Source organism: Candidatus Regiella insecticola LSR1 (genome assembly GCF_000143625.1).
GTDB lineage: Bacteria > Pseudomonadota > Gammaproteobacteria > Enterobacterales > Enterobacteriaceae > Regiella > Regiella insecticola.
On the sequence record NZ_GL379589.1, the window covers coordinates 10743 to 241428 of the forward strand.

General features: G+C 42.4%; 218 protein-coding genes, 12 tRNA genes, 6 rRNA genes and 34 pseudogenes (1 of these 270 running past the window's edge). 176 read left to right on the forward strand and 94 right to left on the reverse strand.

Annotation, left to right across the window (positions count from 1 at the left end):
• From REG_RS13920 to REG_RS00295, 10 genes are all read left to right on the forward strand, one after another.
• Positions 1-228: RsmG family class I SAM-dependent methyltransferase (locus REG_RS13920; RefSeq protein ID WP_039906828.1), on the forward strand; the 228-nt coding region annotated here is incomplete at its 5' end.
• A 705-nt stretch (positions 229-933) separates the two neighbouring features.
• A complete protein-coding gene (gene atpB, locus REG_RS00255; RefSeq protein ID WP_006704016.1) occupies positions 934-1752 on the forward strand; it encodes a F0F1 ATP synthase subunit A in 819 nt (272 codons plus the stop codon).
• A 165-nt stretch (positions 1753-1917) separates the two neighbouring features.
• The gene (gene atpE, locus REG_RS00260; protein ID WP_006704017.1) at positions 1918-2157 is read left to right on the forward strand and encodes a F0F1 ATP synthase subunit C; all 240 of its coding nucleotides are present in this window, start codon (positions 1918-1920) and stop codon (positions 2155-2157) included.
• Between the two features lie 60 nt (positions 2158-2217).
• Positions 2218-2694 carry a F0F1 ATP synthase subunit B gene (gene atpF, locus REG_RS00265; protein WP_006704018.1) on the forward strand — a complete coding sequence of 159 codons (477 nt, stop codon included), beginning with the start codon at positions 2218-2220 and terminating at the stop codon, positions 2692-2694.
• 8 nt (positions 2695-2702) lie between these two features.
• Positions 2703-3236: a F0F1 ATP synthase subunit delta gene (gene atpH / locus REG_RS00270; protein WP_006704019.1), complete on the forward strand. Its 534-nt coding sequence runs from the start codon at positions 2703-2705 to the stop codon at positions 3234-3236.
• A gap of 14 nt (positions 3237-3250) precedes the next feature.
• Positions 3251-4792, forward strand: coding sequence for a F0F1 ATP synthase subunit alpha (gene atpA, locus REG_RS00275; RefSeq protein WP_006704020.1), 1542 nt, complete (start codon positions 3251-3253; stop codon positions 4790-4792).
• A gap of 220 nt (positions 4793-5012) precedes the next feature.
• Entirely contained in the window at positions 5013-5891 is an 879-nt protein-coding gene (gene atpG, locus REG_RS00280) for a F0F1 ATP synthase subunit gamma (RefSeq protein WP_006704021.1), read from the forward strand.
• Between the two features lie 274 nt (positions 5892-6165).
• Entirely contained in the window at positions 6166-7554 is a 1389-nt protein-coding gene (gene atpD / locus REG_RS00285; protein ID WP_006704022.1) for a F0F1 ATP synthase subunit beta, read from the forward strand.
• Positions 7555-7569: 15 nt separating this feature from the next.
• Positions 7570-7998 carry a F0F1 ATP synthase subunit epsilon gene (locus REG_RS00290; RefSeq protein ID WP_006704023.1) on the forward strand — a complete coding sequence of 143 codons (429 nt, stop codon included), beginning with the start codon at positions 7570-7572 and terminating at the stop codon, positions 7996-7998.
• A 145-nt stretch (positions 7999-8143) separates the two neighbouring features.
• Positions 8144-8674, forward strand: a complete 531-nt coding sequence (locus REG_RS00295) for a septation protein A (RefSeq protein ID WP_006704024.1) — start codon at positions 8144-8146, stop codon at positions 8672-8674.
• 81 nt (positions 8675-8755) lie between these two features.
• On the opposite strand, the pseudogene priC reads toward REG_RS00295, so the two are convergent.
• A pseudogene (gene priC / locus REG_RS00300) lies at positions 8756-9046 on the reverse strand (primosomal replication protein PriC); the annotation flags it as partial.
• A 189-nt stretch (positions 9047-9235) separates the two neighbouring features.
• Between priC and apt the strand changes: the two are divergent.
• The 3 genes from apt to REG_RS00315 all read left to right on the forward strand — a co-directional run bounded on the left by apt (position 9236) and on the right by REG_RS00315 (position 10544).
• Entirely contained in the window at positions 9236-9790 is a 555-nt protein-coding gene (apt, locus tag REG_RS00305) for an adenine phosphoribosyltransferase (RefSeq protein WP_176603408.1), read from the forward strand.
• A gap of 134 nt (positions 9791-9924) precedes the next feature.
• Positions 9925-10164, forward strand: coding sequence for an antitoxin (locus tag REG_RS00310; RefSeq protein ID WP_006704027.1), 240 nt, complete (start codon positions 9925-9927; stop codon positions 10162-10164).
• Positions 10161-10544: a type II toxin-antitoxin system VapC family toxin gene (locus REG_RS00315; protein WP_039906829.1), complete on the forward strand. Its 384-nt coding sequence runs from the start codon at positions 10161-10163 to the stop codon at positions 10542-10544. Before REG_RS00310 ends, REG_RS00315 begins: the two co-directional genes overlap by 4 nt.
• A gap of 283 nt (positions 10545-10827) precedes the next feature.
• Here the strand turns inward: REG_RS00315 and phoU are convergent, their stop codons facing one another.
• From phoU to REG_RS00335, 4 genes and pseudogenes are all read right to left on the reverse strand, one after another.
• Complete coding sequence (gene phoU / locus REG_RS00320; protein WP_006704029.1) at positions 10828-11538, reverse strand: phosphate signaling complex protein PhoU; 711 nt, start codon at positions 11536-11538, stop codon at positions 10828-10830.
• A gap of 14 nt (positions 11539-11552) precedes the next feature.
• Positions 11553-12325: pseudogene (gene pstB / locus REG_RS00325) on the reverse strand (phosphate ABC transporter ATP-binding protein PstB).
• A gap of 28 nt (positions 12326-12353) precedes the next feature.
• A pseudogene (gene pstA / locus REG_RS00330) lies at positions 12354-13236 on the reverse strand (phosphate ABC transporter permease PstA).
• Between the two features lie 151 nt (positions 13237-13387).
• Positions 13388-13711, reverse strand: a pseudogene (locus tag REG_RS00335) (ABC transporter permease subunit); the annotation flags it as partial.
• 145 nt (positions 13712-13856) lie between these two features.
• Between REG_RS00335 and REG_RS12905 the strand changes: the two are divergent.
• From REG_RS12905 to REG_RS12910, 3 genes are read left to right on the forward strand one after another with little or no spacing between them, the layout of a single operon-like run.
• The gene (locus REG_RS12905; RefSeq protein ID WP_176603373.1) at positions 13857-14075 is read left to right on the forward strand and encodes a hypothetical protein; all 219 of its coding nucleotides are present in this window, start codon (positions 13857-13859) and stop codon (positions 14073-14075) included.
• Positions 14029-14460: a helix-turn-helix domain-containing protein gene (locus tag REG_RS12430; RefSeq protein ID WP_141553573.1), complete on the forward strand. Its 432-nt coding sequence runs from the start codon at positions 14029-14031 to the stop codon at positions 14458-14460. The genes REG_RS12905 and REG_RS12430 overlap by 47 nt, the downstream gene beginning before the upstream one ends.
• A gap of 14 nt (positions 14461-14474) precedes the next feature.
• Entirely contained in the window at positions 14475-14615 is a 141-nt protein-coding gene (locus REG_RS12910; protein WP_176603359.1) for a hypothetical protein, read from the forward strand.
• A gap of 41 nt (positions 14616-14656) precedes the next feature.
• Here the strand turns inward: REG_RS12910 and pstC are convergent.
• From pstC to pstS, 3 genes and pseudogenes are all read right to left on the reverse strand, one after another.
• Positions 14657-15231: pseudogene (gene pstC / locus REG_RS00345) on the reverse strand (phosphate ABC transporter permease PstC); the annotation flags it as partial.
• Between the two features lie 5 nt (positions 15232-15236).
• The gene (locus REG_RS13925; RefSeq protein WP_260200027.1) at positions 15237-15362 is read right to left on the reverse strand and encodes a hypothetical protein; all 126 of its coding nucleotides are present in this window, start codon (positions 15360-15362) and stop codon (positions 15237-15239) included.
• 82 nt (positions 15363-15444) lie between these two features.
• A complete protein-coding gene (gene pstS, locus REG_RS00350) occupies positions 15445-16500 on the reverse strand; it encodes a phosphate ABC transporter substrate-binding protein PstS (RefSeq protein ID WP_039906833.1) in 1056 nt (351 codons plus the stop codon).
• A gap of 341 nt (positions 16501-16841) precedes the next feature.
• On the opposite strand from pstS, the gene REG_RS13650 reads away from it, so the two are divergent.
• The 3 genes and pseudogenes from REG_RS13650 to REG_RS00365 all read left to right on the forward strand — a co-directional run bounded on the left by REG_RS13650 (position 16842) and on the right by REG_RS00365 (position 18185).
• Entirely contained in the window at positions 16842-17072 is a 231-nt protein-coding gene (locus REG_RS13650; RefSeq protein ID WP_141553574.1) for a hypothetical protein, read from the forward strand.
• A 117-nt stretch (positions 17073-17189) separates the two neighbouring features.
• Positions 17190-17560: pseudogene (locus REG_RS00360) on the forward strand (RNA-guided endonuclease InsQ/TnpB family protein); the annotation flags it as partial.
• Positions 17561-17864: 304 nt separating this feature from the next.
• Positions 17865-18185 carry a hypothetical protein gene (locus REG_RS00365; protein ID WP_071985149.1) on the forward strand — a complete coding sequence of 107 codons (321 nt, stop codon included), beginning with the start codon at positions 17865-17867 and terminating at the stop codon, positions 18183-18185.
• A 97-nt stretch (positions 18186-18282) separates the two neighbouring features.
• Here REG_RS00365 and rhlE read toward each other — a convergent pair.
• The 14 genes and pseudogenes from rhlE to kdsD all read right to left on the reverse strand — a co-directional run.
• Positions 18283-19503 (reverse strand): annotated as a pseudogene (gene rhlE / locus REG_RS00370) (ATP-dependent RNA helicase RhlE); the annotation flags it as partial.
• A gap of 132 nt (positions 19504-19635) precedes the next feature.
• Positions 19636-20058, reverse strand: coding sequence for a Rid family detoxifying hydrolase (locus REG_RS00375; RefSeq protein WP_050749281.1), 423 nt, complete (start codon positions 20056-20058; stop codon positions 19636-19638).
• A 207-nt stretch (positions 20059-20265) separates the two neighbouring features.
• Positions 20266-21204 (reverse strand): aspartate carbamoyltransferase, encoded by a 939-nt coding sequence (gene pyrB / locus REG_RS00380; protein ID WP_006704033.1) that lies wholly within the window; start codon positions 21202-21204, stop codon positions 20266-20268.
• A gap of 56 nt (positions 21205-21260) precedes the next feature.
• Entirely contained in the window at positions 21261-21536 is a 276-nt protein-coding gene (gene npr, locus REG_RS00385) for a PTS phosphocarrier protein NPr (RefSeq protein WP_039907027.1), read from the reverse strand.
• Positions 21514-22380 carry an RNase adapter RapZ gene (gene rapZ / locus REG_RS00390; protein WP_006704035.1) on the reverse strand — a complete coding sequence of 289 codons (867 nt, stop codon included), beginning with the start codon at positions 22378-22380 and terminating at the stop codon, positions 21514-21516. The genes npr and rapZ overlap by 23 nt, the downstream gene beginning before the upstream one ends.
• 413 nt (positions 22381-22793) lie before the next feature.
• Complete coding sequence (ptsN, locus tag REG_RS00395) at positions 22794-23282, reverse strand: PTS IIA-like nitrogen regulatory protein PtsN (protein ID WP_039906836.1); 489 nt, start codon at positions 23280-23282, stop codon at positions 22794-22796.
• A 249-nt stretch (positions 23283-23531) separates the two neighbouring features.
• Positions 23532-23837, reverse strand: coding sequence for a ribosome hibernation promoting factor (gene hpf / locus REG_RS00400; protein WP_006704037.1), 306 nt, complete (start codon positions 23835-23837; stop codon positions 23532-23534).
• A 23-nt stretch (positions 23838-23860) separates the two neighbouring features.
• Positions 23861-25306, reverse strand: a complete 1446-nt coding sequence (rpoN, locus tag REG_RS00405; protein ID WP_006704038.1) for an RNA polymerase factor sigma-54 — start codon at positions 25304-25306, stop codon at positions 23861-23863.
• 200 nt (positions 25307-25506) lie between these two features.
• Entirely contained in the window at positions 25507-26232 is a 726-nt protein-coding gene (lptB, locus tag REG_RS00410; RefSeq protein WP_039906837.1) for an LPS export ABC transporter ATP-binding protein, read from the reverse strand.
• Positions 26192-26404 carry a hypothetical protein gene (locus REG_RS12440; RefSeq protein ID WP_141553575.1) on the reverse strand — a complete coding sequence of 71 codons (213 nt, stop codon included), beginning with the start codon at positions 26402-26404 and terminating at the stop codon, positions 26192-26194. The genes lptB and REG_RS12440 overlap by 41 nt, the downstream gene beginning before the upstream one ends.
• Positions 26388-26957, reverse strand: a complete 570-nt coding sequence (gene lptA / locus REG_RS00415; RefSeq protein ID WP_006704040.1) for a lipopolysaccharide ABC transporter substrate-binding protein LptA — start codon at positions 26955-26957, stop codon at positions 26388-26390. The genes REG_RS12440 and lptA overlap by 17 nt, the downstream gene beginning before the upstream one ends.
• Positions 26941-27531, reverse strand: coding sequence for an LPS export ABC transporter periplasmic protein LptC (lptC, locus tag REG_RS00420; RefSeq protein WP_006704041.1), 591 nt, complete (start codon positions 27529-27531; stop codon positions 26941-26943). Before lptC ends, lptA begins: the two co-directional genes overlap by 17 nt.
• A 9-nt stretch (positions 27532-27540) precedes the next feature.
• The gene (gene kdsC / locus REG_RS00425; protein WP_006704042.1) at positions 27541-28077 is read right to left on the reverse strand and encodes a 3-deoxy-manno-octulosonate-8-phosphatase KdsC; all 537 of its coding nucleotides are present in this window, start codon (positions 28075-28077) and stop codon (positions 27541-27543) included.
• 13 nt (positions 28078-28090) lie between these two features.
• Positions 28091-29110, reverse strand: coding sequence for an arabinose-5-phosphate isomerase KdsD (gene kdsD, locus REG_RS00430; protein WP_087943347.1), 1020 nt, complete (start codon positions 29108-29110; stop codon positions 28091-28093).
• A 399-nt stretch (positions 29111-29509) separates the two neighbouring features.
• Here kdsD and mlaF point away from each other — a divergent pair, with 399 nt between their 5' ends.
• The 7 genes from mlaF (at position 29510) to murA (ending at position 34883) form a co-directional block, all read left to right on the forward strand.
• Complete coding sequence (mlaF, locus tag REG_RS00440; RefSeq protein WP_050749282.1) at positions 29510-30346, forward strand: phospholipid ABC transporter ATP-binding protein MlaF; 837 nt, start codon at positions 29510-29512, stop codon at positions 30344-30346.
• 180 nt (positions 30347-30526) lie between these two features.
• Positions 30527-31309 carry a lipid asymmetry maintenance ABC transporter permease subunit MlaE gene (mlaE, locus tag REG_RS00445; protein ID WP_006704045.1) on the forward strand — a complete coding sequence of 261 codons (783 nt, stop codon included), beginning with the start codon at positions 30527-30529 and terminating at the stop codon, positions 31307-31309.
• Between the two features lie 3 nt (positions 31310-31312).
• Positions 31313-31828, forward strand: a complete 516-nt coding sequence (gene mlaD / locus REG_RS00450; RefSeq protein ID WP_006704046.1) for an outer membrane lipid asymmetry maintenance protein MlaD — start codon at positions 31313-31315, stop codon at positions 31826-31828.
• Between the two features lie 16 nt (positions 31829-31844).
• On the forward strand, positions 31845-32468 hold the full coding sequence (mlaC, locus tag REG_RS00455) for a phospholipid-binding protein MlaC (RefSeq protein WP_039907030.1): 624 nt from the start codon (positions 31845-31847) through the stop codon (positions 32466-32468).
• A gap of 20 nt (positions 32469-32488) precedes the next feature.
• Entirely contained in the window at positions 32489-32785 is a 297-nt protein-coding gene (gene mlaB / locus REG_RS00460; protein WP_006704048.1) for a lipid asymmetry maintenance protein MlaB, read from the forward strand.
• A 327-nt stretch (positions 32786-33112) separates the two neighbouring features.
• On the forward strand, positions 33113-33373 hold the full coding sequence (locus REG_RS00465) for a BolA family protein (RefSeq protein WP_039907032.1): 261 nt from the start codon (positions 33113-33115) through the stop codon (positions 33371-33373).
• 169 nt (positions 33374-33542) lie between these two features.
• The gene (murA, locus tag REG_RS00470) at positions 33543-34883 is read left to right on the forward strand and encodes a UDP-N-acetylglucosamine 1-carboxyvinyltransferase (RefSeq protein ID WP_006704050.1); all 1341 of its coding nucleotides are present in this window, start codon (positions 33543-33545) and stop codon (positions 34881-34883) included.
• Between the two features lie 546 nt (positions 34884-35429).
• Here murA and csrA read toward each other — a convergent pair.
• The 3 genes from csrA to REG_RS00485 form a co-directional block, all read right to left on the reverse strand.
• Positions 35430-35636 carry a carbon storage regulator CsrA gene (csrA, locus tag REG_RS00475; protein ID WP_006704051.1) on the reverse strand — a complete coding sequence of 69 codons (207 nt, stop codon included), beginning with the start codon at positions 35634-35636 and terminating at the stop codon, positions 35430-35432.
• Between the two features lie 835 nt (positions 35637-36471).
• Positions 36472-36548, reverse strand: a tRNA-Arg gene (locus tag REG_RS00480).
• 9 nt (positions 36549-36557) lie between these two features.
• Positions 36558-36650: transfer RNA gene (locus REG_RS00485), tRNA-Ser, on the reverse strand.
• A gap of 329 nt (positions 36651-36979) precedes the next feature.
• Here REG_RS00485 and mepS point away from each other — a divergent pair.
• The 5 genes from mepS to REG_RS00510 all read left to right on the forward strand — a co-directional run bounded on the left by mepS (position 36980) and on the right by REG_RS00510 (position 42185).
• Positions 36980-37531: a bifunctional murein DD-endopeptidase/murein LD-carboxypeptidase gene (mepS, locus tag REG_RS00490; protein WP_039906840.1), complete on the forward strand. Its 552-nt coding sequence runs from the start codon at positions 36980-36982 to the stop codon at positions 37529-37531.
• A gap of 171 nt (positions 37532-37702) precedes the next feature.
• Positions 37703-38002 (forward strand): 50S ribosomal protein L25, encoded by a 300-nt coding sequence (gene rplY / locus REG_RS00495; RefSeq protein ID WP_006704054.1) that lies wholly within the window; start codon positions 37703-37705, stop codon positions 38000-38002.
• Between the two features lie 416 nt (positions 38003-38418).
• Positions 38419-39108: a phosphate regulon transcriptional regulator PhoB gene (gene phoB / locus REG_RS00500; protein ID WP_006704055.1), complete on the forward strand. Its 690-nt coding sequence runs from the start codon at positions 38419-38421 to the stop codon at positions 39106-39108.
• Positions 39109-39372: 264 nt separating this feature from the next.
• Complete coding sequence (gene phoR / locus REG_RS00505; protein ID WP_006704056.1) at positions 39373-40653, forward strand: phosphate regulon sensor histidine kinase PhoR; 1281 nt, start codon at positions 39373-39375, stop codon at positions 40651-40653.
• 665 nt (positions 40654-41318) lie between these two features.
• A complete protein-coding gene (locus REG_RS00510; RefSeq protein ID WP_006704057.1) occupies positions 41319-42185 on the forward strand; it encodes a LysR family transcriptional regulator in 867 nt (288 codons plus the stop codon).
• A gap of 125 nt (positions 42186-42310) precedes the next feature.
• Here REG_RS00510 and REG_RS00515 read toward each other — a convergent pair whose 3' ends face one another.
• Positions 42311-42703: a YchJ family metal-binding protein gene (locus REG_RS00515; RefSeq protein ID WP_141553576.1), complete on the reverse strand. Its 393-nt coding sequence runs from the start codon at positions 42701-42703 to the stop codon at positions 42311-42313.
• A 455-nt stretch (positions 42704-43158) separates the two neighbouring features.
• On the opposite strand from REG_RS00515, the gene rssB reads away from it, so the two are divergent.
• Together rssB and REG_RS00525 are read left to right on the forward strand one after the other, a co-directional pair.
• Positions 43159-44172, forward strand: a complete 1014-nt coding sequence (gene rssB / locus REG_RS00520) for a two-component system response regulator RssB (RefSeq protein WP_006704059.1) — start codon at positions 43159-43161, stop codon at positions 44170-44172.
• Between the two features lie 774 nt (positions 44173-44946).
• Positions 44947-46341 carry a UDP-glucose dehydrogenase family protein gene (locus REG_RS00525; protein ID WP_039906842.1) on the forward strand — a complete coding sequence of 465 codons (1395 nt, stop codon included), beginning with the start codon at positions 44947-44949 and terminating at the stop codon, positions 46339-46341.
• Between the two features lie 288 nt (positions 46342-46629).
• Here the strand turns inward: REG_RS00525 and REG_RS00530 are convergent, their stop codons facing one another.
• Positions 46630-47061 (reverse strand): H-NS family histone-like protein, encoded by a 432-nt coding sequence (locus REG_RS00530; protein WP_006704061.1) that lies wholly within the window; start codon positions 47059-47061, stop codon positions 46630-46632.
• Between the two features lie 514 nt (positions 47062-47575).
• Positions 47576-49036: a cardiolipin synthase gene (gene cls, locus REG_RS00535; protein WP_039906843.1), complete on the reverse strand. Its 1461-nt coding sequence runs from the start codon at positions 49034-49036 to the stop codon at positions 47576-47578.
• A 313-nt stretch (positions 49037-49349) separates the two neighbouring features.
• On the opposite strand from cls, the gene REG_RS00540 reads away from it, so the two are divergent.
• Both REG_RS00540 and REG_RS00545 read left to right on the forward strand, forming a co-directional pair.
• A complete protein-coding gene (locus REG_RS00540; protein ID WP_006704063.1) occupies positions 49350-50063 on the forward strand; it encodes a TonB family protein in 714 nt (237 codons plus the stop codon).
• 160 nt (positions 50064-50223) lie between these two features.
• Positions 50224-51465 (forward strand): glycoside hydrolase family 10 protein, encoded by a 1242-nt coding sequence (locus REG_RS00545; RefSeq protein ID WP_006704064.1) that lies wholly within the window; start codon positions 50224-50226, stop codon positions 51463-51465.
• An 11-nt stretch (positions 51466-51476) separates the two neighbouring features.
• On the opposite strand, the gene REG_RS00550 is transcribed toward REG_RS00545, so the two are convergent.
• The 6 genes and pseudogenes from REG_RS00550 to REG_RS00575 all read right to left on the reverse strand — a co-directional run bounded on the left by REG_RS00550 (position 51477) and on the right by REG_RS00575 (position 56224).
• A complete protein-coding gene (locus tag REG_RS00550) occupies positions 51477-51731 on the reverse strand; it encodes a hypothetical protein (RefSeq protein ID WP_039906845.1) in 255 nt (84 codons plus the stop codon).
• Between the two features lie 169 nt (positions 51732-51900).
• The gene (locus REG_RS00555; RefSeq protein ID WP_039906846.1) at positions 51901-52185 is read right to left on the reverse strand and encodes a hypothetical protein; all 285 of its coding nucleotides are present in this window, start codon (positions 52183-52185) and stop codon (positions 51901-51903) included.
• Between the two features lie 215 nt (positions 52186-52400).
• Positions 52401-54329, reverse strand: coding sequence for a TcdA/TcdB pore-forming domain-containing protein (locus REG_RS00560; protein ID WP_260200180.1), 1929 nt, complete (start codon positions 54327-54329; stop codon positions 52401-52403).
• Positions 54330-54335: 6 nt separating this feature from the next.
• Positions 54336-54578: a hypothetical protein gene (locus tag REG_RS00565; protein WP_141553577.1), complete on the reverse strand. Its 243-nt coding sequence runs from the start codon at positions 54576-54578 to the stop codon at positions 54336-54338.
• 47 nt (positions 54579-54625) lie between these two features.
• Positions 54626-55039: pseudogene (locus REG_RS00570) on the reverse strand (transposase); the annotation flags it as partial.
• Between the two features lie 405 nt (positions 55040-55444).
• On the reverse strand, positions 55445-56224 hold the full coding sequence (locus REG_RS00575) for a winged helix-turn-helix domain-containing protein (RefSeq protein ID WP_006704067.1): 780 nt from the start codon (positions 56222-56224) through the stop codon (positions 55445-55447).
• Positions 56225-56942: 718 nt separating this feature from the next.
• Between REG_RS00575 and REG_RS00580 the strand changes: the two genes are divergently transcribed.
• Positions 56943-57416: a hypothetical protein gene (locus REG_RS00580; protein WP_039906851.1), complete on the forward strand. Its 474-nt coding sequence runs from the start codon at positions 56943-56945 to the stop codon at positions 57414-57416.
• 39 nt (positions 57417-57455) lie between these two features.
• Here the strand turns inward: REG_RS00580 and REG_RS00585 are convergent.
• The 3 genes and pseudogenes from REG_RS00585 to gapA form a co-directional block, all read right to left on the reverse strand.
• Positions 57456-58085: pseudogene (locus tag REG_RS00585) on the reverse strand (divergent polysaccharide deacetylase family protein); the annotation flags it as partial.
• A 252-nt stretch (positions 58086-58337) separates the two neighbouring features.
• Positions 58338-59720, reverse strand: coding sequence for a murein hydrolase activator EnvC (gene envC, locus REG_RS00590; protein WP_006704068.1), 1383 nt, complete (start codon positions 59718-59720; stop codon positions 58338-58340).
• An 89-nt stretch (positions 59721-59809) separates the two neighbouring features.
• Entirely contained in the window at positions 59810-60805 is a 996-nt protein-coding gene (gene gapA / locus REG_RS00595; RefSeq protein WP_006704069.1) for a glyceraldehyde-3-phosphate dehydrogenase, read from the reverse strand.
• Positions 60806-61049: 244 nt separating this feature from the next.
• On the opposite strand from gapA, the pseudogene REG_RS00600 reads away from it, so the two are divergent.
• Positions 61050-61309: pseudogene (locus REG_RS00600) on the forward strand (YeaC family protein).
• Between the two features lie 188 nt (positions 61310-61497).
• Here the strand turns inward: REG_RS00600 and sppA are convergent.
• Positions 61498-63321: a signal peptide peptidase SppA gene (gene sppA / locus REG_RS00605; RefSeq protein ID WP_006704070.1), complete on the reverse strand. Its 1824-nt coding sequence runs from the start codon at positions 63319-63321 to the stop codon at positions 61498-61500.
• 302 nt (positions 63322-63623) lie between these two features.
• On the opposite strand from sppA, the gene REG_RS00610 reads away from it, so the two are divergent.
• Entirely contained in the window at positions 63624-65498 is a 1875-nt protein-coding gene (locus REG_RS00610; RefSeq protein ID WP_006704071.1) for a DNA topoisomerase III, read from the forward strand.
• 414 nt (positions 65499-65912) lie between these two features.
• A protein-coding gene (locus REG_RS11655) for an IS5-like element ISRein1 family transposase (protein ID WP_260200023.1) occupies positions 65913-66736 on the forward strand; the annotation gives its coding sequence in 2 pieces (ribosomal slippage) (positions 65913-66300 and positions 66300-66736; 825 coding nt in all).
• 64 nt (positions 66737-66800) lie between these two features.
• Here the strand turns inward: REG_RS11655 and REG_RS12450 are convergent.
• Entirely contained in the window at positions 66801-66974 is a 174-nt protein-coding gene (locus REG_RS12450; protein WP_141553578.1) for a transposase, read from the reverse strand.
• Between the two features lie 50 nt (positions 66975-67024).
• Here REG_RS12450 and REG_RS00630 point away from each other — a divergent pair.
• Positions 67025-68064, forward strand: a pseudogene (locus tag REG_RS00630) (ISAs1 family transposase).
• A 265-nt stretch (positions 68065-68329) separates the two neighbouring features.
• Here REG_RS00630 and REG_RS00635 read toward each other — a convergent pair.
• The 5 genes from REG_RS00635 to REG_RS00655 all read right to left on the reverse strand — a co-directional run bounded on the left by REG_RS00635 (position 68330) and on the right by REG_RS00655 (position 70840).
• Positions 68330-68406: transfer RNA gene (locus REG_RS00635), tRNA-Pro, on the reverse strand.
• Between the two features lie 11 nt (positions 68407-68417).
• Positions 68418-68504, reverse strand: a tRNA-Leu gene (locus REG_RS00640).
• A gap of 120 nt (positions 68505-68624) precedes the next feature.
• A tRNA-His gene (locus REG_RS00645) sits at positions 68625-68700 on the reverse strand.
• Between the two features lie 60 nt (positions 68701-68760).
• A tRNA-Arg gene (locus tag REG_RS00650) sits at positions 68761-68837 on the reverse strand.
• Positions 68838-69544: 707 nt separating this feature from the next.
• Positions 69545-70840, reverse strand: coding sequence for a cytosine permease (locus REG_RS00655; RefSeq protein WP_006704072.1), 1296 nt, complete (start codon positions 70838-70840; stop codon positions 69545-69547).
• Positions 70841-71844: 1004 nt separating this feature from the next.
• On the opposite strand from REG_RS00655, the gene REG_RS00665 reads away from it, so the two are divergent.
• The 6 genes and pseudogenes from REG_RS00665 to REG_RS11660 all read left to right on the forward strand — a co-directional run bounded on the left by REG_RS00665 (position 71845) and on the right by REG_RS11660 (position 75501).
• Positions 71845-72132, forward strand: a complete 288-nt coding sequence (locus REG_RS00665) for an Ig-like domain-containing protein (RefSeq protein WP_039906853.1) — start codon at positions 71845-71847, stop codon at positions 72130-72132.
• Positions 72129-72404 (forward strand): hypothetical protein, encoded by a 276-nt coding sequence (locus REG_RS00670; protein WP_039906855.1) that lies wholly within the window; start codon positions 72129-72131, stop codon positions 72402-72404. The genes REG_RS00665 and REG_RS00670 overlap by 4 nt, the downstream gene beginning before the upstream one ends.
• Positions 72405-72479: 75 nt before the next feature.
• Positions 72480-72824, forward strand: a complete 345-nt coding sequence (locus REG_RS00675) for an invasin domain 3-containing protein (protein WP_039906856.1) — start codon at positions 72480-72482, stop codon at positions 72822-72824.
• A 411-nt stretch (positions 72825-73235) separates the two neighbouring features.
• The gene (locus tag REG_RS00680; RefSeq protein WP_071985152.1) at positions 73236-74174 is read left to right on the forward strand and encodes a hypothetical protein; all 939 of its coding nucleotides are present in this window, start codon (positions 73236-73238) and stop codon (positions 74172-74174) included.
• A 317-nt stretch (positions 74175-74491) separates the two neighbouring features.
• Positions 74492-74641: pseudogene (locus REG_RS10965) on the forward strand (TM2 domain-containing protein); the annotation flags it as partial.
• A 36-nt stretch (positions 74642-74677) separates the two neighbouring features.
• A protein-coding gene (locus REG_RS11660; protein WP_260200023.1) for an IS5-like element ISRein1 family transposase occupies positions 74678-75501 on the forward strand; the annotation gives its coding sequence in 2 pieces (ribosomal slippage) (positions 74678-75065 and positions 75065-75501; 825 coding nt in all).
• 172 nt (positions 75502-75673) lie between these two features.
• Here REG_RS11660 and REG_RS00695 read toward each other — a convergent pair.
• Positions 75674-79054 (reverse strand): inverse autotransporter beta domain-containing protein, encoded by a 3381-nt coding sequence (locus REG_RS00695; protein WP_141553579.1) that lies wholly within the window; start codon positions 79052-79054, stop codon positions 75674-75676.
• Between the two features lie 106 nt (positions 79055-79160).
• On the opposite strand from REG_RS00695, the gene REG_RS13930 reads away from it, so the two are divergent.
• Positions 79161-79409, forward strand: a complete 249-nt coding sequence (locus tag REG_RS13930; RefSeq protein WP_260200036.1) for a transposase — start codon at positions 79161-79163, stop codon at positions 79407-79409.
• Entirely contained in the window at positions 79402-79593 is a 192-nt protein-coding gene (locus tag REG_RS13935) for a transposase (RefSeq protein ID WP_260200037.1), read from the forward strand. Before REG_RS13930 ends, REG_RS13935 begins: the two co-directional genes overlap by 8 nt.
• A 19-nt stretch (positions 79594-79612) precedes the next feature.
• Here REG_RS13935 and REG_RS00705 read toward each other — a convergent pair whose 3' ends face one another.
• From REG_RS00705 to xseA, 4 genes are all read right to left on the reverse strand, one after another.
• Positions 79613-80242, reverse strand: coding sequence for a hypothetical protein (locus tag REG_RS00705; protein WP_006704077.1), 630 nt, complete (start codon positions 80240-80242; stop codon positions 79613-79615).
• 69 nt (positions 80243-80311) lie between these two features.
• A complete protein-coding gene (locus tag REG_RS00710) occupies positions 80312-80566 on the reverse strand; it encodes a hypothetical protein (protein WP_006704078.1) in 255 nt (84 codons plus the stop codon).
• A 60-nt stretch (positions 80567-80626) separates the two neighbouring features.
• Complete coding sequence (locus REG_RS00715) at positions 80627-81214, reverse strand: hypothetical protein (RefSeq protein WP_006704079.1); 588 nt, start codon at positions 81212-81214, stop codon at positions 80627-80629.
• Positions 81215-81233: 19 nt separating this feature from the next.
• Positions 81234-82589 (reverse strand): exodeoxyribonuclease VII large subunit, encoded by a 1356-nt coding sequence (gene xseA, locus REG_RS00720; protein WP_006704080.1) that lies wholly within the window; start codon positions 82587-82589, stop codon positions 81234-81236.
• Between the two features lie 113 nt (positions 82590-82702).
• On the opposite strand from xseA, the gene ybeY reads away from it, so the two are divergent.
• The 12 genes and pseudogenes from ybeY (at position 82703) to hemB (ending at position 93515) form a co-directional block, all read left to right on the forward strand.
• Entirely contained in the window at positions 82703-83158 is a 456-nt protein-coding gene (gene ybeY / locus REG_RS00725) for an rRNA maturation RNase YbeY (RefSeq protein WP_087943363.1), read from the forward strand.
• A gap of 85 nt (positions 83159-83243) precedes the next feature.
• Positions 83244-84152 (forward strand): CNNM family magnesium/cobalt transport protein CorC, encoded by a 909-nt coding sequence (gene corC / locus REG_RS00730; protein WP_006704082.1) that lies wholly within the window; start codon positions 83244-83246, stop codon positions 84150-84152.
• Positions 84153-85715 (forward strand): apolipoprotein N-acyltransferase, encoded by a 1563-nt coding sequence (gene lnt, locus REG_RS00735; protein WP_006704083.1) that lies wholly within the window; start codon positions 84153-84155, stop codon positions 85713-85715.
• A gap of 93 nt (positions 85716-85808) precedes the next feature.
• Positions 85809-86339 (forward strand): DedA family protein, encoded by a 531-nt coding sequence (locus REG_RS00740; protein ID WP_006704084.1) that lies wholly within the window; start codon positions 85809-85811, stop codon positions 86337-86339.
• A gap of 136 nt (positions 86340-86475) precedes the next feature.
• Positions 86476-87738: pseudogene (gene rmuC, locus REG_RS00745) on the forward strand (DNA recombination protein RmuC); the annotation flags it as partial.
• 37 nt (positions 87739-87775) lie between these two features.
• On the forward strand, positions 87776-88531 hold the full coding sequence (gene ubiE / locus REG_RS00750) for a bifunctional demethylmenaquinone methyltransferase/2-methoxy-6-polyprenyl-1,4-benzoquinol methylase UbiE (protein ID WP_039906857.1): 756 nt from the start codon (positions 87776-87778) through the stop codon (positions 88529-88531).
• 13 nt (positions 88532-88544) lie between these two features.
• On the forward strand, positions 88545-89168 hold the full coding sequence (locus tag REG_RS00755; RefSeq protein ID WP_039906859.1) for a ubiquinone biosynthesis accessory factor UbiJ: 624 nt from the start codon (positions 88545-88547) through the stop codon (positions 89166-89168).
• Entirely contained in the window at positions 89165-90787 is a 1623-nt protein-coding gene (ubiB, locus tag REG_RS00760) for a ubiquinone biosynthesis regulatory protein kinase UbiB (protein ID WP_006704088.1), read from the forward strand. The genes REG_RS00755 and ubiB overlap by 4 nt, the downstream gene beginning before the upstream one ends.
• Before the next feature lie 101 nt (positions 90788-90888).
• Entirely contained in the window at positions 90889-91167 is a 279-nt protein-coding gene (gene tatA, locus REG_RS00765; protein WP_039907047.1) for a twin-arginine translocase TatA/TatE family subunit, read from the forward strand.
• 3 nt (positions 91168-91170) lie between these two features.
• Positions 91171-91599, forward strand: a pseudogene (tatB, locus tag REG_RS00770) (Sec-independent protein translocase protein TatB); the annotation flags it as partial.
• A 21-nt stretch (positions 91600-91620) separates the two neighbouring features.
• Positions 91621-92367, forward strand: coding sequence for a Sec-independent protein translocase subunit TatC (gene tatC / locus REG_RS00775; RefSeq protein ID WP_006704091.1), 747 nt, complete (start codon positions 91621-91623; stop codon positions 92365-92367).
• Positions 92368-92483: 116 nt separating this feature from the next.
• Positions 92484-93515 carry a porphobilinogen synthase gene (gene hemB, locus REG_RS00780; protein WP_039906860.1) on the forward strand — a complete coding sequence of 344 codons (1032 nt, stop codon included), beginning with the start codon at positions 92484-92486 and terminating at the stop codon, positions 93513-93515.
• A 32-nt stretch (positions 93516-93547) separates the two neighbouring features.
• On the opposite strand, the gene rfaH is transcribed toward hemB, so the two are convergent.
• Both rfaH and yejK read right to left on the reverse strand, forming a co-directional pair.
• Positions 93548-94039 (reverse strand): transcription/translation regulatory transformer protein RfaH, encoded by a 492-nt coding sequence (gene rfaH / locus REG_RS00785; RefSeq protein WP_006704093.1) that lies wholly within the window; start codon positions 94037-94039, stop codon positions 93548-93550.
• 128 nt (positions 94040-94167) lie between these two features.
• On the reverse strand, positions 94168-95169 hold the full coding sequence (gene yejK, locus REG_RS00790; protein ID WP_006704094.1) for a nucleoid-associated protein YejK: 1002 nt from the start codon (positions 95167-95169) through the stop codon (positions 94168-94170).
• A gap of 172 nt (positions 95170-95341) precedes the next feature.
• On the opposite strand from yejK, the gene yejM reads away from it, so the two are divergent.
• From yejM to REG_RS00815, 4 genes and pseudogenes are all read left to right on the forward strand, one after another.
• Positions 95342-97084 carry an LPS biosynthesis-modulating metalloenzyme YejM gene (gene yejM / locus REG_RS00795; RefSeq protein ID WP_006704095.1) on the forward strand — a complete coding sequence of 581 codons (1743 nt, stop codon included), beginning with the start codon at positions 95342-95344 and terminating at the stop codon, positions 97082-97084.
• 24 nt (positions 97085-97108) lie between these two features.
• Positions 97109-97700, forward strand: a pseudogene (locus REG_RS11665) (FAD-dependent oxidoreductase); the annotation flags it as partial.
• A 60-nt stretch (positions 97701-97760) separates the two neighbouring features.
• Positions 97761-98584, forward strand: a protein-coding gene (locus REG_RS11670; RefSeq protein WP_260200023.1) for an IS5-like element ISRein1 family transposase whose coding sequence is annotated in 2 segments (ribosomal slippage) — positions 97761-98148 and positions 98148-98584 — 825 coding nt in all. Because the reading frame shifts where the segments join, the coding sequence is not laid out codon by codon here.
• Between the two features lie 19 nt (positions 98585-98603).
• Positions 98604-98978: pseudogene (locus tag REG_RS00815) on the forward strand (glutathione-disulfide reductase); the annotation flags it as partial.
• Here the strand turns inward: REG_RS00815 and zur are convergent.
• The 3 genes and pseudogenes from zur to typA all read right to left on the reverse strand — a co-directional run bounded on the left by zur (position 98939) and on the right by typA (position 102390).
• Positions 98939-99424 (reverse strand): zinc uptake transcriptional repressor Zur, encoded by a 486-nt coding sequence (gene zur, locus REG_RS00820; RefSeq protein WP_006704096.1) that lies wholly within the window; start codon positions 99422-99424, stop codon positions 98939-98941. The pseudogene REG_RS00815 and the gene zur overlap by 40 nt on opposite strands.
• 27 nt (positions 99425-99451) lie before the next feature.
• Positions 99452-100374, reverse strand: a pseudogene (gene fabY, locus REG_RS00825) (fatty acid biosynthesis protein FabY).
• Between the two features lie 192 nt (positions 100375-100566).
• Positions 100567-102390, reverse strand: coding sequence for a ribosome-dependent GTPase TypA (typA, locus tag REG_RS00830; RefSeq protein WP_039907048.1), 1824 nt, complete (start codon positions 102388-102390; stop codon positions 100567-100569).
• A gap of 104 nt (positions 102391-102494) precedes the next feature.
• Between typA and REG_RS13940 the strand changes: the two genes are divergently transcribed.
• Both REG_RS13940 and glnA read left to right on the forward strand, forming a co-directional pair.
• Complete coding sequence (locus tag REG_RS13940) at positions 102495-102623, forward strand: hypothetical protein (RefSeq protein WP_260200041.1); 129 nt, start codon at positions 102495-102497, stop codon at positions 102621-102623.
• A gap of 60 nt (positions 102624-102683) precedes the next feature.
• A complete protein-coding gene (glnA, locus tag REG_RS00835; RefSeq protein WP_039906863.1) occupies positions 102684-104093 on the forward strand; it encodes a glutamate--ammonia ligase in 1410 nt (469 codons plus the stop codon).
• Between the two features lie 162 nt (positions 104094-104255).
• Here glnA and pyrE read toward each other — a convergent pair whose 3' ends face one another.
• A complete protein-coding gene (gene pyrE, locus REG_RS00840) occupies positions 104256-104903 on the reverse strand; it encodes an orotate phosphoribosyltransferase (protein ID WP_039906864.1) in 648 nt (215 codons plus the stop codon).
• Positions 104904-105082: 179 nt separating this feature from the next.
• Positions 105083-105811, reverse strand: a complete 729-nt coding sequence (rph, locus tag REG_RS00845; RefSeq protein WP_006704100.1) for a ribonuclease PH — start codon at positions 105809-105811, stop codon at positions 105083-105085.
• A 198-nt stretch (positions 105812-106009) separates the two neighbouring features.
• Here rph and REG_RS00850 point away from each other — a divergent pair, with 198 nt between their 5' ends.
• From REG_RS00850 to REG_RS01040, 39 genes and pseudogenes are all read left to right on the forward strand, one after another.
• Complete coding sequence (locus REG_RS00850; protein WP_006704101.1) at positions 106010-107260, forward strand: hypothetical protein; 1251 nt, start codon at positions 106010-106012, stop codon at positions 107258-107260.
• 47 nt (positions 107261-107307) lie between these two features.
• Positions 107308-108131, forward strand: a protein-coding gene (locus REG_RS11675; RefSeq protein WP_260200023.1) for an IS5-like element ISRein1 family transposase whose coding sequence is annotated in 2 segments (ribosomal slippage) — positions 107308-107695 and positions 107695-108131 — 825 coding nt in all. Because the reading frame shifts where the segments join, the coding sequence is not laid out codon by codon here.
• Positions 108132-108397: 266 nt separating this feature from the next.
• Positions 108398-109261, forward strand: coding sequence for a YicC/YloC family endoribonuclease (locus REG_RS00865; protein WP_006704103.1), 864 nt, complete (start codon positions 108398-108400; stop codon positions 109259-109261).
• Between the two features lie 4 nt (positions 109262-109265).
• On the forward strand, positions 109266-109646 hold the full coding sequence (gene tusC, locus REG_RS00870) for a sulfurtransferase complex subunit TusC (protein ID WP_039906865.1): 381 nt from the start codon (positions 109266-109268) through the stop codon (positions 109644-109646).
• 154 nt (positions 109647-109800) lie between these two features.
• Positions 109801-110088: a sulfurtransferase complex subunit TusB gene (tusB, locus tag REG_RS00875; protein ID WP_006704105.1), complete on the forward strand. Its 288-nt coding sequence runs from the start codon at positions 109801-109803 to the stop codon at positions 110086-110088.
• A gap of 541 nt (positions 110089-110629) precedes the next feature.
• Positions 110630-111004 carry a 30S ribosomal protein S12 gene (rpsL, locus tag REG_RS00880; RefSeq protein WP_006704106.1) on the forward strand — a complete coding sequence of 125 codons (375 nt, stop codon included), beginning with the start codon at positions 110630-110632 and terminating at the stop codon, positions 111002-111004.
• 92 nt (positions 111005-111096) lie between these two features.
• Complete coding sequence (gene rpsG / locus REG_RS00885; protein WP_006704107.1) at positions 111097-111567, forward strand: 30S ribosomal protein S7; 471 nt, start codon at positions 111097-111099, stop codon at positions 111565-111567.
• Between the two features lie 96 nt (positions 111568-111663).
• A complete protein-coding gene (gene fusA / locus REG_RS00890) occupies positions 111664-113769 on the forward strand; it encodes an elongation factor G (protein WP_006704108.1) in 2106 nt (701 codons plus the stop codon).
• Between the two features lie 70 nt (positions 113770-113839).
• On the forward strand, positions 113840-115024 hold the full coding sequence (tuf, locus tag REG_RS00895; RefSeq protein WP_006704109.1) for an elongation factor Tu: 1185 nt from the start codon (positions 113840-113842) through the stop codon (positions 115022-115024).
• Between the two features lie 318 nt (positions 115025-115342).
• Positions 115343-115654, forward strand: a complete 312-nt coding sequence (rpsJ, locus tag REG_RS00900; protein WP_039907049.1) for a 30S ribosomal protein S10 — start codon at positions 115343-115345, stop codon at positions 115652-115654.
• Between the two features lie 49 nt (positions 115655-115703).
• Positions 115704-116402 carry a 50S ribosomal protein L3 gene (gene rplC / locus REG_RS00905; protein WP_039907050.1) on the forward strand — a complete coding sequence of 233 codons (699 nt, stop codon included), beginning with the start codon at positions 115704-115706 and terminating at the stop codon, positions 116400-116402.
• A 16-nt stretch (positions 116403-116418) separates the two neighbouring features.
• Entirely contained in the window at positions 116419-117024 is a 606-nt protein-coding gene (gene rplD, locus REG_RS00910; RefSeq protein ID WP_006704112.1) for a 50S ribosomal protein L4, read from the forward strand.
• Positions 117021-117323 (forward strand): 50S ribosomal protein L23, encoded by a 303-nt coding sequence (gene rplW, locus REG_RS00915; protein ID WP_006704113.1) that lies wholly within the window; start codon positions 117021-117023, stop codon positions 117321-117323. Before rplD ends, rplW begins: the two co-directional genes overlap by 4 nt.
• 18 nt (positions 117324-117341) lie before the next feature.
• Positions 117342-118169, forward strand: coding sequence for a 50S ribosomal protein L2 (gene rplB, locus REG_RS00920; RefSeq protein WP_006704114.1), 828 nt, complete (start codon positions 117342-117344; stop codon positions 118167-118169).
• Between the two features lie 24 nt (positions 118170-118193).
• On the forward strand, positions 118194-118472 hold the full coding sequence (gene rpsS / locus REG_RS00925) for a 30S ribosomal protein S19 (RefSeq protein ID WP_006704115.1): 279 nt from the start codon (positions 118194-118196) through the stop codon (positions 118470-118472).
• A gap of 14 nt (positions 118473-118486) precedes the next feature.
• Positions 118487-118864, forward strand: a complete 378-nt coding sequence (rplV, locus tag REG_RS00930; RefSeq protein ID WP_006704116.1) for a 50S ribosomal protein L22 — start codon at positions 118487-118489, stop codon at positions 118862-118864.
• The gene (gene rpsC, locus REG_RS00935; RefSeq protein ID WP_006704117.1) at positions 118842-119582 is read left to right on the forward strand and encodes a 30S ribosomal protein S3; all 741 of its coding nucleotides are present in this window, start codon (positions 118842-118844) and stop codon (positions 119580-119582) included. Before rplV ends, rpsC begins: the two co-directional genes overlap by 23 nt.
• A complete protein-coding gene (gene rplP, locus REG_RS00940) occupies positions 119582-119992 on the forward strand; it encodes a 50S ribosomal protein L16 (RefSeq protein ID WP_006704118.1) in 411 nt (136 codons plus the stop codon). Before rpsC ends, rplP begins: the two co-directional genes overlap by 1 nt.
• Positions 119992-120186, forward strand: coding sequence for a 50S ribosomal protein L29 (gene rpmC / locus REG_RS00945; protein WP_006704119.1), 195 nt, complete (start codon positions 119992-119994; stop codon positions 120184-120186). The genes rplP and rpmC overlap by 1 nt, the downstream gene beginning before the upstream one ends.
• Entirely contained in the window at positions 120183-120440 is a 258-nt protein-coding gene (gene rpsQ, locus REG_RS00950) for a 30S ribosomal protein S17 (protein WP_006704120.1), read from the forward strand. Before rpmC ends, rpsQ begins: the two co-directional genes overlap by 4 nt.
• A gap of 165 nt (positions 120441-120605) precedes the next feature.
• Positions 120606-120977, forward strand: a complete 372-nt coding sequence (gene rplN / locus REG_RS00955) for a 50S ribosomal protein L14 (protein WP_006704121.1) — start codon at positions 120606-120608, stop codon at positions 120975-120977.
• A gap of 13 nt (positions 120978-120990) precedes the next feature.
• Positions 120991-121305, forward strand: a complete 315-nt coding sequence (rplX, locus tag REG_RS00960) for a 50S ribosomal protein L24 (protein ID WP_006704122.1) — start codon at positions 120991-120993, stop codon at positions 121303-121305.
• A gap of 15 nt (positions 121306-121320) precedes the next feature.
• Positions 121321-121860, forward strand: coding sequence for a 50S ribosomal protein L5 (gene rplE, locus REG_RS00965; RefSeq protein WP_006704123.1), 540 nt, complete (start codon positions 121321-121323; stop codon positions 121858-121860).
• A gap of 8 nt (positions 121861-121868) precedes the next feature.
• Positions 121869-122195: a 30S ribosomal protein S14 gene (gene rpsN / locus REG_RS00970; protein WP_006704124.1), complete on the forward strand. Its 327-nt coding sequence runs from the start codon at positions 121869-121871 to the stop codon at positions 122193-122195.
• Between the two features lie 32 nt (positions 122196-122227).
• Positions 122228-122620 carry a 30S ribosomal protein S8 gene (gene rpsH, locus REG_RS00975; RefSeq protein ID WP_006704125.1) on the forward strand — a complete coding sequence of 131 codons (393 nt, stop codon included), beginning with the start codon at positions 122228-122230 and terminating at the stop codon, positions 122618-122620.
• Between the two features lie 14 nt (positions 122621-122634).
• Positions 122635-123168: a 50S ribosomal protein L6 gene (gene rplF, locus REG_RS00980; protein WP_006704126.1), complete on the forward strand. Its 534-nt coding sequence runs from the start codon at positions 122635-122637 to the stop codon at positions 123166-123168.
• Between the two features lie 9 nt (positions 123169-123177).
• Positions 123178-123531 (forward strand): 50S ribosomal protein L18, encoded by a 354-nt coding sequence (rplR, locus tag REG_RS00985; RefSeq protein WP_006704127.1) that lies wholly within the window; start codon positions 123178-123180, stop codon positions 123529-123531.
• Positions 123532-123543: 12 nt separating this feature from the next.
• Positions 123544-124044: a 30S ribosomal protein S5 gene (gene rpsE, locus REG_RS00990; RefSeq protein WP_006704128.1), complete on the forward strand. Its 501-nt coding sequence runs from the start codon at positions 123544-123546 to the stop codon at positions 124042-124044.
• Between the two features lie 8 nt (positions 124045-124052).
• Positions 124053-124235, forward strand: coding sequence for a 50S ribosomal protein L30 (rpmD, locus tag REG_RS00995; protein ID WP_006704129.1), 183 nt, complete (start codon positions 124053-124055; stop codon positions 124233-124235).
• 3 nt (positions 124236-124238) lie between these two features.
• Entirely contained in the window at positions 124239-124826 is a 588-nt protein-coding gene (rplO, locus tag REG_RS01000) for a 50S ribosomal protein L15 (RefSeq protein ID WP_006704130.1), read from the forward strand.
• Positions 124827-124833: 7 nt separating this feature from the next.
• The gene (gene secY / locus REG_RS01005) at positions 124834-126165 is read left to right on the forward strand and encodes a preprotein translocase subunit SecY (protein ID WP_006704131.1); all 1332 of its coding nucleotides are present in this window, start codon (positions 124834-124836) and stop codon (positions 126163-126165) included.
• 453 nt (positions 126166-126618) lie between these two features.
• Positions 126619-126735, forward strand: coding sequence for a 50S ribosomal protein L36 (rpmJ, locus tag REG_RS10970; protein ID WP_006704132.1), 117 nt, complete (start codon positions 126619-126621; stop codon positions 126733-126735).
• A gap of 150 nt (positions 126736-126885) precedes the next feature.
• The gene (gene rpsM / locus REG_RS01010; RefSeq protein WP_006704133.1) at positions 126886-127242 is read left to right on the forward strand and encodes a 30S ribosomal protein S13; all 357 of its coding nucleotides are present in this window, start codon (positions 126886-126888) and stop codon (positions 127240-127242) included.
• A 17-nt stretch (positions 127243-127259) separates the two neighbouring features.
• Entirely contained in the window at positions 127260-127649 is a 390-nt protein-coding gene (rpsK, locus tag REG_RS01015) for a 30S ribosomal protein S11 (RefSeq protein WP_006704134.1), read from the forward strand.
• Positions 127650-127679: 30 nt separating this feature from the next.
• Positions 127680-128300, forward strand: coding sequence for a 30S ribosomal protein S4 (gene rpsD, locus REG_RS01020; protein ID WP_006704135.1), 621 nt, complete (start codon positions 127680-127682; stop codon positions 128298-128300).
• A 25-nt stretch (positions 128301-128325) separates the two neighbouring features.
• Positions 128326-129333, forward strand: a complete 1008-nt coding sequence (locus tag REG_RS01025) for a DNA-directed RNA polymerase subunit alpha (RefSeq protein ID WP_006704136.1) — start codon at positions 128326-128328, stop codon at positions 129331-129333.
• A gap of 32 nt (positions 129334-129365) precedes the next feature.
• Complete coding sequence (gene rplQ / locus REG_RS01030) at positions 129366-129746, forward strand: 50S ribosomal protein L17 (RefSeq protein ID WP_006704137.1); 381 nt, start codon at positions 129366-129368, stop codon at positions 129744-129746.
• 252 nt (positions 129747-129998) lie between these two features.
• Positions 129999-131729 carry a single-stranded-DNA-specific exonuclease RecJ gene (gene recJ / locus REG_RS01035; protein WP_006704138.1) on the forward strand — a complete coding sequence of 577 codons (1731 nt, stop codon included), beginning with the start codon at positions 129999-130001 and terminating at the stop codon, positions 131727-131729.
• 300 nt (positions 131730-132029) lie between these two features.
• Positions 132030-132962, forward strand: a pseudogene (locus tag REG_RS01040) (IS5 family transposase).
• A gap of 53 nt (positions 132963-133015) precedes the next feature.
• Here REG_RS01040 and REG_RS12930 read toward each other — a convergent pair.
• On the reverse strand, positions 133016-133243 hold the full coding sequence (locus tag REG_RS12930; RefSeq protein ID WP_039906866.1) for a hypothetical protein: 228 nt from the start codon (positions 133241-133243) through the stop codon (positions 133016-133018).
• 322 nt (positions 133244-133565) lie between these two features.
• Here REG_RS12930 and REG_RS01050 point away from each other — a divergent pair, with 322 nt between their 5' ends.
• From REG_RS01050 to REG_RS01090, 11 genes and pseudogenes are all read left to right on the forward strand, one after another.
• Complete coding sequence (locus REG_RS01050) at positions 133566-133919, forward strand: IS630 transposase-related protein (protein ID WP_006704139.1); 354 nt, start codon at positions 133566-133568, stop codon at positions 133917-133919.
• 28 nt (positions 133920-133947) lie between these two features.
• Positions 133948-134241: a hypothetical protein gene (locus REG_RS11685; protein WP_006704759.1), complete on the forward strand. Its 294-nt coding sequence runs from the start codon at positions 133948-133950 to the stop codon at positions 134239-134241.
• A 94-nt stretch (positions 134242-134335) separates the two neighbouring features.
• Positions 134336-134626, forward strand: coding sequence for a hypothetical protein (locus REG_RS12460; protein ID WP_141553580.1), 291 nt, complete (start codon positions 134336-134338; stop codon positions 134624-134626).
• A 14-nt stretch (positions 134627-134640) separates the two neighbouring features.
• The gene (locus tag REG_RS12935; protein WP_176603359.1) at positions 134641-134781 is read left to right on the forward strand and encodes a hypothetical protein; all 141 of its coding nucleotides are present in this window, start codon (positions 134641-134643) and stop codon (positions 134779-134781) included.
• A 169-nt stretch (positions 134782-134950) separates the two neighbouring features.
• Positions 134951-135382 carry a transposase gene (locus REG_RS01060; protein WP_006704140.1) on the forward strand — a complete coding sequence of 144 codons (432 nt, stop codon included), beginning with the start codon at positions 134951-134953 and terminating at the stop codon, positions 135380-135382.
• A 63-nt stretch (positions 135383-135445) separates the two neighbouring features.
• Positions 135446-135904: an ERF family protein gene (locus REG_RS01065; RefSeq protein ID WP_006704141.1), complete on the forward strand. Its 459-nt coding sequence runs from the start codon at positions 135446-135448 to the stop codon at positions 135902-135904.
• A 153-nt stretch (positions 135905-136057) separates the two neighbouring features.
• Positions 136058-136474: a hypothetical protein gene (locus tag REG_RS01070; protein WP_006704142.1), complete on the forward strand. Its 417-nt coding sequence runs from the start codon at positions 136058-136060 to the stop codon at positions 136472-136474.
• Between the two features lie 26 nt (positions 136475-136500).
• Entirely contained in the window at positions 136501-137121 is a 621-nt protein-coding gene (locus tag REG_RS01075; RefSeq protein WP_006704143.1) for a lambda exonuclease family protein, read from the forward strand.
• Positions 137122-137224: 103 nt separating this feature from the next.
• Complete coding sequence (locus REG_RS10975; protein WP_260200070.1) at positions 137225-137371, forward strand: Rpn family recombination-promoting nuclease/putative transposase; 147 nt, start codon at positions 137225-137227, stop codon at positions 137369-137371.
• 46 nt (positions 137372-137417) lie between these two features.
• A protein-coding gene (locus REG_RS11695) for an IS5-like element ISRein1 family transposase (RefSeq protein WP_260200023.1) occupies positions 137418-138241 on the forward strand; the annotation gives its coding sequence in 2 pieces (ribosomal slippage) (positions 137418-137805 and positions 137805-138241; 825 coding nt in all).
• A gap of 48 nt (positions 138242-138289) precedes the next feature.
• Positions 138290-138808, forward strand: a pseudogene (locus REG_RS01090) (hypothetical protein); the annotation flags it as partial.
• 8 nt (positions 138809-138816) lie between these two features.
• On the opposite strand, the gene fic reads toward REG_RS01090, so the two are convergent.
• A complete protein-coding gene (gene fic / locus REG_RS01095) occupies positions 138817-139935 on the reverse strand; it encodes a protein adenylyltransferase Fic (protein ID WP_006704145.1) in 1119 nt (372 codons plus the stop codon).
• A 386-nt stretch (positions 139936-140321) separates the two neighbouring features.
• Here fic and REG_RS14535 point away from each other — a divergent pair.
• The 12 genes and pseudogenes from REG_RS14535 to REG_RS01150 all read left to right on the forward strand — a co-directional run.
• Positions 140322-140456, forward strand: a pseudogene (locus tag REG_RS14535) (hypothetical protein); the annotation flags it as partial.
• A 74-nt stretch (positions 140457-140530) separates the two neighbouring features.
• Positions 140531-141354 (forward strand): IS5-like element ISRein1 family transposase gene (locus REG_RS11700; protein WP_260200023.1). Its coding sequence is split into 2 segments (ribosomal slippage): positions 140531-140918 and positions 140918-141354, totalling 825 coding nucleotides; the frame shifts between segments, so codons are not numbered across the junction.
• Between the two features lie 163 nt (positions 141355-141517).
• On the forward strand, positions 141518-142432 hold the full coding sequence (gene nadC / locus REG_RS01115) for a carboxylating nicotinate-nucleotide diphosphorylase (RefSeq protein ID WP_006704147.1): 915 nt from the start codon (positions 141518-141520) through the stop codon (positions 142430-142432).
• A gap of 214 nt (positions 142433-142646) precedes the next feature.
• Entirely contained in the window at positions 142647-143108 is a 462-nt protein-coding gene (gene ppdD / locus REG_RS01120) for a prepilin peptidase-dependent pilin (RefSeq protein ID WP_006704148.1), read from the forward strand.
• A gap of 515 nt (positions 143109-143623) precedes the next feature.
• Positions 143624-145150, forward strand: coding sequence for a type II secretion system protein GspE (gene gspE / locus REG_RS01125; protein ID WP_006704149.1), 1527 nt, complete (start codon positions 143624-143626; stop codon positions 145148-145150).
• Positions 145147-146363 (forward strand): annotated as a pseudogene (hofC, locus tag REG_RS01130) (protein transport protein HofC). Before gspE ends, hofC begins: the two are co-directional and overlap by 4 nt.
• A 143-nt stretch (positions 146364-146506) precedes the next feature.
• Positions 146507-146582, forward strand: a tRNA-Asn gene (locus tag REG_RS01135).
• A gap of 175 nt (positions 146583-146757) precedes the next feature.
• Positions 146758-146895 (forward strand): hypothetical protein, encoded by a 138-nt coding sequence (locus REG_RS12940; protein WP_176603382.1) that lies wholly within the window; start codon positions 146758-146760, stop codon positions 146893-146895.
• A gap of 183 nt (positions 146896-147078) precedes the next feature.
• The gene (locus REG_RS01140; protein WP_006704150.1) at positions 147079-147435 is read left to right on the forward strand and encodes an IS630 transposase-related protein; all 357 of its coding nucleotides are present in this window, start codon (positions 147079-147081) and stop codon (positions 147433-147435) included.
• A 14-nt stretch (positions 147436-147449) separates the two neighbouring features.
• Complete coding sequence (locus tag REG_RS13945; protein ID WP_260200036.1) at positions 147450-147698, forward strand: transposase; 249 nt, start codon at positions 147450-147452, stop codon at positions 147696-147698.
• A complete protein-coding gene (locus REG_RS13950) occupies positions 147691-147882 on the forward strand; it encodes a transposase (protein ID WP_260200071.1) in 192 nt (63 codons plus the stop codon). Before REG_RS13945 ends, REG_RS13950 begins: the two co-directional genes overlap by 8 nt.
• Positions 147883-148330: 448 nt before the next feature.
• On the forward strand, positions 148331-149059 hold the full coding sequence (locus tag REG_RS01150) for a helix-turn-helix transcriptional regulator (protein ID WP_006704151.1): 729 nt from the start codon (positions 148331-148333) through the stop codon (positions 149057-149059).
• Between the two features lie 808 nt (positions 149060-149867).
• On the opposite strand, the gene REG_RS11705 is transcribed toward REG_RS01150, so the two are convergent.
• The 3 genes and pseudogenes from REG_RS11705 to REG_RS12480 all read right to left on the reverse strand — a co-directional run bounded on the left by REG_RS11705 (position 149868) and on the right by REG_RS12480 (position 150757).
• The gene (locus REG_RS11705; RefSeq protein ID WP_407078941.1) at positions 149868-150011 is read right to left on the reverse strand and encodes a helix-turn-helix domain-containing protein; all 144 of its coding nucleotides are present in this window, start codon (positions 150009-150011) and stop codon (positions 149868-149870) included.
• Between the two features lie 148 nt (positions 150012-150159).
• Positions 150160-150462, reverse strand: a complete 303-nt coding sequence (locus REG_RS01160; RefSeq protein WP_039907059.1) for an XRE family transcriptional regulator — start codon at positions 150460-150462, stop codon at positions 150160-150162.
• Positions 150459-150757, reverse strand: a pseudogene (locus tag REG_RS12480) (type II toxin-antitoxin system HigB family toxin). The gene REG_RS01160 and the pseudogene REG_RS12480 overlap by 4 nt, the downstream one beginning before the upstream one ends.
• Positions 150758-151774: 1017 nt before the next feature.
• On the opposite strand from REG_RS12480, the gene REG_RS01170 reads away from it, so the two are divergent.
• The 4 genes from REG_RS01170 to REG_RS01195 all read left to right on the forward strand — a co-directional run bounded on the left by REG_RS01170 (position 151775) and on the right by REG_RS01195 (position 155006).
• Positions 151775-152710, forward strand: a complete 936-nt coding sequence (locus tag REG_RS01170) for a replication initiator protein A (protein WP_006704154.1) — start codon at positions 151775-151777, stop codon at positions 152708-152710.
• Between the two features lie 810 nt (positions 152711-153520).
• Positions 153521-153982: a TraY domain-containing protein gene (locus REG_RS01180; RefSeq protein WP_006704155.1), complete on the forward strand. Its 462-nt coding sequence runs from the start codon at positions 153521-153523 to the stop codon at positions 153980-153982.
• A protein-coding gene (locus REG_RS11715) for an IS5-like element ISRein1 family transposase (protein WP_260200023.1) occupies positions 153979-154802 on the forward strand; the annotation gives its coding sequence in 2 pieces (ribosomal slippage) (positions 153979-154366 and positions 154366-154802; 825 coding nt in all). Before REG_RS01180 ends, REG_RS11715 begins: the two co-directional genes overlap by 4 nt.
• Positions 154803-155006: a hypothetical protein gene (locus REG_RS01195; protein WP_039906874.1), complete on the forward strand. Its 204-nt coding sequence runs from the start codon at positions 154803-154805 to the stop codon at positions 155004-155006.
• 100 nt (positions 155007-155106) lie between these two features.
• Here REG_RS01195 and REG_RS01200 read toward each other — a convergent pair whose 3' ends face one another.
• The 5 genes from REG_RS01200 to REG_RS11720 all read right to left on the reverse strand — a co-directional run bounded on the left by REG_RS01200 (position 155107) and on the right by REG_RS11720 (position 159963).
• Positions 155107-155757 carry a C80 family cysteine peptidase gene (locus tag REG_RS01200; RefSeq protein WP_141553582.1) on the reverse strand — a complete coding sequence of 217 codons (651 nt, stop codon included), beginning with the start codon at positions 155755-155757 and terminating at the stop codon, positions 155107-155109.
• A gap of 80 nt (positions 155758-155837) precedes the next feature.
• On the reverse strand, positions 155838-157583 hold the full coding sequence (locus REG_RS01205) for a glycosyltransferase family 32 protein (RefSeq protein WP_006704157.1): 1746 nt from the start codon (positions 157581-157583) through the stop codon (positions 155838-155840).
• Positions 157584-158141: 558 nt separating this feature from the next.
• On the reverse strand, positions 158142-158573 hold the full coding sequence (locus REG_RS01210) for a transposase (RefSeq protein ID WP_006704158.1): 432 nt from the start codon (positions 158571-158573) through the stop codon (positions 158142-158144).
• A 169-nt stretch (positions 158574-158742) separates the two neighbouring features.
• Positions 158743-159669 (reverse strand): IS3 family transposase, encoded by a 927-nt coding sequence (locus REG_RS01215; protein WP_141553583.1) that lies wholly within the window; start codon positions 159667-159669, stop codon positions 158743-158745.
• Positions 159670-159963, reverse strand: a complete 294-nt coding sequence (locus tag REG_RS11720) for a hypothetical protein (protein WP_006704759.1) — start codon at positions 159961-159963, stop codon at positions 159670-159672.
• A 98-nt stretch (positions 159964-160061) separates the two neighbouring features.
• On the opposite strand from REG_RS11720, the gene REG_RS13655 reads away from it, so the two are divergent.
• Positions 160062-160244 carry a hypothetical protein gene (locus tag REG_RS13655; protein WP_039906877.1) on the forward strand — a complete coding sequence of 61 codons (183 nt, stop codon included), beginning with the start codon at positions 160062-160064 and terminating at the stop codon, positions 160242-160244.
• Position 160245: 1 nt separating this feature from the next.
• Here the strand turns inward: REG_RS13655 and gntX are convergent, their stop codons facing one another.
• Positions 160246-160929, reverse strand: coding sequence for a DNA utilization protein GntX (gene gntX / locus REG_RS01230; RefSeq protein ID WP_039906878.1), 684 nt, complete (start codon positions 160927-160929; stop codon positions 160246-160248).
• Positions 160930-161071: 142 nt separating this feature from the next.
• Here gntX and bioH point away from each other — a divergent pair.
• A pseudogene (gene bioH, locus REG_RS01235) lies at positions 161072-161850 on the forward strand (pimeloyl-ACP methyl ester esterase BioH).
• Between the two features lie 50 nt (positions 161851-161900).
• On the opposite strand, the pseudogene rnr reads toward bioH, so the two are convergent.
• Positions 161901-164204, reverse strand: a pseudogene (rnr, locus tag REG_RS01240) (ribonuclease R); the annotation flags it as partial.
• 293 nt (positions 164205-164497) lie between these two features.
• Positions 164498-165796: an adenylosuccinate synthase gene (locus REG_RS01245; protein ID WP_039907065.1), complete on the reverse strand. Its 1299-nt coding sequence runs from the start codon at positions 165794-165796 to the stop codon at positions 164498-164500.
• A 292-nt stretch (positions 165797-166088) separates the two neighbouring features.
• On the opposite strand from REG_RS01245, the gene REG_RS01250 reads away from it, so the two are divergent.
• Positions 166089-166766 carry a DUF1190 family protein gene (locus REG_RS01250; protein WP_006704162.1) on the forward strand — a complete coding sequence of 226 codons (678 nt, stop codon included), beginning with the start codon at positions 166089-166091 and terminating at the stop codon, positions 166764-166766.
• A 10-nt stretch (positions 166767-166776) separates the two neighbouring features.
• Positions 166777-167937: a glutathionylspermidine synthase family protein gene (locus REG_RS01255; RefSeq protein ID WP_006704163.1), complete on the forward strand. Its 1161-nt coding sequence runs from the start codon at positions 166777-166779 to the stop codon at positions 167935-167937.
• Here REG_RS01255 and ribB read toward each other — a convergent pair.
• Positions 167924-168568 (reverse strand): 3,4-dihydroxy-2-butanone-4-phosphate synthase, encoded by a 645-nt coding sequence (gene ribB, locus REG_RS01260; RefSeq protein WP_039907067.1) that lies wholly within the window; start codon positions 168566-168568, stop codon positions 167924-167926. The two genes, REG_RS01255 and ribB, sit on opposite strands and share 14 nt — an antisense overlap.
• Positions 168569-168988: 420 nt before the next feature.
• Here ribB and REG_RS01265 point away from each other — a divergent pair, with 420 nt between their 5' ends.
• A complete protein-coding gene (locus REG_RS01265) occupies positions 168989-169285 on the forward strand; it encodes an accessory factor UbiK family protein (protein ID WP_039906879.1) in 297 nt (98 codons plus the stop codon).
• Positions 169286-169450: 165 nt separating this feature from the next.
• Here REG_RS01265 and REG_RS01270 read toward each other — a convergent pair.
• Positions 169451-170363, reverse strand: a pseudogene (locus REG_RS01270) (DMT family transporter).
• 393 nt (positions 170364-170756) lie between these two features.
• On the opposite strand from REG_RS01270, the gene REG_RS01275 reads away from it, so the two are divergent.
• From REG_RS01275 to REG_RS01330, 11 genes and pseudogenes are all read left to right on the forward strand, one after another.
• Positions 170757-171878 carry a DUF3410 domain-containing protein gene (locus REG_RS01275; protein ID WP_006704166.1) on the forward strand — a complete coding sequence of 374 codons (1122 nt, stop codon included), beginning with the start codon at positions 170757-170759 and terminating at the stop codon, positions 171876-171878.
• A gap of 6 nt (positions 171879-171884) precedes the next feature.
• Positions 171885-172244 (forward strand): annotated as a pseudogene (locus tag REG_RS01280) (tRNA pseudouridine synthase A); the annotation flags it as partial.
• 66 nt (positions 172245-172310) lie between these two features.
• Positions 172311-173134, forward strand: a protein-coding gene (locus REG_RS11725; RefSeq protein ID WP_260200023.1) for an IS5-like element ISRein1 family transposase whose coding sequence is annotated in 2 segments (ribosomal slippage) — positions 172311-172698 and positions 172698-173134 — 825 coding nt in all. Because the reading frame shifts where the segments join, the coding sequence is not laid out codon by codon here.
• A gap of 27 nt (positions 173135-173161) precedes the next feature.
• Positions 173162-173646: pseudogene (locus REG_RS01295) on the forward strand (tRNA pseudouridine synthase A); the annotation flags it as partial.
• A gap of 34 nt (positions 173647-173680) precedes the next feature.
• Positions 173681-174343: a DedA family protein gene (locus tag REG_RS01300; protein WP_006704167.1), complete on the forward strand. Its 663-nt coding sequence runs from the start codon at positions 173681-173683 to the stop codon at positions 174341-174343.
• 97 nt (positions 174344-174440) lie between these two features.
• Positions 174441-175412, forward strand: coding sequence for an acetyl-CoA carboxylase, carboxyltransferase subunit beta (gene accD / locus REG_RS01305; RefSeq protein WP_006704168.1), 972 nt, complete (start codon positions 174441-174443; stop codon positions 175410-175412).
• Positions 175413-175700: 288 nt separating this feature from the next.
• Positions 175701-176963 carry a bifunctional tetrahydrofolate synthase/dihydrofolate synthase gene (folC, locus tag REG_RS01310; protein ID WP_006704169.1) on the forward strand — a complete coding sequence of 421 codons (1263 nt, stop codon included), beginning with the start codon at positions 175701-175703 and terminating at the stop codon, positions 176961-176963.
• Between the two features lie 166 nt (positions 176964-177129).
• A complete protein-coding gene (locus tag REG_RS01315) occupies positions 177130-177639 on the forward strand; it encodes an SPOR domain-containing protein (protein WP_039906881.1) in 510 nt (169 codons plus the stop codon).
• Between the two features lie 26 nt (positions 177640-177665).
• Positions 177666-178151 (forward strand): colicin V production protein, encoded by a 486-nt coding sequence (cvpA, locus tag REG_RS01320; protein ID WP_039906882.1) that lies wholly within the window; start codon positions 177666-177668, stop codon positions 178149-178151.
• A 37-nt stretch (positions 178152-178188) separates the two neighbouring features.
• Positions 178189-179718 (forward strand): amidophosphoribosyltransferase, encoded by a 1530-nt coding sequence (purF, locus tag REG_RS01325; RefSeq protein WP_006704172.1) that lies wholly within the window; start codon positions 178189-178191, stop codon positions 179716-179718.
• An 82-nt stretch (positions 179719-179800) separates the two neighbouring features.
• Positions 179801-180376 carry a UbiX family flavin prenyltransferase gene (locus REG_RS01330; RefSeq protein ID WP_087943350.1) on the forward strand — a complete coding sequence of 192 codons (576 nt, stop codon included), beginning with the start codon at positions 179801-179803 and terminating at the stop codon, positions 180374-180376.
• On the opposite strand, the gene REG_RS12955 is transcribed toward REG_RS01330, so the two are convergent.
• Positions 180351-180494, reverse strand: a complete 144-nt coding sequence (locus REG_RS12955) for a hypothetical protein (RefSeq protein WP_218015654.1) — start codon at positions 180492-180494, stop codon at positions 180351-180353. The genes REG_RS01330 and REG_RS12955 overlap by 26 nt on opposite strands.
• A 115-nt stretch (positions 180495-180609) precedes the next feature.
• Here REG_RS12955 and hmpA point away from each other — a divergent pair.
• The 8 genes and pseudogenes from hmpA (at position 180610) to tig (ending at position 189336) form a co-directional block, all read left to right on the forward strand.
• Positions 180610-181801: pseudogene (hmpA, locus tag REG_RS01335) on the forward strand (NO-inducible flavohemoprotein).
• 530 nt (positions 181802-182331) lie between these two features.
• Positions 182332-183874 (forward strand): 16S ribosomal RNA (locus tag REG_RS01340).
• Between the two features lie 104 nt (positions 183875-183978).
• Positions 183979-184055: transfer RNA gene (locus REG_RS01345), tRNA-Ile, on the forward strand.
• Between the two features lie 91 nt (positions 184056-184146).
• Positions 184147-184222 (forward strand) — tRNA-Ala (locus REG_RS01350).
• A 104-nt stretch (positions 184223-184326) separates the two neighbouring features.
• A 23S ribosomal RNA gene (locus REG_RS01355) occupies positions 184327-187240 on the forward strand.
• Positions 187241-187310: 70 nt separating this feature from the next.
• Positions 187311-187426: ribosomal RNA gene (rrf, locus tag REG_RS01360) — 5S ribosomal RNA — on the forward strand.
• The 16S, 23S and 5S rRNA genes sit together here with 2 tRNA genes alongside, the layout of an rRNA operon.
• A 462-nt stretch (positions 187427-187888) precedes the next feature.
• Positions 187889-188023, forward strand: coding sequence for a hypothetical protein (locus REG_RS13955; protein ID WP_260200083.1), 135 nt, complete (start codon positions 187889-187891; stop codon positions 188021-188023).
• A 5-nt stretch (positions 188024-188028) separates the two neighbouring features.
• Positions 188029-189336, forward strand: a complete 1308-nt coding sequence (gene tig / locus REG_RS01365) for a trigger factor (protein ID WP_006704176.1) — start codon at positions 188029-188031, stop codon at positions 189334-189336.
• Positions 189337-189530: 194 nt separating this feature from the next.
• On the opposite strand, the gene coaE is transcribed toward tig, so the two are convergent.
• Positions 189531-190151, reverse strand: a complete 621-nt coding sequence (gene coaE, locus REG_RS01370) for a dephospho-CoA kinase (protein ID WP_039907069.1) — start codon at positions 190149-190151, stop codon at positions 189531-189533.
• Positions 190152-190336: 185 nt separating this feature from the next.
• On the opposite strand from coaE, the gene htpG reads away from it, so the two are divergent.
• From htpG to REG_RS01385, 3 genes are all read left to right on the forward strand, one after another.
• On the forward strand, positions 190337-192331 hold the full coding sequence (htpG, locus tag REG_RS01375; protein WP_006704178.1) for a molecular chaperone HtpG: 1995 nt from the start codon (positions 190337-190339) through the stop codon (positions 192329-192331).
• 107 nt (positions 192332-192438) lie between these two features.
• Positions 192439-193254 (forward strand): 2,3,4,5-tetrahydropyridine-2,6-dicarboxylate N-succinyltransferase, encoded by an 816-nt coding sequence (gene dapD / locus REG_RS01380; protein ID WP_006704179.1) that lies wholly within the window; start codon positions 192439-192441, stop codon positions 193252-193254.
• Positions 193255-193419: 165 nt separating this feature from the next.
• Positions 193420-193492: transfer RNA gene (locus REG_RS01385), tRNA-Lys, on the forward strand.
• 397 nt (positions 193493-193889) lie between these two features.
• Here the strand turns inward: REG_RS01385 and slyA are convergent.
• Positions 193890-194329: pseudogene (gene slyA, locus REG_RS01390) on the reverse strand (transcriptional regulator SlyA).
• A 1053-nt stretch (positions 194330-195382) separates the two neighbouring features.
• Positions 195383-195712, reverse strand: coding sequence for an ATP-binding protein (locus tag REG_RS01395; RefSeq protein ID WP_039906885.1), 330 nt, complete (start codon positions 195710-195712; stop codon positions 195383-195385).
• Positions 195713-195725: 13 nt separating this feature from the next.
• Between REG_RS01395 and REG_RS12960 the strand changes: the two genes are divergently transcribed.
• Positions 195726-195875 (forward strand): hypothetical protein, encoded by a 150-nt coding sequence (locus tag REG_RS12960; protein ID WP_176603362.1) that lies wholly within the window; start codon positions 195726-195728, stop codon positions 195873-195875.
• On the opposite strand, the gene REG_RS01400 is transcribed toward REG_RS12960, so the two are convergent.
• Together REG_RS01400 and REG_RS01405 are read right to left on the reverse strand one after the other, a co-directional pair.
• A complete protein-coding gene (locus tag REG_RS01400; protein WP_141553584.1) occupies positions 195855-196046 on the reverse strand; it encodes a hypothetical protein in 192 nt (63 codons plus the stop codon). The genes REG_RS12960 and REG_RS01400 overlap by 21 nt on opposite strands.
• A gap of 162 nt (positions 196047-196208) precedes the next feature.
• Positions 196209-197141 (reverse strand): annotated as a pseudogene (locus REG_RS01405) (IS5 family transposase).
• Between the two features lie 26 nt (positions 197142-197167).
• On the opposite strand from REG_RS01405, the pseudogene REG_RS14780 reads away from it, so the two are divergent.
• Positions 197168-197479, forward strand: a pseudogene (locus tag REG_RS14780) (transposase); the annotation flags it as partial.
• Positions 197455-197901: a cytosine permease gene (locus REG_RS01415; RefSeq protein WP_071985153.1), complete on the forward strand. Its 447-nt coding sequence runs from the start codon at positions 197455-197457 to the stop codon at positions 197899-197901. The pseudogene REG_RS14780 and the gene REG_RS01415, both read left to right, overlap by 25 nt.
• Positions 197902-198052: 151 nt before the next feature.
• On the opposite strand, the gene REG_RS01420 is transcribed toward REG_RS01415, so the two are convergent.
• Positions 198053-198313 (reverse strand): hypothetical protein, encoded by a 261-nt coding sequence (locus REG_RS01420; RefSeq protein ID WP_039906890.1) that lies wholly within the window; start codon positions 198311-198313, stop codon positions 198053-198055.
• A 153-nt stretch (positions 198314-198466) separates the two neighbouring features.
• On the reverse strand, positions 198467-198679 hold the full coding sequence (locus REG_RS01425; protein WP_218015655.1) for a transposase: 213 nt from the start codon (positions 198677-198679) through the stop codon (positions 198467-198469).
• Positions 198680-198848: 169 nt separating this feature from the next.
• Between REG_RS01425 and istA the strand changes: the two are divergent.
• Both istA and REG_RS01440 read left to right on the forward strand, forming a co-directional pair.
• A pseudogene (gene istA, locus REG_RS13960) lies at positions 198849-200619 on the forward strand (IS21 family transposase).
• A gap of 66 nt (positions 200620-200685) precedes the next feature.
• Positions 200686-200937: a transposase gene (locus REG_RS01440; protein WP_260200182.1), complete on the forward strand. Its 252-nt coding sequence runs from the start codon at positions 200686-200688 to the stop codon at positions 200935-200937.
• A gap of 41 nt (positions 200938-200978) precedes the next feature.
• Here REG_RS01440 and epmA read toward each other — a convergent pair whose 3' ends face one another.
• From epmA to metN, 6 genes are all read right to left on the reverse strand, one after another.
• On the reverse strand, positions 200979-201971 hold the full coding sequence (epmA, locus tag REG_RS01445; RefSeq protein WP_006704182.1) for an elongation factor P--(R)-beta-lysine ligase: 993 nt from the start codon (positions 201969-201971) through the stop codon (positions 200979-200981).
• Positions 201972-202108: 137 nt separating this feature from the next.
• Complete coding sequence (gene tal, locus REG_RS01450) at positions 202109-203080, reverse strand: transaldolase (protein ID WP_039906891.1); 972 nt, start codon at positions 203078-203080, stop codon at positions 202109-202111.
• Positions 203070-204863 (reverse strand): proline--tRNA ligase, encoded by a 1794-nt coding sequence (locus REG_RS01455; RefSeq protein ID WP_006704184.1) that lies wholly within the window; start codon positions 204861-204863, stop codon positions 203070-203072. The genes tal and REG_RS01455 overlap by 11 nt, the downstream gene beginning before the upstream one ends.
• A 201-nt stretch (positions 204864-205064) precedes the next feature.
• Positions 205065-206009, reverse strand: coding sequence for a MetQ/NlpA family lipoprotein (locus REG_RS01460; RefSeq protein ID WP_006704185.1), 945 nt, complete (start codon positions 206007-206009; stop codon positions 205065-205067).
• A 65-nt stretch (positions 206010-206074) separates the two neighbouring features.
• A complete protein-coding gene (locus REG_RS01465; RefSeq protein ID WP_006704186.1) occupies positions 206075-206728 on the reverse strand; it encodes a methionine ABC transporter permease MetI in 654 nt (217 codons plus the stop codon).
• Complete coding sequence (gene metN / locus REG_RS01470) at positions 206721-207752, reverse strand: methionine ABC transporter ATP-binding protein MetN (protein WP_039907075.1); 1032 nt, start codon at positions 207750-207752, stop codon at positions 206721-206723. The genes REG_RS01465 and metN overlap by 8 nt, the downstream gene beginning before the upstream one ends.
• A gap of 91 nt (positions 207753-207843) precedes the next feature.
• Between metN and REG_RS12970 the strand changes: the two genes are divergently transcribed.
• The 6 genes from REG_RS12970 (at position 207844) to REG_RS01495 (ending at position 213481) form a co-directional block, all read left to right on the forward strand.
• On the forward strand, positions 207844-208005 hold the full coding sequence (locus REG_RS12970; protein WP_176603363.1) for a hypothetical protein: 162 nt from the start codon (positions 207844-207846) through the stop codon (positions 208003-208005).
• A gap of 408 nt (positions 208006-208413) precedes the next feature.
• Positions 208414-209956, forward strand: a 16S ribosomal RNA gene (locus REG_RS01475).
• Between the two features lie 102 nt (positions 209957-210058).
• Positions 210059-210134, forward strand: a tRNA-Glu gene (locus REG_RS01480).
• A 106-nt stretch (positions 210135-210240) separates the two neighbouring features.
• Positions 210241-213154, forward strand: a 23S ribosomal RNA gene (locus tag REG_RS01485).
• Positions 213155-213224: 70 nt separating this feature from the next.
• A 5S ribosomal RNA gene (gene rrf / locus REG_RS01490) occupies positions 213225-213340 on the forward strand.
• A 64-nt stretch (positions 213341-213404) separates the two neighbouring features.
• Positions 213405-213481 (forward strand) — tRNA-Asp (locus tag REG_RS01495).
• Between the two features lie 144 nt (positions 213482-213625).
• Here the strand turns inward: REG_RS01495 and REG_RS11735 are convergent.
• Positions 213626-214449 (reverse strand): IS5-like element ISRein1 family transposase gene (locus REG_RS11735; RefSeq protein ID WP_260200023.1). Its coding sequence is split into 2 segments (ribosomal slippage): positions 213626-214062 and positions 214062-214449, totalling 825 coding nucleotides; the frame shifts between segments, so codons are not numbered across the junction.
• A gap of 159 nt (positions 214450-214608) precedes the next feature.
• Positions 214609-216270, reverse strand: a complete 1662-nt coding sequence (gene pgi / locus REG_RS01510) for a glucose-6-phosphate isomerase (protein ID WP_006704188.1) — start codon at positions 216268-216270, stop codon at positions 214609-214611.
• 274 nt (positions 216271-216544) lie between these two features.
• On the opposite strand from pgi, the gene gmk reads away from it, so the two are divergent.
• From gmk to recG, 5 genes are all read left to right on the forward strand, one after another.
• Positions 216545-217279: a guanylate kinase gene (gene gmk / locus REG_RS01515; protein WP_006704189.1), complete on the forward strand. Its 735-nt coding sequence runs from the start codon at positions 216545-216547 to the stop codon at positions 217277-217279.
• A gap of 272 nt (positions 217280-217551) precedes the next feature.
• On the forward strand, positions 217552-217743 hold the full coding sequence (locus tag REG_RS11000) for a hypothetical protein (RefSeq protein WP_006704190.1): 192 nt from the start codon (positions 217552-217554) through the stop codon (positions 217741-217743).
• Positions 217713-217979, forward strand: a complete 267-nt coding sequence (gene rpoZ, locus REG_RS01520; protein WP_039906892.1) for a DNA-directed RNA polymerase subunit omega — start codon at positions 217713-217715, stop codon at positions 217977-217979. The genes REG_RS11000 and rpoZ overlap by 31 nt, the downstream gene beginning before the upstream one ends.
• A gap of 13 nt (positions 217980-217992) precedes the next feature.
• Entirely contained in the window at positions 217993-220101 is a 2109-nt protein-coding gene (gene spoT / locus REG_RS01525; protein ID WP_039907077.1) for a bifunctional GTP diphosphokinase/guanosine-3',5'-bis pyrophosphate 3'-pyrophosphohydrolase, read from the forward strand.
• A 299-nt stretch (positions 220102-220400) separates the two neighbouring features.
• On the forward strand, positions 220401-222494 hold the full coding sequence (recG, locus tag REG_RS01530) for an ATP-dependent DNA helicase RecG (protein ID WP_006704193.1): 2094 nt from the start codon (positions 220401-220403) through the stop codon (positions 222492-222494).
• Between the two features lie 122 nt (positions 222495-222616).
• Here recG and gltS read toward each other — a convergent pair whose 3' ends face one another.
• The 3 genes and pseudogenes from gltS to ompR all read right to left on the reverse strand — a co-directional run bounded on the left by gltS (position 222617) and on the right by ompR (position 225902).
• The gene (gene gltS, locus REG_RS01535; protein ID WP_006704194.1) at positions 222617-223819 is read right to left on the reverse strand and encodes a sodium/glutamate symporter; all 1203 of its coding nucleotides are present in this window, start codon (positions 223817-223819) and stop codon (positions 222617-222619) included.
• Positions 223820-223888: 69 nt separating this feature from the next.
• Positions 223889-225186, reverse strand: a pseudogene (gene envZ / locus REG_RS01540) (two-component system sensor histidine kinase EnvZ).
• Positions 225183-225902 (reverse strand): osmolarity response regulator transcription factor OmpR, encoded by a 720-nt coding sequence (gene ompR, locus REG_RS01545; RefSeq protein WP_006704195.1) that lies wholly within the window; start codon positions 225900-225902, stop codon positions 225183-225185. Before ompR ends, envZ begins: the two are co-directional and overlap by 4 nt.
• 409 nt (positions 225903-226311) lie before the next feature.
• Between ompR and REG_RS01550 the strand changes: the two are divergent.
• Positions 226312-228492, forward strand: a pseudogene (locus REG_RS01550) (Tex family protein); the annotation flags it as partial.
• A 268-nt stretch (positions 228493-228760) separates the two neighbouring features.
• On the opposite strand, the gene REG_RS01555 reads toward REG_RS01550, so the two are convergent.
• The 4 genes from REG_RS01555 to rpsI all read right to left on the reverse strand — a co-directional run.
• Entirely contained in the window at positions 228761-229264 is a 504-nt protein-coding gene (locus REG_RS01555; RefSeq protein ID WP_006704196.1) for a ClpXP protease specificity-enhancing factor, read from the reverse strand.
• Between the two features lie 5 nt (positions 229265-229269).
• Positions 229270-229929 carry a glutathione binding-like protein gene (locus REG_RS01560; protein WP_039906893.1) on the reverse strand — a complete coding sequence of 220 codons (660 nt, stop codon included), beginning with the start codon at positions 229927-229929 and terminating at the stop codon, positions 229270-229272.
• Between the two features lie 262 nt (positions 229930-230191).
• Positions 230192-230467 carry a hypothetical protein gene (locus tag REG_RS01565; protein ID WP_006704198.1) on the reverse strand — a complete coding sequence of 92 codons (276 nt, stop codon included), beginning with the start codon at positions 230465-230467 and terminating at the stop codon, positions 230192-230194.
• A 182-nt stretch (positions 230468-230649) separates the two neighbouring features.
• Positions 230650-230686 carry the end of a 30S ribosomal protein S9 gene (rpsI, locus tag REG_RS01570; RefSeq protein WP_039907078.1) on the reverse strand. Its footprint extends 356 nt past the window's final position, so 37 of the gene's 393 nt are visible here — the last part of the coding sequence; its start codon lies beyond the right edge, outside the window; it ends in the stop codon at positions 230650-230652.

Here is a 230686-nt window from a genome sequence, read left to right on the forward strand (position 1 = left end):
CATGGCGTGATCAGCCGTGCCTTTGCATCAATAACCGATATGCTGTCTTGCTGCCATCATTTAGTTGATAAAAATAAAGGGCATTTTTATGCCCTAAAAGGAAAAAAACCAAATGAAGAATTAATGAATATATCAAAACGGATGGCAACAGTATTATCAATCAATAAACTCTCCGTCCCTGAATTAGCTGAAGAGCGTCATTTAATTATTCTTCAATTACAAGCTTAAAGACGTATTCCGTGAATCCGGAATTTCTTGAATTTTCTTCTATTTTTACCAACTTATTCCGCGTTCATTCAATCTACCCAATTCTTTTTCTGCGCTATTCAAAAAGCTATCTAATTTTTCTGAGATTTTTTTCCCTATTCCTTTGTCTCTCAGCTTTAACTCCTCTATCTTTAGCGCTAGCTCCAATGTTTTTCTCTTCATCTCTAGATTAGAACCTATTTGTTTCTCCAGCTCTAGCCTTATTTCATTATTATTTTTTACGTGTATTACTTCTGAAATATCACCTCCCTGCTGACAGTTTTAATCTATTGACGAACAACTACCCACTTCACTTGGTGCCCTTACATTACCAATTAACATTTTACATACCCTTCAAAATATTATTTAATAAAATAATACCAAAGAAAATTATTTTATTAAATAATATTTTGTAACAAAAAGAAAAAATTACAGAAACAGAAGGCTCTCTTTAAGTAAAAATGCGCTCTAACTCGAGTTTTTGAGAATTATCTCGCTTTTCTCCACTTAATTGATTGAATTCATCTGGCGGCACCGTATAATTTGCCCACTTTGGATCATCTAACTCATTAATAGTTAGAACGTAGAATTGAACTGAAAAATGCCCATAACACAGTAGATTTCGAGCAGGCTCTCACAAAAGATCTATTGATTATTTTAAGATTATTAGCGACGGTAAAAGGCATTATGTCTGGCGAAACCCCTTCTCAACAAGCGTATATCAGTCACCATCTGAATCACCTTCAGTTGGATCTCCGTAACTTTGAACTTATCAATCCCCATTCTGTCGATCCAGTTTCATTTTGGACGCTCAATATTGATTCTCTGTTCTTCTCACTGGTGTTGGGTATCCTTTTTCTGCTTGTTTTCCGTAAAATTGCCGTCAACGCCACCAGTGGGGTACCCGGTAAACTACAAACTGTCATTGAATTAATTGTTGGTTTCGTTGACAGCAATGTGAAGGATATGTACCAGGGGAAAAGTAAAGTTATCGCTCCACTGGCGCTAACCGTATTCGTTTGGGTAGTGTTAATGAATACCATGGATTTACTCCCAATAGATTTCTTACCTTATATCGCCGAACATATTTTTGGATTACCCTCTTTACGAGTCGTTCCTAGTGCTGATGTCAGTATCACTTTATCAATGGCCTTAGGAGTGTTCGCACTCATCCTGTTCTATAGCATCAAAATGAAAGGAAGTTGTGGTTTCATAAAAGAATTAACCCTACAGCCGTTTAATCACCCGCTATTTATTCCAGTCAATATAATATTAGAAGGGGTCAGCCTGTTATCTAAACCCATTTCACTAGGGCTACGGCTGTTTGGTAACATGTATGCGGGTGAATTAATCTTCATCCTGATTGCGGGTCTGTTACCTTGGTGGTCTCAGTGGTTGTTAAGTGTGCCTTGGGCCATTTTTCATATTTTGATCATTGCGCTACAGGCTTTTATTTTCATGGTTCTGACGATTGTTTATCTTGCTATGGCATCTGAAGAGCACTGATTTTTTTATATATCCTTCGTCTTTGAAGCCGCCGGGTTGTTGGCTGCGGGTGCTCGTCTCATCAGGTAGCATGTCTACTCTCATCGGTCGGTCACCCTGGCAGCCGAAGGCAACTTCAAAAACGAAAGGTACACTACTGTGTTTTAACTAAAATGGAGACTTATCATGGAAAACCTGAACATGGATATGCTGTATATGGCAGCTGCTGTGATGATGGGGCTAGCGGCGATCGGGGCAGCAATCGGTATTGGCATTCTCGGGGGTAAATTTTTAGAGGGGGCAGCACGTCAACCTGATCTCATTCCTTTATTACGGACACAATTTTTTATTGTAATGGGATTGGTCGATGCTATTCCAATGATCGCGGTGGGGCTAGGTTTATACGTGATGTTCGCAGTTGCCTGATCCTGTCTTGGAAAAAATATCAGGCTCATTTATTAACTTTATTAAAAGAGGCATGGTGCTGTGAATCTTAACGCGACCATTGTCGGCCAGGCCATTGCGTTTTTTTTATTTGTCATATTTTGTATGAAGTATGTATGGCCTCCCCTTATTGAAGCCATCGAGAAACGTCAAAAAGAAATTGCTGACAGTATCGCTTCTGCAGAACGTGCCAAAAAAGATTTAGATTTAGCGCAAGCCAATATGACCGAACAACTGCAAAAAGCCAAAGAACAGGCGCAGGTAATCATAGAGCAGGCAAACAAACGCAAGGTTCAGATACTTGAAAATGCTAAAGTGGAAGCCGAACAAGAACGTAAAAAAATCATCATGCAAGCACAGGCTGAGATAGACGCTGATCGTAAACGTGCTTATGAAGAGTTACGTAAACAAATCGCAGGATTGGCAATAGCTGGTGCTGAGAGAATTATCAACTGTTCCGTCAATGAAACGATTAACAGAACGCTCGTTGATACAATGGTCGCTGAACTTGAACAGTAGGAGGGCTAATGTTTGAATTTACCACTGTAGCCCGTCCTTATGCTAAAGCGGCTTTTGATTTTGCGGTTGAACATAAAACAGTTGAATATTGGCAGGATATGTTAACTTTTGCTGCCCAAGTAACCTATGATGAATCTATTACTTCACTGCTTTCTGGCGCATTAGCGCCCGAAACTATGGCCAAAATATTTATAGCTGCTTATGGCGACCAACTAAGTGAACCCGCCCAAAACTTCATTCGAGTTATGGCTGAAAAAAATCGTTTATTAGTTTTTCCTGAAGTGCTAGCACAGTTTATTCAATTGCGTGATTCATTAGAATCTACCGTTGATGTCGAAATTTGCTCTGCTATGCCGCTAAATGATCAACAAAAAAAGAAAATAGCTGTTGTGATGGAAAAACAGCTATCACGTAAAGTTAAATTAAATTGCAAAATCGATTCGTCTGTCATAGCAGGGGTAATAATTCGTGCTGGTGATATGGTCATAGATGGCAGTGTAGGTGATCGTCTTAGACGTCTATCCGACGTCTTGCAGTCTTGAGGGAACTGGAGTATATGCAACTAAATTCCACTGAAATTAGCGAACTGATTAAACAACGCATTGCTCAATTTAATGTAGTGAGTGAAGCTCATAATGAAGGTACTATTATTTCCGTTAGCGATGGCATCATTCGTATACATGGTTTAGCCGATGTCATGCAGGGTGAAATGATCGCGCTGCCAGGTAATAGTTACGCCATGGCATTAAACTTAGAGCGCGACTCTGTTGGCGCAGTAGTGATGGGACCTTACGCAGATCTTGCTGAAGGGATGAAAGTTAAATGTACCGGTCGTATTTTGGAGGTTCCTGTTGGTTCTGGTTTATTAGGGCGAGTGATCAACACGCTCGGTGAACCTATTGATGGCAAAGGTCCGATAGAAAATGATGGTTTTTCTGCTGTTGAAGCTATAGCGCCTGGTGTTATTGATCGCCAATCGGTTAATGAATCGGTTCAAACAGGTTATAAATCTGTCGATGCAATGGTTCCCATTGGCCGTGGTCAACGAGAATTAATTATCGGCGACCGTCAAACAGGTAAAACCGCTTTAGCAATAGATGCCATCATTAATCAACGTCATTCTGATATCAAATGTGTATACGTTGCGATTGGGCAAAAAGCCTCTACTGTTGCAAACGTGGTGCGTAAGCTAGAAGAACATGACGCATTAGCCAATACTATTGTGGTGGTAGCCACCGCATCTGAATCTGCTGCGCTACAGTATTTAGCACCTTATTCTGGTTGTGCTATGGGTGAGTATTTTCGCGATAGAGGCGAAAATGCACTGATTGTTTATGATGATTTATCCAAACAAGCCGTGGCATATCGCCAAATTTCTTTATTACTCCGTCGTCCTCCAGGCCGTGAAGCTTATCCGGGTGACGTATTTTACCTTCATTCACGTTTGTTAGAACGTGCCGCCCGTGTTAATGCGGACTACGTTACTGCTTTTACTAAAGGTAAAGTGAAAGGTAAAACAGGCTCTTTGACCGCGTTACCAATAATAGAAACGCAGGCCGGTGACGTCTCCGCCTTTGTTCCCACAAATGTTATTTCGATCACTGATGGTCAGATTTTTCTAGAATCGAGCTTGTTTAACTCAGGTATTCGCCCTGCCGTCAACCCTGGCATCTCTGTATCACGTGTAGGAGGGGCTGCGCAGACCCAAATCATTAAGAAATTATCGGGGGGGATCCGTACCGCGCTAGCACAGTACCGTGAACTTGCTGCATTTTCTCAATTTGCTTCTGATTTAGATGACACAACGCGAAAACAATTAAATCATGGTCAAAAAGTGACTGAATTGCTGAAGCAAAAACAGTACGGACCTATGTCGGTTGCACAGCAATCTTTGGTGTTATTTGCTGCAGAAGAAGGCTATTTAGCAGATATTGATCTAACGATGATAGGTAACTTTGAAACTGCACTATTCGCTTTTACCGACCGTGAATATCCCCAGTTTTTGCAAAAAATTAACCAAACGGGTGAATATAACGATCAAATAAAGGGTGAGCTAAAAAATATCCTTGATGAGTCTAAAACAAACCAATCCTGGTAAAAGCTATACCCAATGAATTTCGAGTTACGGCAAGGCGGCAATCAAAGCAGCCAACACCGCCGTAACTTGAAAGGCTAAGGGTATAGCCGAATCAGTTTAACTTGATTCAAGGCGGAGGAGCGCAGACAGTACAAATCGTACGGCAAGCGACGACGACACAGAATCAAATTAAAACGATTTGGCTAAGTCTCACCTGTCTAGCGATGAAGGAGAAGCGGAAATGGCCGGCGCAAAAGAGATACGCTCTAAGATTGCGAGCGTACAAAACACGCAAAAAATCACTAAAGCGATGGAAATGGTTGCAGCTTCTAAAATGCGTAAATCGCAAGAAAGAATGGCATCTTGCCGTCCTTATGCAGAAGCGATACGTAGTGTGATCGGTCACCTCGCATTAGGTAATTTGGAATATAAACACCCTTATTTAGAAGAGCGGGATGTAAAGCACTTAGGCTATCTTGTTGTTTCTACTGATCGCGGTTTATGTGGTGGTTTGAATACGAATTTATTCAAAAAATTGTTAGCTGACATGCAAACTTGGTCTGATAAAGGAGTTAAATGCAGCTTGGCGCTGATTGGAACAAAAGCGGTCTCTTTTTTTAGCTCCTTCGCGGGTAACAGTTTAGCGAATAACATCGTTGCAGAAGTCACGGGTATGGGGGATAACCCATCGTTATCTGAACTGATCGGGCCGGTAAAGGTGATGTTACAAGCTTATGATGAAGGCCGTCTGGACAAGCTGTATATCGTCAATAACAAATTTATTAATACCATGTCTCAGGAACCGCAAATCGTACAATTGTTACCGCTTGTACCTGAAAAAGACAGTGAACTGAAGAAAAAATCTTGGGATTATTTATATGAACCTGATCCTAAAGTTTTATTGGATACGCTTCTGCGCCGCTATTTAGAATCACAAGTTTATCAAGGAGTTGTTGAGAATTTGGCCAGTGAACAGGCCGCGCGAATGGTAGCGATGAAAGCGGCTACTGATAACGGCGGCAGTCTGATCAAAGAATTACAACTGGTTTATAACAAGGCGCGTCAGGCCAGTATCACTCAAGAGCTCACCGAAATAGTTGGAGGAGCCTCCGCAGTTTAACGGTTTGCGCAAAATTCTCCGTCCATAGCGAGTTAATTTGGGGGGAGATGGATCGCGCAGCGGGCAACGCCCGCTAACCACTCAAAAAAAATCGGTGATGACTTTGTAAAAGGTTTAGCTGATAAGGGCTGCGTGTACCACACAGCCCAAGTGAGTCAATGAACTTGCTTTAGGATGTGGCTTACGGGTTGCAGAAGCTCAATCCAATAGAGGTCTAGCCGTTTGGGTGGAGTCGTTCACAGCTAAATTTTTATGCATTACTAGAGGATTCAAGATGGCTACTGGAAAAATTATCCAGGTAATTGGCGCCGTAGTGGACGTCGAATTTGATCAAAAAAGAGTACCCAAAGTATATAGTGCCCTTGAGGTAGATCTGAAAGACAGCGCAGCAAAATTGGTATTAGAAGTACAGCAACAACTGGGTGGTGGTGTGGTTCGCTGTATTGTCATGGGCTCTTCCGACGGCTTAAGACGAGGCTTAAAAGTCACTGATTTAGCTCATCCCATTGAAGTGCCTGTTGGGGCGGCAACGCTTGGGCGTATCATGAATGTACTGGGTGATCCCATCGATATGAAAGGCCCAATTGGCGAAAAAGAACGTTGGGCTATCCACCGAGAAGCCCCCTCTTATGAAGAACTGGCCAGCTCACAAGATTTGTTAGAGACCGGTATTAAAGTGATGGACTTAATTTGTCCCTTTGCTAAAGGGGGTAAGGTGGGTCTGTTTGGGGGCGCGGGTGTCGGTAAAACCGTCAATATGATGGAGTTAATCCGCAATATTGCGATAGAGCATTCAGGCTATTCTGTTTTTGCTGGCGTGGGTGAACGTACCCGTGAAGGTAATGATTTTTACCATGAAATGATGGATTCCAATGTATTGGATAAAGTTTCTTTGGTATACGGTCAAATGAATGAGCCGCCAGGAAATCGTCTCCGTGTGGCGTTGACGGGTCTGACGATGGCGGAGAAGTTCCGCGATGAAGGGCGAGATGTGCTGTTCTTTGTCGATAACATTTATCGTTATACTTTAGCCGGTACTGAGGTTTCAGCCTTGTTAGGGCGTATGCCATCTGCGGTAGGTTACCAACCGACCTTGGCAGAAGAAATGGGCGTACTACAAGAACGTATTACTTCGACAAAAACCGGCTCCATTACTTCAGTACAAGCCGTTTATGTTCCAGCAGATGATTTAACCGATCCTTCACCTGCCACTACCTTTGCGCATTTAGATGCGACTGTTGTTCTCAGCCGTCAAATTGCCTCTTTGGGAATTTATCCAGCAGTTGATCCACTTGATTCAACCAGTCGCCAACTTGATCCCTTAGTTGTGGGTCAAGAGCATTACAACGTAGCACGTGGTGTGCAGTCGATCTTACAGCGTTATCAAGAGCTGAAAGATATTATTGCGATCTTAGGGATGGATGAATTGTCGGAAGAAGACAAGTTGGTTGTTTCTCGTGCACGTAAAATTCAGCGTTTCTTATCACAGCCTTTCTTTGTTGCTGAAGTTTTTACCGGCTCTCCAGGTAAGTTCGTTTCGTTGAAAGATACCATCCGTGGTTTTAAAGGCATTATGAATGGTGATTATGACCATCTACCTGAGCAGGCTTTCTACATGGTTGGTACCATTGAAGAAGCTGTAGAAAAAGCCAAAAAACTGTAACCGACAGGAGGGCATATGGCTGTAACAACTTACCGTCTGGATGTCGTAAGTGCAGAAAAAAGGATGTTCTCTGGCGTAGTACAGAAAATTCAGGTAACAGGGAGTGAGGGCGAATTAGGCATTTTTCCCGGTCACGCCCCGCTGCTCACGGCTATTAAACCGGGCATGGTGCGTATTGTTAAACAATGTGGTGATGAAGCCTTTATTTATCTTTCTGGTGGTTTGCTTGAAGTTCAGCCTAATGTCGTTATCGTCTTAGCCGATACCGCTATTCGTGGAGAAGATCTCGATGAAACAAAAGCACTGGAAGCGAAACAAAAAGCAGAAACCCATATCGGTCATTCTCACAGCGATGTCGATTATGCTCAAGTATCCGCTGAACTGGCAAAAGCTATCGCTAAATTACGTGTTATTGAATTAATTAAAAAATCAAGTATGGGGTGAGCGATTATACCCTTCGTCTTTGGAGTTACCGCTAGGCGGCTAGGGCGTGAGACCGATGATCGTAGATATACTACGTGATTCGGCGAACCCCCCGCAGCCAACAACGCGGCTATAATCGAGTGATCTACAAATAACGGATAATGACATGAAGCAGCTTGTAGATTTTCTTCCATTGGTAGTATTTTTTGTTTTTTACAAAATCTACGACATCTTTGTTGCTTCTGCTGCACTGGTAGTGGCGACTGTATTTGCTTTAATTTTTACTTGGATGAAATACCGTCAAGTAGAAAAAATGGCGTTGATTAGCGCATTGATGGTCGTTATTTTTGGTTCCTTGACCTTTGCTTTTCAAAGTGATCTTTTTATCAAGTGGAAAGTAACGGTTATCTATATTTTGTTTTCTGTTATTTTGTTAGTCAGTCAACTGATACTAAAAAAATCACTTATTCAACAAATATTAGGGAAAGAGCTGATATTACCGAACAGGGTATGGTCAAAACTTAATCTTTCTTGGGCGTTATTTTTTTTAATTTGCGGGGTAATCAATTTGTATGTTGCATTTTGGTTGCCGCAAGAGGTATGGGTAAATTTTAAAGTATTCGGTCTGACGTTGTTAACGCTGTTATTTACTGTTATCAGTGGTATCTATATTTATCGTCATATGCCAAAAAAATAAAAAATTTTTTGCAGGTTACTTTTTTTTATTTTGGCAAAATTTGCTGTAAACCCTCGCCGCAATGCATGCGGGGGATTATTTTTTACGTAGCACTTGAGTGGCCAGCTCACGCTGTAATGCAGCTACCTGCGCAACTAATTTTTCCGCCAAAAAAGCAACTTGTTGCTGGTGCTGTTCTGCTACCACTTGTTTTAGTTGCGCCAAATTTTTTCGCACTTCTAACAAGTAATCTCGCAAACGTGTGCCATGGTTGTTAAACAGAACTTGATCAAACCGCGCTTGTTGAGTAGAAATATTGCCCAGCGGCTCAATTTTTTCCGATAGGGCTTCAATCTGCGTTGTAAGCACTGTTAATAATTGTTCTGTTTTCATTGATAACCGTTATCCTTTTTTTCATTGTTGATGTGATATAGCCGAATCAGTTTAATTTGATTCAAGGTGGAGGAGTAAAGACAGTACAAATAGTACGGCAAACGACGACGACACAGAATCAAATTAAACTGATCTGGCTATAAGACTTTACATCGCATTTTGATTAGGCACAAATAATGGATCCCTATGATGTTATCTCCTCAAGAAAAACGTAAATTGATGATAAATAATATTCAAAATAGTATAAAAAAAATACCGAATTATCCCAAGCCGGGGATACTTTTTCGTGATATTACCAGTTTGTTGGCCAATCCTGTTGCCTATGCTGATAGTGTGGCTTTATTAGTTGAACCGTATCGAGATAAAGGGATCACTAAAGTTGTAGGTACTGAAGCGCGTGGGTTTTTATTTTCGGCTCCGGTTGCTTTGTCTCTTGGTGTGGGTTTTGTGCCAGTACGTAAGCAAGGAAAATTGCCGCGTGAAACGATCAGGGAAGATTATCAACTTGAATACGGTACTGATACCTTGGAGATCCATCGCGACAGTATCAAACCTGATGATAAAGTATTAGTGATCGACTACTTGCTAGCGACCGGAGGGACTATTGCCGCCACGGTAAAACTCATTCGCCGTTTAGGCGGTGAAGTGAATGATGCCGCTTTTATCATCAAGTTATCTGAATTAGAGGGGGAAAAAAATTTAATTGATCAAAATATTTGTTGCTATAGCTTGGTCTCATTTTAATTTTTAGTAATTATTTTTCAATAGCCGATAATGTTGCTGGTTTTACTCAGATAATTTTCATCTAGAACTTGACAGTAACAAATAAAAGTAATAACGTGTTATTACATAGTGTAATAAATTAAAGAGTTTTTATTATGTCAATGATGTTTAACACTCGCCAATTTTGTGCAGGAAACTCGCAAGCTGTGCGTATCCCCGCTGAGATGGCTTTTCCACCTAAAACAGAGTTAGTTGTTCATCGAGAAGGTAATCGTATTATCGTAGAGCCGAGAGAAAAAACACTAGGCAGTATACCTATCCTATTACATGCTTTAAATCAACATGTTACAGATAGTCGCCCTGAGTTCGAGGAAACCGAAAGGGATTGGTCGTGAAAAAATACATGTTAGATACAAATATCTGCATCTATCTAATTAAAAAATTCCCACCAGAAATTGTGAGCCAGTTTGATAACTATCGAAAGGGAGAAATTATAATTAGTGCAATCACTTGGGCTGAGTTGTGCTGTGGAATTAAAAAAGATGGCAGAGATACTGTTGAGGACTTAATATCGGTTTTGGATGTAGAACCATTTGAAATAAAACAAGCTACTTTATATGGTGAACTGACAAGTCTTTTTCCAAACCGAAAAGCAAATTTAGATAGAATGATTGCTGCGCATGCAATATCTTTGGATGTCACACTTGTAACAAATAATGTTGATGACTTTTCTCTTTATACCAGTGCTGGCCTTCGCATCGAAAACTGGCTTTGATTTATACTCAATGAATTTCGAGTTACGACAAGGCGGAGGCGCGCAGACAGTACAAATAGTACGGCAAGCAACGACAACACTTAAATCAAATTAAACTGGTTTGGCTATAATCAATCGAATCTCCGAAGTGTACAAATAGTACATGGCAGGGGTTGCCAACGCCGCCGTAACTTGAAAGGCGAGAAACATTTAGACCTCTTTCGAAACCGTAGTAAGTTGATGCGGAGTCAAGGCGCCCGGCGCATAGTGTCGTTATAAAATAATAAACAGGGATAAAAATGTTTTATCTATCTTTTGCTAACAATTTTTCTAGCATCTCACCTTTCTGGTGGCGGAGATCTTGTCCCTCAACAAAATAAAAAATAAATTCACAGATATTTTGGCAGCGATCACCTATGCGCTCAATGGAGCGAGCACAGAATAGCGCCGTTAGTACCTTAGGAATAGTCCGAGGATCCTCCATCATATAGGTCATTAATTGACGCACAATGCCTTCATATTCTTGATCTATTTTTTTATTTTCACGATAAATACACAACGCATCCTTTAAATCCATTCTAGCGAAGGCATCCAACACATCATGTAACATTGTTACAGTATGTTGTCCTAAAGATTCTAAATTAACTAACAATGGTTGATGAGAAAATTTCTCCAGCGCTGTCTGGCAAATTTTATTCGCCATATCACCAATACGTTCTAATTCTGAAATAGTTTTAATGATAACCATGATCAAACGCAAATCACTGGCAGCAGGCTGACGTTTAGCAATGATACGTACACAGGCTTCGTCAATATCCATTTCCATTTTATTGACTTTTTTATCTCCTTCAATAACGTGGTTGGCGAGATCACTATCTTGATTATGCATAGCCTCGATCGCGTTAGTTAGCTGTTGCTCTACTAACCCACCCATTTTTGAAACTTCAGTACGAATATGTTCAAGCTCTGCGTTAAACTGGCCGGAGATATGTGTATTCAGTTTGAAATTATCCATGATTTGTCCTGTTTTTAACCGTAACGGCCAGTAATATAGTCTTCGGTCTGTTTTTTTTGCGGAGCGGTAAATAGGGTATCGGTATCACTGAACTCAATGAGTTCACCTAAATACATAAAAGCCGTGTGATCTGATCGGAACAGCGCGCTGCTTGCTGCATATTATGTGTGACAATAACCAGGGTATAGTCTGATTTTAGTTCACTGATCAATTCTTCAATTTTGCCAGTAGAAATAGGATCAAGCGCCGAACAGGGCTCATCTAACAGCAAAACTTCTGGTCGAATGGCGATCCCTCGCGCAATACATAAACGTTGCTGTTGTCCGCCGGATAAACTGTAACCACTTTGATGTAATTTATCTTTGGTTTCATTCCACAACGCCGCTTTTGCCAGCGCCCATTGCACACGCTCATCCATATCAGAACGCGATAAATTTTCAAATAAACGAACCCCAAAGGCGATATTGTCGTAAATCGACATCGGAAACGGCGTCGGTTTTTGAAAAACCATCCCCACCTTGGCGCGTAATAAAGCAACATCTTGTTTATCGGTCAGGATATTCTTTCCATCCAGAACAATATCGCCTTGGGCATATTGATCCGAATACAGTAAATACATCTTATTGAAAGTACGTAATAGTGTCGATTTACCGCAGCCCGAAGGGCCAATAAAAGCCGTGACCTGATTTTTAGCAATATCCAACGAAATATTCTTCAACGCATGGAATTTGCCGTAGTAGAAATTTAAATTGCGGATCTGGAGCTTACTGGCAGTAGTGCTGCTCATTTAGAATATTTCTCCTTGGTAAATTAGTTTATTTTTTAGCAAACATCACCCGCGCTAAAATATTCAATAACAGAACACAGAGGGTGATGAGCAATACGCCTGCCCAAGCGAGTTTCTGCCACTCATTGAATGGGCTCATGGCAAATTTGAATATCGTGACCGGTAAGTTAGCAATGGGATGCTGTAAATCTGTGCTCCAAAATTGATTAGAGAGCGAAGTAAATAATAAGGGAGCGGGTTTCACCGGTAATACGAGCGATTGCCAGTAGAACCCCCGTTAGAATGCCAGATATCGATGCCTTTAAAGTGATAGCCGTGATCATGCGCCATTTTGGTGTTCCTAATGCGTAAGCCGCTTCTCTCAGGCTATCTGGCACCAGTTTTAGCATATTTTCCGTGGTACGGATCACAATGGGTACTTGGAGTAATGCCAGTGCGATCACCCCTGCCCAGCCGGAAAAATGCCCCATCTTAGTGACCACTATGGTGTAGACGAATAATCCAACCACAATAGAGGGAGCAGACAAGAGAATATCGTTAATAAAGCGCGTTATTTCAGCTAGCCAAGATCGGCGCCCATATTCTGCCAAATAAATGCCCGCCATGATGGCCAGTGGTGTCCCTATCAAGGTCGCCCATAAAATTAATAATCCGCTGCCAGCAATGGCGTTAGCCAAACCGCCTCCTGCTGCATTAGGGGGCGGTGTCATCTCGGTAAATAATGCCAATGACATACCTTCGATCCCTTTGGTTAGGGTAGTGAATAAAATCCATACCAACCAAAATAAGCCAAAAATTATCGTGATCATGGAAAATAGCAGCGCGAGCCGATTTTTTTGACGACGCCATGCTTGTTTTTTATGACGAGTGGCGGTTAATTTTTCATTATTTTGTAAGCTATCGTTTTGCATTATCTTGTTAACGCCCTTTTTGCTTAGCTATATACCCTTAGCCTTTCAAGTTACGGCAGTGTTGGCTGCGGGTGCTCGCCTCATCAGGTAGTCTATCTACGCTCATCGGTCTCACCCCCTGGTCGCCTAGCCGTAACTCGAAATTCATTGGCTATAACTTTAAAATCATTAACTTAGAGAGCGCTAATATGACGAAAGTGATCAAAAACAAAATTAATCCCAGTTCCATTAACGCTGCAGTGTGTAAGCTTGACTCTGCTTCAGCAAATTCGTTGGCCAGGGCAGAAGTAATACTGTTACCTGGCATAAATAATGAAAAATTATCGAGTTGATAAGTATTACCAATGATAAAGGTGACCGCCATGGTTTCGCCCAGTGCTCGACCTAGCCCCAACATTATTCCGCCAATCACTCCATTTTTAGTGAATGGTAAGACAATACGCCAGATCACTTCCCAGGTGGTACAACCGATCCCCCCCCCAGTGTCAGTCTAGTTGTCGCCTCTAATTTTCGTTAATGGGAACTAATAAAGAGGCGATATAATCACGGAAAAACCGACGTATTCGGAAGAGTTTAAAGAGCAGGCGCTGTGTAAGGTTTATCATCGGAATGGGCGTACAATGAAAGCCATTGCGGATGAACTTAACGTGCCGCCGAGGAAGCTAAGAAGTTGTTTAGCAGAAAGTGAACTCGCCTCTTGGTGCAGGGGGCAGGGTATTTTTGTTCATCACCTGAAGCAATGGCGCGCGGATTTTTGTGACCCGAAGCGAACACAACGCAGTAAGAGGAAAAATGATTATTCCCGAACAGCGCCAGTCTATTATGATGTGGATTACTGAATCAACGCAGGCCGGAGCGCGGCAACAACAGGCTTGTCTCCTGATTGGGCTAAGCACGCGAACCCTACAGCGCTGGCAGAAAGCTATCGAGCAAGTGGATGGCCGAACGTGCCGAACAGCGCCGCCGCCCCACAAACTCTCACCCTGTGAGCGGGCTAAGCTACTGGAAATAACCTCTTCGGCCAAATTTGCTCATTTACCCCCGAGTCAAATTGTGCCGATGTTGGCTGATGAAGGGCTCTATTTCGCCTCCGAATCCACTTTCAAGACGCCCGCGCATGGGTCGAACACGTGGTGCACTGGTATAATCAAGAGCATCGCCACAGTGCCATTGAATTTGTCACACCTGCACAAAGACATGCAGGCCTTGATAAAGCCCTATTAGCTCAGCGTAACACAGTGTATGAAAAGGCACGCGCTGCAAACCCTACACGCTGGGCAGGTCAAATCCGTCAGTGGCCGTATGTGAAAGAAGTCCATTTAAATCCACAAAAATCCAGAGAAAAAAAGGTGAAACCAGACGCCAAAAAAGCGGCCTAGGATTTTACATCCTGGGCGACAACTACATTGACAATTACCGTCCCATAAGCTGATTCTTTCATCATCACCGGTGTTTGTTCGAAGACATCACGCATGACAGAAGCGATATAAGGAATGATCATAATGGCTAAAATAATGCCAGCCGCCAAATAGGCATACCGGAAAGCAGCTGATCCATCGGTTGTTGAAAATATTGAGCAAATAACGGCGCGAAAACAAACAATCCCCACATGCCATAGACAATGCTCGGAATGGCAGCAAGCAATTCAATCGCCATGCCCACCGGTCGTTTTAGCCAATTGGGCGCGAGTTCGGTTAAAAAAACGGCTATACCAAAACTCACTGGAACCGCAATGATGAGAGCGATCACTGAAGTCACTATCGTGCCGTAGATAGGCACCAATGCACCAAATTTTTCAGCCTGGGGATCCCATTCTTTATTCCACAAAAAAGCGAATCCCCATTTTTCAATGCTTGGCCAAGAAGCAATAATCAACGAAAAAATGATGCCGCCTAACAAAAGCAGGGTAATAAGCGCGGCTAACTTAACCAAAGCGCCGAAAATAATATCACCGTATTTATTCGGTGCTTTTATAGACGGTTTAGAAGAGATCATAAATTTTATCCATAAATTATTAGTGACTGCTTCCCGCCCGCATTGGGCGAGGGTTTATACCCTTCGCCTTTCAAGTTACGGCGGCGTTGGCTGCGGGCGCTCGCCGAATCACGTAGTATGTCTACGCTCATCGGTCTCACCCCCTTGCCGTAACTCGAAATTCATTGGGTATACAGCGAATTTTGCTAAAATTTTGGAACAGGCTCTAAGAGATTATTTGAAATCTTCTTTGAACAAAACGTCACCCTTACTATCTTTAATCTGGGTTTTCCATGCGCTGCGAATTTGTTCAACCACCTCAGTGGGTAAGGTAGCATAATCAAGTGCATGGGCTTGTTCAGCGCCTTTTTTATAACTCCAATCAAAAAATTTCAAGATTTCCAAGCCATTAACGGCATCCTTTTGGATTTTCTTTAATAGAATAAAAGTGGTGGAGGTGATCGGCCAAACATTTTCACCGGGCTGATTTGTTAGATCTTGCGCAAATGATTGGTTCCAATCGACCGTTTTTGTAGCGGCGCTAAAGCTTTCTATACTGGGACTGACGGGGTAATCATCTGCCGATTTCAATTTGGTATAAGCTAAATTGTTTTGCTTAGCATAAGCATATTCTACATAACCGATACTACCCGATAGACGTTGTACGAATGCGGCAATTCCCTCATTGCCTTTGCCACCTAACCCCGTCGGCCAGTTAACACTGGAGCCAACACCGATTTTTTCTTTCCATTCCGCATTCACTTTCGCCAAATATTGGGTAAAGACGAAAGAAGTACCTGATCCATCCGCACGACGTACCACAGCAATGTTTTGGTTTGGCAATTTTATTTCTGGATTTAACGCTACTATCGCCGGGTCATTCCATTTTTTCACTTTACCTAAATAAATATCAGCTAAAGTTGTGCCATCTAATAGTAATTCATTAGATTGAATACCCATCAAATTAACCACTATTACTACACCGCCGATAACTGTCGGAAATTGAAATAAGCCTTTATCAGCCAATTTATCATCGGACAATGGCGCATCAGAAGCGCCAAAATTCACGGTATCAGCAATAACTTGTTTTACTCCCGCTGAAGATCCCATGCCTTGATAATTAATTTTATTGTGGGTTTCTTTTTGATAAGAATCTGCCCATTTGCCATACACAGGGGAGGGAAAGGTTGCCCCGGCACCTGTCAAGTTAACATCAGCAAAAGCGGGCAGTATCAGCACAGATAAGACCACAGCAATCAAATTTCTTACAGTGATATGGAGCGGTTTCATATGTTCTCTCATTAGGGTGAAATTGTTTTAAGCAGATAAAAAAGTCGTCGCGGGGAAAATAGCGCAATTGAATGACAGCAAGATGTATTATTTATGACAGTTTTATGACAATAGACCTCTTGTATTACCTAGTACTACAGTCGTAGTTAGGTTGTGTACTAATCCAATTTATTCGTATTAAAGAGGATTTTATTGCAAGAGTAAAATATACTTTGTCATCCTTTTTTTAGTCATGTATTTTAACCCTCTCGCTTTGCTGCATTGCAATCTTGCTGAAAGTGAAACAGCGAGAGTGACAGTAAATACGCTTTTTAATTATTACGAAAAAGAAGGAATGGTCGATGAAAAGGACGAGAAGATTGTTGGCAGCATTATCGATTTTATTATTGCCGATGCTTGCTTTTGCTTTCCCTGCTTCGGTTCCTCCTGGCTGTAAAATTTGGATGGTACCTCAAGGCGCGTGGCTTTTACGAATACTCGTTTGTTCTCCACAGAAAAAGGCTCCCTCATCTCCTGTATCTCAACAGGTTACTGATCAACTCAATATGTTGCCACCCCTAAGAATAGGGTGATACGTTTTTTTATCCGGTATGCGGTAAAACTTCGGCCTTCAGGCCGGGGATATAAGGCACGGTTTTCTACCTAACATCAATTTCTTTTGTCATAGACCAAGAGGTATAATCTCGGGCATGAAACGACAACAAGCATTCAAATTTCAGTTGCTCCCTAATGGTCAGCAAGCGCGCGATATGCGGCGTTTTGCTGGAGCTTGTCGCTTCGTTTTCAACAAATCGTTAGCGCTTCAGAATGATAATCATGAGGCGAGAAATAGATACATACCCTATGTAAAAATGGCGTCATGGTTGGTGGAATGGAAATCTGAGCCCGCCACACAATGGCTGAAGGAGGCTCCTTACAATCATTGCAGCATGCGCTCAGAGATCTGGCGCGAGCCTATAAAAACTTTTTCCAGCAACGAGCTGCATTTCCGCGATTCAAAAAACGCGGACAAAGTGACGCCTTTCGCTATCCGCAGGGGGTAAAACTCGATCAAACAAATATACCCTTTGCCTCTGAAGTTGCCTTCGGCTGCCAGGGCGACCGACCGATGAGCGTAGACCATACCATGAGGCGAGAGCTGGCCGCCAACAACGCGGCGGCTTCAAAGGCGAAGGGTATACAGCGAAAGAAAACCGGCAATCACAAAGCAAGTGTCACCAGCAATGTAAAACTGACCCACTAACCTGGATCCCTTTAAGCTTTATTTACTAAAACGGATTGAGGCAGCAAAACCCTACTGGATCCCCGCTACTGTGTTATTTCGCGAACGTTAAGTCACGCCCTCTGCCCTGTTGTGTAACTCTTTGCTTGCATATCTCAATGGGATAAAATTCAGCACTATTTCAAAGGTTCACAGAGCAGAAAACGGCTCTACCAGACTGAAGCAATCACGCAATTTAAATTTAGTTAGCGCCTATGCGCTGCTCCCTCGCCGTCAAGGCGCGATTTATCCCGCTATCCAGCTAAAAGATAAAGAAAAATATAAAACACGTGATGCCATTGAACGTTTCTTCGGTAAAATAAAAGAACACAAAAGACTCGCTTTACACTTTGATAAGCTTGATATCACCTTCTTTTCTTTTTTTTCTACCGCTTGTCTTAAGGTCTTTAAATTACTTTGTTAACGTTGCCATAACAACGCTTCCCTATCAGGAATTTAAACACCAGATGGCCTGACGACACCCGATCCACTTGTTAGGGGCGATATTATCTGCGTGAACGACTGGTTTGATTTTTATTTTTACCACGATTCGACGAACCCCGCCCCTGGCGTCCATTTTGAATCGGTTCGGCTTTAATGGTTGGATCAGGTTGATAGCCATCGATTGCAATACGCGGTATTTCATTTTTCAGCAAGCGTTCAATATCTCTCAATAATTTATGCTCATCGACACACACCAAAGAAATCGCTTCACCGCTACATTCTGCTCGACCCGTTCGACCAATGCGGTGCACATAGTCTTCCGGAACATTGGGGAGTTCATAATTAACAACATGCGGCAATTGATCGATATCCAGGCCGCGAGCGGCAATGTCTGTCGCCACTAATACCCGGATCTTACCGTCTTTAAAATCGGCGAGAGCACGTGTACGAGCCCCTTGACTTTTATTACCGTGAATAGCAGCAGCAGTGATGCCATCCTTATTTAACTGCTCGGCTAAATGATTGGCACCGTGTTTAGTTCGATTAAATACCAGTACTTGTTGCCAGTTTTGGCTGCCAATCATATAAGAAAGGAGTTGGCGCTTACGACTTTTATCGACGAAATGAACTCGCTGAGTAATATGTTTAGCCGTGGTATTACCAGGAGAAACTTCAATATAAGCAGGATTATTTAACAACTTTTTTGCTAATAATTTTATGTCATTTGAAAAAGTGGCCGAAAATAACAAATTTTGCCGCTTTGCCGGCAATTTAGCCAAAATTCGGCGGATATCATGGATAAATCCCATATCCAACATCCGATCAGCTTCATCTAACACTAAAATTTCAATTTTGGCTAAATCAACAGCATTTTGATGTTCCAAATCCAATAAACGACCCGGTGTTGCCACTAAAATATCGACGCCACCTCGTAATTTCATCATTTGGGGATTGATACTGACACCACCAAACACGACCATCGAACGCAATTTAAGGAATTCACTGTAATTTTTTACGTTATCACCAATTTGAGCCGCCAGTTCACGGGTCGGCGTTAAAATTAATGCTCGTACTGGACGTCGGCCTTTAATTAGCGACTGATTTTCGCTCAGTAATTGTAGTAACGGCAAGGTAAACCCTGCCGTTTTTCCCGTACCGGTTTGCGCAGAAGCCATTAAATCACGGCCAGCCAACACCTCAGGGATTGCCTTTTCTTGAATTGGCGTAGGCGCAGAATATTTCTGCTCTGTAATAGCACGCAGGATATCGGCGTTTAAGCCGAGAGAGTCAAATGACATATAATTAGAAGCTCCAGATTCTCCTGTTTTCAACAATAAAGTTAGATGCAGTTTACGGAGAATATTATAAGAGGGATCACCGCGAGGGATCGGCACAAGCTGCAATGCGCCATTAATCGGCGACTATAGCATCTAACGGCGTACAGCAATAGCCTCAATTTCAATTTTTACATCTTTAGGTAAACGAGCAACTTCAACACAAGAACGCGCAGGAAACGGGGCTTGGTGTTCCTCAAAGAAAAGGCGGTATGCTGTATTCATGGTGACAAACTCATTAAGATCTTTAACAAATACGGTAGTTTTAACGATATCGGCAACACTTAGACCGGCTTTCTCGACTACCGCTGCTACATTTTCAAGTGACTGACGAGTTTGGGCGGCAATATCATCAGCAATTGTATTGGTTTTAGCATCAATAGGGAGCTGGCCAGAAGTGATAATCAGACTACCTAAATCAACACCTTGGATATAGGCGCCTATTGCTTCAGGGGCGCGTTCAGTCTTGATTGTGCGTTTTTCTTCGGTGTTCAATGTGGCTTTAACCGTATGTTTCATATTGATTCCTGATCGATAAATAATAGACCGCTTTCGAAATCTATTGAGTGACGTGGATCCTGCGTTACCCGGTGCGCGCAATCCTTATGTACTCGCATGGCAACGAAGATTGCTGTGTGCCGGGTGCCTTGACTTCGCATCACTCACTAGGGTTTCGAAAGTGGTCTAATAAAAAAGGTTAGCAAACGATTTTTTGATCCTATTAAATTAATCTGCAATAACCAATTCAGCATTTAATAACAATGCTAGCAGCGCTTGCCGCGCAAAAATACCGTTACTCGCTTGCTGAAAATAATATGCGTAAGGGGTCTCATCTACCTCAGTAGAAATTTCGTCAACACGTGGCAAAGGATGTAGTATTTTTAGATTCTGGCGTGCAGAGATAAGCATATTTGCAGACAAAACAAATGGAGACTTCCGGTTTATATCGGTCAATCCTTCTTGACGTTCTTTCTGTATTCGAGTCATATACAAAATATCTAACTCCGGTAGAACATCTTCAATACTCGCGTGCATACTGTAAGAAACCGCTTTTTCATCCAATACTTTCACAATATCAGCAGGCATAGCCAATGCATCTGGAGCAATAAAAAACAAATGATTACCACAAAATTTTGCTAAGGCTTGAGTGAGAGAATGCACTGTACGACCATATTTTAAGTCACCCACCATCGCGATATTAAGATTATCCAAACGCCCCTGTGTTTCTTGAATAGTAAATAAATCTAACAAAGTTTGGCTTGGATGTTGATTAGCGCCATCACCTGCATTAATGATAGGCACTCTATTTGACAATGAGGCAGCATGACAGGCACTCCCTTCTTGTGGATGACGTATTATAATCGCATCAACGTAGCTGCTAATGACTCTAATGGTGTCTGCTAGCGTTTCTCCTTTATTTACCGAGATATTACTGCTATCGGCAAAACCTACTACTGAACCACCTAAACGATAGATTGCCGTTTCAAAAGATAGACGAGTACGGGTAGAGGATTCAAAAAAACAACTGGCTATAATTTTATTTTTTAATAGTTCGGGTTGAGCACGTTGCTTTAGACTCCCCGCCATACGCATAACTAATGTTAATTCGTTGCGGCTTAAATCTTTTATAGAAATAATGTGTTTTTGATACAGCGGATTAGCCATTTTTTATGCTCCTGTATACCCTTCGCCTTTCAAGTAAGGGTATATACTCAATGACATTATTGGTCTTCATCAAAACCAGAATCAAACAGTTCGATGACCGCCCGCAATGCTAGAATTTCATCCGGACCACTGGCTTCAACCTCGATTTGGCGACCTTGTGCCGAATCAAGCATTAATAACGCTATCACACTGCTAGCTTCTGCTGTCGTGCCGCTTTCATTACGTAATATCACTTCCGCGTTAAATTTTTGTACAAGTTCAAATAATCTCGTCGCGGGTCTAGCATGCATGCCCAACTTGTTTTTTATTTCAACTGTTTTTTTTATCATTATTATTTTTCCAAAGCGCACGGTGATGTAATTGGACAATTTTCCCTTTAGAACGAAAGTGTTTCACTAATTTTTCAGTAACATAGACTGAACGGTGTTGACCACCAGTACAACCAACAGCAACGGTGAGATAATGGCGGTTATTGTTCTCCAACATCGGCAACCATCTTTCTAAATAGCGACCTGTTGCATTAATAAATTTACGCACTTCGATATGCTTTTCAAAAAAATCAATGACCGGCTGGTCTAGCCCTGTCATACAACGTAATTTTTGATCCCAATGTGGATTTGGCAAAAAACGGACATCGAAAACATAATCTGCATTCATTGGCAGGCCGTATTTAAAACCAAAAGATTCAAAATTTAAGGATAATTTACGCTTACGTTTTCCCAAGTAAGTCTGTAATTTTTTGTCTAGTTCATGTACCGATATTTGAGAGGTATCAATGATAAAATCAGCAACGGCACGTAAAGGAGTGAGTAATCTGTTTTCTTTATCGATGGCGTTTTCTAAAGACAAATCTTTACTCGATAGTGGATGTAAGCGGCGTGTGTCGCTATAACGACGGATTAACGTGTTGCTATCAGCATCAAAAAAAAGCAGCTTTGGGGAAAATTTTACAGGCAATTTTTTTATTGCCTGTGCAAATGTTTCAGGTGATTCAGGCATGTTACGGATGTCAATACTGATTGCGGCAGAACTATTGCTCTCAATGAGCGTGTCAACCAGCTGTGGTAGTAACACTATGGGCAAATTGTCAACACAATAAAAACCCATATCTTCCAATGCGTGTAAAGCCACCGACTTACCCGAACCAGAACGACCACTAACAATTATCAACACCATAACCTCCCCGGTATTTCAATAGACCTCTTTCGAAACTTACTACGTGATGCAGATCCTGCGTTGCCCGTTGCGCGCAATCCTCATGTATTTCATGTTAGAAGGTTGCTGTGCGCCCTGCGCCTTCGCTTCGCATAACGAACTACAGTTTCGAAAGAGGTCTAATGGCAATCTGTTCCTTTATACCCTTCGCCTTTGAAGCCGCCGCGGTGTTGGCTACGCGCCACATCGCCCTCATGGTATGTCCACGCTCATCGGTCGGTCGCCCTGGCCGCCTAGCGCAACTTCAAAGGCGAAGGGTATATTAGTTTTAAATAATTAAATTTATTATTAGCATGTAATGTATCTGTCAATGGTGAATTTTATATTAATATATTGATATAAAAAAATAATCATGTTAAATAGCTCATGCTGTTTTATGTGTTTTTTAGCGGTGGCTCAGTAATGATTCGGTAAAGCGCTTCATCGCTTTCAACCGTACGCAAAGAGCGACAAACCATTTTATCAGCCAATTTATCAGCGACTAAAGATAGCATATGTAAATGGGTTTTACATTGATCTGCAGATACTAATAAAGCGAACAATATATCAACTGGTTGATTATCAATAGCCTCAAAAGATATAGGCTGCTTAAGGCGAATAAACACACCGACGGCGCGCAATGTATCTTCTTTTAGTTTTCCATGAGGGATGGCAATACCGTTGCCAATGCCCGTGCTACCTAAACGTTCACGTGTTAACAAGGCCTCAAAAATAACCTGAGTGGATAGCCCAAGCTGTTTAGCCGCCAGCTCACTAATAATTTCTAAGGCTCGTTTTTTACTTGAGCACTCTTCGGGACTCAGAATTTTAGTACACTCGAGATTTAATACGGAGTGTAGTTGCATTGTATAATCGTTAGTCATGTTATCTTTCACTTAATCGCTGTTTCATCCTTATTCTAAAAATTCTGTCGTCGATGGGTAATTCAGTTTGCTCCTGATATAACAAACTTACTACCGCAAATCTAAAATTTTCTTTGCAATATACCCTTCGCCTTTGAAGCCGCCGCGTTGTTAGCTGCAGGTATTCGCCGAATCACGTAGTATGTCTACGCTCATCGGTCTCATACCCTGGCCACCTAGCGGCAACTTCAAAGGCGAAGGGTATAGTTCTTAACGCTTTTTCAATTTATCTTTATGTTTTTTGAGCTGACAGGCCAATTTATCGACCAAACAATCAATCGCAGCATACATATCTTGGTGTACCTGTTTGGGGTGCTCTGAGGTTGCATGCAGTTTTCCTCCATTTACATCTACTGTTGCTTCTGCAATGTGTTCCGTTTTTTCTACTCTTAACTCCACACGTACCTGATTAATATGGTCAAAATAGCGCTCAAGCCTGCTTAATTTTTTTTCAATAAAATCACGCAATGGATCAGTAATCTCTAGATGATGATGTCCAGTTACATTTAGCTGCATACATTTTTCCTTCTCAATTCAGGTCAAATTAACCGTTTACGTTGATTAGAGGGTGGAATGGACAACGACTCTCGGTACTTGGCAACAGTACGCCGAGCCACAATAATGCCTTGTTCGCAAAGCAATAAAGTCAATTTGCTATCACTTAGCGGCTTGATAGGGTTTTCTCCGGCTATCAATTTTTTTATCAACGCTCTGATTGCTATAGAAGAAGCTTCACCTCCACTTTCAGTGTTTACATGACTAGAAAAGAAGTACTTGAGCTCAAAAATCCCTCGAGGACTGTGAAGATATTTTTGAGTAGTAATGCGCGATATTGTTGACTCATGCATCTGCACTACACTAGCAACGTCAGCAAGAACCATGGGTTGCATAGATTCTTCACCCTGTTCGAAAAACGCAATTTGTTGATCAACAATACAGCGTGCTACTTTCAATAATGTTTCATGGCGGCTTGCTAAACTTTTTATTAACCATTTTGCTTCTTGTAGATTACTACGAATATACTGACTGTCGTTATCGTTAAGTAAGCCTCCTCCTGCTGATGCTAGGGCTGCATATTGTTGGTTAATTTTTAAGTGTGGAAGGCTATCAGTGTTCAATTCAACCGTCCAATCATTCCCCTTCTTGTTCAAAATAACATCTGGAATAACATACTGTGATGTGCCTGTACTAACAACCGACTGCCCCGGACGCGGATCGAGCGACTGGATCAAGGCAATGGCTTCTTTTAGCGCCGTTTCTTTTAGTCGGCTTAAGCGAATTATTGTGCGGTAATCATGATTACCCAACAAATCGAGATAATCCGCAACTATTAAGCGTGCTTCTATCAGGTAAGGCGTATTTATAGCACATTGTGATAATTGAACTAATAAACATTCCCGTAAATTACGAGCCGCGACCCCAACAGGATCAAAATGTTGTACCCGTTTTAACACTGCTTCCACTTCGTCAAGTGTCAGTTCTTTATCACCGATAGTGGCTAAAATATCTTCTAGTGATACGGTAAGATACCCAGTTTCATCTACCGCATCAATGATAGAAATGGCGATAGCAGTATCAGAAAAGGGCGTGAGACCCACTTGCCACATCAGATGATCTTGTAAGCTTTGAGTATTTCCCTCCTGGTAGTAAGGTAAATCATCATTATCATTGCCGTAATAATGACTCATTCCGAATGACATACTGGTGTTATACATTTCTTCCCAGGTTACATCCAGCGGCAACTCTTCCGGTATATTTTCTTTTTCTAGGGCGTTAAGGCTATCAAAATCTTCTGGGTTCACCGTCTCTTTCGTGTCGATTTCCACATGGCTATTTGTTTGCTCTAGCAGAGGATTATTGACTAATGCCAACTGAATCTCTTGTTGTAATTCAGCAGTAGAGAGATGCAACAAACGTATTGCCTGCTGAAGTTGTGGGGTCATAGCCAATTGCTGACTGAGTCTAAGTTGTAAACCTTGCTTCATAATGTTAGATCAATTTTCCGTAACCACTCAATGTTAGACATCAGCCTTTTATTAAAATCCTACATTTATTAAAAATGCGGATGACCAAGAGCCTATTCGAAATATTCTTGAGAGAAGCTCAGACGAGGAAAACCCAAAAAACGCAGTAATATGAATATATTAAATAAATATTTTTAACATGATCTTCATAGGATCTAAAATCACAGCCGAAATTCTTCGCCTAAATAAACTCGTTTAACTTGTTCGTCTGCTAAAATTTCTTGCGGTGTGCCCTGGGCGATCAGATGCCCTCGATTCACGATATAGGCTCGCTCACAAACGTCTAGCGTTTCACGCACGTTGTGATCGGTAATCAAAACGCCTAATCCCCTCCCCCGCAAATGCTTAATAATTTTTTTGATGTCAATCACCGAAATCGGATCGACTCCGGCAAAGGGTTCATCAAGTAAAATGAACTTAGGATTAGCGGCCAACGCTCGAGCAATTTCAACACGTCGACGTTCTCCACCGGAAAGCGATTGGCCTAGGTTATCGTGTAAATGCGCAATATGGAACTCTTCCATCAGCTCTTTTGCCCGTTCTGTACGCTGCTGGGCTAATAGATCTTGACGAATTTCTAGTACCGCCATTAAGTTGTGATAAACACTTAGGCCACGAAAAATAGACGCTTCTTGCGGTAGATAACCAATCCCGCGTCGTGCGCGTTCATGCAAAGGTAACAGGCTGATATCTTCTTCATCAAGCAGAATACATCCAGCGTCACGTGCAACGATCCCCACGATCATATAAAAAGTAGTTGTTTTTCCTGCCCCATTAGGGCCTAACAAACCAACAATTTCACCTGAATTTACGGTCAGGCTAACCTCTTCAACCACTTTGCGTCCTTTATACGCTTTGGCCAATTTTGTTACGATTAAGCTTGCCATTGTTGTTGCCCATGGTTGTGAAAGCCGGTTCGATATCTGAGCGTTGCTCAAAAAGATTTGGAATATACCCTTCGCCTTTGAAGCCGCCGTGTTGTTGGCTGCGGACGCTCGCCCTGGCAGCCGAAGGCAACTTCAAAGACTGTGGGTATAGGCTCTTAATTTTTTGTCTCATTTGTTTTACGATTTTTTTGTGGCTTAGGCTTAGTTTCTTGTAATTGAGCAGGCAACAATACAGTGGTGACACGTTTATTTTTATCACTGAAAGCTTCCATTAGCTGCTTTTCCACCTGATAAGTAATGCGATCAGCTTCAATATTGCTATCTAGTTGTTTCAGATAAGCATTACCAGTAAGTACCAAGAATTGATTAGCTAGCTGATAACGCAATTTTTCGCCGTGTCCGGTCACTAACTTACCGTTATCTTGCATTTGCTGAAAAGTGACTGGAGTGCCAAAACCTTCCATTACCGTTTTTTTTTGCTCACCGTCGGGACGGGTGACAACCACTTTATTCGCTTTAATTTCAATGCTACCTTGCTTAATGATGACATTATCGATAAAAACTGAAACATTGTTAGGTAAATCGAGTGATTGTGTATCTGAGGTGATATGAATGGGCTGTTCACTATCACTGCTTAACGCTAAAGCGGGAAAGTTCACTGTTAAAAATGCCGCTAAAAATAAGCCGGTCAGTAAAATACCATGGATTTTATTGCTGATTTTCATAATGGGTTTTAACCTTCTCGCTTAGTTCTACGGTTTGATTACGCAAATTTCCCCGCATTTTCATACCATTGACAGTGAATCCAACACCATACAGGTTAACATCATCATTTGATGAGATATTTTGATTGATTAAATTAACTTCAGCATTATCAGTGGTAATTTTTTGCAACTGTGAGATTGCTGTTAAATTATTAACCTCAACATGACCATATAAATAGAGCATTTTACCATCGGTGAGTTTGGCCTGATCCGCTTTTATTTCCCAACTGCCTACCGCGTTTTCATCAAACAAGGTCATGACTGGCTTAGTGAACCAAGTGACCGTCGAATGATCGAGAGCCGTATTATTAACTGAGCTATTGGTATAATTTTTAACCTCTTCTGCCATCAATCGATAATGTAGTTTACCGTCTAGTGCATATACCGCCGTAACCGTTTGTTGACTTTGATAAGTAGGGAGATTGTGATCAACAGGTTGTATTACCTGCTGATTAAAACCAGAGAAATTCGAACCAATTAACGCCAAAGCGATCATGATCAGTAACAGTGTTATCCCTATTCTGGTTTTGGTCATATCAACATCCTACAAATCTGTTGCATTTTTTTGTGCAAACAAGATGAGATCACAAACTTCTCGCACCGCACCCTGTCCCCCTGCAATACGGGTAATATAATGTACTTTTTTTCGCACTACAGGATGAGCATCTGCCACTGCAACTGATAGCCCCACCTCATTCATTACGGGTAAGTCGATCAAATCATCACCAATATAAGCCACTTGCTCAGGTTGACAATTGAGTTTTGTTAATAATTCTTTATAGGCTAAAGATTTATCCACTTGGCCTTGATATAGGTGTTTAATGGATAACGTTTGCGCCCGATTTTTGACTAATTCGGCATTACGCGCCGTGATAATGGCAACTTCCACGCCAGATTTTTTTAAACAACGGATACCATAACCGTCTCGCACATGAAAAGCTTTCAGTTCTTCACCTTGGTTACCCATATAAATTAAACCATTCGACAATACCCCATCGACATCACAAATAAGTAAACGGATCTTAGCGGCACATTCAATAATTTTTGTCAGTACTAATCCATAATCAGTTTCTGTATACATTTATGTCTCCCTTTTATACGATACCCGCTTTTAGCAGGTCGTGCATATGCACTACACCCAATAGGCGCTCATCTTCGACCACTAACAGTACTGTAATATTATGTGATTGCATTAAATTGAGCGCTTCCACCGCCAGCTTATCAGCAGAAATATGGATACCACCCGATGTCATAACCTCAGCAATTTTAGCGTTATTGAGATCAAACGTGTTATCAGATAATACTCGGCGTAAATCGCCATCAGTAAAAACACCGGCAATTTTCATCTGATCATCACAGATAACGGTTAAACCGAGTTTTTTTTGCGTAATTTCCAGCAATGCATCACGCAATGAAGCATCAAGAGTCACCTGTGGAATTTCAGTACCAATATGCATAATCTCGTCGACACGAACGAGTAATTTGCGTCCTAACAAACCACCTGGATGAGAAAGGGCAAAATGCTGTGGAGTAAAGCGACGTTTTTTCAGTAACGCCACTGCAAGGGCATCACCCATAACAAGGGTAGCGGTGGTACTCGCTGTTGGGGCAAGTCCCAATGGGCAAGCCTCTTCGGGTACTTTAATGCATAAATGGATATCCGCCACCTCACCCATGTTACTTTTAGGATTGCCGCTCATGGCAATCAACAAAATTTTTTGGCGTTTTAAAATCGGGATCAGGGATAAAATTTCACCTGTTTCACCCGAATTTGAGATAGCCAAGACAATATCCTGTGATGTCACCATTCCTAAATCACCATGGCTCGCTTCGGTGGGATGGATAAAAAAAGCAGGTGTGCCGGTACTGGCGAAGGTCGCTGCTATTTTTCGGCCAATATGACCTGATTTACCTATCCCCATCACTACCACTTTGCCCTGACAATTAAAGATTTTTTCGCAAGCATGAGAAAAATCATGATTAATGTATTGATCAAGCTGTGCTAGAGCATTACGCTCAATTTGTAATACTTCTTTTCCGGCTTGTTGGAAGCAACAATCTTCAGAGCAATTGCCTGGAAAACAGGCGCCTGATGATAATTCAACATGAGACATATTCGACCCCTGCTCGGTTATAAAACTCGGCTGCGACGTTAAATCGAGCAATGCTATACCCTTCGTTTTTGAAGTTGCCTTCGGCTACCAAGGCGACCGATCGATGAGCGTAAACATACCATGAGGCGAGAGCTGACAGCCAACAACGCGGCGGCTTCAAAGGCAAAGGGTATAAAAAACATCACAAGATAAACGATAAACTTACTGAATAACAGAGCTTCGGTCACACAGCCGAGTAAAATATATCCACAGCCTTTGAAGCTGCGGCTAGGCGGCCAGGGGGTGAGACCGATGCGCGTAGATAGACTACGTGACTCGGCGAACACCCGCCGCCAACGCCGCCCTAACTTGAAAGGCGAAGGGTATAACCGTCATCAAGCACAACAAAGGCGAATAAAAATGAACCCATTGCCATCGAATTTAATTGAAATCCAGAATATGAGTTTCACCCGCCGTGAACGTAGGATATTTTCCGATATTAATATGACAGTACCCCGTGGAAAAATAACGGCGATTATGGGGCCATCAGGGATAGGTAAAACAACTTTGTTACGATTGATAGGTGGGCAATTAGTGCCTGACTGTGGCATGATTTTGTTTAACGGCGACAATATTCCAACCTTGTCACGTCAACGACTGTACAATGCACGTAAGAAAATGGGAATGTTATTTCAGTCTGGTGCCTTGTTTACTGATCTGAATGTTTTCGACAATGTTGCTTTTCCTCTACGTGAGCATAGCAGCCTGCCAGACGAACTATTGCACAGTACAGTAATGATGAAATTGGAAGCTGTCGGATTACGGGGCGCTGCCAAAATGATGCCGTCGGAGCTTTCTGGCGGAATGGCCAGGCGAGTTGCACTGGCTCGAGCGATCGCGCTCGATCCTGAATTAATTATGTTTGATGAACCTTTTGGTGGCCAAGATCCGATTACGATGGGAATTCTCGTTAAACTTATCGATGAGTTAAACCAGGCATTAGGTGTTACCTGTATTGTGGTGTCGCACGATGTAAAAGAAATACTCAGTATCGCTGATTATGCCTACATTATTGCTGACCAACGGGTGATAGCTGAAGGAACAGCAACACAATTACAAAATAATCACAACCAACAGGTACGCCAGTTCCTTGATGGTATCGCCGATGGGCCTATCCCTTTTCGTTTTCCAGCCGATGACTATAAAATAGAATTATTAAAAAAACATAAACATCAATATTATAAAAATACGCGCTAACAAAAAAGCGAAAAATGAAACTCAGATCCACTGTGATAAATGATAGATTAGCAACTTCTTAGAGCCTATTCGAAATTTTCTTTGAGCTGCGCTAAGACGAGGAAAATATGTTGCTACTGATTTTAACAATATCAGTAAACACAGCAGATTTTGAATAAATTTTAGGCTGATGGAGTATTTATGCTAGTAAAAGCGTTGGCGTCCCTAGGTGGTAAAGCGATCGATGTATGCACATCATTCGGGCGCGCCGGATGGATGTTATTTCATGCGCTGGTGGGTAAACCAGAACCGCGCAAACAATGGCCATTGCTAGTAAAACAGCTCCACAATCTGGGAACACAATCTCTGTCAATTATTGTGGTTTCTGGATTATTTATCGGCATGGTACTGGGATTACAAGGCTATTTAATCTTGATGACTTACAGTGCTGAAGCCAGCCTGGGGATGATGGTAGCGCTATCATTGCTGCGGGAACTGGGTCCAGTAATAACAGCATTATTATTCGCAGGAAGAGCAGGATCAGCACTGACTGCTGAAATCGGCCTAATGAAAGCCACGGAACAGCTTGCTAGCTTGGAGATGATGGCGATTGATCCTCTTCGACGGGTAATCGCCCCTCGTTTTTGGGCCGGTGTCATTAGTATGCCATTATTGATGGCCATTTTTATTGCGGTTGGAATAGTCGGGGGAGCGATAGTTGGGGTTGACTGGAAGGGAATCGACGCCGGATTCTTCTGGTCGGCGATGCAAAATGCTATTGAATGGCGAGTCGATTTAATCAATAGCCTGATTAAAAGCTTAGTATTCACCGTGGCCGTCACTTGGATTGCGCTATTTAACGGCTATGATGCGCTCCCGACGTCTGAAGGCATTAGTCAAGCAACCACTCGTACTGTAGTGTATTCATCATTAGCAGTGCTAGGATTAGATTTTGTGCTGACAACACTCATGTTCGGAAACTAAATCATGCAAACGAAAAAAAGTGAAATAGGGGTAGGCCTGTTTGTTCTAGTGGCTTTCATTGCCGTGATTTTTTTATGCCTGAAAGTGGCTGATATCAAATCAATAGGTAATCAATCAACTTACCGTATATACGCAATTTTCAACAACGTAGGCGGATTAAAAATCAATTCGCCTGTGAAAATTGGTGGGGTGGTAATAGGGCGAGTAGCCGATATCTCTTTAGATAAAAAAAATTATAACCCTCGAGTAGCGATAGATATCCAGGAAAATTATAATCATATTCCCAATAGCAGTTCTCTAGCCATTAGAACCGCGGGGTTACTAGGGGAACAATTTTTGGCACTTAATGTCGGTTTTGAAGATCAAGAAATGGGTACTGGTATCTTAAAAGCTGGCGATACCATTGAAGACACTAAGTCCGCGTTGATTTTAGAAGATTTAATCGGGCAGTTAATTTATAAAAAGGACGATAATAATACTGTTGCCAATTCCGCAACATCAACCCAGGGGGGATTTTGAAATGATCAGGGCACGCATGCTTAAATATTTATTAATGATGACATTATTGTTAGTCACACCTTTGGCCAGTGCGGTAGACAAAACTAATCCTTATCGCCTGATGGAAGATGTGGCGCAAAGAACCTTTGACAGATTAAAAAACGAACAGTCTAAAATCAAACAAAATCCTAATTATCTGCGAACCATTGTACGTGAAGAGCTCATCCCTGCTGTACAAATAAAGTACGCCGGAGCATTGGTATTAGGGCCTTATTATAAGGAAGCCACCAAAGCTGAGCTCGACGATTATTTTGGCGCCTTCGAAAAATATCTGGAACAATCTTACGCCCAAGCATTAACGATGTATCAGGGGCAAACGTATAAAATTTCACCGGAACAACCGTTAGACAGAGAAATTATCCCTATCCGTGTCGAGATCGTTGATCCCAACGGACGCCCACCAATACGTTTAGATTTTCAGTGGCGCCGCAACACGCAAACTGGATATTGGCAAGCTTTTGACATGATTGTTGAAGGAGTAAGTATGATTCAGACCAAAAAAAGTGGCTGGGATTCTATTTTGCAGCAGACAGGAATTCAAGGCCTAACCAAAGCATTAAACGCCAGCAGCAAACAGGAAATTAAATTAAACAAAAAATAATAATGGAATAAATAATAATCATGATCGGTAAATTAAACTGGCAATTGCAGACAAACAGCTTACTATTGCAAGGCGATCTGGATCGTGACACCTTGTTGCCCTTATGGCAGCAACGTAACAAACTGCTCACTGATATTGATTGTATTGATGTGACACAGCTACACCGAGTCGATTCTGCGGGTTTGGCGCTGCTGGTTCATTTAATTCATTTTAAATCTCAGCAGCAAAACATAAAGCTAGCCATATCAGGTATCAGTGATCAGTTAGCCACACTGATTAAGCTCTACAATCTCCCAGGGCGGGATCTAACTCATTAATTAATCAATTTTAGATTACAAAACACACAATTTGTGTATATTAATTAAACATATGAGAAAATTTCGTCTGCGAAATGCTTAAATATTGATCTTATTGATGACAAAAAATACAAAGTGGAATCCCGCCCTGTACAATCTCCAGCAAATAATTTCTATATGAGACGGTTATACCCTTTGTCTTTGAAGTTGCCTTCGGCTGCCAGGGCGACCGACCGATGAGCGTGGACATACCATGAGGGCGAGGGCTCGCAGCCAACAACGCGGTGGAGTCAAAGGCGAAGGGTATAACAATACCGCTTCAATTAACGAGTAAACATGAACATTATTATTGACGCTGCAAAAGTTAAAGAGCTGTTGATGCAAGCAGAAGCATTATCACTACAAGAAGCTCACGTCAGTGTTGAAGGTAGCCATTTTCAAGTGACGGTTATCAGCGAGGTTTTTACTGATATGAATCTTAGACAAAAACACCAGGCTGTCTACACAGTATTAGCGGAATATATTGCTAAAGGCAGTATGCATGCTGTCTCAATTAAAGCCTATACACCACAAGAATGGCAAAGAGATCGCAAACTCAATGGTTTTTAATCTTTCATCTGTATACCCAATGAATTTCGAGTTACGGCAAGGTGGCAATCAATCGAATCCCAGGAGTATACAGGTAGTACATGACAGAGGGTGAGTGATCGCTGCCAACGCCGCCTTAACTTGAAAGGTGAAGGGTATAACCATAATTCAATCATAAAGAGCCGTCATAATGGAAAAATTTCAGGTGGAAGGGGTCGCTTGCCTGACAGGTGAGGTCACTATTTCTGGTGCAAAAAACGCCGCCCTGCCAATATTATTCGCTTCATTATTAGCTGAAAAGCCTGTGGAATTACAGAATATTCCGCATCTCAAAGATATCGATACCACTATTAAATTACTCCGCCGTTTAGGTGTCAAAATTGAGCGGAATGGTTCGGTGTTTGTTGATGCTAGCCAAGTTAATAAGTTCCGTGCTCCTTATGAATTGGTGAAAACGATGCGTGCTTCCATCTGGGCATTAGGGCCTTTGGTCGCAAGATTTGGTAAAGGTGAAGTTTCTTTACCAGGTGGCTGTGCTATTGGTGCACGTCCGGTTGATCTACATATTGATGGTTTGAAAAGTCTAGGTGTCGAAATAAAGCTAGAAGATGGCTATGTCAAAGCCTCTGTCGACGGGCGTTTAAAAGGGGCGCATATTAAAATGAAAGCGGTCAGCGTGGGCGCAACAGTCACTATTATGAGTGCGGCAACGTTAGCTGAAGGTATCACAAAGATTGAGAACGCGGCGAGAGAACCAGAAATTGTTGATACCGCGAATTTTCTCAATATGTTAGGCGCAAAAATAAGTGGGGCGGGAACCGATAGCATTACCATCGAAGGAGTAAATAGCTTAAGCCGTGGTGGAGTGTATTCTATACTTCCTGATCGAATTGAAACCGGTACTTTCTTGGTAGCAGCAGCCATTTCAAGAGGCAAAATTGTTTGTCATAATACTTGTGCTGACACTTTGGAGGCTGTATTGGCTAAACTTAGTGATGCCGGAGCTTCTATTGAAATAGACAAAGATAAAAAACAGATCAGTTTGGATATGCACGGCAAACGCCCAAAAGCTGTTACTTTATGTACGGCACCCCACCCTGGATTTCCAACAGACATGCAAGCACAATTTAGTTTACTTAACCTTGTTGCAGAAGGTCGTGGTGTGATCACTGAAACCATTTTCGAAAACCGTTTTATGCACGTGCCAGAATTAGTTCGTATGGGAGCAAAAGCAGAAATCAAACACAACAGCGTTATCTGTTGTGGTGTTGAAAAACTTTCAGGGGCGCAAGTTATGGCAACAGATCTGCGTGCTTCTGCCAGTCTTGTCCTGGCGGCCTGTATTGCTGAGGGGGAAACTACCATCGACCGTATTTATCATATCGATCGCGGTTATGAAAAGATCGAAGATAAACTAAGTAAATTAGGCGCTAATATCAAACGGATAAAAGATGTTAAATTACCCGCTATACCCTTCGCCTCTGAAGTTGCCGCTAGGCAGCCAGGGCGTGAGACCGATGAGCGTAGATAGACTACGTGATTCGGCGAACACACGCAGCCAGCAACGCGGCGGCTTCAAAGGCGAAGGGTATATGCCGTAAAACTTTGACCTTCAGGGCTGGAGACATAAGGCTGTGTTTCTGGCAAACCTGTGTGAAAACTCTGCTGCTAGAGCCAAATCAGTTTAATTTGATTCAAGGCGGAGGGGAGGAGCGCAGACAGTACAAATAGTACGAAAGCGACGACAACACAGAATCAAACTAAACTGATTTGGCTATAACAGCGAAAGCCTCGGCATAGCTATGATAGTAATCAGTACCTCCGTGAATGCGGGATTTTAAGCCTGTGGGGAGTTAGTGCTATGCCACTCGATGAAGCAGGAACCCACTGAGGCGAGCCAAATTTCGATCTTAGCGCGCTGTAGGAATCCTTGTTATTTATAGCCGGAAGGATGTCAAAAGAGCTCGATTAGCATCAGCGGTGTTAAAAACTTTAGAATACAGGATGCTGTATTCCCTATAAAACAGAACACTAGCGGCGGGGAAAGCTTCACAAAAAGCAAAGCCCCGCTTTAGAATCATTCGGAGACATCCTGCTGACTCTTTTCTGCTTGAATACGTTGATAGATTTCTTCGCGGTGAACAGGCACGTTTTTTGGAGCGTTCACACCTATTCTTATTTGACCGCCCTTCGTTCCCAAAACAGTAACGATAATGTTATCTTCCTCAACAGGTTCATTGCCAATAACGATTCTTTCACCAACTCGACGAGTCAGAATAAGCATTCTTTGCTCCTTGAAAAATTAAAAGAGTCGGGCCTCTCGGTTTCCCCGCTATTATCCATTATACACCATGAAAACGTAAGCTATTATATCGATATAAAATGTAAGTAGCTTAGTCTAGCGTGTTGCTAACGGATACAAGTTTAGTTGAATTGAACAATTTTGCGCTTAAATTTATACTCGCTCGAATTTGTGAAAAAACATTGCCGTGGAATTTTTTTCAATCGATTGATACAGCATCGATAAGTACCTTACTCGCCTTCGAATTTGGCAGGATTGCAAAAGAAAAATTATCAATACAACGGCTGATTTCGGGGAACATTTCACCTCTAAGAGCCTATTCAAAATCTCTTGTGCTCGCTGATACTTCATCAACAACGAACTCAAAATGCTCCTTTACTTTATGTAAAATGTGCTTTTTTCGCTCATTTTTTTCTCAATTGATCATTGCTAAAGAAGATTGCGAATAAGCTCTAAAAGGCAGTGAGAAATCAGCTCTGTCTGCTGATATTTTATAAAAACCAGACACATTTTATATTGATAATATCATTACCAGATAGAGTTACAATAATTTATTATTTATTTACAATAAAAAGTAAAAATTAATTAAATTGGTATCCAATATTATTACGAGCGTACTTTCAACGAGTATTGCCGAGTTAAAAAAATGGCTATTCACTAATTTATGCGGCTATTTAAGTGTATTGCAATAAAAATACTAAATAAAAATGAAGTTAATTAACCATTTTCAAAACCGGATAACAAAAAAAACCGCAAACCCAGTTAGAGTGCGGATTTTTTGTTACAGTGATTTACTACTCATCTCTGATGTTGTATTTGGTGCATCCAGAAGGATTTGAACCTCCGACCGCTCGGTTCGTAGCCGAGTACTCTATCCAGCTGAGCTATGGATGCGTTATCTATTGGCGGTGAGGGAGGGATTCGAACCCTCGATACGGCTCTTAACCATATACTCCCTTAGCAGGGGAGCGCCTTCAGCCGCTCGGCCACCTCACCTACGCAATTGTACTTAATTTGCTCGTGAGGCTCATCAGCACTGCGTGGGGCACATATTACTTTCCCACATTTATAAGTCAAACGATTTTTTTAACTTATGTTTTCTTCGTGCAATTCACACCCAAAATGAACAATTTAGCGTCAATACTGATGCAGTAAAAATTTGATCAATAATTATACAAAATAATATTTTCTGTTTTATCTGCTATAAATTATTAAACCTTTTTTTAAATTTATACCAACACGAATAACGACTCCACTTATCTGCTTAGTTTCACATAAAAAGATCTGACATTGAGACAATGATAGTTCCAGGAGACAGCAGCACTATGGTTAAATCTCAAATTCTTACAAAATATATTTTACAAATCATTCCTTTAATTGTTGCTACCATCATGTTGTCTGCATGTAGCACACCACAAAAATCAAACTCACATGCCTCTTGGAAAAATACTCGATATGTACCCTACAACTCGCAAAATACATTTGAAACCCGCTTCATCAAGTCAAAAATATTAAAACAATATACGGGTTGGAAAGCCGTACGTTATCGTTTCGGAGGTAGCAGTAAAAAAGGGATTGATTGTTCTGCTTTTGTACAACTGACTTTCCGTGAACAGTTTGGCATAAACTTACCACGCTCAACTTCTGCGCAGCAAACGGTTGGTAAAAAAATTCAACGGATTAAATTAAAGGCTGGTGATTTAGTATTATTTCGGGCGGGTCCCACTGGACGTCATATTGGTATTTATTTAGATAACAATAAATTCGTTCATGTATCTGCCACTACTGGGGTAACAATATCTAGCCTTAATGATCAGTATTGGAAGAAACGATACCACACTGGGCGTAGAGTATTACATAACAGCAATCGTGATTAATTCGTGCATGATTTTAAACCACTATTGACACCCTACGGTTTTATTTGCTGTCTGATTGATATTTCGCTAAAATCCCGCCTGCTTTGCTTTAGATTATTCCAGGGTAAAGGCTATTTCAAAGCTGCTGCTGGGTCGCCTGTAGCAGGATAATTATTCTTAAGAGAAAATAAAATGATCACTATCAATGCAACTGTACGTGATGTTAAAGATCAGGTGAAGGGTGCGAGCCGCCGCCTGCGTGCTAAAAATAAATTTCCCGCGGTCGTCTATGGCGGCACAGAACAAGCTATTTCCATTGTTCTTGAACAGGATGTTATAACAAATCTTGAATCAAAACCGGGTTTTTATGGAGAACCCCTAACTTTAATGATCGATGATAAAGCAAATAATGTGAAAGTACAGGCAGTGCAACGCCATCCATTTAAGCCTAAATTCACTCATATCGACTTCATGCGCGTATATACCCAATGAATTTCGAGTTATGGCAAGGCGGCAATCAATCGAATCGGTACATGACAGAGGATGAGTGATCGCTGTCAACGCCGCCGTAGCTTGAAAGGCGAAGAATATAATTATCAACTGATTCCTTTCTAGTCATGTAAGATAGAAGCAGATCTCAATATCTGCTTCATTTCCTCTTCCCATTGTTAGTGTAGAAATATTTATACCAAGCGAACACAGCCTAAAAATACATGGAAAGTGGTAGACATATTAACTAACTATCTAAGATTATTAATCTATCTTCGATAGTAACCTTCTTCGTCTTAGCGCCTATGCGAAATTTTCCTCGTCTGAAATTCACTAAAGAAAATTTCGCATAGGCTGTTAGGGTTTCTGTAGTGAATAACTAGATAACGTGAAATACGGCGAATTGACAGAATTGAATAATGACAAAACGCATCTTGGTGGTGGAAGATGAGGTAGCAATTCGAGAAATGCTCTGCCTTTTACTGCAGCAAAATGGTTACCAACCGTTAGCAGCAGAAAATTATGGTAATGCAGTGGCATCTCTTACTGGCCTCTTACCCGATCTAGTACTACTTGACTGGATGTTACCGGGAGGTTCCGGTATCCAGTTTATTCAACATATAAGACGTGAGATGTTAACCCGTAGTATTCCTGTAATTATGTTGACGGCGCGCGGGGAAGAAGAGGATCGTGTTTGTGGATTAGAACTCGGTGCCGACGATTATATTACTAAACCTTTTTCACCGAAAGAAGTAGTGGCACGTGTTCGCGCCATGATAAGGCGCATTGTTCCCACGACAACTAAAGAAATAATTGAAATACAAGGTTTGATTTTAGATCCATCGTCACATCGTGTCATAGCCAATGAACAAGTATTAGCAATGGGGCCGACGGAATTCAAATTGCTACATTTTTTTATGGCACGTCCAGAGCGAGTTTATAATCGTGAACAATTGCTAAACTATGTTTGGGGCACCAATGTTTACGTCGAAGATCGCACTGTTGATGTACATATTCGGCGACTACGTAAAGTGCTCGAAAAAAATGGTCACGATAAAATGATTCAAACTGTACGAGGAGCTGGATATCGGTTCTCGACATGCTACTAAATTTTTTATCTGATGTGCTGTAAGCTTAAATACAAATAAGCCTGACACATAGCCTATACTCGCCATAAGTGTAGAAACTCTGATAATACTGAGTGCTGTTGGCATTTTTAACATTTTAGCGACAGAGCATGCTATGTTGCGGAGGAAGAACGGTGCAGTCAGGTACCGTTCTTTGAAACAGGATTCACTGAGATTAATCATGTGCACCTTGTCATTTATGGTGTAGGAAGGATGTGAAAAAGATGTCATGTCGGAGACTTCGTTGTGTTAAAACGTTTATCATGGAAAAGACTGGCATTGGAGTTGATTTTCTTTTGTCTACCCGCGTTATTAATAGGGATTTTTGTTGGTTACCTTCCTTGGTGCTTACTGATTTCAGTGTTAACTGCTTTAACTTGGAATTTTTATAACCAACTTAGACTGTCTGACTGGTTGTGGTTAGAGCGAAGTATGACCCCGCCCAGGGGATATGGAAACTGGGAGTCATTATTCTACGGACTGCATCAGATGCAATTGCGCAATCGTAAACGCCGACGTGAATTAGCGCTATTGATTAAACGCTTTCGTAGTGGTGCAGGATCCTTACCTGATGCGGTGGTGATAATCACTGTTGATGGCCACATTCTCTGGTGTAACCAGCTAGCTCAGCAATTATTGGAATTTCGTTGGCCAGAAGATAATGGCCAGCATATTCTTAATTTATTACGTTATCCTGAATTTAATGATTACATAAGCCAACAAGAATTTCTCTGGCCCTTAACTTTGCAATTAAATAATAGCCATCATGTAGAGTTTCGTGTTATGCCATATTCTGCGGGACAATGGCTACTAGTCGCGCGCGATGTTACCCAGATGATACAGTTAGAAAGCACCCGTCGTATATTTTTTGCTAACGTAAATCATGAGCTACGCACACCGTTAACGGTTTTGCAAGGTTACTTAGAAATGATGCATGATCAACCGTTGGAAAGAGCTATCCAAAATAAAATCCTTGTCACTATGCAGGAGCAGACTAAGCGAATGGATGTCTTGGTCAAACAATTATTAATGCTATCGCGGATCGAGGCAGCACCCACGACGATCAATATGAATGAAGTGGTTGATATTCCAATAATATTACAGGAATTACAACATGAGATTGCAGCAATAAAGACAGCAACTAATAATAGACATCATCAAATCACCTTTCATGTTGACCCACAGTTAAAAATTTTGGGTAATAAAGATCAGCTATCCAGTGCTATTTCAAATCTAGTGTATAATGCGATTAACCATACGCCCGCCGGAACTAAAATTGAAATTCATTGGCAACTTACATCTCAAGGGGCGCAATTTCAAATAAATGATAATGGAAGAGGGATCGCGGCAGAGCATCTTCCTAGGCTGACTGAGCGTTTCTATCGGGTAGATGACGCCCGCTCGCGAGAGACTGGTGGAAACGGTTTAGGGTTAGCTATTGTAAAACATACGTTGAACCATCACGATAGCTACCTGGATATCTTGGCATTGGCACGAATTTCTCCTTTATTTTGCCCCAACGGTTAATATTAACCTCTAACACCGATGACATCGGAAAAAAATTTATTGAGGGTATCTCACCTTAATTTAATGTCTACTATTTTTCTCCCTTCAGCTAATAAAAATAGTAGATGATATAACTAATATTATCCCTTCTAGACATGAACAAACCTTCGTTCGATGAGTATTATTTTAATTTTTTAATATGAGTGATAATTTTTATCTTTATTTATTCATATCAATAAAAAATATCAACCACAAATATTAATATATTTGCTTACTTTTATAATTGGAAGAATATTTCATGTAGCGATGAATTAATATGTTCTTTTTATGTTAATTAACGATTGCTGTTACAGCTATATTAAAAAATAATTATTAAAAATCATAGTATTATATTAATAAATTTGTTAGAAATGAGTTTCATTACTGCTTGTTTAAAAATGTTTAAGCAAGATTTGTTAAATAATATAGCTTCATTTTTTATTATGTTGACTATATTGCTTTCTCTTACAGCAATGGAACGTATTTCAATGAAAAAATATATAACTTGAAAAGTTATTCTTTAAGGTAAAAGATAATAATTTTACCTCATAATTATATCTTACAATATCAAATCTAAGTAGCTTATCTATTTTATTAATAGCTATAGGTCAGAAATATTTTTCATAACAAGAATAGGATTAGTAATTATGTTTTTATCTAGAAAATTTGAAGCATTTATGACCGTTGTTGAAAATGGATCACTAAGTAAGGCAGCTAAAGTGATGAACCGAACTACACCACCTATAGCAAAATCGATTAAAGATTTTGAATGCACCATTGGAAAAAAATTATTTAAACGGGAAAAATTTGGTATGCGGCTAACTAATGAAGGTACAGCGCTATATCATGATTTAAAAAATTTATACCAACAGGAAAAAGAAATAACAAAAAAATATTTAACCAGCCATATCACTAATACAATTAATATATATTATGATTGGGGAAAAGAAAAAATTTTAAGTGAAATATTCAAAGTAGCAGAAACAAACAATATACACACTAACATTTTTAGATTAAATTCAGAGAGTATAAATGATATTCCTGATTATTATGGTAATATCCTTATCTTAACATCAGAAAAAATAATATGCGAAAGATTTTCTTTACTTAAAGAAGTGCAAGATTTTGATTTTGGCATATATGCTAGGAAAGATATTATCAATAAAAGTGAGGATGTTATGAGTTTGCTACATGAAAATATATGGTTATGCAATCCAGCACTGTTTAAAAGTCAATTTATAAGATCACTGGAAGAAAGAGTAACCAATAATGTATCTAAAGTGAATATAAGACAAATAGACAATACAACATGTTGTTTGAAATCTATACACACCGGACGCTATATATGTATTACTAATTCTATGATGGACGATTTTGATGGTGATTCAAAAATTGCTTTTTTACATTTTACAAAGGAAATATTTGGTAAAAATAATCTTTATTTTTATAAATCAAAATCTCATTCAAGTGTACTCAATAAAATTATTAATTACATTGAAAATTTAAATCAATAATTTTGAAATAAACATATGTAACTGTATCATTTCTACATACCAGGGACGTTATTTTACAGTCAAATCGGATTTTATTATTTTTTATAAAATAATAAATATCATACATCGTTATTTGACGAGATAGGCTATTTGAATATACCATCTATATAATACCAGCATTTATTTACACGAAGAAAACGTGAACGTTCGTGTATTGTAATTTTTTTAGCGGTATTTTTGTCAGTAAAACATGCAGAAAATTCAACAAAACCTTCGTCGATATGAGAACCAACACTTTCTTCTATTACAGTTAATCCATGCCATTTACGTTCTTTTTGTATTAAAGTGTTTCGAAAATTTTCTGGATGACAATCTGAATGCCAGCTAATGATAAGATAATCGACGTTGCATTTTACATAAGCACTATAGCGTGAACGCATCAAAATTCCGGGTTCGCTGGCAATTTTTTTCCCCGTAATATAAGGCTCACAGCAAATATTATATTCCAACGTACTACCGCATGGGCAACATATAGACAAAACATTCTCCAATAAGATGAAAAAATAAGCATTAATTATACTACCTAATTTTTACTTGAAATTCGACATCATTTTTATATTCAAGAGAAAAATGTTACTGGAATAGTTAATATTTAGTTCAATAAATTATCTAGTAATAAATTAGCATTTTTTAGGTTAGCAAAAATTAATCTTGTTAAAATTATCAGTTATTGAGCACAATTGTTGATTGAACCTATTCTAATATATTTATCTACTAATAAATATTTAGCTGGATTAGCATATAAAATATCAAGCAATCATCAACCTTGGTAAACAAAAAATAAAACAAAAACAGAGTAAATATTACTTGTTACAAAAAAATGCAAAGATGTTCGCAATTCAGAAAAAAAAGGGGGGGCATACCAAATTATGACAAGCATAAGTGCTCATTTTGAGCCACTATTAGAAGTGATACTAGGTAAGAGAGGCTATTCATGGAAAAGCCATTAGCAAGTAAAAAAATTTTGATTGTAGAAGATGAAATAGTATTTCGCTCGGTATTAACCGGTTATTTAAGCTCGCTTGGAGCTTCTATATATCAGGCTGTAAATGGACGGGAAGCGCTTGGCCTTCTTGATCTGCATTCCTTGGATCTGATTCTTTGTGATATCAGCATGCCAGAAATGGGGGGGATTGAATTTGTTGAATGTTTGTCGATACAAAGCATAAAAATTCCGGTATTAATTATTTCTGCAACGAATAAAATGACGGATATAGCTCAGGTATTGCGTATGGGCGCAAAAGATGTGTTACTCAAACCTATAGTTGATCTTGCCCGTTTGCGGGAAGCCGTATTAGAGTGTCTTTATGCCGACTTGTTTACTTCTCCGGCGCTTGAGAGAAGAGAATTTAATCAAGATTGGGATGAATTAAGAAAAAATCCGCAAAAAGCAGCGCAATTATTACTCCAATTGCAACCGCCTGTGCAACAAAAAATAGCACAATGCAACATAAATTATCAGCAACTAACCATGGTAGAACAGCCAGGTCTGGTGCTTGATATTGCCACCCTATCTACTGACGAATTAGCATTCTATTGCCTAGATATTACTAAAGCCAAGGAAAATGGTGTATTGGCAGCATTACTGTTACGTGTATTATTTAATGGTATTTTACAAGAGCATTTGGTACAAAAAAAACAAAGACTGCCACAAATGACAGCATTGCTACAACAATTAAATCAACTATTACGTTGCACGCATCTTGATGGCCAGTTTCCTTTATTACTTGGATACTATCACTCCAAGCATAAAAATCTTAGTCTGATTTCAGCTGGTTTACGCGCTAATATTACGGTAGATAAAAATAAAATTCAGCTTAGTAATGGTATGCCATTAGGTACTTTAAATGCCGCTTATTTGAATCAAATTAGTCAACATTGTTGCGCTTGGGAGTGCAAAATCTCTGGGGGAGGAAGTCGTTTACGGCTAATGCTTTCCACGGAATAATGGTTTTATTTTTCATATTTTGTATTATTTATACTTCTATTTGTTACTTTCCATCTCTTGATAATTAATATTAGGTACTAGATTGAAATTTTATCTCATTCTAACTTTGATTCTTATTTGAATATTCCTAACGACCTCTAAGAGTCTATTCTAAGTTTTCTTAAGCGACCGCTCAGATGAGGAAAAAACGGGCAAAAGCAGCCGTTGTTTTTTTACAAGGACAAGGACGTAAATGAGCATTTTGAGTCTTTTTTTGACAAAAGACGGTTTGCAAAACCGTAGCGAGGGGGAGGATCACAGCACAAGGCGCACAGCAACCTTTCGTTATAGCCGAATCATTTTAATTTGATTCAAGACGGAGGAGCAAGATAGTACAAATAGTACGGCAAGCGACGACAACACAGAATCAAATTTATACCATGCGAGTACATGAGGATTGCTAGCACTGCGCAACGCGGAAATTTATACCACACAGTAGATTTTGCAAGCAGTCTAAAGTTATACCCTTCGTCTTTAAAGTTGCCTTCGGCTGCCAGGGCGGGCGACCGATGAGCGTATACCCAATGAATTTCGAGTTACGGCAAGATGGCAATCAATCGAATCCCAGGAGTGTACAGGTAGTACATGACAGAGGGCGAGTGATCATTGCCAACGCCGCGCCTTAACTTAAAAGGCGAAGGGTATATCAGCGAGCACAAGAGATTTAGAATAGGCTCTTAATCAATATCAAGATAGAATAATTATTGTTTTTTAACAGTTATTAGGATGAAAATAATGAATGTCACCGTTTTTGGCATCGGGTATGTCGGTCTAGTCCTGGCGGCAGTGATGGCAGAAGTTGGCCACGATGTGTATTGTATCGACATTGATAAAGAAAAAATCGAAAATTTAAAAAAAGGGGAAATTCCTATTTATGAACCTGGACTTGCTGTTTTGGTCGACGACAGGCTTAAGAAGGGCAAGTTGCATTTTTCTACCGATGCAGCAGCGGGTGTTGCACATGGCTGCCTATTATTTATCGCTGTTGGTACTCCTCCTGATGAAGATGGTGCCGCCGATCTAAAATATGTTATCGAAGTTGCTGAAACTATTGCCCATCACATGAAAACGCCCAAAACGGTGATCAACAAATCAACGGTTCCGGTTGGCACTGCAGATAAAGTGCATGACGCAATGCAGGCGATTTTGCAACAGCGGGAAGAACAGGAAAAATGGGAAAAGCGGGAAAAAATTTCTTTTGATGTGGTTTCAAATCCAGAATTCTTAAAAGAAGGGGCAGCTGTTGCCGATTGCCGGCGTCCAGAACGCATTGTTATTGGCGCTGATAATCAAAATGCATTTAAACTGCTTCGTGAGTTATACGCTCCCTTTAATCGTAATCGTAATCGTATAATAGAGATGGATATACGCAGTGCAGAACTGACTAAATATGCTGCTAACTGTATGCTTGCAACCAAAATTAGTTTTATGAATGAAATGGCTAGTTTGGCAGAATCATTGGGCGCTGATATTGAAAATGTACGCCAAGGGATTGGTTCTGATTCCCGTATTGGCCATCATTTTATCTATGCAGGCTGTGGTTATGGTGGTTCTTGTTTTCCAAAAGATATTCGAGCATTAATCCGCACGGCTAGCAACGTCGATTATCCAGCCCAATTGTTACAGTCTGTAGAGCAAATTAATAATCAACAGAAATATAAATTAACAGAATTAATATTCAAACACTTCGGTGGTCAGCAAGAAGAAAAACCGTTGAAAGGAAAAATCTTTGCAGTTTGGGGGCTAGCATTCAAGGCAAACACTGATGATATGCGCGAAGCACCAAGCCGTACTGTTATCGAAACATTATGGGAAGCAGGCGCGGCTATCCGGGCTTATGATCCTAAGGCAATGAATGAAGCCTTACGTATTTATAAGTACCATGAGCATTGTAAGGATCTTACACTTGCAAAAACTAAAGAAGCGGCGTTGGAAAATGCTGATGCTTTGATTATTTGTACCGAATGGCAAGATTTTCGCGCGCCTGATTTTGATGAAATTAAGGGGAAGCTAGGACAGCCCATTATTTTTGATGGGCGTAACTTATACAATCCGGAACAGGTAAATCGGCACGGGATAACGTATTACGCAATTGGTAGGGGCGCTTCTATTAAGCAAACGCTTGAGTAAATTCCACATTGAAATAGTCGTATCAGATTGCCTTATTTATTCTAAGACAGCAAAATAATTTTTAACCGAAGTATCCAAAACACTGTTTTTATACGCGAGTGAAACATTATTACAAGATGATGATTTCGTTAACCATATAAAAAATTGATAAGTGACAGTTGTGAATAAAATTTTGGAAAAATCGACCAATCAATAAAGTTTTAGTCGCGAGACAGAAAGGAAGATAATCCCTCTTTCTTTACAATAAAGAGGGGTTCTTCAAGGCAGAATTGACAAAACAATATTATTTTAAATTAAAAAAGAGTCCAGCGATTCACCTTCCTTCTCTATTGCTCTTTTAATAGCGGCAGGAGTACGGCCTTGACCGGTCCATGTCTTCTCTTCGCCGTTTTCTATGTATTTATATTTAGCGGGACGGGGAGCACGTTTCTTCTGTATTTTGCTAATAGCCTCTTTCGCTTTCACCTTGCTAGGACGTGGAGTAGGACTTGCCAATAATTCGTTGGGATCAATTCCATCAGAAATTAACATTTCTCGATATTGAGAGAGTTTCCGCGCCCGCTCTTCCTGTACTACCTTTGCTTTATCTTCTTCTTCACGACGCTCCTTAACGACGGTCTCTAATTTTTCTAACATTTCTTGCAATGTTTCAAGAGTACATTCGCGCCCTTGAGCACGTAGCGTACGTATGTTATTAAGAATTTTTAATGATTCATTCATTGTCCTGGTCTCAAATTAATAATAGTGGGTAGGTGTGTGGATAAATAATAGAATGCTATTTTATTTTCTGCAATAGCTAATTGGATAAGCCTGATAAAAATAATTATTTTAAAGCCAAATATTTTTATCTAATTACTAAAAATCTCTAGATATTTACCATAATTTTTTATTACCAAAAAAATTATGCCTAAATTTTTAAAGCTGTTACAAATTGATGCTATATGAAAACAATAATTTTTCATTAAGTAATCTATTTGTTATAAATATTTCTACGCCGTATATCATGTAAATTTATAAAAGATAAAAAATTGAATCAATCTCACTTGGCATAGTCATTCCTCACTCTATCTTTTTTAGAAAAACCTTATTGTAAGCCATTATCGTTTCAAAGACAGGGTATCAATTAGAGTGCAAATTACTTATATTGATAAAAAAACATTTAACAATAAATAGGTACAGAAGAAAAATAAATCCATTATATTAATTAATAATTTTTATTAATGATATCACTTGATTATAACAGTGGACTAAAAAAATAAAAGAGTCGCTCAGTCACGCGCTGCCTAACTGAACGCTTGGTCCATTTAGCTGCATCTATGGGTACAGAGCGTGCAATGTAATCTTCTTGTACTCTTGCCAAGTCACGCCCAAAAACATCATCATCAATGAGTAAGGTAATTTCAGAATTTAACCATAGGCTGCGCATGTCTAAATTAGCAGTACCAAGCAAACTAAGCTGCTTATCAACTAATACACTTTTGCTATGTAGCAAACCTCCTTCGAATTGATATATTTTTACTCCTGCTTCTAACAACTCGGCAAAGAATGAGCGGCTAGCCCAACGCACCATCATAGAATCATTTTTGTGCGGTACAATAATACTAACATCGACACCTCGATGGGCAGCGGTACAAATAGCATGCAATAAGTCATCACTGGGTACAAAATAAGGGGTAGTCATAACTAACTGCTGGCGAGCAGCATAGACGGCTGTCAGTAATGCTTGATGAATTAATTCTTCAGGAAATCCAGGCCCAGAAGCAATGACTTGAATGATACGATCTGTTTTTTGTTCTGATGTCATAAGATTAATATTGGGGGGAGGGGGCAACATGCGTTGACCGGTTTCAATTTCCCAATCACAAGCATAGACTATTCCCATAGTCGTGGCGATCGGTCCTTCCGTCCGTGCCATCAAGTCAATCCAATGCCCGACACCGGCATTTTGTTTAAAAAAACGAGGTTCAACCATGTTCATGCTGCCGGTATAAGCAATAGCATTATCAATCAGCACCATTTTTCGATGCTGACGCAAGTCCATTCTACGAAAAAAAACTCGGAATAGATTAACTTTTAGTGCTTCGATAACCTCAACACCGGCATCACGCATCATTTTAGGATAAGGACCCCGAAAAAAATGGCGGCTACCTGCAGAATCTAACATTAAACGACAACTGACCCCTCGACGAGCCGCAGCCATTAATGCTTCAGCAACCTGATCAACCAAACCTCCAGATTGCCAAATATAAAACACCATTTCTATATTGCAACGCGCTGATTTTATGTCACGAATTAATGTTTTTAGCGTATCGGCTGTCGTGGTCAGTAGCTTTAGCTGATTGCCTTTAACACCGCTTATTCCTTGACGCCTTTCACACAGTTTAAATAATGGAAGCGCCACTTCACTATTTTGGTTTGTGAAAATATGTTGGTAATCTTTCAATGCTTTTAACCAATTGGACGTGGAGGGCCACATTGATTTCGCACGTTTAGCACGACGTTTGCCAAGATGCAATTCACCGAATAAAAGATAAGTCATAATGCCAACCAAGGGTAAAATGTAAATGACTAGCAGCCACGCCATAGCCGAAGGAGCAGTGCGACGTTTCATTAGTATACGTAGCGTTACTCCGGCGATAAGCAGCCAATAGCTAAAAAGAGAGAGCCAATTGATTACCGTATAAAATGTGATCATAAGAGGAGTATTCCTGTTGAAAGCCGGCATTGCTGTGTATACCCTTCGCTTTTGAAGTTACCGAGGTGTTGGTTGCTTTCACTCATTCCAGCCATGTACTACCTCCGCGTTGTTGGCTGCGGCTTCAAAGGCGAAGGGTATACACTTCTGGGATTTGATTGATTGCCGCCTTGCCGTAACTCGAAATTCATTGGGTATAGTCACAGTAAAGAAAAACAAAATAAGTGCAATTCCAATATAAAAATAATGCTTGTTGAATATGATTGCTATTTGCATTTAAACTTAGCAGCACCAGTTAGAGTATTAAATTATTATGCAGCGCAAGAAAATGATTTCACATCATCACATTATAGGGTCAGTCATATTTTCCATTGGATTACATGGTAGCCTAATTGGGTTGTTACTTTATTTTTTTACACGAGATAATCCTGTTCTTCCTACAACAAACAGTGCACCATTAGCAATAACTATGGTAAATAATTCTACTTTTATCACGGCACCGCAAGGGACGACAACAGGGGCGGAAAAAAGCCAACATGAACAGGCTGAAACAATATCATCAGCACCCAAAAATGTCTCTAAGCTACAACATTTAGTTAAACCGGTGCAACAGGCGCTTAAACCTACATTAACGCAACCAAAGGTCAAAAAATCTGAAACTATAAAAACAAACCCCTCGATGAATGAGCCAGCTCCCAACTCACTGATATCCAAAGCTGGAAGTGAGCAGTTGCCAACAGCATCAACAACATTAAAAACCCCTTCGCTTCTTAGTGAACCAAGAGCACTGATTAAAACTAAGCCCGTCTATCCCGCGCGTGCGCAAGCACTAGGCATCGAAGGGAGAGTTAGAATTCAATATGACATCGATAAAAATGGTTATGTGATTAATCTTCGCATATTGGAGGCTACTCCACGCAATATTTTTGAACGTGAAGTAAAAAAAGCGGTGAAAATGTGGCGTTATGAAGCCATTGCTGTTAAAGATTATGTGACCGAAATTGTATTTAAAATACCTACTTCGTAGTTTGGAGCGCGAATTTTACTATCTTCTTTAGAAAAAGAGCTACACTAGCTCTACTCAGCAGATTTTGCTGAAAAAAGGCTCCGTCACGCGACCTATCAAACAGATATCACGATGATGACTACACAGTTAAACTAAAAAATGGTCAAAAAAGTATCACCGTATGAAATATTATAAATTTACAATCGTTATACTGTTATCTTTACTCATTTCGGCATGTTCGAAATCGGTTAAATCTGAAAATACACCCCATTTACGCGCCAGTTGGATTGCTACGGTTCTTCAATTAGATTGGCCTAAATCCACCCCAATTTTCACTGCAGATCGCATTGCGACGCAAAAAAAAGAATTGATTGCGATATTGGACGAAGCAGTCAATATGGGTATGAATGCCATAATATTCCAAGTCAAACCTAATGCAGATGCATTTTATCGTTCCAATATTCTTCCTTGGTCTACTTATTTAACCGGAACCTTAGGTAAGGATCCGGGTTATGATCCGTTAGATTTTATTATCAAAGAAGCCCACAAACGCAATCTTAAATTGCATGCTTGGCTTAATCCCTATCGCGTTTCTATGGATACCAGCAAAGAGACTATCCATATGCTAGAAAACACGCCGCCAGAGGCGCCAAAGAGTGTTTATAGCCGTCACCAAGACTGGATCGGAATTGCTTGGGATCGTTTCGTGCTTGATCCAGGGATCCCGGCCGTGCGCTTTTGGATTGAAGAGGTTGTTACTGAACTTGTGAGTAATTACGATATCGACTGTATTCATTTTGATGATTATTTTTACGCGGAATCAACAGATTCGCTCTTAAATGATGAAAAAACCTATTTGGCCTATGGCACTGCTTTCAGCAATAAAGCAGATTGGCGCAGAAACAATACCTATTTGTTAATCAAACAATTATCAAAAAAAATAAAAGCACTTAAGCCGCATGTCGAGTTTGGCATAAGTCCTGCTGGCGTATGGCGAAATAAAAAAGATGATCTTAGCGTATCAGACACTCAAGTAGGTCACCCGAATTATGATGCGGCCTATGCCGATACGCGCAGATGGGTTCAAGAAGAATTAATTGATTATATCGCGCCACAAATTTATTGGCCTCTGGCTAGAAAAGTGGCATCTTACGATGTTATTGCAAAGTGGTGGGCAAATGTTGTTCGACCCACCAAAACACGTTTGTATATCGGGATGGCGCTGTATAAAGTTGGAAAATATGATGCATTAGAGCCTGATTGGTCGATAGATGGCGGCGTCCCTGAAATAAAACGGCAATTAGATTTGAATGAATCAATACCAGAAATACAAGGCAGTATTCTGTTTCGGCAGGGTTCTTTGCAAGAACCAGAAACACAAAAAGTAGCCGAATATATTAAAAAGAGATGGCGCGGGCTCTAAGAACAATACCGTTAGGTTAATGGCAACAAATTCGGCATAGGAATCACTGCCCCTTCGTCGTTAGCATTGTTATTGTGGATATTGTTATTGCAGGTATTGTAATAACTCGCCAGTTCGGCGGCGGTAATAGATCCATGGGTAAAAATGAATTTTAGTCGACTGTGGGCAGTGTTTTTTCGTGGGTCGAAAACATCATTTATGATCAACATTTGATGGGTGATAAACAGTAAAAGATGCTGCCCCTTGCGGGTGATAGTATAACCCATCGCCGCAGGTTGCTGAGGCAGATGACATTAGACCTCTTTGGAAACCGTAGTTCGTTATGTGGAGTCAAGGCGCCCGGTGCACAGCAACCTTCGTTAACATAAAGTACATGAGGATTGCGCGCACCGGACAACGCAGGATCCGTATCACGCAGTAGGTTTCCGAAGAGGTCTATTGTAAAAATCCCGTCCCCCGATGAGCAATTTGTAGCACGGCATAATTCAGTGCGGCGATATTAACAGTAAAATGTTGATGATTTTTTTGTTCTCGGCTGCCGATAATTAATAAACGGGAGATCCCATCAATATTGAGCGGATAAAAAGTGTCAACCGTATTCTGCTGATCAGCAGTTTCAGCCTGATGGTATTTTAAAATCAAGAGCTCATCGAGGCGTTGATAAACCGCATTATGATTATCAATAAAGCTATCATCACTCGACGAAGACATTTTTAACAAAAAACTCTGCCTATGGGTAGTAAAGTAAGCCACCTGATCTTTTTCACTGAAACCAAGGTATTGTGCAGTGCTTTCATTATAAGGAGGGATAAATAAATGATGGCTTTGTGGATGGTACCAGCCATGCTGGTTGCTTTTGAGTGGGATGGATATGATTTCTGGGCAGATATATTTTTTACTCAGTAAACTTAAGGCCTATTTTAACATTATCGCGTCTAAATCCCCTGTAGCACGGTAGTATCGGTCACTAAATGTCGAATAGCAAGATCGCCACGATACCAAGCAGAAGTTTGGTTATGGAAAATCAATACAACATTACTGCGTTGGCTACTATCGTTGAAAATAGTCTGGTCATTATTTGCCGTATAGAGTAATGCAGGTTGGCTGAGTGGGTAAAAATAGTCGTTAATATTTTCAAGTTCATTGGCTGCATTGCCGATATGTCGCTCCCCTTGTTGCCTATAGTTATCGAGGCGAACCCTGTTAATAGCATAACGGTGATGAGTGCGCTGTTGTCGCAAATAGTTTTGTATTGCTATCAATACGCTTGCTTCGTCAATACTCTCTTGTTGGTTTGAGCTGATGTTCAACTCAGTAAAATTAATACGACAAAAAAGCGTTTGCTGTGGTTTCCACTCAATGGCTCCCTGCGGTAGGTTCAGTGTGATTTTCGTTTCTTCACTATTTTTAACACTAATGGTGGTGATGACTTCTGTCATGTATTCGCCTGCCGTTGTCGGTGTACGACAAAAAAATTTCAATAGATGGCCAGCAGGGAATTCGGTACTGTGACTAGATGTCATTTCAATATCATTAATATGGCTAACATCAATTAGCCAATTGACTTGATCGTTAACACAATCGATGGTCATGTTGGCTTGGGCGCGATTCAACACCAAAACCACCCACGCCGCTTTTTGTCGCGGAGCATGAAAATGATAATGGAGATGTTCACTGTATATCGGTGGGTTGATTAGCGGGTTTTCTGGTGATCCTTCATCTACCCCTGGGGCAATCAAGTAATAATGCTGATTACCTAATAAAATATCGATTTTGGTATGAAAATAATGCAATTGAAGTTCACTAGGAACTGAAAAATAAGGTACCCGAGAAAGCGCGGCGGGATATATCATAAATGGAAAATCCGCATCTTTTCTGCTGAAAAAGTGCATTGCTTGAAATTCGCTACCATTATTATTTTGCAATGAGAAACTGAATTTTTCATTCATGATAGGATTAATCCGCGCACGAGGTTGTGTCGGTAATACTAGCGTTTTCATTCCTGCTGCATTAACCGGCAGAGCGAGGGTACGGCGAGTGGTTACTATCTGACGCAGCTGGTATAGATTGATATAGTCACTGGGCGATCTCCCTTGTGCTCTCCTCCTTTTTATCCGTTGTCCTTTGGCATCAAACACCACAGCAAGAGAGGTTGCATTTTGCAGATCGACTTGTGTGATCACCGCCCCTTGGCAAGGGACTAATATCCCTTGGTTTAGGGTAAAACCCGCCTGTCGCCACCCCTTTAGCATACTGGTGAAATAGTTAGCAATAATTTTGGCTTTATCGAGTTTATTCAGGTTTTCCACTACTGTGCTTTGTATGATGTACCCCGTCACGGCCAGCGTGATACCAAGGATAAATAATCCGCTAACCAATAGCGTGCTGCCGAGCAAACAGGCAACCAGACTACCGACAAATAAAGAGAGGCCAATGACTGAAAAACTGAGCTGAGTGGTCGCGAGAATACGTTGCCCTTCGTTTTCAGCTTTACTCAATTCAATAGCGCTGAGAGCGACATCAGAGAGGGTTAATGCTAATCCTACCGGTGTTGCTATAAATTGAAACAAGCGTGTCAGGCCAATATTGCCTTTTCTTAATGCTGCCTGTAGTAAGGCCATATCGTGACTAGTATTAAAAGTTACCTGTGTCATCGCCAGATAAGTATGAAGTTGTAATATTTGAGCCAGCTGCGTGTTGCCTGGCACTGTGCTGTCATTTCGCAACCAACTTTGTATCGCCATAATTGCAAACACGGCATTGACACCCATGCCTACCGCTTCGGTATAACCAAAAAATTTATTGCTATAACCTTGAGAGGGGTAAAGACATCCATTAGCGACATTGTAATGCTGATGTAAGATTTCATGCTATTGTTCTAAAAAACGTTTCATTTCAGCAAATTCATCGTTACCGGTTGTCAGTGTTTGTTCTTGCATAACATTATTATGTAAATAATTAATATTATAATTTTTGTTATTTATATCGTAAGTCATGGCTAATAATAGTGGCATGCATTGATCAGCAGGTAAGTGATTGGATACCAGTAATTCTTGGCTCGCCTGGCTAAAGGTGTCGCATAGTGTTATCGGCATACTGATGGAACGACTCAAAGAGGTAGGTGTTGCGTTATGATATGGCTTATGCGGTATAAATTGATTTAAAATAAAGGGTCAGAAAACAAGGTATCGATATCACATAGTCGCTTTCTGCGAAGGGCTTTAGCTTGAGCCCATTTGTGCTCAATGGGATTCATGTCAGGAGAATACGTGGGGAGATATTCGAGAATAAAGCCAGCTTTCTGTATAGCAGTCTGGATGTCTTGGCGTTTATGGAAGCGCACATTATCCATCACAAGGACTGCCCCTGGAGGGGATTTTGGCAGTAAATCTTGGGTGACCCAGGCATAAAAAATATCGCTGTTGATATGGCAGTCGAAGGTACAAACCGTAGTTAATTTTCCGTTAAGCTGTGCACCAATGACATTAGTACGTGCTTTGGCATGGCAATCGTGTTGGCCGTAACAGCGCTTCCCTTTCACTGAATAACCATAAAGACGCGGCATATCATGAGCAAAACCGCTTTCTTTTTTCCACGCTCAATTTCATTTATCTCCATTTTATTTTCCTTTAAATTTGTTAACTTTTAAAATAGAGGAATAAATTAGCAAAAATAGATAATGAAATCCTGATGTAAATCTCATCAATTATCCGTAGTTTCATCATATTTTGTATCTTATAGTCGAATCAGTTTAACTTGATTCAGCTATATCCATGCAGACAACATATTAATATTAAAAATATCAATATATACCCTTCGCCTTTGAAGCCGCCGCGTTGTTGGCGGTAACTTCAAAGGCGAAGGGTATAGACTAGCAGTATGTTATTAAAAAAATGCTTATTTTAATTTTTCAATGGCTGGATTTAATGTGTTAACAAGGGATTTTTTATCCCAGGAGTATAATAATAAAATTTTTCTTTCAAAGGAGCCGATTTTTCATATTGTATTTTTGATGATTTATTTTTTTATTTTGCAAACAGGGAATATGATTTGGTAAAAATTCATCGAGAATATGTTGTAAAATGAAGCAGCTAAAATTAATATCTTTTTCAAGTATTATGCTTTCTCTGTGAACAATACTATGTTCTCCAGCGTGAACTAATTCAATCGGTAAACAAGGCTGTGAGTTACAGATTATCATTGTTCCTGCCAAATAATAATCTGGCTGTGTTTTATCTAGTAAGGTAACGATATCATCATAGTTTTTACAATTATTGGTAAGAATAGAGGGCAAAATACTAAGACCTAAAGGAGTATATTTTGATAACGCCTGTAGTAAAAAATCGTGGATAATTAACGAATCAACCTGATTTTCCATTTTAAATGGTAAGATTGCGAGCATGCTCTTTGATTTTTTCTTATTCTCTGGCAACAGACGTGTCACCGGACGAGTAAAACGATAGCCCTTACCATAAACAACATCAATATAACGATTGTCTTTATTTTCTTGCAGTATTTTACGCAATACATAAATGCAGCGAGCCAATGATTTTTCAGCGCCTAAATCACCGCGCCAAATTTTTTTTATTATTTCATCAGCAGAAAGTAAAAGGCCAGCAGAGTTAAGCAATAATATTAATACAGACAGTTCCTTACAGGGTAACTTTTCTTTTTTATCATTATGAAAAATAATTCCATCTTTTTTTAAAATAAAGTCACCAAAAACATATTGCTCAACGTCAGACAGTAGCTCATTCATTCGATATTAACTCTTAATTTAATCAGATGAAGCCCATGAATATTCGGACTAAAGTATGTCAATAAATAAGATATACCTAGACAATGTGGCTATATTAATCTCTTTTGGGTAAAAAAATGTATAGCGCTGGTAAAAGTGCTGAAATTTGCAATGATTAAATAAGGTATTAACACCTTGACCATAGGAGGTTGCATTAACTCTGTAACCAGGGCGACAAACAGATAAATGAGCGTTTTTTGCAACTATTTTGTATAAAAAATTGGTACATTTATCAATGTCTGTCAAAAAAGGTAGATATTTTTAAATTAACTGAGGATTTATTAAATGTTCGCTATAACACTCAACCCTAGTCCTATTAAAGACCCTAACGTCTCCACAACCACACCCAGCACATCATTTACCGAAAATCTAGATAGGGCTAGGCAGTCTCCAGTGCAACTTAAACCAATACAGCCTCATAAAAACCCAGCACCGGCTGGATTTATCAGTAACCTATTTAGAGGAGCCTATAACCTATTTACTTCTATTTTTGGTAACACAAATCCGCCACAGAGCAACATGGCCGCTGCTTCCCCCCACAACTCCAATTTTGAAGACTACATGGATATACCTCCAAACCAGCTTCAGCAGGCCCTGGCTCTTAGGAATAGAAGACAGCCTATAACACCGTCTAGACCCACTCAACGGGACAGCATGGCCCCTGTTCTAAGGCAAGAACTTGATAAAAAGGCCAGAGTTTTATGCCCCCCCCCAAAAAGAGCAGAATGCAGCACCTGAGCCTACAACCTCACCGTATGAATCTACTTTTAAGTTTAACCCTAATAAAAAAATGATGAGTTTGGAGCCTGATCGTTGTGACGCCCTCAACAGGGAAGCATGCAGTAAAGAACACTCAGCCTCACCGCAAATAAATACTACTGACAGGAATACACAATCCACTCAGCAGTCCCCTAAGATGAAGTGTGAGCATCAGCTTTTGGACCACATCAACAGGGAAGCATGCAGTGGAGAACCCTTAACCCCATATGAATCGATAGCACCATATGTACCACTTGAACCTACAGCCCCAGAACCCATTGACTTCCTTTCGCTTCAGACTACGTGGTCTTTAAAGCGTTCAGGTTTTACTGAAAAAGAGATTGGTGAAGCCGTTATAGAAGCATCTCGATGGGACTCCAAAAATACAGAATAAGACTTGTATCGCCTAATAGAAGTTTTACGGCACACAGGATAACGCACTGGGCGGAACCAAAGTGATGTCAGCGGGGAGCTCAGGCAACATTTTCTGTAGTACCAGGATAGTGGCGGGATAAGGATGGCCAATGGCAATGACGGCACGCCAACGCGACTGCTTGATTAAATTGTTGGCGAATAGCCGTTTCAGTCGGTGATTGATCAAGAAATATTTGCCGTTTTATAACTTTGATCCCGGTGCCTTGAGCTGCCCGGCTAACCTGGCTGTTATTGATCGTGAGACTATCGAGAAAATAGAGTTGATATTGATCCAATACCTGCATCACTTTTTGCATCGCAGGCAAATTACTGGTCATCGCGCTGCCCATATGATTATTCATTCCCACGGCGTAGGGTACGTTTATGATCGCTTGGCGAATAATCCGCTGAATTTCTTCAATACGCATTTGTGGGTGTAATGTATCACGCTCTAATGGTTGTTTGCTTAACGGCGCCATAGGCAGATGTATGAGAGAATTTCACGTCCCTGATTATGCGCTTTTATTGCCATTGCTCTGGCATAAGGAGCATGAGGCAAGATCGCTATTGAAATCGGTAGAGGGAGTTGCAATATTTTATTTCCGTTAACGGGACGGTAGCCAATATCATCAATGACGATAGCCAATTTATACCCTTTGTCTTTGAAGTTGCCGCTAGGCGGCCAGGGCGTGAGATCCGATGAGCGTAGACAGGCTACGTGATTCGGGCGAGGGCTCGCAGCCAACAACGCGGCGGCTTCAAAGGCGAAGGCTATACTGGCTTCTGTGCCGCTGACTATCCACAACAAACTGGATAACAGTAATAAAGGTATTTTGAAATGATGCAATATTTTTTCCTAATTCGATTAGCATTCGTAATCGGGTAATCAAAAACCCTCCCATCAAGGTGTATCGAGCCAGGGTTGTGGATTCATTGCTTGGCCTTGTCTACGTATTTCAAAATAAAGTGAAGGCTGACCCTGTCCACCACTGCTTCCAACTAAGGCGATAGCTTGACCTGCTTTTACCTCATCCCCCACGTTGACCAATATACTTTGATTATAGCCGTATAGACTCATGTCCCCTCTACCATGCTCCACAACCACCATCAATCCATAACCTTGCAGCCAATCGGCCAATAAAACACGACCATAAGCAATTGCCCTGACTTCCCGGCCTTCAGTGGCGGCAATAACCATTCCTTTCCAACGTAACTCTCCTTGTAATGCTTCGCCAAATCGGTGGCGTATCTCACCACGTACTGGCCAAATAGTTTGCCCCTTCGGTGGCCCAAGCCCCCCCGTGCGCGCCATGAGTGAGCGTTCATTTTCACTGAGAGTATATTGACTGCCGGTTTTTTCTGCTTGTTGCTTTTTCGCTTTTATTTGCTCACGCATACGAGCAGCTTCTTGCGCCTCTTTTTTCGCTCTCGCCTTAGCCCTACGTTCAGCGTTAGCAATTTTATTACGTAAGCGACGCTCGTTTGATTTTAATTCCGTTAAACTTTGTTGATCTTTTTGCAGCGATTTTTCAAGTGATGTGAGGGTTTGTTTACGAGCTGTACGTGCGGTTTCCCATTTTTGCTGTTGCTCTTTTTTTTCATTAAGTAAGGTTGTTTGCCGATGCTTTTTTTGTACTAATATTTTTTTTTGTCTCGCTAAATCGGTGCGAATTTTTTTCAATGTGTTAATCGATCGGGTACGTGCATGATTAAGATAATTAAAATAGGCAAGAATACGTTCATCACGCCGCCCTGCTTCTCCATTCAATATCAATCGTAAAGCACTATGTTTTCCTTGTTTAAAAGCAGCATTAAGTTGTTTGGCCAGTAAAGTCTGTTGTATCGATTGTTGCTTTTCTAACTGGCTAATAGAGGTGCTGACATCAGCCATATCTTTATTTAATTGCGTTAATGTAGATTGGATTTCACGTAAAGTGCGACTCACTTGGGCGATATTATTTTCTTGTTGTCGCAGACGTTCTAACAGTGTTTGGTGTTGCTGTTTTTGTTTTTTGACACTTTTTTCTTTTTCTTCAATCCCTTGTTGTAGATTTTTCAACTGGACTTTATTATCGACCTGATTTTTATTATTGGTCTTTTTTTCAGACGACAGTGTATCCGCCGCATGGCTAGAGAATGGCAATAGGTAAGAATAAAAAAGACTAGAATAAAGAATAACACAGAGCATAAAGCAGATAGACTGTTGTCTAATCAGCAATGTATTACGCCTTCCGATGATATGGCCTACAATCATTGTTATTAAAAATAATGTCTTTTTAATCATAAAATTAGATTATTCCACTATTATGAAAAAACCACCCTTGGGTGGTTTAATTCTAGAATTCGCATCACGCAGTAGGCTATGCAAGAAATCTATTTACTGATGTGGGCAATCAAATCTAACACTTTATTCGAATAACCGGTTTCATTATCGTACCAGGCAATTAATTTTACAAAATTATCATTAAGTGCAATACCGGCTTTAGCATCAAATATTGAAGTCAGTTTTTCCCCGTTGAAATCGTTAGAGACCACTTCGTCTTCAGTGTAACCTAGGATCCCTTTTAATTCCCTTTCCGATGCTTCTTTAATCGCCTGACAAATTTCCGGGTAAGTCGCCGATTTTGCCAAACGAGCCGTCAGATCAACCACAGAAACATTCGGCGTTGGCACGCGGAAAGCCATGCCAGTCAATTTGCCATTCAGTTCAGGGATCACTTTACCCACCGCTTTAGCAGCGCCAGTAGAGGAAGGGATGATATTTTGTGATGCACCACGTCCTCCACGCCAATCTTTTTGTGATGGGCCATCGACTGTTTTTTGTGTCGCTGTCGTGGCATGTACGGTGGTCATTAACGCTTCAACGATACCAAATTTATCGTTTATGACTTTAGCCAATGGCGCCAAGCAGTTAGTGGTGCAAGAGGCGTTGGAAACAATTTTTTGCCCCGCGTAAGTTTCATGGTTGACGCCCATAACAAACATTGGGGTGTCGTCTTTTGACGGGCCGGTTAAAACCACTTTTTTTGCCCCGGCATCAAGGTGTTTACCTGCCGTTTCTTTGGTAAGAAACAGGCCGGTGGCTTCCGCCACAACATCGACGTTGACTTCGTTCCATTTCAGATTCGCCGGATCTTTTTCAGCCGTGATACGAACCTTTTTACCATTGACCACCAAATGACCTTCTTTAACCTCGACCGTCCCATTGAAGCGACCATGGGTAGAATCATATTTCAGCATATAAGCCATATATTCAGCATCCAATAAGTCGTTGATCGCCACGACTTCGATGTCAGTACGTTCTTGCGCCGCCCGAAAAACAATGCGACCGATACGGCCAAAACCGTTGATCCCTATTTTGATAGTCATATAATTCCATCCGCTATTTTGTGGATAATAAAAGTAGCGGGTAAAATTACAAAAACCTTACCGAGCGTCAAGCGGAATCGTGTCAATGACGACGATAAAGTACAATTTATAGACGAATCAGTTTAATTTGATTCAAGGCGGAGGAGCGCAGACAGTACAAATAGTACGGCAAGCGACGACAACACAGAATCAAATTTAAAATGATTTGGCTATAGCAGCGAAAATAAGCTAACAAGGAGCTTTAATGGAGCTTTATGATTTAATCGCCAAGATCACCCCAGAAATCTATCAACGTTTATTAAACGCAGTGGAATTAGGTAAGTGGCCCCAGACGGCATTGCATTAACCCCAGCCCAAAAAGAAAATAGCCTACAAATCGTCATGCTATGGCAAGCGCGTCATAACACCGAAGCGCCTCACATGAGTATTGGTACTGATGGTCAGATAATGATGAAAAGTAAACAAGAATTAATACAACAATTTGTTATAGCCGAATCAAATTAAAATGATTTGGCTATGCCAACCTTCTGTGAGTCAACCATTGATTAAATCGACAACCCCATAATTTTTACATTAGACCTCTTTCGAAACTGTAGCGCGTGATGCAAAGTCAAGGTGCACGGCGAGTACGTGAAGATTGTGAGCACCGCGCAACGCCGAATTCACAGCACGCAGTAGGTTATGTAAAAAGTCTACTGAAGATCACTACAAACCAAACATAATGCATAAAGATTTTGTGGATCTTTGAGTTGATTGAGAAAATGAGGTTGTTCCTTTACCGCCGTGAGCATGGCCGAGAAAGGCGGTGGCAGCATTGCCTGCATCGAAGTGTTAATCTGATCCAAGATAACTTCTTTCAAATTGGGCTGTTCGGAAAACCACTGTAGTGTATATTGCTTGAGCTTTGCCAATTCGGCCACTTTTTTCACTGCATCGTCAAAATCACCTAATTGATCGACCAAACCCCGTTGTTGCGCATCTGACCCAGTCCATACTCGCCCCTGAGCAACTTCATCCATTTGGGCAATGGTTTTTTTACGCGCAGTGGCAACAAGCTCAATAAAAGTTTGGTAACCATGCTCAATAGTCATTTTCATCATTTGACTAAATTCTGGCGGTAAAGCTTTAGTGATAGCCACATCTGCCAGCGGTGAAGTGGCTACGCCATCACTATGAACGCCTACGTTGTCTAATGAATTTTCAAAAGTATTGATCACACCAAAAATACCGATGGAGCCGGTAAGGGTGCTGGGACTGGCGATAATATAATTAGCGGGCGTAGAAACCCAATATCCTCCTGATGCCGCCATCCCCCCCATAGAAACCACCAGGGGTTTATTGGCACGGCGAAGAGCGACGAGCTCAGCGCGTATTACTTCAGATGCACTAGCACTGCCACCCGGACTATTGACACGTAAAATAACCGCTTTAATTTTAGGATCTAGCCGTGCTTGACGAATTTGCGCCGCAGCAGCATCACCACCAATATTACCTGGCGTTTTCGCACCATCAACAATGGCACCATTAATTAAAATAACGGCAATTTCGTTATCTTGTTGTGGTTGTTCTTGGCTTTGATAGTCATAGATGCTAATAAAATTAAAATTATTGTTTTCTTCGTCCCAGCCAAAAGTTTTGCTCAATTCAGTTTCCACTTCTGGGTTAGAGGCTATCTGATCAACTAATTTGTTATCCAGCGCATATTTAGCCAGATTACCCTCCTTAGTTTGTAAAGCGGTAATCATCTCTGGAGCGCTTGGAAATAATTGTTGTGGGCTAAGATACCGGTTAGCCGCCACCGTTGTTAAATAATTTTGCCACAAACTTTCTACCCACCGGCTACTGGCTTCCCGCGCAGCGTCAGACATATTATCGCGGAGCATGGGTTCAACCGCCGATTTATAAGTACCCACACGGAAAATATGTGTACTCACTTTTAGCTTATCCAGCAATGATTTGTAGTAGAGAGTATTGGTGGAGAAGCCATGAAGTTGAACAGAGCCTTGAGGCGCTAAGTAAATTTTATTAGCGAAACTGGCCAAGTAGTACTGAGCTTGACTATAACTTTCACCAATAGCATAAATTGGCTTGCCACTGTTACGAAACTCACTGAGCGCTTTACCTATATATTGCAACGATGGCTGATCAGCGCCTGCAAGATTGTTTAATGACAATACTATACCGGTAATATTATTATCAGATTTAGCTTGGCGGAGCGTTTCCACTATCTCAAACAGTGAATTTTCCTGTAAGCGCGTGCTGGAAGAACCAAGCAGTTCACGCCCCCAGACTCGTAATTTATTATTTACCACCGGTTTATCAACGATAATGCCATTTAAATCAACTAATAAAGCCCCTTTTACCGGTTCTGATTTGTTTTGAAATTGAAAGTAAAGACTAATAGCAATGAAAATTAATAGGATAAAAAATAAATTGCATACCAATTCTCTGACAAAATTCAGTAAACGCCATGTTTGTCGAAAAAAACCAGTAATAAACCGCAAAAAAATGCGCATGTAGTCTCCAAAACAATTTAACCGGTTTGTGTATACCCTTCGCCTTGAATCAAATGAAACTGATTCGGCTATATCTTAATAATCTATTAAATAAACGTCAGTCTAAGAAATTGTTCGAAATTTCTTTTCTTTCTCTTAAGCGCAGCTCAAAAAAGATTTCGAATAGGCTCTAAATAGATTAATCGACAACAATTGACCCAAAATTGAATCCATGTCCTAATTTTTCGATGACGCAACGTTGATGACAGCGTAGGTGAGTGCAGATATTATAGATTATCTTATGTGATTAGTAACGGTGAGTAATGCAACTTTTTATTGCTGAGAAGCCCAGTTTGGCGCGCGCCATTGCCGACATACTGCCTAAACCCCATCGGCGTAATGATGGTTTTATTGTCTGTGGTAACGAGCATATTGTGACCTGGTGTATTGGACATTTATTAGAACAGGCACCACCTGATGTCTACGATAGTCGTTATAATCGCTGGTCATTGACCGATTTACCTATTATCCCCAAAAAATGGCAATTACAGCCACGTAGTTCGGTCATCAAGCAGCTCAATACCATTAAAAAATTATTACAGCAGGCTGATGAAGTCATCCATGCAGGTGATCCTGATCGCGAAGGACAACTATTGGTCGACGAGGTACTGGATTATTTGGCTTTGACACCGTCAATACGACAAAATGTACGTCGTTGTCTTATTAACGATTTAAATCCGCAAGCCGTTGAACGAGCAGTAAAACGATTACGTGATAACCGTGACTTCATCCCTCTCTGTGTCTCAGCATTAGCGCGGGCACGATCAGATTGGTTATATGGTATCAATATGACACGTGCCTATACCCTTCTCGGGCGTAATGCGGGATATAATGGTGTACTTTCAGTCGGACGAGTGCAAACACCGGTGCTGGGATTAGTCGTCCGTCGTGATGAGGAAATTGAAAATTTCATCCCCAAAGATTTTTTTGAAGTAAAAGCACACATTATTACGCCCAAAGGAGAACGTTTTGTTGCTCTTTGGCAACCCAGTGATGCCTGTGAAAATCATCAAGATGAAGAGGGACGTATATTACATAAGCCACTGGCAGAACATGTGATTAATCGTATTACTTGGCAGCAAGCAAAGGTTACTGCATACCATGATAAAAAAGAATCAGAAACCGCGCCATTGCCGTTCTCTTTATCCACATTACAGATAGAGGCAGCGAAGCGTTTCGGGTTAAGTGCTCAAAAAGTGTTAGATATCTGCCAGTGTTTGTATGAAAACTATAAATTGATTACCTATCCTCGCTCCGATTGCCGCTACTTACCCACCGAACATTTTCTGGATCGTCATTCGGTATTCAAGGCTATCAGCTGTCACCAACCTGAGTTGCTGCCGTTGTCCGTTATGAATGATGACCGCCGTAATCGCTGTTGGGACGATAAAAAAGTGGATGCGCATCATGCTATTATCCCCACTCCACGCAGTAGCAGTGTCAAAATGACAGCGGACGAAAATAAAGTTTATGATTTGATTGCAAAGCAATACCTAATGCAATTTTGCCCCAATGCCCAGTTTCGCAAATGCGCTATTGAATTAGAAATCATGGGGGGTAAGTTTATCGCTAAAGCCCGTTTTCTTGTCTATGCAGGTTGGCGAACTTTACTCGGCACTAAAGAACGAAACGAAGAAGACGAGGGAATGCCGTTGCCGGTTGTGGCACCAGGGGCTGAATTGTTGTGTGAAAAAGCAGAGCTGCTTGAAAGACAAACACAACCGCCACGACCATTTACTGATGCGAGTTTGTTATCGGCGATGACAGGCATCTCACGATTTGTACAGGATAAAGAGTTAAAAAAAGTACTGCGGGCTACGGACGGTTTGGGGACTGAAGCAACACGTGCAGGCATTATTGAACTTCTTTTTAAACGTAATTTTTTATGCAAAAAAGGGCGTTATATTTCTGCTAGCGCAGCGGGCAGAGCCTTAATCCACGCATTACCTGCTATTGCGACTCACCCCGACATGACCGCGCACTGGGAAGCTACCTTAACACGTATCAGTGAAAAAAAATTTTGTTATCAAGATTTTATGCAACCCTTGGTGGCTACGCTAAAGCATTTAATTTATCAGGTAAAGCAGAGCCATTCATCTTCGACCTTTAATAGACCTCTTCGGAAACCTACTGCGTGACGCGGATCCTGCGTTGCCCGGTGCGCGCAATCCTCATGCACTTATGGCAACGAAGATTGCTGTGCGCCGGGCGCCTTGACTCCGTATCACTCGCTACGGTTTTTCCAAAGAGGTCTAATATACCCACAGCCCTTGAAGTTGCGGCGCCCAGGGCGACCGACCAATGAGCGTACGTGATTCAGGTGAACCCCCATAGTCACTAACTAAATTTAAATTGCTTGATCGCTTCAGTCTGATAGCGCCGTTTTCTGCACTGTGAGCCTTTGAGATAGTGCTGAATTTTATCCCATGCAGGCAAAGAGTGACACAACAGGGCAGAGGGCGTGACTTAACAGACCGTTCATCATTAGACCTCTTCGGAAACTAGCATTCATATAAGAATTTTGGTAAAACACTCCTGAACAAGGAGCCGCCATGAAATATGAAGTAATAAAAGTACTGGAAGAGGAAAAATTTCGTCGCTTAACGGGTGTTAAACGCAGTACATTTGAAAAGATGATAAAGATATTGAATGAAGCAGATAAGAGTAAGCAAGGGAAAGGAGGTCGGAAACCCAAGCGGGGTTTAGAAGAGCGCTTATTAATGGCACTGGAGTATATACGAGAATATCGCACTTATTTTCATGTCAGCCAAAGCTATGGCGTGAGTGAGAGCACATGCTATGAAACGATTAAATGGATAGAGAATACGCTAATAAAGCATCCTGATTTTGCCCTACCTGGACGCAAAGCTGTATTAAAAAGGGATAGGGAGTATGAGCTGGTTCTTATTGATGCCACAGAAACGCCGATTGAACGTCCCCAAAAAAACAAAAGCCGTTTTACTCAGGAAAAAAGAAACGACACACCTTAAAAACACAAGTGCTCGTTGATAAAAAAAGTAAAGCAGTCATCTGTACAAGCTTTACGAATGGGAGGCGCCATGATTTTAGGTTGTTTAAGGAGTCTGGTGTGCGAATACATCCTGACATCAAAACAGTTACCGATACAGGTTACCAAGGGCTTGGCAAGATTCATTCAAACTCGGCGTTGCCTAAGAAAAAGACAAAGAAAAATCCCTTAACAAAAGAAGATAAACGCAACAATCGTGCGTTATCAAGCCAGCGTGTATTAAACGAACATGTCATTGGTATGATTAAAAGATTTAAAATTGTATCAGACCGTTATCGAAACAGGCGAAAACGTTTTGGATTAAGATTTAATCTGATTGCTGCAATTTATAATATGGAAATTAGATAAATGATAGTTTCCGAAGAGGTCTAATGACATAGCCTGCCAGCGGCTGGCTGAAACGTTGAGCTTGTTACCCTGTTTCCTGAGGGGAAAAATGCCCACTGATTGCCAGTAGGCGTTCTAACAGACAGGCAACGAGCAACTTACCATGTAGCCATGCCTGCACACCCGTTGGGTTTTTCTTTTTCAGGTAGCCCAAACCGGTTAACGACTTCATTCGTTTGAAAGCCAGTTCAATCTGCATCGCTGCCTGTAAAGCCCCCTAAGAGTATTTATCCTAATGAATATCTAACCATGAGCATTTTAAAGCAATTAGCCCTGATTCCTGACCCACGTAAAGATATCAATATTAAGCACCAATTGATCGATGTGATTTTCTTAGTTTTTGCCGCGGTGGTTAAGTGGAGCCTCGGGATGGAAATCAATCAAAGTATGGCACTTATCAAAACGGCATCCCCCGCCGCCATTGCATTGATAACATTATCAATGCATTAGATACGGATTTACTGGTTCAAACCTTGCTATCATGGATTAATGAACGACGTGAGCGAACGGGTAGGACGCTGATAGCACTCGACGGTAAAACCTTACGCAGAAGCTGGTCTGAAGAGATTTGTACCGCCTTACATACCGTCAGTGCCTATGATGTTGACGCCGGTATTACGCTCTATCAAAAAGCGGCAAACAGTAAGGGCAAAGAAGGCGAACTCGCTCGTCAAATCATCGATGCATTAGCGTTGGATAATGCGGTTGTGACGCTCGATTCATTGCATTGCCAAACCTCAACGTTATCACTTATCACGCAACGCAACGGTGATTTTGTCGTGCCGCTTAAAGCCAACCAAAAGACACTATTTGCTACCGCCTATTACACGGATAAAGTGCATGAATACACGCAGACTAATCAGGGACAGGGGCGAGTAGAGAAACGCACCGTCATGCAAATCAATGCGGAATTACCGGAGGAATTAAAAGCCAAATGGCCTTCCATTCGCACCTTCATTGAGGTAGCCAGTGAGCGAACAAAGAATGAGATAACCCACTGTCGTTCGCGTTGGTATGTCAGTTCACTCCCTTTAAATGCAGAACAAGCGGCATTGGCGATTCGGCAACATTGGGGGATAGAAAATCAACTTCACTGGGTTCTGGATGTGGTGTTTAGAGAAGATGAACTCTCGATAAAGGCGCCGGAGGGCGCCGCCCATATGGCGCTTTTCAATCGTGTTGCCTTGAGCCTGATTAAACAACATAAAGGCAAACAAGACAGCATTGCCAGTAAACGTAGAAAAGCCGCCTGGTCAGCCGATTTTCGCAGTCAACTTATTTTTGGATAAAATATCAGCAAAGTGGAATCCCGCCCTGGTAAAGCCCCAGAATCTCCTCTGCACTTAATTGTTTCAGCGTGGTAACAACAACGACTAGCCCGTTATCTCCATATTTTGGGCACTAAAAAATAGAGTCCCAAATCTAGTCCCTAAAAAACAGAGTATAACCTTGCCACACCGAAAGATAACAGGCAACAAAAAACCCGCAAACTCATTTAGAATGCGGGTTCTTACAGGATTACAGTCAGTTTCTGATACTAACCGATATGATGATTGGTCGGCGAGAGAGGATTCGAACCTCCGACCCACTGGTCCCAAACCAGTTGCGCTACCAAGCTGCGCTACTCGCCGATAATTATTTTTGGTGCGAGGGGAGGGAATCGAACCCTCACGTCTGTAAAGACACTAGCACCTGAAGCTAGCGCGTCTACCAATTCCGCCACCATCGCTTACTTAAAGTCTATTCAAAATTTTTTATGTAACCATTTACTCTTGTAAGTTGCTATTTTGGCCTGTTTTTGTGCCAATCTAACACTATTTAATAAAATTTTGAAAAGACTCTTAAAATTTGGGGTGGCTAATGGGGCTCGAACCCACGACAACTGGAATCACAATCCAGGGCTCTACCAACTGAGCTATAGCCACCATAACGGTTTTCTATTTTCTACAATTTTATCCCCGCCGCTTCTCACGCTCAGAAACCAGTGGTGCGCCCGACAGGATTTGAACCTGAGACCTCTGCCTTCGGAGGGCAGCGCTCTATCCAGCTGAGCTACGGGCGCCTAGCGCCGTTGCGGGGGAGAATACTACGGTTTTAATATTAGTCTGTCTAGTGATTTTTAAGTAAAAATGATTCGTTTGTTTATGCTTTATTCATTTTGCCTTTGTTGAACTGCACCATACAGTTATCAGTGGATTTTTTACAAAAAACCTAATCGCCATTTGAAATCTCTGATGTGCACAAAATGCGAATAAGTGCTTATACCCAATGAATTTCGAGTTATGGCAAGGCGGCCCCAAGGTGCAGGGCGGGATTCCACTTTGTATTTTTTTTCATCAATAAGATCAATATTTAAGCATTTCGCAGACGAAATTTTCTCATATGTTTAATTAATATACACAAATTGTGTGTTTTTTAATCTAAAATTGATTAATTAATGAGTTAGATCCCGCCCTGGGCCAAGGTGTGAGACCGATGAGCGTAGATAGACTACGTGATTCGGCGAGCACCCGCCGCCGTAACTTGAAAGGCGAAGGGTATACATCGGTATATTTTTAGAAACTAATGCCGTGTTAATGTCAGATAATTTATACCCTTCGCCCTTGCAGTTGCCGCTTTGTTGGCAGCGGGGATTCACCCATAATCGCCGCCTGCTTGCCGTGGACGGCTGTGTAGTCAAAGAGCCGGGCAGTCCCTTCCCCGACTGGCGACTGCACTATGCAATGGATATCAGAACGCTAAATTGTTACCAGTCGCTTATCACCCCTGTCAGCGCCGGTGAAACGCTGACAAGGATGCCAAAATCCAATAAAAAATGCTGGCAACCAGCAAGGAGTTAAGTGATGGAACACCCCAATCGAGAGCCAGTCCGACGGCACTCCCTAAAATCGAAGATACAATCGCAGGCCACCCGATCAGAGGGGTAGAGAGAGTATCGGGTAGTTTTCCTTCACGTCGCGTGGCATCAAGTAAGGCACGATTCGTGCGTAAAATATAATAATCAACCAGCATAACACCGATAATCGGCGGGAAAAGTACGCCCAGGACAGTCAGAAAATCAACAAATTGATCTAAAATTCCCATTATAGATAACGTTGTCCCTAACAGCCCCATAGCCAGGGTTATCCATGTATAGCGCCATTTTTTTCCTGTCATTCCCTCCAAAGCGTTAGCGATACCTAACGAAGAAGAATAAAGATTAATATCGTTTATTCTCAACGTAGAAAAAATAACGGTAAGTAGTCCGATCCCCCCTGCTGTTTGTGCCATAATCGCCACCACATCAGAAGTGTTGAGTACACGAGCAATTAATATGGCCAGACCGTTAACAATAAACTCGCCTACGACAATAGAAGCAATAACCATCCAGAACACATGTTTTCTATTTTGGCAATAACGGCTCAGATCCGGTGTAATAAGACTGGCGACAATACACCCGCCCACCACAATCGTTATTCCAGCACTAATGGTTATTGGTTCACCGATAGGCACCGCATTAATGAGATGAGTGATATTATGCCCGGTCAATGTCATCACTGAAATATATCCAATGACGATGGAAAAGAGCGGCACCGCTAATTTTGCACTGAATTTTAATGCCTTAAATCCAAAAGTAACCAGTACTGTTAGCGCTGTGCCTGACAATGCCGCCGACCAGCCAAAGCCCAGTCGATCATTCAAAGCGTAATTGAGACCCTGTGCGAAAACAGCATTTTGCACACCGAACCAACCTAACAAGCTCACCGCAATCACCATGCCTACAAATACTGAGCCCAAGCGGCCAAAACCACACCAACGCGCTAATAAGCTGCTTGATAGTCCTTCACGCATCCCTGCAAATCCAAGCCCGATAGTAACAAATCCGAAAATGAGACTGCCAAAAAAAATAGATAAGAAGGCATGGCTTAGTGTCATGGAATGTCCTAATACCGCACCTAGCATAAACTGATCTAATGCGGTCAGCATACCCATGTAAACTAACGTTACGCTGATAAAAGGAAATCTCATTGTTGTAGGTACACGGCTGACAGTATAATTATCATCATTAATAATATTTTTATTCATTTTCTCTTAATCTCTTTTAAAAAAATAATTATTATTAATATAAATTCATTTAATAGTATTCTATTTGACAATAGAATACAAACCCTGGGCGGAATTAGTTCCAGAATTACAAGATCACGATAAAGGTGCTGAAAAGACCGGAAAAAGTGTCTGTATTATTGAGACTTATTTTTGGAATAACGAAGAATCCATTCAGCCTTATTTTTGTGAAAAATTTCCAGTTTACAATAAAGATAAGCAGTGCATAGTGACTGTTTGACATGCCAGGAAATTTAACTTTTTATCTCCATTGGAACTTATTGATAAACGTTCTCCATCTGCATTAATACTAGAACTCTCTAATGATCTATTTACAAAATCAGAATTGAAGTTAATTTTTTTTTGCAGTAAATAAATTATGCTGCAAGCAACAAGTATAAAATTTTTACACTATACGATAATAGTATTTTTTGCCAAAATTTGAAGCTTGTTAATACACGGATACTTAAATGTTTTTCATTGTGAATGATGAAACATTGAGAATAAGAACATTATTTATTTTATCTTTGAGCAAGAGTAAAATTCACTCTAATAATAATGCATGTAGATAGTACTGTGTATCACAACAAGGCATGAGTAAATCATAATTATGATTTACTTAATTAAGCACTATTAATTGTATGTAAATAATGAAGACCAGAATTGAAGCTGGAAGATCACTTACAAAAATTTTCATCTATATTTTCAATTGGTGTCACAGAAAAGAGAGAGTGATAAAATAGTTATTATTTTTATTCTAAATCTCATGATTGGCATCCAGTTTATTGAAAATAGGAGGGCGTCGTGATGAGTAACCGACAAAATAGAGCGAGAAAATGCGCGTTAAAAGATAAAATAGTAGCGGCTACTAGTAGCCGCTACACAAAATGAAATGAAAAGAAAATAAAGAAAGCCAGAAAACCGCTATTTGCTCAGTATAAAATAAAACGCCTTTCCTAGATTAGGATTATTGAATAATTAGCCTTATGAGAAAAATCATAAATTGCTTAATTTGGGTTAAGGTTGTTTTGCGGTTATTACTCCCGTTAATCCTTCTTTTTACCCCTATCATGATCGTACCTAATTCACAACCTGTGGGCGATAAATGTGGTGTTTCAAAAGAAGAGATCACTGCCGACGGTAAGAATGCAACGACCTTAATATTTACCGCCAAGGATGGCAGCAACCAGCCTGTTCGCAATTTAAATGTGAGATTTAAACCTAGCCATGAAGCGGACACCAGGCTGAGTGCAGTTACCGAGCAAAAAGGGTGACGATTACACCGCACATTGATGGCCAGGCCGTCGAGGGAGTTGCGGCAGAAAACGTGACCTTCACGGCAGCCCGTGTTGATTTTGATGAATCTAGCTTTAGCGCTTCAAGCTGTATTCTTTTTACCGACGGTCAGGATAAAGTGACATTAGCCTTTACCGCCAAAGATAGGCACAACCAGCCTGTCCGCGGGTTAGTGATTAGCTTTAATAAGGAGAAGAATCGGCCGTCGGGTTTTAGCACCATTCTGAGTGACATCACCGAGACAGATTGAGTTTATCGCGCTACCCTAACAGCAACCACAAAAGGTAGCAAAGAGGCTATCTCAGAATTGGTGGATTTCCGATTGATGATCGATGGTAAGCCGGCCGGGGTGGTGAACGAGGTTTTACTAATTGCTCCCAAATATTACTTTACTGTTTCAAAAGACAGTATTGCTCCTAACTATGAAGATGAATCGACCTTAACCTTTACCGCCATCGATGGCGGCAACCAGCCTCTCCACGGGTTAGCGGTCAGTTTTAAACGTGACGATGAAGAAGGCACCATACTGAGTCCAATCATAGAGAAAAATGGCGTCTACAGCGCTACGTTGAAAGGGTTTAGTGCTAAAAAGGTAACAATTGAACCACGTATCGGCGGCCAACCAGTGGCGGGGATCACGGAAAAAACGGTGACATTATCACGGGAATGAATCGGCTGAACCGCCTCGAGGCTCCTGAAGACTAAACTCTGAGTATAAAAAGGAGCCCCGAAATGTCATCGAAACGTTATCCTCCCAACTCTCCCAAACTGTGCCAGCGGGCAATGAGGCTCCTGCTAGCGCAGCGCACAGGCGGTAGTAGCTTCTCCGCCAGTGTCCTCCATCGCTATCATAGAAACCAAATGACAAACCAGTTCGGTCAATGTACCCACATCTTTGAAGTTGGCGTGCGACCCGGTGAGCGTAGACCTACTTCAAGTGTCGCCTTAGCGCCTATTCGAAATCTTCTTTAGCGAAGATTTCGAATAGGCGCTAAGGCATTAATGGATTCAATTAATTATTGCATTCGTTATCTTTTAACATTATATTTACAATTATATAACATTAAAGAGGGTAAATATTATGTCACTGATTATTCAAGGCGCAACTTACCTGCCATTTAACATAGTTATTAGTGAAAAAAGACTCAAACGTACGATTTATGGTTCTTCGAAAGAAGATGCCATAGAAATGGGCGTCTGGGGCAAAATTAAGGACTGGGTTTGTAGGAATAAAAAAAGTAAAGCACTGAAGAAGATTTATGATTTGACGCATAACGATCATGAACCGGATACTGAATCAGCACTGAAAACAATAACTTCTTTTTACCAACTTAAGGAAATGATCTATCCTGGTTTTCAGGATAGATTTCAGGCGTCTGTCACAGAAAACGAAGATGGTACTTACACCTTTGCCTTTTCTATAAAAGATGCAATGGATGAACGCAAGTTGGTCTACGGGAATTTTGAAAAGGACGTTCATGCTTTTTCTGCAAGAAAATTAACCAATAACAGTGAGTTTTTAGACACCAGTAACGTTTCTCGTGAGGGCGTTGATGCCGCCTTAGCTAAGGTGGCTTACAATGTTGCTCTAGATAAACTGGAAGGGATTTCTTCGCCAAATCAGGACAGGTTATATCTACATTTACTCAGTGAACGAACAAAACAAAAAATGGGGTTTGATCAACGTCTAGCTCAGGAGTGGATTACGTTGCAAATGAAATGTTTTGATTATTACGCCCTGCAACGTTCCTCTCTGGACTCCATTGAGGGTATGGATCTAACAAAGACAATAGAAACGGAAAATGAATGGATCTATAACTTTGCTAGATCAATGAGCAGTATTAAAAGAAACATACAAAAACCGCTAGCTGAAAAATTTAATAACAAAACTAACAGGCTGTATGATGAACCCATATATGCAGAAATTACTGATTTAAAAGCAGTTCATTCTGAACGAACTGATAAGCCCCTCCGTGCAATGACATCACAATCTCAGACGATTCAAAACTTTCGGTTATAAAATACTATGCAGGCTCCGTAAATGGCGATATCTACGCAACAGTGAACAAGAAAAATAGTGAAGAATCAGAATTATTAAGAAGCATTAAAGATCATATAATTAAGAATCCTAAAGAATTTCCAACAGCTTATGAATATATCAGATTAGGAAAGGGTATATAGCTGAATAAATTTTCAAAACTTACTCTGCGTCGTCACAGTGTGCCAGAGATCAGCATCGGTAAAAGTGCTGCCAATACGACAGCATTAGCCAGTGTCAATTTGTAAAAGAAAAGACATCGTCGTAAAAAACCACTTAAAAAAATCGAATTGCACCTATTTTTCTTTGGAGGGATCGGTGCACACAAGTTTTATTTAGGCAAGATTGGTCAGGGATTTTTATATCTGCTCTTTTTTTGGACACTCATTCCAGCGATTATCGCTTTCATTGAATTCATTAGACCTCTTCGGAAACTAGCATTCATATAAGAATTTTGGTAAAACACTCCTGAACAAGGAGCCGCCATGAAATATGAAGTAATAAAAGTACTGGAAGAGGAAAAATTTCGTCGCTTAACGGGTGTTAAACGCAGTACATTTGAAAAGATGATAAAGATATTGAATGAAGCAGATAAGAGTAAGCAAGGGAAAGGAGGTCGGAAACCCAAGCGGGGTTTAGAAGAGCGCTTATTAATGGCACTGGAGTATATACGAGAATATCGCACTTATTTTCATGTCAGCCAAAGCTATGGCGTGAGTGAGAGCACATGCTATGAAACGATTAAATGGATAGAGAATACGCTAATAAAGCATCCTGATTTTGCCCTACCTGGACGCAAAGCTGTATTAAAAAGGGATAGGGAGTATGAGCTGGTTCTTATTGATGCCACAGAAACGCCGATTGAACGTCCCCAAAAAAACAAAAGCCGTTTTACTCAGGAAAAAAGAAACGACACACCTTAAAAACACAAGTGCTCGTTGATAAAAAAAGTAAAGCAGTCATCTGTACAAGCTTTACGAATGGGAGGCGCCATGATTTTAGGTTGTTTAAGGAGTCTGGTGTGCGAATACATCCTGACATCAAAACAGTTACCGATACAGGTTACCAAGGGCTTGGCAAGATTCATTCAAACTCGGCGTTGCCTAAGAAAAAGACAAAGAAAAATCCCTTAACAAAAGAAGATAAACGCAACAATCGTGCGTTATCAAGCCAGCGTGTATTAAACGAACATGTCATTGGTATGATTAAAAGATTTAAAATTGTATCAGACCGTTATCGAAACAGGCGAAAACGTTTTGGATTAAGATTTAATCTGATTGCTGCAATTTATAATATGGAAATTAGATAAATGATAGTTTCCGAAGAGGTCTATTATTTATCTTTGCAATTCCGATGAAGAGTTTGCCAGAAAATACGGTTAACTAAGTGTGGAAGATTAGACTGGAAATTTAAGCCCCGCGACACGGGGTCTTTTCGATGTGGTCAACGCCTGGACACTGAAAGAAACAAATCCTTTTATTTCAATTGTATAAACTATAGAAAAGACGACTATCAAGTAACCTAATAAGTGCTATTTTTTCTCCCAAGAGGGCAGCACAAACTTTCCATGCCATTTTTCCATGCCATGAAAATGTATGAGACATATTATATTCTTTTTCACCAAATTGTAGCATCGTTTGCAACGTGAAACTTCCTTTATGATTATCCCAACATTCTTCTTTTATAGCGTACCGGGCTGATTTACCTTTATAACCTACTACACCACTAGAAGTGAGCCAATCACGATCATTATAATTAACTTCTCTGCTGTCTTCAGTAGGATCGACGATTTTGTGAGAAATGAACAATTGCGTTATGAGTTTTTTATTATCTGGTATATTCAATTCGGTTTTAGGCCATACTATGACATGATGCATTCTACCTGCAAACGACATCTGACACCCATTATCTAACTCTCCTGTTGAAGTTATTATAGCACTTGCAGTCGCAGTCGTTTTTATTGAACCGATATCATTTATATCAGGTGCTTTTACAGAAACAAATTTCGATTTATTTGCTGTGATCAAGTTACCATATTGGCCTTTGGCTATCACTTTAAGGTAAAGCTGTCTTCCCCAAAAATAATATTGCGGACTAAAATGAATCTCATGGATTCCTGATGATTTAGGTACCTCTTTTTCCCCTAAAGATTGTCCGCCATCATCGAATAAATAAACAGTAACACTTCCTGCCTGATTAAATTCGTTAGAGGTATCTATACGCAAGGGTAAGATGATGTCGTCATCAGCGTATACAGGTATCCAGTCACCATTATTGCTATAATTACCGTGACTGCTATATCTTATTTCCTCGAGTTCAAAAATAGGTTGACTGTAAATAAGCACATCATAGTGTCCTGAGCTGGCACTATAAAAATCATTCTCAGCAACATTAAGTGTCAGACGTGCGCGACCCTTACCTACTTTACCCTGAACACTCTCCGAGCTGGACAGGTTAACCACGTTGGAATCACTGGATCCCCAGTGAACATCAGCATCTGACGGCACCTTATTTTTGGTTTTTTGTAGCGTGAAAGTTTCTTCGTCGGTTGTTTTCACTTCGGTCACATCAAAGCTGATATTTACCGTGCCTTTGTTAAGTAGATAAAGTACATCAGCAGAGGCAGCTTTAAACTGGTCTGTTTCCCGCGTACTGACGCTCACCGTACTTCTTCCCGGTTTGATTGCGTTGAGAGTACCATTGCCGTTTACGGTCACGATCCCGGTATTTTGACTGGTATAAACAGGAGTAAGGCTGCTTCCCACATCCGCATTACCGAAAGTCGCTGCAATGCTGTAGGACTTACCGTCTGCCCACGTAGCTGTAATCGGGTTACCATCACCCGCCTGCAGTTTCGGATCGGCTTTATCAATGGTCAGCACATAACTGGCCTTTGCCGGATTGTATTGTGCATTACCTGATGTATAAACCGTGATCTTGACTTCACCGGATTTTATTAAGGTGACCTTACCGTTATTGTCAACCGTCGCCACGCTATTGTCCGAACTTGACCATATCTGCTCCACATTATCGGGCATACCCCTTATCGCCTGCGAACGAATAAAGTTTTTGGTATAGATGGTACTCTGCTGCGCATTTGCAAAGTGAAGATCAGGTGTGATGGTTCTCGCGGTAATAGTGATCGTCACGACCTTCTCCATGTTGTTCCCCACAACGGCCTGACCTTCGACGTGCGGGGTGATCGTCACCGCTTTGGCAAGGGTGCCTTTCACCGCTTTCAACTTGGCGCGGTAGACGCCCTTTTCTTCCGTGATGTCACTTAGCCTGGTGCCCGTTTCATCGTCACGGTTAAAGCTGACCTTTAAATTGCACAGAGGCTGGTTGCTGGCATCCTTGGCGGTAAAAGTTAAAACGGCTTCATCTTCACCGTCAGCAGTAATGCGCTCTTTTGAAACAGTAAAATCATAGTGACGAGGAGCAACCGGTGCAGCAGGGGGTGCCATCAACGTCACGGTTTGCGCTCTAACCTGGTCAATGGCCTGACCTCCGACGTGCGGGGTAATCGTCACCGCTTTGGCATCGTTACCTGTTAGGGTGGCGCTGTAAACCCCCTTATTCTCCGTGACGGCACTTAGCCTGGTGCCCGCTTCATCGTCACGTTTAAAACTGACGTTTAAATTGCGCAGAGGCTGGTTGCTGGCATCCTTGGCGGTAAAAGTCAGGCTGGAGGTGATCTTACCATTCGCGATGATGCTATCGGGTGAAACCGTAAAGGTGGAGTTCTGCGCATCAACAATTATGGGGGCCACGGCGCTTAGTGTATAAACATTATTGTTGTCAGCAGGGTAAGAGGGAAGTTTTATCTCTACAGTGTCTTGTGATATCTGTGTGACCGTTCCTCCCGCAGCAAGTAGACTGGTTCTATCCCAGTCAATGCGTCCAAGGCCATGTTTCGCCGTGACCAATGCAGTTAACCGAAAGGTATTTCCTGCTACATTGCTCAATTTCTGAGGTAAGGTTAAACGGATAACTTGCTGTTTTTGATGATCCAGCACGATATGGTTATTACGTTCCACTAAATCATAACGGTTGCCGACCCGTGTTCGCATTGTGGTGACTGCTGAGGGATTTATCTGTGCTTGCCAAGATTCACCCAGGCGATAATTCATCTGAAAATTAAAAAAGGTGTCGTTTTTTCGGCGTTCTACACCCAAGGTCAATAAGGGAATAGGGGTACAGTTGATCCCCACAGTGATAGCGTTGGGATTTTTTTGTCGATGGTTTGTAGCGAATAAAGCCACTTCATCACCATAGTATTGTTCAAACATTAACTTACCGCCTAATTGCGGATAAGACGGCAAATAGGCCTCGACACGCAGATCGTAGCCGTTAGCCGGACGCGCGTTGTAACCAATAAAGTCTTGTGATTGATGCCAATTATTTAAGGAAAAATAACTATTAGCTGATAATTTCAGGTAATCAGCCCACACTTCAGCACCTAGCCCAATCCTCCGATTTTTAGCTGTTAAATCATGATCAAAAAACGTATTAACACCAAACATCCAATTATTTTGGAAAATACGCGCCCCCGCACCGATATTAAAGGTATTTTGGCCACTTTTATTACGGGCACCGAGCTGGGTAAATAATAACGACTTTGAGTTATCGTACAGGGGGAGCATGAAATCTAGGGCGCTACCGTCCAGATGAAAATCGTTATCGATATTAAGTTGTACCCGAGCAGTACCAAACTGATTTAGCCACTGCCCAATGCTAGCATTGGCTTCAGATACCACTGCTGAGCGAGCCATATTGATTGCTGCATGAATAGGATTATCAGTATTGGATAACAATGATCCGGTGGTCATTATTCCTTGTACTATTTTATCTTCCGCCGTCACGGTTTTTTCAGTGTTATTAGAATTTTTACTAAAAAAAAAACATTTTATCCCCCCAAAGCCGACGTCCAAGCTCGAAAAGATTTTCAGACTAAGCTCCAGGGCTAACGTGGATGAAAGCGGTTTTGCTCATGATATGCCGCGTCTTTATGGTTATTCAGTGAAAGGGAAGCGCTGTTACGGCCAACACGATTGCCATGCCAAAGCACGTACTAATGTCATTGGTGCACAGCTTAACGGAAAATTAACTACGGTTTGTACCTTCGACTGCCATATCAACAGCGATATTTTTTATGCCTGGGTCACCCAAAGATTTACTGCCAAAATCCCCTCCAGGGGCAGTCCTTGTGATGGATAATGTGCGCTTCCATAAACGCCAAGACATCCAGGCTGCTATACAGAAAGCTGGCTTTATTCTCGAATATCTCCCCACGTATTCTCCTGACATGAATCCCATTGAGCACAAATGGGCTCAAGCTAAAGCCCTTCGCAGAAAGCGACTATGTGATATCGATACCTTGTTTTCTGACCCTTTTTTCTGACCCTTTATTTTAAATCAATTTATACCGCATAAGCTATACGATAGGGTGTCAGCGCTTCGGTCAATTTTTTCCGATAGCGGGCAACTAATCGGGGAGTCACTAAATCCAAATTTCTAAAACGATCTTGACTGCCTGGCAGAGCCAGTTTTTGATGAAAGTGATCCCAAAACGCATTGAATGTGTGGATGTTGTTATTTATTGCGTGTTGAACCATAAATTCGAGCAAGGTATTGACCGCTATTTTTTCCTTTATTTTCTGCATATTGCTCAATAAATCCGGCGAGGGAGCGAACAAATTTGAGCTAGCTCTTAAAATATCGGTAGTGGCACCATCGGCACAATATATGATCCTGTCAGCCAGTTCATAAATTTGCGCTAATTTATTGTTGAGTGGATTTTTTGGCGTATTAGGTTGCACTAACAAACGCGCGATTTCTTCCAGCACACTTTTCACCTGGTAGTAACGGTGACTATCCTGATCATCGCTGTTCTCTATTTTTTTCTTGAATACTTTAAAATTTTCGCTCACTAAAGTGGTATTTTCTTGATCATCAACATTGGCCGTATAAAACTCAACAATTTTATCAACAGCCTGATGATATTTTGCAATAGACCTCTTTGGAAACCGTAGCGAGTGATGCGAAGTCAAGGCGCCCGGCGCACAGCAACCTTCGTTAACATAAAGTACATGAGGATTGCGCGCACCGCAGGATCCGTATCACGCAGTAGGTTTCCGAAGAGGTCTAATGAACTGCGCATAATCTTCCGACATTTTAAAGCTTGCCACTGCCTCAGACGTTTCACCGGTATAATAAACCGAATCGACAACATTAATATCATCAGCTGCTACCTGTGCGGCGGCGCCTTCAACGGGCGCTGCAGCGTCGGGGGCATGTTTCTTTTCTCTATTTCTCTCTCTTTGCTGCTGTGCCATGCGAACAAGATTCATGCCATTGTCCTGAATATCGCGCAACAGTTGCTCATAATTCTGGATACGAGAATCTTCGGGAAAGGTAAACAGATCGAGAAAAGCTTATGCTTCAGCGTAGGAATAATTTGGCTGAATACTTTTTACTTTGGTGATCAAGGCTTGCCATTTTTTAGGAGGGATCCCCGCACGGTTAATATGAGCGGCTAAAACTGACGTAGAGTCGCTCTCTGGAAGATCGGCTGGGGGGAGAGGCTGAGATGAGCCGGCAACGGTCATTTTCACTTTTTTGGGGGGAGGCACTTCTTGCTCGGAGGTGGATTTGTCTATCATTGTCCAACTGAGAGGAGAATGATAACCATGATTAAGTGGTCCCGGATCAACCAAAGCAAGCTCAACATGGCTTTCTTCAATACCCTCTAGCATCGATTGATAATCGCTCACTTTGGTGGCGTTAGCATAATTAAATTGATTGAGAAAAGCTTCGGCTTCAGCTAATGAATAGCGAGGCTCAATATGTCGAACCCGCTCAATCAAATGTGCCCATTGTTCTGAAGTAATACCTTCTGGATTTTTTGCCATTTTTATCATCCCTGATTTGGAGTCTATATACCCTTCGTCATACCCTTTGTCTTTCAAGCCGCCGCGTTGTTGGCTGCGAGTGCTCGCCCTGGCCGCCGAAGGCAATTTCAAAGACGAAAGGTATACTATTTTACGTGATTTTTACCGCATTTATTTGCGTGATTTCACTTTCAATGGAGCCATCTTGCAAGCGAGTGATGATTTTTTCTCCTCTTTGCCCTTGCTTGATGCTGTTTAACACCGTTCCGGCTGAAGTGTGAGTGACATTATAACCTCGTGCCAAAATGGCTAATGGGCTCACCGCTTCCAGTCGCGAGCAAACAACGCTAAAGCGCTGGCGATACTGATTACATTGACGCTCTAAAGCCTGTTTAAGACCATAGGCTTGCTGTTGTATCCGTTGATGATAACCATAAAAGTATTCAAGTAACCTTAGCTTGATCAAACGTTGTTGCAGAAAATGGAGTTGCTGTAACTGCTCGGCCATTTGCGTGCTTATCGCCTGCTCCAATCTATTTTGTAACCTAACTAACTCAGTTTGCTGATTTGCTAGCTGTAACTGTGGATGCTGTCGTTGTAAACGATGTTTAAACTGACTAAATTGGCGTTGGCATTGCGCTAAATAATAATCCAGCGCCATCGCCATACGTTGTTGCTGTACTGCAATTTGGCGCATCAATTCAAGTTGATCACGACTGAGCAACTCTGCCGCCGCCGAGGGGGTGGGCGCTCGTAAATCAGCAACAAAATCAACCAGCGTGACATCGGTTTCATGACCCACAGCACTGACGATGGGAAGGCGACTATTAAATATCGCGCGTACCACCCGCTCGTCGTTAAAACTCCATAAATCCTCTAGTGCACCGCCTCCTCGACAGACGATCAGAACATCACATTCAGCGCGCTGATTAGCTATTTCAATCGCCTTCATAATTTGCCAAGGCGCGTCAACCCCCTGCACGCTAGTAGGATAAATCACCACAGGCAAAGACGGATCACGGCGTTGTAGCACCTGGAGAACATCATGCAAAACTGCGCCATGGATAGAGGTGATAACGCCAATCTGTTTAGCCGAATGAGGCAGCGGTTTTTTATGATCCTGTTTAAACAATCCCTCCGCTGTTAGCTGCTGTCTAAGCTGCTCAAATTGCTGCTGTAATAAACCATCACCAGCGGGTTGCATATTTTCAGCAATCAGCTGGTAATCACCTCTGGCTTCATACAATGTGATCGATGCGCGGATCAGTACCTGCTGACCATTACGAGGCTTAAAGGTGACAAAACGATTACTATTGCGGAACATGACACAACGTACCTGGGCGCGCTCATCTTTTAGCGTGAAATACCAATGGCCGGAAGAGGGCTGTGAAAAATTGGAAATTTCAGCGCTGAGCCGGATTTGCCCCATTTCCATTTCTAGCAGTTGTCGCACATGCTGATTAAGCAGACTCACAGTAAAAATTGAGGGGACAGAAATTGATGGCATGCAGGCTCCTAAAAAAAGAGGTCTATTTTTAATGCGTGATTTTTATCAGCAATGTAATCTTGCTAAAAGAAGTCATATTGTTATTAATTACTCATTTATTTGTGGATGCCCCCGTGATTCTAGATTTACAAATTGTATGTACTCACAATAAAAAACTACCGACCGAAGCCAATTTTAACAGCTGGTTGGAGGCGATACAGGTAAAATTTCAATCGTTATCTGAAGCTGAAATGACCATTCGGCTGGTGGATGAGGCTGAAAGTCGTCAACTAAATTTTATCTATCGTGATAAAGATAAACCAACCAATGTGCTATCTTTTCCCTCTACCCTTCCTGAAGAAATTAACTTGCCATGGTTAGGCGATCTGGTTATTTGTCGACAGGTGGTTGAACGAGAAGCGGTAGAGCAAAATAAAACCCTATTGGCTCACTGGGCACACATGGTTGTGCATGGCACCTTGCATCTGCTAGGGTATGACCATATAACTGATGAAGAGGCGCAAGAGATGGAATCTCTCGAAACTGACATTCTACAAACTTTAGGCTATCCTGATGCCTATTTTCTGTAGAGACTATTCAGCCTCCAATAATGCGGGCTGATCTAAAAGCCTATTCGAAATTATAACCAACATAGGTAATTTTAATTAAAACGCCATGAGCGACGACCATCCATCTATCAATGATAATTCCCCTCCCGCCAAAAACGGATTTTTTTCTGCTATTAGTCGAAAATTTTTAAATATCGTCTTGCGTTATTTTTTCCAGTGCAAGATTAAAAATCGTACTGATTTAGTCGCATTTATCCGTGATTCTGAACAAAAAGATCTGATCGATCACGATACAAGAGACATGCTGGAAGGGGTGATGAATATTGCTGAACAACGTGTACGAGATATTATGATCCCGCGCTCTCAAATGGTCATACTCAAATACAATCAAACCTTGGATGAATGCTTAGATGTGATCACTGAATCGGCTCACTCCCGCTTTCCTGTTATCAGCGAAGATAAAGATCATATTGAAGGCATGTTGTTAGCAAAGGATTTATTACCTTTTATACTCACGGATTCTACTGCTTTTAGCCTCAATAAAGTGTTGCGACCCGCGGTGGTGGTGCCAGAAAGTAAACGGGTTGATCGGATGCTAAAAGAATTCCGTCTACAGCGCTATCATATGGCTATCGTCATCGATGAGTTTGGCGGAGTATCCGGGTTAGTAACCATCGAAGATATCCTGGAGCTTATCGTAGGCGAAATAGAAGATGAATATGATGATGACGAAGAAGATTGGGCCGTTCGCCCACTTAGCAATGATACCTATGCCGTACGTGCATTAACCAAAATTGAATACTTTAATCAAATATTCAACACCGATTTTAGCGATGACGAAGTCGATACCATCGGCGGTTTCGTCATGCAAGCCTTTGGTCACTTGCCTACACGTGGTGAAGTTATTGAAATTAAAGGTTACTCATTTAAAACGGCGATGACAGATAGCCGTCGCATTATTCAAGTTCATGTTAAAGTTCCTCCAAATGGGCTATTTCCAACATTGGAAAACTAAATGTTACTTAATCGTCAATGGATTCGTATTTTACTCGCCTTCTCGTTTGGTGCTTGCGGTACATTGGCCTTTTCTCCGTTTGATTTTTGGCCGGCGGCGATTCTTTCGCTTGCTGGGTTACTGCTCTCCATCTTAAATCGTTCGCGTAAACAGGCGGCCATTATCGGCTTTGCTTGGGGGATGGGCTTATTTGGCACTGGTATTAATTGGGTTTATGTCAGCATTGCTGAATTTGGTGGGATGCCAACAGTAACCAATATTTTTCTTGTCTTATTATTATCCGCCTACTTATCTTGCTACCCACTGCTCTTTGCGGTGGCACTCACTTGCCTGTATCCAAAAACAACCTGGTATAAATTCGCTATAGGTGCGCCGGTGCTATGGCAATTGAGCGAATTTTTACGTGGATGGGTGTTAACTGGATTTCCTTGGTTACAATTTGGTTATAGTCAAATCAGTGGCCCGCTGCGAGATATTGCGCCTATTTTAGGCGTTGATGGCATCACTTTTACCTTAGTTGCTATCAGTGGCCTGTTGGTGTATGCCTGCCACCAGCGACGCATTATGTTGGGGATGATGGCACTATTACTTTTATTGTTACCCTGGTCGTTACGTCAACTGAATGGGGGGACAGCAAACTGGTTTACCCTCAATCCTGATAGAACCGTCAATATTGCCATGGTGCAAGGTAATATCGCGCAATCAATGAAGTGGGATCCAAGCACCTTAGCCGATACACGCCAAATCTATCTGGATGCCACCCTGCCCTACCTGGGCAAGGCGCCGATTATTATCTGGCCGGAAACGGCAATCCCTGATATTGAAGTGAATCAATATCCTTTTTTATCGATGATAGACGAAACAGTGCGCGCTCATCATAGCAGCGTGATCACCGGTATTGTCGATGCCCGCCAGACGGAAACCGGAACGCATTTTTTTAATAACGTTATTGTGTTGGGAGACAAAGAACACTATCTATACTCTACGACTCAGCGCTATCAAAAACATCATTTGGTGCCTTTTGGCGAGTTTGTACCGCTAGAGCACTTACTGCGCCCGTTAGCCCCTTTTTTTGATCTGCCGATGTCTTCTTTTAGCCGTGGCAACGAGATACAACCCCAGCTCAAAGTGGCAGGTTTCAATTTAACAGCCGCTATTTGCTATGAAATCGTGTTGGGTCAGCAAATCCGTAACAATTTTCGCCCCGATACTGATTTTCTGTTGACGGTCTCTAACGACGCTTGGTTTGGACATTCTATTGGGCCATGGCAACATTTCCAAATGGCACGTATGCGTGCGCTGGAAATGGGGCGACCATTGCTACGTAGCACTAATAATGGTATCACCGCCGTAGTAGCAGCGAATGGCGACGTGCTGGCGGCTATTCCCCCCTTTACACGTCAAGTACTTAATGTTGCAGTCACACCCACTTCTGGTGTGACACCTTACGCCCGTTTTGGCAGCTGGCCATTATGGTTGATTAGCTTGATACTCGCGGTTATCCCCTTCGTCTTTAAAGCTGCTGCTAGGCAGCCAGGGGGTGAGACCGATGAGTGTAGATAAACTACCTGATGAGGCAAACTCCCGCAGCCAACAAGGCGGCGCGAAGGGTATATGCAAAAAGTCTATTAACTCACCGACAGGAAATACTACGCTGTGACCTTAAACGACATTGTTACTTACACGACAGATTTTGCCCGAGCACATGAAATTTGGGCGATTCCGCTGGTCTTTTTCCTCGCATTGGGTGAATCATTGGCTTTTATTTCTTTATTGTTACCCGCTACCATTATTTTATTGGCATTCGGTGTCCTTATTGGCGAAAGTGGGATTACTTTTTGGCCGATATGGATTGCCGCCGCAATTGGCGCATTTTTCGGTGATTGGCTTTCATATTGGATAGGATTTCACTATAAAGACCGCGTGAATACGTTGTGGCCATTATCTCATCATCCACATCTACTCACACGGGGGCGTACATTTTTCGAACGTTGGGGGATTTTTGGTGTATTTATCGGCCGTTTTTTCGGGCCGTTACGCGCCGTTGTTCCTTTAATTGCCGGTGTTTGTAATATGCCACAAGGTTATTTCCAATTAGCCAATCTCATTTCTGCCTTTTTTTGGGCTTTTGGCATATTAGCGCCGGGGGCGTTTGGTATGCAGTGGCTCCATGAATGGATGGATTAGATTTCTCGCGTGGTATGAATTCTGCGTTGCGCAGTAGGTTTTGCAACAAATCTAAATAGGAGAAACCGTGGAGATAAATGTATGGTACATCCTGATCGGAGCGGGTTGTTTACTCAGTGTCTTATTGGGATGGTTGGTTGCTGCTAGCATTGAGAAACTAAAACAGCTGGCCTATTGGCGTGATCAGTGTCATAAACTTGATACCGCATTACAACTTCAGCGTGAAGAAAATAGTGCGCAAAAAACGGAGCTGCGCGAAATGAAGGTTCGCTTAGAAGAGACACGGACAGCCGCGGAAGAAAAACAACATTTATTGTTAAACAGTGAACAACGTTTGACCAGTCAATTTGAAAACCTAGCAAATCGTATCTTTGAGCAAACAGGTCGCCAAGTGAATGAACAGAATCAACAAAGTTTGGATCACCTGTTGTTACCCTTGCGCGAACAATTAGAAAATTTTCGACGGCAAATTCAAGAGAGTTATGGCCAGGAAGCACGTGAACGTCACACGCTAACACATGAAATTCGTTGCCTTCAACAATTAAACAGTAAAATGGCCAGTGAAACCATTAATCTCACCAACGCCCTGAAAGGCGATAATAAAATACAAGGCAACTGGGGTGAAGTGGTTCTGAGTAAGGTGTTGCAAGCTTCTGGTTTACGAGAAGGTCATGAATACCACACCCAGGTGAGTGTGAAAGTGGATCACAATAGTCGTATGCAACCTGATGTTATTGTGCGTTTACCGCAGGATAAAGATGTGATTATTGACGCTAAAATGTCATTGGTGGCTTATGAGCGCTATTTTAACAGCGAAGAAGAAGCCAAACGAGAAAGTGCACTGAATGAACATATTCTTTCATTACGTAACCACATTAAAATGTTAGGTAAAAAAGACTACCAACAGCTCCCTGGTTTACGCTCGCTGGATTATGTTTTGATGTTTATTCCCATTGAGCCTGCATTTTTGGCGGCACTGGATCGACAACCTGAATTGATCAACGAAGCACTACAGCACAATATTATGTTAGTTAGTCCCACCACATTGCTGGTGGCTTTACGTACCATTAACAACTTATGGCGTTATGAACATCAAAGCGAAAATGCACAGAAAATCGCCGAACGTGCCAGTAAACTTTATGACAAATTACGTTTATTTGTCGATGATATGGAATGCTTGGGACAAAGTTTAAATAAAGTACAGATCAGCTATAGCCAAGCGATGAATAAACTGATTGAAGGCCGAGGTAATCTGATCAAACAAGCAGAAAGTTTTCGCACCTTAGGGGTTGAAATTAAAAAGCCCATTAGTCCCGTGTTAGTAGAAAAAAGTAAGACAAAAGAGGAACGTCATTCGGTATCGCACGAAGATGAATTGCCTTGTGTAGTAACAGAGTAATCGAAGTTTATTGATCAAAAGCAGGCAGGCAAAAACAATGACAGGGCAAGAAAAAGAGACTACGCATTTTGGTTTCCGTACCGTAGCCAAAGAAGCGAAAGAAGACATGGTCGCCGCCGTTTTTCATTCTGTCGCCGCTAAGTACGATTTGATGAATGATGTGATGTCATTTGGCATTCATCGTATCTGGAAACGCTTTACCATTAATTGTAGCGGCGTTAGACGTGGCCAAAAAATACTGGATCTGGCGGGAGGAACCGGCGATTTAACCGCTAAATTTTCGCGATTAATTGGCGATCAGGGTCAAGTGGTGTTGGCCGATATTAATCAATCGATGTTACAGGTAGGACGCGAAAAACTACGTAACAATGGCATCATAGCCAATGTGTATTATGTTCAGGCCAACGCCGAAGCCTTGCCTTTTCCCGATAATTATTTTGACTGTATTACTATCGCTTTTGGCTTAAGAAATGTCACCGAAAAACAGCAGGCATTAAACTCGATGTTTCGCGTGCTCAAACCGGGAGGACGTTTATTGATCCTCGAATTCTCAAAGCCAGAGTGTGAACCGATAAGTAAAATCTATGATGCTTATTCGTTCCATATTTTGCCCAAAATGGGAAAAATAGTGGCTCAAGATGCCGAAAGTTATCGTTATTTAGCTGAATCGATTCGTATGCATCCCGATCAGGAAACGCTGAAAGGGATGATAACTGACGCTGGATTTGAAAATGTGACCTACTTTAATTTAACCGGCGGCATTGTGGCGTTACATCGCGGCTTTAAGTTTTGAAGTGGAGAATATGATGTCTTTGAAACGAGAATTTTTAGCCTCTACTGCCGTTGCCGCGCTGCTAGAGCTATTGCTAAATAAGCTGCTATTTCGTGATCCAAGCATGAAAGCAATACGTGCTAGTCTGGCCAATAAAGTGCTAGGTATTGAAATAAAAGAACTGAAAACCCCTCTGTTATTATTATTTTCTCCGTATCACGTTGATGTTTTAACTCACTGGGAAGACCCTATCGATTGCACGATTAAAACAGGTCTCAGTGCGCTCACTAAGCTCAGCGATCCACAACAATTATCCTCATTAATACGCGATGGTCAGCTCATCGTCGAAGGCAACATTCAAATTGCACAGCAACTGGTGACGCTATTGGATTTTGCGCAATGGGATCCCACTGAATACCTGGTGCCTTATATCGGCGATATTGCGGCGGAAACAGTGGCGCAAATGCTAGCTAAAAGTCATCGTTTCCTCACCACTCAGTGGAAACAACAGCAGCGTTATTGGGCTGAGGCAATAACCGAGGAATGGAAAATAGCCCCCCCTCCATTAGCAGTGGCTTGGTTTAGTAAAGAGGTTGATGCTGTCTCGCAAAAAATAGACCGACTCAGTGCGAGATTAGAGCAGCTGGAGGAACGATGACACTACTGGGAGAATTTCGACGTCTCTGTTTAATTATTCGCGTATTTTTTAATTACGGCTTGGGTGAATTAGTCCCCAATGTTGCTGTATTGCGCATTGTCTGCCGGTTATTTTTTTGGTTACCGAATCGTCATAAAGACAAACCATTAGGCGAACGTTTACGGCTAGCATTACAACAATTGGGGCCCGTTTGGATCAAATTTGGTCAAATGATGTCAACCCGTCGCGATCTGTTCTCAACTGAGATTGCTGATCAATTGACATTATTACAAGATCGCGTCGCGCCTTTCGATGGTAGCCTGGCGCGTCAATGTATTGAATCGGCAATGGGGGCACCTTTAGCAACTTGGTTTGATGATTTTGATCAGCAAGCATTAGCCTCAGCATCAATAGCTCAAGTGCATCGGGCTCGTTTGAAATCAAATGGTCAGGAAGTGGTGTTAAAAGTTATCCGCCCGAACATTCGCCCGATTATCAAAGCAGATATTCGTTTAATGTATCGTTTAGCGAAATGGATCCCCAAATTACTGCCCGATAGCCGCAGATTACGTCCCTATGAAGTGGTGAAAGAATACGAAAAAACCTTATTTGATGAGTTGAATTTGTTACGAGAAGCAGCCAATGCGATCCAGCTACGTCGTAATTTTAAAAATAGTTCGACGCTCTACATTCCGAAAGTGTATTCGGATCTCTGTCGAGAAAATGTGTTAGTCATGGAGCGTATTTACGGTATTCCAGTATCAGATATTACCGCGTTAGAGCAGAATGGCACCAATATGAAACTGCTGGCCGAACGCGGAGTTCAGGTATTTTTCACTCAAGTATTTCGCGATAATTTTTTCCATGCTGATATGCATCCAGGCAATATTTTTGTCAGTTATCAACATCCACAAGATCCCCTGTATATCGGCATTGATTTTGGCATCGTAGGCGCGTTAAATAAGGCTGACAAACGCTATCTCGCCGAAAATTTTGTGGCTTTTTTTAACCGTGATTATCAAAGAGTGGCCGAATTACATCTTCATTCAGGCTGGGTACCGGATGATACTAATGTAGAAGATTTTGAATTTGCCATCCGCACCCTATGTGAGCCTATCTTTGCAAAACCGTTAGCTGAAATATCCTTTGGTCATTTGTTACTGAATTTATTTAATACCGCCCGTCGTTTTAATATGGAGATACAACCTCAGCTGGTGCTACTACAAAAAACATTATTGTATATAGAGGGGCTAGGACGCCAACTTTATCCTAAACTGGATTTATGGGCGACCGCGAAACCTTTTTTAGAAAACTGGTTGCGTGATCAATCAGGGCTCTGTGCGCTGCTACAGACGTTAAAACAAAAAATCCCGTTGTGGGCAGAAAAATTCCCCGAACTGCCTGAACTGGTTTACGACAGCTTGCAACAGCATAAAAAATTACGGCAAAGCCTAGATCACTTGTCACTGCAACTTAAAAAGCAACAACAGCAGGGGAAAGCACATTATTTATTGAATGTCGGCGTGACACTACTGGTGAGTGGAACGCTTTTACAACTTATAGGTCAGCATGAAGCATTGTCGATAGGATTGATTATTGTTGGGGTGTGGATGTGGATCGTCGCTTGGAAGCGTGTTTGAAACCCTACTACCTGATGAGGGCAAATGTCCGCAGCCAACAACGCGGCGGCTTCAAAGACGAAGGGTCTATTGATCATGAGAAAATCTGCGAGGTAAACAACATGGGTGGCATAAGTATTTGGCAATTAATTATCATTGCGGTGATCGTAGCGCTGATATTTGGTACGAATAAACTGCGAAGTTTAGGATCCGATCTGGGTGCATCACTCAAAGGTTTTAAAAAGGCAATCGGTGATGATGCAACCCCCTCTTCCACTGATACCTCACCCACCAAGGCGGATCAAAAGAGTGATGACGCTGATTTTTTGAAAAAAATAGTGACTGACGAGCCGTTAGACACCAAAACGGAAAAAACCAAAAATAACAAAGAACAGGTATAGACCGTGTTTGATATTGGCTTTGGCGAACTGCTGTTGGTGATAGTGATCGGCTTGATTGTTCTTGGGCCAGAACGCTTACTGGTGGCGGTAAAGACAGTAACAGGTTGGATACGGGCATTACGCTCCGTGGCCACCACCGTGCAACATGAAGTATCACGAGAATTAAAGCTTCAGGAGCTACAAGAAAGTTTAAAAAAAGCTGAACAAGCCGGGTTACAACATATGACGCCAGAACTAAAAGCCTCTATCGATGAACTAAAAAATGCAACTGAAGCACTGCTACATTTTTATCATGCAGAAGTCACGGCAAATGATGACCATACTATAAATCATTCATTACCTATTGATGATGAAGCTATTCATGATGAAATGATATCTACTAAACCACCAGCGGCACCGAAAGAGGTATCAACAGCAACCGCTGCTCATCCCACCAAGGGAGATCGCTGAGTGATGTCTATTGATCCTGCCAAGCCTTTTATCAGCCATTTAATAGAACTCCGCAAGCGGCTATTGTATTGCCTTATTACCCTATTGATCGTTTTTTTAGCCTTAGTTTATTTCGCCAATGATATTTATCAGTTAGTTTCTGCGCCGTTAATAAAACAATTACCCGCTGGCGCCAGCATGATTGCGACTGATGTGGCATCACCTTTTCTCACTCCCATCAAGCTGACTATCATGGTATCGCTGCTTTTATCTGCCCCTCTGATTCTGTATCAAATTTGGGCATTTATCGCACCGGCGCTATATCAACATGAACGCCGTTTAATGCTGCCATTGTTGGCTTCAAGCAGTCTGTTGTTTTATATGGGGATGGCCTTTGCCTATTTTATTGTCTTTCCACTGGCATTTGGTTTTTTCACTCAAACGGCACCAGCAGGGGTATTGATAGCGACAGACATTAATCATTATCTTGATTTCGTTATGGCATTATTTATTGCTTTTGGCGTTTCTTTTGAAATTCCCGTTGCTATTATTTTACTCTGTTGGTGTGGCGTCACCACGCCGGATGATTTAAAGAAAAAACGCCCCTACGTGTTAGTCGGGGTCTTTATTATTGGCATGTTGCTCACCCCCCCTGATATTTTTTCACAAACATTATTGGCAATCCCTATGTATCTTTTGTTTGAAGTGGGTATATTGAGCGCTCATTTTTATGCAAAAAAACCACGTACAAAACAGGTTTCGAAACCGTAGCGAGTGATGCGGATCCTGCGTTGCCTGGTGCGCGCAATCTTCATGTACTTATGTCAAGTGCGCCGGGCGCCTTGGCTGCGTATCACTCGCTACGGTTTCATTTGAGTGAGGACAATATGAGTTATCTCTTTACCGGCACCTTTCCTGCTCGCCGTCTACGCCGTCTACGCCGTTATGATTTTAGTCGTCGCCTGACGGCAGAAAATCAACTGACGGTCAATGACTTAATTTACCCGCTCTTTATTATCGAAGGGGAGCATCGTCAGGAAGCCATTGCTTCTATGCCAGGCATCTCACGTATGAGCATCGATCTACTATTAAAAGAAGCTGAAGTCGTTGCCAAATTGGGTATTCCGGTTATCGCTTTATTTCCAGTGATTGATTCTTCGATAAAATCGATCAATGCCGAAGAAGCTTATAACCCAAATGGATTAGTACAACGCGCGGTCAGAGCGCTAAAAAAAGCCGTACCTGAATTAGGTGTGTTGACCGATGTGGCGCTTGATCCTTACACCCTGCATGGACACGATGGTATCGTTGATAAAAGTAGTGGCTATGTCATCAACGATACCACCAACGGTATTTTGGTACGTCAAGCACTCTCCCATGCCGAGGCCGGGTCGGATATTATTGCGCCGAGCGATATGATGGATGGGCGGATTGGCGCGATTCGTGATGCATTAGAAAATAAAAAACAGGCTAATACGCAAATTATGGCGTACTCCGCAAAATATGCTTCTTGTTATTATGGCCCTTTTCGTGATGCCATCGGCTCGCGTGTGAAGCTAAAAAGCATTGATAAAAAAAATTATCAGATGGATCCTGCTAACAGTCATGAAGCACTGCAAGAAATTGCACAAGATCTACAAGAAGGTGCTGATATGGTGATGATAAAACCAGGAATGCCCTATCTTGATATCGTGCGGCGGGTTAAAGACACTTTTTACGTGCCCACTTTTGCCTATCAGGTTTCTGGCGAATATGCCATGCATATGGCGGCGATTAACAACCATTGGTTGCCGGAAAAACCCGCAATCATGGAATCGCTCTTGTGTTTTAAACGAGCAGGTGCCGATGGGGTGTTAACTTATTTTGCAAAAAAAGTCGCGCAATGGTTATCTGAAGATCAGTTTGTGGTTAATCAGTAACTACTTGCATCACCTACTTCGTAATGCCGAATTCACACCACTTTTTCAAAATGACGATTGTCTAAGCTTTTACTGACCTGGCTATTGAGTATATTCAGCAAAATCATTGAACGTCTTTCACCATCGGGCTCCGTATAAATGGCTTGCAATCCAGAAAATATGCCTTCGGTAACACGTACTGTATCGCCGGATACTGCTACAGTAGAATCAGATATCGTTTTAATCGTGTGCGACTTTATGTCATCAATCACCATTTGGGGAATAATCACCGGATACAGGCCAAAACGGACAAAATGGCTGACACCCCGAGAGGCTTTTATCGTAGTGGTATGAATATTTTCAGGATTAAATTCAGTAAACAGATAATTAGGAAAGAGCGGTTCATGTAAGGTTACCCGTCTCCCACGCCACATTTTTTTGATTGCCACTATCGGGGTTAAGCAAACCACACCTTGCCGTTCTAAATGCTCTTGAGCGCGTAAAAGTTGAGCGCGTTTGCAATACAATAAATACCACGCCTTCACGGCATCCTCCTTCCTATATACCCTTTATACCCTTCGCCTTTATGTTGGCGGCGGGTGTGAGCCGAATCACCTAGACTATCTACGCTCATCGGTCTCACGCCCTGGCCACCTAGCGACAACTTAAAAAATTATCCAAGACATCGTTTTAACTGATCGCGTAAATTTGGTGGTGTGCCCTTGATAGTTAACGTATCAGTAGCGGCATCCCAAAAAATACGCTTTTCTAGTAACAAAGCATCAAAATTGATATTCAGGCCGCCCCCACTACCCGAAAATTTCGTTAATTGACGCAATGTCGGCCGATCTGCCGGGAAGCTGTCGGCAATATCGTAGCCTTGTTCAGTAGAAAATTGTTGCAAATTTTTTTCATTGAAAACAGGCAGCGCTTCTGATAACTGCTTTAATTCAATGCATTCGTCCGCTTGTTGTTGTTCATTACAGTAGCTGTAAACTTGTTGTCGATAGGCTTGTTTTTGCTCTTTATCTAAATTAGCCTCTGCACAATAATCATCCACCGCTTGTAATAAATCCCGATTTTGTTTTTTAGTATCACCCCCTTCCGAGGCTGCTAAAAAATCCATAAAAAAATCAGAGACTTTTCGGCCTACTCGCCCTTTCAAGAAAGTTAAATAACGTTTTGATTCATTATTGGTTTCCCATTCGGTCACATCAACACGAGCAACAATATCAACGTGGTTAATATCCAAATGATGCGTGATACTAAGATCAAGCTGTTCATCAACGCGCATACTGTTACAACTATTGAGAAAGGCGATCAATAAATACTCCGTTGCGAGATGGCGATACTGGCAAAATAACAACACGCCACTTTCAGCAAACGGGTATTTAATCAATTCATCACGCAGACCTGCTGTCGCGCGACGGGTAAAACTCAAAAAATCGTCATTCCCTTTACGGCAGCGTTTAAATGCGTTGGCAAATTCACTGTCTTCATTAAACTGGCCATAAGCTTTATTTTTTGCACTATAGACACGATGTAATTCAACCATCATCTCTTGCACAACTCTATTATTCGATGGCAACAACGAGTCGCGTAAAACCATATCAAGCACGCTATCACCGGATTTGACTAACTGATGTAGGGCAATTTGGTTGATATCCAAATTCATGATAAATACTCCGTTTGGCCGGGGTCATATTCAAACACTGATGCATCCTTGCTGCAACTTAAAAAAACAGGGGATAAAATAGTAGAAAAGAAAATCATAGGATAAGATGTCAATTTTTAAGCGCCTTGACCCTTGAAGATAATGTTCATTAATCAACTAACATAATTTTACTATGGTGATAAATCGTCAGAGCTACCGTGAAAAAGTGTCCCACATGATCAGTTGGGGGCACTGGTTTACCCTGTTTAATATACTGCTCGGCCTGATCATAGGCAGCCGCTATCTGTTTGTCTCTAATTGGCCGGACTCACTGCTCGGTAGAATTTATGCTCTCGCCAGCTGGCTGGGACATTTCAGTTTTATCATCTTTGTGGTTTATCTGCTGATAATATTTCCCTTGACGTTTGTAATAATGTCACCACGCTGTTTGCGTTTTATTGCTACTGTTCTTGCCACTGCAGGGCTGATGTTGTTATCGATCGACACTGAAGTGTTTACCCGTTTCCATTTACACCTTAATCCCGTGACATGGAAATTAATGTTGAATCTAGAGCTAGGAAAATTTACTGCTCATTGGCTGCTGGTTTCTATCTATGTATTGATCATTTTCTTTCTTGAGCTGTTTTTGGCGCGTTGGTGTTGGAAAAAATTACGCAGCCTGGATCGAAAACATTTTGTTAAACCTCTAGTAGCACTCTTTATCTGTGCGTTTTTTGCCTCACACCTGATTTATAGTTGGGCTGATGCTAATTTTTACCGCCCCATCACCATGCAACGGGCAAATCTTCCTTTATCTTACCCTATGACCGCGCGTAATTTTTTAGAAAAACAGGGTCTGCTCAATCAACAAGAATATCAGCGTCGTTTGGCTGAACAAGGTAACCCCTCCGCGCTGGTAGTTGAATACCCACTCAATCAAATTAGCTTCGGCGATCATCTGGGGGATCACTACAATTTATTACTGATCGTCGTGGATAACATTCACACCAATAGCATGGCAACAGAGATGCCCGCTTTAGCGCAGTTTGCTCAGGCTAATATTCAGTTTAATCAGCATTACAGCTCAGGTAATCGGGAAAACGCGGGGTTATTGGGTTTGTTTTACGGCATCTCAGCAAGTTATTTAGATGGTATTCTTGCTGCTCGAAAACCCTCTGCTTTTATCACCGCATTAGGCACACAGGGTTACCAATTTGGATTATTTTCTTCCGATGGTTTTAAATCCTCTTTATATCGTCAAGCACTACTGACTGATTTTTCATTACCCCCCCCCGTGCCACAGCGCGATTGCGAAACAACGATGCAATGGCAACATTGGTTGACACATTACAGCCCTAAAGGGAAATGGTTTTCTTACCTTCATTTGAACGCTGCTGCTGCCGTATCTAATCCATCTGATGAAAAAAGTACCGATCAACAAATTACAACTATTATTGAAACATTAAAACAGCAAGCACAACTTGATAAAACCGTCGTCATTATCACCGCCTCTCATGGCGTTGAGCTGAATGAGAGTACTGATGTGACTTGGCACGAGGGGAGTCAATTTAATCGTGAACAATTTCAAGTACCGCTGATTATCCATTGGCCAGGGATGCCCGCTCGACAGATCAATAAACTCACTTATCATGAAGATATTATGACTACGCTGATGCAACAGCTGTTGTCGGTCAAAACCGCTCCTCAAGATTATTCTCAGGGCGAGGATCTGTTCGTTGCTCAGCGCACAAAAAATTGGCTGGTAACCGGCGATAGTGATCTGCTGGTCGTTATTACCCCCACTCAAACGATATTATATCAAGAAGGGAAACACCGTATTTACGATCAACAGGGGCGTGAGATAAAAGAAAATAAACCATCACTATCACTTTTACTGCAAGTGTTGACGGAGACGAAACGTTTTATTGCTAATTAACTATTTAACTAAGAGCCTATGCGAATGAACAAACATTATGATTACTTAGCTATTGGTGGCGGCAGTGGTGGTATCGCTTCTATAAATCGAGCCGCCAGCAGCTATGGCAAAAAATGCGCATTGATTGAAGCCAAACAGTTGGGAGGAACCTGCGTCAATGTTGGCTGCGTGCCAAAAAAAATCATGTGGCATGCCGCTCAAATTGCTGATGCTGTTCGCTTATATGCGCCTGATTACGGTTTTACCATGACAAATAATGCGTTTAATTGGCAAACATTGATCGAAAACCGAAGTGCTTATATTGATCGTATTCATCAATCTTATGACAAAGTTTAATGCCGATGGGAGTTTAACGCTACAGTTAACAAATGGCCAAGACGTCACTGTTGATCAACTGATTTGGGCCATCGGCCGCAAGCCCATGACAGATAATCTCAACTTATCGGCCTGTGGCGTAAAAACAAACGACAAAGGCTATATCGAGGTTGATCAATACCAAAATACTAACGTTAAAGGCATTTACGCCGTGGGGGATAATACCGGCGCAGTGGAATTAACCCCCGTTGCCGTTGCGGCAGGTCGCCGTCTTTCTGAACGTTTATTCAACAATAGACCTCTTCGGAAACTAGCATTCATATAAGAATTTTGGTAAAACACTCCTGAACAAGGAGCCGCCATGAAATATGAAGTAATAAAAGTACTGGAAGAGGAAAAATTTCGTCGCTTAACGGGTGTTAAACGCAGTACATTTGAAAAGATGATAAAGATATTGAATGAAGCAGATAAGAGTAAGCAAGGGAAAGGAGGTCGGAAACCCAAGCGGGGTTTAGAAGAGCGCTTATTAATGGCACTGGAGTATATACGAGAATATCGCACTTATTTTCATGTCAGCCAAAGCTATGGCGTGAGTGAGAGCACATGCTATGAAACGATTAAATGGATAGAGAATACACTAATAAAGCATCCTGATTTTGCCCTACCTGGACGCAAAGCTGTATTAAAAAGGGATAGGGAGTATGAGCTGGTTCTTATTGATGCCACAGAAACGCCGATTGAACGTCCCCAAAAAAACAAAAGCCGTTTTACTCAGGAAAAAAGAAACGACACACCTTAAAAACACAAGTGCTCGTTGATAAAAAAAGTAAAGCAGTCATCTGTACAAGCTTTACGAATGGGAGGCGCCATGATTTTAGGTTGTTTAAGGAGTCTGGTGTGCGAATACATCCTGACATCAAAACAGTTACCGATACAGGTTACCAAGGGCTTGGCAAGATTCATTCAAACTCGGCGTTGCCTAAGAAAAAGACAAAGAAAAATCCCTTAACAAAAGAAGATAAACGCAACAATCGTGCGTTATCAAGCCAGCGTGTATTAAACGAACATGTCATTGGTATGATTAAAAGATTTAAAATTGTATCAGACCGTTATCGAAACAGGCGAAAACGTTTTGGATTAAGATTTAATCTGATTGCTGCAATTTATAATATGGAAATTAGATAAATGATAGTTTCCGAAGAGGTCTAATAAACCCAACGAACATCTCGATTACACCTATATTCCCACCGTCGTCTTTAGCCACCCACCGATTGGTACCCTAGGTTTGACTGAACCCGAAGCGAAAGAAAAATTTGGTGAGGAGATGGTTAAGGTTTATCAATCTTCTTTTACTGCGATGTACATTGCGGTGACTCAGCATCGTCAACCCTGTTGCATGAAACTGGTTTGCATAGGAAATGATGAAAAAATCGTCGGTCTGCACGGTATTGGCTACGGGATGGATGAAATCTTACAAGGGTTTGCCGTGGCGATAAAAATGGGAGCAACTAAAAAGGATTTCGATAATACTGTGGCTATTCACCCCACCGCTGCTGAAGAATTCGTCACCATGCGATGATCGGCACAGCTAGAACATAATCCATCCACCTCAACCACACTATGACGCAATACAAATCCGTCCTGTTTAGCCAGCTCGAGCAATATCTGCTTAATGTCAGTGGTGGGGTGTTCGATAACTGAACCACAGCAATCACAAATAAATAATACCGAGGTGTGAGCAGGCTCTAAAAAATGGTGGCACAGCACGTAACTGTTAGTGGATTCGACACGGTGGATCAAGCCCTGTGCTAGCAAAAAATCTAACGCACGATAAACGGTAGGGGGTTTAGCTTGCGGCTTTGCGATCCGTAGTTTATCCAACAAGTCATAGGCGCTGATCGCCCTTTGTTGTTGTACTATTAAACGCAACACTTCTAATCGCTGTGGGGTTAGGTTGGCTTTTCGTTGTTTACACAAATTCATGGCCTGTGTGAGTAACGATTTTTGTTGGGTTGTGCTGTTCATTAAAACACCTTTTAATCCTCACACTCTTTAATTCTTAGATCCTGCTGTAACCATATAGGTTCCTGAGAATAAAGCCCCTTTATTATTTAGATTTTCTTTATTATCACTGAACAAATTAACCTCTAACTGCACTCTAGCCTTACATCCCCGTGCTAAACGATCAAGATCACCACAAAAAGAGCTTAAATCCGCAACCGCTTTTGGTCTGCCGGTAATCGGCTTGCTATAACGCACATGAGAATCGGCAAGAATAATAGCTCCCCCTAGATTACGTTCCCGCAGCATAACCAAATTAATCCCCAGCCGGTCAGTGTGGCCAGTGAAAATAAGCTTCCGGCAAACAAGATCTGATGTGGATTTTGGTTTCCTGCTTCAGGCATGGTGGTAACAAAACTCTGTCCGGTATATTGGCTAATACGTATCCCCATTTTTTCACTCAGAGGAATATTGTCATACCAAGCTTGCTGAAGTTGAGTACACCAATCAGGGCGATGCAGAATATCGTCCATCGTCGCCACCGGTTTAATTATCAAAAAATGACGTATTGGGGTTGTTTGAGACGCCGTCATCTCTCCTTGACTGACAAAACCTAATTTAGCAAAAAATCCCACAGTGTCTTCACGAGCACTGCAAACAACACGTTTTACGCCCTCTTGGCGGGCAACCGATTCTAACGTCATCGCCACTAAGGTACCGAACCCTTTAGCGCGCAGGGTCGGATCTACTGCCAGAAAACGGATAGAGGCTTCATTATCAGCATTAATATAAAGCCGCCCTATAGCAACGGGTTTACCTCGCCTATCGACCACCATCTGATGATGGGCAAAGGCATCATAAGCATCTTTTTCCGATCCCTTAGGTTGATGTAATGGTTTACGCAACATTTCCCAACGAAATTGGTAATAATCTTTTATTTCTTGTTCTGTTGTGGGTACACGTAGGTGGTACATAAAACCGTCTCCCAGTCTCGAAATCTCTTGTATAACCTTCGCCTTTGAAGCCGCCGCGTGTTGGCGGCGGGCGTTCGCCGAATCACGTAGTACGTCTACGCTCATCGGTCTCACGCCTTGGCCGCCTAGCAGCAACTTCAAGGGATGTGGGTATAACGTGAACGACGGTTTTGCAAAAAGTCTAATAAAAAATTATATCTCTTTGCGACCTCGAGTAGCACGCTTACGATCATTTTCTGTGAGATGGCGTTTACGAATGCGGATAGAGAGTGGCGTTATTTCTACCAATTCGTCATCATCGATAAACTCTAATGCTTGTTCCAACGACATTTTAATGGGGGGAATCAGCGTAGTTGCTTCATCCGTACCTGATGCACGCATATTGGTTAATTTTTTACCGGTCAAACAGTTAACCGTCAAATCATTAGAACGAGAATTAATACCGATTATTTGGCCTTCATAGACTTCTGCTCCGTGACCTAAGCACAGTTTTCCTCGATCTTGTAAACTAAATAAGGCAAAAGCAACCGCTTTACCCTGACCGTTAGAAATTAGCACACCATTCTGACGCTGACCGATTTCCCCCGGCTTTACATCATCATAATGGCTGAAGGTTGAGTAAAGTAACCCGGTACCTGATGTCAGGGTCATAAATTCAGTCCGAAAACCAATCAGGCCTCGGCTTGGGATCTCATAATCTAAACGGACACGCCCTTTGCCGTCAGGAGCCATATCCTTAACATCACCTTTACGCCCACCCAAGGCTTGCATAACCGCACCTTGATGTTGTTCTTCAATATCCAAGGTGACGTTTTCAACAGGCTCTTGAACGCGGCCGTCCACTTCACGATAGATCACTTTAGGGCGCGATACCGCCAGTTCAAACCCTTCACGGCGCATATTTTCAATCAATACTGACAAATGAAGTTCACCACGACCGGAGACACGGAAGGCATCAGCATCCTCCGTTTCTTCTACCCGCAACGCGACATTATGTACCAATTCTTTTTTCAGGCGATCTAATATCTGACGTGAGGTAACATATTTACCTTCTCTACCACAAAATGGCGAAGTATTAACACAGAAATACATGTTAACAGTAGGTTCATCAACGATAAGTGCCGGGAGCGCTTCAACCGCATTAACATCACAAATGGTATCTGAGATATGCAATTCACCAAGCCCCGTAATGGCAATGATATCACCGGCTTCCGCCAAGTCGGTTTCAATACGTTCCAAGCCCAGATGGCTTAATACTTTACCCACTTTGCCATTACGGGTTTTACCTTCACTATCAATAATACTCACTTGTTGATTAGGTTTAACCGTACCGCGTTTGATGCGCCCGATACCAATAACACCTACATAGCTATTGTAATCTAGCTGGGAGATCTGCATCTGTAATTTGCCATTAACTTCAACTTGTGGAGCGGCGACCTTATTAACAATAGTTTGATACAATGGCGTCATATCAGTCGCCATTTTTTCATGTTCAATACCTGCGATCCCTAGCAATGCCGATGCATAAATAACCGGAAACTCGAGTTGTTTATCAGTAGCACCTAACTTGTCAAACAAATCAAATACCTGATCAAGCACCCAATCCGGTCGCGCCCCGGGGCGATCCACTTTATTGATCACCACGATGGGATTCAAACCATGCGAAAACGCCTTTTGCGTCACAAAACGTGTCTGTGGCATTGGGCCATCCAGCGCATCGACCACCAGCAGCACCGAGTCAACCATCGACAATACACGCTCAACTTCGCCGCCAAAATCGGCATGCCCCGGGGTATCGACAATGTTAATACGGTAATCTTTCCACTTAATGGCCGTATTTTTTGCCAGAATAGTGATCCCGCGTTCTTTTTCCAAATCGTTGGAATCCATGACACGCTCTGTTGCTTCAACGCGCGCATCAAAGGTACCAGAGTGTTGTAGCAATTTATCAACCAGGGTGGTTTTTCCATGGTCAACGTGTGCGATAATGGCGATGTTACGTAAATTTTCAGTCACAGCTTTTGCCTCAAGCATTTACAAATAGCGCATTGTACACGCATTAAGCTAGGGACTAAACAAGTGGTTAAACCTTTTAATCAGTTAATTACGCGTTATACCCAATGAATTTCGAGTTACGGCAAGGCGGCAAGGGCGACCGACCGATGAGCGTAGACATACTGCGTGATTCGGCGAGCACCCGCAGACAACAAAGCCGTAACTTGAAAGACGAAGGGTATAGTATATTTTAAGACTGAATATTACAGGCTGGTCGAGGAGAAATACGATGATAACCCCAGGAGATGATAAGTATGTCCGTTGAAGACGTTATGACGATGCTGAAAAATCATGAAGTGAAGTTTGTCGATTTACGTTTCACTGATACCAAAGGAAAAGAACAGCACGTCACTCTTCCTTCTAGTCAGATCAATGCTGATTTCTTTAAAGAAGGCAAAATGTTTGATGGCTCTTCTATTGCTGGCTGGAAGCCAATCAACCAATCTGACATGCTGCTAATGCCAGACACCGACACAGCAGTACTGGATCCCTTTTTCGAAGACACCACTTTACTGATTCGTTGTGATGTCCTCGAACCCGATACTCGACAAGGTTATGCGCGTGATCCACGTTCTATTGCTAAACAGGCCGAAGCTTATTTAAAAGCATCCGGCGTCGCTGACCAGGTATTCTTCGGACCCGAGCCTGAATTTTTTCTTTTTGATGATGTTCGCTTTGGCAGCAGCATTTCAGGTTGTCACGTTTCCATAGACGATATTGAGGGGGCATGGAATTCGAGTACGAAATATGAAGGCGGCAACAAAGGTCATCGCCCTGCGGTAAAAGGGGGTTATTTTCCCGTTCCTCCCATTGATTCTTCACAAGATTTACGTTCTACCATGTGCTTAACGATGGAAGACATGGGGCTAATCATTGAAGCGCATCACCACGAAGTCGCGACGGCAGGTCAGAATGAGGTAGCCACCCGCTTTAATACCCTGACGAAAAAAGCCGATGAAATCCAAATTTATAAATATGTCGTGCACAATGTTGCTCATAATTTTGGTAAAACGGCTACTTTCATGCCAAAGCCTATGTTTGGTGATAATGGGTCAGGCATGCACTGCCATATGTCTTTGTTAAAAAATGGCGAAAATTTATTCTCCGGCGATAAATACGGCGGTCTGTCCGAAATAGCGCTATTTTATATTGGCGGTATTATCAAACATGCTAAAGCCATCAACGCATTTACGAATCCAACGACCAATTCTTATAAACGTCTGGTACCTGGTTACGAAGCGCCGGTCATGTTGGCTTATTCGACGGCTAATCGCTCTGCTTCTATTCGTATTCCGCTCGTCTCTAATCCAAAGGCTCGTCGCATTGAAGTTCGTTTTCCCGATCCAGCCGCCAATCCGTATTTGGCTTTTACCGCTCAGCTGATGGCAGGGTTGGATGGCATTATCAATAAAATTGATCCCGGTGTGGCGATGGACAAAGATTTATATCATTTGCCGTTTGAAGAAACACAGAAAATTCCAAAGGTAGCCAGTTCTCTAGAAGAAGCTCTCATGGCATTAGATGGAGATCGTCAGTTCTTGAAGCGCGGTAATATTTTAGACGATGAGACTATCGATGCTTATATTGCTTTGCATCAAGTAGAAGTGGAACGTATTCGCATGACGCCTCATCCGCTTGAATTTGAGATGTACTACAGCGTTTAATTTAATCACTCGTTTTAATGTAGAAAAAGCCTATACCCTTCGCTCTTGATTTTAGCTACGGGCTGTTCGCCGAATCACGTAGTACATCTACGCTCATCGGTCGGTCGCCCTTGCCGCCTTGCCGTAACTCGAAATTCATTGGGTATACAAGAGAGCATCGAGTTAACATTCAATACCATAAGCTATGCGATATTTCTTCATCGCGCCCAATTTATCAGCCCACTCAGGTTCTTCTTCTAGATAAGCTATCACGTCACTAAGCGTCACAATAGAAAAGACTTTACACTGATAGCATTGCTCAACTTCTTGAACCGCAGAAATTGGCTGATCACCGCGTTCTTGTCGGTCTAATGCAATCATCACACCGGCTAATAAGGCGCCTTGCGCATTAATGATGCCCATCGATTCACGAATGGCTGTCCCCGCAGTGATGACATCATCGACCAATATCACGCGCCCTTGTAACGGGCTGCCGACTAACATGCCCTTTTCGCCATGATTTTTAGCCTCCTTACGATTAAAACAATAAGGAATGTCTTTATCATGATGATTAGCCAAAGCGACAGCGGTGGTGGTAACAATAGGAATGCCTTTGTAAGCAGGACCGAATAAGAGGTCAAATTCAATACCAGCCGCCATTAATGCGGCGGCATAGAAACGGCCTAATTTTGCGAGATCTCTACCTGTATTAAACCGCCCGGCATTAAAAAAATAGGGGCTCACTCGCCCAGACTTTAATGTGAATTCGCCAAAGGTTAAAACCTGTTTATCGATGGCAAATTTAATAAAATCACGTTGATAATCTTTCATCGGTTTTTTCCTCAATTGAGCGTCGCTCAAGGAGATTTGAATAGGCTCTAAGAAGTTTATACCCTTCGCCTTTCAAGTTACGGCGGCATTGGCAACGATCTCTCATCCTCTGTCATGTACCACACTCCTGGGATTCGATTGATTGCCGCCTTGCCGTAACTCGAAATTCATTGGGTATATTAAAGACAGGAATTTATCGCTAAAGCGGCTTTTTGGGCTTGAAAAATAGTCCCTATACCGCCACGTGCCAATGCCAATAATGTTAACAATTGTTCATGACTGAATGGTTTGCCTTCTGCGGTTCCCTGTACTTCAATCATCTGATAATCTTCCATCATCACGACATTCATATCAGTTTCAGCATTAGCGTCCTCGGTATATTCCAGATCACCTAAGGCTTCATTTTTGACGATACCGACCGAAATCGCCGCAACCAATCCTCTCATCGGATTTTTTTTCAACTTCTTTTTGATCACTGCTTTTTCCAATGCATCAGCCAATGCCACACTCGCACCGCTGATCGCGGCAGTACGGGTGCCCCCATCAGCCTGCAACACATCACAATCAATAGTGATAGTGTGCTCACCGAGTTGTTGCAAATCAACAGCCGCCCTGAGCGAACGCGCGATCAAACGCTGAATTTCTAATGTACGCCCTCCTTGTTTCCCCTTCGCCGCCTCCCGGGCATTACGGCTATGAGTAGAACGCGGTAGCATGCCATATTCAGCGGTGATCCAGCCTTGTCCTTTCCCTTTGAGAAAACGCGGGATCCCTTCTTCTATCGTCGCGGTACACAAAACCTTAGTATCACCAAATTCAACCAACACTGAGCCTTCAGCGTACTTTGTATAATGACGGGTCAGGGTTAAAGGGCGGACTTGCTCAGCTGCTCGGCCTGCTAAACGCATGGATTTTCTCCAGTTTCAATCGATATGGAGGGGCATTATAAGGCTTAACTGATAGCGCTGTCGCAGCAAAAATGCCATTAGATTTTAAAATAACCTCATCATTGATGAGCGTTTTCTAATATCGTGAAAATTAAAATTGTAATATTTTTATATCGGTCAAAATAGCATCAATAAATAATAATTTAGAGGTAAGATTAGATGTCAACGTTAAATCGTATAGAAAGCAATCAATGGCTAGCATCAGTATGTGAGGGGGTAGAATTTTCTGATCGTTTATTTATGAATGATATTATTATTGGAATCGAAAATTCACCACTTAATACATGGGAACACCGACAAGAATCCAGTAATACAGAAGAAGAAAAAAGTCAGATGATTTTTGATCAATATAAACTAGCTTATTTACATGGAATGGGTGAAGCAACGTCTTCCGACATTTTTACACGGTATCAAAACAGATTAATGGCTCTGCTAGCTATAGATTCAAACAGAGACCATCAACAGAACCCCATGAAATTAATGAGCGATCTAATGGAGATAATAGATGATAGCCTTAGCAAAAAAGAACAAAAATTTAGAGTAAAAGCACCGACGGCAGCAAAAAGTCCAAAGCCGCAAGCATTAAAACGTGAACAACAGTCCCACGGGTTTACAGAAATACAACCAAGGCCGGTACCGGCTCCAAGGCACTCAGTAATTGAAGAGCGGGCGGCACTAGAATCATTTAGGATGTGGAGTCAAACGGCACCTAAACTAACAGAAAGTGAATACCAAAGATTTAAAAGTTTATTAGAAGTGAAAGAAGCGTATGCGAAAACCAGATCATCAGCTGAAAGTATCGCCGATTCTTTACGTGATAATGTTATTAAGGCATACGAATATATAGACCGAACAGGATCTTCGAATGCAGAACTAGATAAAATTCTTTCCGAGATTATCAACTATGCCGAGAAAGCAAGATCATCAGCGGAAAAAATTAATAAAGCTGAAAAAGAAGGCCTTTTACCTGATCGTATACAATTCGAGCCTTTATGTATCGAGAAATACGCTATAGCGCAGCGGGTATTAATAGAAAAACTTGAACATCAGCTAAAAGCACCGGCTGCTGCTTCAAGGCCTTTGGAAGCACCGACGGCAGCAGAGATTCAAGAGCAGCGGAGTGAAACAGCGCCTACATTAGAGGCCAATAAATATGAATTGTTTCTTAATGACGCTTCTGAAAAAGCAACAGAAGCTGAGGCTATCACTGTTAGTGCAGAACTTAATGTGATGAAGGCTCGGGATCACCTAGAAAAAAATAAGGATAAAAATACAGCTGAGCAAAGAGAAATTGTCTACACTGCTGAGGAGTTTGCTACGAAGATTAGAATGGCAGCTGAAATCATTCTTTTTCATAAAAAGCAAGCTGAATTAGCCATAACTAATAGAGAAGACCTCTTCGGAAACTAGCATTCATATAAGAATTTTGGTAAAACACTCCTGAACAAGGAGCCGCCATGAAATATGAAGTAATAAAAGTACTGGAAGAGGAAAAATTTCGTCGCTTAACGGGTGTTAAACGCAGTACATTTGAAAAGATGATAAAGATATTGAATGAAGCAGATAAGAGTAAGCAAGGGAAAGGAGGTCGGAAACCCAAGCGGGGTTTAGAAGAGCGCTTATTAATGGCACTGGAGTATATACGAGAATATCGCACTTATTTTCATGTCAGCCAAAGCTATGGCGTGAGTGAGAGCACATGCTATGAAACGATTAAATGGATAGAGAATACGCTAATAAAGCATCCTGATTTTGCCCTACCTGGACGCAAAGCTGTATTAAAAAGGGATAGGGAGTATGAGCTGGTTCTTATTGATGCCACAGAAACGCCGATTGAACGTCCCCAAAAAAACAAAAGCCGTTTTACTCAGGAAAAAAGAAACGACACACCTTAAAAACACAAGTGCTCGTTGATAAAAAAAGTAAAGCAGTCATCTGTACAAGCTTTACGAATGGGAGGCGCCATGATTTTAGGTTGTTTAAGGAGTCTGGTGTGCGAATACATCCTGACATCAAAACAGTTACCGATACAGGTTACCAAGGGCTTGGCAAGATTCATTCAAACTCGGCGTTGCCTAAGAAAAAGACAAAGAAAAATCCCTTAACAAAAGAAGATAAACGCAACAATCGTGCGTTATCAAGCCAGCGTGTATTAAACGAACATGTCATTGGTATGATTAAAAGATTTAAAATTGTATCAGACCGTTATCGAAACAGGCGAAAACGTTTTGGATTAAGATTTAATCTGATTGCTGCAATTTATAATATGGAAATTAGATAAATGATAGTTTCCGAAGAGGTCTAGAGCCTGAAACCACTGTGAAGTTTTATATTAAAAAATTAGATGAACGGCATCAAGCGATCCGGAAATGGGGAGAAGAACAGAGAAAGCATTTATATCATCTGAAATAATTTATAAGGGCATAATCACTGCCGCTATTTAGCGAAATTTCATGAAACATTTCGTTCCTTAAATTGATATCACGCCTATCCTAGTCAAAATTGTAAGACTATAATCCTTTTCTTTTAGGATAGGTCAACACAATCATGATCCGCAGCATGACAGCCTACGCCAGACGCGATATTAAAGGCGAATGGGGTAGCTCTTTCTGGGAACTTCGTTCCGTTAATCACCGCTATTTAGACACCTCTCTTCGTTTGCCAGAATCCTTTCGTGGCCTTGAGCCACGTATCCGAGCGCACCTTCGAAGCCGTTTGACGCGCGGAAAAGTAGAATGTAATTTGCATTTTCAATCGGATGGCAATACGCAAAAACCACTTATCCTCAACAAAAAATTAGCCAAACAGCTAGTAGAGGCCGGCAGATGGGTCAAAAGGAAAAGTGATGAAGGTGAAATCAATCCCCTTGATATCTTACGTTGGCCTGGCGTGATGGTAGCAGAAGAGCAAGATATAGACGTTATTAGTGATGAGTTGATGCCAGCTTTAGAGCTCGTATTAGATGATTTTATCCAGTCTCGTAAAATAGAAGGCGAGGCATTGAAAAAAATGATTGAACATCGTCTTGAAGGCGTGGATAAAGAAATCGCTAACATACGGATTCATATGCCTGCTATTTTACAATGGCAACGTGAACGATTATTAAGCAAATTAGACGAAGCAAAAATCCAACTGGAAAATACGCGCCTGGAACAAGAACTTTTGCTCATTGCTCAACGCATTGATGTTGCCGAAGAGCTGGAGCGTTTAGACTCCCACATAAAAGAAACACGCCATATTTTAAACAAAAAGGAAGCCGTAGGACGGCAGCTTGATTTTATGATGCAAGAATTTAATCGTGAGTCAAACACCTTGGCCTCGAAATCAATCAATACTGATGTCACTAACGCTGCCATTCAACTCAAAGTGTTAATTGAGCAGATGCGTGAACAGATCCAAAATATTGAGTAAACCCATGATAAAAAATGCCAATAAATCTGTAGCTTTTATTTTTACTCAAGCTCCACATGGCTCTGCAGTGGGCAGAGAGGGATTAGACGCTTTGCTTGCCACCTTGGCCTTTACTAAAAATAAAAATATTGGCGTTTTTTTTGTGGCAGACGGTGTATTACAGCTTTTACCTCAGCAACAGCCAGAAAAAATTTTGGCGCGAAATTACATTGCCACCTTTAATCTTCTGACTTTGTATGAGGTAAAAAAATGTTATCTATGTGAAAGGTCACTCCAACAGCGTGGATTAAGCAAAACTAATAACTGGCTCCTTACCGTAGAAATACTTCCTTTAGCCGATGTACGCGATAACTTAAAGCAATACGATACGGTACTGACATTTTGAGGTCTATACCCAATGAATTTCGAGTTACGGCAAGGCGGCAAGGGTGTGAGACCGATGAGCGTAGACATACTACGTGATTCGGCGAGCACCCGCAGCCAACACCGCCGTAACTTGAAAGGCGAAGGGTTATAACCAAGGTATCTGGGATATCAACATGTTATACACTGTTAGCCGCTCTCCTTATCAAAGCAATTTATCTTATTTATTAGCATTAGTGACCCCAAAAGATGACATCTTATTTTTACAAGATGGCGTAACGGCAGTAATAAAAGACAGTGAGATATTTAACAACCTGTTGAGTCAATCGAAAAATCTATTTGCATTAAAAGATGACTTATCGGCGCGGGGTTTGAACGAAAAAATATCAGAAATTGTTACCGTAATCGACTATGCTGGTTTTGTTGACTTAACGATAAAGCATCATCAACACTTTGCCTGGTGATCCCGACGCTATACCCTTCGTCTTTGAAGTTGCCGCTAGGCGGCCAGGCTGTGAAGCCGATGAGCGTAGATAGACTACCTGATGAGGCGAGTACCCAGCCAACAACAGGGCGGATTCAAAGGCGAAGGGTATATAACGCTTTAACATGGCTCTTTAATACTTCTTCTGTCAACGGTTTTATTGTTGTATATTTCTTGACTCCTTGTAGAGTCAGCCATAGAATTCCGCGTCCCTTTATCCGATGTGCCGTAAAATCTCTGCCTTCAAGCCGGAGATATAAGGCAGGGTTTTCCAACTAACCGGTGTTAAAATGCAGCGGCTAACAGCGAAAACTTTGGCATAGCTATGACGGCAATCAGTACCACAAGGCATGCGGAATGTTAAGCCCGTAGAGAGTCGGTGCAGTTAAGTCGCTCGATGAAGCAGGAACCCTCTGAGGCGACTCAGATCTTGATCTGAACGCTGTAGGAATCTTCGTCATTTTTATGGCGATGAGGATGTCAACACCGTTTACACAGCAAAGAGCTAGGAGTTTTTTATAATGACAACGATTAATCAGCTGGTTCGTAAGCCTCGCCGCAAGAGGGTTGCCAAAAGCAACGTTCCTGCGTTGGCTTCTTGCCCGCAAAAACGTGGTGTCTGTACCAGGGTATATACTACTACGCCGAAAAAACCCAACTCGGCACTACGTAAAGTATGCCGGGTACGTTTAACTAACGGTTTTGAAGTCACCTCTTATATTGGTGGTGAAGGACATAACTTGCAAGAGCACTCAGTAATTTTGATCCGAGGCGGTCGTGTTAAAGATTTACCCGGTGTACGTTACCACACTGTCCGTGGAGCGCTTGACTGCTCTGGCGTTAAAGATCGTAAACAAGCTCGCTCCAAGTATGGTGTGAAGAAGCCAAAGGCTTAATGATTACTTCGTTAAGTAAGGCCAAACTATTTAATGTCAAAATAAACTCATCGAGTTTTGGACACCCCTGAATTAACAACGGAGTTATTTCCATGCCACGTCGTCGTGTTATTGGTCAACGCAAAATTTTGCCCGATCCTAAATTTGGATCTGAGCTACTGGCCAAATTTGTTAATATTTTAATGGTAGACGGTAAAAAATCTACTGCCGAAGCTATTGTCTACAGTGCCTTGGAAGAATTAGCCAAGCGCTCTGCTAAAGCGCCTTTGGACGCTTTCGAAATTTCACTTAACAACGTACGTCCGACGGTAGAAGTTAAATCCCGGCGGGTAGGTGGTTCCACTTATCAGGTGCCCGTTGAAGTTCGTCCGGTTCGCCGTAATGCACTGGCAATGCGTTGGCTCGTTGATGCTGCTCGTAAACGCAGTGATAAATCAATGGCTGTACGCTTGGCGCATGAATTGTTTGACGCGCTAGAAAACAAAGGCTCTGCTGTTAAAAAACGTGAAGATGTTCATCGTATGGCGGAAGCTAACAAAGCGTTCGCTCACTACCGCTGGTAATGATTAAGAGCAGTGTCATTTATGATATTTCCCTATGCAGCAGGCAGAAAACAGCCCTCGCATGGGATAAATTGAACGCTCTAGGAGATAAACAAAATGGCTCGTCAAACACCCATTGAGCGCTATCGTAACATCGGTATCAGTGCTCATATCGACGCCGGTAAAACCACCACCACTGAACGTGTTTTATTCTACACCGGTGTTAACCATAAAATTGGTGAGGTTCACGAAGGCGCAGCAACTATGGACTGGATGGAACAGGAGCAGGAACGAGGTATCACTATTACTTCTGCTGCGACAACCTGTTTTTGGTCTGGTATGGCTAAACAGTTTCAACCCCATCGTATCAATATCATCGACACCCCAGGACACGTTGATTTTACTATCGAAGTAGAACGTTCTATGCGTGTTCTTGATGGTGCAGTAATGGTTTACTGCGCGGTGGGTGGTGTTCAACCACAATCTGAAACCGTATGGCGTCAAGCGAACAAATATAAAGTGCCCCGCATCGCGTTTGTAAACAAGATGGATCGTATGGGGGCAGATTTCCAAAAAGTCGTTAAACAACTCGAATCACGCCTAGCGGCACGCCCTGTAGAAATTCAGTTGCCAATCGGCAAGGAAGAAAACTTCACCGGTGTGATCGATCTTGTCAAGATGAAGGCCATTAAATGGAATGAAACGGATCAAGGGGTGACGTTCGAATACGAAGATATCCCGGAGAATATGCTTGCACAGGCCGAGGATCGTCGCCTCCATGTGGTTGAAGAAGCGGCTGAAGCCTCAGATGAACTAATGGATAAATATCTGAGTGGTACAGAGCTAACTGAAGAAGAAATCAAGCAGGGTTTACGTCAGCGGGTCTTAAACAATGAAATCATCCTGGTAACCTGTGGCTCTGCCTTTAAAAATAAAGGCGTGCAGGCCATGTTGGATGCCGTGGTTGAATATCTTCCAGCACCAACGGATGTGGCCGCCATTAATGGTATCTTGAATGATGGGAAGGATACCCCTGCCGAACGTCGAGCCAACGATGAAGAGCCCTTTTCTGCACTGGCTTTTAAGATTGCCAATGATCCTTTTGTTGGCAGCCTGACTTTCTTCCGTGTTTATTCTGGGAAGGTTAAGTCTGGTGAAGAGATATTTAATCCAATAAAAGGGAAAAAAGAACGCCTTGGTCGTATTGTACAAATGCATGCTAACAAGCGGGAAGAAATTAAAGAAGTTTATGCGGGTGATATTGCTGCTGCTGTTGGCTTGAAAGATGTCACCACCGGCGAAACACTTTGCGATAAAAATAATCAGATAATCTTAGAACGGATGGAATTCCCCGAACCCGTCATCTCTGTTGCTGTAGAGCCCAAAACCAAAGCTGATCAAGAAAAAATGGGGCTTGCCTTGGGTCGCTTGGCGAAAGAAGATCCTTCATTTCGTGTTTCCACTGACGAAGAATCCGGTCAAACCATCATGGCAGGTATGGGTGAACTGCACCTAGAGATCCTTTGTGATCGGATGCGCCGCGAATTTAATGTGGAAGCAAACGTAGGTAAACCACAGGTTGCTTACCGTGAAACAATTCGATCCACTGTCGAACAAGAAGGCAAACACGTTAAACAGTCTGGTGGCCGTGGTCAATTTGGTCATGTATGGTTACGTATTGAACCTTTGGAGCCGGGTGGGGCCGGTTATGAATTTGTTGACGCAATCAAAGGCGGTGTTATTCCGAAAGAATACATCCCCGCGGTAGATAAAGGTATCCAAGAACAACTGAAAAATGGTGTTTTGGCGGGATATCCGATTGTTGATATAAAAGTGACCTTATTTGACGGATCCTTTCATGACGTTGACTCCTCTGAACTGGCGTTTAAAATCGCGGGCTCTATCGCCTTCAAGGCAGCCTTCATGAAGGCAAAGCCGGTTTTGTTAGAGCCTATAATGAAAGTTGAAAATGAAACCCCAGAAGAGTATATGGGTGATGTCATCGGTGATTTAAACCGTCGGCGTGGTATGATCGAGGGCATGGAAGATACCGCAACCGCCAAGACTATTCGTTCTCAGGTTCCGTTGTCTGAAATGTTCGGTTATGCTACAGACCTGCGTTCTCAGAGTCAGGGGCGTGCCTCTTATTCTATGGAATTTCTGAAGTACCAAGAAGCGCCGCCTAACGTCGCTCAGGTCATTATCGAAGCGCGTAAAAAATAAATTTACGGCGCTAAAATTTAGATTAGTGCTTCTTTAATTTACAAAAAGCATCAGACTGAGGAATATAATTGTGTCTAAAGAAAAATTTGTACGTACAAAACCGCATATTAATGTAGGTACCATTGGTCATGTTGATCATGGTAAAACGACCTTGACCGCTGCCATTACTGCCGTATTGGCCAAAAAGTACGGTGGACAAGCCAGGGCATTTGATCAGATAGATAATGCACCGGAAGAAAAAGCACGTGGGATTACTATCAATACCTCTCATGTTGAATATGACACGGAAAAACGCCACTATGCACATGTTGACTGTCCAGGGCATGCCGATTACGTGAAAAATATGATCACCGGTGCCGCTCAAATGGACGGAGCAATTTTGGTGGTTGCCGCAAGTGATGGCCCCATGCCGCAAACACGTGAGCACATCTTGTTAGGCCGTCAAGTCGGCGTTCCTTACATGGTCGTATTTATGAATAAATGTGACATGGTTGATGATGAAGAATTATTAGAACTGGTTGAACTAGAAATTCGTGAGTTACTTTCTACCTACGATTTTCCTGGTGATGATGTCCCGGTGATTAAGGGCTCAGCGCTAAAAGCACTAGCAGGTGAAGCAGAATGGGAAGCCAAGATCATCGAACTTGCTGAAGCCTTAGATAGCTACATCCCTGAACCAGAACGAGATATTGATAAGCCATTTTTGTTACCCATTGAAGATGTCTTCTCTATTTCTGGCCGTGGCACTGTAGTAACCGGTCGGGTAGAAAAAGGGATTATCAAAGTCGGTGAAGAAGTAGAAATTGTCGGTATTAAACCTACAACTAAAACTACCTGTACCGGTGTTGAAATGTTTCGCAAACTGCTAGATGAAGGCCGTGCTGGTGAAAACGTAGGTGTTTTGCTCCGTGGAACCAAACGTGAAGAGATCGAACGCGGGCAGGTTTTATGTAAGCCAAAAAGTATTACCCCTCACACTACATTTGAAGCAGAGGTTTATATTTTAACCAAAGAAGAAGGGGGTCGTCATAAGCCTTTCTTTCCAGGCTACCGTCCTCAGTTCTATTTCCGCACCACGGATGTTACTGGTAACATTAAGTTGCCAGAAGGGGTTGAAATGATCATGCCAGGTGACAACGTAAAAATAGTGGTTACCTTAATTGCCCCCATCGCGATGGACGAAAGCTTAAAGTTTTCCATTCGTGAAGGTGGCAAGACTGTGGGCGCAGGTGTAGTGACTAAAATTCTTGAGTAAGGCATAAACAAAAAGGGCAAGCATAGCGCCCTTTTTGCTATTTTTAATGCCTATTTCTAATTTATTTTAGCAAGTTTTTTACTAGTTCCTTAACACTGTCTTGCTTCCTGTCTTGATTTACGTATAATCCCGCTGGCCTGCCGAATGTCTGTAGGTCAGATTAAGGCGCTAGCCTGTCAGCGGGTACGCTATTATCAGGTACCGGGACAACACTCCCAATAGGGGAGTTATATGTTGAACGACTGTACTTACTCCTATTCGTTAAAATGGATTAAGGCACAGTCTATTGCTTTTATAAATAACTGGAGCTCTGGTCTGATGCAGAAGCAAAGAATCCGTATTCGTCTGAAAGCGTTTGATCATCTCTTGATCGATCGATCCACCTCTGAAATTGTCGAAACGGCAAAGCGTACTGGTGCGACAGTTCGTGGTCCTATCCCGCTGCCGACACGCAAAGAGCGTTTTACCATCCTGATTTCTCCGCACGTCAATAAAGACGCCCGTGATCAGTATGAAATTCTTACTCATAAGCGCCTGATTGACATCGTTGAGCCAACCGAGAATACCGTTGATGCTCTGATGCGTCTGGATCTGGCTGCCGGTGTCGATGTGCAGATCAGCCTGGGTTAATCAGGTCATTGAACGATTAGGGGCTGAAACAATGACTAGTAAAGATAAAATGGGTTTAATCGGTAAAAAATTGGGTATGACACGTGTCTTCACTGAAGAAGGTGTTTCAATCCCAGTCACTGTTATCGAAATTGAAAAAAACCGTGTTACTCAAGTTAAAGATATTAAAACTGATGGCTATTGTGCTGTCCAAGTGACTACTGGTCAAAAGAAGACAAGTCGTTTAAAAAAACCACAACGTGGTCATTTCGAGGGAACAAAAACTATCCGCAGTAAAAGAGCAACATTGGATAATCCCGAGATAATAAAAGAAGTATTAACATCCAAAGATCCGGTAACTGCTGGCCGTGGATTGTGGGAATTTCGGATAGCAGAAGACCAAAAATTTTTACGTGGCGAAGAAATAACTGTTGAAATTTTCGCTGACGTTAAAAAAGTTGACGTTACTGGAACATCGAAAGGTAAAGGTTTTGCCGGAGTAGTAAAGCGCTGGAACTTCCGTACTCAAGATGCCACCCACGGTAATTCTTTGTCTCACCGTGCGCCGGGTTCTATCGGTCAAAATCAGACGCCGGGAAAAGTGTTTAAAGGCAAAAAAATGGCAGGTCACCTGGGTGATGAACGTGTAACCGTTCAAAGTTTAGACGTAGTGCGTGTTGATGCTAAGCGTAACTTACTGCTGGTCAAAGGTGCTGTACCGGGAGCAACCGGTGGCAACCTGATCGTTAAACCTGCTGTCAAGGCGTAGCGTCGAGGAGATAGGAATGGAATTGGCAATAAAAGACACGCAAGGTGTGCTGACGGTTTCTGAAACTACCTTCGGGCGTGTGTTCAATGAAGCGCTAGTACATCAGGTGGTTGTTGCTTACGCAGCAGTTGCCCGTCAAGGTACTCGGGCTCAAAAAACGCGGGCAGAGGTGACAGGTTCCGGTAAAAAACCTTGGCGTCAAAAAGGTACTGGCCGTGCGCGAGCTGGTTCTGTAAAGAGTCCAATCTGGCGTTCCGGTGGCGTAACTTTTGCCGCTAAGCCTCAGGATCACAGTCAAAAAGTTAATAAAAAAATGTACCGTGGTGCATTAAAAAGTATTCTGTCTGAATTGGTACGCCAAGATCGTCTAATCGTTGTCAAAGAGTTTTCTGTAGAAATGCCTAAAACTAAGTTATTACTGCAAAAACTGAAAGAGATGGCGCTGGAAGATGTGTTAATCGTAACTAAAGAAATCGCTGATAATCTGCTCTTAGCCTCTCGCAATTTGTATAAAGTTGACGTTTGTGATGTTGCAGGTATCGATCCTGTTAGCCTGATCGCTTTTGACAAAGTGGTTATGACGACTGATGCAGTACAGCAAATTGAGGAGATGTTGACATGATCCGTGAAGAACGTCTGCTGAAAGTACTGCGTAGACCACAGGTATCAGAAAAAGCGACTCTGGTGATGGAGAAGCACAACACTTGCGTGTTTAAAGTTATGAAAGATGCAACTAAAGCAGAAATTAAAGACGCAGTGAGTAAACTATTCGAAGTCAAAGTCAAAAACGTAAACACCTTGCTAGTAAAAGGCAAGGCGACGCGTCATGGTCAGCGTGTTGGTCGTCGTAGTGACTGGAAAAAAGCTTACATTACCTTGGAAGAAGGTCATACGCTGGATCTCAGCGGCAGCACAGAGTAAGTCGAAGGAGAGCAAACAATGGTACTACTTGTTAAATGTAAACCTACATCTCCGGGTCGTCGTCACGTTGTTAAAGTGGTGAACTCTGAGCTACACAAGGGTAAGCCATATGCCCCGCTGCTTAAAAAATTAAGCAAAAGCGGTGGCCGTAACAATAACGGTCGTATTACTACCCGTCATATCGGTGGTGGACATAAGCAACATTATCGTCTAGTTGATTTTAAACGTAGTAAAGACGATATCCCTGCTGTGGTTGAGCGCCTGGAGTACGATCCAAACCGCTCTGCTAATATTGCGTTGATTTTGTATAGAGATGGTGAACGTCGTTACATCTTAGCGCCAAAAGGACTAAAAAAAGGTGATTCCATCCAATCAGGTGTTCACGCTCCTATAAGAAATGGAAACTGTCTACCGATGCTCTACATACCCGTGGGGACAACAGTACACAACATAGAGATGAAACCAGGTAAAGGTGGCCAATTGGCACGGTCTGCTGGTGCTTGCGTTCAAATCGTTGCTCGTGAAGATGCCTATGTTACCCTGCGCCTACGTTCTGGTGAGATGCGTAAAATTTTGTCTGATTGTCGCGCTACTATCGGTGAAGTAGGTAATTCCGAACATATGTTACGTGTTTTGGGGAAAGCAGGTGCGAGTCGTTGGCGTGGTATCCGTCCCACTGTTCGTGGTACGGCGATGAACCCAGTCGATCACCCGCACGGTGGTGGTGAAGGTCGTAATTTTGGTAAACACCCGGTAACACCTTGGGGAGTTCAAACCAAAGGTAAGAAAACACGGAATAACAAGCGTACTGATAAGTTCATCGTACGTCACCGTAGTAAAAAATAACTATTATATTATAGAGGATAAGCCATGCCACGTTCTCTCAAGAAAGGTCCTTTTCTGGACTATCACTTGCTGAAGAAGGTAGAGAAAGCGTTGGAAAGCGGAGACAAAAAGCCAATTAAAACTTGGTCCCGTCGTTCAATGATCATTCCACAAATGAACAATTTGACCATCGCTATCCATAATGGTCGTCAGCATGTTCCCGTTTTTGTTTCCGAAGAGATGGTCGGTCACAAATTAGGAGAATTTGCACCGACCCGTACTTATCGTGGCCATGTGGCCGATAAAAAGGTTAAAAAACGTTAAGGTAGGGGGAAGAGATGGAAACTATCGCTCAACATCGCCACGCTCGTTCTTCTGCTCAGAAAGTGCGTCTTGTAGCGGATCTGGTTCGTGGTAAACCAGTAGCACAAGCTCTGAATATTCTGACTTATACCAATAAAAAGGCAAGTGCTTTGGTTAAGAAAGTGCTTCAGTCTGCTATTGCTAATGCAGAACACAACGATGGCTCTGATATAGATGATTTGAAAGTTGCAAAAATTTTCGTAGACTCGGGTCCTAGCATGAAAAGGACTATGCCTCGTGCGAAAGGCCGCGCCGATCGCATCCTAAAGCGTACCAGCCACATTACTGTGGTCGTGTCTGATAAAATAGCTGAGACTCTGGAGACTAGCAATGGGTCAAAAAGTAAATCCTAATGGCTTTAGGCTAGGTATTGTTAAAGATTGGGACTCCACCTGGTATGCTGTCAACGACAAAGAATTTGCTGACAATTTAGCAGGCGATAAAAAAATTCGTCAGGTTTTGATGGAGAAGTTAGACAAGGCATCTGTTTCTCGTATTGTTATCGAGCGCCCAGCAAAGAGCATCCGTGTAACTATTCATACTGCTCGACCTGGCATCGTTATCGGGAAAAAAGGTGAAGACGTAGAAAAGTTACGAAAGAAAGTGACTGATATTGCTGCTGTACCTTCTCAGATTAACATTAAAGAAATTCGCAAGCCTGACCTCGAAGCAAAATTAGTTGCTGATAGTGTCGCTTCACAGTTAGAACGTCGTGTCATGTTCCGTCGTGCAATGAAACGTGCCGTACAAAACGCTATGCGAGCTGGTGCTAAAGGTATCAGAATTAATGTCAGTGGCCGCCTTGGTGGTGCTGAAATTGCGCGTACTGAATGGTATCGTGAAGGCCGTGTTCCCTTGCATACTTTGCGCGCGGATATTGATTACAGCCTCTCAGAAGCACATACCACGTACGGTGTTATTGGTGTTAAAGTCTGGATCTTTAAAGGCGAGATTCTAGGCTTAATGCACGAGGTTAGAACATCAGTAGATTTGAATACTTCTCGACCTAAAGAAGAGCGGCAGCAAGAAAAACGGCAGCAGCGTAAAGGCAACAAAAAGGAGAATCGCTGATGTTACAACCAAAGCGTACGAAGTATCGTAAAATGCAAAAAGGCCGCAACCGTGGTTTAACCATAGGTGCAAAAGTTAACTTTGGTGATTTTGGCTTGAAAGCTTATGGTCGCGGTCGTTTGGATGCTCGTCAGATTGAAGCAGCCCGTCGGGCGCTGTCGCGTGGAATTAAACGCCAAGGTAAAATTTGGACTTGTGTATTTCCGGACAAACCTATCACTCAAAAACCGCTAGAAGTACGAATGGGTAAAGGTAAAGGGAACGTAGAGTATTGGGTTGCCCTAGTCCAACCAGGAAAAATGTTGTTTGAAATGAATGGTGTTTCCGAAGAAACCGCCCGGGCAGCATTTGCTTTAGCGAAAGCCAAGCTGCCGATAAAAACCACCTTTGTAACTAAAACGGTGATGTAATGAAAGCACAAGAGCTGCGTAAAAAAAACGTTGAAGAGCTGAAAGAAAAACTGCTCGACCTGCTACGTGAGCAATTTAACATGCGTATGCATGCCGCCACAGGTCAGCACAAGCAGCCTGATTTGTTTAAAAAAGTCCGCCGAGAGATTGCACGCGTTAAGACTTTACTGACTGAAAAGCAGGTGTGTAAATGAATGAAAAAAAAATCCGTACGATGCAAGGACACGTAGTCAGTAACAAAATGGAGAAATCCATTGTTGTTACCATGGAGCGAATAGTGAAGCATCCAATTTATGGTAAATTCATCAAACGTACGACGAAATTGCATGCACATGACGAAGAAAATGAATGCGGTATCGGTGATATAGTAACGATCCGTGAATGCCGCCCACTGTCGAAGACAAAATCTTGGACGCTTGTTGCGGTCATAAAAAAAGCGATTGTGTAGTGAATAATGAATCGAGCCAGCTGCTCAACGATGAGGTGTTTGTTTTTCTACCTATAAGTTAACAGCAGTGTTACAATGTGATGCCCTTGTTCAAGCGACCTGTTTTGGGTTTTAAATACCAATTGGGTTTTAAATAACAGTTATTAATATTAGCGGAGCACTAACATGATCCAAGGACAGACTATGCTGAACGTAGCCGACAACTCCGGTGCACGTCGCGTAATGTGTATCAAGGTTCTAGGTGGTTCGCACCGTCGTTACGCAGGCATCGGCGACATCATCAAAATCACCATCAAAGAAGCAATTCCTCGTGGCAAGGTGAAAAAAGGCGATGTACTGAAAGCGGTAGTGGTGCGCACTAGAAGGGGTGTACGTCGCCCAGATGGTTCTATGATTCGCTTCGATGGTAATGCTTGTGTTATTTTGAATAATACCAATGAGCAACCAATCGGTACCCGTATTTTTGGGCCTGTGACTCGTGAACTGCGCAATGAAAAGTTCATGAAAATTATTTCTCTGGCACCAGAAGTACTCTAAGGAGGAGCGGGCTATGGCAGCGAAAATCCGTCATAATGACGAAATTATCGTGTTAACCGGAAAAGATAAAGGTAAACGCGGGAAAGTAAAAAGTGTTTTGTCTAAGGGTAAAGTTATTGTTGAAGGCATTAATCTGGTTACAAAGCATCAAAAACCAGTTGCCTCTTTGAATAAGCCCGGGGGCATTGTTACAAAAGAAGCCGCTATTGAAGTTTCTAACGTTGCATTATTTAATGCAACAACCGGCAAGGCTGATCGCGTAGGTTTTAGGTTTGAGGATAACAAAAAAGTACGCTATTTCAAATCTAATAAAGAAACTATAAAATAAACTTGGAGTAATACGATGGCGAAACTGCATGATTACTACAAAGATGAAGTATTAAAACAACTGATGGGTAAATGTGGTTACAGTTCTGTCATGCAAGTCCCTCGGATCGAAAAGATCGTCCTAAACATGGGAGTTGGTGAAGCAATAACTGATAAAAAATTATTGGATAATGCAGTCGCTGATTTGACGGCGATTTCTGGTCAGAAACCGCTTATCACCAAAGCACGTAAATCTGTTGCAGGTTTCAAAATCCGTCAGGGCTATCCGATAGGTTGTAAAGTGACCTTGCGTGGCAAACGTATGTGGCAGTTTCTTGAACGTTTAATTGACATTGCTGTTCCTCGTATTCGTGATTTTCGTGGTTTATCTCCTGAATCATTTGATGGGCGTGGCAACTATAGCATGGGTGTTCGAGAGCAAATCATCTTCCCTGAAATTGACTATGACAAAGTTGATAAACTACGGGGTTTGGATATTACTATTGCGACCACTGCAAAATCTGATGATGAAGGTCGTTCCTTGTTAGCTGCGTTTAATTTTCCATTTCGCAAGTAGGGTTACTTATGGCTAAGCAATCATGTAAAGCACGTGAAGTTGTACGTGTAAAAATGGCTAACAAATATCGAGAAAAACGCGAAACATTAAAAAAGATTATCTCTGCGGGTGTGACTGTCTCTACTGATGAAAAGTCATCTGGTAATGCCGTTTGGGATGCTGTTCTTAAACTGCAGCAGCTACCGCGTGATTCCAGCCCGTGTCGCCAGCGTAATCGCTGTCGTCAAACTGGTCGCCCGCACGGTGTCTTGCGCAAGTTTGGTTTGAGCCGTATGAAAGTCCGTGAAGCCGCTATGCGCGGTGAAATACCGGGTCTTAGAAAGGCTAGCTGGTAATGGTTACCAATTAATCACGGGAGTAAAAACAGATGAGCATGCAAGATCCGGTCGCGGATATGCTGACGCGCATTCGTAATGGACAATCCTCGAAAAAAATTGCGGTCACCATGCCTTCTTCCAATTTGAAAGTGGCAATATCCAATTTGCTAAAAGAAGAAGGTTATATTGAAGATGTTAAAATTGAAGGCAACACTAAACCCGTTTTGGAATTAAAACTTAAATATTTCGAAGGGAAGGCAGTGGTCGAAACAATTCAACGTGTTAGCCGCCCAGGTCTACGTATCTATAAGAAAAAAGATGAGTTGCCAAAAGTGATGGGTGGGCTGGGTATCGCTGTTGTTTCTACCTCTAAAGGTGTTATGACTGATCGTGCAGCTCGCAAAGCTGGTCTTGGTGGCGAGATTATCTGCTACGTAGCTTAATTTCGGAGGAAAGCATGTCTCGTGTTGCAAAAGCACCCGTCGTCATTCCTGCCGGTGTAGAGGTAAAACTCAACGATCAGGTAATTTCGATTAAGGGTAAGAATGGCGAGCTAACTTATACTGTTCATCCCGCCGTTAAAGTAGAAGTAACAGAAAAAAATACATTGATTTTTGAATTACACCAAGGCGCAGACAATTGGGCTCAAGCGGGTACTACTCGTTCGTTGGTTAATGCAATGATTATCGGTGTTACTGAAGGTTTCACGAAGAAACTGCTATTGGTAGGTGTAGGTTACCGTGCATCAGTTAAAAATAATTGGGTAGAGTTGGCTTTAGGTTTTTCTCACCCCATTAAACATCAGCTACCGCAAGGCATTACTGCTGAATGCCCTAGCCAAACTGAAATTGTGCTGAAAGGGGCAAATAAACAGGTTGTTGGTCAGGTTGCGGCAGATCTGCGTGCCTACCGAAGTCCTGAGCCTTATAAAGGCAAAGGTGTCCGCTACGCTGATGAAGTCGTGCGTATAAAAGAAGCTAAGAAAAAATAAGGTAACACTATGGATAAGAAAACAGCTCGTATCCGTCGTGCGACCCGCGCACGGCGTAAGCTAAAAGAACTTGCGGCGACTCGTTTAGTGGTACATCGTACTTCGCGCCATATTTATGCGCAGGTTATCGCTCCAAACGGTTCTGAAACTTTGGTAGCCACTTCTACATTAGAAAAAGATATCAATAATCAATTGAAATCTACCGCTAATAAGGATGCCGCAGAAGCAGTAGGTAAAGCGGTTGCGCTACGTGCATTGGGAAAAGGAATTGAAAAAATATCCTTTGACCGTTCCGGTTTCAAATATCATGGTCGAGTCAAGGCACTGGCAGACGCTGCCCGGGCCGCTGGCCTTCAGTTCTAAGGTAGAGGCAAGATGGCGAACATCGAAAAACAAGCTGGTGAACTGCAAGAAAAACTAATTGCGGTAAATCGGGTATCTAAGACGGTAAAAGGTGGTCGTATTTTCAGCTTTACCGCGCTTACAGTAGTAGGGAATGGTGAGGGTCGTGTTGGTTTTGGCTATGGTAAGGCTCGTGAAGTGCCTGCAGCAATCCAAAAAGCGATGGAAAAAGCCCGACGTAATATGATGAAAGTCCCGTTGCATAATGGGACGCTACAGCATCCCGTTAAGGGTGCTCACACAGGCTCTCGTGTGTTTATGCAACCGGCTTCTGAAGGTACAGGTATTATTGCCGGCGGCGCCATGCGGGCTGTTTTGGACGTGGCTGGTGTTCACAACGTATTAGCCAAAACCTACGGTTCTACCAACCCAATTAATGTGGTTCGTGCAACTGTTGATGCTCTGGCAAATATGAAATCGCCAGAAATGGTCGCTGCAAAGCGTGGTAAGTCCGTCGAAGAAATTCTAGGGTAAAATAAACCATGGAAAAGACTATTAAAGTAACTCAGACTCGCAGTGCTATCGGTCGTTTGCCTAAGCATAAAGCGACCCTCCGTGGTTTAGGTTTGCGTCGTATTGGTCATACTGTAGAACGTGAGGATACTGCAGCTATACGTGGTATGGTCAATTTGGTTTCCTATATGGTTAAAATTGAGGGGGAGTAGTCTATGCATTTAAATACTCTGTCTCCAGCGAAAGGTGCCAAACATGCACCGAAGCGTGTAGGTCGTGGTATTGGTTCTGGCATAGGTAAAACCTGTGGCCGTGGTCATAAAGGTCAAAATTCACGATCCGGTGGTGGTGTACGTCGTGGTTTTGAAGGTGGTCAGATGCCTTTGTACCGTCGTTTGCCAAAGTTTGGCTTCACTTCTCGTAAGGCGATGGTAACGGCAGAAGTTCGTTTGTCTGAATTGATTAAAGTGACCGATGCTGCTGTAAAAACCGTTTCTGCTGGAGCAGCTCAAGCCTCTAATGCCACCGAATCCGTTGTTACAGCAGCTAAATATCCTAGTGATGTAATAATAGATTTGAATATACTGAAAACTGCTAACATCATTGGTGTTAATATCGAATTTGCAAAAGTGATATTTTCAGGTGAAATTAATTTCCCGGTTACTCTTCGTGTAAGTGAGACTAAAGGTGCTCGTGGTTTACGTGTGACTAGAGGTGCTCGTGCTGCTATAGAAGCTGCCGGCGGTAAAATTGAAGTTATTGACTGTAAACATGAAGCTGTTGATGGCACAATTGAGGGATAATTAGCAGATGGCCAAGCAACCGGAATTAGATTTTCAAAGTGCTAAGGGCGGATTGAGTGAGCTGAAACGCAGACTGTTGTTTGTTATCGGTGTGCTTATTGTTTTCCGTATCGGCTCTTTTATTCCGATTCCTGGTGTCGATGCTACTGTGATCGCTAAATTGCTTGAACAACAGAGAGGCACTATCATTGAAATGTTTAACATATTCTCTGGTGGTGCGCTCAGTCGTGCTTCTATCTTTGCATTAGGAATTATGCCCTATATCTCGGCATCAATTATTATCCAGTTGTTAACGCTGGTTCATCCAACATTGGCTGAGATAAAAAAAGAGGGCGAAGCGGGTCGTCGAAAAATCAACCAATATACTCGCTATGGTACTTTAGTATTAGCGATATTCCAATCAATTGGGATTGCTACTGGACTACCGAATATGCCAGGTATGCAAGGTTTGGTATTAGATCCCAATTTTGCTTTCTATTTTAACGCAGTTGTTAGCTTAGTGACTGGAACGATGTTTCTCATGTGGTTGGGTGAGCAGATTACTGAACGAGGTATCGGCAATGGTATTTCGATCATCATCTTTGCTGGTATCATAGCGGGGCTACCGTCTGCCATAGGGCATACTATTGAGCTTGCAAGGCAGGGTGACCTGCATTTTCTATTGCTGCTGTTGGTCGCAGCATTAGTATCTGCAGTCACTTTTCTTGTTGTTTTCATTGAACGTGGTCAAAGGCGTATTGTGGTCAATTATGCGAAACGTCAGCAAGGTCGTCGTGTTTATGCGGCTCAAAGTACTCACTTACCGTTGAAAGTGAATATGGCTGGTGTTATCCCTGCTATTTTTGCTTCTAGTATTATTTTGTTCCCAGCAACAATTGCTTCCTGGTTTGGTGGCGGTACGGGCTGGAACTGGTTGACAACGATTTCGATTTATTTACAACCCGGGCAACCTCTTTATGTGCTGCTTTATGCCTCTGCCATTATTTTCTTCTGTTTCTTTTACACTGCTTTAGTATTTAATCCTCGTGAGACAGCGGATAATTTGAAAAAGTCAGGAGCATTTGTACCAGGAATTCGGCCGGGAGAACAAACGGCGAAATACATTGATAAAGTCATGACCCGTCTTACTTTAATCGGTGCAATTTATATTACTTTTATCTGCCTAATCCCGGAATTTATGCGTGATGCCATGAAAGTTCCTTTCTATTTTGGTGGTACGTCACTGCTGATTGTCGTTGTTGTCATTATGGATTTTATGGCTCAAGTGCAAACTTTGATGATGTCGAATCAGTATGAGTCTGCCTTAAAAAAGGCAAACCTGAAAGGTAATAAACGTTAGTCAAGAGTGTCTGAATATTATCCGGTATGTCGTAAAACCTCAGCCTTCAGCGGGCTATAAAGCAGTGTTTTTCAACTAATCTGTGTTAAAATGCGGCGACTAACGGCTAAAGCTTCAGCATAGCTATGACTGCAATTAGTACCTAAGAGTCTATTCCAAATCTTCTTAAGCGCCGCTCAGACAAGGAAAAAATGGGCGAAAAAGTGCGGTTTACATAAGGTAAATGAGCATTTTGAGCTCGTTCTTGACGAAGTATCAACAAGCACAAGAGATTTCGAATAGGCTCTTAGGGCATGAGACTTTAAGCCTGTGGAGAGTCAGCGCGATTAGGGCGCTCGATGAAGCAGGAACTCACTAAGCGAATCAGATCTCGATCTGAGCTCTGTAGGAATCCCCATCATTCTATTACGGGGAGGATGTCAAGCTAGTTAAGAAGTTAACGCGGAGAGAAAAATGAAAGTTCGTGCTTCCGTCAAGAAGTTATGCCGTAACTGTAAAATTGTTAAGCGTCTCGGTGTTGTGCGCGTAATTTGCAGTGCCGAGCCTAAGCATAAACAGCGTCAGGGCTGATTTTTGTGTAATTTTATTGCAATGTTGGTTCAGCTGGCTAGAAGATTGGCCAGACAATCTTTTATCTGTGACTACAACGTCGTTTGAGTATCCTGAAAACGGGCTTTTCAGCATGACGTTGTGGTGTAAATTAAATAATAGGAGTGCATAGTGGCCCGTATAGCAGGCATTAACATTCCTGATCAAAAGCATGCTGTTATCGCATTAACTGCGATTTACGGTATCGGTAAGACTGGTGCACAAAAAATTTGTGGAGCCGCGGGTGTTGCTGAAAGTGTGAAGATCAGTGAACTCTCTGAAGAAGAAATTAACAAGCTGCGTGACGAGGTTGCCAAATACCCGATAGAAGGTGATTTGCGTCGTCAAGTTACCCTGAACATCAAGCGTTTGATAGACCTTGGATGTTATCGTGGCTTACGTCATCGTCGTGGTTTGCCGGTTCGTGGGCAGCGCACGAAGACTAACGCCCGTACTCGCAAGGGTCCACGTAAAGCGATCAAGAAATAATCGGGGTAATTAAATAAATGGCAAAACCAGCAGCTCGGACACGTAAGCGTGTAAAAAAACAAATATCCGACGGTGTGGCTCATATCCACGCTTCTTTCAACAACACTATAGTTACCATAACGGATCGTCAAGGTAATGCTTTGGGTTGGGCAACGTCGGGGGGATCTGGTTTCCGTGGTTCTCGTAAGTCTACTCCGTTTGCGGCTCAAGTGGCAGCAGAGCGCTGTGCTGAAAGTGTCAAAGACTGTGGTATCAAGAATCTGGAAGTTATGGTCAAAGGACCCGGTCCTGGTCGTGAGTCCACGATCCGTGCATTGAACGCCGCGGGTTTTCGCATCACTAATATTATTGATGTAACTCCGATCCCCCACAATGGTTGTCGTCCGCCCAAAAAGCGTCGTGTATGACGCTGTTTTCAGGTTTGTTGGAGAAAGAAAATGGCAAGATATTTAGGGCCTAAGCTCAAGCTGAGCCGTCGTGAGGGCACGGATTTATTTTTAAAATCGGGTGTTCGTACGATTGATAGTAAATGTAAAATTGATCAACCACCTGGTCAGCATGGTGCACATAAGCCGCGCCTATCTGATTACGGCGTGCAATTACGTGAAAAACAAAAAGTGCGCCGGATGTATGGTGTTCTTGAACGTCAATTCCGTAACTATTATAAAGAAGCAGCTCGCTTAAAAGGTAATACCGGCGAGAATTTGTTGGGATTGCTAGAAGGGCGTCTAGACAATGTAGTTTACCGTATGGGGTTTGGTGCCACTCGCGCTGAATCACGCCAACTGGTGAGCCATAAGGGTATTTTGGTAAATGGACGTGTTGTTAATATCGCCTCTTATCAGGTATTACCGAATGCTATAATCAGCATCCGTGAAAAGGCGAAAAAGCAATCTCGTATCAGAGCTGCTCTAGAGCTATTTGAACAACGGGAAAAGCCTATCTGGCTGGAAGTCGATGCTGCTAAGATGGAAGGTGTGTACAAGCGTCTGCCTGAACGTACTGATCTGCCTGCGGACATTAATGAGCACCTGATCGTCGAGCTTTACTCGAAGTAAAGTTTAGTACCAAAGAGAGGACACAATGCAGGGTTCTGTGAAAGAGTTTCTAAAACCAAGCCTGATAAGCGAAAAAATCAGTCAAACGCACGCTAAGGTGATCCTTGAGCCATTAGAGCGGGGCTTTGGTCATACCCTTGGCAATGCACTGCGACGCATTTTGCTTTCATCGATGCCGGGTTGCGCGGTGACTGAAGTTGAAATTGAAGGCGTGCTGCATGAGTACAGCACAAAAGAAGGTGTAAAGGAAGATATCCTAAGCATATTACTGAACCTGAAAGAGCTAGCAGTGAAAGTTCAGGAAAAAGAAAATGAAGTTATTCTTACGCTGGAAAAATCTGGCATTGGCCCTGTGACTGCCGCGGATATAACCTCTGATTCTAAGATTGAAATCATTAAGCCTGAGCATGTGATCTGCCACTTAACCGATAAATCTGCATCTATTAATATGCGGATTAAGGTTCAGCGTGGGCGGGGTTATGTGCCGGCCTCTACCCGTGTTCATGGGGAAGAGGATGAACGTCCAATTGGTCGTTTATTAGTAGACGCATGTTATAGTCCTATAGAGCGAATTGCCTATAATGTCGAAGCAACACGCTACCAAGATCGTACTGATCTTGATAAATTGATTATTGAGATGGAAACCAACGGCACGATTGATCCTGAAGAGGCTATTCGCCACGCTTCGACTATTCTTTCTGAACAACTGACCGCTTTTGTCGACATAAGTCATAATGTTAATACTTGCAAAACTTCAGTAGAAGCGCCCGACTTCCCACCCATCTTGCTGCGTCCTGTTGATGATTTGGAGCTAACTGTCCGTTCTGCTAATTGTCTTAAAGCTGAAGCCATCCACTTTATCGGTGATCTAGTACAGCGTACAGAAGTCGAGTTACTAAAAACGCCTAATCTGGGTAAAAAGTCTCTTACTGAGATTAAGGATGTGCTGGCTGTGCATGGTCTGTCGCTAGGTATGCGTTTGGAAAATTGGCCACCAGCTAGTATTGCTGATCAGTGTAGCCAGAATAAATAGTAGGTTAAAGTTTTACTTAAAAGGATAAGGTTATGCGCCATCGTAAAAGTGGTCGTCAACTAAATCGTAACAGTAGTCATCGAAAAGCTATGTTTCTTAACATGTCAGGTTCTTTGGTGCGTCATGAAATCATCAAAACGACTTTGGCAAAAGCGAAAGAATTACGTCGTGTGGTGGAGCCATTAGTGACTCTTGCTAAAAAAAGCGACAGTGTAGCTAATCGTCGTTTGGCGTTCGCTCGCACTCGTGATAATGAGGTAGTGGCCAAGCTATTCACTGAGCTTGCTCCACGCTTTTCAAATCGGACTGGTGGCTATACTCGTATTTTAAAGTGTGGCTTCCGGGCGGGTGATAACGCTCCTATGGCTTACATTGAATTAGTTGATCGTCCAGCAGAAGAATTTGCGGAATAATCTGTAAATGACCTGCTCTGTGAATAAATAAAAAGCCGGGTGAACCCAGTTTTTTATTATGTCCTGGATGATACGGGTAACCAGTTGACATCCTCGACATCCTAAGGAGGCGGCCGAAAAAGCCGAGACTTCTCTATTGTTGTTAGCAAAAATCATATTTTTTTCACCTAAATCTCTCTAATCTCTAAATATGCCTTAATGCTGAAAATGTTCAGGATAATACAAGTTCGCAAAAAATGACGGTAAAAACCAATGATCATGAAAACTCAACTACGCCGTCGTGATGTGCAACTGAGGGAGTATCTTCCTCAACTTCAGCCATTATTGCGTCGTTTATATATCTCGCGTGGTGTCAAAGAAACACAAGAGTTAGAACGGGGAGTCAAAGGTTTGCTGTTATGGCAGCAATTAGCTGGAATTGATACCGCGGTCGATCTATTACAACAGACGATGGAGACAGGTCAGTGTATCGTTATCGTCGGAGATTTTGATGCTGATGGTGCCACCAGTACTGCGTTGGCGGTGTTGGCACTGCGCAGTATGGGGGCAAAGGATGTGAAATACTTGGTGCCTAACCGTTTTGAAGAAGGTTACGGACTGAGCCCCATGATAGTAGAGCGCGTAGCCCGCCAAAATGCAGCATTGATTGTTACGGTAGATAATGGCATTTCTTCTCATGCCGGTGTCGAATTAGCGCACCAAAAGGGGATACGTGTTCTCGTGACGGATCACCATCTGCCAGGAGAAACTTTACCCAACGCCGACGCTATCATCAATCCCAATTTAAAACATTGTTGCTTTCCTTCTAAGTCTCTTGCTGGGGTAGGGGTGACATTTTATTTGATGTTGGCATTACGTGCTCGACTCAAAAATGAAGGGTGGTTTGCAGTAAAAACACTACCGATACCTAATTTAGCTGAATTACTCGATTTAGTGGCTTTAGGCACGGTGGCGGATGTGGTTCCATTGGACAGTAATAATCGTATTTTAGTACATCAAGGTTTGAGCCGTATCCGTGCCAAAAGATGCCGACCTGGTATCCAAGCTTTATTGGATGTCGCTAAGCGGGATGCCAAAAATTTAGTCGCTAGTGATTTAGGTTTTTTTCTTGGTCCACGACTCAATGCGGCAGGGCGCTTAGATGATATGTCGATTGGTGTTGAGTTGTTACTGAGCGACGATCCCCTCGCTGCCCGGATATTAGCGGAGGAGCTAAATACTCTCAATCAGGAAAGGCGTGAAATCGAACAAGGGATGCAATTAGAAGCATTAGCATTGTGTAATGCCTTAGAAGATCCAGATCACATACTGCCTTATGGTATTGCTATGTACCATAAAAAATGGCATCAAGGTGTCGTTGGCATTTTAGCATCCCGTATTAAAGAACGCTTTCATCGCCCCGTTATCGCTTTCGCGCCTGCCGGCGATGGGATGTTAAAAGGCTCTGGCCGATCGATCATGGGTTTACATTTGCGTGATGTATTAGAGCAGCTGAATACACAAAACCCTGGACTGATATCAAAATTTGGCGGTCATGCAATGGCGGCAGGATTAATGCTTGCAGAAAATAAATTTGAAGAATTCCGTCAGCGCTTTGCAGATTTGGTTGCCGAATGCTTGGATGCATCCCAGCTTGAAGGGGTCATTTGGTCTGATGGTGAACTTTCTATCGACGAATTGTCACAAGAAACCGCGGAGTTATTGCGTGAAGCCGGCCCTTGGGGTCAAGCCTTTCCTGAGCCGATTTTTGATGGTCAATTTCGCATTTTGCAACAACGATTGGTCGGTGAACAGCATCTAAAATTAATATTGCAATCGGTGTTAGGGGGGCCTTTACTTGATGGCATTGCGTTCAATATTGATACTAAATTATGGCCGAATAGCACCACTGTAGCAGCAAATCTGGCTTATAAATTAGATATTAATGAATTTAAGGGCAGAAGAAAATTGCAGCTGTTAGTACAACAACTTTGGCCTGTTTGACCGCACAAAAATAGTATGGTTAAAAAATCAAGGGAGTTAATATACCTAATGAATTTCGAGTTACGGCAAGGTGGTAATCAATCAAATCGATACATGACAGAGGATGAGTGATCGCTGCCAACGCCGCCGTAACTTGAAAGGCGAAGGGTATAGCTCGCCTTCGCAACAGATCTAATAGCCTGTTCGAAATTTTTTTCAGCGAGCCACAAAAAATTTCGAACAGGCTCTATATGGAAACCCTGAAGAACCGATAAAAGTAATCTATTCTGTCATTAATAATTTTTTTAGGTTAATAGTGAAATGAAAACGAAATCGACGAGCCGAGCCGACTTTTTAGCGCAAATGAATAGGATAGTTCCCTGGGAAAAAATGCTGGCCAAACTCAGTCGTCATTACCCCAAGGCAAGCCCTAAAGGCGGCAGGCCGGCGAAACCGTTAGAAGTGATGCTGCGGATTTATTTTTTACAGAATGGGTTTAATTATGCTGATTTATCGATGTAAGAAGCGTTATACGACATCCCCTTATTACGTCAATTTGCTGGGGTATGTGTCGATGCCATTCCCTCCGATCCCACTCTCCTGCATTTTCGTCATTGGCTGGAAAAACATCATTTAAGCGAAACGCTGTTTGAAGAAGTTAATACGCATTTAGCTTCGCTTCAGCTATTTATCAAACGGGGTAGCATTGTCGATGCTACGATTATTCATGCGCCCAGTTCAACTAAAAACCGGCAAAATACTCGTGACCCAGACATGAAAGCCACCCGTAAAGGCAATCAGTGCTACTGTGGCATGAAAGCGCATATTGGCGTGGATGCACAGACGGGGCTGGTGCATTCCCTGGTGGGAGCCTCGGCGAATGTAGCCGATGTGACGCAAGTTCATCACCTTCTTCACGGCCAAGAAGAGGTTGTTCATGGTGATGCCGGTTATAAAGGCGTGATGCGACTCAGCGAACATCAACATCGCGTGGTCACCTGGCGCATCCCCCGATGGAGGGTATTGGCCTTGCCGGGGCAGGGGCAGCAGGTATGGGAAAAACATCGGCATCAGCAAAGTCTCAACGCGAAAATCCGGGCTAAGGTTGAACATCCCTTTCGGGTGTTAAAATGTCAGTTCAACTTTAGAAAAGTGCGCTACAAGGGCTTGGCAAAAAATACCGCGCAGTTATTCAGCTTATTTGCTTTGACCAATCTCTTTCTCGCTAGAAAAATTTTGTTTTGTCGCCCCTAATTGACCCTTGATACCGCCTAAGCCATATGACGTTAATAATTAACGCTATTAGCTCAAAATATAGCATTCATTATCGGTTTTTCAGGGTTTCCATAGGGCGCAGTCTCGACCACAATCTGTTCTTTGATGCGCAATTCCGTCAATTGACACTGACCCTCTGAATGGCTTGATTGCCAGCCAATCACCTGACGCGGATTAATCAACACCGCATAGGGGCGAGCACCGCGGGCTTTTTCCTCAGCACGGGTTTTCAACGCCTCCACGCGAGGATAATCAGCCAATGCATGCGCGCCACGCCGTATTGCAGTGCCAGGCTAAAATACGCGCCTGTGCCCACACATCCAGCCGGTTGCCCTGCAAATCCATATTTTGGCAGTAATCGACTATCACCGCGGGTGTGGCCTCACTTAATTGCGTCGGCTCAGAAAATACCCGCCCCAGGTTATTTTTCAGCGTTTCCTCGTAAGCGGGCAGGAGTGTAGCTACCGCAAGACGTTGTTGGTAGCGGTGTTTATCTTCATGAGGCCAACGCGGTAAATATGGCTTAGGTGTTATAAATTGACGTACAATATCGAAATGATTTATTGACCTATAAATACCAAAATGACTTATCCCTTAAAATTTCGTCAACATGTATTGGCTTTCAAAAAGAAAGAAGCCCTCACTTATGCTGAAACCGCCGACCGTTTTGGTGTAGGAAGTGCCAGTTTGATGCGATGGGCGAAACGCCTGGAGCCTTGTTTGACGCGTAATAAACCCGCTACCAAAATAAACAGAGCGGCGTTGATTCTGGATGTGGAAACCTACCCTGACGCGTCTCAGCACGAGCGGGCGCCACGGATGGGTGTGAGTGCCAGGGGTATCTGTGATGCCTTAAAGCGGGCGGGTTTTAGCTATAAAAAAAACATTTTATCCCCCCCCAGTGTCAGTCTAGTTGTCGCCTCTAATTTTCGTTAATGGGAACTAATAAAGAGGCGATATAATCATGGAAAAACCGACGTATTCGGAAGAGTTTAAAGAGCAGGCGCTGTGTAAGGTTTATCATCGGAATGGGCGTACAATGAAAGCCATTGCGGATGAACTTAACGTGCCGCCGAGGAAGCTAAGAAGTTGTTTAGCAGAAAGTGAACTCGCCTCTTGGTGCAGGGGGCAGGGTATTTTTGTTCATCACCTGAAGCAATGGCGCGCGGATTTTTGTGACCCGAAGCGAACACAACGCAGTAAGAGGAAAAATGATTATTCCCGAACAGCGCCAGTCTATTATGATGTAGATTACTGAATCAACGCAGGCCGGAGCGCGGCAACAACAGGCTTGTCTCCTGATTGGGCTAAGCACGCGAACCCTACAGCGCTGGCAGAAAGCTATCGAGCAAGTGGATGGCCGAACGCGCCGAACAGCGCCGCCGCCCCACAAACTCTCACCCTGTGAGCGGGCTAAGCTACTGGAAATAACCTCTTCGGCCAAATTTGCTCATTTACCCCCGAGTCAAATTGTGCCGATGTTGGCTGATGAAGGGCTCTATTTCGCCTCCGAATCCACTTTCAAGACGCCCGCGCATGGGTCGAACACGTGGTGCACTGGTATAATCAAGAGCATCGCCACAGTGCCATTGAATTTGTCACACCTGCACAAAGACATGCAGGCCTTGATAAAGCCCTATTAGCTCAGCGTAACACAGTGTATGAAAAGGCACGCGCTGCAAACCCTACACGCTGGGCAGGTCAAATCCGTCAGTGGCCGTATGTGAAAGAAGTCCATTTAAATCCACAAAAATCCAGAGAAAAAAAGGTGAAACCAGACGCCAAAAAAGCAGCCTAGGATTTTACATCCTGGGCGACAACTACATTGACAATTACCGGGGTGTGAGTGCCAGGGGTATCTGTGATGCCTTAAAGCGGGCGGGTTTTAGCTATAAAAAAAACATTTTATCCCCCCAAAGCCGACGTCCAAGCTCGAAAAGATTTTCAGACTAAGCTCCAGGGCTAACGTGGATGAAAGCGGTTTTGCTCATGATATGCCGCGTCTTTATGGTTATTCAGTGAAAGGGAAGCGCTGTTACGGCCAACACGATTGCCATGCCAAAGCACGTACTAATGTCATTGGTGCACAGCTTAACGGAAAATTAACTACGGTTTGTACCTTCGACTGCCATATCAACAGCGATATTTTTTATGCCTGGGTCACCCAAGATTTACTGCCAAAATCCCCTCCAGGGGCAGTCCTTGTGATGGATAATGTGCGCTTCCATAAACGCCAAGACATCCAGACTGCTATACAGAAAGCTGGCTTTATTCTCGAATATCTCCCCACGTATTCTCCTGACATGAATCCCATTGAGCACAAATGGGCTCAAGCTAAAGCCCTTCGCAGAAAGCGACTATGTGATATCGATACCTTGTTTTCTGACCCTTTATTTTAAATCAATTTATACCGCATAAGCTATATTTGCTACAACAGGGTAAAGAAAAGGAGGACTACCATCATGAGTAAAACCTTTTATCAACAAGTGAGCGCCCTCCAGCGCCAACTCAATGCGCCAAAGAATCAATACAATACCTTTGGTAAATACCGCTACCGCAGCTGTGAAGATATTTTGGAAGGCATTAAACTGCTATTGGGCGATTTATTTTTGTCAATCAGTGATGAAATCGTCTTGATAGGGGATCGCTATTATGTGAAAGCCACCGCGACCCTCACGGACGGTGAAACCTCGATTCAGGCCTCGGCGCTGGCACCGGAAGAACGGGACAAAAAAGGCATGGATGCTGCGCAATTGACCGGAGCGACCAGCTCCTATGCGCGTAAATATTGCCTCAATGGCTTATTCGGCATTGATGATGCCAAAGATGCTGATACCGACGCCTACAAGCAGCAAGAAGAGCGCCTCAGGCAAGCATTGACGCCAAAAAGCGACACGCACCCCGGCGCAATACCTGAATGATTTCACGCATTGGGCACCGCAATGCAAGGATAAGGTGGCCTTACAGGGTGCCTATCAGCGATTGTGTCAGCTGCTTATCCAGCAGCCTGATTTAGCACAACAAGCTCACGAGATTTATCTCACCCACTCAGCCACCTTAGAGAAGGCCGCCTAATGGCACATACTATTACCCTCAAACTCCAACAAGCCGCGAGAGAATTTGCGGCCACTGACGCCATCGGCTTTTCTCTCCGTGGCGGCGTTAAATATTACGATCGCCAGTTAAAAACCCAGGCTTTCACGAATTATCAGGCCGTGGTGTTCGCCAAAGCAGGTAAACAGGCCGATTTCTATCGAGAAACACTGAACGAAGGCGCCATTGTAGAGATTTTCGGTGACAGCATCAAAATCGACATCTACGAAGGAAAAAACGGACAAGCAATCGTGCTGGAACTGAACAATGCCAAATTGGGCTTTGTCGAGTCTGCGAAGCCGACACAGGGGCTGCAACGGCTGCCCCAGCCGGTGATATTACCGCGGCAACGTTCTCACCCCTCTCCAATCCCCTTTGATGACGGCATCCCTTTTTGATGACATTAATTTTATCGAGGTGACACATGGAACAACGAACAGAAGCCTGGTTTGCTGCCCGCTGTGGCAAAGTGACCGCCAGTAAAGTGGCGGATGTGATGACAAAAACCAAAACGGGTTACGCTGCTCTTCGCCAAAATTACAAGATAGCGTTAATTTGCCAGCGCCTAACGGGGAAAAGAGAAGAAACCTTTGTCACGCCCGAGATGAAGCGCGGCACAGCACTGGAGCCCGCCGCCCGTGAGGCTTACAGGTTGCGTGAATTTGCCACCGAAGTCACGGAGGTGGGTCTATTCGACCATCCCACTATCAAAGGGTTTGCTGCCAGTCCTGACGGATTAGTGAATGATGATGGCCTGGTCGAGATTAAATGCCCTAAAACCTGGACGCACTTAGAAACAGTGAGAACAGGGAAAATCAAAAATCAATATGTATTGCAAATGCACGCGCAAATGCTTTGTACTGGGCGTAAATGGTGTGACTTTGTCAGTTTTGATAATCGACAGCCTCCGGAACTGGCTTACTTCAAAACCCGCGTTCAGTTTGATAAGGCGCTGGGGAAGGAAATTGAAACCGAAGTACGCCTGTTTTTAGCTGAACTGGAAAAAGACATCGCCGCCATTCAACGTTATAGGCAGGTGGCGTAATTGCTGATGAAAAAATTCATCGTCTATGAATCATAATGCGTGTAAAGTTATTCGGTGATAAATCGACACCGTAAGGTAACTATAATCAGAGAGAAAACACGGAATGTCTAGCATATCAAAGCCCCATGACGCCCTTTTCAAGCGGTCGTTACAGCATAAACAAATTATGGTCGATTGGTTGGTGCATCATCTTCCAAAGGAAACATTAGCATTGATTGATACTGCTACATTAGACCTCTTCGGAAACTAGCATTCATGAGGAATTTTGGTAAAACACTCCTGAACAAGGAGCCGCCATGAAATATGAAGTAATAAAAGTACTGGAAGAGGAAAAATTTCGTCGCTTAACGGGTGTTAAACGCAGTACATTTGAAAAGATGATAAAGATATTGAATGAAGCAGATAAGAGTAAGCAAGGGAAGGGAGGTCGGAAACCCAAGCGGGGTTTAGAAGAGCGCTTATTAATGGCACTGGAGTATATACGAGAATATCGCACTTATTTTCATGTCAGCCAAAGCTATGGCGTGAGTGAGAGCACATGCTATGAAACGATTAAATGGATAGAGAATACGCTAATAAAGCATCCTGATTTTGCCCTACCTGGACGCAAAGCTGTATTAAAAAGGGATAGGGAGTATGAGCTGGTTCTTATTGATGCCACAGAAACGCCGATTGAACGTCCCCAAAAAAACAAAAGCCGTTTTACTCAGGAAAAAAGAAACGACACACCTTAAAAACACAAGTGCTCGTTGATAAAAAAAGTAAAGCAGTCATCTGTACAAGCTTTACGAATGGGAGGCGCCATGATTTTAGGTTGTTTAAGGAGTCTGGTGTGCGAATACATCCTGACATCAAAACAGTTACCGATACAGGTTACCAAGGGCTTGGCAAGATTCATTCAAACTCGGCGTTGCCTAAGAAAAAGACAAAGAAAAATCCCTTAACAAAAGAAGATAAACGCAACAATCGTGCGTTATCAAGCCAGCGTGTATTAAACGAACATGTCATTGGTATGATTAAAAGATTTAAAATTGTATCAGACCGTTATCGAAACAGGCGAAAACGTTTTGGATTAAGATTTAATCTGATTGCTGCAATTTATAACATGGAAATTAGATAAATGATAGTTTCCGAAGAGGTCTAGTATCAAGAGGGGGTACTTAACCTCAGCCGCAAAAATCTCACCACGGTGGTCAAAACCGCGGTCAATCATGTTTCAGCAGTAGCACGGAATAAGTTTGCTGAGAATAATGCTGAACTGGTCGACAAAAAACAGTGGCTCAGTACGCTGGATAACAAAACCTCATCGCCCTGTATTATCCGTGACCGTTTGTGCTACACCTTAGCGGGCAAGCCTATCGGTCATACCATTCCTTACCTGCAAGGAGCAGGGCGACTGCATTTCTGCTGTCGCTCAACCGAGACGTTGGTGACAAAATCCTGGCGCGCCCTGGGCATTGATCGGGATGAGCTGGAGGCGGGCACCCGCGCCAGTATGGACGGGCAAGTGCCAGCGGAGACGACTTATGCTGACTGGTTACAGCAACAACCTTATTCTCGCCAAGTCCAGGTGCTGGGGAAAACCCGCGCCAACCTGCTGCGTGAAGGGAAGCGACAGGTTGATGATTTTTTCAGCGATAAAGGGGAGTGGCTGACATTGGAGCAGCTGCACAAGACGGTTGCTTGACCGATTCCTTATCTAACAACGTTAGAATAACGTGTGAATTCATTACTGTCTTGGGTCATCAGTTGCACTAATTTAGGGTGGACAAACAGTTTTTCTTTGCCGGATTGTATCTCGTTTAGTACGCCAATATCACACATCTGTTTTAGATAAACAGAAGCAGTTTGTCGCTTAGCGATATCGGTTTCAACTAGGTTACTAATGCGACAATAGGGCTGTTCAAAAATCATTTTTACCAGTTCATAGCTATAGACTTTGGGCAGTACCCTTTTTACGTAGTCGGTAGTGTGCTCAACCAAGGCTCTCACCGCTGCAATTTTATGCGTTGTCCAGGTGGCAGTTTGCTCTACCGCTGTTAACATGTACAAAATCCAAGGCTCCCATTTGCCATACTGACTGACGTCATTTAGCAATTGATAATAATCGGCTTTATGTTGTACGACATAACGACTCAAATAGAGTATTGGCAGAGACAATAATTTTTTTTCAATCAGATACAGGATATTTAGGATACGTCCAGTACGACCGTTTCCATCGGCAAAGGGGTGAATGGCTTCAAACTGAAAATGGGCAATGGCCATTTTAATCAGCGGATCGATACCATCATCGGTATGAAGAAAATGTTCCCAATTGCTGAGTAAATCACGAATAACGTTTTCACCCCCCGGCGGAGTATAAATGATTTCACCTGTGGCCTGATTACTGAGCACCGTACCGGGTATTTTACGAATATCCATATTAATTGATTTAAGGGTACTGCAGATCTCAATAGCGGTATTGGTGCACAATGGGCGCTTGGCAAGCTGCTTAAATCCTTCATAAAGCGCGGTGCGATAACGCAGGGCTTCTTTGGTCGCGCAATCAGCCTGATCAGATCCTTGTGCATATTGAAAAAGTTTGTCGGAGGTCGTGACAATATTTTCAATTTCAGAACTGTCTTTTGCTTCAAGCAACGGAAGCAGATTAATCAACAAACCCTGATTAGGTAACAATTCCCCCGCCTGTTTGAGCTCAGCCAGGGCGGCACGTGCAGGAATACACGCTTTTAATAGGGCGATCGATTCTACGATTTCAGTGGGTGGAGGAAGTCGGGGTATGTGATTAAAAGGCACATCGGGTTGCCATATCATGTTTATTTTTACCTATTTTATCGACATGAAATAAGTTTATGTTCATTTCATCGACATGTAAACATGCGGTGAGCTTTATGGCACAGCAGGATAAGTATCATCAATCACGAAAATAATTAACTTCACACCGGCCACCTTAAGGTGGTTTTTTTATGCACGGAGAAAATCGCAATGAAATTGCATATCGATACAGAAGGAAAAGCAGTACTGGAAAACGGCATGCCGGTGTATCTGCATGAGGATGGCAAAGCGATCCCGTTTGATGCGTTGGCCGCGTTGAATAAAATTACCGCGCTCAATACCGAGATCAAAAGCCATCGGGAGGCCAAGGAGGCGCTTGAAGCCAAGTTGAGCCAGTTTGCTGGCATTGACGACCCAGCGAAAGCACGTTTCAAGACGCCCGCGCATGGGTCGAACACGTGGTGCACTGGTATAATCAAGAACATCGCCACAGTGCCATTGAATTTGTCACACCTGCACAAAGACATGCAGGCCTTGATAAAGCCCTATTAGCTCAGCGTAACACAGTAGACCTCTTCGGAAACTAGCATTCATATAAGAATTTTGGTAAAACACTCCTGAACAAGGAGCCGCCATGAAATATGAAGTAATAAAAGTACTGGAAGAGGAAAAATTTCGTCGCTTAACGGGTGTTAAACGCAGTACATTTGAAAAGATGATAAAGATATTGAATGAAGCAGATAAGAGTAAGCAAGGGAAAGGAGGTCGGAAACCCAAGCGGGGTTTAGAAGAGCGCTTATTAATGGCACTGGAGTATATACGAGAATATCGCACTTATTTTCATGTCAGCCAAAGCTATGGCGTGAGTGAGAGCACATGCTATGAAACGATTAAATGGATAGAGAATACGCTAATAAAGCATCCTGATTTTGCCCTACCTGGACGCAAAGCTGTATTAAAAAGGGATAGGGAGTATGAGCTGGTTCTTATTGATGCCACAGAAACGCCGATTGAACGTCCCCAAAAAAACAAAAGCCGTTTTACTCAGGAAAAAAGAAACGACACACCTTAAAAACACAAGTGCTCGTTGATAAAAAAAGTAAAGCAGTCATCTGTACAAGCTTTACGAATGGGAGGCGCCATGATTTTAGGTTGTTTAAGGAGTCTGGTGTGCGAATACATCCTGACATCAAAACAGTTACCGATACAGGTTACCAAGGGCTTGGCAAGATTCATTCAAACTCGGCGTTGCCTAAGAAAAAGACAAAGAAAAATCCCTTAACAAAAGAAGATAAACGCAACAATCGTGCGTTATCAAGCCAGCGTGTATTAAACGAACATGTCATTGGTATGATTAAAAGATTTAAAATTGTATCAGACCGTTATCGAAACAGGCGAAAACGTTTTGGATTAAGATTTAATCTGATTGCTGCAATTTATAACATGGAAATTAGATAAATGATAGTTTCCGAAGAGGTCTATTATTTGCGGAAGAGCCAAATGGATTATCATGTAGCAAATAACGATAACTGTTGAGATGATTTAAAAATGAGTTTAGACCATCACCGCCACGATATATCCAATGATATTTTACCTGCTATTAATCACTTAGGAATTTTTTATGTTATTACACAAACACTATTCGGATAACCGTCATACCAAACTGTTAGAAGCCATTGAACATGATATTCCCATTATTGTTGCCTTTGCATTAAGTGAAGATCTTGGTGGTGAAGTCGATGCCACTTGTGATATCACTGCGCAATTGCTTCCAGCAGATAAACAAGCCCACGCTCGCATTATCACCCGTGAAGCAGGAATTTTCTGTGGTAGCAGGTGGTTAGATGAAGTATTCAAGCAACTCGGTAGTACAGTTAAAATAGAGTGGCAGGTTGAGGATAAAAAAACATTAAAAGCTAATGATACTCTTTGCGATTTGTACGGATCCGCCCGTACTTTGCTTACTGGTGAACGTACTGCGCTCAATTTTCTACAAACTTTGTCTGGTATCTCAACCCATGTTAGCCACTACGTAGCGAAATTAGATAAGCTTAATACAAAATTACTTGATACCCGTAAAACCGTACCAGGCCTGCGTACAGCACAAAAATATGCCGTACTTTGTGGCGGAGGTGAAAATCATCGATTATGTTTAGCAGATGCTTTTTTAATCAAAGAAAATCACATTACTGCTGCCGGATCAATCAAACAGGCTGTAGAACAGGCTCTGTTACTACAAAAAAAATTGCCGAAAGCGTGCGGATCTATCGAGATTGAAGTTGAATCTTTAGATCAGTTAAAGGAAGCTTTGGCGACGGATGCAGATATTATTATGTTAGATAACTTTACTAGATCCGATATAATCGAAGCGGTCTCAATAAGAAATTCAATTAAAGAATCGGCACTGTTAGAAGTCTCTGGTAACGTTACTTTAGATAATCTGCGTAACTATGCTGAAACTGGCGTTGATTACATTTCTGTTGGCGCATTAACCAAACATCTTCATCCATTAGATCTTTCCTTACGTTTTCAATAATTAATCCTACCAAAAATATTTCCGGCGGACAGTAACAATTAAGTGGTTATTCTTTATTTTGCGAACACCGCCGCAATGATCAGTGTATTTTTGCAAACCGAAAAAATTTCGTGTGATAAGCTTTGCAAGATTGAACACTGCCTCTACTGATAACGATAGAAAACAGGCATTCTACAATCCTAGTCGAAATCTCCACATCTCTTAAGCCAAGGAGATGGTAAGGAGTAGTGAGAAGAGAGTGCATAAAATGATTTATCGACAACAAGGTTTTACTCTTATCGAATTGATGGTCGCTGTCGCTATTATTGCTGTCCTCAGTAGTATAGGTGTTCCCTCTTACCAGCGTTATATACAAAAAGCTGCCCTTATCGATATGTTACAAGCCATCATGTCTTACAAAACGGCTATTGAACTTTGTGTTTTCGAAAAGAATTCGATTACAGGCTGTAACGCTGGTAGCAATGATATTCCAGAAACAAAAACAACACGTTATGTAAAAAGCATGAAAATTCTTAATGGCGTAATTACATTATCAGGCCAGCAAGTACTTGATGGGTTGACGATCGTCATGACACCAAAGAAAAATAATAATGACGGATTGAGTTGGGCTAGTACTTGTACAACTCCGCAAGTATCTATTGCGGATAGCTGTAAAGCGGTTTTTCGTTTTCTTTAATATGTTACCCAATGCTCATGTTTTGCACGTAATGATAAAAAACAAGAATAGCGTACAGGTAGTCTATTTTAGTAAAAACAGATTTTTGCCAAACGCGATCTGAACAAGGTAGGGGCTTTACCATTTAGCAAAATTCGCCGTAAACCCTCGCCGAATGCGGGCGGGAATATACCCTTCGTCTTTGAAGTTGCCACTATAGCCGGAATCAGTTTAATTTGATTCAAGGCAGAGGCGCGCAGACAGTACAAATAGTACGGCAAGCAACGACAACACAGAATCAAATTAAACTGGTTTGGCTATAGGCGGCCAGGGCGACCGACCGATGAGCGTATAACCCAATGAATTTCGAGTTACGGCAAGGCGGCAATCAATCGAATCCCAGGAGTGTGGTACATGACAGAGGATGAGCGCGAGCAGCCAACAACGCGCGGCGGCTTCAAAGGCGAACGGTATATCAGCAAGCACAAGAGATTTCATAGGCTCTAAATAAAACTTACCTAATCGAAGGCGATAAAGTGACTAATTATTCAACATCCGATGAAATAATTAATGAAGAACTACACGTTCTCTGTCAGCGTTATAAAGCTATTATTTTAACGATGGATAAGACAACACTAACTATCGCTACCTCTAATGGTGCAAATGATGAGCTGCTCTCTGCATTACGTTTTGCTTGCGGATGTATTATTAAAGTAGAACACTGGCCAGAAGCAAAAATTGAACAAATTCTTCATCAGTGGCAACCTCAAAATAACTTGCATCTTTCAACGTATTCCACTGTTGCTACTCATTCCGAAGAATTATCGAATAAATCACTCGTGAAAAATCATCCTTTACATGACTTTTCTGACGAAGAAACTTCCCTTAATGATGATAGTGATACCCCGGTCATTCAATTTATTAATCAGACACTACGTATCGCCATTCAAAAAAGAGCTTCTGATATTCATTTTGAACCTTATCAGCATCGCTACCGTGTTCGCATACGTATCGATGGTGTATTACAAGAGATAAACCCTCCATCATCTGAATTAATACCTCGTATTGCGGCTTGCTTGAAAGTTATGGCTCGACTCAATATTGCAGAAAAACGACTACCGCAAGATGGTCAATTGGCATTACAAATGGATAATTTACGTTACTCTATGCGCATTGCTACATTACCTGTTCAATATGGTGAAAAAATCGTACTACGCATCCTCCATTCTCACTGGCAACCCTGTTTAGAACAATTAGGATTGACAGATAAAGTGCTCAAACAATTAATACAAGTATTATCAGCTCCTCAAGGTTTGATATTAGTAACCAGACCGACAGGAAGCGGGAAAACAATGACCTTATATAACAGTCTATTACAACTTAATCATTGGCAGAAAAATATATGCAGTGTTGAAGACCCTATAGAAATATCTGTTGAAGGCATCAATCAAATTCAAACCAATAACAAAATAGGTTTGGATTTTTCATGTATTCTGCGAACATTGTTACGTCAGGATCCTGACGTCATTATGATCGGTGAAATTCGTGACAATGAGACGGCTGAAATTGCAGTAAAGGCCGCACAAACAGGTCATCTTGTGCTGTCTACTCTGCACACTAATTCTACTACCGATACCCTAACTCGATTAATCCAAATGAAAGTGCCAGGTTACTTACTTGCCTCTTGTCTCAAGTTAGTTATTGCGCAGCGGCTAGTACGCCGTCTTTGTGTACATTGTAAAAAACCCGCGGCAGACGCCATCTACTATCCTGCCAATATATGGCCAAAATCACTACGTAATTGGCTGGCCATCGGATGTGAATATTGCTGTGCTGGCTATTATGGCCGCATTGGGGTTTATGAAATATTAATGGTCACTCCCGAGATCCAACAAGCGCTCATTAATCATCTCGATTCCCTTAAATTAATTGATATTGCACAACACCAAGGGAATATGACGTTGTTGACGGCAGGGCTAACATTAGTTGATCAAGGAATTACCACTATTACTGAAATTAAACGTGTTATCGGTATGATATCTGAAGTTGAGGTTCACCAATGAATATTCACCGTTTGTATCAATGGCAAGCTATTAATAAAGATGGCGCTATTCAGGAAGATATCTCTTTAGCGACAGAAAAAAATAAAGTCTACGAATATATGCTACAACATGGATTACAGCCTATTAATGTAACATCTGGTAAGCGCGTTCCTGATAGTTATTGGCAAGGCATACATCTAATCACTATTACTCGCCAACTCGCGACCCTTTTACAATCAAGCTTACCTTTAGTAAATAGTCTACAATTATTAGCCAAAGAAACGGATGCGCCTGCTTGGCGTTGTGTTTTACAAGAAATCAGCCAAAAAGTTATCCAAGGTCAATCACTATCTGAAGCCATCTCTGATTACCCACAAATATTTCCTGAATTATATTGTCAATTAATTACAGTTGGCGAGTTAACAGGTACTTTAGATCAGTGTTGTTCTCAATTAGCGGAACAGCAAGAACGTCGGCAACAATTAAAAAAAAAGTTGCTAAAGCGTTGAGATACCCTCTTTTTATCTGCACTCTGGCTTTGCTTGTTAGCACTATGATGTTGGTTATGGTATTACCGCAATTTGCTCAAATATACCAATCATTTTCGGCTCCTTTACCTTTGCTAACCCGCGGATTATTATTTTTTTCTAACAGCCTTATTTATATAGGGCCATATATTATTTTAGTATTGGTTATCATCGGTATAATTTATTGTCATAAATTAAGAAAAATACCGTACTGGTTACAATGGGAACAATCATGTCTATTACGGATTCCCATTTTTTCTTCCTTAATTCGTGGCAGATGTCTCAGTCAAATATTTCAAACCCTGGCCATTACTCAGCGCTCCGGTTTAACGTTGGCGGCCGGTCTTCAAGCGGCGGCATTATCTGTTAATAATTTCTTTTATCAGCAAGCCATGAACGATCTTAATAAACAGATAAGCCAAGGTATTTCATTGCACCATGCTATGTCCCAATACAATTTATCTTCTCCATATCGATTATTTCCACCCTTATGTCAACAATTAATCCGTATTGGAGAAGAATCCGGATGTTTAGATATGCTCTTGGAAAAACTTTCTCATTGGCACCAACAACAAACTCAAGAACTGGCTGATAATACGACTCAAATACTTGAGCCAATATTGATATTAATCGTTGGTATCATTGTTGGCACTTTAGTTGTTGCTATGTACTTACCTATCTTTCAATTGGGTAATATCATGGATTGATATTCTCTTTACGCTAAAAATGGGGTAAAGATATTAAAAATAATACATTATTTTGATGATATTTTAATCTAGCGCACTTTCAGAAGAAATTTAACGTTGACAGTATGATAATGGCTAGATATGATGCGCACCGTTCACGCAATTCCCCTGTAGTTCAGTTGGTAGAACACCGGACTGTTAATCCGTATGTCACTGGTTCGAGTCCAGTCGGGGGAGCCAAACATAGTATCAGCCAGTATTTTTTACTGATTGAGTTTTAAAGAAACCCGCATTATAAATGAATTTGCGGGTTTTTTGTTGCCTGTTATCTTTGAGTATGGCAGGGCTATACTCTTGTTTTTTAGGGACTAGATTTGGGATTCTATACTTTTAGTGCCCAAAACAAGTATACCCAATGAATTTCGAATTACGGCAAAGCGGCAATCAATCGCATCCCAGGAGTGTATCCCCTTCGCCTTTAAAGTTTCCACTAAGCGGCCAGGGCGACCGACCGATGAGCGTAGACATACTATACCGAATCATTTTAATTTGATTCAAGGCGGAGGAGTGCAGACAGTACAAATAGTACGGCAAGCGACGACAACGCAGAATCAAATTAAAATGATTTGGCTATAGGTGTGAGTAAAAGAGCCTTCACACTGATTAATGGATATAGCTTAGGTGTTATAAATTGACGTACAATATCGAAATGATTTATTGACCTATAAATACCAAAATGACTTATCCCTTAAAATTTCGTCAACATGTATTGGCTTTCAAAAAGAAAGAAGCCCTCACTTATGCTGAAACCGCCGACCGTTTTGGTGTAGGAAGTGCCAGTTTGATGCGATGGGCGAAACGCCTGGAGCCTTGTTTGACGCGTAATAAACCCGCTACCAAAATAAACAGAGCGGCGTTGATTCTGGATGTGGAAACCTACCCTGACGCGTCTCAGCACGAGCGGGCGCCACGGATGGGTGTGAGTGCCAGGGGTATTATCTGTGATGCCTTAAAGCGGGCGGGTTTTAGCTATAAAAAAAACATTTTATCCCCCCAAAGCCGACGTCCAAGCTCGAAAAGATTTTCAGACTAAGCTCCAGGGCTAACGTGGATGAAAGCGGTTTTGCTCATGATATGCCGCGTCTTTATGGTTATTCAGTGAAAGGGAAGCGCTGTTACGGCCAACACGATTGCCATGCCAAAGCACGTACTAATGTCATTGGTGCACAGCTTAACGGAAAATTAACTACGGTTTGTACCTTCGACTGCCATATCAACAGCGATATTTTTTATGCCTGGGTCACCCAAAGATTTACTGCCAAAATCCCCTCCAGGGGCAGTCCTTGTGATGGATAATGTGCGCTTCCATAAACGCCAAGACATCCAGGCTGCTATACAGAAAGCTGGCTTTATTCTCGAATATCTCCCCACGTATTCTCCTGACATGAATCCCATTGAGCACAAATGGGCTCAAGCTAAAGCCCTTCGCAGAAAGCGACTATGTGATATCGATACCTTGTTTTCTGACCCTTTATTTTAAATCAATTTATACCGCATAAGCTATATGGGTACCATAGGAGAGCATGTAAGGGGAGATTCCCTTGGGCTACTCGACCACTTATGATGAAAATAAGCTTTATCACACTCCGAAAACACATTTTCTCTAACACAGATAATTATTCCCTCGAAGAAAAACGTGGGATATATAACGACATCATAGTCTCCTCGATTTACCTAAGAACATCAAAAGACCCGAGACTTTAATACTGCAACAAAGCCATCAAAACACACATAGGTCAAAATATTTAAAACCAAATGCATTATCTTTGAACGGTAGCTCAAACCTCACGACGGAAAAATCAAATAACAAAATATACGCACACTCTTGAAACTCACTTTTTACAGGAGTAAATTGTACTTACTATGACTTAGAGATTTGCTGAATTCTCTGTTGTCACTCAGGGTTTTGTTTTAGTCTTAGGAGATATATGACGGATAAGATTAAATCAGATAAAATACAAAACTCTCAAAATTTGGTTGTAGAATCTCTAAATTCATTACCACTCATTTCAATCACAGAACATAGCAATAAACCATGGGTTATAAGAGACTGCCAATCACGATATGTATATGTCAATCAAGCGGGGCTTGATTTCTTAGGCTTACCCGCTAATTTTAACATTGAAGGTAAATTGGACAACGAATGCCCGGCTGATTGGGCAGAATTCGCCGCAGAATACCAAGCAAACGACAGAAAAGCAGAAAAGACCGGAAAGCGTGTAGCTATTATCTCAACTAATTTTTATGGGCGAAAAAAAATACTGGAACCTTATTACCTTCCAAGATTTCTAATTTACAATAAATTGGGTGAATGTATAGGTACTTTAACAAATGCAAGCAAGTTAAATTTTATTTCTCTTTCTCAATATGTAAACCAGCGAACACCTTCTGTTTTAACGCTTACTCCTCCCACGACCCTCTTTACCGAGAAAGAACTTAGAGTGATATTTTTTATATTACAGCCCATGACAGCTAAAATGGTGGGGGATAGACTTTGCCGTGCTAAAAAGACGATAGAAAATAACCTAAGGATTATATATGATAAAGCAGGTGTCAGTTCTTTAAAAGATTTCAGAGAATGGTGTGGAACGATAGGTTTAGATCTATATATTCCCCCTGAATTTGCAAAACCCAGAGTACAGTCTCAATCTTTTTGAGTATTTCCGCTCATTCATACACATGAAAAACTAACTTTAGGCGTTTCGATGCATCTAACTTTCTCAACACGCTCTTAGCCATCGTTGTGTTCCTGTTGGTGAAGCTACTTCTTAGTTACTACGATCTTTTCAACTAAGATGAAGTGACGAAATTTCCGGCAGTTCCCAAGCGTATGTGTGTCACATCTATTTATTAATAATAAAATGTGATGTAGATCACAGATATTGATGGCTACTGAAGTTTAGTTGTGCCTGTCTTCGCTAAATCAAATTTAAATCCTCATAAACGCCCAGGCGTGACTTTAACGTTAAAGCTTTAGGTTGGTATGGATAATAAGCTTACGGCTCTTTCAGGTGCTTTAGAGAGAAGATTATCGCTGTATTGAATGTATATCTATCTTGTTAAGTTTCTTTATTTTTTGCAATTTAAAAGAATTTTTAGCAAAACGGGTTTGTTAGACTGGCAACGCTCGCCGCAAGAATGGCCTGAGCAAAGCGAAGGCCGTTCGAGGAAGCGGAATATCATCTGGTGCTGAATAGGAAATTGGTCACTCTTTAGTTGAATAATGCTTAGATGAAAATTTTGGGTTATTCACAAGAACAAGCCGGTAGATTGCGGTTAAAAGGAGTTAAAGGAAAAAATCGATGTAACCGTTTGTTAAATGATTTTTTTTACTACCGATGCGTAAATCCCAGTTGCTTTATGTTTACAAGCTAATTGTGGAAGTCGCACAACCCCTTGTATAACGCTTTCCTAAATCTTTCATTTCTAAAAGATCAGAGTAAATGACCTACTCTTAGCAGTTAGTTAACCAATGAACATTTCGGCGGGAACATGAAAACGTTCAGACAATGCTTTAATGTGATGGACGGTTAGAGCACGGCGACCATTCAGGATATTGCTCACATTAGATTTAGATCCCAATTCTGATTCAAGATCTGCGGCTTTCAAACTATATTAGACCTCTTCGGAAACCTACTGGGTGATACGGATCCTGCGTTGTCCGGTGCGCGCAATCCTCATGTACTTTATGTTAACGAAGGTTGCTGTGCGCCGGGCGCCTTGACTCCGCATAACGAACTACGGTTTCCAAAGAGGTCTATTGATCCATAATGGTTCGAAGTACCGCGATACCACCATCCGATACATTTTCTAGCAGGCAATTAAATTCTTTAAACTTTGGTGCTGTATTTTCATATTCGGTTATTTTTGCGGTAAGAGGCTCAAATAGTGGGTTCTCTAGATCGTTTTGGTCTACTAGATATTCTATTAGCTCAAGAGCTTTTTTATACTCAGCTTCGCTATGCCCGCCACTAAGTAAGGGGATAGATTTTGCCACTTTCGAGAAAGCATTGATTATTGTATCAAGGTGCATATTATGCTTCATCGTTGCTGTAGTCATTCTTTGTGCTCCCGATAATATTTTGTCAGTTTATCGTATTCAGCATGAGTGGAAATGTGTTTAACAAAAATTTTGCGTAACCGAAAATCAATGTAAGTGATTAGTCTTAATGTATTACCTGATACATCAATTACCCACCACTTATTACGATAACGGAAATTATCCAGTGACGGAATTAGCTTCTTCATTTGAATTGTCCTTTTTCGAGAGATTTCAACAAATCAGCAAGAGCTATAGCACAATTTGGAAATTTTCCAGCGGCTTCATTAAACGGTTGTCTGCTGATAACGTGCAATATTATTGTCTCCAAAATCTTTTTGTTTTCATCTATTTTTCATCTAGATATGAAATCCTTACAGGTTTCAACGGTCAAATTTTTATAAGTGGCAAAATCGCTTTCATTGTTCGTAACGAGTGTAACTCCCAGCGCAATTGCATGTACGCCGATAAGTTTGTTGAGGTGATCTGATTTTCTCTCTCGGGTGGCAGCATCGAACAAACATACTTCGAAAAATTCAATTACCGCATCGAGATTCTGGCGTTCTCGTTGTGGATTTGAGTAAACTGATAGGCCAAACTCCAATTCAACAAATGTGATGGCAGAAATGACTACATGACTAGCTCAAATTTAAAAGCCTCATAAACGCTCAGGAGTGATTTTAACGTTGAAGCCTTAGGGTTGTGGGTATGGATAATAAGTTTACGGCTCTTACAGGCGCCTTAGAGAGAAGATTATCGCTGCATTGAATGGATATCTATCCTGTTAAGTTTTTTTATTTTTGCAATTTAAAAAAATTTCTAGCAAAACGAGTTTGTTAGATTGGTAACGCTCGCCGCAAGAATGGCCTGAGCAGAGCGAAGGCCGTTCGAGGAAGCGGAATATCATCTGATTCTGAATAGGAAATTGGTCACTCTTTAGTTGAATAATACTCGGATGAAAATTTTGAGTTATCCACAAGAACAAGTCAGTAGATTGCGGTTAAAAGATTAGTTATGTATAAGTTAAAAGAAGTTAAAGGGAAAAAAATCGATGTAACCTTTTGTTAAATAGTTATTTTTTTACTATCGATGTGTAAATCCCAGTTTTTTATGTGTAAATCCCATTTTATTTTTATCTTATCCACAGAAAAGTTTGGATCAATTTGAAATATGAATGTTGACTTCATGTGTAAATCCCATTATTAGATGTAATCTTCAAAATGTTTTTACTGATAAATCCCAGAAAAAACACGTGTAAATAGCGAGCCAGCCAGGTGCTTCTAACACCTGGCTGGCTCTAACCCATAACCCTAGCGTAGATAGGATTTAGGCTATGGCCGATTATAATGGCAAATCGAGAGTAAACAACTTGAAAACGTTAAGACCCCGTAAACATCAGCAGATTGATTTTTTCATTGCTGATGAAGTTGATATCGTCACCTTCCGTGATGAACTGGCGAGTATGGAACATCCATTTTTTGCCCTGAAAGGTGGTGATACAAGGGTAAGAGAATACAAAAATAAAAATGTTACCGTAACGGTGCGGCCTGCTGTTGAAATTGGCATAGCGACCATTTTTGATAAAGATGTTTGGATTTACACGATTTCTAAATTGCAGGAAGCAATCAATAACAACCACCCCATTAGCCGCACAGTCTGTTTCACCCCTTATGATTACTTTATTACGACAAATAGAGAGATAGGGGGACGAACCTATAAGGAGCTGGAAAAAGCTTTAGACAGACTGCGGGGTACATCTATCACAACCAATATTTACCATTCACAGGATAAACAGGAATCAAGGGGATTTGGTTTGATTGATAGTTGGCGAATGGTGGAAGAAAAAAAAGGTAAGTTGGATATAGGGATGGTTGAAGTGACGTTACCCAATTGGCTCTATCAGGCTGTCACCAACACCAAAGTGTTGCAAATCAGTCCAGATTATTTTCGCATTCGTAAAGCGATAGACCGCCGCCTGTATGAAATTTCTCGAAAACATTGCGGTAAACAGCATGAGTGGGTGATTTCGTTGGAATTGCTGCATTTAAAAACTGGGAGCACGGCAGCAAGTAAAGCGGAGTTTAAACGATCAATAAAAAATTTAGTTAAAACTAATGAATTACCGGATTATGAAATAGCTTATGAAGCGGAAAAAGATTATGTGATTTTTACCAATCGTAATCAAGACAGTGAAGCGGCACAAAAATCAAAACTGTGGGAAGGAGGAAAAAAAGCGATTTATGGACTGAAAAAGAAATATGGTTTTTAATAAAATAAAAAAATAGGAGAATTGAAAAGTGGCGAAGGTCTATCAATTTCCCTAAGGTAAAAATCGTCAGATGATGAAAAAAATGTTCAGGATTACCAAAAGAAAAATGCTTTTTAAACAGATTTTTTCTTTAATGGGAAGGTTTTTTTTCTGGTTATTTATTTGGTCTCGCCGGATAGTGGCGAGCGTGCTGCATATGTCCGTTTATTTTAGTTTATCTCTCCTTCATGTACTCCGCTATTTTCTATTTTTGTTAGGCGGGTTTTATTGCCTGATCCATTACAACCAAATCCACGGTTGGTATACGGTCAATGACTACAGTATTGTTATCGTAGCAATTTGTATTATTACTTCTCTGGTCGCAGAGGGTCTGGTGTCCGTCCTGGTTAGACAATGCGTCACCTTTTCACCGACTTCTATTTGTACGAAAAAATGGATACGTAGAGACAGAAGGAGAAAGATAAAAAATCATATGGTGCCTCGTGCACTTGTTTACATTTTCGATGAATTAATACAATGAAAAACATAATGGTTTTTTGTTGAAAAAACCTGCAATCCTTAGTTTAATGGTGTATCTGTGATAAAAAGTAAAAATGGTAACGCGTTGATATTTCATTGACTTAAAAATGATTAAATTAATCGCATGACTAATGCGCAAAACAGGCACGTGAAGATATTGGTTTTCTATCCTAATTTATTACACTGATGTAACAGATTAAACACATGATATATGATAGGCAATTTGACCCCATTTGACGTCACTTTGTTCCTAAATGTTTTCATCTTGCCACGCTTCCGGAGGCTCTCGAAGTGAGTAAAGGACAAAGAAAAATTCAAATAAGAATCACAGATGATGATTTTCTAACACTGGAAAAAAAATCAACCTCTTTAGGATTAAAACCCGCTTCTTTATTGAAAAAGATAGCGGTATCTATTATTAACGGCAATGCCGTATCCGATAAGATAAAACCGTATTATTCTACCTGTTACAATAAAAAATTGAGTACAAAATTAAATGATGAACTGAGTGAAGCGCTAAAAAAAGAAGCAGCAAAAAATGGTTGGTCTTTATCTAAAGAAATGCGGTTTCGTCTCGCTTCTTCTTTGGTGGATGACCCCTCATTTTATCCCGATGAAGTGAAGGAGCTTAGAGCAGCCAGAAATGCCATTGATGTGTTAGGGCGAAACTTACATTATATCATTAGACCTCTTCGGAAACTAGCATTCATGAGGAATTTTGGTAAAACACTCCTGAACAAGGAGCCGCCATGAAATATGAAGTAATAAAAGTACTGGAAGAGGAAAAATTTCGTCGCTTAACGGGTGTTAAACGCAGTACATTTGAAAAGATGATAAAGATATTGAATGAAGCAGATAAGAGTAAGCAAGGGAAAGGAGGTCGGAAACCCAAGCGGGGTTTAGAAGAGCGCTTATTAATGGCACTGGAGTATATACGAGAATATCGCACTTATTTTCATGTCAGCCAAAGCTATGGCGTGAGTGAGAGCACATGCTATGAAACGATTAAATGGATAGAGAATACACTAATAAAGCATCCTGATTTTGCCCTACCTGGACGCAAAGCTGTATTAAAAAGGGATAGGGAGTATGAGCTGGTTCTTATTGATGCCACAGAAACGCCGATTGAACGTCCCCAAAAAAACAAAAGCCGTTTTACTCAGGAAAAAAGAAACGACACACCTTAAAAACACAAGTGCTCGTTGATAAAAAAAGTAAAGCAGTCATCTGTACAAGCTTTACGAATGGGAGGCGCCATGATTTTAGGTTGTTTAAGGAGTCTGGTGTGCGAATACATCCTGACATCAAAACAGTTACCGATACAGGTTACCAAGGGCTTGGCAAGATTCATTCAAACTCGGCGTTGCCTAAGAAAAAGACAAAGAAAAATCCCTTAACAAAAGAAGATAAACGCAACAATCGTGCGTTATCAAGCCAGCGTGTATTAAACGAACATGTCATTGGTATGATTAAAAGATTTAAAATTGTATCAGACCGTTATCGAAACAGGCGAAAACGTTTTGGATTAAGATTTAATCTGATTGCTGCAATTTATAATATGGAAATTAGATAAATGATAGTTTCCGAAGAGGTCTATTATATCATTGTACAAAAACAAATGTTAACCATCAATGATAAGAATTTTCATGATGATGTAAAACGTCTTACTTTACTGATTGAACAGTTAAAAAATAGCCTTGAAGACCTGACAACATTTAGTATCAATCGTAAAAATTTTAGATCGAGAGGGAAGGTGGATGGAGATAAAGAAAGATAAGGAGTGGCGGATCAGGAAGGACAGAAGCGCCAGAGCCTCTAGGTCAACTCTTGCTTATAAATTTAAACAAAGTAAAGGAACATTCTCTATTCAGAGTAAATCAAGTAAAGCGATAAGGAATTATGCTAGTAAAGAAGTGATGGTGAAAATAACAGCAGGGGCGAAAACGGCAAGAGGGATAAAGAATACCATTGACTACATGCTGTTCACTTAGGTAATGGTGTACTCGCTGAGTGACCTCGGCTAACTCTGCCGCACTATAGCCGCCGAGTGTGTGATTATTGAAAGCATCGTTGTTGCCACCACGACCATGAGCAACAAATAACAAGTTCAGATCACCGCCCAATGTAGCAGGATCACCGAAAACCTTACGCATGTTGCCTTGCAGATCGCGCTGATATACCAGGGTGTCATTCGGATGCTTAGCGGCCAACGCCATTGCGGAGCGCAAGCTTTCAGCATCATCCTCTAACACAACAATAATGCGACTTTTTTTATCTGCCCTATTTTCTGTCGGCGTATTTGAAGTGAGTATGGCGTTTGCTGCCGGTAGGTGCCAGCTGTGAACGTCATCTCGTTTAACCGGGTGGCGGGTGCTTAGACCGTCACCGCTATCATAATGTGCATGTTCCCAGCTGTGTTGACTGCCGATCTTACTAAAAGTACTGAAAGGGGAAAAATTTATCGAATCAAGATATTTTCGACGTAATCCTTTACCAGGCAGGATGCCAAGTCTTTCTTCAGCCGTCATCACTGCAATTTGGTGCTGCCAATAGGCGCGCAAAACCGGTAACTATCTCATCAACACTTCAGTAAATACCAGAGGCCCAGTTACTTTTGCGATTTTTTTATGTAGAGATCCATCTGTGTACGAGAAACTTTTTGCTCTTCAGGTGTCCCTACTTTTTTCCCTTGTTTGTCTTTCTGAATAGAAGGCCTTGGCGTTGAGAACAATTCAGGCTCTTGTTCTTGCCAGCGTCGATAGCTTTCTTCAGAAACAGCTTGTAAAACCGGATTGCCTGGGTGGCTACCAAAAACACTGTTATTGTAAATATAATTCATATTCGCAGTATTTTTTTCACCACCGAGCAGTGCACCCAGCAAAACATCGTTAGGATGTGCCAGGAAGTCTCTATCGATAATAGATTTAATTAAGGGATCATCGGTATCGAGATAAATTCCCCCATACTTATGTAGCAATCGACAGCGTAAAACATCAGCAGCAGCGGCAAAATTAGCGTTAGGCCCATAGCGCGCTGCCGCAAACATTTCACCAAATTTACTGGCCTTGAATTGGATGAAAAAATCGTCTTGGTTGAGATCCTGTACTTCCAGTCCTGGCGCTTTTTGATGCAGTGCATCACGTATTTGTGTAAAAATTTCAGCATTATCGACATCAACATGAATAATTGAGCGATAACCGTTCCCTTCAGCGCTGAAACTTTTATGAGCATTAGCAATAATATTGCTGACTAAATTATCAGGTAATTTGCTGTTACCCAGCCAGATATAATGAATAGTTTTCGGGATAGCCGTACCACCTGCCGGTACCTCAGGAACATCAGGGATAAAAATTTCTCGCGTTTGCGTGTTTGGCAGAATGTCTTGCACATTTATGTATTTATTCCGTACTACCCATACCGCTTTCCCAACCTTGTTCTTGGTTCGTACAATGCGCTCTTTTATCTGTATGCTAGAAGTGTCAAAATATTCTTCATCAAAATGAGCTAAACGCCAGTCTCCTGATTCAAGATCAAATACAACTCTTTGATAGTTAACATCTTTCATTTTTACCATATATTGCCCTAATCGATTGACCATAATGTCATCGATTGGCAGGCTATAGTGAATTGGCGGGGTGAGTTCTGCGCCCGATTGATGGAGTGGATCAGATAGTTCTGGGACGCTAGGCTGGACTCTGTTTAAGCCAGAGGTGGCAGTTTCTTCACTTGCCGGATTGGGCAAAACCGGGGGGTATCTATGGAGCTCATTCGATGACACCGTTTCCCACACCATTTTCCCCGATTTGTTTTCAGTGCGTACGACGTATAGATTATGTTCATACAGGTACCAGTGTTTGCGGCTGAAATCAAATTTCACATTATATTGGCACTGTTCAATGTTAACTATATAGCGAAAAGGTTCGTTAGCCACATGAGGTGTCCAAATCACATAAATACCTTGACGTATCTGGCCTGGTAGTAAACCAACAGCAACAATATCTTTGGTCTTTGTGACAGGTAAACGCCGGGTCAAGCTGTTAGGGAGATCCTCCGGTAATACATCTTGCCATTTTATTCTTCCTGAAGATCCCGCTACAGGTATGATGGGATCGCCGATTGTTCCATACTCATTCCCCATAATAGTATTTTTCAATCTGCGCCAACAATTGAGTGTCAGATCAAATGCAATAGCTTGATCGTGGGGATCGTCATCCATCTTAAATCTCTCACCATATTTAGACTCAACGCCATCCATCGGCAAGGTAAAAGAAACATCTTCTAGTTCAATAGGAATAGTGATGGGGACGGGGGTTGGGTTAATGGATCCATATTGGGGCGCAGATATCTGTGGCATACATATCCTCAGTAAGTGTCTATCAAGCCCGTATCGTCAATTTTTTGAGCTTATTTTTGAAATCAATAGACAGTTTGATGAAATTTTATTGACTTTAAAACAAGAATAGAAATTTTTTCCTTACTTTAAATTTAACGATTAATTTATAGGAAAAATTCATATTAACTATTAAATTAATGCTCGAAATTTATATTTTTATGGTTTCTATGACTGTTAAAAGTAAGAAAAAATAGACTGCTTTTATTAATATAATATAAATAACCGAGATAAATAAATTTATAATTATTATTTAATATTATTTTTAATTTTTGGCGCTAAATATCATTGAATATAAAAATAAAGCGTGGTTAGTGGGTCAGGTAGTACCTCCCTTTTTTGTTTATTTTTATCAAAAATATCACGTAATACTCGCAGTATCTCTATTCCAAATAATAATTTTTATTTATTAAAAACTTCTACTCAGAAATAATATTCCTGTTCATATATGTTTATTATATTCAATATTTTTTAACACTTCAGACGGAGCCTGAAGATACGGATTAGGTGTTATAAATTGATTTAAAATAGAGGTTTAGAGAACAAGGTATCGATATCACATAGTCGCTTTCTGCGAAGGGCTTTAGCTTGAGCCCATTTGTGCTCAATGGGATTCATGTCAGGAGAATACGTGGGGAGATATTCGAGAATAAAGCCAGCTTTCTGTATAGCAGTCTGGATGTCTTGGCGTTTATGGAAGCGCACATTATCCATCACAAGGACTGCCCCTGGAGGGGATTTTGGCAGTAAATCTTGGGTGACCCAGGCATAAAAAATATCGCTGTTGATATGGCAGTCGAAGGTACAAACCGTAGTTAATTTTCCGTTAAGCTGTGCACCAATGACATTAGTACGTGCTTTGGCATGGCAATCGTGTTGGCCGTAACAGCGCTTCCCTTTCACTGAATAACCATAAAGACGCGGCATATCATGAGCAAAACCGCTTTCATCCACGTTAGCCCTGGAGCTTAGTCTGAAAATCTTTTCGAGCTTGGACGTCGGCTTTGGGGGGATAAAATGTTTTTTTTATAGCTAAAACCCGCCCGCTTTAAGGCATCACAGATACCCCTGGCACTCACACCCCGGTAATTGTCAATGTAGTTGTCGCCCAGGATGTAAAATCCTAGGCTGCTTTTTTGGCGTCTGGTTTCACCTTTTTTTCTCTGGATTTTTGTGGATTTAAATGGACTTCTTTCACATACGGCCACTGACGGATTTGACCTGCCCAGCGTGTAGGGTTTGCAGCGCGTGCCTTTTCATACACTGTGTTACGCTGAGCTAATAGGGCTTTATCAAGGCCTGCATGTCTTTGTGCAGGTGTGACAAATTCAATGGCACTGTGGCGATGTTCTTGATTATACCAGTGCACCACGTGTTCGACCCATGCGCGGGCGTCTTGAAGGTTGTCAAAAGGGTTAACCGGGTACTCAGGGCGATATTTTAGCGTCTTGAAGGCCGATTCAGAATAGGGATTGTCGTTGCTCAGGGAGGGTCGACTCAACGAAGTCGCTATTCCCAATGTTTCGAGCGTAAACAACAGGATAGCGCCTTTCATCGGGCTGCCGTTGTCGGAGTGTAGGGTGACTTGACCGGGCAAAATCCCCTCACGCTGACAAATATCTTTGATCATATCACTGGCATGTTGGGCACTTTCTTCAGCATATACCTGCCAACCGACAATCTTACGGCTAAAAATATCGAGGAAAAGGTAGAGGTAAAAATACTGGCCTTTAATACGGCTGGGGAGATAAGTGATATCCCAACTGTAGAGCTGGTTGGGCGCGGTGGCACAGAGTGCCCGAGGCTTAAAACGTGGTTTTGCCGGGCGTTCTGCTCGTCGATGCTTCAGTTGCCTGGCGTCCCGCAATACGCGATAAAAAGTGGATTCGGAGGCGAAATAGAGCCCTTCATCAGCCAACATCGGCACAATTTGACTCGGGGGTAAATGAGCAAATTTGGCCGAAGAGGTTATTTCCAGTAGCTTAGCCCGCTCACAGGGTGAGAGTTTGTGGGGCGGCGGCGCTGTTCGGCGCGTTCGGCCTGCGTTGATTCAGTAATCCACATCATAATAGACTGGCGCTGTTCGGGAATAATCATTTTTCCTCTTACTGCGTTGTGTTCGCTTCGGGTCACAAAAATCCGCGCGCCATTGCTTCAGGTGATGAACAAAAATACCCTGCCCCCTGCACCAAGAGGCGAGTTCACTTTCTGCTAAACAACTTCTTAGCTTCCTCGGCGGCACGTTAAGTTCATCCGCAATGGCTTTCATTGTACGCCCATTCCGATGATAAACCTTACACAGCGCCTGCTCTTTAAACTCTTCCGAATACGTCGGTTTTTCCATGATTATATCGCCTCTTTATTAGTTCCCATTAACGAAAATTAGAGGCGACAACTAGACTGACACTGGGGGCAAGTTGCCGCTACCAGGGTGTGAGACCGATGAGCGTAGATATACTACTTCAAAGGCGAAGGGCATATGATACGCTGCTTGATGACATATACCCAATGAATTTCGAGTTACGGCAAGGCGGCCAGGGCGACCGACCGATGAGCGTAGACATGCTACCTGATGAGGCGAGCGCCGGCAGCCAACGCCGCCGTAACTTGAAAGGCCAAGGGTAAACTACAAGGTTCGGCAAAGACACCATACTTGTACGGATGTCGCTCCCTGCGCCAGAAGTAATTTAGCCATTTCTTTCATCGTGCTGCCGGTGGTTATCACATCATCTAATAGCGCGAGATGTTGTCCACGAACATTATCAGTACAATGAAATACCCCGCGTAAATTTTTTCGGCGGGTGGTGGCACTCAACTCCCGCTGTGATGGCGTAGGGTATAAACGCATTAAACTACCAGGGTGATAATCACAATTGAGCCAACGCGCCAAGGGGCGGGCTAATAAATCGCTTTGATTAAATCCCCGTCGCCAACAACGATATTTATGTAGGGGAGTGCTGATGATACGTTGTGGTTTTATCATTGATCCATAATGCTTTTCCTGTAGCCAGCGTAACAACAGTAACCGCGCCAGTATCGGAGCCAATTGTGTCACTCCATCAAATTTCATTTTTTTTATCAGCGTGCTGATAGGGGGCTGATAGTGGCTGACAAAGGTAAGGCTTTGCCAGCAAGGTGGGTCACGTAAACAACGCCCACAGAGTAAGTACCGCTGTGTTGAAGGCAAGCCACAACCAATACAACATGACGATTGATTGATTAAATTCCGTAGACAAAAACAGCAAATACCATGATGGAACAAATATAAGGGTTGTCGGCAAAGCCAACATTGGCTGGCGATAGTGAACATAATCTTCTTCCTTGATGATGAAAACAATGATGGATATAAAAAGGATATACCCTTCGCCTTTGAAGTTGCCTTCGGCTGCCAGGGGGGTGTACTTGATGAGGGCGAGCACCGGCAGCCAACAAGGCGAAGGGTATAATAGTTTATGACAGCGCTCTATTGGCATACTTGTGGTGAAGGAAAGCGTGATTTTGTGTTGTTACACGGATGGGGACTGAACGCTGATATATGGCATTGCATAATTAATCGACTTGCGCCGCATTTTCGCTTGCATTTAGTCGATCTTCCTGGCTATGGCCGCAGCAGTGGATATGGTGATATGTCTCTTAGCGAGATGGCGACTGTGGTATTGAATCAAGCGCCAGAAAAAGCACTGTGGTTGGGATGGTCGATGGGAGGACTGGTTGCGAGTCAGATTGCACTGAACCAGCCAGAACAGGTGATAGGACTTATCACGGTTTCTTCTTCACCTTGTTTTAGTGCACAAGGTGTGATTGGCCTGGGATCAAGCCAGAAATATTGGCTGGATTTAAGCAACAATTGCATGATAATTTTCCGCGTACTATTGAACGCTTTTTATCATTACAGACGTTGGGTATTGCCAGTGCACGAAAAGATACCCAATTTCTGAAATCATTGGTGAGCTATCAGCAAAGTGCTGAGGTGCTGATAAGGGGATTAGAAATAGTGCAAACCACCGATCTGCGTTCGGCATTGGCTCATTGTTCAGTGCCTTTTTTACGTATTTACGGTGATCGAGATGAGTTAGTCCCCTCTAGAGTGGCTACCTTGCTTGACGGTGCATGGCCAACAACACAATCAGCGATTATAGATAATGCGGCTCATGTTCCGTTTATGTCTCATCCGGATGATTTTTTAGCATTGATTATTCATTTTTCTCAACGAGATGATTTGCTTTATTAGAGCCTATCGGAATTTTTTCTGCTTGCTCATTTTTTCCGTGCCTTATTGGCTTTTTTCTTTGTGACGGTTGTATTACTTATTGCTAAACCATCATCGCGTGACATTCTTGTGTTGTTTTTCTTCGCTTTATCTCGTTTGGTTTTACCTTCTCTTCGTGGCTTACGTAGGCTAGAAACCAAAGAAAAATCAATTTTACGTTCATCTAGGTGTACGGCCTCTACCCGAATTTCTACTGTATCGCCTAAATGGTAAGCCTTCCCTGAGGCTTCGCCGGTAAGGCGTTGACCAATGTTGTCATAACGATAGTAATCATTATCTAAACTGGAAACATGGACTAAACCGTCGATGAAAAGATCGTCCAAACGGACGAAAAAGCCAAATCCAGTCACCGCAGCGATAATACCGGTAAATGTTTGCCCTACTTGATCGAGCATAAAATCACATTTCAGCCAGTCAGCAACATCCCGCGTAGCGTCATCCGCTCGGCGTTCTGCCATTGAGCAATGTTGACCCAACTGTAACATATCGTTGTGATCACTGTGCCAACCACCCCCTGCTGTCCAGCACTCTTTCTGGGCGGTTATTGACTGTGCTAATTGATATTTAATCGCTCGATGCAGAGCGAGATCAGGATAACGTCGGATGGGTGAGGTGAAATGCCCATATGAATTGAGCGCTAAGCCGAAATGCCCTCGATTTTCCGGATCATAAATTGCCTGTTTCATCGAGCGTAATAACATAGTTTGTAGCCTATGATGATCGGGTCGATCCGCGATTTCATCCATCAATACGGCATAATCTTTCGATTGTGGTTTTAAACCACCGCCTAAGGTTATCCCTAACTCATTTAATACGCTACGCAGTGCTTCAATATGATCATCACTTGGTCGGTCGTGCACACGAAATAGCGCCGGCTCTTTATGTTTTTCTACAAAAGATGCTGCGGCAATGTTGGCCAAAATCATACATTCTTCGATCAATTTATGCGCATCATTACGTACTACGTGTTCGATGCGCTCAATGCGTTGCTCGGCGTTAAAGATAAATTTAGCTTCTTCTTTTTCAAAAGCGATGCCCCCTCGTTTTGCTCGGGCTTTATCCAATATTTTATACATTGCATGCAGTTGTTCCAGATGTGGCACCAGTGGCTGATATTGCGCACGCAACGCTGGATCACCCTCAATGATTTTCCAGACTTTGGTATAGGTTAAACGTGCATGAGAGTTCATGACGGCTTCATAAAATTGGTAAGAGCAGAGTTGTCCCTGCACGTCAATGACCATTTCACATACCATACACAAGCGATCGACCTGTGGATTAAGTGAACACAAACCATTAGACAATACTTCTGGTAGCATCGGGATCACTTGTGACGGAAAGTAAACAGAATTGCCGCGACTGCGTGCTTCATCGTCCAATGCGGTTTGTGGGCGTACGTAATAACTGACATCAGCGATAGCAACCCACAGGCGCCAGCCTCCGCTGCATCCTTTTTCACAATAAACCGCATCATCAAAATCACGGGCATCTTCGCCATCAATGGTAAGCAATGGGAGGTGACGTAAATCAACCCGTCCTTTTTTTGCCTCTTCTGGCACGTCTTCTTGCAGCTTCGCTAATTCTTTTTCTACTGCCGATGGCCATATATAAGGGATCTCATAGCGACGTAAGGCAATGTCTATCGCCATGCTAGTGCCCATCTTATCACCTAATATTTCCACTATTTTGCCAACCGCTTTAGTGAGGCGCGTTGGGCGTTGGGTGAGTTCAACAACTACCACAGTGCCCATACGCACACCGCAAATAGCATCATCAGCAGGGATCAGAATATCAAAACTGAGGTGACTATCATCAGGACCGACAAAACCGGTACCTGCGTCAGTGAAGTAGCGCCCAACAATTTGGCTTGTTTTGGGAACGAGTATCCTGACAATCCGTGCTTCACGACGCCCCTTGCGGTCGCAGACTAAAGGTTGAGCTAACACCAGATCGCCATGGATCGCCGTTTTCATTTGTTCAGCGGAGAGGTAAAGATCATCTTTGCTGCCTTCAATGCGTAAAAAACCATATCCGTCACGGTGACCAATAACAGTACCGCGCAACAGATCAAGCCTTTCTGGTAAGGCGTAGCATTGGCGGCGTGTAAACACCAATTGGCCATCACGCTCCATTGCGCGTAGACGTCGCCGAAGTGCCTCAAGGGATTCATCACTGGATAAATTCAGCTCTTTAGCTATTTCTTCACGTCGGGCGGGGGTTTCACGTTTTGTCAGATGCGCTAAAATAAACTCGCGGCTGGGTATAGGTGAGCCGTATTTTTCTCTTTCTCTTTCTAAGAATGGATCCTGTGACATTAAATTGGTCTCTCCATTATCATCAGCATGAAATGTTTTCATTTGACTTTTGCGTATGTGGTGTATGGAATGTAGCGCTGCATTAAATATACGTTGGCAGCGATCACTCATCCTCTGTCATGTACTACCTGTATCCCCTTTGCCTTTGAAGCCGCAGTGTTGTTGGCTGCGGGTGCTGCCCTCATGGTCTATCTACGCTCATCGGCCTTACCCCTGGCCGCTTAGCGGCAACTTCAAAGGCGAAGGGTATAGATCGCGCGCCCCAAACCACGGTTTTGCAATGAAGTCTAATGCTATGTGTTGAATGGATTACGACGGATGATGGTTTCACTCCGCTCCGCTCCGGTAGAGATGATGTCGACTGGTATCCCTGTCAGCTTTTCAATATGTTCAATATAACTCCGCGCATTTTGGGGTAATTTTTCATACTCTGTTACCCTATGAGTTTTTTCTGACCAGCCTGGCAGAGTTTCATAAATGGGTTCTATTGTTTGCCAGATTTCTATTGACGACGGGGTGTTTGCGATTTCTTTACCCTTTTTATTTTTGTAGCCGGTACAGATTTTTATTTCATCCAAACCATCTAACACATCTAATTTAGTCAAACAAAAACCGGAAAGTGAGTTGATTTGAACCGCGCGGCGTACCGCGACTATATCTAACCAGCCGGTACGGCGTTTACGCCCGGTTGTGGCGCCGAGTTCTTTTCCTGTTTCACTTAGATAGCTACCGATTTCATCGTTGAGCTCGGTAGGAAAAGGCCCTGCGCCTACACGTGTTGAATAGGCTTTAACGATACCCAAAATATAATCGATATGAGCAGGTCCGATGCCTGAACCCGCAGCAACCCCACCGGCAGTGGTGTTAGAAGAAGTCACATAGGGATAAGTACCATGGTCAATATCGAGCAACGTACCCTGAGCACCTTCAAACAGAATCGCCTCTCCCTTTTTACGACCTTCATCTAATATTTGCGTTACATCAATCATCATGGCAATTAAACGATCAGCAACGGTGGATACGTCATTCAATACTTTTTGGTAATCAATGGCGTCTGTTTGGTAGTAATGGACTAATTGAAAGTTATGGTAATCGACAATTTCTTTGAGTTTAGTAGCAAAGGTTTCTTTATTTAATAAATCACAAACCCGTAATCCGCGCCGCGCGACTTTATCTTCATAAGCGGGGCCGATACCTCGACCCGTGGTGCCAATTGCCTGCCCTCCCAGTTTCTTTTCCCGCGCGTTATCCAAAGCAGCATGGTAAGGCAGGATCAAAGGACAGGCTGCCGAGATTTTAAGTCTCTCTTCTACAGGGATCCCACGTTCTATAAGCCCATCGATCTCTTTGATTAAAGCGGCGGGATCCAAAACGACACCGTTAGCGATAATACTGGTCACGTTTTCACACAAGATGCCGGAAGGGATCAAATGAAGAACGGTTTTTTCATTATTGACGATTAATGTATGCCCGGCGTTATGACCGCCTTGATAGCGAACGACATATTTAGCCTGTTTTGTCAATAGGTCTACAATCTTGCCTTTGCCTTCATCACCCCATTGAGTGCCTAATACGACGACGTTTTTCCCCATCTGAATAATCACCAGCTTGCTTAAAAAAGAATGTTAACATTCCATCGATACTTGGTCAAAACGGGCTCTAAGAGCCTGTTCGAAATCTCTTGTGCTTGCTGATACTTTAGATTTCGAACAGGCTTTTACATAACCTACTGCGCGGTATGAATTTCTGTGTTACCGGTGCTCGCAATCCTCATGTACTGATTGTACACTGAGATTACTGTGTTCCGCGGGCGCCTTGACTTGAAACCCCTCGCAGGGCGTCTATTTTTGAGCCACTCTATCAATAACAATAGGATGAATTACGATGAAACGGAGTAAAAATATTAATCGAGAAAAATTTCGTAAATCTTGGCGCTATTATCGTCTTGCTCCTTTAGCTTTGTCCATGAGTGCCGTTTTTATATTAACCGGATGTGAACAAACGGATGAAACGGTGGCGATGTATCAAAATGCTGACGATTGTTCAAAAGCCAATCCATCGGGAGCAAATCAGTGCGCTAAAGCCTATCATGATGCATTGAAAGAAGCAGAAAGAACAGCGCCTAAGTATGCCAGCCGTGCTGATTGTGTGGCTGAGTTTGGTGAAAATCAATGTATTCAACCTCCGACTAGTACCCCAGCTCCTGCTCAAGCAGGGGGGACAACTGCTACTGAAGGAAGTAGCCCGTGGATGCCATTATTGGCGGGTTATATGATGGGGCGTTTGATGGGGGGCGGGGGTTCTCCACAACCCTTGTTTACTTCTCAAGCGCCTAACAGCCCTGCTAACGGTAAATTTGTTGATGCCAGTGGTAAAAGCTATGGTGCCGCCACACCGGGTCGCACTATGACAGTACCTAAAACAGCAATGGCTCCTAAACCTACGGTGACGAATACCATTACGCGCGGTGGATTCGGTGAATCGGTAGCCAAGCAGGCATCAATGCAGCGTAAGAATGAGCGCACTTCATCAAGCTCTCGTGTTCGTAGTATGGGGAGTTAAGGTTTAAAAAATGAAACGTGTAGAGATTAGTGAACGCCCTGATTGGCGTGAAAAAGCCAACGAATACGGTTTCGATTTTCATACGATGTATGATCAACCCTACTGGTGTGAAGACGCTTATTACCAATTTTCTTCGGCTCAAATTGAAGAGCTGGAAGACACTAGCGTTGAGTTGCATGAAAGGTGTTTAGACGTAGTGGAAAAAGTTATTCATAGTGATAAGTTGTTGACTAAATTTAGCATCCCTCAACATTGTTGGTCTTTTTTACGCGCTTCATGGCATCCCCGGCAACCCTGTCTTTATTCTCGTCTTGATTTGGCTTATGACGGTAAAAACCCGGCTAAGTTGTTAGAAAATAATGCAGATACCCCCACTTCGTTATATGAAACCGCATTTTTTCAGTGGATGTGGTTGGAAGATCAGATTAAAGCCGGCCATTTGCCTGTGAATGCCGATCAATACAATAGCTTACAAGATAAATTGATTGAACGTTTTATTGAATTAAAAGAAAAGGCGGGATTTCATTCATTACATTTGACTTGCTGTCAGGATTCGGCAGAAGACCGCGCTACGGTGAAATACTTAGAAGATTGTGCGCAGGAAGCGGGTTTATCGACTAACTTTTTGTTTATAAACGAGATTGGTATAGAAGAAAAGGGACAGTTTATCGATTTAGACGATAGGGTAATCTGTAATTTTTTTAAATTATACCCTTGGGAATTCATGTTTCGTGATGAATTTTCCACCAACTTAGGAAACGCCGGCGCACGTTGGCTCGAACCGGCTTGGAAAAGCATCATTTCCAATAAAGCACTATTACCCTTGTTATGGGAAATGTTTCCTGGTCACCTTAATTTGTTGCCTGCTTATTTCGCTGACGATGATCACCCACCAATGGATAGCTACGTTATCAAGCCATTATTTTCACGCGAAGGGGCTAATATTCAGATCATCAAAAACGGCCAACAAGTATTGCAAGTCGATGGTCCTTATGGCAAAGAAGGCATGATTGTGCAGCAATTCCATTCATCACCTAAGTTTGGTGAAAACTACACTTTAATTGGTAGTTGGCTGGTTAATGATAAGCCCTGCGGTATCGGCTTACGTGAAGACCGATCATTAATCACTCAAGATTTATCACGTTTTTATCCACATATTATTTTAGATTAGCTAGCCGATAGCCGACAAGATCTTCAATGGTCAAAACGGGCATATTATGCTGCTTGGCAAATTGAATAACTTCTGGCATGCGCGCCATGCTGCCATCGTCGTTAGTCAATTCACATAACACACCAAAGGGGTTGAAACCGGCTAATTGTGCTAAATCGATAGCCGCCTCTGTGTGCCCACGGCGTTTGATGACACCTTCTGCTTCGGCACGCAATGGGAAGACATGGCCAGGCCGGTGTAGATCAGTCGGTTTAGCATTATCCGCGATGGCAGCTTGGATAGTTTTCAGTCTATCAGCGGCAGAAACGCCAGTTGTGACGCCCTTTGCCGCTTCAATCGTTACGGTAAATGCGGTTTGAAATTGGCTCGAATTCTGACTGACCATCATGGGCAATTCGAGTTGTTTACGGCGTTCATCGGTGATGCAAAGGCACACGATGCCACTGCCATGACGGATAGTCAGTGCCATTTGTTCTTCTGTCATTGTTTCTGCCGCAAAAATTATGTCACCTTCATTTTCACGATTTTCGTCATCCAGCACCATGACGCCACGTCCCTCACGTAAAGCGTCCAATGCTTGTTTTACCCGTTTGGGAGCATCCCCGAATTCAAAAAGTGGTGATTGATTCACAGCAAAAACCTCATTGAATGAGCCATTACAGGTTGTTACAACGGAGTTATACCCTTCGCCTTTGAAGCCGCTGCGTTGTTGGCTGAGGGTGTTTGCCCTCATGGTCTATCTACGCGCTCATCGGTCTCACGCCCTGGCCGCCAGCGGCAACTTGAAGGACTGTGGTTATATCACAGGGTACCGCCTTGAAAAGAAGGTGCAGAACTATAGCGTTAATCATTTATCCAAGCAATCTTAGAGTCTGTTAGAAATTTTTTGTATTGTATTAAAATTGCACAGATAGCGCTTTATCTTATAATGAAGTGGGTATTACACTGAAATAGATTTCTTTCATAATGCCACTGCGTGGCGCGAATTCTATATTATGCGAGAAGTCTACTATATTCTCATTACAGGGTAGTTTCGCTTAGAGAGGCATATATGTTTGGTCTAAAAATAGTTGAAATGATCACCAAAAAAGTGCAGGGGTCTTTGCCTGAAACTGCTAATCGATTTAAAGACAATATTGAAAAGAAAGTCGGGAATGCATTGCAGGCTCAGCTGCCACGTCTTAATTTGATTAATCGTGAAGAATTTGACGTACAAAGCAAAATATTGTCAGATACCAGTGAAAAATTAGCCCTTTTGGAGCGAAAATTAGAAGCGTTAGAAGCAAAATTAGGCTCTGATACACCAGAAGCACAATCAAGCTCTGATATAGAAAAAACCATTCCCTGATTTTCCTTTAGAGCTTGCTGAAATCTTTTGTGCTCGTTTGTCAAAAAAGGGCGCAAAATGTTCATTTACGTCTTTGTTTTCATATAAAAAAGCAACTGGGCTTTTTCGCCCATTTTTTCCTCGTCGTCCCATTAGGCTTTTCTCAAGAAGATTTCGAATGGGCTCTTACGGTATTTTAGAGTGACATGAGCGGGATACTCTGTGGTGTTTATTGGCTCGATTAGACAAATTTTGTGCCAAAACGACTCCAGCCAAGGTAAGGCTGCCACCGATTAGATGATAAGTCATCAATTTTTCATTTAAAAAACTAATGGCAATGATAGCAGTGAACACCGGGGTAAGATTCATCAGCACAGCGGTGATATTGGCTCCGAGACGTGTAACACCTAAAATCCACAAAATAGGGTGCAATGATTGAGGCAGGGATCCCTGCATATAGCACCAGAGGAATATTTTGTGTGTTTAGTTTTATATCGGTAGTGAGTAAAAAATTAGGTAGCAGCAACAGCACGCCGAAGGCAATCTGCATATATAACAATTGCCAGCAAGGAAGTTTTATTGCCCAATGTGCGATTAACACACCGTATAAAGCGTAAGAAGCAGAGGCGCACAGCAGCATAAACTCACCGCTACCAACACCTTGATGCAGTAATTGTGTAGGATCACCTGCACTGACTAGCCAAACTAATCCGATTAAAGACAATATACTACCTAACACCACCCCCAGAGTGGGTGCGGTTCGTAATATTATAATGCTGATCAATATGGTGAATAGTGAAATGACTGAGCTGAATATACCGATAAATACTGCACTCACACTCTGTGCGGAATAATAAGCCAGGCTTTGGAAGAGCACCATCCCCAATAAACAGAGGGTCATTAATTTCCACCAATATTTTCGGATAGTTGGCCAATTACGAACCACACTCATGAATACGAATGGCGTTAAAGTCACTAATGCCAAAAACCAGCGGTAAAAAGAGATAGCCGCTGGATCTATCACGCCTGCCGCCATTTTACTTACCACCGCATTGGCCGACCAAATTATGACCGCTAACAGAAGATAGATTATATACATATCTTTTATCTTAAGATCCAAGTCTTTTGTGCTGGCTGACAATTAGCCAAAATGAGCTTTAAAATACGCATTTACCTCGTGTAAACTGCGCCCTTTTACTTATTTTCCTCTTTTAAATGTTGCTAAAGAAGATTTCGAATAGGCTCTTAAACGCACCAAAAGAGGATAGACTTTTTTTTTCATTTTCACCAATAATACTGCTCGTAAAATCATGGTACGGTAAAACATCATTAGACCTCTTTCCAAACCGTAGTTCGTTATGCTAAGTCAAGGCGCCGGAATGTACATAAAGTACATGAGGATTGCGAGCACCGGGCAACGCAGGATTGGCGTCACGTAGTAGGTTTGGAAAGAGGTCTATTTGCGAATTAACCCTTCGCTGGAGAATAGTAAGTGAAAATTTTAGTTGATGAAAATATGCCGCATGCGAAACAGTTGTTCCAGCGGATAGGTAACTTTGAAATAGTGTCTGGACGCGCTATTCCACGTACCGCGTTATGTGAAGCATCAGCTTTGATGGTACGGTCGGTCACTTCAGTGAATGCTGAATTATTGCAAGACACTGCGATTAAATTTGTTGGTACTGCCACTGCGGGTACTGATCATGTCGATAAGGCATGGCTACGTCAGCAGGGCATCGATTTTTTTTCTGCCCCTGGTTGCAATGCCATCGCAGTGGTCGAATATGTTTTCTCTGCTTTGTTAGCGATGGCTGAACGCGGTAATTTTTCACTGAGTGGTAAAACGGTCGGGATTGTTGGGGTGGGTAATGTAGGATCCCGCCTGAATGCGCGTTTAAAGGCACTCGGAATAAAGACCTTATTATGTGATCCACCTCGAGCGGATCGAGGGGATAAAGAGCAATTTTGGCCATTGGAAAAACTGGTGCGTGAAGCGGATATATTAACGTTACACACGCCGTTACATCAAACCGGTGCTTACCAAAGCTTTCATTTAATTAATGACGATGTATTGGCAGCTTTACCGGATGATCGCATTTTAATCAACACGTGTCGTGGCGCGGTGGTGGATAATGCTGCTTTGCTGCAAGGATTAAAAAAAGGAAAAAAACTAGGCGTAGTATTGGATGTTTGGGAAAACGAGCCCCACATTTCTCAGCCCTTGTTAGAGAAAGTGGCTATTGGTACACCCCATATCGCAGGTTACACTTTGGAGGGGAAAACCCGAGGGACAACGCAATTATTTGAAGCATTTAGTCGGTTTTGTAAATGTCCACAATCGGTTGAATGCAGCTCTTTATTACCGCCTTCTAAACTTGGACATTTTCGGCTTGATAGCCCACTCAATGAGAAGCAATTAAAACGATTAATGCAGTTAGTGTATGATGTGCGCCTTGATGCTTGCAATTTGCGCTGTAAGGGTACCCGTGAGTTTGATGATTTGCGTAAGCGGTATGGGATCCGTCGAGAATGGTCATCTTTTTGTATTCAATGTGACAGCATGGCCGACGCCGATCTTTTGCAAAAAATAGGTTTCTCTATTGAGATGATATAAATCAACATGTTCAACAATAATAAAATTGCCTTGGGAATCGAATATAGTGGTAGTAACTATTCTGGCTGGCAGCGCCAGAAAGACGCGAGCAGTGTACAGGGTTGTTTGGAAAACGCTTTATCCAAGGTGGCGGATCATCCCGTCACGGTATTCTGTGCCGGACGCACTGATGCAGGGGTGCATGCGACGGGTCAGGTCGTTCATTTTTCCACCCATTCGATGCGCCCCGAACATGCATGGACGATGGGAGTCAATGCGAATTTACCTCAGGATATCGCTGTTCGTTGGGTAAAATCGGTTCCAGAAGAGTTTCACGGTCGTTTCAGTGCCCTGGCTCGATGTTATCGTTATATTATTTTTAATCATTAGACCTCTTCGGAAACTAGCATTCATGAGGAATTTTGGTAAAACACTCCTGAACAAGGAGCCGCCATGAAATATGAAGTAATAAAAGTACTGGAAGAGGAAAAATTTCGTCGCTTAACGGGTGTTAAACGCAGTACATTTGAAAAGATGATAAAGATATTGAATGAAGCAGATAAGAGTAAGCAAGGGAAAGGAGGTCGGAAACCCAAGCGGGGTTTAGAAGAGCGCTTATTAATGGCACTGGAGTATATACGAGAATATCGCACTTATTTTCATGTCAGCCAAAGCTATGGCGTGAGTGAGAGCACATGCTATGAAACGATTAAATGGATAGAGAATACGCTAATAAAGCATCCTGATTTTGCCCTACCTGGACGCAAAGCTGTATTAAAAAGGGATAGGGAGTATGAGCTGGTTCTTATTGATGCCACAGAAACGCCGATTGAACGTCCCCAAAAAAACAAAAGCCGTTTTACTCAGGAAAAAAGAAACGACACACCTTAAAAACACAAGTGCTCGTTGATAAAAAAAGTAAAGCAGTCATCTGTACAAGCTTTACGAATGGGAGGCGCCATGATTTTAGGTTGTTTAAGGAGTCTGGTGTGCGAATACATCCTGACATCAAAACAGTTACCGATACAGGTTACCAAGGGCTTGGCAAGATTCATTCAAACTCGGCGTTGCCTAAGAAAAAGACAAAGAAAAATCCCTTAACAAAAGAAGATAAACGCAACAATCGTGCGTTATCAAGCCAGCGTGTATTAAACGAACATGTCATTGGTATGATTAAAAGATTTAAAATTGTATCAGACCGTTATCGAAACAGGCGAAAACGTTTTGGATTAAGATTTAATCTGATTGCTGCAATTTATAATATGGAAATTAGATAAATGATAGTTTCCGAAGAGGTCTATTGCTATTGTTCAGCGATTCTTGCCAGCGGTATTAGTCATTATCATCTGCCACTGGATGAACAAAAAATGGCTCGCGCGGCTCAACATTTGCTGGGTGAGCATGATTTTACCTCATTCCGAGCTTACAATGCCAATCGAAAACGCCGTTGCGCAATATGCAACAGATTAATATTCGCCGCTATGGTGCTTATATTGTTGTCGAAATAAAGGCCAATGCGTTTTTGCATCATATGGTGCGTAATATTGTCGGGAGCCTGATAGAAATTGGTTGCGGTCGTCAAAATGAAGATTGGTTGAAGCAGTTGTTAGCATTAAAAGATCGCAAGCAAGCTGCTGCGACAGCGAAAGCCGAAGGATTATATTTGGTAGCGGTCGATTACCCAGCCTGTTTTGCGTTGCCTCAGACATCATTAGGTTCTTATTTTTTGCCTGATATACCCTTCGGCCTGGCAGCCGAAGGCAACTTCAAAGACGAAGGGTATAACTAGTTTCTTGGACGAATATTATTTAAGAGAATAACAAATGGATATTATCGTTTTCATCATCGACTTTATTTTGCATATTGACGTCCATCTAGCGGAACTGGTGGCGCAATACGGTGTATGGGTTTATGGCATACTCTTTTTGATTCTATTTTGTGAAACCGGTTTAGTCGTCACTCCGTTTCTACCGGGTGATTCACTTCTTTTTGCCGCAGGTGCTTTTGCGACCCTGCCTTCTAATGATCTGAATGTGCATTTAATGGTGGCTCTGATGGTGATTGCGGCTATTACGGGTGATGCACTCAATTACACGCTGGGACGACGATTTGGCAAAAAATTATTTCAGGATCCAACATCAAAAATATTTCGTCAGGTCTATTTGGATAAAACGCATCTTTTTTATGAAAAATATGGAGCTAAAACCATTATTTTGGCTCGTTTTGCCCCTATTATTCGTACTTTTGCTCCCTTTATCGCAGGAATGGGAAAAATGTCTTATCGTCATTTTACTGCCTATAACGTGATAGGGGCGTTAGTATGGGTCGTGTCATTTACTTATGCAGGGTATCTTTTTGGTAACTTGCCGATAGTACAAAAAAATCTGAAATTATTTATTGTTATGATTATTATACTGTCTATTTTACCGGCGATACTTGAAATCTATAGACATCGGCGTACGGTGGCCGATCAAAAAAATCAATAGCCTGGTGATGAGAGTCAATTAAATTCGGTTAGTTTTTTATCTAGCTTGTTAGGCCAATAGGGTATAACGCGCGATATGATGACAGGAAAGAGTAGCGATGAGCTGGATTGAGCGAATTATTAATAAAAGTACCCTAGAAGCTTGTAAAGCGAATATACCTGAAGGGGTATGGACAAAATGCGATAGCTGCGAGCAAATACTCTATCGTATTGAATTACAAAAAAATTTAGAAGTTTGCCCTAAATGTGATCATCACATGCGCATCTCTGCCCGTGAACGTTTGGATTTGTTGCTAGATAAACCTTGTGATGGATCCTGTAAAAAAGAGTGTAGAGAAGAAGCCTGTACAACAAAATGTAAAAAAGCAAGAATAGAATTGGGTGCTGAGCTAGAGCCAAAGGATCCTTTGAAGTTTAAGGACAATAAAAAATATAAAGATAGACTGACTGCGGCACAAAAAATGACTAAAGAAAAAGATGCGCTAGTGGTGATGAAAGGCACCTTGTTTGATATGCTTATCGTAACAGCTGCGTTTGATTTTTCTTTTATGGGCGGATCCATGGGATCGGTCGTTGGAGCACGTTTTGTTGCGGCAGTTGAACAAGCATTGACAGATCATTGCCCGCTAGTGTGTTTTTCTACTAGTGGTGGTGCGCGTATGCAAGAAGGATTGATTTCGCTGATGCAAATGGCAAAAACGAGCGCTGCTCTGGCCAAAATGCAAGAGCGTGGTCTGCCTTATATCTCAGTATTGACTAACCCAACGATGGGTGGGGTTTCTGCCAGTCTAGCGATGTTAGGTGATATTAATATTGCAGAGCCGAAGGCTCTGATTGGTTTCGCTGGACCACGGGTTATCTTACAAACGGTAAGAGAAGTATTGCCGCCGGGTTTTCAAAGTAGTGAATTTTTGATCGAAAAAGGGGCGATTGACATGATTGTACGTCGTTTAGACATGCGCCAGACATTGGCGAGTATCTTATCTAAGCTGATGCATATACCCACAGTCCTTCAAGTTGCAGCGTCGCGGCCAGGGCGTGAGACCGATGAGCGTAGACATATTACGTGATTCGGCGGAACCCCCGCAGCCAACGCCGCGGTGGTTTTAAAGGCGAAGGGTATCAGCCTCAACCTCAGTCGATAGCGGCGAGTATACCCAATGAATTTCTAGTTACGGCAAGGCGGCAAGGGCGACCGACCGATGAGCGTAGACATACTACGTGATTCGGCGAGCACCCGCAGACAACAAAGCCGTAACTTGAAAGGCGAAGGGTATATAATAAAAAGTGAGTAAATGGGTCGTTATGGTAAATAATAAAAAAGGCAACATTTTATCGCCCCTTGAAAAGAGATAGCTATGAATAACTATCAGCTTCCTCAAACCCCGTCTTCTTTGACGTCATGGCTTTCTTATATAGGTTCCATACATTATCAGGCCATTGATCTAAGTTTAGAACGCATCAGAACAGTGGCTGAACGGCTCGACTTGCTTAAACCTGCAGCTAAAATACTGACTTTTGCGGGCACTAACGGCAAGGGTACAACCTGCTGTGTACTGGAGGCGATATTACTTAGCGCGGGTTTACGAGTAGGCGTTTATAGCTCACCCCATCTGCTGCGTTATACCGAGAGAATACGCATTCAGGGCTTGGAATTGCCTGAAACCGCGCACTGTAATTCTTTTGCTGACATTGAAGCTGCGCGAGGCACGGTCTCGTTGACTTATTTCGAATTCAGCACCTTATCAGCACTGCATCTGTTTAAACAGGCTGCGCTTGATGTCCTGGTGCTAGAAGTAGGGTTAGGCGGTAGGTTGGATGCGACTAATATTATCGATTCAGATGTTGCTGCGATTACAAGTATTGGGCTTGATCATACAGATAGGCTAGGCGCTGATCGAGAAAGTATTGGTCGTGAAAAAGCAGGAATATTTCGGCGGGGTAAACCGGCAATAGTGGGGGAGCCTGATATGCCTCACTCTGTTGCAACCATTGCGGCAGAGATCGAGGCTAAACTTTATCACTGTAATGATGACTGGCAATTTAGCCGGCAGACTGACGACTGGTGTTGGCAAAGTGGTTCACGCGTACTCACTCATTTGCCTTTGCCTAAAGTACCACTGCAAAATGCCGCCACGGCGTTAGCAATATTGCATTACTTAGCATTACCGCTGAATGACTCAGCAATTTATCAAGGTTTGCAGACTGCTTTTTTACCAGGGCGTTTCCAAATACTCACTGAACAGCCGCTGTTAATTTTGGATGTTGCTCATAATTCTCACGCTGCCCGTTATTTAATCGAGCGGTTTGATCAATTGCCAAAACGATCAGGAAAAATACGTGCAGTAGTGGGGATGTTAGCTGATAAAGATATTGCCAGTACGCTGACTTGCTTATCTGAAAGGGTTGACGAATGGTATTGTGTATCATTGACCGAGCCGCGGGGTGCCAGTGCTGAATTATTGGCGCAACATGTGTCAAAACCACGCCTGTTTGCTGATGTTGAAAGTGGTTGGTATCAGGCAATGAAAGATGCCGATTCGCAAGATGTAGTGATTGTTTGTGGTTCTTTCCATACGGTTGCACAGGTGATGACAGCTTACTATAGCCTTCGCCTTTGAAGCCGCCGTGTTGTTGGCTGCGTGCGTTAGCCCGAATCACGTAGTAGTCTACGCTCATCGGTCTCACGTCCTGGCCGCATAGTGGCAACTTCAGGGCTGTGGGTATATTCCTCGTCTAGTGCCGCTAAATAAGATTTCGGATAAACTGGTAGCGAGAGAGAGCCCAGTGGCAAATCAGTTTAAAAATCGTTTGGTTGGCACTATTATTTTGGTTGTATTAGGTGTCACAGTGTTGCCCATGTTATTTGATGGCAAAAAAAAACATTATGAAGACCAGTTTATCGCTATTCCACTCGTATCCACCGTTGATTTTCTCGAAGAACATGATGTGGTGATGCCAGTCAATCAATTTTTTCCCGCCCAACAGCCAGAGGAAATAGTGGCCGAATTAAATCCCCAACTCCCCCCATTAAAAGAAAACGCATTAACCAAGCCGAGTTATGTGGTACAACTTGGCGCATTGAAAAATGCCGCTAAAGTTAATGAGATTGTCGCCAAATTACGTTTGTCTGGTTACAACGCTTATACTTTACCGGCGATCCCTTTACAGGGGCAGATAACCCGCATTATGGTGGGGCCTAGTGTGTCGAAGCAGAAATTACAATTAACATTGCCTGAGCTGAATTCTCTTAGTGGTCTTGATGGTCAGGTAAAGGAATATGGTGTTGGATTTTAAACTAACATAATTTTATCGGAGTGATCATGACCTGGATTGATTACGTTATTGTTAGCATTATCGGATTTTCAGCGCTAATCAGTTTGAAACGGGGATTTGTTCGCGAAGCACTGTCACTGGTGATATGGGGATGTGCATTTTATATCGCCAGTCATTTTTATCAATACCTGGCTGTTTATTTAACGGGTTTTGAAAATGAATTGATCCGCCAGGGTATCGCGATTGGTATTTTGTTTATCGCTACTTTGGTGGTTGGCGCTATTGTTAATTCTGTTATTAGCTCATTGGTTATGAGTACTGGATTATCAGGAACGGACAGAGTGCTTGGTGTATTTTTCGGTGTATTGCGCGGTGTTTTTATTGTTTCTGTTGTTTTGTTTTTTCTCGATACATTCACTGGTTTCGCACAAAGTATGGATTGGAAAAATTCACTTCTCATCCCAAAATTTAGTGAAATAATTAAATGGCTCTTTAACTACTTGCAAAGTACTTCGAGTTTTTTGCCCAATTAATTGAAGATCCATTAACATCAATAAAGGATAGACAAACATGTGTGGGATTGTAGGGATTACTGGTTTTACATCAGTAAACCAGTCGATTTATGATGCCTTGATGGTGCTTCAACACCGAGGCCAAGATGCGGCAGGGATCGTCACCCTTGATGAAAATAATAGATTTCGTCTACGTAAAGCTAATGGCTTGGTAAAAGATGTCTTTGAAACTCGCCATATGCTGCGTTTGCAAGGCACCTGTGGGATTGGCCATGTACGTTATCCAACGGCAGGGAGTGCCAGTGTTTCAGAAGCACAGCCTTTCTACGTCAACTCACCGTTTGGTATTACTTTGGCACACAACGGTAATCTGACGAATGCCAGCGAGCTAAAAGATTATTTATTTAAACAAAAACGTCGTCATATCAATACGACATCTGATTCAGAAATTTTGTTGAATATCTTCGCGAGTGAACTGGAAACAGAAGAAAAAAAAGAAGAAGAAGCTATTTTTTCGGCTGTAAAGAGAACCCATGAATTAGTGAAAGGTGCTTATGCTTGTGTCGCTATGATCATCGGCCATGGCATGCTTGCTTTTCGTGACCCTAATGGTATTCGGCCATTGGTGATGGGAAAACGAAAACACATTTTAGAAGATGGCAACGTTAAATATGAATATATGGTCGCTTCGGAAAGTGTCGCCCTTGATACATTAGGTTTTGAACTTTGCCGTCATGTAGCACCCGGTGAAGCGGTGTATATCACAGAAAAAGGCGAATTATTTTATCGACAATGCGCAAAAAACCCACAATACCGACCCTGTCTATTTGAATATGTTTATTTTGCCCGCCCGGATTCCTGCATAGACAAAATTTCGGTCTACAGTGCTAGGATATCGATGGGGAAGAAATTAGGGAATAAGATTAAGAACTCTGAAGAGTGGAACAATTTAGCCATTGATGTAGTTATTCCGATTCCGGAAACCTCTTGTGATATTGCGTTAGAAATCGCTCACATTCTGGGTAAGCCCTATCGTCAAGGATTTGTCAAAAACCGCTATGTAGGCCGCACTTTCATTATGCCTGGGCAACAGGAGCGCAGTAAATCAGTGCGTCGTAAATTGAATGTTAACCGCGCCGAATTTTATGATAAAAATGTATTACTTGTCGATGATTCTATTGTACGCGGCACTACTTCTAAGCAAATTGTGCAAATGGCACGTGAAGCGGGTGCTAAAAATGTTTATTTTGCCTCAGCAGCGCCAGAAATTAGCTTTCCCAATGTATATGGTATTGACATGCCAAGTGCTAATGAGCTCGTCGCGAATAATCGAACACCGGATGATCTTAAAAAATTCATCGGTGCTGATGCGCTAATTTTCCAAGATCTTGAGGATTTGAAGGCCGCAGTGACAGAAGGTAATCCTGATATCACAGAGTTTGAATGTTCTGTATTCGACGGTAATTATGTTACCAAAGATGTTAATAAAGAATACTTGAAATATCTACAATCACTGCGCTCTGATGATGCTCAGGCCTTAAGCCAGCAGCATGAAGCAGAAAACCTTGAAATGTATAACGAAGGCTAGTTGTGTATATCTCATACTGATTTTTTATTAAAAAAGTATAAATTTTGTGGTGCGCTACGTCATGTAAGCAAGGCAATTTATGATGAAGCGACTTATTGTAGGTATATCAGGGGCTAGCGGCACTATTTACGGTGTTCGATTGTTAGAAGTATTAAAAGATGTCGACGAGGTAGAAACTCATTTGATTATGAGCAATGGTGCGGAACAAACGCTAGCTGCAGAGATGAAAGATATAACCGTGAAGGAAGTGCAGGGACTGGCCAATGTAGTACATAAAGTCGGTGATCTTGCTGCCTCAGTTTCCTCGGGTTCGTATAAAACACTAGGGATGGTGATATTACCTTGTTCGATAAAAACCCTATCGGGTATTGTTCATAGTTATACCGATAATTTATTAACTCGAGCGGCTGATGTGGTATTGAAAGAACGCCGCTGCTTACTGTTATGTGTACGAGAGACCCCGTTACATTTGGGACATTTACGTTTAATGTCACAGGCAGCTGAGCTCGGCGCTGTGATTATGCCCCCTTCCCCTGCCTTCTATCACGTTCCTCAGACAATAAAAGATATTGTCGATCAAAGTGTTAATCGAATCATTGATCAATTCGATATCCCATTGCCTAAGGATTTGTTTAAACGTTGGCAAGGTAATAATTAATATACCATTCGCCTTTGAAGCCGCCGCGTTGTTGGCTGTGGGTACTCGCCGAATCACGTAGTATGTCTACGCTCATCGGTCTCACCCCCTGGCCGCCTAGCGGCAACTTCAAAGGCAAACGGTATATGTTCTTCTAAAAAAATATTCATTTACAGCAATAAAAAGTGATTTCAGATATATTAACAATGCACTGATTAGATGACACATTAAAGTACATATTAAGGAATCTCTTTATGCTCGATAGCCAAACTATCGCCGTAGTAAAATCGACTATCCCCTTGCTTGTTGCTACTGGCTCGAAATTAGCCACTCATTTTTATGAGCGCATGTTTACTAATAATCCCGAATTTAAAAATATTTTTAATATGAGTAATCAGTTTAATGGTAATCAGAGCGAAGCCTTATTTAATGCAATTTGTGCGTATGCTAATAATATTGAAAATATAAAAGCATTGTTACCCGCTGTCGAACGTGTAGCGCAAAAGCATACTAGTCTCAATATCCAACCCGAATATTATCAGGTAGTTGGTGAACACTTAATCGCAACACTTGATGAAATGTTTCATCCTGGGGCAGAAGTTTTAGATGCTTGGGCGAAAGCTTATGGTGTGCTCGCTGAAATATTTATCCAACGCGAAGAGCAAATTTATCAAAAAGGCGAAACGAGTACCGGTGGTTGGCGTTCTTTGCGTCGTTTTCGGATTATTAAAAAAGTACGAGAAAGCGAAATCATTTGCAGTTTTGAATTCATGCCACTAGACGGAGACTGTGTAGCTGATTTTAAACCGGGACAGTATCTTAGTATTTACATTGAAGATGATAGCTTAGCCTTTCAAAAGATCCGCCAGTATTCTCTAACCACGGCCGCTAACGGTAAATCTTACCGTATTGCTGTTAAACGCGAGGCGGGGGGGAACTGTCTCAAATTATTTGCACCATAAACTACAAGAAGGTGACATTATTCGTGTTTCACCTCCTCGTGGAGATTTTTTTCTAGATGTAGAGTCAAATACACCGGTGGCTTTAATATCTGCTGGAGTGGGGCAAACCCCCATGCTCAGTATGTTAAATACATTATATTTGAGCCAGCATAAGGCATCAGTATATTGGTTACACGCATCAGAAAATGGTCGTGTTCATGCGTTTTCTAATGAAGTGGCTACTATTGCTGAAAAAATGCCTAACCTTAATAGTCATATATGGTACCGTGAACCTACTGAACAAGATGTGCGTGGTATTGATTATCACACACAAGGTTTGATGGATCTTGCAAACCATCAGTCAATGATTTTTGATAACGATATGCATTATTACTTCTGTGGCCCAGTACAATTTATGCAATATTTAAGTCGACAATTGATAACTATGGGTGTAAAAACTGAAAAAATGCACTACGAATGCTTTGGCCCCCATAAAATCATTTGACGGAGTATCGATCTTACTTATTAGTGTTTTTTAACCGTAATTTTTACATTTATAGCCAAATCATTTTAATTTAATTCAAGACGGAGGAGCACAGACAGTACAAATAGTACGGCAAGCGACGACAACACAAAATCAAATTAAAATGGTTTGGCTATATCGTCTAAAAAATAGGCGAATAAGGTTCAATTGATGGAATAAAGACCATCTAATTTTTTTTCTTAAATTAAAGGTTGCGGGCGTTAATAAAGGGGCTATAATGCGACCCCACAGAAGAAGGGGAGCTTAGTAAAAGAAGGCCTTGACTCTGTGAGAAGAAAGGGTAGAATGCGCCCTCTCGTTGTAAGGCTAGACGAGAATCTCTTTAACAATTTATCAGACAATCTGTGTGGGCACTGGCGAGTGCGCTGTTGTGCTGCTCTGTAATATTGAGTGCAGTAAAAGCAGTATAAAAGCTGACAGCGGATTGGAACTTGTTTTTTTTATGGAAACATAATAGAAAGCAGGGTCTGTGAAGTTGTTAAAAAAGTAATAAATTGAAGAGTTTGATCATGGCTCAGATTGAACGCTGGCGGCAGGCCTAACACATGCAAGTCGAGCGGCAGCGGGGAGTAGCTTGCTACTCTGCCGGCGAGCGGCGGACGGGTGAGTAAAGTCTGGGGATCTGGCTTATGGAGGGGGGTAACCATTGGAAACGGTGGCTAATACCGCATGATGTCGCAAGACCAAAGTGGGGGACTTTAGGGCCTCACGCCATAAGATGAACCCAGATGAGATTAGCTAGTAGGTGCGGTAATGGCGTACCTAGGCGACGATCTCTAGCTGGTCTGAGAGGATGACCAGCCACACTGGAACTGAGAAACGGTCCAGACTCCTACGGGAGGCAGCAGTGGGGAATATTGCACAATGGGCGGAAGCCTGATGCAGCCATGCCGCGTGTGTGAAGAAGGCCTTAGGGTTGTAAAGCACTTTCAGCGGGGAGGAAGGCGGTAAGAGTAATATGCTTATCGATTGACGTTACCCGCAAAAGAAGCACCGGCTAACTCCGTGCCAGCAGCCGCGGTAATACGGAGGGTGCGAGCGTTAATCGGAATAACTGGGCGTAAAGGGCATGTAGGCGGTAAGTTAAGTCAGATGTGAAATCCCCGAGCTTAACTTGGGAACGGCATTTGAGACTGGCGGGCTAGAGTTTTGTAGAGGGGGGTAGAATTCCAGGTGTAGCGGTGAAATGCGTAGAGATCTGGAGGAATACCGGTGGCGAAGGCGGCCCCCTGGACAAGGACTGACGCTGAGGTGCGAAAGCGTGGGTAGCAAACAGGATTAGATACCCTGGTAGTCCACGCTGTAAACGATGTCGATTTGGAGGTTGTGGCCTAGTGTTATGGCGTCCGAAGCTAACGCGATAAATCGACCGCCTGGGGAGTACGGCCGCAAGGTTAAAACTCAAATGAATTGACGGGGGCCCGCACAAGCGGTGGAGCATGTGGTTTAATTCGATGCAACGCGAAGAACCTTACCTACTCTTGACATCCACGGAATTGAGCAGAGATGCTTAAGTGCCTTCGGGAGCCGTGAGACAGGTGCTGCATGGCTGTCGTCAGCTCGTGTTGTGAAATGTTGGGTTAAGTCCCGCAACGAGCGCAACCCTTGTCCTTTGTTGCCAGCGCGTGATGGCGGGAACTCAAAGGAGACTGCCGGTGATAAACCGGAGGAAGGTGGGGATGACGTCAAGTCATCATGGCCCTTACGAGTAGGGCTACACACGTGCTACAATGGCGCATACAAAGAGCGGCGAGCGTGCGAACGTAAGCGAACCTCATAAAGTGCGTCGTAGTCCGGATTGGAGTCTGCAACTCGACTCCATGAAGTCGGAATCGCTAGTAATCGTGGATCAGAATGCTACGGTGAATACGTTCCCGGGCCTTGTACACACCGCCCGTCACACCATGGGAGTGGGCGGCAAAAGAAGTAGGTAGCTTAACCTTCGGGGGGGCGCTTACCACTTTGTGGTTCATGACTGGGGTGAAGTCGTAACAAGGTAACCGTAGGGGAACCTGCGGTTGGATCACCTCCTTACCAAAAGATGGCGGCTACGCTGAGTGCTCACACAGATTGTCTGATGAAAGTAGCGAGTGGTTTTTATGGAGAGAGCGGGTTAGGTTTAGCAATCGAACCTTGTTGGGTCTGTAGCTCAGGTGGTTAGAGCGCACCCCTGATAAGGGTGAGGTCGGTGGTTCAAGTCCACTCAGACCCACCAACGCGGCATGACAGGGTGATGAAATTGCCTTGAGTTAAGGTGTTTCTGCCAGTGTTTGTTGCGACGATGGGTCAAGTTAATTTTCCCTTATGGGGCTATAGCTCAGCTGGGAGAGCGCCTGCCTTGCACGCAGGAGGTCAGCGGTTCGATCCCGCTTAGCTCCACCATAGTGAATGGGTCAAATTTATTGTATTGAACATGCTCTTTAACAATCTGGAACAAGCGAGTAATGAGTAACCTGATGGAGTTGAAAGACACTTTCGGGTTGTGAAGTTAAGTAATGAAGCGTACAGGGCGGATGCCTAGGCAGTCAGAGGCGAAGAAGGGCGTGCAAATCTGCGAAAAGCGACGGTGAGCTGATAGGAAGCGTGATTAGCCGTTGATACCCGAATGGGGAAACCCAGTGCAAGCAGTTGCACTATCGTTAGATGAATAAACTAGTTTAACGAGGCGAACCGGGAGAAGTGAAACATCTAAGTACCCCGAGGAAAAGAAATCAACCGAGATTTCCCGAGTAGCGGCGAGCGAAAGGGAAGCAGCCCAGAGTGTGCATCGTTATTGTTATCAGAGGAAAGGTCTGGAAAGGCCTGCGAAAGAGGGTGATAGCCCCGTACTCGAAGATAGCAGTAGTGTGAGCTCGAAGAGTAGGACGGGACACGACAAATCCTGTTTGAAGAAGGGGGGCCCATCCTCCAAGGCTAAATACTCCTGACTGACCGATAGTTAACCAGTACCGTGAGGGAAAGGCGAAAAGAACCCCGGTTAGGGGAGTGAAATAGACCCTGAAACCCTGTACGTACAAGCAGTGGGAGCCTGCTTCATGCGCGAGTGTGAAGAGGGGGTGACTGCGTACCTTTTGTATAATGGGTCAGCGACTTATATTCTGTAGCGAGGTTAACCGAGTAGGGGAGCCGTAGGGAAACCGAGTCTTAACTGGGCGATTAGTTGCAGGGTATAGACCCGAAACCCGGTGATCTAGCCATGCGCAGGCTGAAGGTTGGGTAAAACTAACTGGAGGGCCGAACCGACTCCTGTTGAAAAAGTAGCGGATGACGTGTGGCTGGGGGTGAAAGGCCAATCAAACCGGGAGATAGCTGGTTCTCCCCGAAAGCTATTTAGGTAGCGCCTCGTGGGTTAATCTTTGGGGGTAGAGCACTGTTTCGGCTAGGGGGCCATCCCGGCTTACCACCCCGATGCAAACTGCGAATACCGAAGAATGAGACCACGGGAGACACACGGCGGGTGCTAACGTCCGTCGTGGAAAGGGAAACAACCCAGACCGCCAGCTAAGGTCCCGAAGTGAGGGTTAAGTGGGAAACGAAGTGGGAAGGCGAAAACAGCCAGGATGTTGGCTTAGAAGCAGCCATCATTTAAAGAAAGCGTAATAGCTCACTGGTCGAGTCGGCCTGCGCGGAAGATGTAACGGGGCTAAACCCTCCACCGAAGCTGCGGCAGTAGCGTTGGAGACGACGTTATTGGGTAGGGGAGCGTTCTGTAAGCCGTAGAAGGTGAGCTGAGAGGCGAGCTGGAGGTATCAGAAGTGCGAATGCTGACATAAGTAACGATAAAGCGGGTGAAAAGCCCGCTCGCCGAAAGACCAAGGGTTCCTGTCCCACGTTAATCGAGGCAGGGTGAGTCGACCCCTAAGGCGAGGCTGAAAAGCGTAGTCGATGGGAAACGGGTTAATATTCCCGTACTGTTTGTGACTGCGAAGGGGGGACGGAGAAGGCTAGACTATCCGGGTGACGGTAATCCCGGTTCAAGCGTGTAGGTAGGGAGAGTAGGCAAATCCGCTTTTCCATAAACACTGAGGCGTGATGACGAGGCACTTAGGTGCAGAAGTAGTTGATGCCCGGCTTCCAGGAAAAGCCTCTAAGCTTAGGTTACAAACAATCGTACCCGAAACCGACACAGGTGGTCAGGTAGAGCATACTAAGGCGCTTGAGAGAACTCGGGTGAAGGAACTAGGCAAAATGGTGCCGTAACTTCGGGAGAAGGCACGCTGGCATTAGGTGAGGGGACTTGCTCCCTGTAGCTGAAGTCAGTCGCAGAGACCAGCTGGCTGCAACTGTTTATTAAAAACACAGCACTGTGCAAACACGTAAGTGGAGGTATACGGTGTGACGCCTGCCCGGTGCCGGAAGGTTAATTGATGGGGTAAGTAGCAATACGAAGCTCTTGATCGAAGCCCCGGTAAACGGCGGCCGTAACTATAACGGTCCTAAGGTAGCGAAATTCCTTGTCGGGTAAGTTCCGACCTGCACGAATGGCGTAATGATGGCCAGGCTGTCTCCACCCGAGACTCAGTGAAATTGAAATGGCTGTGAAGATGCAGTGTACCCGCGGCAAGACGGAAAGACCCCGTGAACCTTTACTATAGCTTGACACTGGGAGTTGAAACTGACTGTGTAGGATAGGTGGGAGACGTAGAAGCGATGACGCCAGTTGTTGTGGAGTCGCCGTTGAAATACCACCCTGTGAGTTTTGGTTTTCTAACTCAGCGCCGTAATCCGGTGCGAGGACAGTGTCTGGTGGGTAGTTTGACTGGGGCGGTCTCCTCCTAAAGCGTAACGGAGGAGCACGAAGGTTAGCTAATCACGGTCGGACATCGTGAGGTTAGTGCAAAGGCATAAGCTAGCTTGACTGCGAGAGTGACGGCTCGAGCAGGTACGAAAGTAGGTCTTAGTGATCCGGTGGTTCTGAATGGAAGGGCCATCGCTCAACGGATAAAAGGTACTCCGGGGATAACAGGCTGATACCGCCCAAGAGTTCATATCGACGGCGGTGTTTGGCACCTCGATGTCGGCTCATCACATCCTGGGGCTGAAGTAGGTCCCAAGGGTATGGCTGTTCGCCATTTAAAGTGGTACGCGAGCTGGGTTTAGAACGTCGTGAGACAGTTCGGTCCCTATCTGCCGTGGGCGTAGGAAGATTGAGGGGGGCTGCTCCTAGTACGAGAGGACCGGAGTGGACGCATCACTGGTGTTTGGGTTGTCATGCCAATGGCATTGCCCGGTAGCTACATGCGGAAGAGATAACCGCTGAAAGCATCTAAGCGGGAAACTTGCCCCGAGATGAGTCTTCCCTTGAGGGACGTTTAAGACTAAGACGTTGATAGGCTGGGTGTGTAAGTGTGGTGACACATTGAGCTGACCAGTACTAATGGACCCGATAGGCTTAACTTCACAACACCGAAAGTGTTTTGGTTTACGCGCTTGTTAACAGATTAGCTGTGTACGCAGCATACAGAATTTGCCTGGCGGCTATAGCGCGGTGGCACCACCTGACCCCATTCCGAACTCAGCAGTGAAACACCGTTGCGCCTATGGTAGTGTGGGGTCTCCCCATGCGAGAGTCGGTCACCGCCAGGCTACCAATACCACAAGCCTCTTGCTCAATGCGAGAGGCCTTTTTCTCAAAAATCAAAAAATCGGTGGTGCGGTAGTTCAGATGAAACACGGTGTTTTTCAATTATGAGAAAAATTCGTCGTGGGTGTAAGTCACTGTACTATAAAGCCGTTTTATCCACGGATTTTTTAATTTTTTAAAACCCTCTTCAGATATAAATAAAAATCTCCTCGCATTGCTTTCGTCAGCCAGAATTTAATGGGACTACCCCTAGCAAATACCTTACTTCCCTCGACTCATATCCTATGCTTCGCTATAATGCTGCCTCTTATTTTTTCCAGAATGGTTTCGGGATACTTATGATATTTGGGGCATTCAGTATTTGTAATACGGTTGTCCTGGTTTACAGGAGACATTTTCAAAGTTAGGTATGATTATACCGTTTCGCCTTTGAAGTTGCCTTCGGCTGCCAGGGCGAGAGACCGATGAGCGTAGACATACTACGTGATTCGGCGAGCACCCGCAGCCAACAACGCGGCGGCTTCAAAGGCGAAACGGTATATGCTGCTTTGTTATGCATTCTACAGTTGACCGAGCACGATAATATTTTTTTGAGGTAACATAGATGCAAGTTTCTATTGAAACCACCCAGGGTCTGGGTCGCCGTGCCACTATTACGCTTATTGCTGATCCTATTGAAGCCGCAGTTAAAAATAGACTCATTAAAAAAGCTCAGAATGTTCGAATTGACGGTTTCCGTAAAGGTAAAGCACCAATGGATATTGTTAAACGTCACTACAGTGTTGAGGTGCTTCAATACGTGTTGGGTGATATGATGGAGCGTAATTTTTTTGATGTAATTGAAAAAGAGAATATTAATCTTGCCAGCCCTCCAAGTTATTTTCCTGGTGAATATAAAACAGGTGAAAATTTTAGTTATTCTGTAGAATTTGAAGTTTATCCGGATATCGAATTAAAAAATCTGGAGGATATTGAAATAGAAACGCCTGTTGTTGAAATAAATGATGCCGATGTTGATACTATGCTGGAAACCTTACGTAAACAGCAGGCTAGTTGGCAAGAAAATAACGATGTTGTCAAAGCTGAAGACCATCGTGTAACCATTGATTTTACCGGCTCTATCGATGGTGTGGAATTTGAAGGGGGATCAGAGACTGATTCCATTCTGGTTATGGGTGAAAATAAAATGATCCCCGGTTTTGAAGAGGGTATTTTAGATCACAAAACCGGAGATAAATTTGTCATCGAGGCAAATTTTCCAGAGGACTACCAAGTTGAAAAATTACGCGGTAAATTAGCTAGTTTTGCTATAGTCTTGAAAAAAATAGAAGTCCGACAATTACCAGAATTAACTGAAGAGCTTATTAAAAAACTCGGTATAGTTGATGGTTCTTTAGTTAATTTACGTGGTGAAGTACGTAAAAATATGGAACGTGAGCTGAAAAATACGGTACGTAACAGTATTAAAACTAAGCTTATAGAAGAATTGCTAAAATCGAACGAAATTGATGTTCCGAAAGCGTTAGTTGAGAAAGAAATTGATGCTCTCCATGGACAAGTCATCAGGCGTTTTAGTGATAATAAAACATTAATGTCAGGATTACCGCGTAAACTATTTGAAGAAAAAGCAAGGCAGCGCGTAGTTGTTGGTTTGTTGTTCGCAGAAATAATTTCTAAAAATGATTTGAAAGTTGATAAAGTACTGTTGGGTAAACGACTATCAGAAATTGCATCAGCTTATGAAAATCCGCAGCAAGTTATCGATTATTATAATAATAACGAAGAATTGTTGAATAATATACGTAGCGCAATTTTAGAAGAGCAGGCAGTAGAATATATTTTAGATAAAGTAAAAGTTATTGATAAAAAAATGAATTTTACTGAATTAATGAGCCAAGCGCTTACTATGTAGTATTTATCGTATGGTTATGGATTAATGTTAATTTTACGTTAATAGCAGCAAGCAGCGAGGGCGGAAGTTTACGCGAAATCTTCTTTTAGCTAAATTAAAATTTTGAAAGATAAATAACATTATTACCGGGTACAATAATATTTGTGCCCCTTTTTCATCTAATATTGGCAAGCAGAATCGTTTTTTCATGTAATTTAAAATTTTTTAGTTAAATTTGGCAACAGTAAAAAATCTAAATATTGTTGATGTAGGATGCTAACCATCGATGAAAGCTCTACAAAATTGCCATTATTATTAATAACATCATCAGCACAAGCTAACCGTTCTTTTTGTGTGGTTTGTGCGGATAAAATTTGTTTTGCTTGCTGACGAGTTATATTATCTCGGGATGTTATCCTGGTTAATTGTATTTCTTTATCTACATCGACTAATAAAACTCGGTCGGCTTGAGAAAATAAGTTATTTTCAATCAGTAGAGGGATGACCCAAATTAGGTATGGTTCTTTAGTCGCTGTTATTCTGCGCTGTGTTTCTTGTTGGATAAGAGGATGCAATAGCGAATTTAACCATTCTCTTTCTTGTTGCTCACTGAATATTTTCTGCCGCAATACCGCTCGATTTAGCGAACCATCAGCAAGCAATATATTATTTCCATAACGCGTTACAATCTGACTCAATGCATCTGTGCCGAGCTGAACTACTTGACGAGCAATGACATCTGCATCTATTAAAGGTACTCCCAAATTGGCGAACGCGTCAGCGACAGTGCTTTTTCCGCTACCGATTCCACCTGTGAGTGCGACAACATAAGTCATTAATAGTATATCTTTCGGTTTTTCATTGCATGTTAACATTATAGTTAGTATTACACTTATATTTACTCTGTAAATTTTTATAGAAATCGTTTCCTCTTTTTTTATTACCACACTTGAAACCCTTTCAGGTTACCCCCATCTGATCTGCACTGCTTTACTTATCAGCCTTGGATTGAGGTAATTTAATGAGTACGAAAAATCAAGAAACACGTGGGTTTCAATCTGAAGTCAAACAACTGCTCCATTTGATGATCCATTCACTTTATTCTAATAAAGAAATATTTTTGCGTGAATTAATTTCAAACGCGTCGGATGCTGCAGATAAGCTGCGTTTTCGTGCGCTTTCTAAGCCAGAATTGTACGAAGGAGATACTGATCTACGGGTTCGAGTTTCCGTTAACAAGGAGAAACGCACCCTTACCATAAGTGATAACGGTATTGGTATGAGCCGTGATGAAGTGATTGATAATTTGGGAACCATTGCTAAATCAGGTACCAAAGCTTTCCTTGAATCTATGGGTTCAGATCAGAGCAAAGACAGTCAGTTAATCGGTCAATTTGGTGTTGGTTTTTATTCTGCTTTTATCGTAGCAGATAAAGTTACCGTCTGTACCCGCGCAGCTGGCGAGCCAGTCGATGCTGGCGTATTGTGGGAATCCTCTGGAGAGGGCGATTACACTATCGCCACTATCACCAAAGAAGCTCGTGGTACTGAAATTACACTGCATTTACGTGAAGGTGAAGATGCATATCTCGACAACTGGGGAATACGCTCAATCATCAGCAAATATTCCGACCATATTGCATTACCAGTAGAAATCGAGAATAGAACAAAAGTAGAAAAGGCAGTAGAAGCGAAAAAAGATGAAAACGCAGAGGCCGATCAAGAATCTGTTATTGACGCTGAAGCCACTGATGATGCTGCTCAAGATCCTGCAACACCTACTGAGACAGAGGAAACGGTTACCTGGGAACAGATCAACAAAGCCAAGGCGTTATGGCTTCGTAGTAAAAATGAAATCAAAGAGGCGGAATACAACGAACTTTACAAGCATATCTCTCACGATTTTGTCGATCCTTTGCTGTGCAGTCATAATCGTGTAGAAGGCGAGCAAGAGTATACCAGTCTACTGTATATTCCTGCGCAAGCCCCTTGGGATATGTGGAACCGTGAGCATAAACACGGTTTAAAGCTGTATGTGCAGCGGGTATTTATTATGGACGATGCAGAACAGTTTTTACCTAACTATTTGCGCTTTGTCCGTGGTTTAATTGACTCCAATGATCTTCCTCTCAATGTTTCACGCGAACTTTTGCAAGATAACAAAATTACTCAAAGTTTGCGTAGCGCATTAACAAAACGTGTGCTGAAAATGTTAGCGAAATTGGCTAAAGACGACAGTGAAAAATATCAAAAATTTTGGCTGCAATTTGGCAAGGTATTAAAAGAAGGGCCGGCAGAAGATTATGCCAATAAAGAAAGCATTGCTAAACTGCTACGCTTTGCTTCAACACATAATGACAGCTCGGAACAAACCGTTTCACTGGAAGAATATATTGCTCGCATGTCCTCAGAGCAGGATAAAATTTACTTTATCACTGCAGACAGTTACGATGCTGCGAAGAGTAGCCCACATTTGGAATTATTCCGCAAAAAAGGAATTGAAGTGCTGCTATTATCTGATCGTGTCGACGAATGGATGATGGGCTACTTCACTGAATTTGAACGAAAAAAATTACATTCCGTGAGCAAGGCAGATGATTCTATCAATAAACTGGCTGATGAAGAAAAAAAACCGGAGCAGAAAGAAGCAGAAAAAGCGCTAGAGCCTTTTGTTAAACGGGTAAAAGAGCTCTTAGGTGACAAAGTAAAAGAAGTGCGATTAACACATCGTTTAACAGAGACACCGGCTATCGTCACCACGGATAGTAATGAAATGGGCACTCAGATGGCGAAATTACTTGCTGCTGCGGGTCAAAAAGCACCAGAAGTAAAATATATTTTCGAATTAAATCCAGATCATCTTTTAGTAAAACGTGTGGCTGATATGAGTGATGATAAACAATTCGCAGAATGGATTAATTTATTCCTCGATCAAGCATTATTGGCCGAGCGAGGTACTTTGGACGATCCTAACTGTTTCGCACGTCGTATAAATCAATTATTGTTGAGTCTGTAATTTTTATTAATGTCGTCTCTAATCTTTATTTTAGGGGCGGCATTAATGCTTTGCTTAAAATGATTTGCTTGTCAAAATTTTAATCTTTTTTCAGGAAAAAGCATGATATGCAGCAACTACAAACTGTGATTGAACAAGCTTTTGACCTGCGTACTGAGCCAGATAAGATAGACTCGAGCGCCCGTATTGTGATTAACCAAATGATAAATGAGTTAGACACAGGTTTACTACGAGTAGCAGAAAAAATTAATGGTCAGTGGATCACGCATCAATGGCTAAAAAAAGCGGTACTGCTCTCTTTTCTTATCAATGAAAATCAGTTAATTTCAGGTGCTGAAACGCACTATTACGATAAAATCCCATTGAAATTTTCCAACCATGATACAGCACGTTTTCAACTTGAGGGTGTGCGGGTGGTTCCTCCGGCTAGTGTACGAAAAGGGGCATTTGTCGCACCTGGCGCCATTTTGATGCCCTCTTATGTTAATATTGGTGCCTTTATTGATGAGGGTTCGATGGTAGACACCTGGGCTACCGTAGGATCTTGTGCACAAATTGGTAAAAATGTTCATCTCTCTGGTGGTGTTGGCATTGGTGGGGTATTGGAGCCATTACAAGCTAATCCGACAATTATTGAGGATAACTGCTTTATTGGTGCTCGCTCCGAAGTGGTTGAAGGGGTCATCGTAGAAGAAAATACAGTGATCTCAATGGGAGTTTATCTTGGTCAAAGCACCCGTATTTATGATCGTGAAACTAAGAAAATTTCTTATGGCCGTATACCCGCAGGCTCTGTTGTTGTCTCGGGCACTCTTCCATCACAAGAAGGTGATCACAGCTTATACTGTGCGATTATTGTGAAAAAAGTGGATGCAAAAACCCGGGCTAAAACAAGTATTAATGAATTGTTACGTATTACGTAATATTGATCAATATTCATTAAAATGATTGTATTTTGCCCGAGATGAATAAATAAAAAACAATCAGTTATTTTATAAGAAATTTAAGTTGCACTAAAAAGATAAGATAGTAGCATATGCTTTCATTGTCAGGGTTAGATAGAAAATCCAAGCACTAAAGAAATAGGGGGGTCGTTAGCTCAGTCGGTAGAGCAGTTGACTTTTAATCAATTGGTCGCTGGTTCGAATCCAGCACGACCCACAAAACAGTTATATAGTTACAAAAGCTTATTCGGAATTTTTTAGCAACTCTCATAAAAAATGGGCAAGAAAATTTAAATGAGCCCTAGTCATTTTATTAGTTCAAGCTGAAGCATATTGTCGTTGCCTGCTTCTAATCAATACCTTCTAAAAATACCGTAAATTCTTTTGATATTAGCCCCGAATCAGTTTAATTTGATTCAAGGCGGAGGAGCGCAGACAGTACAAATAGTACGACAAGCGACGACAACACAGAATCAAATTGAACTGATTTGGCTATAGTCAGGCTCTGAGAGCGGCTGTGCTCTTTGTTGGATGGTAAATTGTATAAAGCCGAGTTTTACTCGGCTTAGCTTTTTTTACTGTGGGAAATGACATGAATGAAATTTTATTATTACCTACCGCTTCGTGTCTTGTAATTTTGTAATATTATCTTCAAGTTTTTTGATAATTTTTGCTAAAAATTCAAGATCCTCTTTTGGAATATTTTCTAAAATTTCTTTACATGTTCTTTCAATAATGACGCAATTAACATGTTCGATAATAGGCTTGGCAGTCTCAGTTAACTGTATCTTTTTAGCACGACGATCATTTTTACACGTATGCCGTACTATTAATTTTTTTCCTCTAATTGATCTAAGGTTCTAACAAGTGAAGGTTGTTCGATACCGATAGCTTTCGCGAGTTGTATCTGGGATTGCTCTTCTGGTAAACAATTAATATTATGTAATGTAACCCAATGGGATTGAGTCAGCCCCTGTGGTTTTAGCCTCTCATCGATTACTGTTCGCCATTGGCGAACTAATCTTGCTAAATCAGCTCCTAATGTTGATTCCACCTGCCTCTCCTTATAATTAGCGTGCTATCATAATTCCCATGGTCCAATATATTTCAAGACAACAATATTAAAAACACGAACATATATATATACTGCATAATGTTATGCTTAGGCAATAAATATAGTGAATGCATTGGCCGTAGTGAGATATTCGTTTAGGTTAATTCATTCAAAGTACAGTATTACTTTTTAATTCACTTATTGAACCCCACTCTTGTTATGTTTATCCGTCTACACCGTCACTACAATCATCTCGTAGAAACTATGTTTTGACATAGCTTCTGTGCAGTAATTAACATTGAGCGGTATTTGTTTTAGCAGTGATAGGTGACAATGACACCCCACAACCTATTTGCCCCAAAAATTTGCAGCCGGTTGGCAAGAATACTAGTCCATGATAAGCAATTGATCACTGAAGGAAGTCTGATAATGACTGTTTTACTGTAATTTTATCAACTTGTGACTGTTCCCCGCTCTATTAGGCGAGGTTTCCCACTCCACAGGCTCCGCTTGTGCATGACAAGTCTTAGCGCCTATTCGAAATCTCTTGTTCACTATAGCCAAACCAGTTTAATTTGATTCTGTGTTGTCGTCGCTTGCCGTACTATTTGTACTGTCTGCGCTCCTCCGTCTTGAATCAAATTAAACTGATTCGGCTATAATACGTTGTTAACAACTTGTATTACCTTTACTAAAGAAGATTTCGAATAAATTTTAAGGACGCAAAATTTTCATTTACACCCTGTAATCGGCACGCCACTAGCTAAAGCACCATAGAATTTCTATAAACTTTAGTGTTTTAAGAGCTATAAACGCCTTGCCATACAATGTTTTCATTAATGGTGTTGTGATTATTGTGCGTTATATGCATCGTTAATAGAAACTCATTGAGCATAACAATCCAATTCCAAGGGCATATAGCCTATCATTTCTGTGCCAGACACGCTAGCAATGTCAATAGGGTTAATACCTTTAAAAAGATATCATGGTTAATAAATCATTACTATAATTTATCATCTCTAACTGTGACAGCATCATTCTCTTCATTGGATGTCAACAACAGCCTAAAACTGATCCACAGTAACAATCAATAAATGACAACGATGCTAACTCAATGACCTGTTTTTTTGGCACGCCAGCGGCGAAGGTAAAATCAAAGTCCTCCAGCGTTTTCAGGCTGGGGAATCCAGCCATTCGGGTGAACATATGCTGTTTACGTTGATGGCGTGAACGCTTCTCACACTGCAGAGCCTGCTCCAGGAAAGTCAGGTAATCCCACTCTTGTTGCGCCGCTTGCTGGGCTAAATCGCAGGCATTTGCATCAATCCCCGGCAGTTGCAGCTCTGAGGTAAGTTCTCCAATACGGGATAATTGCAGGTTCATATACCGTTCGCCTTTGAAGTTGCCGCTAGGCGGCCAGGGTGTGAGACCGATGAGCGTAGATAGACTACGTGATTCGGCGAGCACCCGCAGCCAACAACGCGGCGGCTTCAAAGGCGAATGGTATATCGTCTCCATCAGTTGGTCATACACGCTCAGAGCATAATGCAGTGGTTGCTGACTCAACCCATTGAGAGAAGCTAATGAGCTCTTGTTGGCCAGCGAAGGCTTTATCGGTACTTATTTTCGGAGGTAATACTTGTAGTGCTTTACGTTCATCGATAAGCCGCAGTGCCGGTTTTTCTCTGGTGGTGTCATAGATCCGCTGGTGTGCCACCGTTTCCAGCCATATGGAAACCCTGAAGAACCGATAATGAATGCTATATTTTGAGCTAATAGCGTTAATTCTTAAAGTCATGTAATAAAAAAGGAAAGGAATGCACTCTTTTTTTACGGTATAGAGACGGCGGATACACTTTTTTTCAGTATCAATGGAAAATCAGGGGTTACAGAGCAGGATTTTTCTAGCGAGAAAGAGATTGGTCAAAGCAAATAAGCTGAATAACTGCGCGGTATTTTTTGCCAAGCCCTTGTAGCGCACTTTTCTAAAGTTGAACTGACATTTTAACACCCGAAAGGGATGTTCAACCTTAGCCCGGATTTTCGCGTTGAGACTTTGCTGATGCCGATGTTTTTCCCATACCTGCTGCCCCTGCCCCGGCAAGGCCAATACCCTCCATCGGGGGATGCGCCAGGTGACCACGCGATGTTGATGTTCGCTGAGTCGCATCACGCCTTTATAACCGGCATCACCATGAACAACCTCTTCTTGGCCGTGAAGAAGGTGATGAACTTGCGTCACATCGGCTACATTCGCCGAGGCTCCCACCAGGGAATGCACCAGCCCCGTCTGTGCATCCACGCCAATATGCGCTTTCATGCCACAGTAGCACTGATTGCCTTTACGGGTGGCTTTCATGTCTGGGTCACGAGTATTTTGCCGGTTTTTAGTTGAACTGGGCGCATGAATAATCGTAGCATCGACAATGCTACCCCGTTTGATAAATAGCTGAAGCGAAGCTAAATGCGTATTAACTTCTTCAAACAGCGTTTCGCTTAAATGATGTTTTTCCAGCCAATGACGAAAATGCAGGAGAGTGGGATCGGAGGGAATGGCATCGACACATACCCCAGCAAATTGACGTAATAAGGGGATGTCGTATAACGCTTCTTACATCGATAAATCAGCATAATTAAACCCATTCTGTAAAAAATAAATCCGCAGCATCACTTCTAACGGTTTCGCCGGCCTGCCGCCTTTAGGGCTTGCCTTGGGGTAATGACGACTGAGTTTGGCCAGCATTTTTTCCCAGGGAACTATCCTATTCATTTGCGCTAAAAAGTCGGCTCGGCTCGTCGATTTCGTTTTCATTTCACTATTAACCTAAAAAAATTATTAATGACAGAATAGACTACTTTTATCTGTTCTTCAGGGTTTCCATAAGTGCTGTCACCGCAGCACGTTGGTCTGTTGAAGTTTATCATCGGGAAATCAAACAAACTTGTGGCATAGAACGCTGTCAGGCTCGCACCGACCGGGCGTAAAGAAATCACATTTTTCTGGCCATTGTTACCTGGTTTGAACAACATAAACGCCGTCTGTCTGAAAAAATAACCCTTTACCAACAACATTGGGCTGTCATTAAAAACGCTATTACTGCACACATCAGAGCACTATTGCCTGCTTGTATTCTTCGTCTCTTTCCCTAGCCAGTGTCGTTGAAGGCTTAACCAACAAGAAATTAGGTCACATCCGATCAACGATAATATTGGGGGGGGTGGGTACTCTGTTGTCAATGTTAGGTATTTTAGCCAGTTTTGCCGATTTTCTTATTTTGCTCGGTGTAGTTTTTCCACCTGTTGCAGGGGTGATGCTGGTTGATTATTACCTTTTACGTACCCATCGCTCTGTGCTCGATGCGACACGTCAGACACAGACATTGCCCGCATTATCAACACAGTTAACAGGTTGGGAGGCGATTGTAGCGAGTATTTTTGGCATTATCGCAGGCATGACGATTCACGCCGGAGTCCCCTCTTTCAATTCATTAATGATTGCCAGTGTTATCTATGGGATTATCGTTATAGCAGAAGATTCTCTTCGAAAATTGCCGAGAAACCCGGTGCAGTAAAAAGGCGATGATAACCACAGGATATTTGTGAAAAAACAGTAGAAATAGTGTCCCTTGTTATTCTTTGGCCTTTTTCATGAGATTTTATTGCAGGTGTCAACACCACTCTACCCACGGGTTAAAGAGAGTAGAAAATAGCGGTAGTTTACCGCTATTGTACTGCTACAGAAAAAGCGTCATCTTCCTCAATCGCTGCAATTCCTCTTTCTTTACAGTAGAAGAAACTGCCGGTTTTTCTGTCTGAGAGGGAGCGGTTTTTTGTACCGTAGGCGGGTTGTGCGAGGCATCTTATTTTGGGCATCACTCTCCCCCAGTACATTTCACACCCCGGCCGGTCTTCTTGAGAAGCTAGCACAGACATCGGCAACAGCAAAATGGATAATATCGTTAAATACGTTTTTATCTTGTTCATTTCATACTCCTTTTTCTATCTATTTCTAACTATCTTACACGTTAAATCTCACCATAATATGGCTTAGGTGTTATAAATTGATGTACAATATCGAAATGATTTATTGACCTATAAATACCAAAATGACTTATGGCTTATGCGGTATAAATTGATTTAAAATAAAGGGTCAGAAAACAAGGTATCGATATCACATAGTCGCTTTCTGCGAAGGGCTTTAGCTTGAGCCCATTTGTGCTCAATGGGATTCATGTCAGGAGAATACGTGGGGAGATATTCGAGAATAAAGCCAGCTTTCTGTATAGCAGCCTGGATGTCTTGGCGTTTATGGAAGCTCACATTATCATCAAGAAGATCACTCAATAACATGAAGGAGATCGCTCAATAACATTCAAGGCGATCACTGAATAACATTGAAGGAGATCACTTTTTCGGCAAAATGTTATTGAGCGATCTCCATGAATATTATTAGTTCAGCTTGTCCTCTGTAGGTGTGTTTTTACCGTTATCCTGCCGTTTTATTGACGAGCAGATAACCATGTCGGCATTCCGTATATCGATGAGAAAACTAAAAGAAATACTCAGGCTAAAATACCGTTGTCAACTGAGCCATCGTCAGATTGCAAAGAGTTTATCCGTCTCCCCCTCAGTGGTGTCTCGTTACCTCAATCAGGCTGCACAACTTGGTATCAGGGATTATCCGCTTTCTCCGGAGTGGAATGAGCTAAATTTACGGGCAGCGTTCAAACAAACCCCGGTAAAAAAGAAAAAAAGCTCGCTGCCTGACTGGAGCCTGATTTGTCAGGAACTGAAGCATAAAATCATGACGCTACAGCTGTTATACGAGGAATATCAGCAGCAAAATCCAGCCAATCATTACAGGTATGCCCATTTTGCCGCCTCTACAAAAGCTGGCAGCAAGTGCAATCCCCGTCGATGCGACAAACCCACAAAGCGGGAGAAAAGCTGTTCGTCGATTATTGTGGCCCCACCCTCAACGTCACTCACCCCAAAACGGGTGAACAGCGCACAGCTCAGGTGTTTGTGGCGGTTCTCGGGGCGTCAAATTACACCTATGCCGAAGCTACCTGGAGTCAATGCTTAGAAAATTGGGTGATGAGCCATGCGCGTTGTTTTGACTTTTTCGGGGGGGTGCCTGAGTTATAGTGCCGGATAATTTAAAAAGTGGCATCGATAAAGCGTGTCGTTACGAGCCTGATTTAAATCCGACCTATCAACAACTTGCCTACCATTACGATACCGTCGTGGTAGCGGCGCGCCCTTACAAACCCAAAGATAAAGCCAAGGTTGAAGTGGCGGTACAAATTGTTGAACGTTGGATAATGGCTAAACTGAGGCGAGAGACGTTCTACAGCTTGAAGGCGTTAAATCAGCGGATACAGGAGTTGCTGATAGAACTCAATAACAAGCCGATGAAAAAGCGACCGGGCAGCCGCTTAAGCCAGTTTCAACAGATAGATAAACCGGTGTTAAAACCCTTGCCACGCTTACCCTATCGCTATACGCAGGTGACACAAGTCCGCGTCCAGATGGACTACCACGTTGAAGTGGATAAGCATTATTACTCCGTCCCGCATACGTTACTGAAACAAAAATTAGAAGCGCATGTCAGTGGAGAACTTGTCAACCTGTTTCATCGGGGTGAGCTAGTCGCGGTACATCCACGCTCACACGACGTGGGCGGTCACTCCACGCTAGAAAATCATATGCCTGAAGCCCATAAACAACAGGGTCGCTGGACAGCGTCCCGTGTTGACTACTCAGCGTCACGCCAACTCGATAAAGCCACTATCCGCTCACTGACACAAGGGGAATGGTTGAAACACCATCAAAATATACTGATTACCGGCGCTACCGGTTGCGGCAAGACTTGGTTAGCCTGTGCACTCGGTCACCATTATTGCCAGCAAGGGATGAGCGTCTTTTACTTCAGGCTCAAGCAACTGCTAGCACAAATGTACCTGGCACAAGCCCAGGGCAGTTATCGAAAATTACTGGATACATTAGCCAATTGCTCGCTTTTGCTACTCGACGATTGGGGATTAGAGCCACTTAACTCTCAGCAGCGGGGAGATTTATTGGAGCTAATCGATGCCAGATACGATCGTACTTCCACACTCATCACCAGCCAGCTCCCTGTTGCTAATTGGTACCAGATGATCGGCGAATCCACTCATGCCGATGCCATTTTAGACCGATTGCTGCACAATGCTATCAAACTAGAACTAAAGGGCGAATCAATGAGAAAATCAATGAATAAATTGACTCAAGGAGATCACTCAGGCTAACTTAAATCTCGTTCTACAGAGACGCTGAATAAGTGATCTCCTTCATTTTATTGAGTGATCTTCTTGATGATAATATGCATCACCCAAGATTTACTGCCAAAATCCCCTCCAGGGGCAGTCCTTGTGATGGATAATGTGAGCTTCCATAAACGCCAAGACATCCAGTCTGCCATACAAAAAGCCGGCTTTATTTTGGAATATCTTCCCACCTATTCTCCTGCTCTAAATCCCATTGAACACAAATGGGCTCAAGCTAAAGCCCTTCGGAGGAAGAGACTATGTGATATCGATACCTTGTTCTCTAAACCTCTATTTTAAATCAATTTATAACACCTAAGCCGTACAGTAAACATTTATATTTAGGCGCTTTCAACGGTAAAAGCCATCACCTCGCTTATTTTTTTTGCGTTGAGAGCCAACATTATTAAGCGATCAACACCAAGAGCAACGCCTGAGCACGCTGGCAGGCCATGTTGCAGGGCGGCGATCAAGTTTTCGTCTATTGAGGCAGGTGCGAGCCCCAGGTTAACACGTTGGTTATTTTCGTTTTCAAAACGTTGCCGTTGTTCAGCACTATCCGTTAATTCATCAAAGCCATTCGCCAACTCGATACCTTTATAATAAACTTCAAAACGCTCTGCTACCCGCGGGTCATCAGGATTGATCCGCGCCAATGCGCTTTGTGATGCGGGGTAATGATAAACAAAAACCGGTTTATCATGTCCAATACGTGGCTCTATACCGCTAACAAATAATAATTGCAGCAAGGTATCCCGACTTTCTTCATTATCTGCAATATCCGCAATATGACTTAGCGCTGGCCTACGCGCCACTGCGCGGAGTGCTTGGTTATTGGCAGTCAGTGGATCAATTTCTAAATAACGTATAAAAGCTTGTTGATAAGATAATTGTTCAGCAGGTTTGCAACACAATATTAGTTGCAGCAATTTATCGACTTCATCGATTAATTTTTGCATATCGTAGCCTGGCCGATACCATTCCAACATAGTAAATTCTGGATTATGATGGCACCCCGCTTCCTCATTACGGAAACTACGCCCCAATTGGTAAATGGAACCACTGCCCGCCGCTAACAGGCGTTTCATGTGATATTCCGGGCTCGTCATCATATACAGTGTTAATCCGGCTGCGGCGCCTGGACCGATAAACTGAGTTTGAAAAGGAAACAGATGGATGTCTGTCACTGTTGCTTGACTCAGGGCGGGTGTTTCTACTTCCATTACGTTATTTTCGGCAAAAAATTGCCGTATTTTTGCTAATATCCGGGCGCGTTTTTTTAAATGATCAATAGACGCGCTTGGACGCCAGCGTAGGTCTTTATTGTTATTCATACAAATCTAAAAGTTATTAAGAAGTGGTTTATACCCTTCGCCTTTGAAGCCGCCGAGTTGTTGGCTGCGGGTGCTCGCCGAATCACGTAGTATGTCTACGCTCATCGCGGTCGGTCGCCCTGGCCGCCGAAGGCAACTTAAAGGGCTGTGGGTATAGAGAGTTGATCAGTGATTATTTGCTCTAATTTCTCTTGATCAATAGCAAAATTGCGTATCCCTTCCGCCAACTTATCGACCGCCATCGGATCTTGGTTATGCTGAAAATAAAATTCAGTTTCTGTTAATGGCGCGGGTCTTGTTTTTATTTCGCCCTGGTAAAACAGTTTACGTTCTAATGAACCTTCGCTCATCGCCAACTCTTGTAACAACGAGGAAGAAATAGTTAAGCGATCGCAACCTGCCAGCTCGATGATCTCACCAATATTACGAAAACTGGCGCCCATCACTACCGTTTTATAATTGTGTTGTTTGTAATATTGATAAATTTTTGTGACGGAGACGACGCCAGGATCGTTTTGCGGTGTAAATTCTTTCTTATCAGTATGAGATTTATACCAATCGAGAATACGACCAACAAAAGGAGAGATAAGGTATACGCCCGCTTCGGCACAAGCACGTGCTTGTGCGAATGAAAATAGCAGCGTTAAATTACAGTTGATACCTTCTTTTTCTAATATTTCAGCAGCCCGAATGCCTTGCCAGGTCGCTGCTAATTTAATCAAAATACGATCATTACTAATACCGGCTTCGTTATAAAATGCTATTAATCGTTTTGCTTTTGTGACACAGGCTTGTGTGTCATAGGAAAGACGTGCATCCACTTCAGTAGAAATACGACCTGGAATCAACGATAAAATGGCTAAACCAATATTTACTACGAGTTTATCACTTGCATCAATCACTTGCTGACAAGGATCAAGGCTATTATCACGCGCCCAATGGAGGGTTTGTTCAATTAACTGGCGATATTCTGGGAGTTGAATGGCTTGCAAAATCAGCGAAGGATTAGTGGTGGCATCCTGTGGTTGATAGCGCCTTATCATGGCAATATCACCGGTATCAGCAACAACAGTCGTCAGTTGACGCAGAGAGGTTAATTTATCGATCATGTTGTGACTTCTCATCATGTATTGCCGAGCTAGGCTGACAGGGGACTCTATGCTTGGTGATCTGAGCGATCAAAAAATCGATAATTTTATCGCTTTTTATCATTTGTGTTTCACCGCTGCGGCGATTTTTATATTCCACTTCCTGGTTATCATGATTGCGTTCACTAATCACTATACTATTTGGTACACCAATCAATTCCATATCAGTGAACATCACGCCCGGACGCTCGCAACGATCATCTAAAATGACCTCTACTCCATGATCACTCAGCGCTTTATATAAAGCCTCAGCTTGTTCTTGCACCCGAAAAGATTTGTGCATATTCATTGGTAAAATCGCCACTTGAAACGGGGCAATCGCCTCTGGCCAGAGGATACCGTCTTCATCGTAGTTTTGTTCAATAGCGGCAGCCACTATGCGTGACACGCCAATACCATAACATCCCATCGTGATTGCCTGCTTTTTACCTTCTTTGTTTTCTATTGTAGCGTTCATTATTTTGGAGTATTGGGTGCCCAGTTGGAAGATATGACCCACTTCAATGCCTCGTTTAAGTAGCAAAGTACCTTGACCATCTGGACTGGCATCACCTACAACGACATTACGGATATCTGCTACCTGTGGCAATGGTAAATCACGCTCCCAGTTGATACCAAAATAATGTTTACCATCAATATTGGCACCGGCACTGAAATCATTCATTACGGCAACACTGTGATCGGCGATAATAGGTAAATTCAGATTCATCGGACCCAAAGAACCAGATCCGGCTCCTAGTGCCGCCCGAATTTCTTCTTTATCGGCAAAAGCAAGTGGAACGGCGACTTGAGATAATTTTTTTGCTGATAATTTTTCTATTTTTGTTTTATTAAGGTCATGATCACCACGCAGTAATAGCGCGATCAGTTTATGTCCACTTCCTTTAGCCGCACGTACCAATAGCGTTTTTACCGTTTTTTCGATCGGCATTTTGAACTGTGTTACTAGGTCAGCGATGGTTTTTACATGTGGGGTATCAATAATACGCAGTGCTTCAGTTGCCTCTGCTCGTGATTGTGTGGGGGCGACTGCTTTCGCCAACTCAATATTGGCCGCAAAATTTGATGTAGTTGAGAAAACAATATCGTCCTCACCACTGTCCGCCAATACTTGAAATTCGTGTGATCGGCTGCCACCAATTGAGCCAGTATCTGCCTGTACCGCGCGGAAATCCAAACCGATCCGACTAAATATTTTGCTGTAAGTGGCATGCATCGTATCGTAAGTTTTTTGCAAAGATTCCTGAGTAGTATGAAAGGAATAGGCATCTTTCATTAAAAATTCACGAGCGCGCATCACGCCAAAACGGGGTCGTACTTCGTCACGAAACTTGGTTTGGATCTGAAAAAGATTAAGAGGTAATTGTTTATAGGATTTAATTTGATTACGAACCAAGGCCGTGATCACTTCTTCATGGGTGGGTCCGAGAACAAAGTGACGCTCATGACGATCAACAAAACGTAATAGTTCAAGACCATATTTATCCCATCGTCCACTTTCTTGCCATAGATCCGCCGGCTGTACCATGGGCATAGACACTTCAATCGCTCCGGCATTATTCATCTCTTCACGTACGATATTTTCGACTTTTTTTAACACTCGGAGACCGGTTGGTAACCAAGTATAAAGTCCAGAAGTTACCTGCTGGATCATGCCTGCCCGTAGCATCAGTTTATGACTAATGCTTTCAGCATCGGCAGGTATTTCTTTTTGGGTGGCAAGCAGATATTGGCTAGTACGCATATGACATGTGATTCCATTAGGGCGGGTATATACCCTTTGCCTTTCAAGTTATAGGGGCGTTGGCTGCTCGTACTCCTGAGATTCGATTGATTGCCGACTAGCCGTAACTCGAAATTCATTGGGTATAGACTAAAAACATAAAAACGGAGGAGAAAGCCCATAAGACGGAGAAAAATTATCTTATAAGCTTATGATTAGAAATTACCAGCCTTTTACGGCTCCGCCATTAAATATTTGGTTAGCGGCTTCGATTACTTCTTCGGACTGATATGCTTGGACGAATTTTTTAACATTATCCGCATCTTTATTATCTTCACGTGCAACGATTAAATTAACATAAGGTGAACTTGTGTCTTCAACAAACAAGCCATCTTTAGCAGGCCTCAGTTCAATCTGGCTAGCGTAGGTATTGTTGATAATCGCTAAAGTGATTTGTTGATCATCGAGTGAATGAGGCAATTGAGGTGCATCCAATTCCACCAATTTTAGCTCTTTAGGATTTTCAACTATATCCAAAACAGTAGGTAATAAGCCAACGCCTTCCTTTAACTTAATTAAACCTTCTTTTTGCAGTAATAGCAGTGAACGGCCAAGATTAGTGGGATCGTTTGCGACCGCTATTTGTGAGCCGGGCTGCAGCAATTCGTCCAATGGTTTTTTATTAGTGGAATCGTTCGCTTCCGCTATTTGTGATTCTGACTGCGATTCGTCCGGTGATTCAACTGCATTAGTGGAATCGTTCGTTGCTCCTGCTATTTGTGACTCGTCCGGTGATTTAATTTTTTTTGAATAAGCCGCAATCGGGTAAATAAAAGTTTTCCCGACTGGAGCCAGTTTATAACCGCGATCTTTAATTTGTTGCTCTAGATAAGGTTTGTGTTGAAATGCATTAACATCAATCTCGCCTTTATTGAGTGCTTCATTGGGCAAAACATAATCATTAAAATCCACCAATGTTACGTCCAAGTTGTATTTTTCTTTAGCCACTTTTTTAGCAACTTCGGCCAATTGCTTTTCAGCGCCAACAACAATGCCGACTTTAATATCATTAGGCTCTTTAACATCACTAGGCTCTTTGGAATCACAACCTGCAATTATTAAAGAACCGAGTAGTGCACTTATAACTGCGATAGACTTGATAAACATAGATCTTGTTCCTCATAAATAACACTGATTGATAGGCGTTACTATATTGCTTTTGGTTAATGCTATTACTTATGGTTTAATCGTTTCACCATATGATTACCAACATATTGGATCAGGCATACTAATAAGACTAATAACACTAATACGCTATTCATCACTGTAGCATTATAACCGATGTATCCATACTGGTATCCAATTTGACCAAGCCCCCCAGCTCCAATAGCTCCTCCCATTGCGGAATAACCAACTAAAGTAATGAGGGTAATGGTTGCCGCATTGACCAAACTAGGTAGTGCTTCAGGCAATAGCACCTTGCTAATAATCTGTAATGGCGTAGCTCCCATTGCCCGTGCGGCTTCAATTAAACCCATAGGGATCTCCAACAAAGCATTTTCAACCATGCGCGCAATAAAGGGAGCCGCACTTACAGTCAATGGTACTATAGCGGCTTGTAAGCCAATAGAAGTGCCAACCATCAAACGAGTAAAGGGAATCATCCATACTAATAAAATAATAAAAGGTATTGAGCGAAAAACATTAACCAGTGTAGATAGCAACTTATGCAGCATATTATTGGCAATAATTTGTCCGGGTCGCGTGACATACAGCAATACGCCAATGGGTAATCCAATCACAAAACCGAAAAAACCGGAAACACTCGTCATAATAACGGTTTCCCAAATACTTCGACACATTAGCCAAATCATTGCTTCAGACATAACCTAAAACCTCTATCTTGACATGATGATGCTGTAAAAAGGCAATTGCCGCTGATCTATTTTGTTCTAAGCCATGTATTTCAGCCAGCATAACACCAAATTTAACGCCGCCAGCATAGTCAATTTGTGAACTGAGAATACTAATATCGATATCAAATTTACGCACTGCTTGGGAAATCAAGGGGGCATTGACTGATTGCCCCGTAAACGCTAATTTTAACAATAATACGTTGTCTGTCGTTGGCTGCATTTGTATACGTTGAGTGTAGTCATCAGGGATATCCAAATGTAGTGTTGATTGAATGAATTGTTGTGCCAAAGGGGTTTGTGGATGAGAAAATATTTCACTAACGCTATTTTGTTCAATTAATTTGCCTGCATCGATTATGGCAACTTGGTCACAGATACATTTCACAACATCCATTTCATGAGTGATTAACAAAATAGTCAATCCTAAACGGCGGTTAATATCTTTTAATAACTTTAAAATGGAGCGAGTGGTAGCAGGGTCTAATGCGCTAGTGGCTTCATCACATAATAAAATTTTGGGGTTATTTGCTAAAGCTCGGGCAATCGCCACTCGTTGTTTTTGCCCCCCAGAAAGATTAATAGGATAAGTATATTGTTTGTCTATTAATCCAACTAGCGCTAATAATTCACTGACTCTCTTTTTTATTTCAGCCTTCGGTAGGTTGTTCAATTCAAGAGGCAGAGCAATATTATCAAAAACATTACGAGAAGAGAGTAGATTAAAATGTTGAAAAATCATACCGATTTGGCGTCGATTTTTCATCAGCTGCCAATCTGATAATTTGGTAAGATCTTGCCTGTCGATCAATACCTGGCCGCTGGTAGGGCGTTCTAACATATTTGCACAGCGAATGAGGGTACTTTTTCCCGCTCCGGAACTGCCAATAACACCATAAATCTGCCCGGCGGGAACATGAAAATTTACGTCAGAGAGTGCATTAATAACACGCGAACCTTGCTGAAATACCTTACTGATGTGAAGAAATCTAATCATATTATTTTTACTGTTATACGCTTCTATGGCGCTATAAATAGTGCGATGAAAAATAAAATCAGCAGCTAACTGACAGATATACCCTTTGCCTTTGAAATTGCCGCTAGGCGGCCAGGGTGTGAGACCGATGAGCGTAGATAGACTACGTGATTCGGGCGAACCCCGCAGCCAACAACGCGGCGGCTTCAAAGGCGAAGGGTATAAATTGGATGCTAAGGTGTCTAGATGGCCAAGTCAACTTTACTTGCAGTGATTTAGAATTTAAAAAAATATAAATTTTGTGTATAAATAATAAGCTCGAAAAACATTTACGATAATTTCTTGTTATTCTAAAATCACCCCCTATAATGCACGTCTCATCGAGGCAGCTGTGAGTGATTATTTGTTAAGCGGCCTCGAGTTAAGAAAAAATTCAGAGCAAAGAAGGCCTTGACTCTGTGAGAAGAAAGGGTAGAATGCGCCCTCTCGTTGTAAGGCTAGACGAGAATCTCTTTAACAATTTATCAGACAATCTGTGTGGGCACTGGCGAGTGCGCTGTTGTGCTGCTCTGTAATATTGAGTGCAGTAAAAGCAGTATAAAAGCTGACAGCGGATTGGAACTTGTTTTTTTTATGGAAACATAATAGAAAGCAGGGTCTGTGAAGTTGTTAAAAAAGTAATAAATTGAAGAGTTTGATCATGGCTCAGATTGAACGCTGGCGGCAGGCCTAACACATGCAAGTCGAGCGGCAGCGGGGAGTAGCTTGCTACTCTGCCGGCGAGCGGCGGACGGGTGAGTAAAGTCTGGGGATCTGGCTTATGGAGGGGGGTAACCATTGGAAACGGTGGCTAATACCGCATGATGTCGCAAGACCAAAGTGGGGGACTTTAGGGCCTCACGCCATAAGATGAACCCAGATGAGATTAGCTAGTAGGTGCGGTAATGGCGTACCTAGGCGACGATCTCTAGCTGGTCTGAGAGGATGACCAGCCACACTGGAACTGAGAAACGGTCCAGACTCCTACGGGAGGCAGCAGTGGGGAATATTGCACAATGGGCGGAAGCCTGATGCAGCCATGCCGCGTGTGTGAAGAAGGCCTTAGGGTTGTAAAGCACTTTCAGCGGGGAGGAAGGCGGTAAGAGTAATATGCTTATCGATTGACGTTACCCGCAAAAGAAGCACCGGCTAACTCCGTGCCAGCAGCCGCGGTAATACGGAGGGTGCGAGCGTTAATCGGAATAACTGGGCGTAAAGGGCATGTAGGCGGTAAGTTAAGTCAGATGTGAAATCCCCGAGCTTAACTTGGGAACGGCATTTGAGACTGGCGGGCTAGAGTTTTGTAGAGGGGGGTAGAATTCCAGGTGTAGCGGTGAAATGCGTAGAGATCTGGAGGAATACCGGTGGCGAAGGCGGCCCCCTGGACAAGGACTGACGCTGAGGTGCGAAAGCGTGGGTAGCAAACAGGATTAGATACCCTGGTAGTCCACGCTGTAAACGATGTCGATTTGGAGGTTGTGGCCTAGTGTTATGGCGTCCGAAGCTAACGCGATAAATCGACCGCCTGGGGAGTACGGCCGCAAGGTTAAAACTCAAATGAATTGACGGGGGCCCGCACAAGCGGTGGAGCATGTGGTTTAATTCGATGCAACGCGAAGAACCTTACCTACTCTTGACATCCACGGAATTGAGCAGAGATGCTTAAGTGCCTTCGGGAGCCGTGAGACAGGTGCTGCATGGCTGTCGTCAGCTCGTGTTGTGAAATGTTGGGTTAAGTCCCGCAACGAGCGCAACCCTTGTCCTTTGTTGCCAGCGCGTGATGGCGGGAACTCAAAGGAGACTGCCGGTGATAAACCGGAGGAAGGTGGGGATGACGTCAAGTCATCATGGCCCTTACGAGTAGGGCTACACACGTGCTACAATGGCGCATACAAAGAGCGGCGAGCGTGCGAACGTAAGCGAACCTCATAAAGTGCGTCGTAGTCCGGATTGGAGTCTGCAACTCGACTCCATGAAGTCGGAATCGCTAGTAATCGTGGATCAGAATGCTACGGTGAATACGTTCCCGGGCCTTGTACACACCGCCCGTCACACCATGGGAGTGGGCGGCAAAAGAAGTAGGTAGCTTAACCTTCGGGGGGGCGCTTACCACTTTGTGGTTCATGACTGGGGTGAAGTCGTAACAAGGTAACCGTAGGGGAACCTGCGGTTGGATCACCTCCTTACCAAAAGATGGCGGCTACGCCGAGTGCTCACACAGATTGTCTGATGAAAGTAGCGAGTGGTTTTTATGGAGAGAGCGTTCTTCATAGGAACGATGTAGCCATGTCCCCTTCGTCTAGAGGCCTAGGACACCGCCCTTTCACGGCGGTAACAGGGGTTCGAACCCCCTAGGGGACGCCAATTTGCAAAGGCAAGGGTCTCTGCATATTGAACATGCTGTTTAACAATCTGGAACAAGCGAGTAATGAGTAACCTGATGGAGTTGAAAGACACTTTCGGGTTGTGAAGTTAAGTAATGAAGCGTACAGGGCGGATGCCTAGGCAGTCAGAGGCGAAGAAGGGCGTGCAAATCTGCGAAAAGCGACGGTGAGCTGATAGGAAGCGTGATTAGCCGTTGATACCCGAATGGGGAAACCCAGTGCAAGCAGTTGCACTATCGTTAGATGAATAAACTAGTTTAACGAGGCGAACCGGGAGAAGTGAAACATCTAAGTACCCCGAGGAAAAGAAATCAACCGAGATTTCCCGAGTAGCGGCGAGCGAAAGGGAAGCAGCCCAGAGTGTGCATCGTTATTGTTATCAGAGGAAAGGTCTGGAAAGGCCTGCGAAAGAGGGTGATAGCCCCGTACTCGAAGATAGCAGTAGTGTGAGCTCGAAGAGTAGGACGGGACACGACAAATCCTGTTTGAAGAAGGGGGGCCCATCCTCCAAGGCTAAATACTCCTGACTGACCGATAGTTAACCAGTACCGTGAGGGAAAGGCGAAAAGAACCCCGGTTAGGGGAGTGAAATAGACCCTGAAACCCTGTACGTACAAGCAGTGGGAGCCTGCTTCATGCGCGAGTGTGAAGAGGGGGTGACTGCGTACCTTTTGTATAATGGGTCAGCGACTTATATTCTGTAGCGAGGTTAACCGAGTAGGGGAGCCGTAGGGAAACCGAGTCTTAACTGGGCGATTAGTTGCAGGGTATAGACCCGAAACCCGGTGATCTAGCCATGCGCAGGCTGAAGGTTGGGTAAAACTAACTGGAGGGCCGAACCGACTCCTGTTGAAAAAGTAGCGGATGACGTGTGGCTGGGGGTGAAAGGCCAATCAAACCGGGAGATAGCTGGTTCTCCCCGAAAGCTATTTAGGTAGCGCCTCGTGGGTTAATCTTTGGGGGTAGAGCACTGTTTCGGCTAGGGGGCCATCCCGGCTTACCACCCCGATGCAAACTGCGAATACCGAAGAATGAGACCACGGGAGACACACGGCGGGTGCTAACGTCCGTCGTGGAAAGGGAAACAACCCAGACCGCCAGCTAAGGTCCCGAAGTGAGGGTTAAGTGGGAAACGAAGTGGGAAGGCGAAAACAGCCAGGATGTTGGCTTAGAAGCAGCCATCATTTAAAGAAAGCGTAATAGCTCACTGGTCGAGTCGGCCTGCGCGGAAGATGTAACGGGGCTAAACCCTCCACCGAAGCTGCGGCAGTAGCGTTGGAGACGACGTTATTGGGTAGGGGAGCGTTCTGTAAGCCGTAGAAGGTGAGCTGAGAGGCGAGCTGGAGGTATCAGAAGTGCGAATGCTGACATAAGTAACGATAAAGCGGGTGAAAAGCCCGCTCGCCGAAAGACCAAGGGTTCCTGTCCCACGTTAATCGAGGCAGGGTGAGTCGACCCCTAAGGCGAGGCTGAAAAGCGTAGTCGATGGGAAACGGGTTAATATTCCCGTACTGTTTGTGACTGCGAAGGGGGGACGGAGAAGGCTAGACTATCCGGGTGACGGTAATCCCGGTTCAAGCGTGTAGGTAGGGAGAGTAGGCAAATCCGCTTTTCCATAAACACTGAGGCGTGATGACGAGGCACTTAGGTGCAGAAGTAGTTGATGCCCGGCTTCCAGGAAAAGCCTCTAAGCTTAGGTTACAAACAATCGTACCCGAAACCGACACAGGTGGTCAGGTAGAGCATACTAAGGCGCTTGAGAGAACTCGGGTGAAGGAACTAGGCAAAATGGTGCCGTAACTTCGGGAGAAGGCACGCTGGCATTAGGTGAGGGGACTTGCTCCCTGTAGCTGAAGTCAGTCGCAGAGACCAGCTGGCTGCAACTGTTTATTAAAAACACAGCACTGTGCAAACACGTAAGTGGAGGTATACGGTGTGACGCCTGCCCGGTGCCGGAAGGTTAATTGATGGGGTAAGTAGCAATACGAAGCTCTTGATCGAAGCCCCGGTAAACGGCGGCCGTAACTATAACGGTCCTAAGGTAGCGAAATTCCTTGTCGGGTAAGTTCCGACCTGCACGAATGGCGTAATGATGGCCAGGCTGTCTCCACCCGAGACTCAGTGAAATTGAAATGGCTGTGAAGATGCAGTGTACCCGCGGCAAGACGGAAAGACCCCGTGAACCTTTACTATAGCTTGACACTGGGAGTTGAAACTGACTGTGTAGGATAGGTGGGAGACGTAGAAGCGATGACGCCAGTTGTTGTGGAGTCGCCGTTGAAATACCACCCTGTGAGTTTTGGTTTTCTAACTCAGCGCCGTAATCCGGTGCGAGGACAGTGTCTGGTGGGTAGTTTGACTGGGGCGGTCTCCTCCTAAAGCGTAACGGAGGAGCACGAAGGTTAGCTAATCACGGTCGGACATCGTGAGGTTAGTGCAAAGGCATAAGCTAGCTTGACTGCGAGAGTGACGGCTCGAGCAGGTACGAAAGTAGGTCTTAGTGATCCGGTGGTTCTGAATGGAAGGGCCATCGCTCAACGGATAAAAGGTACTCCGGGGATAACAGGCTGATACCGCCCAAGAGTTCATATCGACGGCGGTGTTTGGCACCTCGATGTCGGCTCATCACATCCTGGGGCTGAAGTAGGTCCCAAGGGTATGGCTGTTCGCCATTTAAAGTGGTACGCGAGCTGGGTTTAGAACGTCGTGAGACAGTTCGGTCCCTATCTGCCGTGGGCGTAGGAAGATTGAGGGGGGCTGCTCCTAGTACGAGAGGACCGGAGTGGACGCATCACTGGTGTTTGGGTTGTCATGCCAATGGCATTGCCCGGTAGCTACATGCGGAAGAGATAACCGCTGAAAGCATCTAAGCGGGAAACTTGCCCCGAGATGAGTCTTCCCTTGAGGGACGTTTAAGACTAAGACGTTGATAGGCTGGGTGTGTAAGTGTGGTGACACATTGAGCTGACCAGTACTAATGGACCCGATAGGCTTAACTTCACAACACCGAAAGTGTTTTGGTTTACGCGCTTGTTAACAGATTAGCTGTGTACGCAGCATACAGAATTTGCCTGGCGGCTATAGCGCGGTGGCACCACCTGACCCCATTCCGAACTCAGCAGTGAAACACCGTTGCGCCTATGGTAGTGTGGGGTCTCCCCATGCGAGAGTCGGTCACCGCCAGGCTACCAATACCACAAGCCTCTTGCTCAATGCGAGAGGCCTTTTTCTCAAAAATCAAAAAATCGGTGGTGCGGTAGTTCAGCTGGTTAGAATACCGGCCTGTCACGCCGGGGGTCGCGGGTTCGAACCCCGTCCGCACCGCCACCCAAATTTCCTCCTTCCTTATGCTTAATTATTCATATAATCTATTAGACCTTTCTTTTCGTTAACGATTTTTTTATTTTTGTTAGCGTGCACAAATGAGAATTTCAACTTTTTTTTAAAATAGACCTCTTCGGAAACTATCATTTATCTAATTTCCATATTATAAATTGCAGCAATCAGATTAAATCTTAATCCAAAACGTTTTCGCCTGTTTCGATAACGGTCTGATACAATTTTAAATCTTTTAATCATACCAATGACATGTTCGTTTAATACACGCTGGCTTGATAACGCACGATTGTTGCGTTTATCTTCTTTTGTTAAGGGATTTTTCTTTGTCTTTTTCTTAGGCAACGCCGAGTTTGAATGAATCTTGCCAAGCCCTTGGTAACCTGTATCGGTAACTGTTTTGATGTCAGGATGTATTCGCACACCAGACTCCTTAAACAACCTAAAATCATGGCGCCTCCCATTCGTAAAGCTTGTACAGATGACTGCTTTACTTTTTTTATCAACGAGCACTTGTGTTTTTAAGGTGTGTCGTTTCTTTTTTCCTGAGTAAAACGGCTTTTGTTTTTTTGGGGACGTTCAATCGGCGTTTCTGTGGCATCAATAAGAACCAGCTCATACTCCCTATCCCTTTTTAATACAGCTTTGCGTCCAGGTAGGGCAAAATCAGGATGCTTTATTAGCGTATTCTCTATCCATTTAATCGTTTCATAGCATGTGCTCTCACTCACGCCATAGCTTTGGCTGACATGAAAATAAGTGCGATATTCTCGTATATACTCCAGTGCCATTAATAAGCGCTCTTCTAAACCCCGCTTGGGTTTCCGACCTCCTTTCCCTTGCTTACTCTTATCTGCTTCATTCAATATCTTTATCATCTTTTCAAATGTACTGCGTTTAACACCCGTTAAGCGACGAAATTTTTCCTCTTCCAGTACTTTTATTACTTCATATTTCATGGCGGCTCCTTGTTCAGGAGTATTTTACCAAAATTCTTATATGAATGCTAGTTTCCGAAGAGGTCTAATGTAAGTGATATCTTCGATGTTTCGGCTCTGCCAATTGAGAGCCGATCTGTGCATGATATTGAGATGATTTATGTTTGAGGTTGATAGATATTAATTTTTGCGCCATTTTTTAAATTGGTTGATTAAAGCATTTGTTGAGCCGTCATTGGTGGATATTTTTTCATTATTCCGCAATACAGGTAAGATATTATTCGCAAGCTGTTTACCGAGTTCTACTCCCCATTGATCAAAACTAAAAATATTTAAAATTGCTCCCTGTGTAAAAATTTTATGCTCGTATAGTGCGATTAACATTCCTAGGTTAAAGGGGTTGATCTCACGTAGTAAGATTGAATTAGTCGGCTTATTCCCTTCGAATTCCTTGCATGGTATGACCTCTGTAATTTGTTCTGGTTTTTTATCTGTAGCGGTCGTTTTTTTTTCTACTTCGATTTCTTCGGGGCAGGTTTTACCAAATGCGAGTGCTTCGGTTTGAGCAAAGAAATTTGATAATAATATATCATGATGATTATTTAATGGATTATGGCTGATAGCAGGGGCAATAAAATCACAAGGGATCATTTTAGTACCTTGATGAATCAGCTGGTAAAAGGCATGTTGACCATTAGTCCCCGGTTCTCCCCATATAATCGAGCCGGTCTGATAAGTTACCCTTTTACCGTCCCGATCAACACATTTGCCATTAGATTCCATATTTCCCTGCTGGCAATAGGCAGGAAAACGATGCATATATTGATCGTATGGCAAAATAGCTTCAGTTTCCGCACCAAAAAAATTGTTGTACCAGATGCCGATTAATGCCAGTAGAACCGGTGCGTTTTTTTCTGCTGGAGCTTCTTTAAAATGCTTATCCATTGCATGGGCGCCTTCCAGTAAATTTTTGAAATTCTCAAAACCGATTGACAGTGCGATAGATAAACCAACGGCTGACCATAGGGAGTAGCGTCCGCCAACCCAATCCCAAAACTCGAACATATTTCTTGTATCAATACCAAATTTACTGACAGCTTCGCTATTAGTCGATAATGCGACGAAATGCTTGGCGATATCGCTTTTTTCTTTGACAGTTTTTAGTAACCACTCGCGAGCACTATGAGCGTTGGTCATGGTTTCTTGCGTGGTGAATGTTTTCGATGCGATTAAAAATAAAGTGGTTTCAGGGTTAAGCTTTTTTAATGTCTCGATAATATGAGTGCCATCAATATTAGAAACAAAATGCATGTGTAGATGATTTTTATTGTGTGCTAATGCTTCGGTTACCATATAAGGACCCAGATCTGAGCCGCCGATGCCAATATTGACTACATCCGTAATCGCCTTGCCGCTATAGCCTTTCCACTCTCCTTCGATAACACACTTACAGAACTCTTCCATTCTCGCCAGTACTTTATTCACTTCTGGCATTACATCTTTGCCATCCAGTAAAACAGGATGATTATCACGATTGCGCAAAGCGGTATGTAAGACCGCACGATCTTCTGTACGATTGATTTTTTCTCCGCTAAACATTGAATCGATTGCATCTTTCAGATGTGTTTCTGTTGCCAATGCCTGTAATTTTTTCATGGTTTCAGCGTTAATGCGATTTTTCGAATAATCTACCAACATTTCATCTTCTATGGTGATAGAAAATTGGGAAAACCGTTCCGCATTTTCTTTAAAGAGATCACGGATATGAATTTTTTTCATTTCTGCAAAATGTTGCTGTAATGCTTTCCAAGCCTTGGTTTCACTTGGGTTAATATTTTTCATAATGCGATTTTCCTAGGTAAAAAGATGAATGGAAATAATTTTTTGATTATATAATACCTTGTTAATTTTAGTGGTGGTAACTTGATGATGATCAATTTTGCAGATTAACAGGGATCCTTTGAGTGACTCAGCAACAAATTTTTATTATTGAACACAGTTCGCAAAATAGACTAATAAGGCATTATAGTATTGATATCTTTTAGTGATAAGCAGTATTCTCTCTGCTTTATATAGATAAATTACTGTATTCTAATAAATTAATTGAAAAATTATCATGACTCAAGGTACGCTTTATATTGTTTCAGCGCCGAGTGGCGCGGGTAAATCAAGCCTGGTTCAGGCGTTATTACAAACCCAATCTTTAGATACTTTTGCTAGGGATCTTGGGGTAGCGCAATCAGATGACGAACAACAAAAAGCACAAACTTCAGCTAAAATCGTTGTTGGTGGCAGCCGTCCGTTATGTAATATGAAGGTTTCTATTTCGCACACGACACGTGCAAAACGTGCGGAGGAAAAGCATGGGGAGCATTATTTCTTCATTTCTGAAAAAGATTTTTGTCAGATGATCGATAATGATGCTTTTCTCGAATGGGCAAAGGTATTTGGCAATTATTATGGTACTGCAGCTGCTGTAGTTGAGCAAAATTTGTCAAACGGGATCGATGTTTTTTTAGATATTGATTGGCAAGGTGCTCGGAACGTTCGTTTGAAGAAGCCGGAGGCGCGGAGTATTTTTATCTTGCCTCCTTCAGAAGAGGAATTGTATCGCCGATTACGTCAGCGTGCTCAGGATAGCGAAGAAATTATCGCTAAACGTATGGCACAAGCTGTCTCTGAGATGAGTCACTGTGTGGAATATGATTATTTAATTGTCAATGATAAATTTGACGTAGCATTATCTGATTTACGGGCGATTATTTGTGCTGATAAATTGCATTTAAATCGACAAAAAGAACATTATGCTACTTTGATAGAGAAATTAACGGGCAGAGAGCCAAGACAATAAAATCGGCTAGTTCAGACTGAGCATAAGCGCCCATAAAGTAGTAAATTCCGTAAAAATGAAACATTAACGAAATTGATTTAGTATTTTAATGTCGTTGTGAAGATAAGCGGTACGCCGAAAAGCTTTAACATGGTAAAAGACAAGGTATTTTTCAGCACCAACGGTGTAATTTATTATCTCTAACGTGGGAATTGTATAATTTCATTACGAAAAAGCACCCGCTTTTAAAGCCGGAGCTTTCACCTTCTCGGACAGCAAGCAGTATATACCCAATGAATTTCGAGTTACGGCAAGGCGGCAAGGGCGACCGATCGATGAGCGTAGACATGCTACCTGATGAGGCGAGCACCCGCAGCCAACGCCGCCGTAACTTGAAAGGCGAAGGGTATATCATGTCCTGTTATCTAATTACTTTTATATGGAGCAATACATTATGGCACGAGTTACTGTTCAAGACGCTGTAGAAAAAATTGGTAATCGTTTTGATTTAGTATTAGTCGCTGCTCGCCGTGCGCGTCAACTTCAACAGGCTAGGGGAAAGGGATCACTGGTACCGGAAGAAAACGATAAAGTTACAGTGACGGCTTTGCGCGAAATCGAAGCGGGTTTGATTACTAATGCTATTCTTGATGGTTTAGAGTGTCAGGAGCGTGAAGGGAATCAAATGGTTTCTTTCAATGAAAATTATACCAACCTTTAAATGCGAGTCTGTTTTGTATTTGTTCGCAAGTTTGGCGCCATTGATTCAATGTTATTTACCCAAAGAACAAATTAAACGCCTCGAACAGGCGTATTGTGTTGCGCGTGATGCTCATCAGGGGCAAGCTCGCTCTAGTGGGGAGCCTTATATTACTCATCCTGTTGCTGTGGCTTGTATTTTAGCGGAGATGCGTCTTGATTACGAAACGCTGATGGCGGCATTTTTACATGATGTCATTGAAGATACTTCAGTAACATATCATGATATGGAACAATTATTCGGTAAAAGCGTAGCTGAATTAGTTGAAGGTGTTTCAAAACTCGATAAGCTGACTTTTCGTGATAGAAGAGAGGCTCAGGCAGAAAATTTTCGTAAAATGATTATGGCGATGGTGCAGGATATCCGTGTCATTTTAATTAAATTGGCTGATCGTACACACAATATGCGTACTTTACATTCTTTGCGCCCGGATAAACGGCGACGAATTGCCCGTGAAACGCTCGAAATTTATAGTCCGTTAGCGCATAGGTTGGGAATACATCATTTAAAAATAGAGTTGGAAGAATTAGGTTTTGAAGCGCTTTATCCGAATCGTTATCGCGTTATTAAAGAAGTGGTGAAAGCGGCTCGTGGTAACCGTAAAGAAATGATTCAGAAAATTCTTTCAGAAATTAAAGGGCGCTTGACCGAAGTCAATATTCCTTGCCGAGTCATAGGGCGTGAAAAACATCTCTATTCGATTTACTGTAAGATGAATCTAAAAGAGCAGCGCTTTCACTCTATCATGGATATTTATGCTTTTCGTATCACAGTAAAAGAGATTGATACTTGCTATCGGGTTTTGGGGCAGATGCATAGCTTGTATAAACCTCGGCCTGGTAGGATAAAAGATTATATTGCGATACCAAAAGCTAATGGCTATCAATCGTTGCATTCTTCTTTAATTGGCCCTCACGGTGTTCCTGTTGAAGTTCAAATCCGTACTGAAGATATGGATCAAATGGCAGAAATGGGGGTTGCTGCCCATTGGGCATATAAGGCCAGAACCCAAAATGGATTAGGTACTACCGCTCAAATTCGTGCTCAACGTTGGATGCAAAGTCTACTCGAATTACAGCAAAGTGCTGGTAGCTCATTTGAATTTATTGAAAGCGTTAAATCTGACTTGTTTCCTGATGAAATTTATGTCTTCACTCCTGAAGGCAAGATCGTAGAATTACCTGCCAACGCTACTCCAGTGGATTTTGCCTACGCAGTACATACGGATATTGGTAATGCTTGCGTAGGTTCAAGGGTTGATCGTCAACCTTATCCATTATCTCAATCGCTTAATAGTGGTCAAACAGTCGAAATTATTACTGCTCCTGGTGCGCGCCCTAATGCAGCTTGGCTCAATTTTGTCGTTAGTTCAAAAGCGCGCGCCAAAATTCGCCAATTACTAAAAAATCTTAAACGTGATGAATCTATTTGCCTTGGTCGTCGCTTACTCCATCATGCGTTAGGTTGTGGGCGTAAATTGGTTGATATTCCAGCTAAAAATATACAGAAAGAATTGGATAGGATGAAATTGGCATCAATAGATGATCTACTGGCAGAAATTGGTTTGGGTAATGCTATAAGCGTGGTAATAGCTAAAAATTTGGAAGGTGGTGCTGTTAATATTGGCACGTCAGGTAACCGTAAATTGCCGATCAAAGATGCTAATGGTGTGCTTGTTACCTTTGCGAAATGTTGCCGCCCTATTCCAGGTGATCCCATTATTGCACATATTAGTCCTGGTAAAGGTTTAGTGATCCATCATGAATCATGTCGTAATATTCGTGGTTATCAGAAAGAACCCGAAAAGTTTATGGCGGTAGAGTGGGATAAATACAGTGAGCAGGAATTTATTACTGAGATTAAGGTTGAAATGTTTAATCAACAAGGCGTGTGGGCTAATTTGACCAGCGTGATTAATGCTGCTCAATCTAATATTCAGGGTTTGAATACTGAAGAAAAAGATGGACGAATTTACAGTGCATTTATTCGTTTGACCATTCGTAACCGTGTTCATTTGGCTAATATTATGCGCAAAATTCGTATTATGCCTGATGTTGTTAAAGTGAGTCGGAATCGTAATTAGTTGTTATTGATTGATATTATTGACTTGGCGATGCTATAGCCTTTGTCTGTGAAGTTGCCGCTAGGCGTCCAGGGCGTGAGACCCGATGAGCGTGGACATACCATGAGGGCGAGGGCTTGCAGCCAATTCAAAGGCGAAGGGTATATAGCCAAATCATTTTAATTTGATTTAAGTGTTGTCGTCGCTTACCGTACTATTTGTACTGTCGGTGCTCCTCTGCCTTGAATCAAATTACACTGATTCGGTCATATATTTGAATTTTCGTAAAATATTGCCCTGTCGACCGCGGAGGCTCAACTATGAAAGGCCGTTTGCTCGATACTGTACCACTGAGTTCACTTACCGGCGTTGGCGCAAGTCAGGCCGCGAAGCTAACCAAAATAGGGCTGGAAACCGTCCAAGATCTGCTACTGCATTTACCACTTCGCTACGAAGATCGCACCCATCTGTATCACATTACTGACTTGCTTCCTGGTTTAACGGCAACCATTGCGGGTAAAATATTATCTTCTGAAATCAGTTCAGGACGGCGAGCCATGCTGACATCTCGACTTGATGATGGTAGTGGTGTCGTTATTCTACGCTTTTTCAACTTTAACACTTCGATGAAGAATAGTTTATCCGCTGGCAAGCATATCGTTGCTTATGGTGAAGTGAAGCAAGGCAGAAATGGATTAGAGATTATTCATCCAGAATATCGTACTTATGATGAAGACAAGGGGATCAGGTTACAATATTCATTGACTCCGATTTACACTAGCACTGAGGGTTTGCGCCAGAGCACATTACGTAATCTTATTAATCAGGCGCTTAATTTGCTGGATACCTTTACTGTCGCTGAATTGTTACCTGTTGAAGTGTGTGATTCCTTCGTCAGTTTGTCTACGGCAATACATACACTTCATCGACCTTCTGCTGATATCTCATTAATTGATTTAGAAAAGGGACAACATCCAGCACAGCGCCGTTTGATTTTAGAAGAACTAGTAGCCCATAATCTCAGTATGTTAGCTGCTCGAGCGGGAACGAAAGATTATCAGGCGCAACCTTTGCCTCCTTCCACAGTCTCTCATGATACTTTAAAAGCACGTTTTTTGGCGGCACTTGCCTTTCATCCTACCCATGCACAGCAAAGGGTAGTTGACGAAATTGAGCAAGATTTGCTGCGTACTTTCCCTATGATGCGATTGATTCAAGGCGATGTTGGATCGGGAAAAACATTGGTCGCGGCGTTAGCGGCATTACGTGCTATTGCTCAGGGTAAACAAGTTGCTTTAATGGCGCCGACTGAATTGCTGGCAGAGCAACATTTAGAAACTTTTCGGCAATGGTTTGAACCTCTTAGCATCTCTGTCGGTTGGTTAGCGGGTAAGCAGAAAGGCAAAATACGCTTAATTCAACAGGAAGCAGTAGCAAAAGGGCAGGTTTCAATGGTGGTGGGAACCCACGCTATTTTTCAGCAACAGGTACGATTTTCTAAATTGGCTCTGGTGATTATTGATGAACAACACCGATTTGGTGTTCATCAACGCTTGGCATTATGGGAAAAAGGTAAGCAGCAAGGTTTTCATCCCCATCAACTCATTATGACGGCTACGCCTATTCCACGAACATTGGCCATGACTGCCTACGCTGATTTAGATATTTCAATCATTGATGAACTCCCGCCGGGGAGAACACCGATTAGCACCGTTGCTATTCCAGATACCCGCCGTGATGATGTTATTCAGCGCATCAAACATGCCTGTCTTGAAGAAGGTCGTCAGGTATATTGGGTGTGTACTTTAATTGAAGAATCAGAACTACTAGAAGCTCAAGCTGCAGCAGTAACCTATGCGGAGCTACAGGCTACGCTGGTGGATGTGAAATTAGGTTTGATACATGGCCGAATGACAGCACAAGAAAAGCAGGCTGTTATGCAGGTGTTTAAACAAGGTGAATTGCAATTATTAATAGCAACTACGGTGATTGAAGTTGGGGTAGACGTTCCGAATGCGAGCTTGATGATTATTGATAATCCAGAGCGTCTTGGTTTGGCGCAATTGCATCAGTTACGGGGAAGGGTAGGGCGAGGAAGCACAGCATCACACTGTGTATTGTTGTATAAGACACCGTTAACTAAAACGGTACAGATGCGTTTACAAGTACTGCGTGAAAGTAATGATGGTTTTGTTATCGCTCAGCGAGATTTGGAAATACGTGGGCCTGGTGAATTACTGGGTACCCGGCAAACGGGTGGCACAGAATTTAAAATTGCTGATTTACTAAGAGATCAAAATATCTTACCTGAAGTACAACGTATTGCTCGCCATTTGCATCAGAAATACCCTGAGCAAGCCGCCGCGTTAATTGAGCGTTGGTTGCCAGAGAAAAGGCGATACACTAACGCTTGAATAAATTGTTATAGCCGAATCAGTTTAATTTGATTCAAGGTGGAGGGGTGCGAACAGTACAAATAGTACGGCGGCAAGCGACGACAACCTAGAATCAAATTAAACTGATTTGGCTATACTGTCTATGGAAACAGTGGCAACAATAAATAAAGCTTAATAACAAGTGCATTGGCGATATCAATAAAGAAAGCGCCAACCATGGGAACCACCAAAAAAGCGAGATGAGAAGGGCCGAAACGATCAGTAATGGCCTGCATGTTGGCAATAGCTGTCGGTGTGGCGCCTAAACCAAAGCCGCAGTGTCCAGCGGCTAATACTGCGGCATCATAATTTTTTCCCATTACCCGATAGGTGACAAAAATGGCATAAAGCGCCATGGCTAAAGTTTGTACTATCAAAATAGTTAACATGGGTAAAGCAAGTGAGACCAATTCCCATAATTTTAAGCTCATTAATGCCATTGCTAGAAACAACGATAAGCTAACATTTCCTAATACGGATACCGCGCGATCAAACACCTTATAAAATCCGAGCACCGCGAGGCTATTACTTAAAATAACACCGACAAATAATACACAAACAAAAGTTGGCAACTCAAACGCTGACTGTTTTAATAGGTCTGCAATAAAATTACCGGCTGTTAAGCAAATAGCGATCATGGCGATGGTTTCTAACATCACTAAGGGGGTGATGAGACGGCCGGTGTAGGGTTTTTCAAATGCGGATGGTAATTGACTATCATCAGGGCTACCTTCAGGAGTTGACGAATTTTTAACTAAATAACGAGCGACGGGACCTCCTACCAATCCACCTAATATGAGACCAAAAGTAGCACATGCCATAGCAACTTCGGGCGCATTTTCAAATCCATAACGTTCGATAAATAATTTACTCCATGCCGCTCCTGTTCCATGCCCTCCAGATAACGTGATGGATCCTGCTAATAATCCCATTAATGGATCTAATCCCATCATTTTAGCCAGTGCGATCCCAATGGCATTTTGCATGAACAATAGGCCAATAACGATAAAAATAAAGTAAATTAATGAGCTACCGCCATGACGTAAACTGGCAAGGTTGGCATTTAAACCAATGGTGGCAAAAAACGTTAGCATAAGAGGATCTTTCAATGACATATCAAAACGGATTTCCCAACCCCAGACTTGCTGTATCATTAACAGTAATAATGCTATTAATAAGCCCCCGGCTACGGGTTCTGGAATAGTGTATCTTTGTAGTAAAGGAACCGATTTAACGAGCTTTCGCCCTAATAAGAGGACGAGTGTAGCGGAGACTAACGTCCCATAGATATCGAGATGAAACATCCTGGTACTCCATACAAAGCTATTTTATAAGAATCTAACCTTTAAAAAATAATGGGTCTGTGATCCTACTCATGACAATTTCGTAGTAGTTTTAGGGATATAGGCACGAATTTTTAAACCTCCCCGTTCACTCTTGTTGATAGCTAATGATCCATCATGAGAGTTAATAATTCGCTGTATAATAGACAATCCTAGTCCGCTACCGCTTGTTAGTGCGGGCGCTATTTCCTCGAACGAAAGGTTGAAGTAAATTAGGTAAGTCATTCGCTTCAATACCAGGGCCATCATCTTCAACTTGAAACCAAACGTGCGGTGGTTCATCGCCACTGCTTACCTTTATCCAACCATTACCATAGTGTGCGGCGTTGGTGATCATATTTGCTAGAGCGCGTTTGATAGACAGCGGATCGACATTTACTCTCAGTTTATCATTTGATAGCTTGGTTTCTATCACTTGTTCATAGCCACTTTCAGCTGCAATCACTTCAGCTAGAATAAAATTAAGATCGGTAGCTTCTGTTAATATTTCTTGTCCGGTGCGAAGGTAATCAATAAATTGATCGAGTCAGCAAGAGAAGCATCTTGCTGACTCATCATTTCTGTGGCCAATCGGATACGTGTTAAAGGCGTACACAAATCATGGCTAACACCTGCTATCAGTAATGTTCTATCCCCTGATAACAGTTTAACGTTCGCTACCATTTGATTAAAAGTACGGGTAACAGAGCGCACCTCTGATGCACCATATTCGCGTAATGGGGGGGGATGATTCCTTTTCCTACTTGAAACGCAGCATGCTCCAATTCTACCAGTGGGCGGTTTTGTAGATGGATAAATAACCAGGCTCCACCAACGGCCAGTAATATAATGACCAATGTATAGCGGAAAAGAGGTGAAAAATTACTCTGATGTATCTCAGTTAAGGGTACTCTTATCCAAATATCGGGCGCTAACCAGGTTTTAAGCCAAACCACAGGAGAATTTTTATCAAGTTCAATCCTTACTTCTGTGGGGCCTCTCAATTGTTGAGTCATTTGGTCGCTAAGAAATTGATAGTATTGCGCCCAGCGCAAGCCATTTTCCTCTGCAGCAATATTGGTATAAAGAGAGATGCCTAATTCACGATAGGCTTCACGCCGAAAATCCGCTGGAACTTCAATGAGCGTACCATCTTCCAGTTGCAGCCGATCGGTCATGAGCATCCGAATTTCATAGGCTAATACTTTATTAAATTGTTGCAAGCTAGGTAAAATAGCAAAATTCAAGATTACCCAGTAGGTTGTAGCCATGCTAACAAGTAGCAGGATCACAATCAGTAATAAAGTACGTGCAAATGAACTGCGTGGAGAAAAGCACCATCGCTTCATACACTGTTGCCGTCCGGCACAAATACGTAGCCTAATCCCCAAACTGTTTGAAGATAACGTGGGCGTGCAGGCTCAACTTCTATCATACGGCGTAGACGTGAGATTTGTACATCGATCGAACGTTCCATTGCACTGTATTCACGCCCTCGTGCTAAGTTCATTAATTTATCACGAGACAGGGGATCTCGGGGATGACTAACAAGTGCTTTCAATACGGCAAACTCACCACTCGTTAGTGACATGAGATCGTCGTCACGAAACATCTCACGGGTTCCAAGATTAAGCTTGAACTGGCCAAAGCTGATAATGGCTTCTTCTTGTGATGGTGCGCCTGGTAGCTCATTCATTTGGCGGCGCAATACCGCTCGGATGCGAGCTAATAATTCACGAGGGTTAAAAGGTTTTGACATATAGTCATCAGCACCAATTTCTAAACCAACGACACGGTCTACGTCTTCACTCTTAGCGGTAACTATAATAATGGGTATCGGATTATTTTGATTATGTAAACGCCTACAAATAGATAAACCATCTTCTCCTGGTAGCATTAAATCCAGGACAAGCAAATGAAATGATTCTCGTGCTAGCAAGCGATCCATTTGTTCAGCATTGGCGACACTGCGAACTTGAAAACCTTGCTCAGTCAGATAACGATCCAAAAGTGCTCGTAGACGCACGTCGTCATCGACAACTAATATTTTATGATTCTCTTGCATTTTGTATTATTCTCAAAACTTATCACTGGTGTTGTATTGTTAGAAAAACCCATCTAACAGACAACTGTTTATACTATATCTCTCAAACTATCTCTCAAACTAAATTGTTACAAAAATTGTTTTAATACTGATTAAATCTGAGGATCGAAACATAATACCAACTTTTTAATGCAAAAACGTCAAGTGTTTTGAAAAGTAGATTAAAGATTTTGAAAAAACAAATGATTCAGATAAAGTATCTTTTGTTTATGGGAATTTGAAAATCTAAGCTCAGATAACTTGCTTAAATAATTAAAATTTACATCGTCCTTAGCACTTACTCTAAATTTTCTTTAGCACGTACATAAAGACTTCGAATAGTTTTTTAGTCATTTTTTCTTATCACTGATAAAAATTAATAGTTGACCCTATGAATAACCCTTTTATCCCTATTATTGCAAACGAAATAAAGGCCAGATCAGAGCAAGTTATCTCCGCGATTCATTTGCTTGATGAAGGTAATACTGTGCCTTTTATTGCTCGATATCGTAAAGAAGTAACGGGTAGTTTGGATGATAGCCAATTGCGTCAGTTAGAACATCGTCTTGGTTATTTACGTGAATTGGAAGAGCGCCGTCAAATCATTTTAAAGTCGATTGAAGAACAAGGTAAGCTTAACACACAACTGGCCTCGAATATTAACCTGGCGATAAGTAAAACTGAATTAGAAGACTTGTATCTGCCCTATAAACCGAAACGTCATACTCGTGGGAAGCTTGCACTTGAAGCGGGTTTAGAACCCTTGGCTGACAGTTTGTGGAGCGATCCTCAACAACATCCAGAGCAACTTGCTAGTGATTATGTGGATACTGATAAGGGTGTGCTCGATAGTAAAGCAGCTTTGGATGGTGCGCGCTATATTCTGATGGAGCGTTTTGCCCAAGATGCTGGCTTGCTGGCAAAGGTACGTCAGTATTTGTGGAAAAACGCACATCTGGTGGCTAAAGTCATTGAAGGTAAAGAGCAAGAAGGCGCTAAATTTCGTGATTATTTCGATCACCATGAGCCGATTGCTAGTGTGCCATCCCATCGTGTTCTGGCGATGTTAGGGGGCGTAATGAGGGGTGGTTACAATTGGGATTGAATGCTGATCTTCAATCTAGCAGCAAATTAGTTGAGCAAACGGTTAAAATGAGTCGGGGAGAACAAATTATTGTCGACCATCTGAATTTACGTTTGCATAACGCGCCTGCTGATAGTTGGCGTACAGCAGTCGTCAATTGGACTTGGCGGCTTAAAATATTTCCCCATCTAGAAACTGAGTTAATGAATACGGTACGAGAGCGGGCGGAAGAGGAAGCCATCCAGGTATTTGCTCGTAATGTGCAAGATTTATTGATGGCAGCGCCGGCTGGAATGCGCGTTACTATGGGGCTTGATCCTGGTTTACGTACTGGAGTTAAAGTGGCGGTGGTCGATGCTACCGGCAAATTGGTTGCGACTGATACTATCTGTCCACACACAGGCCAAGCCGCTAAAGCGGCTGCCAGCGTAGCGGCTTTATGTATTAAATACCAAGTTGAATTGGTCGCCATTGGCAACGGCACCGCTTCACGCGAGACAGCACGGTTTTATGACCAATTGCAAAAAGATTACCCAGAGGTCACTGCGCCAAAAGTGATTGTCAGTGAAGCGGGTGCTTCGGTGTATTCGGCGTCAGAGCTAGCGAGCCTTGAATTTCCACATCTTGATGTTGCTATCCGTGGTGCCGTATCTATTGCTCGTCGTTTGCAAGATCCCCTGGCCGAATTAGTCAAAATTGACCCAAAATCTATTGGTGTTGGCCAATATCAGCATGATGTTAGCCAAAGTCAACTTGCTAAAAAACTTGATACTGTGGTAGAGGACTGCGTAAATGCTGTTGGAGTTGATTTAAATACTGCCTCAGTTCCATTGCTGGCGCGTGTAGCCGGTCCTGACGAAAATGATGGCACAGAATATTGTCAATTGGCGCGATGAGCATGGTCGTTTCCAGAATCGGCAGCAGTTACTGACGGTTAATCGCCTAGGAGCAAAATCCTTTGAGCAGTGTGCTGATTTTCTTCGTATTAATCATGGCGATAATCCTCTAGACGCTTCAACCGTGCATCCAGAAACCTATCCAGTCGTGCAACATATTTTGGCAGTGACCGAAAAATCGCTACAAGACATCATGGGAAATACCTGTGCTCTGCGTAATTTACATGCTGAAAATTTTATCACTGCCCGATTCGGGGTTCCCACTATCAGCGATATTTTGAAAGAGTTAGAAAAACCAGGCCGTGATCCGCGACCTGAATTCAAAACGGTGACTTTTATTGAAGGTGTTGAAACGATTAACGACTTGCTAGTGGGTATGACATTAGAAGGTACTGTGACCAATGTCACTAATTTTGGTGCCTTTGTTGATGTTGGTGTACATCAGGATGGTTTAGTGCACATTTCGTCACTGGCAGATAAATTTGTTGATGATCCCCATAAAATAGTTAAAACCGGTGATGTGGTTAGGGTTAAGGTTGTCACTATCGATTTACAACGCAAGCGTATTGCTTTGACCATGCGGTTAAGTGATTAGCAACATTCGCCGTAAACCCTCGCCTAATGCGGGCGCGGGGATATAAGGCGAAAAGCCCGGAATTAACGCCGCGCTGAATATCAGACAGCAAGGTATATTTGAATTACGGGCGGCGGGTGGTCTCGTCGTTTTTGCCCATGGAGGCCAGCGTAAGACTTGTCATGCACAAGCGGCGGCCTGTGAAGTGGGAAGCCTCGCACAATAGGGCGGGGAGCAGTCACCAAGTCAGCACTCAAACTTGCGGTGAAAAGCCTCTTTCTGGCGATTATTTTACTATTCTTAAAGTAGGGCGATTGCCCCGTGGTGGTGGTCGCGGGTTATCATCATCTGGTGGGCTTTTATCATCCTGTTGCCCTTCATCTTTATTAGCAACCAGTGTCAAGTTGCTAGATGTCGTTACTGGATCTTCATTATCAGAAATTGTTTTGCTTTCTACATCATAGGCGGCTTCTTTTTCAAAGACCATGCCTTCTCCATTTTCTTTGGCATAGATAGCAAGTACCGCCTTCATCGGCACGATGACATGATACGGAATATAGTTAAAGCTGGCATTAAAACTTACCTCGTGATTGCCGAGTTGTAAATTTTCTACTGCGTAGGGGCTTAGATTCAAAACAATACGTCCATCACAACCTTGTTCTGAAGGAAGCGTTACATTGGGATCTGTGCTATCAACTAGCAGATAAGGTGTTAATTGGCTATTAATCAACTCATCATAAAATGCACGTAATAAATAAGGTCGACGTGGAGAGATTTCTGGCGTTTCCATAGTATTTAACCTACGACAGTATGAATTTTATTTTCTGTAGGATACATGTCACGCTCCGCTTCACTCAATGAGGCTAGAAAGCCGTCACGCTGGAAAACACGACCCATATAGCCTCTTATTTGTTTAGCATCTTCACCGTTTAGTACAATCTTCAGTTCCGCTAAACGCCATAACAAAGGAGCCAATTGACAATCAACTAAGCTAAAATCGTCACCCATAAAATATCCGTTTGGTTTAATTAAAGAAGTACCCTCTAATAATTGTGCTCGTAAATTTTTGCGTGTGGTATCAGCTTCTTGCTCATTGCCTTCTTTAATTTTCTTTAATAAAGAATACCAGTTATTTTCTATGTGATGCATCATCAAGCGGCTTTGAGCACGAGCTACCGGATAGACAGGCATTAACGGTGGATGTGGAAAACGTTCATCCAAATACTCAGTAATGACATGCGGTAAATAGAGTGTTAGATCTCGATCAATTAAGGTCGGTACTGAGCAAGGGGTACCGAGTTCCTTCAGTTCTTGTGGCGGATTTTCTGGATTAATAGACTCAATTTCGACAGAAACCCCTTTCTCTGCCAGTACGATACGTACTTGGTGGCTAAGCATATCGGTAGAACAAGAAAATAACGTCATCACCGAACGTTTGCTGGCAGCGATAGCCATGAAAACCTCCAAATTAATTTAAAAAAGATAAAAATATTTAATTACTTAAGCCGCGATCTTAAAAATTTCTTACCGTTACACAGTGTTGCGAAAAGATTGTTGATTATCATTTTGTGATCACCATGCTGTTATATAAAATTTAACAGAAAAAAATCAATTGATTAAATAATTTAATAAACCTTTTGCGGAAGGTGCAACGAATAGACAGAAACGAGAAGGCAGTTTATCAGATTTTACTAGCCTTGTCGGGCGGTAAGAGTAGTTACATAGTGTGTTTTGTAAGTGCCTGTTCGGAATCTCTTATGTTTGCTAATACTTCATCAATTGAGTGTTGTTCAAGAAAATTTGGAACAGGCGCTAAAAATTTGATTAAAAACAAGAAAAAACCTGATATATACCCTTCGTCTTTGAAGCCGCCGCGTTGTTGGCTGCGGGTGCTCATCGAATCACCTAGTATGTCTACGCTCATCGGTCGGTCGCCCTGGCCGCGCCTAGCGGCAACTTCAAAGACGAAGGGTATACAACCAGGTTTTGCCATTTATCTAAGAGCCTATTCGGGATCTTTTGTATTCACTAAGAGCCTGTTCGAAATCTCTTGTGCTCGCTAAGACTGTGTCATAAACAGTTAAGAAATATTTAATGATGTCGTTTAGACTGTGTTTTCTTGTCTCATTTTTTATCGCTAAAAAAGATTTCGAATAGGCTCTTATACGGTAAAAATTAACGCTTGGAGAATTGCGGCCGACGACGTGCTTTA

Coding starts and splice junctions, on each gene's coding strand:
- atpB (WP_006704016.1), top strand. CDS start 934: ATGTCTGGCGAAACCCCTTCTCAACAAGCGTATATCAGTCACCATCTG.
- atpE (WP_006704017.1), top strand. CDS start 1,918: ATGGAAAACCTGAACATGGATATGCTGTATATGGCAGCTGCTGTGATG.
- atpH (WP_006704019.1), top strand. CDS start 2,703: ATGTTTGAATTTACCACTGTAGCCCGTCCTTATGCTAAAGCGGCTTTT.
- atpA (WP_006704020.1), top strand. CDS start 3,251: ATGCAACTAAATTCCACTGAAATTAGCGAACTGATTAAACAACGCATT.
- atpG (WP_006704021.1), top strand. CDS start 5,013: ATGGCCGGCGCAAAAGAGATACGCTCTAAGATTGCGAGCGTACAAAAC.
- atpD (WP_006704022.1), top strand. CDS start 6,166: ATGGCTACTGGAAAAATTATCCAGGTAATTGGCGCCGTAGTGGACGTC.
- REG_RS00290 (WP_006704023.1), top strand. CDS start 7,570: ATGGCTGTAACAACTTACCGTCTGGATGTCGTAAGTGCAGAAAAAAGG.
- REG_RS00295 (WP_006704024.1), top strand. CDS start 8,144: ATGAAGCAGCTTGTAGATTTTCTTCCATTGGTAGTATTTTTTGTTTTT.
- apt (WP_176603408.1), top strand. CDS start 9,236: ATGTTATCTCCTCAAGAAAAACGTAAATTGATGATAAATAATATTCAA.
- REG_RS00310 (WP_006704027.1), top strand. CDS start 9,925: ATGTCAATGATGTTTAACACTCGCCAATTTTGTGCAGGAAACTCGCAA.
- phoU (WP_006704029.1), bottom strand. CDS start 11,538: ATGGATAATTTCAAACTGAATACACATATCTCCGGCCAGTTTAACGCA.
- REG_RS12905 (WP_176603373.1), top strand. CDS start 13,857: ATGAAAGCCATTGCGGATGAACTTAACGTGCCGCCGAGGAAGCTAAGA.
- REG_RS12430 (WP_141553573.1), top strand. CDS start 14,029: ATGATTATTCCCGAACAGCGCCAGTCTATTATGATGTGGATTACTGAA.
- REG_RS13925 (WP_260200027.1), bottom strand. CDS start 15,362: ATGAGCGTAGACATACTACGTGATTCGGCGAGCGCCCGCAGCCAACGC.
- pstS (WP_039906833.1), bottom strand. CDS start 16,500: ATGAAACCGCTCCATATCACTGTAAGAAATTTGATTGCTGTGGTCTTA.
- REG_RS13650 (WP_141553574.1), top strand. CDS start 16,842: ATGAAAAGGACGAGAAGATTGTTGGCAGCATTATCGATTTTATTATTG.
- REG_RS00375 (WP_050749281.1), bottom strand. CDS start 20,058: ATGAAACATACGGTTAAAGCCACATTGAACACCGAAGAAAAACGCACA.
- pyrB (WP_006704033.1), bottom strand. CDS start 21,204: ATGGCTAATCCGCTGTATCAAAAACACATTATTTCTATAAAAGATTTA.
- rapZ (WP_006704035.1), bottom strand. CDS start 22,380: ATGGTGTTGATAATTGTTAGTGGTCGTTCTGGTTCGGGTAAGTCGGTG.
- ptsN (WP_039906836.1), bottom strand. CDS start 23,282: ATGACTAACGATTATACAATGCAACTACACTCCGTATTAAATCTCGAG.
- hpf (WP_006704037.1), bottom strand. CDS start 23,837: ATGCAGCTAAATGTAACTGGACATCATCATCTAGAGATTACTGATCCA.
- rpoN (WP_006704038.1), bottom strand. CDS start 25,306: ATGAAGCAAGGTTTACAACTTAGACTCAGTCAGCAATTGGCTATGACC.
- lptB (WP_039906837.1), bottom strand. CDS start 26,232: ATGGCAAGCTTAATCGTAACAAAATTGGCCAAAGCGTATAAAGGACGC.
- REG_RS12440 (WP_141553575.1), bottom strand. CDS start 26,404: ATGAGACAAAAAATTAAGAGCCTATACCCACAGTCTTTGAAGTTGCCT.
- lptA (WP_006704040.1), bottom strand. CDS start 26,957: ATGAAAATCAGCAATAAAATCCATGGTATTTTACTGACCGGCTTATTT.
- lptC (WP_006704041.1), bottom strand. CDS start 27,531: ATGACCAAAACCAGAATAGGGATAACACTGTTACTGATCATGATCGCT.
- kdsC (WP_006704042.1), bottom strand. CDS start 28,077: ATGTATACAGAAACTGATTATGGATTAGTACTGACAAAAATTATTGAA.
- kdsD (WP_087943347.1), bottom strand. CDS start 29,110: ATGTCTCATGTTGAATTATCATCAGGCGCCTGTTTTCCAGGCAATTGC.
- mlaF (WP_050749282.1), top strand. CDS start 29,510: ATGAACCCATTGCCATCGAATTTAATTGAAATCCAGAATATGAGTTTC.
- mlaE (WP_006704045.1), top strand. CDS start 30,527: ATGCTAGTAAAAGCGTTGGCGTCCCTAGGTGGTAAAGCGATCGATGTA.
- mlaD (WP_006704046.1), top strand. CDS start 31,313: ATGCAAACGAAAAAAAGTGAAATAGGGGTAGGCCTGTTTGTTCTAGTG.
- mlaC (WP_039907030.1), top strand. CDS start 31,845: ATGCTTAAATATTTATTAATGATGACATTATTGTTAGTCACACCTTTG.
- mlaB (WP_006704048.1), top strand. CDS start 32,489: ATGATCGGTAAATTAAACTGGCAATTGCAGACAAACAGCTTACTATTG.
- murA (WP_006704050.1), top strand. CDS start 33,543: ATGGAAAAATTTCAGGTGGAAGGGGTCGCTTGCCTGACAGGTGAGGTC.
- csrA (WP_006704051.1), bottom strand. CDS start 35,636: ATGCTTATTCTGACTCGTCGAGTTGGTGAAAGAATCGTTATTGGCAAT.
- mepS (WP_039906840.1), top strand. CDS start 36,980: ATGGTTAAATCTCAAATTCTTACAAAATATATTTTACAAATCATTCCT.
- rplY (WP_006704054.1), top strand. CDS start 37,703: ATGATCACTATCAATGCAACTGTACGTGATGTTAAAGATCAGGTGAAG.
- phoB (WP_006704055.1), top strand. CDS start 38,419: ATGACAAAACGCATCTTGGTGGTGGAAGATGAGGTAGCAATTCGAGAA.
- REG_RS00510 (WP_006704057.1), top strand. CDS start 41,319: ATGTTTTTATCTAGAAAATTTGAAGCATTTATGACCGTTGTTGAAAAT.
- rssB (WP_006704059.1), top strand. CDS start 43,159: ATGGAAAAGCCATTAGCAAGTAAAAAAATTTTGATTGTAGAAGATGAA.
- REG_RS00525 (WP_039906842.1), top strand. CDS start 44,947: ATGAATGTCACCGTTTTTGGCATCGGGTATGTCGGTCTAGTCCTGGCG.
- REG_RS00530 (WP_006704061.1), bottom strand. CDS start 47,061: ATGAATGAATCATTAAAAATTCTTAATAACATACGTACGCTACGTGCT.
- cls (WP_039906843.1), bottom strand. CDS start 49,036: ATGATCACATTTTATACGGTAATCAATTGGCTCTCTCTTTTTAGCTAT.
- REG_RS00540 (WP_006704063.1), top strand. CDS start 49,350: ATGCAGCGCAAGAAAATGATTTCACATCATCACATTATAGGGTCAGTC.
- REG_RS00545 (WP_006704064.1), top strand. CDS start 50,224: ATGAAATATTATAAATTTACAATCGTTATACTGTTATCTTTACTCATT.
- REG_RS00550 (WP_039906845.1), bottom strand. CDS start 51,731: ATGGGTTATACTATCACCCGCAAGGGGCAGCATCTTTTACTGTTTATC.
- REG_RS00575 (WP_006704067.1), bottom strand. CDS start 56,224: ATGAATGAGCTACTGTCTGACGTTGAGCAATATGTTTTTGGTGACTTT.
- envC (WP_006704068.1), bottom strand. CDS start 59,720: ATGATTAAAAAGACATTATTTTTAATAACAATGATTGTAGGCCATATC.
- gapA (WP_006704069.1), bottom strand. CDS start 60,805: ATGACTATCAAAATAGGGATCAACGGTTTTGGCCGTATCGGTCGCATT.
- sppA (WP_006704070.1), bottom strand. CDS start 63,321: ATGCGCATTTTTTTGCGGTTTATTACTGGTTTTTTTCGACAAACATGG.
- REG_RS00610 (WP_006704071.1), top strand. CDS start 63,624: ATGCAACTTTTTATTGCTGAGAAGCCCAGTTTGGCGCGCGCCATTGCC.
- REG_RS12450 (WP_141553578.1), bottom strand. CDS start 66,974: ATGCAGATTGAACTGGCTTTCAAACGAATGAAGTCGTTAACCGGTTTG.
- REG_RS00655 (WP_006704072.1), bottom strand. CDS start 70,840: ATGAATAAAAATATTATTAATGATGATAATTATACTGTCAGCCGTGTA.
- REG_RS00665 (WP_039906853.1), top strand. CDS start 71,845: ATGAGAAAAATCATAAATTGCTTAATTTGGGTTAAGGTTGTTTTGCGG.
- REG_RS00675 (WP_039906856.1), top strand. CDS start 72,480: ATGATCGATGGTAAGCCGGCCGGGGTGGTGAACGAGGTTTTACTAATT.
- REG_RS00680 (WP_071985152.1), top strand. CDS start 73,236: ATGTCACTGATTATTCAAGGCGCAACTTACCTGCCATTTAACATAGTT.
- REG_RS13935 (WP_260200037.1), top strand. CDS start 79,402: ATGGATAATGTGCGCTTCCATAAACGCCAAGACATCCAGGCTGCTATA.
- xseA (WP_006704080.1), bottom strand. CDS start 82,589: ATGCCATCAATTTCTGTCCCCTCAATTTTTACTGTGAGTCTGCTTAAT.
- corC (WP_006704082.1), top strand. CDS start 83,244: ATGAGCGACGACCATCCATCTATCAATGATAATTCCCCTCCCGCCAAA.
- lnt (WP_006704083.1), top strand. CDS start 84,153: ATGTTACTTAATCGTCAATGGATTCGTATTTTACTCGCCTTCTCGTTT.
- ubiE (WP_039906857.1), top strand. CDS start 87,776: ATGACAGGGCAAGAAAAAGAGACTACGCATTTTGGTTTCCGTACCGTA.
- REG_RS00755 (WP_039906859.1), top strand. CDS start 88,545: ATGTCTTTGAAACGAGAATTTTTAGCCTCTACTGCCGTTGCCGCGCTG.
- ubiB (WP_006704088.1), top strand. CDS start 89,165: ATGACACTACTGGGAGAATTTCGACGTCTCTGTTTAATTATTCGCGTA.
- tatA (WP_039907047.1), top strand. CDS start 90,889: ATGGGTGGCATAAGTATTTGGCAATTAATTATCATTGCGGTGATCGTA.
- tatC (WP_006704091.1), top strand. CDS start 91,621: ATGTCTATTGATCCTGCCAAGCCTTTTATCAGCCATTTAATAGAACTC.
- hemB (WP_039906860.1), top strand. CDS start 92,484: ATGAGTTATCTCTTTACCGGCACCTTTCCTGCTCGCCGTCTACGCCGT.
- yejK (WP_006704094.1), bottom strand. CDS start 95,169: ATGAATTTGGATATCAACCAAATTGCCCTACATCAGTTAGTCAAATCC.
- yejM (WP_006704095.1), top strand. CDS start 95,342: ATGGTGATAAATCGTCAGAGCTACCGTGAAAAAGTGTCCCACATGATC.
- zur (WP_006704096.1), bottom strand. CDS start 99,424: ATGAACAGCACAACCCAACAAAAATCGTTACTCACACAGGCCATGAAT.
- REG_RS13940 (WP_260200041.1), top strand. CDS start 102,495: ATGAATTTCGAGTTACGGCAAGGCGGCAAGGGCGACCGACCGATGAGC.
- glnA (WP_039906863.1), top strand. CDS start 102,684: ATGTCCGTTGAAGACGTTATGACGATGCTGAAAAATCATGAAGTGAAG.
- pyrE (WP_039906864.1), bottom strand. CDS start 104,903: ATGAAAGATTATCAACGTGATTTTATTAAATTTGCCATCGATAAACAG.
- rph (WP_006704100.1), bottom strand. CDS start 105,811: ATGCGTTTAGCAGGCCGAGCAGCTGAGCAAGTCCGCCCTTTAACCCTG.
- REG_RS00850 (WP_006704101.1), top strand. CDS start 106,010: ATGTCAACGTTAAATCGTATAGAAAGCAATCAATGGCTAGCATCAGTA.
- REG_RS00865 (WP_006704103.1), top strand. CDS start 108,398: ATGATCCGCAGCATGACAGCCTACGCCAGACGCGATATTAAAGGCGAA.
- tusC (WP_039906865.1), top strand. CDS start 109,266: ATGATAAAAAATGCCAATAAATCTGTAGCTTTTATTTTTACTCAAGCT.
- tusB (WP_006704105.1), top strand. CDS start 109,801: ATGTTATACACTGTTAGCCGCTCTCCTTATCAAAGCAATTTATCTTAT.
- rpsL (WP_006704106.1), top strand. CDS start 110,630: ATGACAACGATTAATCAGCTGGTTCGTAAGCCTCGCCGCAAGAGGGTT.
- rpsG (WP_006704107.1), top strand. CDS start 111,097: ATGCCACGTCGTCGTGTTATTGGTCAACGCAAAATTTTGCCCGATCCT.
- fusA (WP_006704108.1), top strand. CDS start 111,664: ATGGCTCGTCAAACACCCATTGAGCGCTATCGTAACATCGGTATCAGT.
- rpsJ (WP_039907049.1), top strand. CDS start 115,343: ATGCAGAAGCAAAGAATCCGTATTCGTCTGAAAGCGTTTGATCATCTC.
- rplC (WP_039907050.1), top strand. CDS start 115,704: ATGGGTTTAATCGGTAAAAAATTGGGTATGACACGTGTCTTCACTGAA.
- rplD (WP_006704112.1), top strand. CDS start 116,419: ATGGAATTGGCAATAAAAGACACGCAAGGTGTGCTGACGGTTTCTGAA.
- rplW (WP_006704113.1), top strand. CDS start 117,021: ATGATCCGTGAAGAACGTCTGCTGAAAGTACTGCGTAGACCACAGGTA.
- rplB (WP_006704114.1), top strand. CDS start 117,342: ATGGTACTACTTGTTAAATGTAAACCTACATCTCCGGGTCGTCGTCAC.
- rpsS (WP_006704115.1), top strand. CDS start 118,194: ATGCCACGTTCTCTCAAGAAAGGTCCTTTTCTGGACTATCACTTGCTG.
- rplV (WP_006704116.1), top strand. CDS start 118,487: ATGGAAACTATCGCTCAACATCGCCACGCTCGTTCTTCTGCTCAGAAA.
- rpsC (WP_006704117.1), top strand. CDS start 118,842: ATGGGTCAAAAAGTAAATCCTAATGGCTTTAGGCTAGGTATTGTTAAA.
- rplP (WP_006704118.1), top strand. CDS start 119,582: ATGTTACAACCAAAGCGTACGAAGTATCGTAAAATGCAAAAAGGCCGC.
- rpmC (WP_006704119.1), top strand. CDS start 119,992: ATGAAAGCACAAGAGCTGCGTAAAAAAAACGTTGAAGAGCTGAAAGAA.
- rpsQ (WP_006704120.1), top strand. CDS start 120,183: ATGAATGAAAAAAAAATCCGTACGATGCAAGGACACGTAGTCAGTAAC.
- rplN (WP_006704121.1), top strand. CDS start 120,606: ATGATCCAAGGACAGACTATGCTGAACGTAGCCGACAACTCCGGTGCA.
- rplX (WP_006704122.1), top strand. CDS start 120,991: ATGGCAGCGAAAATCCGTCATAATGACGAAATTATCGTGTTAACCGGA.
- rplE (WP_006704123.1), top strand. CDS start 121,321: ATGGCGAAACTGCATGATTACTACAAAGATGAAGTATTAAAACAACTG.
- rpsN (WP_006704124.1), top strand. CDS start 121,869: ATGGCTAAGCAATCATGTAAAGCACGTGAAGTTGTACGTGTAAAAATG.
- rpsH (WP_006704125.1), top strand. CDS start 122,228: ATGAGCATGCAAGATCCGGTCGCGGATATGCTGACGCGCATTCGTAAT.
- rplF (WP_006704126.1), top strand. CDS start 122,635: ATGTCTCGTGTTGCAAAAGCACCCGTCGTCATTCCTGCCGGTGTAGAG.
- rplR (WP_006704127.1), top strand. CDS start 123,178: ATGGATAAGAAAACAGCTCGTATCCGTCGTGCGACCCGCGCACGGCGT.
- rpsE (WP_006704128.1), top strand. CDS start 123,544: ATGGCGAACATCGAAAAACAAGCTGGTGAACTGCAAGAAAAACTAATT.
- rpmD (WP_006704129.1), top strand. CDS start 124,053: ATGGAAAAGACTATTAAAGTAACTCAGACTCGCAGTGCTATCGGTCGT.
- rplO (WP_006704130.1), top strand. CDS start 124,239: ATGCATTTAAATACTCTGTCTCCAGCGAAAGGTGCCAAACATGCACCG.
- secY (WP_006704131.1), top strand. CDS start 124,834: ATGGCCAAGCAACCGGAATTAGATTTTCAAAGTGCTAAGGGCGGATTG.
- rpmJ (WP_006704132.1), top strand. CDS start 126,619: ATGAAAGTTCGTGCTTCCGTCAAGAAGTTATGCCGTAACTGTAAAATT.
- rpsK (WP_006704134.1), top strand. CDS start 127,260: ATGGCAAAACCAGCAGCTCGGACACGTAAGCGTGTAAAAAAACAAATA.
- rpsD (WP_006704135.1), top strand. CDS start 127,680: ATGGCAAGATATTTAGGGCCTAAGCTCAAGCTGAGCCGTCGTGAGGGC.
- REG_RS01025 (WP_006704136.1), top strand. CDS start 128,326: ATGCAGGGTTCTGTGAAAGAGTTTCTAAAACCAAGCCTGATAAGCGAA.
- rplQ (WP_006704137.1), top strand. CDS start 129,366: ATGCGCCATCGTAAAAGTGGTCGTCAACTAAATCGTAACAGTAGTCAT.
- recJ (WP_006704138.1), top strand. CDS start 129,999: ATGATCATGAAAACTCAACTACGCCGTCGTGATGTGCAACTGAGGGAG.
- REG_RS01050 (WP_006704139.1), top strand. CDS start 133,566: ATGACTTATCCCTTAAAATTTCGTCAACATGTATTGGCTTTCAAAAAG.
- REG_RS11685 (WP_006704759.1), top strand. CDS start 133,948: ATGGAAAAACCGACGTATTCGGAAGAGTTTAAAGAGCAGGCGCTGTGT.
- REG_RS01065 (WP_006704141.1), top strand. CDS start 135,446: ATGAGTAAAACCTTTTATCAACAAGTGAGCGCCCTCCAGCGCCAACTC.
- REG_RS01070 (WP_006704142.1), top strand. CDS start 136,058: ATGGCACATACTATTACCCTCAAACTCCAACAAGCCGCGAGAGAATTT.
- REG_RS01075 (WP_006704143.1), top strand. CDS start 136,501: ATGGAACAACGAACAGAAGCCTGGTTTGCTGCCCGCTGTGGCAAAGTG.
- REG_RS10975 (WP_260200070.1), top strand. CDS start 137,225: ATGTCTAGCATATCAAAGCCCCATGACGCCCTTTTCAAGCGGTCGTTA.
- fic (WP_006704145.1), bottom strand. CDS start 139,935: ATGATATGGCAACCCGATGTGCCTTTTAATCACATACCCCGACTTCCT.
- nadC (WP_006704147.1), top strand. CDS start 141,518: ATGTTATTACACAAACACTATTCGGATAACCGTCATACCAAACTGTTA.
- ppdD (WP_006704148.1), top strand. CDS start 142,647: ATGGTAAGGAGTAGTGAGAAGAGAGTGCATAAAATGATTTATCGACAA.
- REG_RS12940 (WP_176603382.1), top strand. CDS start 146,758: ATGAATTTCGAATTACGGCAAAGCGGCAATCAATCGCATCCCAGGAGT.
- REG_RS01140 (WP_006704150.1), top strand. CDS start 147,079: ATGACTTATCCCTTAAAATTTCGTCAACATGTATTGGCTTTCAAAAAG.
- REG_RS13950 (WP_260200071.1), top strand. CDS start 147,691: ATGGATAATGTGCGCTTCCATAAACGCCAAGACATCCAGGCTGCTATA.
- REG_RS01150 (WP_006704151.1), top strand. CDS start 148,331: ATGACGGATAAGATTAAATCAGATAAAATACAAAACTCTCAAAATTTG.
- REG_RS01160 (WP_039907059.1), bottom strand. CDS start 150,462: ATGACTACAGCAACGATGAAGCATAATATGCACCTTGATACAATAATC.
- REG_RS01170 (WP_006704154.1), top strand. CDS start 151,775: ATGGCCGATTATAATGGCAAATCGAGAGTAAACAACTTGAAAACGTTA.
- REG_RS01195 (WP_039906874.1), top strand. CDS start 154,803: ATGATAGTTTCCGAAGAGGTCTATTATATCATTGTACAAAAACAAATG.
- REG_RS01200 (WP_141553582.1), bottom strand. CDS start 155,757: ATGACGGCTGAAGAAAGACTTGGCATCCTGCCTGGTAAAGGATTACGT.
- REG_RS01205 (WP_006704157.1), bottom strand. CDS start 157,583: ATGCCACAGATATCTGCGCCCCAATATGGATCCATTAACCCAACCCCC.
- REG_RS11720 (WP_006704759.1), bottom strand. CDS start 159,963: ATGGAAAAACCGACGTATTCGGAAGAGTTTAAAGAGCAGGCGCTGTGT.
- REG_RS13655 (WP_039906877.1), top strand. CDS start 160,062: ATGAGCGTAGATATACTACTTCAAAGGCGAAGGGCATATGATACGCTG.
- gntX (WP_039906878.1), bottom strand. CDS start 160,929: ATGTTCACTATCGCCAGCCAATGTTGGCTTTGCCGACAACCCTTATAT.
- REG_RS01245 (WP_039907065.1), bottom strand. CDS start 165,796: ATGGGGAAAAACGTCGTCGTATTAGGCACTCAATGGGGTGATGAAGGC.
- REG_RS01250 (WP_006704162.1), top strand. CDS start 166,089: ATGAAACGGAGTAAAAATATTAATCGAGAAAAATTTCGTAAATCTTGG.
- REG_RS01255 (WP_006704163.1), top strand. CDS start 166,777: ATGAAACGTGTAGAGATTAGTGAACGCCCTGATTGGCGTGAAAAAGCC.
- REG_RS01265 (WP_039906879.1), top strand. CDS start 168,989: ATGTTTGGTCTAAAAATAGTTGAAATGATCACCAAAAAAGTGCAGGGG.
- REG_RS01300 (WP_006704167.1), top strand. CDS start 173,681: ATGGATATTATCGTTTTCATCATCGACTTTATTTTGCATATTGACGTC.
- accD (WP_006704168.1), top strand. CDS start 174,441: ATGAGCTGGATTGAGCGAATTATTAATAAAAGTACCCTAGAAGCTTGT.
- folC (WP_006704169.1), top strand. CDS start 175,701: ATGAATAACTATCAGCTTCCTCAAACCCCGTCTTCTTTGACGTCATGG.
- cvpA (WP_039906882.1), top strand. CDS start 177,666: ATGACCTGGATTGATTACGTTATTGTTAGCATTATCGGATTTTCAGCG.
- purF (WP_006704172.1), top strand. CDS start 178,189: ATGTGTGGGATTGTAGGGATTACTGGTTTTACATCAGTAAACCAGTCG.
- REG_RS01330 (WP_087943350.1), top strand. CDS start 179,801: ATGAAGCGACTTATTGTAGGTATATCAGGGGCTAGCGGCACTATTTAC.
- REG_RS13955 (WP_260200083.1), top strand. CDS start 187,889: ATGAGCGTAGACATACTACGTGATTCGGCGAGCACCCGCAGCCAACAA.
- tig (WP_006704176.1), top strand. CDS start 188,029: ATGCAAGTTTCTATTGAAACCACCCAGGGTCTGGGTCGCCGTGCCACT.
- coaE (WP_039907069.1), bottom strand. CDS start 190,151: ATGACTTATGTTGTCGCACTCACAGGTGGAATCGGTAGCGGAAAAAGC.
- htpG (WP_006704178.1), top strand. CDS start 190,337: ATGAGTACGAAAAATCAAGAAACACGTGGGTTTCAATCTGAAGTCAAA.
- dapD (WP_006704179.1), top strand. CDS start 192,439: ATGCAGCAACTACAAACTGTGATTGAACAAGCTTTTGACCTGCGTACT.
- REG_RS01395 (WP_039906885.1), bottom strand. CDS start 195,712: ATGAACCTGCAATTATCCCGTATTGGAGAACTTACCTCAGAGCTGCAA.
- REG_RS01420 (WP_039906890.1), bottom strand. CDS start 198,313: ATGAACAAGATAAAAACGTATTTAACGATATTATCCATTTTGCTGTTG.
- REG_RS01425 (WP_218015655.1), bottom strand. CDS start 198,679: ATGTTATTGAGTGATCTTCTTGATGATAATGTGAGCTTCCATAAACGC.
- REG_RS01440 (WP_260200182.1), top strand. CDS start 200,686: ATGATAATATGCATCACCCAAGATTTACTGCCAAAATCCCCTCCAGGG.
- epmA (WP_006704182.1), bottom strand. CDS start 201,971: ATGAATAACAATAAAGACCTACGCTGGCGTCCAAGCGCGTCTATTGAT.
- tal (WP_039906891.1), bottom strand. CDS start 203,080: ATGATCGATAAATTAACCTCTCTGCGTCAACTGACGACTGTTGTTGCT.
- REG_RS01455 (WP_006704184.1), bottom strand. CDS start 204,863: ATGCGTACTAGCCAATATCTGCTTGCCACCCAAAAAGAAATACCTGCC.
- REG_RS01460 (WP_006704185.1), bottom strand. CDS start 206,009: ATGTTTATCAAGTCTATCGCAGTTATAAGTGCACTACTCGGTTCTTTA.
- REG_RS01465 (WP_006704186.1), bottom strand. CDS start 206,728: ATGTCTGAAGCAATGATTTGGCTAATGTGTCGAAGTATTTGGGAAACC.
- metN (WP_039907075.1), bottom strand. CDS start 207,752: ATGATTAGATTTCTTCACATCAGTAAGGTATTTCAGCAAGGTTCGCGT.
- pgi (WP_006704188.1), bottom strand. CDS start 216,270: ATGAAAAATATTAACCCAAGTGAAACCAAGGCTTGGAAAGCATTACAG.
- gmk (WP_006704189.1), top strand. CDS start 216,545: ATGACTCAAGGTACGCTTTATATTGTTTCAGCGCCGAGTGGCGCGGGT.
- REG_RS11000 (WP_006704190.1), top strand. CDS start 217,552: ATGAATTTCGAGTTACGGCAAGGCGGCAAGGGCGACCGATCGATGAGC.
- rpoZ (WP_039906892.1), top strand. CDS start 217,713: ATGGCACGAGTTACTGTTCAAGACGCTGTAGAAAAAATTGGTAATCGT.
- recG (WP_006704193.1), top strand. CDS start 220,401: ATGAAAGGCCGTTTGCTCGATACTGTACCACTGAGTTCACTTACCGGC.
- gltS (WP_006704194.1), bottom strand. CDS start 223,819: ATGTTTCATCTCGATATCTATGGGACGTTAGTCTCCGCTACACTCGTC.
- ompR (WP_006704195.1), bottom strand. CDS start 225,902: ATGCAAGAGAATCATAAAATATTAGTTGTCGATGACGACGTGCGTCTA.
- REG_RS01555 (WP_006704196.1), bottom strand. CDS start 229,264: ATGGAAACGCCAGAAATCTCTCCACGTCGACCTTATTTATTACGTGCA.
- REG_RS01560 (WP_039906893.1), bottom strand. CDS start 229,929: ATGGCTATCGCTGCCAGCAAACGTTCGGTGATGACGTTATTTTCTTGT.
- REG_RS01565 (WP_006704198.1), bottom strand. CDS start 230,467: ATGGCAAAACCTGGTTGTATACCCTTCGTCTTTGAAGTTGCCGCTAGG.